Source organism: Photobacterium halotolerans DSM 18316 (assembly GCF_000425165.1).
Taxonomy (GTDB): domain Bacteria; phylum Pseudomonadota; class Gammaproteobacteria; order Enterobacterales; family Vibrionaceae; genus Photobacterium; species Photobacterium halotolerans.
Genome location: NZ_KE384319.1, coordinates 114,754 through 345,439 on the forward strand (window position 1 = coordinate 114,754; position 230,686 = coordinate 345,439).

Here is a 230,686-nt window from a genome sequence, read left to right on the forward strand (position 1 = left end):
GATCCCACCATGACTACAGATGACTCAAGCAGCAAAGTGATCAGCGATTTGTTCGACGGTTTAGTGTCTGAAGATAAGGAAGGGAATATTATTCCAGCTTTGGCCACACACTGGGACATCTCTGCTGATGGCAAAACCGTGACCTTCCATCTTCGTGACGGGCTGAAGTGGTCTAACGGCGAGCCACTAACAGCGCATGATGTGGAATACAGCTTTAAGCGCAATGCCGATCCGGCATCCGCAGCACCTTATTCGTGGTATCTGGGTACAGCGAATATTGTAAATGCTGTAGACATCACTGATGGCAAAAAAGACAAAGAGACTCTGGGTGTCAAGGCACTGGACGACAACACCGTTCAGTTTAGCCTGACTCAGCCAACCCCTTACTTTGTCAAAATGCTCTCACATCCATCCACGTTTCCTGTCTACCGTAAAGCGGTTGAAAAATATGGCGATAACTGGACCAATCCGGATCATATCGTCAGCTCAGGTGCGTACACTCTGACGAACTGGGTAGTGAACGAGCGCATTGATCTGGTACGTAACCCGGCCTACTGGAACGATGCTAAAACCGTGATTAACAAAGCCGCCTATCTGGCGATTGAAAACCAGACGGCAGAGTATAACCGTTACCGTACCGGTGAAATTGACATCACGGCGACATTTCCGCTCGAACAGTATAAGCAAATCAAGCAAGAGCGTCCTGATGAGCTGCTGACCATGCCATCGCTGGCGACTTATTATTATCTGTTCAACTTAGATAAGAAGCCATTTGATGATGTGCGCGTCCGTAAAGCACTGGCTTACGCGATCGATCGTGATGTGGTGACTCAGTTTATTCTGGGGCAGGGGCAGATCCCGGCTTACGGTGTGACACCGCCTGCCGTAGCGGGTTTTGATGCACCGGAATTGCCCTGGGCTTCACTGTCTCAGAAGGAACGTAACCAAAAAGCGCGGGAATTGTTGAAAGAAGCGGGCTATTCGAAAGATAACCCGCTGAAATTTGAGCTGGTATATAACACCAATGAATCGCACAAAAAACTGGCGCTGGCGATGCTGTCGATGTGGAAACAAAGCCTGCCGGTAGAAGTGGATCTGGCAAATCAGGAATGGAAAACCTTCCTGCAGAAACTGGCTCAGAAAGACTTCAGCCTGGCGCGCTATGCCTGGGTAGGTGACTACAACGAAGCATCAACCTTTTTGTCGTACTTTGAAAGCAAGGGCATGAACTATTCGCGCTGGGCCAACCAAGCCTACGACAAAGCAATGGCAGACGCCTTAGCGGCGAAATCAGATAAAGAGCGTAATCACTTCTATCAGGAAGCGGAACGTATTTTTGCTGAAGATATGCCGGCTATCCCTGTGTATTTTTATACCAAGACAGTCATCAAGTCGCCCAAAGTCGGCGGGTATTCCACGACCAATGCCTCGGCAAACCGTTACACCCGTGATTTGTATATCATGAAGTGATGCGGCGAAACGTTCTGTGATATTGGCTAAAGAGCCTTAAGCAAAGAGCCTGATTTCAGTCAGGCTCTTTTTACGGGGGTTACTCATTACTTCCGCAAACCGGGCAGTTCGCCTGTTTCATCAGCTTCATTTCCTGCCAGTGCATGGTCATGGCGTCCAGCAGCAGAATTTTGCCTGTGAGCGGTTTGCCCATAGCCGCAATCACTTTGATGGCTTCCATCGCCTGCACCGCACCGATGATACCGACCAGAGGAGATATAACACCGGCTTCGACACAGGTCAGGTTTTGTTCGCCGAACAGGCTGCTCAGGCAGGCATAGCAAGGCTGATCGTCCTGATAGGTGAAGACACTGACCTGACCTTCCATGCGTATTGCCGCGCCGGAAACCAGCGGGGTTTTAGTCTGGTAACACAAACGGTTCAGCTGGTTTCGGGTCGGCAGGTTATCGCTGCAGTCGACAACCAGCGTGTGCTGTTTTATCAGGGCGAGCAGGGCCACATCATCCAGCCGCTCGCCAATGGCGCGGACAGTACAGTGCGGATTTAGCCGCTCTAGTGCCTGTTTGGCAGAGTCGACTTTCAGCATACCCACAGTCGCGTCGTGGTGAAGCACCTGGCGTTGCAGATTGGAGAGCTCAACCTTATCGTCATCAATCAGGGTCAGCACGCCGGTGCCGGCCGCAGCCAGATACTGGCTCGCGGCACAACCTAAACCACCGGCACCGAGGATCAGTATGTGCGCCGCTTTTAAGGCTTCCTGGCCCTCAAAGTCGAACTGACGCAAAATGATCTGCCGGTTGTAACGCAGCATTTCTTGATCAGATAACTCTTCCATGACTGGCTCCTGCTCGGTCATCATTTAATACATACTGGCGTTAAACGGTTCAATCGTGACAGTTTCACCCGGCTGCACTTTGCCGCGCTCTTGTTCCAGAATGATCAGGCAGTTGGCCTGATGCATGGAGCTGAATGCGCCTGACCCCTGATTGCCTGTTGTGGCCACTTCAATCTGCCCTTTGTCATTCACCTGATAAATGCCGCGCTGGAAGTCGGTGCGGCCAGGGCGTTTTTTAAACACGGTACTGGCAATGGCCGGTAAGCGCTGGGGAGCCTGATACTGACTCTGACCCGCCAGTTGAGCAAGCACGGGCTGAACAATCTGATACAGGGTGAGCATGGCTGACACCGGGTTCCCCGGCAGACCGCAAAACCAGCAGTCGTTGACCTTGCCGAAGGCAAAAGGCTTGCCTGGTTTCATGGCTATCTTCCAAAAACCGACTTCGCCTTGCTGGGTGAGGATATCTTTTGTGTAATCCGCTTCACCAACACTGACGCCACCTGAGGTGATTAACACATCCGCTGTGCTGGTGGCTTTCGCAAAAGCCGCGTCCAACTGGGCGGGATCGTCAGGAATAATCCCCAGATCCAGTACCTCACAGCCGAATTTGTCCAGCAGCGCCCGAATCCCGTAACGGTTACTGTCGTAAATCTGACCGGCGGCCAGCGGTTCACCGAGCGGGCGCAGCTCGTCACCGGTGGAGAAGAAAGCGATTTTCGGTCGTTCGAAAACAGGCAGGCTGGCAATGCCCAGTGAAGCGATCAGCGGGAGCTCACGAGCAGACAGTCTGTGGCCTTTGGCAACGACAACCTCGCCAAGTTGAATGTCATCGCCAATCGGGCGGACGTTGTCTCCGGCCTGAGGTTTAACCAGAAAGCGGATTTGATCACCAAGAGCCTCTGTCTCTTCCTGCATGATCACGGTATCCGTCCCTGCCGGCAGCTCCGCGCCTGTCATAATACGGATACACTGGCCTGATTGGCATGCACCGTCGAATGGGGTGCCCGCAAATGACTGACCGGCCAGAGTCAGGGTGTCTGTTTTGTCTAAATCAGCACGCTGAAGGGCGTAGCCATCCATGGCAGAATTGGCAAAGGGCGGGACGTTAATCGGGGAGGTCACATCCTCTGCCAGTACTCGACCCAGTGTTTCTGCCAATGGTAATCTATTGGTTTTACTGATGGGTTTGACCACTGACAGCATTTTCTCAATGGCTGTTTCTACCGGCATCAAGCCCGGTGCATCACACGAGTCCATTTGCTAATCCTTCATTCGTTATGCTTAATTGCTGACTATTATGACAAAAAAAACTCGCCGGAACTAATTCCCTCAGCAAATACGAGGTGTAATTGTTGCCAAATGGGGGTATCCTTCGGGCTCAGTTTTACTGGCAAGGCAGTGTTGTTCGATCATCAGCCTCAGTCAGTTGGAGGAGAAAATGACAACATTAAGCGAATCAGCATTGAAAGTCCGTCAGGCGTTAGAAGCGCGTGGACTGGAAACCCCGATGACAACCGAATTGGTTGGCAATGCCGAGAAGAAAGAACGTATTGAATTCCACATGCGTGAAATTCTGGGATTATTATCTCTGGATCTCACCGATGACAGCTTGATGGATACCCCAAAACGTATCGCGAAGATGTATGTAGACGAAATTTTCTCCGGTCTGGATTACGCCAACTTTCCGAAAATCACGCTCATTGATAACAAAATGAACTGTGATGAAATGGTGCGGGTAAAAGACATCACTCTGACCAGCACCTGTGAGCATCATCTTGTGACTATTGATGGTAAAGCAACGGTGGCTTATATTCCGCGCGGAAAAATTATCGGCCTGTCGAAGATCAATCGCATTGTGCGTTTCTTTGCTCAGCGTCCGCAGGTGCAGGAGCGCATGACGCAGCAAATCTTAGTGGCACTACAAACTTTGTTGGAAAGCGATGATGTCGCAGTGAGAATTGATGCCACGCATTACTGTGTGAAAGCTCGTGGTGTGATGGATCAAACCAGCGAGACGACAACCACCGCACTCGGCGGTATTTTTAAACGCATACCTGCGACCCGGGCAGAGTTCCTTCACGGACTGCGTTAACCGCTTTTCGTCACCCGGCCTGCCGTCGTAAAAAGCCAATACAGCTAACTGCCTGTATTGGCTTTTTTTATGGCAACTATTACATATCTGCAAGACAAAATTACGTAATCACTATTAAAAATAGTGAATATAGCGTCAATCATTACTGCACAGATACTTTAATGTATATCTAACCTTAATATTAGCGATTATTAAATGTTGAACACTTTACTGTTGGTGGTCTGGATAAACTTAGGCTAAGAAAAGCCGGATAAAAGTGAGTGAACCACGACTGGCTTTTAGTTTGCATAATGAAGAACGTAAAGTGGGGTTGTCAGGTTATGCTGAATGTCAAAAGCGGCAAAGTGACACGACAGGCAATGGATGTTGCGGTCTCTGGTTTCGTGAAAGGAGCAACCGGACTGGCTGCGGCAGTGTTGATGTCCGCGTCTTCGCTGGCGGCAGAAGAGGGCGTGATCAGGCTGATTCCCGCACAGAGTTCGATCGTTTCTGCCACGCTGGCTGTCCCTCAGCTCGGCAGGCATGGGCTGGAGTCGGTTACCATTCTGAGCACTCGCCAGCTTTGTCCGAGCCAGACTGAGCCGTTGTGCTTTCCAATGGCGTTACAAAACCTCTACGCCAGTAATGATTTTATGCCCCTTTGGCGTGATCCGGCGTTGATTGATGAATTACTGCTGCAGTTAACAGCACTGGCTGAAACCCATAGGGTGCCGGGTTTAGTGCAGCGAGTTCAGGAACTGCAACAGCTGTCGCAGCAAGATGATCAACGCGGTCTGGATCTGCTGGCGACGGATACCCTGATGGTCTATCAAGCCACAGTCAATCAGATGCTCAATGATCCGAGTGCACTCTATCGGCCTGCCAGTTTTACCCTGGATGCTCAACACCTGGCTTCTGCTCCTGTGGTCACAGTGCCGCTGACCATCACCTCACTGCAACGACTGCGTCCGACAGATAAGCACTTCGACACGCTGGTTGCTGAAATGGACAGGCTTGAACAGGCCCAGCCACATGGTGTGTATCTGTCGGGGCGTCCGGCCATTAAATTTGGCGCTGAGATACCTAACGGTGACAAGCTTGCTCGCATGCTCAATACCTATGGTGATTTGTCGGATCAGGATTATGCCAATGTCATGAAGACGGAGCAGGCAACCGGTGAGTCAGCAGCAAACCGATTCACCAATACCGGTGTACTTCATCAGGCCATCCGGCAGTTCCAGCAGCGCCATGGCCTGGCAGATGATGGCGTTATTGGTCCTGAGACTGCGCAGAATATGGCGCGTTCTTACCAGCAGGTTGCTCAACTGCTGGCTCTGAATCTTCAGCGCAACCGCGTTCTGCAAAAGCACGGACAGAGTGAAGTGCTTCAGGTGAATATTCCGGAATTCATGCTGCGGATTATGGATGATGAGAATGTGGTATTTGAATCGAAAGTCATTGTGGGCAGAAGCAGCCGGCCAACGTATTTATTCTCTTCAGCTATCAATCATATGGTGGTTAATCCGACCTGGAATGTGCCTGAAACCATTAAAGAAGAAGATGTTATACCCAGCATGAAACGATCTCCTGATTATCTGGCGCGTCATAACATGCGGATGGTGTCAGGATGGAGTGATGCGCAGACGATTGACCCCGCACAGATTGACTGGAGTACGGTGTCGGCCCGTAATTTTCCTTACGAATTTCAGCAAAGACCAGGACCTGATAATGCACTGGGTCAGGTGAAATTCATGATGCCGAATGATTTTTCGATTTATTTACATGATACACCGGCTAAGCGTTTGTTTAACAAAAGTAAAAGGAATTTCAGCTCGGGCTGTGTCAGGGTGGAGAAGGCACACGATTTAGCCTACTTCCTGCTGGAAAGGCAGCGGGCAGGGCAAAGTGCAACCTATGATAATTTATTGAGAAAACGCAATCCGGCGACGATCAATCTGCGAAAAACACTGGCGGTGGATTTCATTTACCGCACCGCCTGGCTTGATGAGCAAGGCAGATTGCAGGTCCGTGACGATATTTACGGCTACGATGATGATTCCACCGTACCGCAAGAACACGACTACATCGCCATGATGAACTATCGATGAGCGCTCCTGCGTTTGCCGGTAATATACTTCAGCAATCTCATCGCGATTGATTGCCTTCAGATTTCCGCGTCAGCAGAAATCTGAAGGCTGCGTCACTTCTTCCTTTCTTCCCGACTAAGATGAATTTTCTGTGTCAGTGCACTGCTGGCTATTGAGCCTGGGCAGGCAGTTTGCGTACAGTATACGCAATTTTGGTCTATACCACTTGGTGGCGCAATGCAATCGACACAGTACAGCTCATTTTGGTTCAAAGAAGCACTGGAAAACGAACCTGATCGTCAACCCAGGAAACTAGAAACAGATGCAACAGCCGATGTCTGCATCGTGGGTGGCGGGTTCACCGGGCTGTGGACAGCTATCCAGCTGAAAATAAAACAGCCGTCTCTGGATATTCTGGTGATTGAAAAAGATCTCTGCGGCAGCGGAGCATCGGGTCGAAACGGCGGCTGCATGCTGACCTGGTCAACCAAGTATCTGAGCTTAAAAAAGCTGTATGGTGAAGCTGAAGCCATTCGATTGGTGAAAGCCTCTGAAGCGGCTGTCTATGACATAGAGGCGTTTTGCAAAGCGCATGGCATTGATGCGCAGCTTCGGCTGGATGGCACCTTGTATACGGCGTCAAACAGGGCGCAATCAGGGGCAATGGAGCCAGTTTTGGCGGCGCTGGACAAGCAGTCGATCAATGCCTGGCAGCCATGGACCAAGGAAAAAGTGCAATCAGAATCGGGGTCCGATGTTCATCTCGAGGGCCATTTTTCGGCAGCGGCAGGGACAGTTCAGCCTGGGTTGCTTGTCAGAGGTCTCAAGCGTGTTGCAGAGGAAATGGGCGTGACTATTTTCGAACACACGCCTATGACGGCGATCCATCGGCAGCAAACTCCGGTGCGGATCGTAACTCCCGGCGCGACGATTCAGGCAGATAAAGTGGTGCTGGCGTTAAATGCCTGGACGCCATCTTTATTTCCTGAATTTAAACACAGTGTGGTGTTGGTCTCGTCTGATATGCTGATCACTGAACCTGCGCCTGACATCCTGAAAAATATGGGTTTACGTGACGGCAAGTCCGTGATCGATGGCCGGACCTTTGTTCACTATTACCGTACAACGCCGGACGGCCGGTTGATGCTCGGCAAAGGCGGCAACTATTTTTCTTTTGGTAACAAAGTGAGTGCAGTGTTTGATCAGCCAAGTCGTTACCAAGCGATTCTTCGCGCCGCTTTCCGGCGGTTTTTTCCTGCGCTGCAGTCTGTTCCGCTGGCGACGACCTGGACAGGTGCCTCCGACCGTTCTGCCACTGGTATGCCGTTTTTTGGTCGTTTAGCGGACAACCCTTATGTTGTGTATGGGTTGGGCTATTCCGGTAATGGGGTAGTACAGAGCTGGATTGGGGGGCAGATCCTCTCCTCCCTGGTACTTGAAGAAGACAATGACTGGGCACGGTCTGGCTTAGTCTCGGGACCTAAAGGCGCTTTTCCACCCGAGCCGATTCGCTGGCTGGGAGCCATGCTGGTCAGAAACGCGATACGGCGAAAAGAAAGCGCAGAGGATGAGAACCAGACACCGGGCTGGCTGGATAAACAACTGTCAAGATTGGCTCATTCCGCCGGTAAAGCTGATAAGAGCTAAAAGAGCATCATCAATTCAGAATGAAACACTAAGCAGGTGAATAAGCCTGCTTTTTTTATTCACCCTGTTGCAAAAATGTATTCGCACCTCTGGCATTAACGTGGCTGGTTTTTGACCATTCGGTCAGACAAAATGTAATAATCATTAATAACCCTTTAATTTGAACTTAAATTCGTAATTTATTTAAATTTATAGTTTTTTATTCCGCTATGTGTGTTTGTGTGGTTGATAAATCTTTCTTGTCAGTGGAAAGTAAATTTCCATTTTTGATTGGATATTTTGTTGTTATAAAAATCAATAACTTGCGTTGTTCGTATTTTGTTCTGATCTTGTTAAAGTTTGCAGTGTTTTAGTTTGTAATTTATAAATTGAGCCGCATTTATGGATACATAACTACCTCAACGAAGAGAATAATTATGAGCAACAAAGGAAATGGGACCCTGATGGGACACCCTAAAGGCTTGTTCCTGCTGTTTGGTACCGAGCTTTGGGAACGTTTTTCGTACTATGCAATGCGTGCCATTCTGGTGCTGTATCTTACCGATAAAACAGTGAGCGGTGGTCTTGGCTGGTCAACGGAAGACGCACTCAGTCTCTATGGTATCTATACTGGTCTGGTTTATATCACGCCGTTAATCGGTGGTTGGGTAGCCGACAATTTCTTAGGACAACGCCGCTCTATTATCATCGGTGGTGTTCTGATGGCTTTAGGTCAGTTCACTCTTGCACTGCCACATTCTCTGGTTGACCCGAACGCCACAACAGCCTTTTATCTCGGCCTGGCACTGTTGATTGTTGGTAATGGTCTGTTTAAGCCGAACATTTCAACTATGGTGGGTGATCTGTATTCTGAAGGCGATCACCGCCGTGACGGTGCCTTCACCATTTTCTATATGGGCATCAACCTGGGGGCGTTACTGGCAGGTATTGTCGCGGGTTCAGCGTCCACAGCTTATGGCTGGAAAGCCGGTTTCCTGGCGGCAGGTATTGGTATGCTGTTCAGCCTTGTCATCCAAATGCTGTTTGCTGAAAAGCTGTTGGGCAACATTGGTAAAGTGCCTGCTGCAAAACGTGCTGCTGCCATGTCTGACAACGGTAAGAAACAACCTCTGACGAAAAAGGAAATTGATCGCCTGAAAGTGGTGATGATCATGGGGTTGTTCGTGGTTGTTTTCTGGGCCGGCTTCGAGCAGGCGGGCGGCTTGATGAGTATTTACACTCAGGAGTATGCAGATCGCATGATTGGCAGCTTTGAAGTACCCACAGCCTGGTTCCAGTCTTTAAACCCATTCTTTATCATCACAATGGCGCCGCTGCTGGCTGCTCTGTGGGTGAAAATGGGCCCTAAAGAGCCAAGCTCTCCAATTAAGTTTGCCATTGCACTCTTCCTGCTGGCGATTGGCTTTGTGTGCATGGTCGGTGCTGTCATGCAGCAGGGTGGTGATATGACGGCCAAGACCTCTATGTTGTGGATTGTCGCGGCCTATTTCTTCCATACCATGGGTGAGCTGTGCCTGTCGCCAATTGGTCTGTCTATGATCACTAAGCTGGCGCCGTTACGTCTGGCTTCTCTGATGATGGGCGTATGGTTTGGCTTCAATGCGGTTGCTAACTATGTTGCCGGTATGATTGGTGCACACGTGGGTGAAGCGGGCCCGATGGCTATTTTTGGTGGCATCGCGGTTACGGCTGCCGTATCGGGTCTGATTCTGGTTGTGTTCTCCAATCAGCTGATTCGCTGGATGCATGGTGCTGAAGGCCAAGTTGTGGCAGACACTACCGACGTGCCAGCCAACGCAAAACCGGCACAAGCTTAATGTAAAGATCCAAAGAGAATAATATTGCGGGAGCCAACAGGCTCCCGTTTTTATATCTGAATTTCCCGTCTGATTTTTCTGATATTGCGATTCACTTCTCAATTTGTGTATTCGATTACACGCACGCTATTGTTATGCGCATGTGGACATATTGCGTTGAAAATTCATAACCTATGTGAATCTTGTTTGATATATTTTCAGTTTTTATTTTTGAGGGGCGCGCATGAGGAAGTCGCTTTTATCGGTTGTGGTGGCAGCAACCATTTTATCGGGGTGTGGGGGTTCGGACTCAGATAATAATGATGACGATGGGAAGAATCTCGACGGTAAGGTCACTGTTCAGGTGATCGACGGTTATTTGTCGAATGCGCAGCTGTGTGTCGACCGAAATCGCAATGCGCACTGTAATACAGGCGAACTGTTAACTGAAAAAACCAATGGCAACGGTCAAATCACCATTTCTGAAAGCGACAGCCAGTACCCGTTGATTGCCAGAGTCATTGCCGGTGAATCTTCAGACAGTGATCACCCTGGTTTTGTCTGGCAGGATGCGGAATTCTATGCGCCCGCCGGCCAGACAATCCTGAGCCCTTTTTCGACCCTGGCTTATTTAAACGATCTGAGCCTTGCCGACTATGCGGCCAGTCTGAATCTGGATGCCAATCTGCTCAGCCAGGATTATGTGGCTTTAAAATCGTCAAATCCTGATGCCAAGAAAGTCCATTTGTATGCGCGGACGATGCACGCGATGCTCGGTGAAACCTTGTCTGATAACAATCTGGAAGGGCAGAAAACCTGGATTCAGAACCTGAAAAACAAAATTCAGGCACTGGAAAACGATCAGGTTGATTTTGATGCCGTCACGTTATCGCTGGATAAGGATAACGGGCAGTTCACTCAGTCCGACCGTGTCAAAGGTATCCAGACCTTTCTGGAAGGAAGCGGGGGCGTGAAATTCCTGGAGTGGCTTAATGCTTCAATCGATATCCCGCACCAGCTCACATTTACGGATGAAAAAATTACCGACAGCAGTATTGGATATATTCAGGTTGGTACGGATTATCAGGTTTCAGGTACATCCGTGACAATGGCTTCCCAGCCAGAAACGAAGATTGACTTTGTGTATGTTTCCCCGGATATCGCCTTGGGTTATGTCTATAGTGATCCTTCGACGAAGTTTCTGACTTTCTGGCAGTCAGAGGATGATTATCTGAACGGGAGCACTGATCTGGTCCAAGAGGATTTCACGGGGCAGATCTGGTACCTCCTGAGAGATGCAGCCGGACCAGAAGCAAAAGAAGAAGAGCCCCCGGTTCCTGAACTCAATGAACTCGTCTTTCTTTCTGCCACACACGTGTCAATCAATCCAATGGGGTCGGATGCCTATGAAGCGGAGTGGAGTTTTACATCTGATCCAAACGAGAGTTTCCAGACCCTCACAATTCAGTTCAGCAATAACGACTCAATGATTCTGGATACGGATGTATCAAAGGCTGGGGTAACGTTGCTGAAGCGGAAGATTGTGCATGACAATCCTCAGAATATCCTTATGACACAAAACAAAGCCTTAGCGAAAGCGTTACACAAGCATTGGCAATAAACCTTTCATCTTGAACGGCATGACGATGATGTGGGAACTGGGGTAAGGTATGGAAAACCGAGTCCGAGTTCTCACTTCATTGAAAGGATTTCTTCATGCATTCACCTCAGCTTTACATCCGTCCAGCAACGCTTGCCGATACCCCTGCGCTCACAGGTTTGATGGCCCAGCTGGGTTATGACACCGAGCCGGCACGCATTGAGAAGATGATTTATCTTGCAGATTCTGATTCTGAACAGATCACGGTCGCTGAAATAAACGATCAGTTAGTGGCGGTGATGTCGCTGATCTTTTTTGATTATTTTCCTGCGGCTGCGCGGTATGCGCGTATCACCGCTTTGGTGGTTGATGATCAACACCGACATAAAGGGATAGGCTCAGAGCTGCTTGAATATGCCAGAATCAAAGCCGCAGAACGTGACTGTGCCTGCATTGAAGTCACCAGTTCAGTGACACGAGAGGACACCCATGCTTTTTACGTACATGCCGGTTTTCACCATGAGTCGCTAAAATTTGTCCTGCCGATCGGCTCACACTGATGTTTTTATTGTGTATTGTGACTATGGACACAGCGTTCGAAACATAACAAGGGGGTGTTTTTATGGTTATTCAGCCTGTACACCGCGCGAGCTGCCACTGCGGCAGTGTTGTACTGGAACTGTCTTTACCGCAAGGGTTGGTTGACCCCAGGCGCTGTGATTGCTCTATGTGCCGCCGACGAGGGGCGATTGTGGCTTCTGTTCCGCTCTATGGCATCACCATCATAAAAGGTGAAGACAAACTCAGTCTTTATCAGTTTAATACCCACACCGCGAAACATTATTTTTGTTCGGTCTGCGGTATTTACACGCACCATCAACGTCGATCTCATCCGGAACAATATGGTTTTAATGTTGCCTGCCTTGAAGGCGTTAATCCTTTTGAATTGGATAATGTGCCCGTTAATGACGGTGTGAACCATCCCGCCGATCGTTAATCTCTTCTGTTAATCAGCCTTCACCTGTCCAGGGCGAGGCTGATTCTTTTTTGTTCAAATAATACACTTTCTCTAATCTTTTCTTTTGCGGCTATACATATCTTATCGCCGCCGCTTTTTTTATTCATGTTGATTCGTGGCTTATTGCATACCTTCATTATTCTTAGTTGCCAACGACTCAATTAAAATGGCAGCGAAATTCACTGGTATTCATTCATTTTTCGCTTATTGATAGTGATAGAAGCATTTTCTCGACGCGCTTCAAATAAACCAATCAAAATAGTTACACAATATTTCGGAATATTAATGCATAGTGATCCGACCTGTATTGGTGGTTTTTATTATAACGATATAAGAATGAAGGTGATTTTTGCTCGAACGAAAGGAGCTATTGTTCAAAGTGAGCTTTAATTAATGATAGATGTGTTAGCTATTTATGCTGTTAATTTGACTAAATAGTTGATGTTTCAGTGATTGATTTATTATAGATAGTTTACTGTTTATGTTTAAGTTGTGATACCCAGCCAAACAGGCCGTTTTGGCATATTGATGGCCAATATCGTTGCATATAGTTTGTTACACATTATTTACATGCGTTGAGGTCAGTCGTGAAACGTGCATGGTTATTCATCACTTTGTGGGTTTGCCCACTGATATCTCTTGCTCAGGCTCAGCCGGACGATGAGAGATTACTTCGTGCATTAGAAGAGCAGGGCATTATTTGCAAAGGGCTCTCATACACGGAAAAACAGGAAGCCTTACGAATTTATTTACATCGTAAAGCCACGATGAAAGATAAAAAGCAAAAAGGCAATGACACAACCAAGCAACCAGACACTTTGGACGACACCAAAAAAACGTGTATTTCACCAGAATAATAACGCATTAAATAATGTTGTTAACCGCTGAGCACAATGTGCTCAGCCGGGTTTTTGACAGCTTCACGATGGAAATAATAAATAAGGACAGTAAATGAAACATATGAAGAAAACATTGCTGGCTTCAGCAATGTTCACTTTATTTAGTGGTAGTGGCTATGCGCATACACCCGCTGATATGGGCGTTGTTAATGAAGATAAACTCATTGAAATGCTGGTAAGAAATGGCGTTGTTGAAGCGGATGCTTCAGAGGAGCAGAAACGTCATGCACTGGATAAATATCTGGATAATAAAATACGTTCAGGTTTTAAAGGGGATGCCCAGTTTGGTAAACAGGCTTTAGAAAAAAGAGCCAAAGTACTCAAAGCAATTCAGAAAAATAAAGGCAACCAGCGTGCCAATATTTTTGCACTGGATGTTGGTCAGAAGCGAACAGATAAAGTGCTGGCGCTGTTAATTGATTTCCCTGATCTGCCATGGAATGACAACCGCCTGACGAAAGACCACACAGAGATGCTGTATGACAGCTATGAGCCGGGTCATTATCAGGATCTGCTTTTTTCAGGGGCCGGATATACCGGACCAAACGGTGAAAACCTGATTTCAATGCGTCAGTTTTACGAGGCGGAGTCCGGGGATTCCTACTCAGTAATGGGACAGGCTGCCGGTTGGTATCGCGCATCGAAAAATGCGGCATTTTATGGTGGTAATTCACCCACAACGGATAACGATCTGAATGCACAGGAGCTGGTGCGTGAAGCACTGAACCAACTGGCGCAGGATCCGACGATTAACCTGGCCGACTACGACGTAGAAGACCGCTACGATTACGATGGTGACGGTAATTATCGTGAGCCCGATGGCGTGATTGATCACCTGATGATATTCCATTCTTCCGTCGGGGAAGAAGCTGGCGGCGGTGTGCTGGGTGCAGATGCAATCTGGTCGCACCGCTTCAACCTTGGCCAGTATCACGTGCTGGCAGGCACCAAGAGTACAGTGCCGGGACGCTTTAACGGCCAGTATGCAGCCTTCGATTATACGGTTCAGCCTATTGATGCCGCAGCAGGGGTGTGTGCCCACGAATACGGCCACGATCTTGGACTGCCGGATGAGTACGACACCCAGTACACCGGGCAGGGCGAACCTGTGTCTTACTGGTCCATCATGTCCTCGGGCAGCTGGGCCGGCAAGATCGGTGGTACGCAGCCTACAGCGTTCAGCTCCTGGGCGAAGCAATTTTTGCAGCAGTCTATTGGCGGACAATGGGTTAATGATCAACAGGTTGCTATCGGCGAGCTGGAAAATGCCCCGCGTGAATTTACCCTGTTCCAGACGACAGACACCAAAAAACCGAATATGGTGAAAGTCTCATTGCCAAATAAACGCATAGAGACACTGAAACCGTTCGAAGGCCAGTATTCGTTCCATTCGGGCAAAGGCGATGATCTGCGTAACAGCATGACTCGTCAGCTGGCTGTTCCTGCGGGCGCAAAAGCGACACTGAAATTCAAAGCCTGGTATCAGATAGAAAAAGACTACGATTTTGCCCGTGTCCTGGTCAATGGCAAGCCAGTCAGCGGCAATATCACTTCCATGGATGATCCGTATAACACCGGTCTGGTACCGGCGATTGGCGGCGATTCAAATGGCTGGATTGATGCTGAATTTGATTTGACGGCCTATGCCGGTCAGGAAATTACGCTGAGCTTTGATTATGTGACAGACGGTGGTCTGGCGATGGATGGCCTGTATCTGGACAATATGGTTCTGGATGTAGATGGTACTGTTACCGCGATTGACAATGGCGAGTCCGGCTCAAGCTTTGCCTTTGCAGGCTACAAATTGTCTGATGGCTACCACGATGCGGCACATTATTACCTGCTGCAATGGCGCAGCCATACAGGTGTCGATGAAGGCCTGGCAAATATTAAGCGTATGGGCCAGCTCATGACTTTTGAGCCTGGTTTGATTGTTTGGTATGTCGATGAGTCGATGACGGACAACTGGGTGGGCAAACACCCCGGTGAAGGCTGGTTAGGTGTTGTTGATGCGGACCAGAATGCGCTGGTTTGGGCTGACTCTGGTCAGGCGGCGCAGACGCGGTTCCAGGTACGCGACGCGGCATTCTCATTGCAGGATCAGGCACCGTTGCGGCTGGTAAACAGCAGCGGGGATGTACTGGAAGACAGCAGTCTGATAGGTAACGCCTACTTCTCTGATGCGGAAGATTACAGCTCTCCGATGGCCCCGGATTCAGGTCGTAAGCTGACTGAATTTGGCCTGATGATTGATGTTGTCGAGCAAGGTCCGAACAACGAGTTTGGCGTGGTGCGCTTATCTAAAGCCGCATCGCACAATGAGCTGCCAACCGCGAGTTTCGAGCTGGCTGTTGATGGCCTGACAGTGTCGGCGAACAACCTGAGTGTTGATCCTGATGGTCAGATCACGGCCTATCAATGGGATTTCGGCAACGGCCAAACCAGCAGTGAACAAGCACCTGTCTGGCAATATCAGCAAGCCGGCAGTTATCCGGTGAGCTTAACGGTAACCGATGACAAAGGTGCAACGGACACCTTTAGTTACACTGTCACTGTTGAAGCGCCGAATGCTTTGCCTGAAGCAAGTGCGGAATATATTCACCTGGGGCGCTGGGTCACTATGTGGTCAACCAGCACTGACAGTGATGGCCGCATCGTGGATACCGAGTGGACATTGCCAAATGGCAAAGTGAAACGCGGTCGTGTGTTTACTTCGATTTTCCCGAGCTACGGCCAGCATGAAGTCAGCATCAAGATTATTGATAATGACGGTGGCATCACCAAAAAAGCCATAACGGTTAACCTGTAACGAAAGTCCCATTTAGCTCCTGCAGCTTTGAGCGCAGCCAGTCTGGTTGCGCTCTTTTTTTGCTCCTGTGTCAGTGTGATACCTGAAGCGGAGATTTTCCGCTATTGATTGCGATCAATTGATACCAGGTCAGAGCCGAGGCAGCGAACATTGCCAGATCACGAAAGCGGCAACGGTTAAGCCCCCGGTTACAATGACATGCCAATACTCCGCCTTGCAGATCACCACCTGATAAGATGATCACACTGGGTTAAGTGGCGAAGGTCTAAGCGACGTTGTAATCACAGTATTCATGACTGGAAAGCGCCTTTTCAGGCGCCATTTTTTGTCAGCTAAAGCGCCTGCGGCGTACTGGTGGGCAAGACGTTAAATCGTCGCTGTTGATTCAATCAAAATCGCGTCGTGACGCCAGTATTCTAAATCGCAGTCAATCAGGTTGCCGCTCTGGTCGTAGTTAACCCGTTCGACAAACATGGCGGGTGTGCCGGATGTTGCTCTGAGATGATGGGCCGTTTCTGCCATCAGGGATGTAGAGCGAACACGGAACCGGGTCTTGGAATAAATCACACCGTATTGCTCACGGTACGTCGTCGTGAGCGAGTCGATAATATTGTGTTTAAACAAATCAGGGAAATGGGTGGGTGAGATAAAATTCGTGACCACCACGACCGGACGATTGTCGAGAAATCGCAGCCGGTCGATGCGGTACACTTCGGTCAGCGGTTTGACTTTCAGCAAGGAAGCGGCCCGACGGCCGGCAGGAACCCGCTTGGCCGACAGCAATTCTGAGCGCGCTTCGCGGCCCTGCGCTTTGGCCATGGCCGGAAAATCCGTGGTGTACGTCGGATCGTACAAGAGCGGTACCGGTGAGACAAACCAGCCGCGACGATCTTCCCGATACAGCTTGCCTTCGGCTTCGAGCAAGGCCAGTGACTCACGCAGAGTGACTCGCGTGGTGTTGAAAGACTCCGCCAGCTTACGTTCGGCTGGCAGTTTATGCCCGCCCGCCAGAAGCCCGGCATCAATCTGTTCATTGATGGCTTCCATGATTCTTAAATATTGCACGTTAATCCTTCCCGTTGCCGACCAGGGTTCAATTGGTTAGCTATTATAAAGTCTGTTTTCACAGAGTCATCAGCGGTTACGCCAGGCTTGGGTGTATTTATCACTCAGACGGTTGGCACCCAGATGCATGAGTTTCACTGCAGCTGCTGTCAGCAGGATCATGACCGCCATGGCGGCGGCAGGTCCGGTCTGGCCGGCATCATCCATATTCAGGACAGACACGGAAGCAGGCATGGTGTCTGAGGCATACAGGAAAACAATGGCCGATGTGGTGGTCATCGCATTCACAAACAAGTAGGTCGCAATCTCTAAAATGGCTGGGGTGCACACAGGGACAGTGACTTTCAGGAATGTCTTGAACTGAGGAATGTTGAGCGATGCCGAGATTGCTTCGATTTCACCCGGCAACTGCTTCAGCGCTGTCACTGCGGTCATATGGCCGACTGTGTAGTAGTGAGTAATGGTATTGACCACCAGTATGGTCAGTGTGCCGTACACCCAGGACAGCGGATTGTCGCTGTGGTTGAAGAAAAATATGTAGCCCAGCCCTAGTACCATACCCGGTACAGCCATTGGCAGAATTGCCAGCATTTGCAGCAGGTTACGCAGTGGTGCGAAACTCTGTCCTTTTTCAATGCAGTAGGCGCAGGTAAAAATCACCAGTGTCCCTGCCAGTGCGACCATCCCGGCCAGTTTCAGTGAACTGAAATACGGTGCCCAGCCATAGGTGCTGAATTCGGCAAAGTTGTAGTTGTTCAGGCTCAGTGCTGTGTTCCATGGCCAGAATGTGACCAGAGAGCCGTACACTGCCATGGCAATGACACTCAGAATCGCCAGTGATATCAGTGTGCAGAACAGCAAACACACGCCGTCACGCAGGCGGTGTGGTTCTGGCTGGTAAGCCACTGAACGGGCATCGAACAGGTTCTGCTGTTTTTTCTGTACCCAGCGATCGCCGGCAAAGGCCAGCAGAGCGGGCAGTAACAGCATGACGGACGTTACTGCGCCCATGGCGAAGTTTTGCTGTCCGACCACTTGTTTGAATATGTCTGTTGCCAACACATTGTATTGACCGCCAATGACTTTAGGAACACCAAAGTCGCAGACAACCAGGGTAAATACCACGATCAAGGCGCTGATCAGGCCGTATTTGGCCCCCGGCAAAGTGACCAGAAAGAAGGTGCGCACGCTGGATGTATTGAGGGCTTTCGCGGCTTCGTAGAGCCTGGCATCGGATGTTTTCAGCGAGGTGCTGATGATCATCAAAGCATGAGGGAAGGTCCATAACACCAGGCCAATTGCGATGCCGATCGGGCCGTAAATACTGTGGCCGAACAGCATCTCTTTGGCGATGCCCTGATTACCGAACAGGTAGATCAGACTGATGGCAGGTAACAGCGATGGCGCCAGAATAGGGGCAGAGCCGATGACGGTAAAGACACCTTTGAACGGCATACAGCTGCGGGTTAAGGCAAAGGCAAAGCCAAAAGCCAGCAGGCCGACAATGACAGTGACAACCACACCTATTACCACGGTATTTTGCAATGACTGCCACAGGGCAGGCGATGCAAAATAGGTGGCAAAATTGGCCAGGCCAACAAAGTCGCCCTCAGCGTTATGCACACTTTTTTGCAGCATGGCAAGCAGCGGCGCGACGATAAAAGCCGCCATCAGTGCGCTAAATATCACTAAGAGCGCGGCCAGAGTGACGTTGTCACGACCAAAGTGATGACGCAGACGTGTGATGGATTGTAAAAGACCAGGCTTTGACGTAGGAAGCGGTCGGGTCAGTTGGGTCATGGTGACGTCCTGCTTATCGGCTTTGGCGGTAGATATGGGTATGCTTATCGGCAATGTGCAGCTGCAGATAATTGCCACGGCTCAGGCCAAGGTTGCGTGTCTCCCGGATAGGGACATCCACCTTGATCGTCGGCAGTTGATGCGCGCCCTGGAGCTGGCAGTCGGCACGCATGAAAGTGCCCTGAAACTCCAGATCGTCTATCCGTACCAGCACGCTGCTGTCACTCTTCTCACCGGCGGGCAGAAAATGCAGATCTTCCGGTCTGAGGCCCAGCTCGACCTGCTCGCCGCGCTGGAATTGAGCGGCCGGAAGCGGCAGCAGGCTTTCACCAATTCGCATTTGCTGCTCGCTCACCACAGAGGCCGGTAAGAAATTCATCTGGCCGACAAATTCTGCGACAAAACGGGAACTCGGGTTCTGATAGATTTCCTGTGGCGTGCCGACCTGTTCGATACAGCCGTGATTCATGACCACGATACGGTCGGCCATCGCGAGCGCTTCTTCCTGATCGTGCGTCACCATAATGGTGGTAATACCCAGCTTGCGTTGTAAGCGGCGGATCTCTTCGCGCAGGTGAGATCGCACTTTGGCATCCAGGGCCGAAAGCGGTTCATCAAGCAGTAACAATCCTGGCGATAATGATAAGGCGCGAGCCAATGCTACCCGCTGCTGCTGCCCGCCGGATAACTGGCTCGGGTATTTGCTGCCTGCGGTCGGCAGGGCAATGGTTTCCAGCCACTGGCTGACAATACTGTCTGTTTCTGCCACAGATTTACCCTGATTGCGCAGTCCAAGGCTCAGGTTTTCATACACAGTCAGATTCGGAAACAGGGCGTAGGACTGAAAAACAATACCAAAGTCCCGTTTTTCAGGTGGCAGATAGGTGATGTCACGTCCCGCCTGTTCAATCGTGCCTGAGCTGGCCAGATCCAGTCCGGCTATGGCACGCAGCAAGGTGGTTTTTCCGCAGCCGGAAGGGCCAAGAAAACAGACAAATTCGCCTTTGTTGATATCCAGTGAAATGTTGTTCAGGGCAGTAAACTGACCAAACTGTTTACCGACTTGTGAGATTTTCAGGTAAGTTTCCATAGCAAAGTCATTTCTCTATTTGGTATATACCAAATTTAGACCTAATGAGTGACACTTCGATGACAGAAGCTTGACGATAAGAAGACAGCCGGTTCTGTCCGATAAATGAAAAAGGCAACCCGTGCGGTTGCCTTGATATAGGATTGGGGTGCGGTTAAGAGCGCGGTTCAGATTTCGCGTCGAATTTATCCGACCAGCTTTTCAGCACATCTTCACGGCTGACCGCCATTTTAGAGAAGTCCATTTTCACCATCGCCTGCTGAACATTCGGGTAGTTCTTAACGGGTTTGTTCACGTCTTTATGACCGACAACCGGGTAGAACTCGTTATACAGCTGGTTGGCATCTTTAGACAAAGACCAGTCAACCAGACGCTTTGCGGCATCAGACCGGGTGTTGACCAGGCCAACGGCTTCCGCTTCCCAGCCTACACCGCCTTCGGGCAGAATGATGTCGATAGGGGCTCCCTGAGATTTCAGTTTGGCACCACGAATTGCCATCGAGATACCGATCGCGACTTCACCCATACCGGCCTGAACGCAGGGCTTGGAACCTGAGTGAGTGTAATGGGCAATGTTCTGATCCAGCTTGGCCATATAATCCCAGCCTTTTTGCTCACCCATGGTTTGCAGCCAGGCAGAGACCTGCATATAACCTGTGCCGGATGAGGCTGGGTTTGGCATGGCAATATGGCCTTTGTATTCTGGTTTGAGCAGGTCATCCCAGGTGGCCGGCTTGCTCAGACCCAGTTGCTCGGCCACTTTTTCATTGAAACAGACCGCATTAAAGAAGGCATCGTTACCAAACCAGGCCGGGTTGGCTTGCGGGTCGATAAGATTGCTGTGGATTTTGCTCAGCTCTTTTGGCTGATACGGTTTCAGTACACCTTCTTCTTTCAGCAGTGCCATAGAAGAACCGGCCAGGCCCCATACAACATCCGCACGTGGGTTACCTTTTTCGGCCAGCAGCTTGGCCGTCATGATGCCGGTGGAATCCCGCACCCATTTGATCTTGATGTCCGGGTTTGCTTGTTCAAATCCGGTTTTGAATTTCGCCAGCATGTCCGTTTCGAACGCTGTGTATACCGTCAGTTCCTGCGAAGCGAAAGCCTGGGTGCTGCTCAGTGCCATCAATGCCGTCAGTGGTGCAACAAGCCATGTCTTTTTCATATGTCCTTCCTAAAAAAGTGAATGTGGTATGTACCAGATTGGTTCGACACGGAAGATGCTAGGTGCCATTTATGACAGTTCGATGATTGCCAGATGTCAGTTTCATGAGGACTGTGTGAACGTGATTCAGCGCAAGTTTGTGCTGAAAATCGGCGAACGTTGCCATTATTAAACTTTTGTGAAGACTGGCTCTGGCGCATTTACAGCATTGGTTCGCCATCGCTATAGTGATTTCGTAATCTGGTATAGTCCAAAGAGATCAACAAATGGCAAACTCCGACAATAAATATCTACTGCTTACTCCCGGTCCGCTGACGACAACACAGACTGTGCGGGAAGCCATGCTGAAAGACTGGTGCACCTGGGATGATGACTACAATGTGGGCGTGGTTCAGCACATTCGTCAGCAGCTGGTTGCCCTGGCCACCGCGCACGACGGCTACACCAGCGTGCTTATGCAGGGCAGCGGTACTGCTGCTGTGGAAGCCACCTTAGGCTCTGTGATTCCCCCAGAGGGTAAGTTGCTGGTGATTAACAATGGTGCTTACGGTGCCCGTATTGCACAAATTGCCCGTTGCCTGAATATCCCGCACCTGAACTGGTCTTTAGGGGAAATGACTCAGCCTGACGTCAACGAACTGGAACGTTTGCTGGTTGCCGATCCCGCCATCACCCATGTGGCCATGGTGCACTGTGAAACAACCACAGGCATGCTGAATCCGTTACCAGCGGTGTGTGAAAAAGTAAAAGCGGCCGGCAAAGTAATGATCCTGGATGCCATGTCGAGTTTCGGCGGTATCCCTATGGATATCGGTGAGCTGGGCATCGATTTTCTGATCAGCTCAGCGAACAAGTGCATTCAGGGAGTCCCAGGATTTGGTTTTGTGATTGCGCGCCGTTCATTACTGGAAGCCTGCCACGGGCGTGCGCGTTCAGTGTCGCTGGATCTCTATGATCAGTGGCAGTGTATGGAAAACAATCATGGCAAATGGCGGTTCACATCACCGACTCACACAGTGCGGGCGTTTGCTCAGGCGTTGACGGAACTGAAGCAGGAAGGCGGTATTGAGGCTCGCTTTCAGCGTTACCGCACCAATCAGCAAACTCTGGTGGCTGGTATGTCACGGCTGGGTTTTGAAAGCCTGCTCGATACAGCGCTTCATTCACCCATTATTACGTCTTTCCATTCTCCGCACTCACCGTTATATGACTTTAAGCGCTTCTATGAATGCCTGAAAAGCAAAGGGTTTGTGATTTATCCGGGCAAAGTCTCGGATGCAGATTGTTTCCGTATTGGCAACATAGGTGATGTGCATCCGGGTGACATTCAGCGCCTGCTGGAGGCCATCAATGCGTCTGTGTTCTGGGCCAGTGAAACGGAAACGGCCGGAGAGCAGGCATGACATCGCGCCAGACTGATCTCAGCCAGCGTGCGCTGGCTTGTGAGGGAGATACCAATACATCGTCGGCGCGTGTCCGCTGGATAGAGAGTCTCTCAGACAGGCAAACCCAGACCCTGCTGGAGGAAGACAGTCAGTATTTTTTACATCAGGCCATGTCGACACCTTGTCTGGATGTGCTGGAAAGTGCTGAGGGGATCTATCTGACCGATGTGGCTGGCAAACGGTATATGGACTTTCATGGCAATAATGTCCATCAGCTGGGTTACGGTCACCCGGAGATATTGGCTGCCATCCAGACCCAGCTTGCCAAACTGCCATTCGCCCCCCGGCGTTTCACGCACCAGACAGCCGTCGACTGCGCCCGCGAACTGACCCGCATCGCCGGCGGTGAGCTGAACCGTGTGTTGTTCGCGCCGGGAGGCACATCCGTAGTGGGCATGGCACTGAAGCTGGCTCGCTATATCACAGGCAATCCCAAAGTGGTTTCACTCTGGGATGCGTTTCACGGCGCATCGCTGGATGCGATCTCTGTGGGTGGTGAAGCCTGTTTCCGCGAAGGTATGGGGCCGCTCATGGCTGGTGTTGAACGTATCCCGCCGCCCGTTCGCTATCGGGGCGCTTTCCCGCGTGACGATGGCTCAGATGTGCATTACGCCGATTATCTGGAATACGTGATTGAAAAAGAGGGCGGGATCGGGGCATTCATCGCGGAAGGGGTACGTAATACCGATGTTCAGGTGCCCAGCCGGGCCTATTGGCAGCGCGTCCGGGAGATTTGTGATCGCCACAATGTGCTGCTGATTATCGATGACATCCCCAACGGTATGGGCCGTAGCGGCCACTGGTTCACGCATCAGGCATTCGGCATTGAGCCGGATATCCTCTGCATCGGCAAAGGGCTGGGCGGCGGTGTGGTGCCAATGGCAGCCATGCTGACCAAAGACAAGTACAACTCGGCGACCCAGGTTTCGCTGGGCCATTATACCCACGAGAAGAGCCCGATAGGCTGCGCGGCAGCGTTAGCCACCATCCGGGTAATCGAACAGCAGCAGTTACTGCAGAAAGTTCGCCGCGATGCAAGCTACATGGCAGAGAGGCTGGAGGCCATGAAGGCGCGGTTGCCGATCATAGGCGATTTTCGCGGTATCGGTCTGCTGTGGGGCATTGAGCTGGTTGAAGACAGGGAAACAAAAGTGCGCGCCTATGACGCGGCAGAGCAGGTGATGTACCGCTGTCTGGAGCGCGGGCTGAGCTTTAAAGTTTCTCAGGGAAATGTATTACAACTCAGCCCGCCTTTGATTATTGCCAGAGAAGAGCTGGCGCTGGCCATGGATTGGCTGGAAGACGCCATTGAATCTGTGTGCAAGCGTGATAATTAACCATTGAGTCAGAGCCTGAAGCGACGGGCCACGAAATGAACGAGAAACGGAAGATGAATACACAAGTAGAAGCGGTAATTTTTGACTGGGCGGGAACGGTTGTTGATTTCGGATCCTTCGCGCCAACCACCATTTTTGTTGAAGCGTTCAAACGTGAATACGATTTTGACATTTCACTGGCAGAAGCCCGCGTTCCTATGGGGCTAGGGAAGTGGGATCATATTAAGGCGGTGGGTGAATTACCGGATGTTGCCGCCCGCTGGGAAAGCCGGTTTGGGCGAGCAATGACCAGAGAAGACATTGACACTATCTACCAGACCTTTATGCCGTTACAGGTGGCAAAAGTTGCAGATCATGCCGACTTGATTCCGGGTACCACAGAGGTCGTTGCCCGGCTTCGTGAGCAGGGTATCAAGCTGGGCTCATGTTCGGGCTACCCCAGAGTTGTGATGAACGAATTGCTGCCAGCGGCGGCTGAAAAAGGGTTTGCGCCGGATTATGTGGTTGCCACCGATGATCTTGCTGCGGGTGGTCGTCCTGGTCCGTTTATGGCGCTGCAAAATGTGATTGCCCTTGGTGTCGGTAACGTGGCCGCTTGTGTCAAAATTGATGACTCAGTGCCGGGTATTGAAGAAGGTCACCATGCAGGTATGTGGACTGTCGCGCTTTTACTGTCGGGTAATGAAGCCGGACTGACTGAAAAAGAATACTTGTCCGCGTCTGAGCATCAACTGGCCGTTGCAAGAGAAAAAGCACGGAAAGCCTTTGATGGTTGTAATGCACATTATCAGATAGATACGGTTGCTGACTTGCCCGATGTCATTGCTGATATTAATCGCAGATTGGCGGCAGGTGAGCGTCCTTAAATCTGTTTCTCATCGTTAACTAGCCAATAAGCCAGGTTCTTTTGCCATTATTTTTATATTACTGAGCAGAACAGCCTGGCTTTATTCATGTCGTTGCACTTAATTCGTTTATTGAATTTATGCCTGAATATGGGGCAGATTGGTGCAAGTGCCCGATTTTAATACACATCTCAACGTTCCGCTTATCGCCTCTCATCAGCACGTCATTCCTGTTTATCATTTAACTTGTTGTATTTATTATTTTATTTTTCGTTTTGGTAAAGGGCTGATTCCCGTGTTGCTAGTGTTGGCTTAGTAATTGCTTTATTTAAATCATGAGCTAATTTGGATTAAGTGAGGCATTAACCCGGCATAAGGTTTAAATAAAGTGTTTAATTTGTTGCTTTTGGGTTAACAAATGCAGTGAATTAGCAAAAACTGAAAAATTACAAAGCATGAAGAGTTGTATAAAATGCGTTCAAATCATGTTAATTAAATGTTTTTCCGATATTTTTTAATTGATGCGAAGCAAGAAAAAACACGATCATGCGCAAAAAAATGAAGAGATAAAAAAGTAAGTGATTGGCGAAGCCTTTATAGTGTCTCGCTAAATAAAGCATTCGTCCAATTTACTTTAGCTTGCACATTAATGCTGTTGAATTCTTGTGAAGGAAAGTTATGAAATCTTCAGTTGAAGCCCAACAAGCGAAAGAGATTGTGTTTGATTACACCTCATTTCTGTCTGTGTTGTGTCATCACAGACCAACCTTGTGGGATGCGTTTAAAGTGGTGCTGCCAGCCCTGGAGTTTTCCTGGGGCAGAGCGCCTGGTTCTGATGCCAGTAAGACCGAGCGCTTACGTAACCAAGCGCTGAAAGTCTTGTCTACCCATACCAGCGATGTAAATAACCTGGTGAGATTGCTGCGCCTGGCTCGTATGGAACAGATTTCTGAGCTGGACATCCGCCTGCCATATTCATTGGATCAGGATCAGCTGGATCTGATTACAGAAAAAGCAGAATGTGAGATTCAGGAAATTGGCAATAATGGTGAACAGTTGCACATTCGTTTAATGGTGCCCTGAACCTGAGCTGCGCTTGTGTCTGTCTGCGCCAGGATGACGACACAGGTAATGGATAAACAAGCATAGAAAAATGCCAGTTGAATGTATTCGATTCCTGGCATTTTTCATTTCAGTCGAAAGCAATCGTTTCCGCGGCTTTTCAATGCAACAGAGTATTGGCCTGCTGGGTTCGATTGATGATAAACGCCATTGAGTTGCCATGAACAGCCGCATCATGGATGGTTTTGTTGCAATACTCCTGCACATTCCCGCTGGCAATTACCGCACTACAATTTCCCATGTGTAACGCTTTTGCCATCAGCGCCTGAGTGGATTGTTTGTTCTTCTCTTTTAACACCAGCACTTTATTGATATCGACTCCGGCATTGCTGAGCAGTTGGCGATCCAGCAGCGCATCTGCACCGATAAACATAATCCAGCGGTTTTGCTCACTGGCCTGTTTTAGCAGTCTGAGCAAATAGGCGAGCTGGGCTTGTTCATGATCGCAGAAACTGACTTCGATAGGATACTGAACCTGGTTGGAACTCAGGGAAGAAGAATGAGACAGAAAAGTGGATTTGTACACCTGAGAAGCGGTCACTGATTGGATGCTGTCTAATTGTGCTGTCATGAGAGTTCCATCCTCTGCTAGAGTCGATGTTATTGTTTATTTATACATGCTGTATGCCTATACAGTAGTTTTGAACGTAAAGGGATGCAAGTGTTTTTTGAGTCTGATTCACAATAATCTGAGGTGTCTAGCTTTCTCAGATATCAGAGCTTGCAAATAAAATGTTGATTTAAATTGTTTTTTTAATTTTTGTAATCATATCTCTTTGAGGGGATGTTAAACAGATTATTGATGTCAGTATTGTTATCTGTGTATTTATACAGTATGTATGGACAGTGTCTTATACAGTACTCTTTCCTCTACACAGATCAGAAAATGTCGCTGGAGTGAACGATGGAAAAGAGAATCTGCCTGAGTGGCTGGGCAAAATGCTTGATAGTGCTGATACCTGGCTGGTTGTTTTTGACGGGCTGTAGTGAAGCTCTGTCTGTCTCAGCGACACCGGTAAAAGGTGTTGACCACATCGAGCAACAAGAACAATCGCTGGATGTGTACTGTTCGTCAGGAATATGCAGCTTCGGGCTCGAAAGCAACCAGAAAGTGACTCTGTCGGTGAATATGTTTTATGGCACAGAGCAACCTTTTACGAAAATTGAAGGAGTGAGTGTGACGGGGGAGTCCGGTGGGACGCTAAAAATGGTGGGACAGCATCAGTTCACGCTTGAGATAGCACCGCAAAATATGCCTGTTTCTGTGCAAGTGGTGGATTATTATCGATAACCATCGGCTGGTAAATGAAATCACATAAAAGTAAAGCAATGGTTATAGAAACTTAGGTAATTACTCGCTTCTATTAACTGAAATTTTGTTAACGTGCTTTGATCGCGTTGATTTGTGTTAGCAATAGCCAAAATCATGGTCTGATGGCTTGATTTAAACACTATTCATCAGTAGTATCCGCACCTCTTTTTTATGTGGTGGTGTATATGAGCAGATTTGATTGCCTTGAGAGAATTGTCGAAGAATACCGCAAGAAGGTTCGTGACGCAGAATTCAATAAACACAACGACAGCGAAGTTGCGAAAGTCCTGGTTTTACTTGTAGGAAACTCAATGTTCAACCTGGCAGATGAATTTGCAGATTGGGTAAACCGTGGTGGTGATCGTAGCTACGGCGGTAAGTTTTTTGTGTCTAAGCAACTGATGACGTTACTGGAACCTGTGACCTTCCGTGGGGTTACCGTGCGTCGTGATTCAATCAAGTTATTCCGCATAGGTTGATGCTGGTGCTTGATACCGGTGCGTTACCTTGTCACTAAGCTCGCATAAAGAAATTGAGAATTGACCGCAGGCCTTTGTTTTGTCGAAGGTAAGAAAAAGGATGCTCAGGCATCCTTTTTTCGTTTCTGCCGATGCTGAAGCGCTGGCAGGGCTGGCTGGATCTCAATACAGAAATGTGGTCTGATACCGCCCTGAAGTCAGTCAAGTACAGAGAGAGCAGTCGATGGATGCAGAATTTTGGCATAGCCGCTGGGCAGAGAACCGAATCGGATTTCATTTAAACGACACTAACCCGGTATTACCTTATTACTGGCCGAAATTAGGGCTGCAACGCGAAGATACTGTGTTTGTGCCTATGTGCGGTAAATCTCTGGATTTGACCTGGCTGGCAGAAAAGCACCATCAGGTGACGGGTGTTGAGTTAAGTGAAATTGCTGTCCGGGCTTATTTTGCCGAGCATTTGTACTTACCGACTGTGACATCATTAGGTAACGGGCATACTCTGTATGAGTTTGATGAGGTCCGTATTTATTGCGGTGATTATTTTACTGCGCCTGTTCAGCCCGTAGATGCTGTGTACGATCGCGCTGCGTTGATTGCGATGCCGGAGAACATGCGGCAAAGCTATGTGCAGCGTCTGTTATCTCTGGTGAAGCCTGGCGGAAAGATCATGCTGGTGACGCTGGATTACATTCAGGAAGAAATGGCCGGGCCGCCGTTCAGCGTCCGTGCAGAAGAAGTGCGATCACTCTTTGCGGACTGCGAAGTGACTCATATCGGGCGTCAGGATGCCGATGAATCACATCCGCGCCGTCAGCAGGGCTTAAGCCGTTTTGCCGAAGAAGTCTGGTTCATCCAAACCCCAGCCTGAATATCGTTTGCAGTGTGACTGTGTTGTCAGTCACACTTGTCTGTTCTGATTATTGTCTATTTTTATCATTAGCTTGATCCCGTCTATAGTCAAAATGACCAAGACGGAGGTGAGCAATGAAGGCACGAATCTCAAAGGACAGTTTCAACAGTAAAAAAACCTTGAATACAGGCGGTCAGCGTTTTGATTATTTTGATCTGACCGCACTGCGTCATTTGGGGGAAGTTGACCGCTTACCTTTTTCTCTGAAAGTGTTACTGGAGAACCTGCTCAGGTTTGAGGATGGTGATACTGTCACTGAATCCGACATCCAATCTGTGATTGGCTGGCTTGATACCCGCCGTTCAGACAAAGAGATTCAATACCGCCCGGCCCGTGTACTGATGCAAGATTTTACCGGTGTGCCGGCCGTGGTGGATCTGGCTGCGATGCGGGATGCCATGACCCGGGCCGGTAAAAATCCCGATAGCATCAATCCTCAGTCGGCCGTTGATCTGGTCATTGACCACTCTGTGATGGTGGATGTTTACGCCTCTGAACAGGCTTTTGCCCGAAACGTTGAACTTGAAATGCAGCGTAACATCGAACGCTATCAGTTTTTGCGCTGGGGTCAGCAAGCTTTTACTAATTTTCGTGTCGTCCCGCCGGGAACAGGAATATGCCATCAGGTTAATCTCGAATACCTTGGGCAGTCAGTGTGGCAGGACAGTGGTGTTCTGTATCCGGATACCCTGGTCGGAACCGACTCACATACCACTATGATCAATGCGTTGGGTGTACTTGGCTGGGGGGTTGGCGGCATTGAGGCTGAAGCCGCTATGCTTGGTCAGCCAATCTCTATGCTAATCCCGGAAGTCATTGGTTTTCATCTCAGTGGCAAATTACATCCGGGCGTAACGGCAACAGATCTTGTATTAACTGTCACTGAGATGCTGCGTAAAAAAGGGGTGGTCGGTAAGTTCGTGGAATTCTACGGCCCCGGTTTAGATGCCTTGCCTTTGGCTGATCGGGCAACAATTGCCAATATGGCGCCAGAGTACGGTGCTACCTGTGGCTTCTTTCCGATTGATCAGGAAACGCTGCGCTATATGCGCCTTTCCGGGCGCAGTGAATCGCTGATTGCCCGTGTTGAGGCCTATGCCAAAGCCAACGTCATGTGGCGGGATTCCAGCCACCCTGAGCCATTTTATACCGATACCCTGGCATTGGCACTGGACGAGGTTGTCCCGAGCCTGGCTGGCCCCAAGCGCCCGCAGGACAGGGTTTCGTTGCCTGATATCAAAACTGCGACGGAAGATTTGCTGGCATTGAGCGGTCTGCAACCGGAGCAGCAAATTGAGGTCGATTTGGGCGATTCTGGCGAGGATAGCGAAGGCAAGCGCTTTTCACTCACTCATGGTGATGTCGTGATTGCCGCCATTACATCCTGCACCAATACCTCTAACCCCAGCGTCATGTTAGCCGCGGGTTTACTGGCTAAAAATGCGGTGGAAAAAGGTCTGCAGACTAAGCCCTGGGTGAAAAGCTCCCTTGCGCCAGGCTCGAAAGTGGTGACCCGGTATTTTGAGGCATCGGGCCTGCAAGACTATCTGAACAAGCTTGGGTTTAATCTGGTGGGTTATGGCTGTACGACCTGTATCGGGAATTCAGGGCCGTTACTTGCCCCAATCGAAAAAGCCATCAATGACGCCAACCTTACAGTCTCCTCGGTGCTGTCGGGTAACCGGAACTTTGAAGGTCGCGTGCATCCGCTGGTGAAAGCTAACTGGCTGGCGTCTCCGCCTTTGGTGGTTGCCTTTGCATTGGCCGGCACGACAAGCATTGACCTGACCAAAGAGCCGCTGGGTCAGGACAGCAATGGTCAGCCGGTGTATCTGAAAGATGTCTGGCCTTCCCAGGAAGACATCACGCAGGCGATGAAGGAAGTGAAGAACAGCCTGTTTGAGCAGGAATATGCGGACATTTTTGCCGGCGATGATATCTGGCAGCAGATCACTATCAATAAAGGGAATACGTACCAGTGGCGGCCTGATTCTACTTACGTTCGCCTTCCTCCCTATTTTGACGAGATAACGCAGCCGCTAAAGCCACTGAAAGATATTGAAAATGCAGCCATTCTGGCATTATTTGGTGACTCAATAACGACCGACCATATCTCACCGGCGGGTAACATAAAAGCAGACAGCCCGGCTGGACACTACTTGCAGGAGCAGGGTATTGAACCGGCAGATTTTAATTCCTATGGTTCACGGCGCGGCAATCATGAAGTCATGATGCGCGGCACCTTTGCCAACATTCGTATTAAGAACCTGATGCTCAAGGGGAAAGAAGGCGGCTACACCATTTACCAGCCGACAGGTGAAGAGCTATCAATTTATGATGCTGCAATGAAGTATCAGGACCAGAACATACCTCTGGTGATTTTTGCCGGGAAAGAATACGGCACAGGATCCAGCCGGGACTGGGCCGCGAAAGGGACCAGCTTACTGGGCGTGAAAGCGGTACTGGCTGAAAGTTTTGAGCGAATTCACCGTTCAAATCTGGTAGGTATGGGGGTGATTCCTGTTGAGCTCCCTGAAGGTTTACTGGCTTCATTGTCGTTAACCGGCAAGGAAAAAATACAGCTGAAAGGCATTGATACCTTGTCGCCGGGGGCAATGCTGACACTGGAAATCACCAATGAACAGGGACAAGAGTCACAATATAGCGTTAAAGCCCGGGTCGACACCCAAACAGAAATGGCGTATCTCAAGGCTGGAGGCATTTTGCATTATGTTTTGAGAACAATGATTTCTGCCGAATGATAATGCGTCTGGTTGTATTTATTTGACAGTTGTTATGTCAAATATTTGTCATTTGTATGGTTACAGGTTCGTATTGCCGCGATATTGCAGATACAGTAGAGTGACAAGCTTAAAGATAGCTCTATCAGTATAATCTAAGGTCGTTAGAGCGCAATTCAGGGAAAACGGACAGTAACATGAAGAAGTCGTTGATTGGTATTTTGTTGTGCGGTTTGTCTACGTCTGCTTTGGCGTCACAATCAGCAGGTATTTTTCTTGGTTCGCCAATGAGTGGTGTGCAGTATAAACACAATGACCTGCGCTTTTCGCTGGGTTTGGACGAATTTGGTTTTGCGGTGGATAAAACGTTTAACCTGGGAACACTAACAAGAAATCCGCAATTGAACATGGGATATACCTTTGTTGGCGCACAGTATGTTGATAACCATTATGACAAATTGGGTATCCGTTCCGGTATTGGCCTGGAACTGCCTGTAAATCAGTTTGAGCTGTATGGTGAAGTCGGGCCGACACTGTATATGGTGGAAGATGTTGATGTTGAACTGGAAGCGGCGATGGGTGTCAGAGTGCGTTTCTGATTCAGAGTGAATCCAAAAATCAGAATGAATCAAAAAAGCTGGCGAGTTGCCAGCTTTTTTGTATCTATATGCCCGTCCTGCTTGATGCCGCAGCGGTGTTGGCTGCGTTCCCTCACCCCAATCACATAGTTATCTGTTTTCTGTGTGTATGGGGTTTCACTGACTTGCCGTGTACCTGCAACGTCAAGTTGTTCGGCGAGCTTTTAGCTAAGCAGTTTCATTGATTGTCGCTGCCTGCAACATCGGTTTTCTTCTTTCCCACTGTGTAATGAAAGCGACTGAGGCGATAATAATGGCGGCGCCCAGCCAAAGCCGTCCAGGCGGCACCCATCCGAAGACGATAAATCCGGCCAGCACATTCAATGGCAGTTTGGCATGATCGAAAGGTTGTACAAAAGAGGCGTCAGCAACGGCATATGCCTTCGCAATGGCCCAGTTAGCCAGGGCGGTAAATAATCCGGCACCTATCAGGAGGACCCAGGTGTGCTGGCCAACAGGCAGAGTGAAATCAGGCGCAGCAAGAAAAAGATTGAAGGGGGTGATCAGCACCAGCAGGTAGACAACCATAGTTGTCGGTGAATCGTGGTGCGACATCTTTTTCACCATCAGTGAATAGCTTGCCCAAAAGAAAGCGGCGCCAATAGGCAGTAATGAAGCGGCATTGAAATTGTCAGCCCACGGCTCAAGAATGATCATCGCGCCTGCAAAGCCGGCCAGGGTTGCCATCCAGCGTACAAAGCCGACTGTTTCTTTCAGCAGCAAACCCGAGCCTACGGTGGCAAATAAAGGCGATGTCATCAGCAGCGCAATGCCTTGCCAGATAGGAACAGGGTACGCCAGAGCCCACAGCCATAATTGAATACCGATAACAGACAGAAACACGCGAAAGCAGTGCATACCAAAGTGTTGTGTTTTCAGAGCCTGACGAAGACCGACATTGCGCAGCCAGGGCAGCATGACAAGAAGCGCAATAAAGTATTGAATCAAACCGACTGTGGTAGAGGGCAAATGGAAGGTCACACTCAGGTATTGTGCCATGCTGTTAACCACGGCAAACGCCATTCCGGCTGTCAGCATCCAGCAAGCGCCCTGAATAGGGTTGTGTCGATGAGTCATAAGGTGTCTTTCAGAAAAAATAATCTGGAATCATACTCTGATGGGTGCATAGAAGAAATTGTTAATTGATAAAAAAAGCCGACAAAACAGGGTGCTTTGTCGGCTGCAAGGAACTTTTAGTTTGTTATCAGATGGCAGCGTAAGAGAGCGGCATATCGGGATTGAAGGTTTCCAGTGTATTTTGTGTATCAGCCAGCAGGCTGATAGCAGAGTCTTTCTGTTCAACCAAAGCGGCTTCTGTAATATCTGACAGTCGATAGTTCGCCATATTCATGTTAATCAGTGCCACCTGGAGTGGTGGCAGGCTCGGGTTAAATGCCGCATTTTCTGCATACATGCCCGAAAACAGCCGGCCATCTTTCGCTTTCAGTGCAACCCCTGCATAGTTTTTACTGTAAGGCGCATGTGATTTATCAGCAGCTTTACAGGCTTCTTGCAGCAGCACATCATCGGTTTCGAGTTTCAGTGCATGTGATCTGTCTGATAACAAGAGCTCGGTGATACCCAGATCAGACGGACCAAAAGACTCCGGCAGGTATTCCTGCAGCGCTTTGGGCGAACGCTCCGGCAATTGCACCAGGATGCTTTGTGCCGTCGTCAGTTCATTCATAAACTGCCGGCAATGTCCGCAGGGGGAGTAGTTGACGGTAATGTCGGTAATACCCGTTTCGCCTTTTAACCAGGCATGGCTGATTGCAGACTGCTCTGCGTGAACCGTTTGTGACATAGAGGTGGCACTGAATTCCATGTTCGCACCGAAATACAGGCGGCCTGAGTTTCCGCGGGCAATGGCCCCCACATGGAAGTTTGAGAGAGATGCAACCGAGTAGGCCGCAGCCACTTTCAGCAACTGAATACGCAGATCTGCATCCGTGAGTTGACTGTCTTCCATTAACTGTTCGAATTCTTCTTTGCTCAGTGTGGCATCAAAACTCGGAGCGGTAATGATAGGCTTAAGCGCTTGTGACAATGTGTGTGGCAGGTGCTCTAAAGCGTCCATTACTTCGGTGCGCATACTGATTCTCCTTAATGTATTCACTTACGCATTGTAGTGCGTAAACGAATATATATAGTGATCTCTGTCACCATTAGAGGTTGTTTATTTCATCTCATTTGCAAATTAGTGAGTGGTTTCACATGATTGATGAGATAAGTGTATGTATTTAAATACTCAGTAAAGCGGTCTGGCTGTGCTGGTGTTGTAAGGGCGTTACACAGCAAGACCGCTAAAGAAGCCATAGGTGGCTTTGTTGTCAGTGGAAGACAGACAACAGCAGCGGATAGATGATCGGGGCGAGTATGGCGGTAATGACACCACAAAGCACTAAGGCCAGTGAGCTGAAGGCGCCATCTTTGTAATTCTCCTCAGCGGCTTTGGCTGTGCCTAACGCGTGTGCCACTGTTCCCATGCTTAATCCTTTGGCCATTGGATGGGTAATGTTGACGAGTTTAAACAACGGATAACCCAATACAGCGCCAAAGACGCCGGCGATCAGAACCATGACGGCGGCCAGCGATGGCACACCGCCAATTTGTTCAGCAACCGCCATAGCGATGGGGGTGGTCACGGATTTAGGCAGAATGCTGGCAGTAAGCTGTAAATCAGCACCAAGAGCAAGGGCAATTGCTGTCCCGGTAATCATTGAAAGTATGCTGCCAAACAGGCTGGCCGTGACTATAACCTTCCAGCGACTGCGGATTTGCGGTAATTGCTCATAAAGAGGGAAAGCAAGGGCAACGACAGCGGGTTCCAGCAGGTAATGGATCCACTTGTTATCATCGAAATACACGTCATAAGGCACATTAAGTACCAAAAGCAGAGGAATGATCACTACCAGACAGAGAAGTAACGGATTAAGAATGGGGTGCTGGAAGCGCTTGGATAATTTACGGGCAAGAATAAAAACAATCAGTGTAACGGCTAACCACATCAGTCAGACTCCTTGCGCTGTACATACCAGCCAACAAATAACAGCACGACTAAACTGCTGCCTATGGTGCTTACCAGAACAGGCAACGCATTTGCTCTGAGCAGATCCAGATAATTGACCAGTCCTACACCCACCGGCACAAACAAAATAGCCATATGGCGAATAAACAGATGACAGCCGGGTTTAGCCCAGTTGGGCGGCAACAGGCCTGCAGACAGAGCCGTGAAGAGAAATAACATGCCGAGAATGCTGCCGGGTATGGGGATCTGGGTAAGAGACTGAAATCCTTTCCCGACCATCAGAAAAATGGCAATGATTGCAAATGAACGCAGATAGCTCATATACGTCAGGATGATGATGAATGGTGTCGCAATGATACAAAATAGATGAGATCTACACCACATTTCTTTGTGGTTCTATTTATCCTGGTCAGCGAGTTCACAGGTTTGAAACGATGACGATGGCAAGGCCGGCGGCAGCAAGCAGCAATACAGACAGTTTATGCATCAGGCTGTGTTTTACTATGTGTTCTGTGGCTGAACTATGGGGCCGGCGGGTTTTAACCGTTGTGGCCGCCAGCTGTGGTGATGGTTTGGACGGCAGCGTCTCTGGTTGTCTGAAGCGATGGATATGGCGGCAGGTCTCTTTCGGCAAAGGGACGCGAAAGCCATAATGGGGGAGCACCTCAATAGGAATAGCCATCACGCCATTAACAGTCAGCTTACGGCGAAGAGAGTTGAATATTGAAGCCAGGTCGATTTTTTGTATGTGCGACATGGAATCTTGTGGAAGAAATGTTTTATCAGACAATGATTTATGGCTTATTACTTCTCCGGCAAAGTAGCACAGCGCTTCAAGCAGGCGTGACTCATGCAGCGTCAGGGCTGTTTCTGATTTATCAGGCCAGACGAGTAGCCGCAGATCGGGTTCAAAATCCACCCTGGCAAATCGATAACACCGGGTGAGAGACTCAGTTGCCATAGTAATCACTTTTCCAATTTACTGTCGGCATGCTGTCCCTATGGCATCAGGCAGTAAAACATCATTGGCTTGATGGTGGCTTATGTCGCCAAGCGCCTCCATGACGCATGACACAAAGCGGGTACTTATTAATTGTTATTGGCCTTGCGTTGAAGTTCAAACTGCCGGAGCAGGAAAAGTGTCTGAAAAAAGAAACCCTGACCATTCTGAAGGTCAGGGCTGCGAAATTACTGAGCAAGATCAGTGCTCTGTAACGATTTGTCTTTCTGTTATTCTGGCTGTGTAATTACACCAGCCTGCCTACGTAATCGTACACAGCTTTCAGGATTTTCATCTTTCTCTCATCGCTTTGGTGTTCCATCGCGATAGATTCGAGATTTTGCATGTAAGCTGGCAGTTTGGTTTCGAAGTAATCCTGACAATGATACTTCCACTGCTGTTGTTCCTGATGGCTTAACGTTAACGGGAAATTACGGGCGCGGTAACGGAACAGCAATGGTTTGATGCGTTTGTCATCCACATTCAGATCGAGTTTGCCCAACTCTTCAGGTGCAGATGCACGAATGATATCCATCGCCGATTTGTCTGCAGCAGAAAAGAAGCCGTTATAGAGTTGTGTATCAACATCATCGTTTGGTTCAAACTCTCTGTCCTGACCGAACACGGCCAGCAGTTTTTCACGGATCTGCGGCTTATCTTTCAGCGCGCTCAGATTGGCCAGACATTGAGCCCGGTCGATCCCCAGTCGTTCAGCATCTTCGGCCGTCAGTGTTTTCGCGGGGGCCAGTACCGGGCACTTATTAATATGAACCAGCTTGAGCGGGACAGGCAGCTCACCGGGATTGAGATCAGCACGCTTGGTGTACAGCCGCTCGCGCAGGCTGTCAGCATCCAGCTCGAACAGCGGGGCAGGATCCATTGCCAGATTGACGCAAATGACCGCATTTTTGTTATCCGGATGCCAGGCCATGGGGACAATCCAGCTGGTATTACCGCACTCAGAACCAAACATACCTGAAACATGCACAAGGGGTGTCATTTCAGCGATATCGATCAGCTCCTGCAATTTACGTTTATGACGTAAGTTAAACAGGTAGTTAAAGAGTTTGGGCTGACTGGCTTTGACTTTCCTGGCCAGCTCAATCGTGGCGTACACATCGGCCATCGCATCGTGTGCATTGCTGTGTTCGATCCCGTTTTCAACAGATAAATGTTCAAGCTTAAAGCTCGGACACCCGTCTTCGTTCGTTGGCCAGTTCAGACCGTCCGGGCGTAACGCATAGCAAGTACGCATGATATCAAGCATATCCCAGCGCGAATTGCCGCTTTGCCAGCTCCAGGCATAGGGATCGTAGAAATTGCGATACAGAGTATAACGAGTGACTTCGTCATCGAAGCGCACATTGTTATAACCGACTACGCAGGTATTGGGTTTAGAGAGCTCGGCATGAATGCGCGCAATAAATTCATGCTCCGGTAAGCCTTTTTCCATCGCTTCTTGCGGTGTGATACCTGTGATCAGGCAGGCTTCGGGTGACGGCAGGTAATCGCTGGGGGGCTGGCAGTAAATCACCAATGGCTCACCAATCACATTGAAATCCATGTCGGTTCTCACCCCGGCAAACTGGCAAGGCCGATCAACCGAAGGATTTGCACCGAATGTCTCATAGTCCAGCCAAAACAATGTTGGCTGGTTATCGTTATTACTCATTCTTACCTTTACTGGCATAAACGTGTTTTCTGAGGTCATTCTACCAAAGAATTGCACTGGCTGCGGGGGATTTTGGCATGGATGACGTGCTGTACCTTTGAAAGAACGGATTATTTTAAGATGACGAACAAGCGCATACCGGCAGCGGTCAGGCATAAGGACTGTTGCTTTGAATGGATCTTGGGTTGTTATGTAACCTCAATGACATCGAGCTGAATGTCTTCGTAGGCGTCGGCCGCGGTATTGCGCCTTTTAAGGATAAGGACTTCGCCAGCCTGAAAGGGCTTGCCACCCGGGTTGATTGGGAATTGCAGCATGACCTTCTCAGAGGCGGATGAGCCTTCGCCGCGGCCGTAGATATGGGCCTGGCTGATAGGGTGCTCATCAGCGGTATTCGGGCGGGTTCGAAAGGCATAAATGATCTGGCTGTCAACAGGGATGCGTTGAAGCCAGACACGGAGAATGCCGTTTCTTGCGGCGGTAGGGGGAACGGTAATTTTCATGGTGATTTGATTATAGTTAACCCCTGTGGCTGCAAGAGGCACATACCACAGGGCAATCGCTATTTCTTCGCAAAAGTGCGAAGGGAGCAACCATCATATTTGAGGGTTTCCGGTGGAACAGCTTTGCCTTTCGCATCAATAACAAGCAGGTAGATTTTCACATCATCGACGGATTTCTTCCGGCCAATATAGCGCCGCAATCCGCGAGTGAGATCAATAGAATAACGTGTGTGCTCGTAACGCAATGGATGCTTGGTACGGATATCGTAATCGTCCCGCACGGCCATGGTCGGATTACAATGTCCTGATGCACCGTGACAGGTACCATGACCGAACAGGACGAGACGTCCAGAATAGCTTTCATCGTCATAACCGGTTGAAGCATTACAGGCGGGATTATTGATGTAAGCGCGAATTTCGTAACTCTCTTTGGGGGGATGTAAACGAAGGAAATCAAGTTGCGCCCGGACAAAGCCGCCTTCAACCAGTCCCATTGAGAGCTCTTTAGCCAGGCTCGCTGCTGCAGAGAGTGATTTGGCCGGCAGAGTATTGGTAGTGCCTGTGGCTGCAATGGCGGATTCCACTGAATTGTCAGAATAGATGTATTTCAGCGAATTCTCTGCGTCAATCAGATCGCGCCCGATGCGCCCGTCATAGACAACTTTCTGTTGAACGAATGTCGGAATATTTGCATCAGGATGCAGTGTTTGCCAGTCAAACCAGACTTTATCGACCATGGAATGGTGAAGCCAGAAAAGGGGATCATAGGCCGCTGAAATGACTGAGCTCATGTCACCTGATCCTTGTGGTAAGGGGGAGTTACCCGCACCACCGACATACACATGCACAGCACCATGGGCGCCAAAATCGAAATCTTCCTGAAAGCGCATAAAGTTAGGGTTGTCCATGTAACGCTCAATATCGTTTTTTAGCTGACTGATGATGCTTTTAAAAGCACCGGGGAAGCGTTGTGTGTACTGCTCATCATCTTTCAGGCCCTGCGATGTGATGCGATACAGGCTTTTTGCCCGGTGGAGGGGATTATCCAGCTGGATGCCTTCTGCATTCTTATACTGACTGTCATTGAGCACTTTTGGCAGGCCGTTTGCCGCATGAGTCGATTGACTGAACTGTGTCCAGTCCCAATAAGGCAATGTGAGTTCAAGTTCTTTATCTTTACGTTTCCACTGTAAGGCCGTGTTCAGGGCCTTTTCGAACGAGTAGATATATGAGCGGTGCCAGGTCAGGAATACCCGGTTATCATCGTGACAGAGATCCTGATCATATCCGTGCCCTCGGGCCAGCGAAAAATAGCCACGGCGATCGCCAACCGCAATGTCTGAAATTTCATACATTGCAGCATAGGCGTCTCGTAAATCGTTCATGTCTTCAGGATTCAGACGTAACAGGTTGAAACGGATCAGGGGTAAGCCCGCCAGTTTTCTGCGGTAATTGAGTTTCGCTATGGTTGTCATTTCTCGCTCCTCATTCCTTACTTCTGTCATTTAAAAAGCGGAAGGCAATAGGGAGACGGCTGAACTCGGGGCGAATTGCCTGCTTTTCTGTACACAGATGTATTCAACTATAGTGCACTTGAGTGCTTATGATAGATAAAATTGAAAAGTGTTGATTAAGATGTATGAGCTAAAGCGACTGGTTGTGCTGCTGATGTGGTGGTTTAACTAAAGTTTTTCATCAAGGTGAAGTAATCAGGAAGCGGGGTTGAGTGGGTTGCAGCGAATGATAAGAGGAAATAAAAAGAGCGCCCTCAGGCGCTCTTTTTCGTGTTCATGTGCTGGAAGAGGGCTTATGCGCGCTCAACGTTAGCAGCTTGAGGACCTTTTTGGCCTTGCTCGATATCGAACTTCACTTTCTGACCTTCGGCCAGAGATTTGAAGCCTTCACCAGTGATAGCACGGAAGTGTACGAATACGTCTGCACCGCCGTTGTCTTGAGTGATGAAACCGAAGCCTTTCTCGTCGTTAAACCACTTCACAGTACCAGTTGCTTTAGACATAGGATGTCTCCTGAAAATATAGGAATAAATACGCCCGGGGGCGTGCTTCATGCCAACATAATGGATTACTTATGGACAAGGATGTAGCTCTTCAGGACAACGGCGCTTAGGTGAAGCGGGTGTATCGAAGTATACTTTTCACTTTGTTGCATAAATAGCGTTGCATTATAGGCATAGTTATTAGGCCATAATGCAAGGCAGACGGCAAGCAAATAGTGAGTCATACCCAAAAAATCCTGAAAAATTGTGAAGATAACTGCAAATGTGAGGAAATGTGAAATGGATTCAGGGTTTTACCTGAAAGGAGAAAGAGGAACTGGTCGGATTTCAGCAACAAAAAAAGGGCTTCACAGCCCCTTTTACGCTAATGTGATGTTAGCTTATAGTCTTTCTACGTTGGCTGCTTGCAAGCCTTTTTGACCTTGCTCAACCTCGTACTGTACTTTTTGACCTTCTTGCAGTGTCTTGAATCCATCACCGGCGATTGCGCGGAAGTGGACAAATACGTCGGCACCACCGTTATCCTGAGTGATAAAACCGAAACCCTTTTCCTCGTTAAACCACTTAACGGTACCTGTTGCTTTAGACATGTTGTCTCCTGAATCTCTTACTCTTACGTAGCTAACCAATATGGTTTAACGAAACACCAAAGAATTGCTAACTCTTATCCACAGTCATCTGAATGAATCCTGACGGAAGTGCCGCACGCAATCGCATTAAGCTAAATCAATACTGGTATTAAGAAAGAGTAGGCTCTTGTATTCCAAAAGCAAATAATTCCGCAGTATATTGTGAGTCACATAACAAGAAACAGTGTGCATATTTATTTTTCATAGTTTGTCGCATTAATGAAAAGCATCTGTCATCGGAATAAAGAAAATCAATAGTATAATTAATCGGTTAAAAAATGATCTTGATTTTTGAGGCGCTGAGCGAGATCAATGAAATGCAGGGTGTAGTGAATTAAGAGTGATCTTACTTGTGAAGAAAGACAAGTTTCTGTTATAACCCAAGTAATGCAGGTTTTCTAGTTTCAAAGTAAGGACAAAACATGAGCAATATCCTGGAATTGGTGCGTCTTGCAAGACGCAAAAATAAACTTAAGCGTGAAATTCTTGATAATGACCGCAAGATCAGAGACAACCGCAAACGCGTCGAGTTGCTGGAAAACCTGATTGATTACATTCAGCCGAATATGACACATGAAGAGATTGTCAGCATTATTGAAAACATGAAAGCGGATTATGAAGACCGTGTTGATGACCACATCATCATCACTGCTGAGCTATCAAAAGAGCGCCGTGAAGCCAGCAAGCTGTTGAAAGAACATAAGCGTACTGAGCTGGCGAACCGTCCGGCAAAGTAAGCGGATAAGCAAATATAACTGATTGTATCTGATAATAAAAAAGCCGCGTAAGCGGCTTTTTTCGTAAGCATGTCTGCAAAGGTGAGACGCTGTTAGATTGCCAGCTCTTCAATCTGTGCTTTCGCTTCTCCACGACCTTTATCGGCCAGCTCATCACCCATGTTTAATGCTTCCGCGTAAACAAACTCAACCTCTGTCATGCCGACAAAGCCAAGAATCGTGGTCAGGTAAGGAACAATATTGTCCGTTGCGTTACCTTTATGCATGCCGCCGCGAGAAGAAACGACAATCACTTTTTTACCTGTCAGCAGGCCAACTGGCCCATTTTCTGTGTAAGAGAAAGTCACACCGGCACGGGCAATCAGGTCAAACCAGTTTTTCAGCTGAGTCGGAATGCTGAAGTTATACATAGGTGCGCCAATGATAATAGTGTCACTGGTTTTGATTTCGTTGATCAGCTGATCAGACAGTGCAATCGTATCTTTCTGACGTTGGGTCAGATTGTCACCGCCACGCAAACCACCGGCCAGTTCGCCGTCTAAAACAGGGAGCGGATGAGCAACCAGGTCACGTTCAATAATGGTGGAGATGCTATCTGCTTTAACGTTGACAAGATGATCAATCAGAGCGTTTGATTGAGAGTAACCGCCAAGGATGCTGGATTTCAGAACAAGAACTTTAGACATAATGCTGTCCCTTCTATAAGTGATTCTTTAATGAACTTGGGCTAACTATAAATGCCGGGCTACAACACTAAAAGCTGAAAAACTTGTGTAAGTTGTTCGAGTATTTTGAATGAAGCAAGATTTGGTTCGGAAAAATTCGAGCAGTCTGAGGGCGTAAAGGATTGAAAAACAGATAAAAAATAGCCCGAAACGACTCCTGTTTCGGGCTTAGGGGAATGGCTCGTGAGAGCCTTGCGCTAACTGGTTATAAATGGAGATCAATTACAATATCAAGCTTAGTTCAAGCAGCATTTTTTGCCAGTTTTAGCCCTGAGACAGTCAAGGCTACTGCTATAATGGATATCAATGACCATCTACTCCAAATTCAGAGTATTTTCCCGGATAAACCTGTATCTCTCACTAATTCTCTTGGCAGACCATTTTTGATGCGATTACCAACCCATTTTCCTAACCCCAGAGGAAAACCCTGATAGGTAACAATAACTTCCCCTTTACCGGTGAGGTTCTGCGGACGAATATCTCTGCCCATGATCCACTCATTGGCTTCATCAGTATTTAGAGAAATACAGCTTGACTCTTTACCTGTAGCCAGTGTCATGACTGCTTCATGTTGCCAGCGATATCCTTTTTTATGTTTTTCTGCCAGTTTAATGCCAATACGCTGGAAACGGATGTTTTCTAATAGCGGACGAAGCCGGGCAGGGAACAGCCAGATTTCCTGATCCCGCAGCCAGACGTCCCGCTCTGGCGGTAGTTTGAGGCTGAGATCTGTGTACAGTTGCTGGTGGATTTGCTCACTGTCTTTGCGCGAAGCCAGAGAAAACGGAAAACTGGCTTTTCGTTTTTTAGCCGGTTCGCTTTCAACGGCCGCAAGCTTGCGAATACGGGCGACAAAAAAACCTTCACTATCATAAACCTGTGGGAAGACGTGTAAAAAGCCTTCCTCGGTACAGGTTTTTTCGGCACCGTCAAATAAGTCAGCAAGGGTTTCAAATTGCACTGCATCGCCAAAGGTTTCTTTGAGAAATAAACACACCTGCTGATTTTCAGTATGATTAAGCGTGCAGGTGGAATACACCATCACCCCGCCGGGTTTCAGCGCCTGAAAAGCGCTGACAATAAGCCCGCGCTGAATCTCTGCAATGTCCTCAATGTGCTTCAGGCTCCAGTTTGCCATGGCGTCTTCGTCTTTACGGATTGCACCTTCGCCTGAACAGGGGGCATCCAGAAGAATGCTGTCAAACGCTTCAGGGGTCCAGCTACCGAATATTTGCCCATCGAAATGTGTAATTGCGGCATTAGACACACCGCAGCGCTGCAGGTTGGCGTGTAATACCTTGATGCGGCTGGCGGACAGTTCGTTAGCAACCAGTGCGCCTTTATGCTGCATTGAGGCCGCGATTTGCGTTGTTTTAGAACCGGGCGCGGCCGCCATATCCAGCACACAGCCGATTTGCTCGTTGTTTGTGAGTAAAGCGGTGACTGGCAGCATGGAGCTGGCTTCCTGTATATAAAACAGCCCTGCCAGGTGTTCTGCGGTATTACCTAAAGACTCAGTGACTGACTCATCGTACTCTATCCAGAATCCTTCTTCACACCAGGGAACCGGCGTGAGGGTCCAGTCCTTGTCGCTGACTTTTGCCAAGAAATCGGCGACGGAAATTTTTAGTGTATTAACCCGGATACTGCGACGCAGCGGGGTTCGGCAGCTGGTGAGGAAACTGTCCATATCCAGACTGTCTGGCAGAATTTGGCGAATGAGGTTAATAAAATCGTCTGGAATGTAGATGGACTGATGCACGTGCTTTATCTCGGTTGGAATGCAGGCGGCAAGTCTATAACAAACCAGCATTAGGATAAAAGCACAAGGCAAGCTTAATGGCTTGCCTTGCTGATGCCGCAGGCTGGCGGACAACTGCCAGACTTTTTCGGCGACCAGGGTGTCCGGCGGCTGACGACGGGTATTATTCGGCCGGAATAGCGGTCCGCCATTGTTTCCATTCCGGATTGGCCTTTTCGTGAAGCAGAAAGTGCGTCCCGGTTTGAGCGGGCGCGGAAAGCGGCTGGCCTTCGGGGGTCGCAAGTGCTATACCACCGCGAATCAGGCTGTCTACAGTGCCAGCCTGAATGCTGGCGCCTGTCAGACCAACACTGACATCCAGACCGGATGTGTTCCAGAATACGGTATCTGAACGAACCAGATGCCGGAACCCCGGCTCAATGTGCGCCTCTATCATCACTCTGTCAGCCAGATCACCCAGTGTGACTTTGCTGACCTGGCCCACCTGTATGTCTCTGAACAGCAGGGGCGTACCTGAACGTATTGAAGCGCGGGTGACACTTTCCAGAATAATGGTCAGGCCATCGAACCTTGCTTTTGCCTGTTCAGATAGCGCGAATGTTTGCCGGTAATTTCCTTCACCCGGCTCTACCTCTATGTAGCTGCTTAAAATACTGTCGAGATTTTTGACGCCAGTGAGATCCACCTTTGGTGTGACCAGCCAGAAGTGTGTTTTATCTTTTGTCAGAGCATCAGCAAACCGGGGGAAAAGCCGCGCATCGATCTGAACCAGACCGGTTTTAAAGTCCGGTATCAGCGACAACACTTTACCCACTGTTACCCCTTGGTATTTGATATCAGTACCAACAGAAATGCCTTTGGCGTGCTCTGCCGTCAGGCTGATCAGCGTACCAAACTCCTTCGCGCTTTTCAGGCTGCCGAACAGCTTGAATTGTTTACCGATACGGTTGGGGATGCCACTCATGTTATCGAAAGCAATACCGCCTTTGAGTAATGAAGTGATGGGGCTGGCTTTTATATTGACCCCAGACAGGCCAGCTTCGATTTCAACACCGGATTGATCCCAGAAAACGCTGTCGGCTGTTACCAGATAGCGGTACTTGTTCTGAATCGACAATTTTATTGTGACGCCGTCACGCGTTAACGCATAACCACTGACTTTGCCGACGGGAAGATTACGGTACAGCACCGGGCTACCTTCGTTCACAGAGGGAAGGGTATCGGCAAAAAGTTGTACCGTGGTGCTGCCGGATTGCTGACTGCTGGCAAGTTTAGCGAGCGCCCGGCTTTCAAACAGCGGGTATTGGCTACGCATTTTTCCTGAGCCTTCAGAGGTAAAAGCAATGCTGTGACTGATTAACTGCTCAGCTGGCGGTACTGACACATTGATACCGTCTGCACTGATATCGGCCTGAATTCCGCCATCAACAAAGAAGCGGCTTTGGCTTCGTACCAGAGAGGTGAATTCGGGTTTGATAATGATATCAAAGCGGACTTTTTCTTTTTCCAGGCTGATTTTTTTGACGCTTCCCACGGCCATGCCACGGTGTGTCACCTGCGTATTTCGGCTGATACCAACATTTTTATCGGCGTACAGGTGAATGACCGCAGCCCCGGGACGTTTCTCTTCAAGCTGCTCCTGGGTGAATGCCTGGAAGTGCCGGGCAGGTTCACCTTCGCCAGGAATTAACGTCAGATAATTGCCCTTTATCAGGTTACCGAGATTACTCACCCCTTGTAAGGAGAGGTTGGCTTCTTCCAGCAACAGGCTGGTGCCGGATGTCAGTAAATCACTCATGCTGGGCTCAATTGCAGCATGGGCAATAATACGTTTGCGCTGATGATCCAAACGCAAATCAGAAATCTGGCCAATTTGCAGGCCGCGATACACGATCGGAGCGCCGCCAGCACTGATGTTATTGTCATCAGGTAATTCAACGGTAATAGCAATGCCGCGCCCTGCCGTATTCAGATCGGGGTACAGCCGGAATAAGTGGTTCGGCTGGATAGGAAGACCTTCGTCCGGCGAGTCGAAAGCAATCGCCCCGGCAATCAAAGCAGAGAGACTTTCAAACTGAACATCGACACCATTAAAGCCGAGATTGGCGCTGACACCGCTTACGTTCCAGAAGCGGCTTTTATTGGTCACCAGATTGGCGTATTGAGGTTGGATCAGGACGTCAATCAACACCCGTTTTTTATTGTTGCTGAGGGTGTAGTTATAGACTTCACCCACAGGGATTTTTTTATAGTAAACCTGCGCGCCGATAGAAACAGAACCCAGATCGGGGGCCTGAAGCTGAATGGTGAGGCCTTCGCCTGCGGGTGTTTCGGAGGGTTGACTGTTTAAAGCGTCAAACTCCTGGGCCGGTTCGCCTTCGCCGGGGAGCAGCGCAATGTAGTTACCGGATACCAGTGCATCGAGGCCGCTGATGCCGGTAATTGAGGCTTTGGGTTTAACAAGCCAGAACCGCGTGCCTTTACGTAAAACCTGTACTGCTTCGGGGTAGATATCAGCGGTTACATAGATACTTTGCAGATCATCAGAAAGCTTAACGTCCCGCACCACGCCGACTTCCAGGCCCTGATAACGAATCATGGTTCTGCCGGCAACCAGGCCGGCCGCATCCTCAAAATGGATAATGATGCGCTGGCCAGCTTCGCTGACAGCCTGAACTACCAGCCATGCCGCCAGCCCCAAAGCGAGAACAGGTAAAATCCACAGCGGCGATATCTGTCTGTCCCTTTTGACATTCACCGGTTGAGGTTGTTGCGGGCCGACGGGGGTGCCAAAAGGCGGCTGTGGAGGGTATTTACTGTTTGTCATAATTATCCCAAATCAGGCGAGAGTCCAGGCTTTCTGCTGCCAGCATGGTGAGCACGACAACGATCGCAAAGGCAATGGCTCCCGGGCCAGGGGTAAAATCCAGAATCTGGCCGCGATCAATGAGCGTGACCATTAAAGCAATGACGAACAAGTCCATCATTGACCATTTACCGATCCATTGAATGATACGGTAAAGCCTCATTCTGTGTAAGTGATTGATCTTTCTTTTACCGTGGATGCACAGAAGAATAAATGCAAGTCCAAGTATTTTGGCAACGGGCACAACGATACTGGCAAAGAAAATCAGAATGGCGATGCCTTCCATACCTGTATTGATGAGAGACGCGACACCAGAGAGAATAGTGTCTTCAATCCGCTTACCATTGTTTAAAAATATTGATATCGGGTAGGTGTTAGCCGGGATGATGAAAATAGTCGCTGTGATCAGGTAAGCCCAGGTTTTCTGTATTGAAAACGGTTTACGATAGTGAATCGGGCTATGGCAGCGCAGGCATATATCGGTCTCTTCCTGACTTAGATGGCAATTGTCACAGTGTAACTTCAATGTCGGGCCTTTATGATCGGTTTCAGGCTGCCAGGCTTCCCAATACCGTTTGACGTGAAACCGCGTGAGCATGATGACCATCAGTATTTCCATCATAACCAGGCAAAACAGACCGGGGCCGACATAGATATCGGCATAGTCTTTAACTTTGAAGCAGGCAATGCCCAAGCTGACCAGAAAAACATCAAACATCGCCCAATGCTTCAGGTGTTCTATGCACCACATCGAGTACTTAAAGAGGCTGAGCTGGCGCTTCGCCAAACCCAGTTGAGCGCCGACTACCGACAAAAAAACCAGTAAAGGTGCAACTGTGCTGCAGAACAGTATTAACAGCGCGACAGCGGGATAATCGGACGACAGCGTCAGTGCGCCAGAGGGTATGGTGGCCGGTATCATGACACCGAACAGGCGAATGGTAATTAGCGGGTAGAGATGCGCCGGTATGATTAATATCAAACCGGCGACAGCTAGAGCCAGATCGCCACGAATAGATGGCATGCCACCACGGTACATGCGTGATTCACAGCGGGGACAAAAAGCGCTTTGTCCCCTGGCGGTTACTTTAGGTGTCAAAAGTAAATCACAACTAGGGCAGAGTCTTACCGTTGACATTGATGTCCATCCTATTTGGAACCGTTAACTTCCTGAACTGACATCACTATATTATTTTGAACTGAACCTGGCTACTGTCAGGTTCGGATTGTTAACGTGATGTTCAGTATCACCGGACTGTGCCGTACCGTACAGGGTCTGATACAGGCCGGTCGTGTTCACCAGCTCAGTGTGCGTCCCCGTCTGGCTTACCTGGCCGTCTTCCAGCACATAAATGATATCAGCCTGTTTCACTGCAGAGAGCCTGTGAGCCACGATAAGGGTCGTGCGGTCTGCCAGAAAGTGGTTCAACGCCGTATGCAGAGCGGCTTCAGTAGCAGTATCCAGTGCTGATGTTGCTTCATCCAGGATGACGAAATCCGGGTTAGTCAGAATCATTCTGGCAATAGCAAGCCGTTGACGCTGCCCCCCTGAAAGGCGAATCCCCTGACGGCCAATCTGGGTGTCCAGCCCGTCACTCAGCCGCTGAGTAACATCTGAAAGCTGTGCGATTTCAATTGCTTGCCAGAGCTGTTCGTCGCTATACTCAGCACCCAATGACAGATTATGGCGAAGAGTGTCATTGAACAGGACGGGCTGTTGCAACACAACGGCCATTTTTTCCCGCAGTGCCTCATAGCTGACATCTTCAACAGGATGGCCATTGATCAGTATATCGCCACTGTCTTTTTGATAGATGCCAAGAAGTAACTGGATCAAAGTGGACTTTCCGCCGCCTGACGCGCCCACTAATGCTACGCGTTTTCCTGCCGGTAATGAAAGATTCAATCCGTTCAGGACTTTCTTGTCTTCATCATAAGAAAAGTTCAGATGATTGATGTCAATGGCAATCTGTTTATGGCCGGAGAAGGGATCCACTTTGGCCTGAGGGCGAACCTCTTCTTCCAGAGCAATCAGCTGGTTGAGACGCTGCATAGCGGCCGAAGCACCGTACCAGGCAAACTGAATCCCCAGCAGTTCCTGAACCGGGCCCAGCATAAACCACAGATAGCCAAATACCGCGAACATCTGGCCAATGGTCAAATCGCTGAACAGTACCATGAGCATGGCCCCGGCGCGGAAGAGTTCGAAGCCAATCAAAAACAGCAGGAAAGATATCCGTCCGGCGGCTTCAGACTGCCAGGCGTACTTATCGGCATTATCACGGATACCATCAGCATGCTCTTTCAGGTTTTTCAGGAAATCGCGTTCACGGTTTGCAGCTCTTAGCTGATAAATACCGTCCAGCGTTTCAACCAGCCGCTGCTGGAATTTCTCGAAAGCTTGGTTTTCTTTTCGTTTTAAGTGCTTAACTCGGTTTCCCATTTTCCGTGATGCATAAATCACAACGGGGTTGACCAGAAGAATAAACAGCCCCAGTTCCCAGTTCAGCCACAGCAGCACCACGGCTGTCCCGAGCACAGTCAGCGTGCCAATCAGAAAGCGGCTCAGCGTGTCGCCCACAAATTTATCTATGGTTTCAACATCAGTAACCAGATGAGAGGTGATCCCACCGCTGCCGCGTTCTTCATACTGACGCATGCTTATCCGGCCCAGTTTATCAATCAGGTGCTTGCGCATCTGATAAGTGACGTCTTTGGCGACCAGGGTAAACTGGCGGCTTTGCAGGATATTCAAGGCTTGGCTGGCAGCACGCATGACGACGACCATCAGGAGTACCAGAATGATATAGGCAGCCGGTTGTTGCCAGGCTAACGGCAGGAAGTGGTTTAACAGGGCAATTCCCTTTCCTGGCTGATCAAGCAGAATTTCGTCTACCATCAGCGGCATCAGCAGTGGGATAGGGACGCTGATAAGCGTGGCAATCAGGGCGATGATATTGGCAGCAATCAGCCTCTTTTTGTGATGTTTTGCTTGCTTTATCAACCATGACCAGTTAATCATTTGATTCGTTGAGCCTTTCACAGTGATAACGATTCCTATTACGATACAAAGGTGCCATTTTAACGGCTATATATGGAGTAAGCCATGGAAAATAAATCTGCATTCTACCGCCGTTTAACCCAACAGGCTGTGGCAATCGTTGACGGTGAACCCGATGTAATTGCTAATATTTCTAATATTAGTGCGTTACTGAACATGGAGTTAGAGGATATTAACTGGGTCGGTTTTTACCTGCTGAAAGATGACCAGTTGGTGTTGGGTCCATTTCAGGGTAAACCTGCCTGTGTCCGCATACCTGTCGGCCGCGGTGTTTGTGGCACGGCCATCTCAGAAAACAAAGTTCAGCGAGTCGGTGACGTCCATCAATTTGAGGGACACATAGCCTGTGATGCAGCCAGCAATTCTGAGATCGTGATTCCATTCTCAGTGAAGGGGCAGTTGTACGGCGTATTGGATATTGATAGTCCAAGTCTGTCAAGATTTGACCAGGAAGATGAAGACGGGCTGGTTGCATTCATTGAGGAACTACAAATTAAGCTCTAATTGCATGCTTTCGGTGGTTTTTCAATATCAGGTAATTATAATAGCCCGCACTTATTGGTTTTATTTAAAAGCACTAACAGCGAGGTACTCTCGCTTTGTCAGGAAAGTCCATGGAAAACTCTGAAAAGTTAACGAACAGTAAAGAAGTGATTGCCTATATTGCAGAGCAATTCCCGAATTGTTTTACTGTTGAAGGTGAAGCTAAACCATTAAAAATTGGTATCTTCCAAGACCTCGCTGAACGACTGAGTGATGATCCTAAAGTCAGTAAAACTCAGCTGCGAGCAGCACTTCGTCAGTACACTTCTTCTTGGCGTTATCTTCATGGTGTTAAAGCAGGCGCTAGCCGTATTGACCTTGATGGCAATGAGTGTGGTGTGTTAGAACAGGAACATGTTGATCACGCGCAAAAGGCGTTGGAAGAAAGTAAAGCGAAAGTACGTGCCCGTCGCAAAGAGCAGGCCGTGGCTAAAGCGGTTGCCGAAGGTGATGCTAAGCCAAAGAAAGTGCGGGAAAAATCACCTAGACCTAGAAACGTTAAGCAAAAAACGTCTAAGCTAGATAAGAAGCCGGTAGAAACAACACGTGCTTTGTCTGCCGATGAAGTGACAGTGGGTAAGGATGTCAGTGTCAATATGGGCAATGGCAACATGCCGGCAACCATTGTAGAAATTAATAAGGACGATGTGCGTGTCCGTCTGACTAATGGCCTGACCATGGTTGTGAAAGCGGAGCACCTGCGTTCATAAAGGAGAATGCTCGACGTATGAAATGTCGATTCCGTTTCTCACTGATTGCTGCCGGTATTGTGCTGGCAGCATCAGCTCAGGCCTTGGAAGCCACACATACACAAAGTGAATTGCCTGTTTTGTCTCCAGAAAAACAGCATGCGACCGCCAGTAAGCGTGTAGCCTCACGGTTTACCCGATCTCACTATCGCCAGTTCTCACTTGATGATCAATTTTCTGCCAACATTTTCGATCGTTATCTGGAAATGCTGGACTTCAACAAAAGCTTCCTCACTCAATCTGATATCAGACAGTTCGAACAGTGGAAATATCAGCTTGATGACCAGTTAAAAAGAGGCGAAACAACAGCAGCTTACGATATCTTTAATACGGTATTGAAGCGCCGGTTTGATCGTTACCAATATGCGCTGACCCTGCTGGACAAACCTATGTCTTTCAATGTCAACGAAGACATAGTGGTTGATCGCTCAGAAATGCCATGGCCGAAAGACAGGGCTGAGCTGAATGAAATTTGGCGCGAACGTGTCAAATCGGATGAGCTGAATCTTAAGCTGGCAGGCAAAGAGTGGAAAGACATCCAGGAAACCTTGGGTAAACGTTACAACAACGCCTTGAAGCGCCTTACTCAAAGTCACAGCGAAGATGTGTTTCAGCTTTATATGAATGCATTTGCGCGTGAAGTTGATCCTCATACCAGTTATCTCTCTCCTCGCAGCGCTGAACAGTTCCAGTCAGAGATGAACCTGTCTCTGGAAGGGATTGGTGCTGTGCTTCAGGTGGATGATGAATTCACTGTTATTCGTTCTTTAGTTGCTGGTGGCCCGGCATCCAATTCTAAAAAACTGTCTGCAGGCGACCGTATTATCGGTGTCGCTCAGGACGGTAAAGAAATGGTCGATGTGGTGGGCTGGCGACTGGATGATGTGGTACAGCTGATCAAAGGGCCGAAAGGCAGCAAGGTTAGCCTGGAGATTCTTCCTGAGGGAGTCAATGCCAAAAGCTACAGTGTCACCATCGTCCGGGATAAGATCCGTCTTGAAGACAGGGCTGCCAAGTCATCGGTAGAAACTTACAAAGGCCGCAAAATTGGTGTCCTTGAGATCCCGAGCTTCTATGTCGGTCTTTCGGAAGATACCAAGAAAGAGCTGGCGAAATTAAATCAGCAACAGGTTGATGGCATTGTTATCGACTTGCGTAACAACGGCGGCGGGGCGTTAACGGAAGCGACGGCATTAACCGGTCTGTTTATTAACAGTGGCCCGGTGGTTCAGGTGCGTGACAGTTACGGCCGTGTGAAAGTGAATGGTGATTCTGATGATCGCGTTTACTTTGATAGCCCGTTAACTGTGCTGATCAACCGTTACAGTGCGTCTGCATCTGAGATTTTTGCCGCGGCCATGCAAGACTACGGTCGTGCCGTTATTATCGGTGAGCAGTCATTTGGTAAGGGCACAGTCCAGCAGCACCGTTCTCTGAATCATATCTATGATCTGTTCGATAAACCGCTAGGTCATGTTCAGTACACGATTCAGAAGTTCTACCGCATAAACGGCGGCAGTACGCAGAATCTGGGTGTTGTACCGGATATCAGTTTCCCTACTGCCATTGACCCTGCGGATACGGGCGAAAGTGTAGAAGATAATGCTCTGCCGTGGGATAGTATCAAACCTGCGAGTTACCAGAAGTTGTATGACTTCTCTCCGCTGTTGCCTTCGTTACGTGCTCAACACGAGCAGCGTATCAAGAGCGATATGGAGTTTGGCTTTATTTTCGATGACATCGCCAAGTATAACGCTGAGAAAGATAAAAACGCCTTGTCTCTGAACGAGAGCAAGCGTCGGTCTGAGCAGGATCTGGATGAGAAAGAGCGTTTGGAGCGCTTGAATGCACGTCAGAAATCGTTAGGTGAAAAGCCTTTCATTGCATTGAAAGATGTGCCTAAAGACTATGAGGCGCCTGATGCTTATCTGGATGAGGCTGTCGCGATCACGGCTGATTTAGTTCGGGAAGAGCAAAGCTGAAGTGATTAAGATTTAATGACCCTACAAAAAACGGCGCATTCTGCGCCGTTTTTCTTTTATAACAGTGCTTTAGTTACATTCTGAACCAGGCTGATGTTCATGTCCGGCCATGTCTCATAGTTGAAACAAGCGGTTGAATACTTATGACAAGTATCATATTCACGCGCGGGATATTCCAATGAGGGCTAATTTGATAGAAGGGGCTGATACTTCTTAGGGGTACTATCATGCTGCGAGCCGTTCTTTTGTCATTTGTCCTCAGTGTTTTTACATGGAGCAATACTGCAGCAGCCGATGAGCTGACTGAATTCGATTATCCACTACTGCTTGGAGACTGGTACTGGTTCAGTACTACCGAGGAAGGGGTGGAGAGTGAGGGAATCAACTACCGTGCTATGAATATTAAGTTCAATTCGTCTTATCATTTTAAAGTGCGCCTGCTGCGAACCGACGGACTGATTGACGAGTGGGACGGCAACTATGATATTGATGAAACGACCCTGACCATGAACTCTGTTAATCAGCCCTCCCAGCAGCATGAATATGTGTTGAGTTACAACCAGTTTCTTTTAGATGGTGCGCGTTTTACTAAGCTGGCGCCTGAAAATTTACCGGGTCAGTGGCGTTCTTCCGCGATAGGCGGTAAGGACGTAGATAACAGTGTGTCAGAGCTGAAGCTGTCGCTGCGTCCGGATTTCTTATTTTCTGCTCAGGTGATAGGAAAAGACGGGACGCGTAAAGAGCATAAGGGCATCTACTATCTGGAAGATGACAGGATTGTGCTGATTTACGAAGATGGTCAGCACGACAGCCATTTTAAGCTGGGCGGAGACAATACCTTAACCCTGACAAATAAACAGTTTGGTATGGAAGCTGTGATGCAGCGTCAATAACACCTTATCTATCTGTAAAATGTAACGCAAAGAGAGGCTTTCGCCTCTCTTTTTGTCTGCAGCATACTTTTTGTTTGCAGCATAACTGTTCATCAATTCAGTCATTGGCCAGCTTGAAGGCTTCACGGAGCTGACCCAGGTACTCTTCATCCTGGCAGATGCTTTTTCCGGGTTCATCTGAAATTTTGGCAACTGGCCGGCCTTCGCATTCGGTCAGTTTCAGCACAATATTTAAGGTCTCAACATCTGGCAAGTCACACGTCATATTCGTACCTATGCCAAAACTGATTTGGGCGCGCTGACAGAAGTGCTGATATATCTCCAGTGCACGCTCTAACGTCAGACTGTCGGAAAACACCAGTGTTTTGCTTTTCGGATCAATACCCAGCGACTGATAATGCGCAATGGCTTTTTCACCCCATGCAATCGGGTCGCCGCTGTCATGACGAAGACCACTGAAGCGTTTCGAAAGACGCAGATCGAAATCCCGCAAAAATGCATCCATGTTAATACAGTCGGTTAAGGCGATGCCTAATGAGTCCGGGTATTCCTGCAGCCAGCGATTCAATGCTAACTGCTGAGAGTCAGCCAGTTCACCGGCCAGTTGCTGGTGTGCCTGGAACCATTCATGTGCCTGGGTACCAAAAGGGGTTAGCTGGCGAGTTCGGGCCAGATGGTAGTTTGAAGTTCCGCCAAACTGAGGGAAATGTGCTGTCAGATAATCGACAATGGCGTAGTGTACGTCTTTAGAAAAACGACGCCGGGTGCCGAAATCGACCAGAGAAAATTCGCTGATGTCTGTCTCGGCTGCCATCGTGTGAAAATGGGTCAGTTTGTGTTTGAGTTGATCAATCGCATCTTGAGGTGAGACATCAGCATAGCGATGACGACAGCGAATTTCGCAGACAATGGCAAGCAAAGGCACTTCCCACAAGATGATATCCAGCCATTTTCCTTCGATACGTATAGTGAGCTGTTCATCGCTTTCACCTATGATCACCTGCGCGGGGTCGAGGTGAAACTGGCTTAAATAGTCCAGGTAGTCATGCTGGAAGAATGGCAGTGTGGCTAAGTAGTCAATTTCTTCTGTGCTAAAACGCAGCTCACCCAGGTGAGCGACTTGTCTTTTGATTTCAGCCAGGTAAGGCCTGAGATCTTCGCCACTGCGACAACGAAACTCGGCGGCAGCGTTCACATCTGGGTAAAGATGAAAAATCGCTTGCTGCATGTGGAGTTTATACGCATCGGTATCAAGCAGTGAATCAATGATCCAAGGTTGCATAGTGTGGTTCATATTGCAGAGTCATTCCTGTTAAGAGGCTAAAATCAATGTACTGGGGTAAAGGAGGTGGTACGACAGTGTCATTGTTACGCGACGCGACACAGGTAACAATAGGTAAAGATAAGATTTTCACCTCAAGTGCTATCTGCTAACATTTTGTCTTAACACAGTGTAAAGATTATTGGCGACCAATTATACGTATTCACATAAAGTATAGTTGATGCGATTTCAAGAATTCTTGTCTTACCTATACGGCGTGTTTATGGCACATGCTGCACGCTGACTTTACCTGCTCCATACCCGCTATCATAACCTGAAGTGGGGTATGCAAATTTTTCAGTTCCGCAAACAATGTTTCATCGATTGAAAAGATCGAATCTTGTTCGTTGTATTGTGGCAACTGCCAATATGGATGATGAAGGAAGGACTTTATGGCCGATCAACCGAATGCCGCTCAACCCACTGCTAAGTACCGCGCTGACTATACCGCACCCGATTTTACGATTACCGATATTGATCTGGTGTTTGATCTGCAAGACACGGCGACCCGCGTTGTTGCTGTCAGTAAAGTGAAGCAACAAACTGAAGGTGCGACGTCACTGGAATTAGACGGTGATGATTTGGTTCTGCGTCGGCTGGAAATCAATGGTGAAACCTGGCAGCACTATGAAGAAACGGCCGATGGCCTGCTGATTCATCAATTGCCTGAGGAGTTTGAACTCACCATTGAAACGGAGATTAACCCGGAAGCAAACACCGCGCTTGAAGGCCTGTATAAATCTGGTGGCGGCTTCTGTACCCAGTGCGAGGCGGAAGGTTTTCGGCGTATTACGTTTTATCAGGACCGCCCGGATGTACTTGCCCGTTTCACCACCAAAGTGATCGCCGATAAAGCCAGCTTCCCGTATCTGCTGAGCAATGGTAATAAAGTGGCAAGCGGTGAGCTGGAAAATGGCCGTCATTGGGTTCAGTGGCAGGATCCGTATCCAAAGCCTTGCTACCTGTTTGCCCTGGTTGCCGGTGACTTTGATGTGTTGCGTGATAATTATAAAACAGTCAGCGGTCGTGACGTTGCGCTGGAAATCTTTGTCGATAAGGGCAATCTGGATCGCGCGGAACACGCCATGCAATCACTCATCAACTCCATGAAATGGGATGAAGAGCGGTTTGGTCTGGAATATGACCTGGATATCTATATGGTCGTTGCCGTTGATTTCTTCAACATGGGGGCGATGGAAAACAAAGGCCTGAATATCTTTAACTCCAAATACGTACTGGCGAATCCGGCCACTGCCACGGATACGGATTATCTGGGCATTGAGGCGGTTATTGGTCATGAGTACTTCCACAATTGGACCGGTAACCGCATTACATGCCGGGACTGGTTCCAGCTCAGCCTGAAAGAAGGCTTGACTGTATTCCGGGATCAGGAGTTTTCATCGGATCTGGGCTCTCGGCCGGTAAACCGAATCAACAACGTCCGTGTTATGCGTGGGCCACAGTTTGCCGAGGACCGCGGTCCGATGTCGCATCCGATCCGACCGGAAAAAGTCATTGAGATGAATAACTTCTACACCCTGACCGTTTATGAGAAGGGCAGTGAAGTGATCCGGATGATGCATACGCTGCTGGGCGAAGCAGGTTTTCAGGCGGGTATGAAACTGTATGTTGAACGTCATGACGGAACAGCAGCGACATGTGACGACTTTGTGCTGGCGATGGAAGAGGCTTCGGGTGTTGACCTGAGTCAGTTCCGTTTATGGTACAGCCAGTCGGGCACGCCGATTGTAAAAGTCAGCACTGAATATGATGCCGGCACAAAACGTTACCTTGTCACGGTAAAACAACATACGCCCCCTACAGCCGGGCAAAAAGAGAAACAGCCACTGCATATTCCGTTTGATATCGAACTCTATGACAGTAAAGGCCAGGTTATTGAGTTACAGTGTAATGGAGAGAAAGTGCATCATGTACTGGATGTCACTGAGTCTGAGCAGACTTTTGAGTTTGATCAGGTGAATGAGCGGCCTGTGATTTCCATGTTACGTGAATTCTCAGCGCCGGTTGTCCTGGAGTACGATTACAGTGACCAGGAGCTGGTATTCCTGATGACCCATGCACGTAATGAGTTTGCGCGCTGGGATGCCGGTCAGATGCTGCTGGCCAAATATATTCGCAGTAATGTGGCCGCGGTACAAACGGGGAAAGCAGTGGTTTTCCCTGAAAACGTGGTGGATGCATTCCGCGGGGCATTACTGGACGAAAAACTCGATCCGGCCTTTATTGCTGAAATGCTGACTCTGCCCGGCGAGAATGAAGTGGCAGGCTGGTATGACGTTGTTGATGTTGATGCAATACATGCTGTGCTCGGACAGCTCGAAAAACTTCTGGCGACAGAGCTGGAAGATGAACTGACTGCCATTTATCACTCACTGAAGCAGGCCAGTTACAGTATTGAGCATGGCGCGATAGCCAAACGTGCGTTGCGTAATCGCTGCCTCGCTTATCTGGCATTGACAGAGCAGGGTGAAAAACTGGTGTCAGCTCAGTATGAAACGGCCGACAACATGACAGACACTATGGCGGCCATGTCAGCAGCTAATGAAGCACAACTGGCCTGCCGTGAATCGCAGATGGCAGATTTCAGCGACAAGTGGAGCCATGACGGACTGGTCATGGACAAATGGTTTATTCTTCAGGGCAAGAATCCGGCGGCAAACGCTCTGGATAATGTGCGTGACACTATGCAACACCCAGCGTTTAGTCTGAAGAACCCGAACCGTACACGCAGCCTGGTAGCGAGTTTCTGCGCCAATAATCCGGTTCGGTTCCACGCCAAAGACGGCAGTGGCTATCGTTTCCTGACTGAGATACTGACTGCCCTGAATACGTCGAACCCGCAGCTGGCTTCACGCCTGATTGAGCCTTTCCTCAAGTACCGTCTGTATGATGAGGAACGCCAGGCACTGATGCGTGCCGAGCTGGAGAAACTGGCCGGTTTGGACAATCTGGCGAGAGATTTGTTTGAGAAAGTGGAAAAAGCACTTGAACAATAAAGCAAGTCTGTTTTAATCAGAAGGCTCCTCCGGGAGCCTTTCTTTTTATTCGACCAATTTTATCCGATCAAGCAGGCTTGTTTGCATGAAGAGATACACCTTTTCAGTCAACATTCCCTATCACACCTACCTGCAGCATTACTCGGGGGCTGCCAGCTCAGTGCTGGTTCACACCGATGAGGGCCTCCGGTTGCAGCTTCCGGCCGTCAGACTTCGGCCTTTCCTCAGTCAGTTAGGTATTAAAGGGCGTTTTCGGGTTGTTGTCAGCGCGGAAAACCGTTTTGAAAAGTTGGAGAAAATCGCTTAAAACCTGTCTTTAGTCGGATATTAACAAATGTCCTACATAATTATGCGAAACTGGTTTTTTTATCTGTTGCGAATAAAGTATTCGATATTCACTTGCCTGAGATTTTGATTAGTTTCGCGACTAGAAAAAAGTTTATATTTTTAGATGGTTAGACCAGAAAGTGCGTGTAACAGCAAGTTATCGCATTGGAATTTTTGCCTGCTGGCAGCCTGCCAATCAAAACATCTACCTTAGTCACATATTCGATTTTTTCTTCAAAAACCAGAGTAATTAACGTAACCATTTGGCAACAAAACCCCCTACAATAGCTGTCGAGTCAACAATACCTCGCCAGAGAGACGTTTTTTAGCGCTGAACTCAAGGCGTCGTTATAAAACCCTATACTAGATTGATAAAAGTAATAACGATGGAGCATCTGCTATGACCGCACCTGACACAATAGTGCCGGTACTGCTTGAAAAAGTGTATGGCTTAATCCAGGACAAGATAGAATCCCCTCAGCAGTCATTAGTCGAAGTGTTTGCTCAGCGATTGTTAGGACAACTGGCAGATGATGATCTGCTTCAACGGAATGAATCTGATTTGTATGGTGCAGTACTTAGCCTCTGGCACCATCTAGTGCAAAACAAACCTGACCAAATTTCTGTTCGTGTTTATAACCCGACATTGAGTCGATATGGCTGGCAGTCAACCCACACGGTAGTGGAGATTGTGATGCCGGATCATCCTTTTCTGGTCGACTCAGTCCGCATGACATTAAACCGTCTGGGCATCACCAGTCATTTGATGTTCAATGGCCCGTATTTCTTCAAGCGCGATGATCAAGGGGTGATCATTGAAGCATGTGGAGAATCCGGCGATCTGCAAACTTTATTCCACATTGAAGTCGATCGGTTATCCAGCAAAGAAGAAATGGATGCTTTGAAAACCGAGCTTGAGCAAGTATTGCAAGATATCGAGCTGGTCGTGAATGACTGGCAGGCAATGCAGAGCAAAATGCTGGAGATTGCGCAAGAACTTAAATCTGCCAAGTTACCGGTAGAAAAGAGCCACCGTGAGGAAGCGATTGAGTTTCTGGAGTGGGTGACACGCCATAATTTTACCTTTATGGGTTATCACCAGTACGATCTGGTGCCTGTTGAAGGTGATTTTGAACTGCGTCCCTGTGCCGAAAAAGGCCTGGGCCTCCTGAGCAAGCCGGGTAAAGCCCGTTCACTCATGTTGTCTGACCTGCCTGAATCAGCGCGAGTTGAAGCGAGAAAGCCAAATCTGCTGATTCTGACCAAGAGCAACGGTAAGTCGAAGATTCACCGTCCTGCTTACATTGATTACATAGGTATTAAACGTCTGGATAAAGACGGCAATGTGATCGGCGAGCACCGTTTCACCGGCCTGTATGCTGCAACGGCTTACCATCAGACAGCGATGAATATTCCGTTGATCCGCAATAAAGTGATACGCATTCTTCAAAGCAGTGGCTATTCAGAAGATTCACACTCGTGGAAGGCGATGAATAACATTCTGGAAACCTATCCGCGTGATGAGCTGATTCAGGCCAGTGAAAAAGAAATGCAGGATGTGGCCAGCGGTGTGGTGAGAATGCAGGATCGTGATCTTCTGCGTCTGTTTGTTCGCCGTGATCCTTTCGGTCGCTTCTTCTCTTGCATGGTTTATGTCACCCGTGAGCGTTATAATACCGAACTGCGTGTTAAGACTCAGAAAATTTTCCAAGAGTATTTTGGCTCTAAACAAAATGTGGATTTCACCACTTTCTTCTCAGAGAGCCCACTAGCGAGAACTCATTATATTGTGCGTGTAGATAACAATAACTTTGATGTAGATGTAAAAGCGATCGAACGTAATCTGGTCGAAGCGGCTGCTTCCTGGGAAGATCGTTTAATTGATTCACTGATCTCAAATTTCGGTGAAAATCAGGGAACCCCTCTGGCGAAAAACTATGCGCGCGCCTTCCCGCGTTCTTATAAAGAGCAAATGCTGCCAGGCTCTGCGGTTGCAGATATTGAGCTGCTGGAAAGCCTGAGCGAAGACAACAAGCTGGGCATGCTGTTCTACCGTCCGCAGGAAGTGGCAACAGATTCACGTTTTGTGAAGCTGAAACTTTACCACCGTGATGAGCCAATCCATCTGTCCGATGTGATGCCAATGCTGGAAAACCTTGGCTTGCGTGTGATCGGAGAGTCGCCATACGAGATCGTTACGGCGAACGGAACCGTATTTTGGATCCTCGACTTTGCGATGCTGGTCAATGGTTGCAACGAGATTGATCTGAGCGATGCGCGGGATCGTTTCCAGGAAGCCTTTGCTGCTATCTGGCACAGTGAGCTGGAAAGTGACGGCTTTAACCGCCTTCTGTTTTGTGCCGAGCTGACCGGCCGGGAAATTACTATTGTCCGCAGTTATGCCCGTTATATGCGCCAGGTTGGTTTCCCGTTCAGTCAGCAATATATTGAAGATACGCTGGCGAATCACGCTGATTTGGCACGTGATCTGGTGGATCTGTTTGCCTTGCGTTTTGATCCTGCGACTAAGTTCAGCGCGAAAGCTGAAGAAGCACTGATCACTAAGATGAATGAAAAGCTGGAAGAAGTCGAAAGTCTGGATGACGACCGTATTATCCGTCGTTATATGGAAATGATTCTGGCTACCCAGCGTACCAACTACTATCAGACTGATGAACAAGGCCAGCCTAAACCATGGCTGTCGCTGAAACTGCGTCCGTCTGAAATCTCGGAAATTCCGGCACCTGTACCTTTCTTTGAGATCTTCGTTTACGCGCCAGATATTGAAGGGGTTCACCTGCGTGGTGGCAAGGTGGCCCGCGGTGGTTTGCGTTGGTCAGATCGTCAGGAAGATTTCCGTACCGAAATTCTGGGTCTGGTTAAAGCACAACAGGTGAAGAACACCGTTATCGTACCTGTGGGTGCAAAAGGCGGATTCGTTTGTAAGCGTCAGCCACAAATGACAACCCGTGAGGAAATCCTGGCTGAAGGTCAGCGTTGTTACAAGCGCTTCATTCGCGCACTGCTGGATGTGACTGATAACATCATTGAAGGCGAGATTGTTTATCCAAGCAATGTTGTCCGTCATGATGAGGATGACCCGTATCTGGTTGTTGCTGCCGATAAAGGCACTGCGACTTTCTCTGATCTGGCTAACTCGGTATCAGCGGATTACAATTTCTGGCTGGGTGATGCTTTTGCTTCTGGCGGCTCTAACGGTTACGACCACAAGAAAATGGGTATCACAGCTAAAGGTGGCTGGGAGTCTGTTAAGCGCCACTTCCGCGAATTGGGTATTGACTGCCAGACAACAGATTTCACCTGTGTTGGTATTGGTGACATGGCCGGCGATGTGTTCGGTAACGGTATGTTATTGTCTAAACATACACGTTTGGTTGCTGCATTTAACCACATGCACATCTTCCTGGATCCCAATCCGGATTCAGCATCGAGCTGGGAAGAGCGTAACCGCCTGTTCCATCTCCCTCGCTCAAGCTGGGAAGATTACGATGCCAGCCTGATCTCTGAAGGCGGCGGTATTTTCTCACGCCGCAGCAAGTCTATTAAGCTGTCGCCACAAATTCAGAAACTCTTAGGCACACGTAAGCAGAGCCTGACGCCAAACGAAGTGATCAAACTGATCCTGACAATGGAAGTGGATCTGCTGTGGAACGGCGGTATCGGTACTTATGTTAAGGCTGCCAGTGAAACACATACCGATGTTGGCGACCGTGCTAACGATGGTCTGCGTGTTAATGGCGGTGAGCTGCGTGCCAAGATCGTTGGTGAAGGTGGTAACCTGGGTATGACTCAGCTGGGTCGTGTTGAGTTTGCAATCAATGGCGGACGGGTTAACACTGACTTTATTGACAACGTGGGCGGTGTAGACTGTTCTGATAACGAAGTTAACATTAAGATCCTGCTCAATGGTCTGGTGGCTGCGGGTGATCTGACATACAAGCAACGCAACCTTCTGCTTGAGCAGATGGAAGATGAAGTGGGCGATATCGTACTGGACGATGCATACACCCAAAGTGAGTCTATTTCTGTGACTCAGCATCAAAGCGTACAGCTTCTGAAAGAGCAGATCCGCTTCATCCATCATCTGGAAAAAGAAGGCAAGCTGGACCGCGGCCTGGAGTACCTTCCTGATGACGATACACTGGCAGAGCGCGAGAAAGACGGTATTGGTCTGACACGTCCGGAGCTGGCGGTACTGGTAGCTTACGGCAAGATGGTACTGAAAGAAGAGCTGGTTACAGAAGAGATCACTGAAGATCCTTATCACAACCGTCTGCTGCCGGCATACTTCCCGAAAGCACTGCAGGAAAAGTATCGTACACAGATGGAAAATCACCCTCTGAAAGGAGAGTTGATTGCCACATCGCTGGCCAACCAGATGTCTAACGAGATGGGTTGTAACTTTGTCACCCGTTTGCAGGAAGAGACAGGTTCGACAGTGGCGGAAATTTCGTCTGCATACACTGTTGGTCGTGATGTGTTTGGCTTTGAGCAGTTCTTTGAGCAAATTCGCGAACTGGACAATAAGGTTCCTGCACATATCCAGTACGAGATGATGTATCGCTGTCGTCGTATGTTACGCCGCATCACTCGCTGGTTCTTGCGTAACCGCGATCGCAAGATGGGTATTGAAGAGCAAATTGCGTTCTATCAGCCAACGCTGAACAATCTGCGCGATAACCTGGAGAAGTACCTGGTGGCTGAAGAGGTGCAGGAGCATGATGATCAGGCGAACAGCATGATCAATGAAGGCGTCCCGGCACAGCTTGCGCATAATATTGCCCGTCTGAGCAGCCTGTACTCAGCCATGGATATTGCGCAGAGTGCGAAAGAGCTGAACAAAGATGTTGGTTTTATTGCTCGTGTCTACTTTGTACTTGGTGCACAGTTGTCGCTGCACTGGTTCCTGCAACAGGTTCATAATCAGCCGGTTGAAAACCATTGGCAGGCACTGGCTCGTGCTTCTTTCCGTGAAGATCTGGATTGGCAGCAACGTCAGCTCACATCTGCGGTTATCGGAGCAGGCAAGGGCAGTGAAAAACCTGAAACGCTGATTGAGATGTGGATTGAGCATCATCACTCCGCCATTCAACGCTGGGAAAGCGTACTTGCTGAATTCAAGGTGGGTACAGCCCATGAATTTGCAAAATTCTCCGTTGCAATGCGTGAATTGGTGTTATTAAATTTGAATTGCAAACCAAATCAGTGAATAATCTAGCCCCGTTTATACGGGGCTTTTTTTAAGGAGGTATAATGATTTACCGCCTCGCGCGTTCGGCCATGTTTCAGCTTGATCCTGAAAAAGCGCATGATTTGGCTATCAAGAACTTTTCTCGCTTCACCGGTACACCTCTCGATATTTTTTACCGTCAAAACCTCCCTGATCGTCCTGTTGAAGTCATGGGACTCAAGTTTAAAAACCCTGTTGGTCTGGCCGCCGGTCTGGATAAAAATGGCGAATGTATTGACGCCTTTGGCGCAATGGGCTTCGGATTCGTTGAAGTCGGCACTGTGACGCCTAAACCTCAGCCGGGAAATGACAAACCCAGACTTTTTCGGGTAAAGCCTGCGGAAGGTATTATCAACCGCTTTGGTTTCAACAATAATGGCGTTGACCAACTGGTAGAAAATGTAAAGAAAGCCACGTTTGACGGAATTATCGGTATCAACATCGGTAAAAACAAAGATACACCGCTGGAGAAAGGGGTAGACGACTATCTGGTTTGTATGGATAAAGTCTACGAGCATGCTGGTTATATCGTTGTGAATATCTCATCACCGAATACCCCAGGGCTGCGTAATCTTCAGTACGGTGAGGCATTGGATGATTTGCTGGCACAATTGAAGAGCAGGCAAAAATCGTTGGCTGAGAAGTTTGGCCGATATGTGCCGCTTACGCTGAAGATCGCGCCTGATCTCGAAGATCACGAGCTGATCCAAATTGCCGATTCCTTGATCCGCAATGAGGTTGACGGTGTGATAGGGACGAATACGACCCTGGATCGTACTCTGGTACAGGGAATGCCGCATTGTGATGAGGCCGGTGGCTTGAGTGGGCGTCCGCTGCAGCACAGAAGCACGGAAGTCATCCGTATGCTTAATCATGAGCTAAAGGGACAAATCCCTATTATTGGGGTAGGTGGCATTGATTCAGCCATTGCTGCAAGAGAGAAGCTGCTAGCCGGCGCCAGTTTGGTCCAGGTCTATTCAGGCTTTATCTATCATGGTCCTAAACTGGTTAAAGATATCGTGCTCAATTGTGATTTACGATAATGAGTGACGCTGTCACTAAACGTTCGCGTTTGTAAATCTGCCGTCATACAAACAACGCCCACTTTATGTGGGCGTTTTTTTGTTCCAACATCGGTGAAAAGCGGTATTTTGTCAAAATTACATAGCTTAACACTATGATCTTACAAATTTTTTCCCCTTTTATTTTATCACTTACTTAGTACAATTCCTTTTATGTACTTAATTTGCTTGCTTTGATCACAGTTAAGACACTGACATTGGAGCCTATCGTGTTAAAACCAAATAATTCATGGACGTGGTATTACGACCAGAAGAATGACTCTTTAATGCTCGACCTGGGCGAAGAGATGGTTTTCCGCGTTTCAATTCCGAGTAAACACCTTATTGCTTGCGCCTTTAATCGATGCGAGTTCACGGTTGATGATGCAAGTACCTATCAAACATATCTCGAAAGTATTTCTGTGCTGGATTTGTCTGCTCCGCGTAAGGTCGAACTGGCCTTAAATGCTGTCGCTGCCAGTCGTTTTCATAAACCCATGATGCCTAAAAGCTGGTTTTTTTCCCAGCAAGAGGGGGGTTATACACCTCATAACGGCGAGATCATCGGGCTGGATACCGATTTCGGCGCTGCCCGTTATCTGGTAATTGAAAACAGCGGTTGTGCGAGCCTGTGCATGCTGGCAGATGTGGAACCTCATGTTCTGACGTCAGGGAAAGAAATGGAATTCTGCGGCATTATCAAAGTAATGAACGACAGAATGCAGGCCGTCCACTTAGACACAGAGCTGGGTTTGGCGCTGGTGGGCTAATCGTTGTCATGGAAAGCCATATTTAACAACGATTTACCCCCGATAAGTTTTAAAAGTTCATTTCTACTGTCCCCCAAAAGTATCATGCCTGGTTAATCAGCTGCTTTACGTGACCGGATTTAGCTGTCTGTGTCACTGATCGATTCTCTGCGCAAGTCCCCATATTCTCTTCTTATCTAAACACATGTGTTTTATCTCATACCGTTTCTCGCACCCAGATCTGGCCTTGGCTTAATCAGGGTGTTTTCTCAGTCCCTGTTCGCCACAGAGGACACCATGCTTTGCTATCTGCTATCTGCTATCTGCTATCTGCTATCTGCTATCGCCGTTTTTGTCTTTTTAACGGTTCCTGGTACATCAACTGCCGTGGTGATATTAGCCATCAGTGCGTCATTTGATGAATATCTATACGGGTATTGAGCGACATAACGTCATCCTGATGCAAAAAATCAGTAAAAATAGGTACTTTTTTGTTGTTGTCTGCCTTTTTTTTGGACAAAAAAACACCACTATTTTCCGGTAAATTATCGTTTCTGCGAGTAGATATTTCCCTGTTTTCCTCATTTGTGAAAGCCCATTACAAATGAGGATAAGCACATTATATTAAGTTTCCTGACAGGAAAGAGTTGCACCTGGAGCGATTGGTGCAGCGAGAGGTTATTGTATATACATAGATGTGGAGATAGCGAATGCTCACATACTTGCTTGTGTTTGGCAGTTGCATTTTCAGTAATCACGTTGTCGCTTTGATTACTGCCTGTTTTTTAAGTTGTTGATTTGTATGGGTTTGAATTTATCGTTTCCATGAGGAGACAATGGACAAGCATAAAGGTAAGTGCTTGCTTAATCCGTCTTATGGATTGTATTCAAGCAGTTAGGTCAGGTTTGTTTCCTGTGGGAAACTATTTGCCTGGGTGAGACATTCTGAAAAGTATGCGTTTATCTGTTTTGCTGTCTTGGCTGGTGGCGGATTGCAAAGATAAACCGTCTATGAAGTGGCAAACTGCGATTGTTAGCTTGATTTATACTCGAACAGTGCAGAAAAAATGACTGGCCGGCATAGCTGATACAGGCGCATATCTGTGAATTCAGGTATAATCGCGGGCAACATTTGTTTGAAAAGAAACCCATGAATCAATATCTCGCTATTACTTCCCGTGGTCTGGAAAATCTTCTGGCCGATGAACTGACTCAACTAGGTGCTGCACAAGTAAAAGTTGTGCATGCCGGCGTTCGCTTTTCCGCTGATCAGAATACGGCTTATCGTTGCTGTTTATGGACTCGTGTTGCATCACGTATCGTCCAGGTATTAAGTGAATTCAACGTCAGGAACGATCTGGATCTGTATCTCGGCGCGACAGCGATCAGCTGGGAGCAGTATTTCAGTTCCCGTACCCGTATTGTGGTCGACTTCAACGGTACTAACCGTGAAATCCGTAACAGCCAGTATGGCGCGATGAAAGTTAAGGATGCCATTGTTGACCGGTTTACCAAGGGAAATCAGCCTCGTCCGACAATTGACCGTGAACGACCTGATTTACGTATCCACGTGCGTTTGTCGAACGATAAAGCCATTGTGGGTTTGGATATGGCGGGGAGTGGCCTTCACCAGCGCGGGTATCGTACTGAAGCGGGTAAAGCACCATTGCGCGAGACTCACGCTGCGGCTTTGGTGATGAAAAGTGGCTGGACGCCAGAGAAGCCATTGTTAGATCCAATGTGTGGCTCAGGGACATTATTGATTGAAGCTGCCATGATCGCCGCGGAAATTGCGCCGGGATTAAAACGCAAGCGCTGGGGATTTGAAGTCTTGAATGATTTTGACCAGGATGCCTGGCAAGAGATTCATGCCGAAGCCTCTGTGAAAGCTCGCCGGGGTGTGGCTAACGTCACAACACCTTTCTTTGGCCGCGAAATGGACAGGCGCATTTTGAGTGTGGCCAGAGATAACGCAGGCCGCGCCGGTGTAAGTGAGTTGATTGATTTCGAATACGGGGATGCCACCCAATTGGTTCGTCCTAACGGTTTTGAGACCGGTGTAATTTTGTGTAACCCCCCTTATGGTGAGCGCCTGGGCACCACGCCGGAGCTGATTGCGCTTTACACCGAGCTAGGAAATCGTCTCAAGCTGGCCTTTGCCGGTTCAGTGGCGTCGATCTTCTCCTCGTCGAATGAGTTACTGAGCTGTATGCGTATGCGGGCCGATAAGCAGTTTAAGCTGCGCAACGGCGCATTAGATTGTGTGCTCAAGACCTATCAGATCACAGCCGGTGGTGTTAAGCAGGTAGAAGGTGCGAAAGAAGGGCAACTTGAAGAAACGCTGGTTGCACCGGATTTTGCGAATCGCCTGAAGAAAAACCTGTCGAAACTGGATAAATGGGCAAAGAAAGAAGCGTTGGATTGCTATCGTGTCTACGATGCTGATTTGCCTGACTACAATGCCGCGATCGACAAGTATGCCGACTATGTGGTGATTCAGGAGTACGCAGCACCTAAATCCGTACCTGAGGAAACGGCCCGCCGTCGATTGATGGATATTATGCGTGCCACGATTCAGGTGACGGGCGTTGATAGCGATAAAGTGGTGTTGAAGGTGCGAGAGCGCCAGAAAGGTAAAAGCCAGTATCAGAAGCTGTCTAACGCATCGCGTTATATGACGGTCAACGAATACGGTGTAAAGCTGCAGGTTAACCTGTTTGATTATCTCGACACCGGGCTGTTTCTGGATCATAAAATTACCCGTCGTCGTCTTGGCGAAATGTCAAAAGGCAAAGATTTCCTCAATCTGTTTGCGTACACTGGCTCGGCAACGGTACATGCTGCTTGCGGTGGCGCGAAATCCACAACAACGGTTGATATGTCAAATACCTATCTGCGTTGGGCACAGGAAAATATGGCCTTGAATGGTCAGGTCGGCCGCCAGCATGAATATGTTCAGGCGGACTGCCTGCAATGGCTGCAGGAAGTGGATGACACCTTTGATTTGATCTTCATTGATCCGCCAACTTTCTCTAACTCTAAGCGCATGAAACAGAGTTTTGATGTGCAGCGTGACCACATCATGCTGATGGAGAACCTGAAGCGAATGCTGCGCAAGGGGGGAGAGATTGTGTTTTCAAATAATAAACGCCACTTCAAGATGGATGAAGCGGCATTAGCAGATTTGGGGCTGGTGGCGAAGAACATTTCTTCTGAAACACTGCCGATGGATTTTGCCCGTAATAAGCAAATTCATAACTGCTGGATTATTACCCATAAGGAAGGCGATGTTTGAGTCGCTGAAGTCGATAAACTAAGGATTGTTACTTGTCTATCATCCTCTACAGTACGGAGGGATGCCACCTCTGTGAGCAGGCTTATGCACTGCTTACGGAGGCCGGAGTTTCAGAGCAGGTAGATGTCGTTGATATTGCTTTTGACGACAACCTGTTTTCCCGTTACGGCGTCACAATACCGGTCGTATCTTTTTACGACAATGAATCTGTTTCTGAGCTTGGCTGGCCTTTCGATGCCGCTGAGCTGGCACTTTGGTTAAAGAGTCATGGCATTAATTAAAATCAGTAACGCGCAGCTTGCTTATGGTGATCATCCATTATTGGATCATGCCGAATTTCTGCTGCAACCTAATGAGCGTGTTTGTTTGGTCGGCCGTAATGGTGCAGGCAAATCCACGTTAATGAAAGTCATCGCCGGTGAGGTACTGCTGGATGATGGCAGTATCCAGCGTATGAGTGAATTAAAGGTTTCACGGCTGGAACAAGATCCACCTCGCAATGCAGAAGGCACTGTCTTTGATTTTGTTGCAGAAGGTTTATCAGAAGTGGGGGGGTTGCTTCGCGAATATCACCACTTACTCGATAAAATCACCACGGATGCAAGTGAAATACATTTTGCACAATTAGCTAAGGTACAGGAAAAACTGGATCATGCTAATGCCTGGCAGTTTGACAATAAAATCAGCTCTGTATTAGAACACCTCGAGTTAGATGCCGGCACTTTGCTGGCTGACCTGTCAGGCGGCTGGCAGCGTAAAGCCGCGCTGGCACGTGCTCTGGTGAGTGAACCTGATATTCTCTTGCTCGATGAACCAACCAACCACCTGGATGTCGCTACGATTGAATGGCTGGAAGGTTTCTTAAAAGATTTCCGTGGCTCTATTATCTTCATTTCTCACGACCGGGCTTTTATTCGTTCAATGTCGACACGTATTGTCGATTTGGATCGAGGCAAGCTGAACTCATTCCCTGGCGATTACGATAAGTATCTCGACGCGAAGGAAGAGTTATTGCGTATCGAAAGTGAGCAGAACGCTGAGTTTGATAAAAAACTTGCGCAGGAAGAAACCTGGATACGTCAGGGCATTAAAGCGAGACGTACCCGTAATGAAGGGCGAGTAAGAGCGCTGAAGCAGCTTCGTGCCGAGCGCAGCGAGCGCCGGGAAGTGATGGGTAAAGCGGATATGCAGCTTCAGGATGCCCGTCGTTCAGGCAAGGTTGTCTTTGAAGCTGAGAATATCAGCTACCGTTACGACGACAAGCCCATCATTAATGATTTCAGCTTTAACGTCATGCGCGGTGACCGTATCGCCCTGATTGGGCCAAACGGCTGCGGTAAGAGTACTTTGCTCAAGCTCATGCTGGGCCAGCTGCAGGCGACGGAAGGGCATTTTCACTGTGGTACCAAGCTGGAAGTGGCTTATTTTGATCAGTACCGTGAAATACTTGATCCCGAAAAAACCGTGCTGGATAACCTGGCAGAAGGTAAACAGGAAGTCACGGTCAACGGCCGCAGCCGCCATGCGTTAGGTTATCTGCAGGACTTTTTGTTCCACCCCAAAAGAGCGCGCACGCCTGTGAAGGCGCTGTCTGGCGGTGAGAAGAACCGCTTGTTGCTGGCCAAGTTATTCCTGAAACCCAATAATTTATTGGTTCTTGATGAACCAACAAACGATTTGGATATCGAAACTCTGGAACTTTTGGAAGATATTCTTGCCAATTATCAGGGCACTTTGCTCTTAGTGAGCCACGATCGTCAGTTTGTTGATAATACTGTGACCACAAGCTGGATTTTTGAAGGTCAGGGTGTCGTCAATGAATACGTGGGTGGCTACCATGATGCGCAAGCCCAGCGAGCCAACTCTGCTGCACAACGTGCCAAAGCACAGGCAGAAGAGCAAGCCGCCGACAATAAAAAAGATGAAAGCCAACAGCGGCAGCAAGTGAGCCGGGATAAGCCGGGTAAGAAGTTGTCTTATAAGCTTCTGAAAGAACTTGAAGAATTGCCGTCTCGTTTGGAAGATTTGGAAAATGAGATTGCCCAGTTGCAGGAAAAAATCAATGATCCTGCATTTTTCCAAAGCTCAACTGATGACACCCAAGTGACCCTGTCACGCCTGGCCGAGGCAGAGCAGGCACTGGAAGTCGCCTTTGAACGTTGGGAAGAACTAGAAGCAATGCAGAAGGAATCCTAATGCGACATAAGATGTTCAAGTTTTCAACGCTGGCAATTGTTGTTGCCAGCGTCACGCAGGCACAAGCGGCGGTTTACGACGTTGTTGAAGTGAGCGGTGATGCCAGTGGTGTAGATGCACTGCAATATTACGATAAAAACAGCAGTTATTTGACCAGCCAGGTGCAGTTTTACGGCCAGGGGATCAGTCCGTCAACAGGCACTGAAAACTGCTTTGAAACCAGCTGTTCATCAACCAGTTATAAAGTGTTTGGTGAAAGCCGCTTTGGCAGTGACGGTATTGATATCCGCGATGAGATTCCATACCAGCTGGATAACTTCCAGCAGATCAATGACGAGTGGTCACTGGAAAGACACTGCAGCTCTGCATATGGATTCAATACCTGTGATACCTGGGCTGAAACGCGGTTTTTTGGTGTCGGTTATAACTCGGACAACCCGGAAGATGGCTCGGGCTATGGTGGCCTGCGCAGAGAGCAGTTTGCCTGGCAGAACAATTATTATGCTAACACGCTGCCATTCTTAGATAACGGTGCAGACGCATTTGAGCGTGTCACTACGTTTGCCAATGATCTGGCAGGTTATGATTCAAGCGTGACACCGTCACTCGGTACGCTGGTGGATGGTGGCGATCATGTCTCCGCCAATGGTGCGGTCAGTGCAGTCGGTACCTCAACGCTGGGTGACTATACGCTGGGCGTGACCAGCTCGGCATACTTCGCCAATAACAACCATTATGCCCGCCAGTTCAACAAGCGCGGCTTTGTGAATCTTAGCGCCAGTAAGGTTTCATTACTGCCGGTAGCCGGGAATGACCTGGTTAAAAACATGGGGCAGACATTAGCCTGGGATGCTGTCGAATATCCCGCTGGTAATCTACTGGTGGTTGGCAGCGCGGCGTTTGCGCCATCTAATCTCAATGACAATATCAAGCTGCCCGATGACGTGCCGATCAACCGTGGCGACCTGAATAACTGTGTCACCAATGGCGCGACGCCAGGCACGATATTTAATTCATGGGCTTGTCAGTTTACTGTCTTCGCCAATGAGGCGGCATTCTGGAATGTTGATGGTTCAGCCACTTCAGAAGCTCAGTTAGTTGCAGCCCGTGCATCGGATCGCCCGGCGTTAGACCCAGATGACAACAATCGTTCTTTCCAGGCATCAGCCCGGGCGGTTTCTCTGGTTGACGGTAAGCCAGTGATGGTGGGATACACCACCGACTCAGTGGACAACGATTATTATGCGGTGCGCGCAGCTATCTTTAAGCTGAAAGATGGTGTGACTGGCACTCCAACCGCTGAGAGCTGGACGGTTTCTTACATTCCGAACCTGAATATCGAACAGGGTAATGACCGTATTTACCGCTATACCATAGCGACGGATATCAATGACCAAAATAAAGTGATTGGTGTTGCTAAGCGAGCCAAGTCGACAGAGCGCTCTTATGCGGAAATGATGTATTTGTATGATGCGACGTCGAATTCGTTCAAATGGCTGGACTCATCCGTAAGCAGCATTTTCTTTGCCGGTGCAAACGGCTACCCAAGCGCGATCAACAAAAATGATCAGATTGTCGGTTGGGTTGATGCAGAGACGGTCAACCAGGTTAACGGCCGGCAACGCCGTCAGCGTGCTTTCACCTATCTGTCAGGTAGTGACGCTGTCACTGATGCACTGCCGGCGAAGTCAACCTGGATGCTGGATGACTTAACCAATGATGATAATATCAACGGTGATGCGAACCAGTTCCGTATCGCTCAGGCTACAGGCATTAATGATGCGGGCGTTATTTCTGCGACAGCACTGAAGTGTTATGTGGATAGTGGGAATGGGGTTCCAGATAAGAGTAGGCCGATACCTTATAAAACGCTCAGTAAGAACGCTGAGTGTGAAGGAGCAGAAGGGATAGTGGCCGTTAAGCTGATTCCTCGCGTTGATGCTCAAGTGCAGCCAAGAAGCGATGATGAAAGTAGTGTCAGCCGCAAAGGGGGCTCCATTGGCATAGTGACGCTGTCACTTATGGTGCTACTGGGCTTACGTCGCAGAAAGTAATTTGTCAAAATTGTTCGATTTTTAATCAGGCTCACAAGTTGTGAGCCTGATTTTTTATGAAGGTTGATCTCTTCGGCTAAATATCCAATCCTTAAGATGGAGTCACAAAAACTCCATCATTATGTAACGGTAATGATTAATATGAATAAGGATGAGGATCGAACTATGAAGAGACAAAAGCGGGATCGTATGGAACGCGCACAATCTCGAGGCTATCAAGCTGGCATTAATGGTCGTTCCAGTGACGCATGTCCATATCAAACTGTGGACGCCCGTATGAACTGGCTAGGTGGCTGGCGAGACGCGAGAGAAGAATTGCAATCTGGCCGCGCAAAATAAAACCTTCACCCTCATATCCCTAACCATACAGAGCCCCTTTGGAGAGGGGCTTTACTTTATCTGCCGCAGACGCGCAAAAAAGGTCGCGTGTGCGACCTTTCTGTCATTGCTATAGCGCTAACTTGAATTAGAAGTTTGACGTGTCTTGAAACAAGCCGACTTTCAGATCTTTAGCAACATAGATTTCCTTGCCGTCAACCAGCACTCGGCCGTCAGCAACACCCATAATCAGCTTGCGGTTGATAACGCGCTTCATTTGGATCTCGTAAGTGACTTTTTTGGCTGTAGGCAGGATTTGACCCGTGAACTTCACTTCACCCACGCCCAGAGCACGGCCTTTACCTTCACCGCCAATCCAGCCAAGGAAGAAGCCAACAAGTTGCCACATTGCATCCAGACCCAGGCAGCCAGGCATGACGGGATCGCCAGGGAAGTGGCAGTCAAAAAACCAAAGATCAGGTTTGATATCCAGTTCAGCAATGATGAAGCCTTTATTAAACTCACCACCTTCATCAGTGATTTCAGCAATACGATCCATCATCAGCATGTTAGGTGCTGGTAATTGAGGACGGCCAGGACCAAACAATTGGCCTTGGCTGGAAGCGAGGAGATCGTCACGGTTGTAAGAATTGCATTTCTTCATTGGATGCTATTTTCTCTTTGAAATTATTGGGGCAATTTAGCTTACACCTGTACGCCTAACAACTCGGATCAGTGGTGGACCAACCAGTTTTTCATTTTAGTCAACCAACCTGAGCCTTCGTCATTATGACCGCTATGGAAGTGCGCTATACGTATAGCGATGACATCTAAGAGTGTATCTTCATCGCTTTCTTGATTACTTTCGTCTCGACGGAAAGATTTACCTGTCAGTAAAGGTAGCGCATCATCCACACTATTTACGGCCCAGATATGAAATTTACCGTCTTTAATTGCATCTAGGACTTCATCACAAAGACACAGGTTACTCAGGTTTGTTTTCGGCAAGATGACACCTTGGTGGCCGGTTAGACCCCGATAGGCGCAAACCTTGTAGAATCCCTCGATTTTTTCGTTAATCCCGCCGACTGCTTGTACACGGCCAAATTGATCGACAGCCCCTGTAACGGCGATTTGCTGATTGATGGGCTGTTGAGAAAGGGCGGACACCAAAGCACACAGTTCTGCTAAAGACGCGCTGTCGCCATCTACTTCACTGTAAGACTGTTCAAAAACGATAGAGGCCGAATACGGTAGCGGCTGGTCAAGGTCAAGGGCGGTACTGACAAAGGCCTGCATGATCATCATACCTTTAGCATGAATATTGCCGGCCAGTTCAGCCTTGCGTTCGACATCTGAAATGTCGCCATCGCCAAAGTGAACCACGCAGGATATTCGGGCTGGCTCGCCGTAAGCGACAGGGTGGCCAGGCATTTCAACAACTGTTAAACCATTAACCTGGCCGATTTCATTGCCATGGCAGTTAATAATCACCTGGCCGTGATGGATATCCTCGATGGCTCTCTCTGGCAAGTATGAACTGCGGTATTCTCTGGCTTTCAGTGACTGTTGCAAGTGTTCGGCTGTTATCGATTTACCCTGGGATTCTATTGCTGCTTCACATAGCAGACTTAAATGCCAGATAGGGCAAAGCGGTAAGCGGTTTTGATCTTCTTCATGGCGAGCACCGGTACGCATCAATAGTTTCAATGCGTCGTTGTCCGCCATGTCGGGTATTCCGGCTTTTTCAATCAGAGACTTCAGATAGGCTAAATATTTTGGCAGACTGTCTTGAGTAAGGCGCATATCCTGCTCAAACTCACCATACATACTAAAACCAGAAGCGATGTCAGGCTCAGCATTTTCCAGTTCTGCCATTAAGAATCTGTCACCAACCACGACTAATTTTACATTCAGTGCTTCTGCCGGTGGCAAGGGGTAATATTTCTTCTGAGTAACGGGTTGCCACTCCAGTTCGCCATTCATCAGTACCGCTTTGAGCCTTGGCCATAAGCTTGGGTTGGCAAGAATACTGGCAACAGACAAGACTAAGTAACCATTGTTGGCTTGGTGAAGCAGACCATGCTTAACCTGAGGTTTCGTTAATTTGCCATCCTCTAAAGGTGGATACACGGCCCCAAACAGATTGATGTCTGTGACGTTGTCACCCGCTATTACAATAGGAGACTCATCAGACGGACTTTTACCTGCTGAATCCCAATGCATCAGCAGATCAATGATATAGTCGCGATAAACTTTGTTGTCTGGTGCAGTAATTCTTAATAATCTGGGCTGGATATCAACTGCTGTGAATCGGCGTACGGCATCGCTCAGGCGATCTTGTAAAATGCCTGTCGGTGCAGGGGGGAGTTGTGCATACTGGTCCAGAATTGGCTCATACTGAGTGTAATCTGGGAGCATGGTACGCCAGGATTCTTCTTGCATAGGCTTGATATAATTTCCGTTACTGTGAAAAAGACAGCAGTATAAAGGAATCGTTGTCCGCATAATAGAACAGGCATGGATTATCCTGCGATTCGGATGAGAATCAGCCAAAAGGCGTTCCTTCAAAGAGGGAGACATGCTTCTAAATCAATGTGCTATTGTGCTTCACTATCGATCTAGTTACACTGTCACTCTCTATTAATTGTAGACTTTACATACCCAAATAAGCGTCGATTATGAAATATCAGCAATTAGAAAACCTTGAGGCTGGCTGGAAGTGGGGCTACCTGGTAAAGAAGTACAAGGAAGGGGAAGCCGTTACGCGGCATATTGATACCAGTGAGGCCGAGGCCGCCGTGGCATCATTACTTGAGATAGAACACGAACCAACTAAAGTGCTGGATTGGATCGGTCATCACATGTCTCCCGAGCTTGAAAATAAAATGAAGCAGGCGATACGTGCGAAGCGAAAACGCCACTTCAATGCTGAGCAGGTCCACACACGCAAAAAATCTATTGATCTGGATTATCGTGTCTGGGAGAAGCTGGCCGATAAGTCGAAAGAGCTGGACTGTACCTTATCTGACACTATTGAGTATTTGTTGAGTGAAAGCACCAAGTCCCTGGAAGCCAATAAAAAGGTACAGGACATAAAACAAGACTTAAGTAAATTGCTTCAACTCGACTGATTCGCTATACCTAATATCATGCGCTGTTTGTTTGAGGAATAAGACAATGGAATATGTTCTTTTGCTGGCAGTTGCTGTGCTGATCCTGGTTTTTAAGGACCGCCCAGTAATGATGTTAAAATTTGAGCACGGTGAGTTGAAGCAGACGAAGGGGAATGTCCCCAGTGGATTCTTACATGGGTGTAAAGATATTGCTCATCGAGAGCCATTCAGTGGTCAAATCAAGGTTTATAAAAATAGGTTTACGACAAAGCTGGTTTTCTCGAAAGATGTTCCAGCAAAAGTGAAGCAAAAGATTCACAACGTGTTTCCGTTTTCTTCCAACAACAAGAAATCAGGCCGGCGACAAGCCTAGGTTCAGGCCTGCCAGGAGCAGGCTATCATTGCAATCTTAATGCACCATAACTTTATGTGGGGTAAACAGAACTCTACTAAATCCTGCTTACTTTTCAATATCCAACTGAAAATTTGATATCTTGGCTAAACATTGATTGAGCTTTTGCATCGATAGGGGTTTTACAATGTAGCCATCAGGCTTATGCGAGATAACTTTTTTCACCGTTTCCATTTAATTTTCTGCAGTCACAACGATAACAGGCAAGTCTGGATGCTCCTGCTTTATTTGGCTCAGCAACGACAGGCCATCCAAAGGTAGGCTGAGGTTTAAGTCTAAGAAGACACAATCCAATGCATGACCTACGAGCCTGGATTTCATGAATATGGCCTCAGCCTGGCCAATGGAACTGGCATGAAGCAATGTTTTGGGTTGTATGCTGTTTCTTAACAGCTGGGCTAAAATTTGTGCCATCACTTTGTTGTCTTCAATGATAAGAATACTTTTCATGTTCCGGCATCCATCTAATTATTATGTGTTTTTGTCCTCATTGATATTAGATAAGAATTTACTGACATACCAGCAAAAGAGCTCAAGAACATACATTTTAATGCACTATAACTTACTATCTGACTTTAAATATCAAACTCGACCATGAGATAAAAACAAATTCGAGAACGACTTAATAAAGCTAATTAGATTGAATCTCGGCATTTGAAGGCCGGCGCATGTCTTTCGGATACCGCGAAGGCTTGGCAAAACGGCAGTTGAAATCGATGATGAAGTCGGGGAGTTAGCTAGCTTTGTTAATAGTATTGATACTTTGAGACACATTCCCTTATTCAGTGATCCTGTAACGTTTTTATTTGCACACTCAATGCGGCCTTTGGCTTGCGAACTGTTGGCGAAGATCAGCTCAATATTAAGATCCTGCAAGACGCGGCCAAACTGGGTCAACCGGTCGGATTGGGAATCACGCTTGCTGACATGAAAAACCGCATGCCGATCACTATAAAATGCTGTGGGTTTACCGTACTGTTCAAGGTATTCATGGGTAGCAACCATATAACCGAAGGCTGATTCGGTTGGCCAGTGGCATCATCGATGTAAACCAGTAAACAACATTTAGGGCTGCGGCCTTCGAGCCAGTCATGGTGGGAGCCGTCAATTTGAACCAATTCACCCAGGCAATCACGACGATGACGAGGCTGGTAGACGTTTGGCATGGGGAACCCAAAGACCATCCGCGATCATCCATTGGCGGAGCGTTTCAACTGAAACGTGAATATCATGGCGTTCAGTGAGTTTTTCGTGAGCAAGTGTTGGACCAAAATCCTCATAATGTTCACGGATCAACGTCAGACATCGAAGTTTCACTAAATGGTTTATTCGATTACTCGAGGATTGGCCTCGGCGTTGATGAACAATGGCCGCAGCACCATGTTGTCGAAAGCGTGTTACGAGTCGCTGAACTTGACGAACGCTAAGGGAAAGAACACGGGCAGCATCTGCACGACGGATCCGTTTTTCACAAACATCTCGGATAGCACCAAATTTTAAAATCTCTTTGTCATTCATAGTTACCAACATCATTTAAAGCTCACATCAACCAAACAGATGTGAATTAAGATAGGTAAAAACAGGACATCTCTAATGGGCTCAGATATGACATTACTAAAGAGTTCTAACACATTCAGTACGCATTATGTACATTATGTTAAATTGTGTGTATGGGAGTCTACGTATTGGCTCTCTGCTCTCTTCTATATGACGGCCTCACCAGACAGGTTCATGCTATTTAACCATAACGCTGATTTACCATAAAATAGGTAATTCACACTTGTATTTAAGCCCTGCTGCAAATTGTCAGTTTGCCTGGCTCTTCAATGTCAGGTGGAATTACCTAAGATCGACGAGCGCCAATGCGTTCGTCGCTAAGAGTGAGTTATGCCAGCGACACTAACTCGGCGTATTCACTCAATAATTTCTCTAATTCAGTGACACGTATCGGCTTTGCTAAAAATCCGTTCATGCCCGCTTTTTGATATTCAAGCTGATCAGAGTGCATGGCATTTGCCGTCAGTGCAACTATAGGTAAATCAACATGCTTTTCTCGGATCTTTCTGGTTGCTTCCATGCCATCCATAATCGGCATAGAGATGTCCATTAATATTAAATCAAACTGTTCGGGTGACGCTTTAATCATATCCAATGCCATTTGCCCATTGTCGGCGACTTGAACATGATGTCCTCGTTTTTCCAGCATGAGTTTTGCGACCATCTGGTTTGTCTTGCTGTCTTCAGCTAACAAAATTGATAATGCTCGGCGCGGAATTTTGCTTTGAGGTTGTGTTTCTTCTTCTATTTCAGCTCCAGCTGCGATGATCGGTAAAAACACAGAAAAACAGCTACCTTGGCCTAACTGGCTGGCCAGTGCTATGCGACCTTGCATTTTTCCGACAAGATGGCGGCTGATGGCCAGGCCCAAACCGGTACCACCATACTTTCTGGTGATACTACCGTCTGCCTGAACAAATGGATTAAAGAGGTTTTTCTGTGCTTCATCAGAGATACCGATTCCGGTATCAATTACCTTAATCACAATCTCATTATCAGCTGTTGTGACAACAACATTGACAGAGCCACTGTTTGTAAATTTGATAGCATTGCCAATCAGGTTAAACATGACCTGAGTAACGCGGTTCTTGTCACCCTGCGTTTTTGCGGGCACCTTTTCATCAACCCGAATATTTAAATCGATGTTTTTCTTCTGCGCCTGATCCCGTAGTTGCTCAACGACCAGCGTGGCACAATCAGCAACGGACATGGGCTCCATGTATAAATCAAACTTACCTGATTCTATACGGGAGAGATCCAAAATATCGTTAATGATCGTCAGAAGCAGTTGAGCAGACTGCTCCATTTGGTTGACCCATTTAAGCTGTTCAGTGTTCAGTCCTGAATCCGCTAAAGTATCCATCAAACCAAGAACAGCATTCAATGGCGTGCGAATCTCATGGCTCATCATTGCCAGAAACTGAGATTTAGCAGCATTTGCAGATTCCGCTTGTTGTCGCGCCTGCTGTAATTCAACTAAACGCTGTTTCTTGCTGGTAATATCTTTCGCGGTGCCCCGGTATCCCCGGAGTTCTCCGTGCTTGCTAAAGTACGGACTACCGCTGAAGCTAATCCATGCCCCACCCTCATTACCGGGCAACTGCCACTCCAGGTCTTCAAAATCTTCATTACTGAGCAGTTTATTACGCAGCTTGGTTTGGAAATCGTTATCATCATCAAAGAGATCTAACAAACTTTTCTTATCAATTACGTGATTAGATAAGTCTGGCGCAGAAATATAGGTAAACCTGTATTCGGTATCTATCTCCCAAAACCAGTCACCAACAGTATTTGCAAAGTCTTTAAATCGTTGCTGGTTGTGTAATAACTCTTGAGTCCGCACAGTCACCAGAATTTGCAATCTTTCCCGGTAATCAATATCGATAATTGCGCGCTCAAGCAACGGGCGAAATCGAGCCAGCACTCTTTTACATGAAGCGCCAAACTGACCATGTTGAGAATGCAAAAAGAGCAATAGCGCGTCGCCGGAGCTCACTTTCACTCCCGTCATCAGCACTGAGCGACAAAGTCCGAGCTGGTCCTTTGGTAAATAACGAAACTCGGCAACTTGCAGCGGGTCGAAAAGTGCAATGCTTTCACCATTGATAGCACGTATAAAGGTTTGATTGACTTCCCAGGAGCAAGATTCAAAATTTGTGCAGGTGGTGACAAGTTCTTCCAGGTGTGATGTTTCATCTTCACGAGTCAGCACCAGAGCGTGTTCGAAACCAATATATTTGCGCAGTACAGCGAGCAGGCTATTGAATACTTGCCGTTTGCTGTTGGCGCCAGCCATCGCTGACATGCCCGCTAAAATAGCAGAGTACTCATCTCTGAGCTGTTTTTCCCTTTCCTGGCTTCTGAGTAACGCAAGCAAGGTTTCCTGTAGAGTTTCTGTTTCTCTGCCTGGCATGCTCATCATTCCCGGTAAAACAAAACGTTAGAAATCATTAAATTGCCATGCTCATTTTCACCACCAAGAAACTGACCCTGTTCTCCAAATGTGAACGGACAAATAAACGGTGCGTTGAGCATAGATTGCTGCATTTTCTCTGCAACCCTGTCCATCCTTGATTTCACCTGGAGCATACAGCCGGCACAATAAATACTGATTCCGCCTATAGCCTCGATCTGCTGATGGCTGTCATGAAGCAATCCATCCACTGTGCGAGCGGTCCGGTTGACCAGGTTATCTTCCGTTCCCGTCATCAGGTAGAGTTTCTCTCCTTCTTTTACAGATGCAAACAGTGTGATTCCACCACGGGCAGTAACAGAGTTGGGATGAGCGAGCTTAAAATAGGGTAAATCATGTAAGGTGCCTGCAATACGGCCAATAGGATGTAAAGCAGAGAGACATTATGCTTTGACCATGCTCTAAAGGTTGTTTAATCCATTCTTCATAAACTTCTTTTGCCGGCCGGTGATCGAGTTCTATGAGCTCCCTTCCCTCTACCCTGGTCGCCACAGCGTATTGATCCGTTTTTGCGTAACCTGAGTGAAAAGAGAAACTTAAGTCACATGAAGGATAAAAGACACTCACTGCAACGCCTTCAGAAGCAGAATGATCTTGAGTGAAAAGCTGCCATTCCCCCAAAACCCCTGCATCCGCGGCGCTCCCACCAATAATCGGCACTGGTGTGCCAAACTCTTGAGATATCGCCTGTATCACCTCTTCTTCAGCACCAGGACTTGCGTGCAGCAAAACAAGAGAAGGTAACTCCCCCGAGCGGCCGGTATTTTGAATAGCCTTCAGTAATGCCTGTTTCGCCATTTGGTGAGGACGCTGATGGGTAGACACTAAAGCAGAGCCATAAGCGCCATTGAAGTCAAATACAGCCCATAGTCCGATCACCCGATCAGGGAAATAACCGTCTTCTGTCAGGATACCCTGACATGATGAACAGCCTAAAACTTGGGTATCGGGAAATTCAGCAACAAGTTGCTCTCGGATAACTTGCGCATTGTCATGCCCTGAAAAGTACACCAACAGCAGGCTGGGACGTACTAATCTGGCTTTGAGTTGACTGACAGCTTCATCTACTGCTGCTGCAGTCGTTTCTATCGTTGAGTAACTGGTAACAATTTCCATGCAGTGTTCACGGCTGAGTGTGTATCTTCCCCATAATAGACAGTTTCAATTTGAGGATCAGCAGAGTATTGAATTTTTATAAAAAAAACTCTTAAGTCTGTGTGCGATTTACCGTTATTAGTATTTAACTATTCGACAAAGCAGATTTGGGTATGACAAAGCAACCAGTAATCATTGTCACAGAAGGAACAACAGAGTTAGGCAAACGTATCTGTAAAGAGCTTGCTGCTACTCAGTCTATTGTCATGTCACTGAGCAATGATGAAAATGCAGGTTATGACTTGGTAGCAGAGGATCCACGTGTCAGGTTTCGCAATACAGATTGCAGTAAAGAATCAGACATTGCCACTGCCGCCCGGGAAATTGAATCTCAATTTGGTCGGCTTGACGCACTTGTCATTAACCCATCGGTATCACTTCCCGATGTGGGCATCCCCTTTACTGAAATGGATTTATTTGATTGGAACCAGACACTTCATCACCAGCTAACAGCAACCTTGTTCACCGCCAGGCAATGTCTTCCTCTTCTGAAAGCAACGAAAGGGACCATTGTTCATGTTGTCCCTACCCCTCATGAATCTGCCATTAACAGTGAATTACTCGCCGTATGCAGCCAAGGCCTGGTTGGGCTGACTGAAGCTTTGGCCAATAGCTTATCACCTGATGTTACTGTCCACGCTGCCCGCTACATTTTTAACCGGACAGATGCAATAAAAAATGATGTAAATCAATTCAAAGACGTGGCAGCTATGGTACGTTTTTTAGTAAGCAACGAGGGTTCGCACATCAACGGGCAGGTTTTCAATGTTTCTAACCGAGTTTTGGATAAAAAATCGTCATAACGGCACAGGAAAAGTTCCAACAGAGTGAATGGGTGAAAATTTATTTTTATATGCTTGTTTTTAATAAACTTTAATTAATTTTAAATGAAAAATAATGTTCTGTTTTCTAATCTGGTACATGTTTGTTTGTCTTATCAGATCAATATTACGTTGCTTGATAAAAACACCCTATATTTCAATAGCTTGATCAGCAATAGATACTTCTTGATACCGAATAAATAAATAGTCCCCTTGTCCTGCTTCGCCTGGCGCCTTTAAATACAAAGGGAACTACTGCTGGTACCCGTTTATTACCTTTCACCTTGCTGACAAATCGCAGTGCTTTCAGCTTCTATTTCACATCCTTCGCAGTACATTTCTCTACCGAGTTCGCACAAGGCCTTGGTGCTTCTTCTGCCTTATTGTCAGATGTGTATGTAATTGTTCTCCATACGAATGCCGCAATCAGAACAGCAAGTAGGAGCAGAATTTGGATCAACCGAGCTTTAGTTAGTTTCTGTGCGGCCATGATTGTATACATTTCCCATGTTACATAGTTCAAACTTTTTGCATAAAAATAGTGAGCCGCGGCATGAGCCCACCCTTCACACTGTCAATCATTTCTTATCTCAAGTATCATGCGTGCTGAAAATGCCACTTTTACAACAAAATAGCAATTTCCGTGTCGAATTGTTTATAAAAACAACACAGGATTTGTCTAAGCTTTGGGTGGCATTGCGAAATGAAGTTGTTCGCAAAGAAAACAAGAGTGTAGTTGAAATTTTTTAGTGGAAGCATGCAACATGAGCCAAGAAAAGCAGCTTGATCAAAACTACAACTATACGGTCGTTCGGCAATTCACCCTAGCTACCATACTGTGGGGTATTGTTGGAATGAGCGTTGGTGTATTTATTGCCGCTCAGTTGGTTTGGCCGGCGCTTAACTTTGACACCCCTTGGTTGACATACAGCCGTCTGCGTCCGCTGCATACTAATGCAGTTATCTTCGCCTTCGGTACCAGTGCACTGTTCGCGACATCTTATTATGTCGTTCAGCGTACCTGTCAAACCACGTTGTTTGGTGGCAAATTAGCGTCGTTCACCTTCTGGGGCTGGCAAGCCGTGATTCTATCAGCAGTTATTACGCTGCCGATGGGGTATACATCCAGCAAAGAATACGCTGAACTGGAATGGCCAATCGATATACTGATTGCCGTTGTCTGGGTCTCCTATGCTGTCGTGTTCTTCGGAACGATGATTAAACGAAAGACCTCCCACATTTATGTGGCAAACTGGTTCTTCGGTGCATTCATTTTGACGATAGCCGTTCTTCACATTGTGAACAGCATGGCGATTCCGGTCTCAATGACCAAGTCGTATTCTGTTTACTCTGGTGCAGTCGATGCCATGGTTCAGTGGTGGTATGGACACAACGCCGTAGGTTTCCTTCTTACTGCTGGCTTCCTGGGTATGATGTACTACTTTGTCCCGAAACAAGCCGGTCGTCCTGTTTATTCCTATCGTTTGTCTATCGTGCACTTCTGGGCACTGATTTCTCTGTATATCTGGGCTGGTCCGCACCACCTGCACTACACCGCATTGCCTGACTGGACTCAGTCACTGGGTATGGTGATGTCTCTGGTACTGTTTGCGCCATCCTGGGGTGGCATGATCAACGGTATCATGACGCTGTCCGGTGCCTGGCATAAACTGCGTTATGACCCGATTCTGCGCTTCCTGGTAGTGTCACTGTCGTTCTACGGCATGTCTACTTTCGAAGGTCCGATGATGGCGATTAAGACAGTCAATGCCCTGTCCCACTATACCGATTGGACAATCGGCCACGTTCACTCAGGTGCGTTAGGCTGGGTTGCCATGGTTACTATCGGTTCCGTATATCACCTGATTCCAAAACTGTTCGGCCAAGAGCGTATGTACTCCATCAAACTGGTAAACGTGCATTTCTGGCTGGCTACTATTGGTACGGTTCTGTACATCGTAGCTATGTGGATTTCTGGTGTGATGCAAGGTCTGATGTGGCGTGCGGTAAATACCGACGGTACCCTTACTTACAGCTTTGTTGAAGCACTGCAAGCGTCTTATCCGTTCTACTTCGTGCGTTTCTGTGGCGGCCTGATCTTTTTAACCGGTATGTTCCTGATGGCTTACAACGTTTACAGAACAATTTTCGCACCGAAAGACAGCTTAAAAGCCATAGAGCAGCCAGCATAAGGAGTAAAACTGATGAGCTTTCGTCACGAACTTGTTGAAAAAAATGTTGGTTTGCTGGCCATCCTGATTGTGATTGCAATCAGTTTGGGTGCGCTGGTAGAAATCACGCCCCTGATTTATCAGGAACAAACAACTGAGCCAGTAGAAAATCTGCGACCCTACACCGCGCTGGAAATGGAAGGCCGTGACATTTACATCCGTGAAGGTTGTACTGTGTGCCATAGCCAGATGATTCGCCCATTCCGTTCAGAAACTGAACGTTATGGTCATTATTCTGTTGCTGGTGAAAGTGTTTGGGAGCATCCATTCCTGTGGGGCTCTAAGCGTACAGGTCCGGATCTGGCTCGTGTAGGCGGCCGTTATTCCGATGAATGGCACCGTGTACACTTGCGTAACCCCCGCGATGTAGTACCAGAATCTAACATGCCCGGTTTCCCTTGGTTGGAAGAAAATGTACTGGATGGCGAAATAACCTCTAAAAAACTTGCCTTATTCCGCGATAAGTTCGGTGTACCTTACACTGACGAACAAGTTGCGAATGCAGGTGATGATGTGAAAGGCAAGACTGAAATGGACGCACTTATTGCTTACCTTCAGTCTCTAGGTCACGCGATGAAATAAGGAGGCACCATGGATATCGGAACCATTCATAGTATCTGGACTGTGATTCTGTTCGGTAGCTTTATTGGTATTGTCCTTTGGGCCTACAGTAAACGCCGTAAATCCCAATTCGACGAAGCTGCTAATTTGATATTTGCAGACGAGGAGAAGGATGTGGCCACGCGTGAAAAAGACAGGAGCAAATAAGAATGTCGACGTTTTGGAGTGTATGGATCATCGTCATCACGCTTGGCACCCTGGCTGCAATTGCTGCCATTCTTGCTTGGTGTAGCAAGGACAAAATGGGTGTTGAAGAAGGTGAGGACATGGGCCACGAATACGATGGTATTCGCGAGATCAATAACCCACTACCTAAGTGGTGGTCTTATATGTTCTGGGGAACCATTGTTTTTTCTTTGGTATATCTGGCGCTATATCCTGGCCTGGGCAACTTTAAGGGGCTTTTGGGGTGGCAGAGTTCAGATCAGACTATTCGCACAGTAGCTGAGTCAAAAGCATCTATTGCTAACTCTCAGCAAGCGCAAGAGCTTGATCAATATGCCAAAGAATTGGGTGATGCAGAACGAGCTTATGGCGAGCTGTTTAAAACCCTTGCCTATGACGAGTCTGGTAACAACCTTCGTCCAATCGAAGAAATTGCAGCCGATCAAGATGCTCGCCGTGTAGGTCAGCGCTTGTTCCTGCAGAACTGTGCTCAGTGCCACGGCTCTGATGCGCGTGGTCAGCAGGGTTTCCCTAACCTGACCGATAACGATTGGTTGTATGGCGGTGAAGCTGAAACCATCAAAACCACCATCATGCATGGCCGTACAGGCGCTATGCCTGCATGGATTGACACCTTAGGCGAAGACGGTGTACAAGAAGTAACAAGTTACGCTCTGAGCCTGTCTGGCCGTAAAGTGAATGCCAAAGAAGCCGCGGCGGGTAAACAACGCTTTGTGGTATGTGCGGCTTGTCACGGTACCGATGGTAAAGGTAACCCTGCATTTGGTGCGCCTGACCTGACAGATAATATCTGGTTATATGGTGGCTCACGTCGTGCGGTCGTTGATACTATTACTCACGGTCGTCAGGGCGTCATGCCGGCTTGGGATAACATTCTGGGCGAAGAAAAAGTTCAGCTTATCTCTGCTTATGTATGGGGCCTGAGCAACAACGGGCAGTAATCCTGATTTCTGTTACGAATCAGTTAATTGTTGACGTTTGCTGACAATTTCACTGAAGCTAAGTCATAGGGCTCCTGCTAAAATCAGGGGCTCTTTTTATAGATACTAAAAGGATTCACAATGCAAAAGCCATGGTATAAGCAGTTTTGGCCCTGGTTCATAATTGCGATTCCAGCCTTATCCATTACATACAGCATGACTGCGCTGTATATATTCTCTCAGAACAAAGTGGATCTGGTTGCTGAAGACTATTACAAGAAAGGAAAAGGCATCAATCAGGACTTTTCGCGGCTGCGTGTCGCCGACGCCCTGAAAATAAAGGCGGATATCAAGGTTACAGAGCAAGATATCATCCTATCTCTCGATAAAGGTGAATTGCCTGATTTTCCGACCCTGCGAGTGCTTTTTACTCACCGCACCTTAGCGGAAAAAGACTTTACCCAGATGATCAGCCCGGACCAAAAAGGCCGCTACCGATTTACAGCACCAGAGCCGATTAACGGCCCATGGTTTGTCGAAGTAGAGCCGTTTCAGGGAGAATGGATGCTGAATGGCCGTCTTAACCTGCCCTCATCCGATCCTATTAAGCTGTATGGACAAAACAAAGGATGACAACCTCTTGCTACCACTGTGGTGATCCTGTACCACACGATACCCATTTAACGGTCGACATTCTGGGAGCAGCACGCAGTATGTGCTGCCCGGGCTGCCACGCTGTGGCAAGCACCATAGTCGACAGTGGTTTGACATCCTATTATGAGTACCGGACCGCAACAGCAGATAAAGCCGATCTGGTCCCTCAGCAATTACAGTCCCTTGCCCTTTATGACAACGAAGAGATTCAGCAAGACTTTGTCAGGACCAGCGACAACACACATGAAGTGACATTGTCACTCGAAGGTGTGTCGTGTGCCGCCTGTGCATGGTTAATTGAACGACAACTCAAACGCGAAACAGGCTTAGTTAACATTCGCGTCAATACCACCACGCACCGCGCTCTGCTCAGCTGGAACCCCGAGCATACTAAACTTAGCACTCTTTTGTCCGCCATTCACCGTTTAGGCTACAAAGCGGCCCCTTTTGAGGCGGATAACCAAGAGCAGCATTACCACAATACGATGAAGAGCTACCTGTACCGTTTAGGTATCGCCGGCTTAGCCAGTATGCAGGTGATGATGCTGGCGGTTGCGCTGTACTTTGAGGTATTTGGTGATCTGGATGAAAGCTTCCGAAACTATTTCCGCTGGGTCAGCCTTCTTTTCGCCACCCCGGTACTTCTCTACTCGGCATTACCTTTCTACTTAAATGCCTGGCGGAACCTCAAAGCACGCACATTAGGCATGGATGTCCCTGTTTCTATTGCGTTGATCTTTGCTTACGTGGCCAGCTTTTATGCCACTGTCACAGCAAAGGGCGAAGTGTTCTTCGAATCCATTTCGATGTTTACTTTCTTTTTATTAATCGGCCGCTATCTTGAGATGCGGGCGCGCCGTAAAGCAGCTGCAGCCAGTGCCAACCTGCTTAAATTGATTCCGGCTATGGCAAATTTGGTAAATGGTCGTCAGATTGCAGCCAAAAGCCTAAAGGCTGGTGACGTTGTCACCGTCTTACCCGGAGAAAGCTTACCTGCCGATGGGATTATTGTGTCTGGGAACAGTGTGGTCGACGAGTCAATGCTGACCGGCGAACCGCTCCCCGTCCGCAGAGGCAAAGATGATACTGTGTATGCTGGCACCATTAACGGTGACGGTAACCTGACCGTAAAAGTCACTCAGGACCGCCAGCACTCCCTTATTTCTAACATCATTCGTCTTCAGGATGAAGCACAGGCAACAAAGCCCAAAATTGCCGAAATTGCTGACGTGGTAGCCCGCTATTTTGTTGCTGTGATTCTTATCATTGCAGCCGGGACCTGGCTTTACTGGCATCAGGTAAAACCCGATGATGCGTTATGGATTACATTAGCCGTACTGGTCGCCACCTGCCCTTGTGCTCTGTCACTGGCGACACCAACTGCGCTGACTTGCGCGACATCGCGTCTTGGCCGCCTGGGTATACTGCTGCGGCGCGGGCATGTTCTGGAAACACTCTGTAATGTGAACCAGCTGGTTATTGATAAAACCGGCACCTTAACGGAAGGCAATGTCAGAATTATCCAAACAGTCTGCTTTGACAGATACGATGAAACAGAGGTACTGAGCATCGCTGCTGAGCTGGAACGCTTTGCAAACCACCCTATTGCCCGGGCTTTTTCTGGTTATCGAAATGCAGCCTTTTCCTTTGATGAGGTTGAGAACGAGATCGGCTTTGGCCTCAAAGGCCGAAGAGAGGGAAATGAATGGCGAATCGGCAAACAGGCTTTTGCGTTAAACGGTGAAAACGCTCCTTCTCCAGATCAGGACTTTCAGGTCTGGCTGACCTGTAACGGTAAAGCTATCGCTGCTTTCCAGTTGGATGATCCCATCCGGCACGACAGCCAGTCACTGGTCAGTGCCTTTCAGGCCGAAGGGATTCAGGTCACCATGCTGACGGGCGATAACTCCGACAATGCCGCTCGCGTGGCAAAAACGCTTTCTGTAGACAAGCTGATTAGCGGCGCGACCCCACAAGGTAAACTCAATTACCTCAACAGTCTTGGCAAAGATCAGGTCGCCCTGATGATTGGTGACGGCGTTAATGATGCACCGGTGCTGGCTGGCGCTCATCTGTCACTTGCGATGGGTGGAGGTACAGATGTTGCCAAATCGTCTGCTGATATGGTTTTACTTGGCGATCACTTAAACCGGGTGCTGGAAGCCAGACGCCTGGCGATGAAAACCAAGAAGATCATTCGGGAAAATCTGTCATGGGCATTAGGATATAACCTTGTTATTCTGCCTCTGGCTGTTGCCGGACTGGTTGCCCCTTATATTGCCGTATTAGGCATGTCTGCCAGCTCCATCATTGTTGTCTCTAATTCACTGAGGTTATTGAAAGAAGATGGCTAGCCTGTATTTACTCATCCCGATTGCAATCATCTTCGTCTGCATTGCCGTTGCCATTTTTATCTGGGCCGTCAAATCAGAACAGTTTGAAGACCTCGAAAGACAGGGATACGACATCCTGTTTGATGAGAATGAAGAGAAACAACCCGCGCAAAAAACGGATGATGAACAGACAGGCAAGGATAAACAGTGAACACAGATTTCTTCGCTGCTTTTGTTATTGGCCTGCTGGGTGCAGGCCATTGTCTGGGGATGTGTGGCGGTATCGCTGCCGCTATTACTTTAGGTATGCCAGGCCAGCAACAAAGCCGCCGTTTTCCTTACTTGCTCTGCTATAACGCCGGACGCCTGATTTCTTACGCAGCAGCCGGAGCTGTTATTGGTGGCGCAGTGGCAGGTATGGCAGCGTTGAGTGGATTAAGCACTGCTCTCCTTTTCCTGCGTATTTTCGCTGCAGTGATGATGATTCTTCTCGCCCTGTATCTTGGCCAGTGGTGGCAAGGGGTCACCAAAATTGAAGCTCTCGGCCAATCACTCTGGCGTTTAATCTCACCTTTAGCCAAGTCGATGTTACCGCTCAAGTCTCCCCTGGCAGCTTTTCCGTTTGGACTGGTATGGGGCTGGCTACCCTGCGGATTAGTCTACTCAATGTTAAGTTGGGCGGCTGTGGCTGGTAATGCAGGTTCTGGTGCCGGCGTTATGCTTGCCTTTGGTCTGGGAACGCTGCCTGCCATGCTGTTAGTTGGCAGCTTTGCAGAAATGCTTAAACAATGGCTTTCCAATCAGATATTTAAGAAAACCAGTGCATTACTGTTATTGGCATACGGTATCCACACAGGCTATGTCGCAATCACACAATTTTCCTAATGTTTTATACTCGTCATTGTGAATAAGAGTGTGGTAGAGTGACCCGAGTATCCGAACTTGGTCAGGCCACAGTTTATGAATTCAGATAAAATCTCCACAAAACGCATTCAATCCGGTGGATGTGCTATCCATTGTCAGGACTGCAGTATCAGTCAGTTATGCATCCCTTTTACTCTCAATGACGCAGAGTTAGATCAGCTGGACAGCATTATTGAGCGAAAAAAACCCATCCATAAGGGCCAGGAACTGTTTAAAGCCGGGGACGAGCTGAAAGCGCTGTACGCGATCCGTTCAGGCACAGTGAAAACCTATACCATCACCGAGCAAGGCGACGAACAAATTACCGCTTTTCATTTAGCTGGCGACTTGGTGGGTTTTGACGCTATCAACGACCATAAACACCAAAGTTTTGCCCAGTCTCTTGAAACTTCTATGGTATGTGAGATTCCGTTTGAAACACTGGACGATCTTGCCGGTAAAATGCCTAAGCTCAGACAACAAATTATGCGTCTGATGAGCAGCGAAATTAAAAGTGATCAGAATATGATCCTGCTGCTCTCTAAGAAAAATGCCGAAGAGCGTCTGGCAGCGTTTCTCTATGATTTATCATGCCGTTTCTCAGAACGTGGGTTTTCTGCCCGCGAATTCCGGCTGACTATGACCCGTGGAGATATTGGTAACTATCTGGGGTTGACAGTTGAAACCATCAGCCGTCTGTTGGGCCGTTTCCAAAAGTCCGAAATCATTGGCGTGAAAGGCAAGTACATCACGGTTCTTGATCGTGAGCAGTTAGCTCAGCTTGCAGGTGCGACTAACTGTAAATAGTTTTATTAAAATTGATGGGCTTGATGCCCATCAATTTTTACTGTAATTCCTCTTCAAAGTCCTCCATTTCCTCGCAGCAATCCGTTACAGTGAATATACTAATCTGAATACAAACAGTTTTTCAGATCAGGTCGATTGCGAATCCGTTGAGACAGGGGGCAGTTATGAACTCATACAAAAACATCCTCGTAGTGGCCGACCCACTGCAAGACAACCAACCGGCTTTGTCACGCGCAGTGCACCTCGCTGAAAAGAGTGAGAATGTTCACATCACTGTATTCCTTGCCATTTACGATTTTTCTTACGAAATGACATCCATGCTCTCGTCGGACGAGCGTCAGGCCATGCGGCGCGGGGTTATCCAACAGCGTGAAGAATGGTTAAAAGACATTATCCGCCCTCATGTCAGCGCCGGTGTTGATATCGACATCCTTGTTGTGTGGCACAATCGCCCCTATGAAGCCGTTATCGCCGAGGTGTACAGCCATCATCACGACCTACTGATAAAAGCCACCCATAAACACGACAAAATCGGCTCCGTGATTTTTACCCCTACCGACTGGCATTTATTACGCAAATGTCCATGCCCCGTGCTTTTGGTTAAAGAGCACAGCTGGCCCGAGAACGGTAAGGTACTGGCTTGTGTCAACTTAGCGGCAGAGAGCGATACTCACGAAACATTGAACGATAAAATCATCAACGAAGCTAAGAACATGGCAGAAGTACTGGTTGCTGAAGTCAATCTGGTCAACGCCTATCCCGCTACCCCGGTTAACATTACGATTGAATTACCTGAATTTGACCCTGCAACCTACACAGATGCGGTACGTGGCCACCATCTGACATCGATGAAGGCACTGAGGCAAAAACACGGTATTGATGAAGATAAAACCCATGTCGTTGAAGGATTGCCTGAAGACGTAATCCCGAAAGTCGCAGAAGAGTTAGATGCAGAACTCGTCATACTGGGCACCACCGGCCGGACCGGGCTTTCTGCTGTCTTCATCGGCAATACAGCTGAGCACACCATTGACAGCCTCAACTGCGACTTGCTTGCCCTTAAACCCGACGGCTACATCAGCCCTCTGGATCCTAACCAATAATCTTGCTCTGAAAGCACGCCTTTAACCCGCAGGCGTGCTTTTCACCGACAACAATCGCTCAAACTGCCATTTACCCGCTTAATTATCAATTAAGATGAAAATCACGCTGGAATCCGACGCTGGAATCCGTATCATACCCGCCATGAAATTTGCCAGTGAGCACAGGTCGCGCGAACCCTGCTCACGGTAACCTTTACCGATGATATTTCATGACGACTTATATCATCGTGCTCAATGCATTTACCGTCGGTTGGCAGCGTGATTCAATCGATGCGAAAGAGAGAAGCAATGACTCAGAATCAAGAGCTTACAAAGGCACAGAAATACAACTTCGATAAGCTGCAAAAGAAACTGCGCCGGAATACGGGCCAGGCGATTGCTGATTTTAATATGATCGAAGATGGTGATCGCATTATGGTTTGCCTGTCTGGTGGTAAAGACAGCTATACCATGCTGGAAATGTTGAGCAGCCTGCAGCGCAGTGCCCCTGTCAGCTTTGAACTGATTGCAGTGAACCTAGATCAAAAACAGCCTGGCTTCCCTGAGCATATCTTGCCTGAATATCTTGAATCTCTGGGTGTTCCGTACAAGATTGTGAATGAAGATACTTATTCCATAGTCAAAGAGAAAGTGCCGGAAGGTAAAACGACCTGTTCTCTCTGCTCCCGTCTGCGTCGCGGTATTTTGTACCGGACGGCGAAGGAAATAGGTGCAACTAAAATTGCGCTGGGTCACCACCGCGATGACATGCTGGAGACACTTTTCCTGAACATGTTCTACGGCGGCAAAATGAAAGGTATGCCACCTAAGCTGGTCTCGGATAATGGCGAACATGTGGTGATTCGTCCGCTCGCCTATTGCCGCGAAAAAGACATTGAACGCTACACCGAAATGAAAGCGTTCCCGATCATCCCGTGCAATCTTTGTGGCTCGCAGCCAAACCTTCAGCGTCAGGTTATCAAAGAAATGCTGCGTGACTGGGATAAACGGTATCCGGGACGTATTGAGACTATGTTCACCGCCATGCAAAACGTCGTGCCTTCGCACCTGGCAGACTTTAACCTTTTTGACTTTAAGTCAATCGACAAGGAATCAGGGGCGATTAACGGCGGTGATATTGCTTTTGATAAAGAAGACTTACCAAGCTCACCCGTCTCTTCCGAAGGTGCCAGTGAATTTGATCCGGGTGAAAAATTGGATATTTTGCAGGTTAATTAACTTTTCCATCTATCAAAGCCGCAGACATTGCGGCTTTTTTCATCCATTTATCACTGACGCTGGTAAAAATACCTGGCAGACATATTGCTATCTAACACGCCTGGCTGAAACGATATAGCCGAAAACACTAAAAACCACCCCAAAATCATCACAACATATAAAGATTTGTTAACAAAAAACCAAAAAAATTGCTAAGAACAGTCTGGTATATGGCAGTTATATCCGTATCATACTATAGATACTTATGCGTTCAGGTACTCGCAGTGATACGCAACGCTACCCTGCTCAGTGGTACGTTGCGCAATATGATTCGCGCTCATAACCAGCTATTCCTGCGAATGATTTCTACAGGTTACGAGTCGTCTCATTCTGAGTTGCATCTTCATACTCTGACATTTTGCAAGCGAGCCTGAAACCGAGTGAGATCCAATTAAGTCTGTAGCCGTCCTGCACGCTACTAAGTCAATATAAAGGATTAAAAATGACTTACTATCAGAAACTGGAACAACACGCTAAAAAGCTTTCCAAGATTTCTCACTTATCCGCTATCTGCAGCTGGGATCAGGCTGCAAAAATGCCCGAAGGCGGAAATGCCGCACGCTCTGAAGCAATGGCTGAACTGGCTCTTATTCATCATGAACTCGCAACGGCTCCTTCTCTGGCTGACTGGTTCGCCAAAGCCGAAACCGAATCTTTGTCCAAAGAACAAAAAGTCAGCCTGCAAGAGATGAAACGTTCCTGGCAGAATGACAATATCCTGCCGGCTGATCTGGTGGAGAAAAAATCGCTCGCCGGTTCAAAGTGCGAACATGCCTGGCGAACGCAACGTAAAGAAAATAATTGGCATGAGTTCAGCCAGAACCTTGAAGCCGTTGTTAAGCTGGCAAGAGAAGAAGCGCAGATTCGGGCTGAGGCAACGGGGTTAAGCCGTTATGACGCTATGATGGATCTGTATGAACCTGGCATGACGTGCGAGAAAATTGATTCTATATTTGGTCAGGTGAAAACATGGCTACCCGCATTGATTCAACAAGTCAGAGCGAAACAAGCCAGTGATCAGGTTATTACTCCTAAAGGCCCTTTCCCGATAGCTCAACAGAAAGCATTGAGTCTGGATATCATGGGCAAATTAGGATTTGATTTCAGACACGGCCGGTTGGACGTGAGTGCGCACCCGTTTTGTGGCGGTGTGCCGACCGATGTCCGCATTACCACCCGGTATGATGAAGCTGACTTTACCAGTGCACTCATGGGGGTTATCCACGAAACTGGCCATGCCCGTTACGAGCAAGGACTCCCTGAGCAGTGGCATGGTTTGCCTGTGGGTCAGGCACGCTCAATGGGCGTTCATGAGTCACAAAGCCTGTTTTTTGAAATGCAGCTTTCGCGCAGTAAGCCTTTTATTGAAATCCTCGCCCCGTTAGCTCGCGAAGCATTTGACCGTAATAACGACAAGGCGCTGAGCACCGACAATTTGGCATTGTTCAGTACCCGGGTCGAACCTGGCTATATCCGAGTCGATGCCGATGAAGTGACCTACCCTGCACACATCATTTTACGTTACGAAATTGAACGCGATTTGATTGAAGGCAAAATCGAAGTAGCAGATATCCCTGAGTTGTGGGACAAGAAGATGACTGAGTATCTGGGGTTATCGACCAAAGGTAACTTTACTGACGGCTGTATGCAGGATATCCACTGGACAGACGGCAGCTTTGGCTATTTCCCGTCTTACACTCTGGGTGCTATGTATGCGGCTCAGTTCATGGCGGCCATGCGCCGTGAAATGAATGTGGAAAACCTCATTCGTGAACGTAACCTTCAGCCTATCTTCAACTGGTTAGACAGGCATATCTGGAAAAAAGCCAGCTTCCTTTCAACAGATAACCTGCTGAAAGAAGCGACCGGCGAAACCCTGAACCCGGATCATTTCAAAGCGCACCTTGAAAGTCGCTACCTCGAAGACTAACGTAACAAAGTTGTAAATCCAAAAGGGCCTCATGGCCCTTTTTTTATACCATACTGATTTCCAGTACAGTATTGATGGCACTGCCATTCCATTTGTACACATAATGATTGGACTGACAAACCTTGCTGACCAGGTTTGGCTTGTACAAGGCAAAACAATCATGGCCCCGGTGCCGTACGGAGTGATACAAAACACCGTCTTGTCTTGCTTCCTTCATCGTTATCGCCTCAGCCTGAGAATGCGCATAATTCGTGGGGTGGTAAAGCGCAGAATCCAGATGCGTCTTCTCTGTAAAATCAACCAAAGCGGCAGAAAACCAAGCCTGTATACTTCTCATCTGGATATCCTGTGACGGCTCCTGGGTGTACCCCAGTATCCGCTCCATATGATAGCTCGTTTCCTTGATCGCCGTATTAATATCCCTTGCCGCATAATACGCGCCAAAGTCCGCGGTATTAAAACGACCCCCATCCGGATTTACATGGGTAAAGGCGGCCATCACATAGCTGCAGTGAGGAATACCGACCAGCCTTTCCTCGACCGGTACACGAGCAAACTGCCCTGTTTCCTCAGCCAGACGAGGATTGGTCAGGGCTTCAACGGCAAAAATAGCTTCCAGTTGATCAGGCTCAGCGACATCTTCATACAAATTGATTGGCGGATACTTGGAGGGAATTAGTCGATAGCATGGCTGCTCCCTGAAGTGCTTGAGAGTGTATGCGTTCTGCATGTCAGGACCGTCCTCCGCGCCAGGCGTTCAACCGTGTAGCCACTTCGTACAAATCGGCAACCTTACCCTGGCCCATCACTTCCATCGCACTTCGCCCGGCAAAAAACGGGTGTGAATTAGGCTTCTGCACCCATTGATAAACACTGTCTTCATGGGTAAATAAAATGCGCAGGCATTTATGAATATTCAGTATGTAGCTCATCCGCTCCAGCAAGTCTTTAGACACTTTGGCCGACTCAGGGCTGGCACGGTATTTGTTCAGTGTTGAGCGGCTTGATAAACCAAGCAGAGCCATCTGCTGATTCTGGCTGCAACTCCACTTATCCAGAATGTTGAAAACGACTGGCAGTACCTTATTGCCTGCATGTTCAATCGGCTCATTCGCCGCCACGGTACGGGTGTTCATGATCACCGCCTCAGATTGTCCATTTATGGACTTAGTTTAGCATTAAGTCTATAAATGAACAAAATGTTGAGACCGGAGATATCAAGCAGTCATCAATGTAAAACAGAGACCGGGCTGACCAACGCCGTGATCAGCCCCAGATGGCGGAGAAGTTATTGCGGGGATGATTCCAGCCAGGGCGTAATGCGAATTGCTGGTGATGGTAAGGTCAACACAGTATTTTCAGGGAGTTGCCTGACTTTCACAATCGCTTTCCCCGCTTCGATGGGGATGACGGTATCGTCAGAAACAGTGATAACACCCGTCTCCATGTGAGCAAAATGCATCACGACACCGCTGACCTCTGGCATAAACCAGGATGAAAACATCCCACCTAAATCATTTAAGAGTATGTCCATTTGTGGCAGCAGACTATCCAACGCTGCTTTGTTGATAGCTAACCCTAAAGGCTTGCTGACGATCACCTGCATAGACACATCGCAGGTGATTCCGTCATCTATCACAAAAGTGACGTCAGGATTCGCCTGCCGCAAGTTATTGTCGATTGGCACTATCAGGGCATTATCGGCAGGAATGACGAGCTCTTCATAATGCTCTTCTTTTTGCATCCAGCCTTTGCGGACAGTACAGGTTTCACCGGTTTGCTGATTGATCAGATACAAGGCAATGTTCACATCAGGGTGAGACTCAGCAACATTGTGCTTGAGTTTGCCGAAAAGGTTGCTGTAGCGCATCTCAATGTTCTGTGCCCAGACGTTACCGGAAAGAGCGAGCAGGCCGGAAGTAAGAAGAAGAGTTTTAATAAATGAAGTGCTCATCAACGGTTAGCCCTGTTGCCAAAATTGTTTGTTATGACGGATCATACCCTGGATTTCATCCACGTATTCCTGTCCACGTTCAGAGTATCGGTGCAGTCCTTCCGCAAGCTTTACCCCGGTAACGGGTTGACCTGCCGCACGCTCGTTCGCTCTGATATCCCGAAGCTCCGCATAAGCGCGATTGCGGTTCACATTCATAAAATAAGCGTGAACCGACTGAGCCGCATCAGAGAAAACGGCGACTTCGTGCTTCGCGCCTTCTCCTCTGGCACTGGGAACCAGGCCACAGCCTTGGGTGTAGCACCACTGTCCAAAATAATTATGCCCTTCAACGGCAAACCGTGACGTTCCCCATCCCGATTCATTGGCCGCCTGACTCAATACCAGCTCTTCAGGGATCATATCTACGCGAAGCAGCATAGCATCCAGCCAGGGCTCTGTGACAGCGTCACCCGTGAGTTCGCGATTGTAAGCATCACCAAGCTGACGGGCTTCACTGAGATCGTTTGGGCTGATCGCCTGCCCGACTTTCAGTTGGGTCTGAATGGCCAGTAAAAAAGAGCGTTCCTGACTGACTCTGGCATTCTCTTGCTGCACGAACGGACGTAAGAATGTGAAAAATGATTGCTTCTTTTGGTTAACGTCTTCCATAACGTTAAAATCCGGCCGGGTTGCTTCATCTTGGGTATTCACTGCTTGCTTTTCAGGCTCAGCGCAACCTACAAAGAGCAATGTGCATCCGGCAACCGCAAAGTGTCTGACATTTTTTATCACGCGTTAAATACCTTGCTTTCTTCTTCTGTTTTATTGCCTTGATCTTCACCGTCACCGCCTTTATCGACTGTTGTGACCTGCAAAGTAATACCAAACAAATTGCGGTAGACAATTGCTTTCACGTTAAAGAAGAAAGGAATTGTCCAGATCAGTCCGATGCCTGCGGTAGCAAAGGAGATAAAGAACAAAACCAGCACCGCCAGAAAAATAGCAGATAAAGGCAATATTTTACGGAATGTAGCCACGACAGAATACTGGATCGCTTTTAATGGGCTGACACGCTTTTCACACACCAGTGTGATCGTCATGCTGAAAGCCATGGTTAAAAACAGCCCAATTAACGGAAACAATGCGTTACCTATGCCCTGCAGCGAGGATGTCAGCAACATAGTGACAACAGACACCACGGCAAAAGGAAACCCTTTCACCAAATAGCGCGGCTTGGTTGGCAGGCCAACTGCATGGTTCAGCGCTATCAGGCTGACTCCGGCATACAAAGGGGCGCTTAATACATCCGACCAGAAATTGGCCATAAAACCCGCTTCAACGATTTCTGGTGTAATGCCTTCGCCACTGACAATGGCATCAAAGAAAATAGCAGGGTTACCCAGTTGCACTTGCAGCGCGATCAGCAAGAGAGCAAGCTGCGCTAAAAACAGCCCTGCAATTGCTGGGAAGAAAGTCAGAAAATGCTTTGCCGTCACCTTCCAGGCTTCTTGAAGTACCGCAACAGACTGTAAGTCTGCTTTGCCTGACAGCGCCTTTTCGATTGAGCCGCCAACCTGAAGACTTTTATTACTCATGCAGATAGTTGATTCACATTAAATTAGAACAATGGGCCCGATTGTACGCTACCGCTTGCGCTAAACAAATCGCGTCATGGTTAAAAAATGCTTCAATGCCTCAAAATGGTGGAAATTTATCGTTCAATTTAGGGTTTTGTTCAGATTTCATCTAAGCTCAGTAGTCAATTTGCAATCTAAATTCTGCATTATTAGCCTTGAAAATCCTCAGATAATGCGATGAACTCCGTTGAAATCATTTGCAAAACTGATGAACGAAAAAGTCACCTGTACAATATAAAAAATACTTTGAATTATACCTATGGGGGTCTATCATCCGGCTCCTGAAATTGACCAAGAAAATGCAGGCAAAAAATTGCAGGCACGATGTGGAGACCAGGTAGAGTTGAACACAAACATCACATCCAAAGAACCGGTTATTCAGCTCAAAGGGCTGAGCAAGAGCTTTGACGGTAAACAAATTATCGCCGGGTTAGATCTCAACGTGAATGACGGTGAGTTTTTAACCATTTTAGGCCCCTCCGGCTGTGGTAAAACCACTGTCCTTCGCCTTATCGCTGGTTTTGAAGATGCTGACCAGGGGCAGATTATTATTGCCGGTCAGGACGTGACTGCCGTTCATGCAGAACAGCGGCATGTTAATACTGTATTCCAGAGTTATGCCTTATTTCCGCACATGACGGTGTTTGAAAATGTTGCCTTTGGTCTGCGCATGCAAAAAGTGCCAGAGCAAGAGATCAAACCACGTGTGATGGAAGCTTTGCAGATGGTTCAGCTGGAGCAGTTCGCTCCTCGTCAGCCACATCAGTTATCCGGTGGTCAGCAGCAACGTGTTGCCATAGCGCGAGCCGTGGTGAACAAGCCGAAAGTTCTGCTGTTGGATGAATCACTTTCTGCGCTGGATTATAAGCTCCGTAAGCAGATGCAGCTGGAGCTGAAACAGCTGCAGCGTCGTCTGGGCATTACTTTTATCTTCGTCACACATGATCAGGAAGAAGCCCTGTCAATGTCAGATCGCATCATTGTTATGCGTGATGGACGTATTGAACAAGACGGCACACCGCGTGAAATTTATGAAGAGCCAAGCAACCTGTTTGTCGCCCGCTTCATCGGTGAAATTAATGTGTTCGATGCCACTGTGGTTGAGCGTATTGACGAAAAACGTATTAAAGCCATTGTCGAAGGCCGTGAGGCCGTGATCCATTGTGATCTGGATGTGCAGCAACATGCGCCGCTTAAAGTGCTGCTTCGCCCTGAAGATATCCGTCTGGAAGAAATCAACGAAAACGAAGAAAGCTGGGGCCTGATGGGCCATGTGCGTGAGCGTACCTATAAAGGGATGACGCTGGATTCGGTCGTTGAGATCGAAACGGGCAAATCTGTCATGGTGAGTGAATTCTTTAACGAAGATGATCCGGATGTAGACCACTCCCTGGATCAAAAAGTAGCGATCACCTGGGTTGAAAGTTGGGAAGTGGTACTGGCTGATGACGAAGAAGCTTAATCTGCAAAATATCATCATTTCGGTGATTGTAGGATGGTTACTGGTTTTTGTATTCATCCCGAATCTGATGATTATTGGCACCAGTTTTCTGACTCGTGATGATGCGAATCTGATTGATTTAACCTTCACGCTGGAAAACTACGCACGCTTGTTTGACCCTTTGTATGGTCAGGTGATGCTGCATTCATTCTACATGGCTGGCATGGCAACTATCTTATGCCTGCTGGTGGGTTATCCGTTTGCCTACAGTATCGCGAAAATGCCGGTAAAGTGGCGTCCGTTCATGCTGTTTCTGGTGATCGTACCGTTCTGGACCAATTCATTGATCCGGACTTACGGCCTGAAAATCATGTTGGGTACCCAGGGCGTGTTCAACAGCAGCCTGATGGCATTAGGGATTATTGATAAGCCCCTGCGCATTATGTACACAGAGTATGCGGTAATGATTGGTCTGGTTTATATCCTGCTGCCTTTCATGGTGCTGCCTTTGTATTCCGCCATTGAAAAGCTGGATAACACTTATATTGAAGCTGCTCGCGATCTGGGCGCGAACAAGGTTCAGACGTTTATTCGTGTTATCGCACCATTAACAATGCCAGGCGTGATTGCGGGCTGCCTGCTGGTCTTTTTGCCGGCAATGGGTATGTTCTACATTTCCGACCTGCTCGGTGGTGCTAAAAACCTGCTCATTGGTAATGTCATTAAGAGTCAGGTACTGAATGCGCGTGACTGGCCGTTTGGGGCGGCAACCAGTATCGCCCTGACTATTTCAATGGCAATTCTGCTGTATGCCTATTACCGGGCTGGCAAGCTACTCAACCGTAAAGTGGAGTTGGACTAACTGTGGGACGTTTTTTCAAAGTCAGTCTGATGTCGGTAGTGTACGCATTCCTGTACATTCCCATCATTATTCTTATTGTTAACTCATTTAACGCCAGCAAATTTGGCATGAAATGGGGTGGCTTTACCACCAAGTGGTATGAGCAGCTTGTGAACAATGACAGCTTGATGCAGGCAGCCTGGCACTCACTCAACATTGCAGTGTACTCTGCAACGGCAGCTGCCATTATTGGCAGTCTGACTGCCGTTGCCCTGTTCCGTTACCAGTTCAAGGGTAAAAGTTTTGTCAACGGCATGCTGTTTGTGGTCATGATGTCACCAGATATCGTGATGGCAATTTCGCTGCTGGCACTTTTTATTCTTATGGGGGCGAAACTGGGATTCCTGACACTGCTGCTGTCTCATATCACTTTCTGTCTCCCATTCGTTGTGGTGACAGTGTATAGCCGTTTAAAAGGCTTTGATGTGAAAATGCTGGAAGCTGCCCGTGATTTGGGCGCCAGTGAATGGGTCATATTGAAACAGATCATCCTGCCACTGGCTAAACCCGCTGTTTTTGCTGGTTGGTTGCTCAGTTTTACCCTGTCACTTGATGATGTGATTGTCAGTTCTTTCGTAACAGGACCGACGTATGAGATCCTGCCGCTGAAAATTTACTCTATGGTAAAAGTGGGTATTTCGCCGGAAGTCAATGCACTGGCCACTGTCATGTTGATCGTGTCGCTGACCCTGGTTGTGCTGTCGCAAATCATTGTGCGGGACAAGACGAAATAAGTTGCGTTTAATTTTATCTGCATGATAATCGTACTGAAATACGGCCGAGGAAACTCGGCCGTTTACGCAGGAGACAAAGGTTTGACTCCTGTTTTATTAACCATCCCGGCAGGGATTTTGGAGTTATCACATCAATGAAAAAATGGTCCGCGTTTCTGGCCAGCGCCGCATGCGCCGCTACTCTGGTATCTGGTAGTGTCAATGCAGCCGATGAAGAATTAGTCTTTATGAACTGGGGTCCGTACATTTCTACGGAACTACGTGAACAGTTCACTAAAGAAACGGGCATTAAAGTCATTTATTCGACTTATGAGTCGAACGAAACCATGTATGCCAAACTCAAAGCGCACCCGGAAGGATACGACCTGGTTGTTCCTTCAACCTATTTTGTCGCCAAAATGCGCGATGAAGGCATGCTGCAGAAAATCGACAAGTCGAAACTGAGCAACTTCAAAAACCTTGATCAGAATTATCTGAATAAGCCGTTCGATCCGAACAACGAATACTCTATACCTCACGTTTTGGGTATCACTGGCCTTGCCGTGAACACTGAAATGTACGACCCGGCTGACTTTGACAGCTGGGAAGATCTGTGGGATCCGAAATATCGTGGCCAGCTGATGCTGATGGATGACACTCGTGAAGTTCACCATATCGCCCTGAAGATTCTGGGTTACTCAGGTAACACCACAGATCCAAAACAAATCGCGGAAGCTTATGAAAAGCTGAAAGAACTGATGCCTAATGTCCTGGTTTTCAACTCGGATAACCCGGCTGCGCCTTATATGGCTGGCGAAGTTGGCTTAGGTATGCTGTGGAACGGCTCAGCGGCGGCGGCTCAGCGTGAAGGCTTGCCTATTGAACTGGTTTGGCCAAAAGAAGGCGGCATTTACTGGGTAGATAATCTATCGATCACCAACAATGCGAAAAACATTGAAGCTGCTCATAAGATGATCGACTTCCTGTTGCGCCCGGATGTTGCTGCGAAAATTTCAGAAGAAACCGGTTATCTGACGGGTGTTGCAGCATCAAATGCAAAATATAAAGACAACCCGACTCTGTTCCCGCCTAAAGAGGAATTGGAACGCGGTGAGTTCCAGAATGCTGTCGGTGACGCCAACATTCTGTATGAGGAAAACTTCCTCAAGCTGAAAGCTGGTCAATAAGCGCTTTCTTTAGGCAACCAAACTGATTTGGTTGCCTTTTTTCTTATCCCCTCTGCTATACTCTCCCACTGATTCTTTAATGAATTCCATACGTTAGTAATGGGTTAATATCTCATTCTGACATGTTTTGTCATCTGAAATGACACACCCTGTCCGCAAGAGAGGTGGGCATTGCTATAGCGACCAGAATGCTGTGTAAGGCTTCTGAAGTTAGGAGTAACTCAATGAAAAAATGGTCTTCAATCATGGTCAGCGGTCTGTTTGCCATGTCGCTGACATCACATTCAGCACTGGCTGCAGACGAAGAGCTGTATTTCTACAACTGGTCTGAATATATCCCAGCCAGTGTGCTGGAAGCGTTCACCAAAGAAACCGGTATTAAAGTCATCTATTCGACGTATGAATCGAATGAGACTATGTACGCCAAATTGAAGACCTACGGTTCGGGTTACGATCTGGTCGTTCCTTCTACATATTACGTCTCTAAGATGCGTAACGAGAATATGCTGAAGCAAATCGATAAGTCTAAGCTGTCGCATTTTAAAGACCTGGATCCTAACTTCCTGAATAAGCCTTTTGACCCAGGCAATGACTACTCTATTCCGTACATTTGGGGTGCGACAGGTATTGGCGTGAACACAGATATGGTCAATGCTAAAGAAATCACCGGCTGGAGTGACTTCTGGGACAGTAAATGGCAAGGCCAGTTGATGATGATGGATGATGCACGTGAATTCTTCCACATCGCATTGCGTAAACTGGGTTACTCAGCCAACACTGAAAATCCTGACGAAATTAAAGCCGCTTATGAAGAACTGAAAAAGCTGATGCCCAACGTGCTGGTCTTCAACTCAGACTACCCTGCTAACCCATACATGGCCGGAGAAACCTCTCTGGGTATGTTATGGAATGGCTCTGCCTACATGGCACGACAGGAAGGCGCCCCAATTAATATCGTTTGGCCTAAAGAGGGTGCCATTTTCTGGATGGACAGCCTGGCAATTCCGGCTGGCGCGAAAAATGTTGATGCCGCACATAAGATGATCGACTTTTTGCTCAAACCAGAAAATGCAGCCAAAGTTGCGCTGGAAATTGGCTATCCAACCCCTGTTGCAACAGCTAAAGATCAGCTGCCAAAAACATTTGTCGATGACCCGAGCATCTACCCGCCACAAGCTGTAATGGATGCCGGTGAGTGGCAGGACAGTGTTGGTGATGCGGTGTCGCTGTATGAAGAATATTACCAAAAACTAAAAGCTGGCCAGTAAACATCCTTTTAAGGCGTCGTTAGACGCCTTATTTTTTAGCGCTAGTCGGTTGACGTTAGCAACTCATCAACGAGCTCAGGAACAATTTTTGAAGCTGGCCCATAGCGTTTTTCGTCAAACTCACTTTCCACAATGCTTGGCGCTAAGTTGAGCTCAAGGGTATGGGCTCCGTGCATGGCAGCCTCATGAACAAAGCCTGCCGCCGGATAAACTGAACCTGATGTACCAATAGCGATAAAGAGATCAGCCGCAACCAGCGCAGAATATATCTTGTCCATTGCCTGCGGCATTTCACCGAACCAGACAACATTAGGTCTTAACGGCGCCGGAATCTGGCAGCAATGGCAATTATCATCCAGTGAGATATCACCACTCCATTCAATAGTTTGACCACTTTGACTGCACTGCGCTTTAAGTAACTCCCCATGCATATGAATGACATTATGGCTACCCGCTTTCTCATGCAGATTGTCTATGTTCTGGGTAATCACTGTCACCGTACCGTCGAGTTCACTTTCCAAGCGTGACAGCGCATAATGTGCAGCATTGGGTTGGACAGTACCGCTTTCTAACTGTTGACGACGCTGGTTATAGAAAGATTGCACCAGGTCAGGATCTCTTTTGAACCCTTCCGGTGTAGCTACATCCTCGATACGGTGGTTTTCCCACAGCCCATCCTGGTCACGAAAGGTTTTGATCCCCGACTCGGCTGATATCCCGGCCCCAGTGAGGATCACTATATTTCGATAGGGATAATGCATCTTTCCTTGCCCTTGTTAACGTTTACCACAGTTATACCATCGACCGGACAGCAATATAACTCTAACCTTGTCAGACAATAGTCGTAAGGGGAGATATTCAGTAAGAGATATATCTGAGGTGCGAGTGATAAAATTTTCGTCACATTAAAAGTTATAGTGCATTAAAGGAAACGGTGAAGAATAATGAGTCTCGTAAATAAGAATCCAGAGGATGACTCTGCCTGAGCGAAATGTTGTTTCGTCATTTGTATTTTTCCTGAATTTTATCGTCAGAACTATTAATAATATAGTTTATGTATCTTTGTGAAACACGATGAAAACTTTGGAGTATTTATGCAACTTTGAATAGTCTCGTCTATGCTTCACCTGTATCACAATAACAATGGAGTGATGGAAATGAAGCAAAAAGCATTGGCATTATTAGTTACAACACTGTTGGCTAGCCCAGCCGCGCTTGCCGTAACTCTGGAAGAAGGTACGCAAGAATTCGGCTTACAAGGTAGTATGGATTTTGACTATGTTGACGATTATTTATTCCTTTTAAACACCACCTACGGTTATTTTGTGAAAGATGACTGGGAAATCGGCGGTGTTTTGGATGTCAATATGAGTGACAGCACCAAAACCTTCCAGCTTGGTATGTTTACAGAATACAACTTCACGAACGACAGCAACTGGGTTCCTTACCTTGGCGCTGCTGCTCAGCTCGCTAACCTATCGGCAGATGAAGACGATGACATTGATTTTGATATAGAAGATGTCACTGCTTTGAATATTAAAATCGCAGGTGGTGTGAAATACTTCATCAACCCACATGTCGCCATCAGTGCAGAAGTGAACTACAACATCGCAACCGACGATATCAGCGTCACAAAAGACGGTGTTGAAGACAGCTTTACCCGGTTCATTTTTGGTACAAGATTCTACTTCTGACAGCTCCGCCCTTACAACGCCGCAGTAATGTGGCGTTGTAGTTTCTATACATTACAACCTTTTTCGCTTTATTGGCCGGCTTCCAGCCTCACATCTCCCCCTGCTATTCACCTTGTTGTTTTCTACCTGCATCCAATACTTTCAGAAGATCACCACAAAATTTTTCAGGCGCTGTATCAAAAACCAGACAAGTTAGACAAATCAGTCTTGCTATACCTTAAAAAAACACAATAAAAATGTATTGCTGGGTTCGATCAAACTAAGGTTAGCAGGCCGATTATGAGAAACGCTTACCCGTTGTTGGTTTTATCATTCCAGTTACTGACAGGCTGTGGCTCCATGTCTGTTACCAATGATACGCACAATGAAGCCTTCCAAAAAGCATTGCTGCTGGTTGCGAGTAAAAGTCAGCGATGCCCTATTCCGGAAGATGTCATTGATGGTCGCTATCTGGCAACAGGCTTACCTTCAGACTATTCGCCGCCTCCCTTAACTGAGCTATCAATGATCAAAGAAGAAAGTCTCTGGCAAATTCTCGCTAAAGAAAGCACTCTTCCGGTACCAAACAATGCAAGAGTGCGAAACTATAAGCAGTGGTATCTGAACCGGCCACTACATCTCAAAACCGTATCAAAGCGCGCTCAACCCTTTCTTTATTACATTTACCAAAATGCCCAATCTCGTGATCTACCTATCGAACTTGTTTTATTGCCTTTTATAGAAAGTGCATTTGATCCCTATGCCTATTCACAGCAAGGTGCAGCTGGACTGTGGCAAATCACGAAACCAACAGGTAAATCATTCGGATTACAATTTCGGCCTGGATATGACGGCAGGCTTGATATTATTGCATCGACTCAGGCCGCTCTTGATTTACTGGAATATCTTCATCATAAGTTCAATGGTAACTGGCTGCATGCGATTGCCGCTTATAATTCCGGTGAAGGCAGAGTTCGCAAAGCAATCAAAGCCAACAAAGCGCTGGGTAAACCAACCGACTTCTGGTCGTTAGCATTACCCCGGGAAACAGAGCACTATGTCCCTAAACTACTGGCATTAAGCCAGATAATCAAAGAAGAGAGCCATACCTCTCTTCCTTTGGTATACATACCCAACAGCCCTGTACTGACCTCAGTGACGATAACACAGCAAGTCCCCCTTGCTCAGATAGCCAGTGATGCAGGATTAACCGGAAAAGCACTGTATCTGCTAAACCCGGGGTACTCCTCCGGGCTAACATTAAGGCAGGAACAAAGTCAGTTACTTATACCCAAAAAGCAACTCAATCACTTTTATAAGCAGCCTGAAAAATTACACTATGTTAAAAATAAATACAGCGTCCGACATATTGAACCTGGCGATTCCTTATATAAGCTTGCCACATTAAACAACACATCGATCAGTGACATAAAACAAGCTAATCAGTTAGTGAATAATAAAATCCATGCTGGTCAGCTTTTGCTTATTCCAGTCAAGTAGTATTTATTCCGGAGCCCTGCCATTCACAAATTGCCAGGCTTGATTAATTTCCCAATCAGGCTGAATGGCTAATTTCATCACCTCACCCATATTGATTAACAACTTAACGTCTGACTGATTATGCGACAGTGCCAGACCGACAATAACCCCGGCGAGTAAACAAGCCGGAGCAATCAGGCTACGGATAGCCATCAAGCTTGTCAGTGCCAACACCATCAGAATAGTTGCTATATACAAATGCCCTGGAAATTGTGTAAAAAACGCAACATAAATAGCAACGGCCTGAATGGTTACGCCCACACCTAAAAATACGATTGTCATTAATTCACCACAAATAAATATTTTTATCTTATTTTTTATGATTATAGACACATATTTTGTCATTGGATGAAATTCTGATCATCATTTTTTTATGTGAATTTTTTCCGACTTATACCGCAATTCTCAACCTGATTTTTAAAACAAACTATACTGAAAGTATAGAAAGTGCCTTTCCTGAATGAATGAAAGGACCATAACAAAAGTAAGACGTTATCTGGAGGGAGTATTCATGCATCATGACGAAATGATCGTACCAAGCGCATTTGGTCTAATCAGCCGGACAGCAAGTGTGGCCGGTTTTATCTTAGCGGCAGGACTGCTGTTGATGATCTTTTAAACTCAACTCACTGACGTAACCAACTGAACGCCGACTGCCTGAGCTTGAAGCTGGTATTCTGGAGCGAATGCATTAATAGCTGCAGGCTGCAACTGGCTCAACCACACGAGATAAAATTTGGGTACTCAGCCAGCAATACTGACAGAGTACCCATTAGCATGCAGTTTCCCTACCGCTTATAATATCTGGCTCTTCTACACGCACAGATGGGTGATTCAGCAGAGCTGTTTACAGCTCAAAGGTCTCGGATAATACCCTAGTATGTGATTTGTTGCATCACTTTTGTTTTCGCCTTTGAATCAAATCCGCGTTCTGCCACATTTCCAGCTGGCTAGACCATTTACTCGGTTGATATCAGGTAAACTATCAGGATTACGATGATCTAAGGTAGTTCCAACTCAATGTTTTTAGATTCTTACTTCGCCGAGCATAATGGTGCTTATACATTTACCCGCGAACAAGCCAGCCATTTTGCCAAAAAAGTCGCTGGCGATTTCAACCCAATCCACGATGCCGATAACAAACGCTTTTGCGTTCCGGGTGATCTCCTCTTTTCTGTCATGCTGGCAAAAACAGGATTGAGTCAGAAAATGCGTGTGGAATTTGCAGGTATGATCACCGATGGCGTTGCCCTGGCTATCAACACGAAATCATCCAGCGATCTGTCACTCGTCGATGAAAAAGGCAAAGAATACCTTCACGTCCTTCGCGAAGGTGAAATCACCCACAATACCAGCCTGATCGAAACAGTTACCAAGAATTATGTGCAATTCTCCGGAAAGAATTTCCCGCACATCATGGTGCCTTTAATGGAATCCAAGCAGGTAATGATCAACCCTGCCCGCCCGCTGGTTATCTATGAAAGCATGGAGCTGGAATTCAGCCGGCTGGACCTTGAAGCACCAACCGTTGAGCTGACTGATTCAATCCTTGAATCTGACGGTAAGCGTGGCAGCGTAACGCTGGCATTCAGCTTTACAGAGCACGGTGAAGTGGTAGGTGAAGGCCGCAAACGTATGCTGATGAGTGGCCTGAAGCCATATTGCCAGAATGACATTGATGATCTTGTCGCCCGCTTTAACGCCAGAAAAGAAGCTTATCAGGCTGCATAATCTGCCGAATGTGTCTGGAAACCTTAAACCGCTTCTAGACACATTTTACTCCGCCTGCTACATTTCATGCACTTAACACCCATTTATTACTTTGGAGGACACAAGATGATTGTATTAACGACTCACTGGGCACAGAAACAGGCAAAGAGCCAGTAAGCGAAAGAGATAACAGGACACACACTCCCCGCTTCTGCCCTTCCCGCTTCTATTGCCCGGTTCTGAATAACCGGGGACATATTGCCCCTGAATTTTACCGTTTCAGTTAATGACGCCTGTGCTGCGTCAGGGGTAAACACATCATGACAACAACGATTTCTACACCAGTGTATTCTTTACAAGAACTTGGTTGGAAACCTTATTTTCAACAACTGCTGTCTCTCGACGAATGGGATCAGGTGAAACCAGCCCGGGTATGTGCCTTACACAGAAACCGGCTGGACGTTTTCTCAGAGCACGGCCACTTGTCGATACCTGTACTGCCTAATATGCCTGAACTCGCTGTCGGAGACTGGGTATTACTGTCTGGCGAAGACCATTTCGTCCGTCTGCTGGAGCGCTTTTCCCGCTTCTGGCGAAAAGCCGCAGGCAGCAAAATTGAAGAACAGCTCATCGCCAGCAATGTCGATACCGTGTTTATCGTTTGCTCTCTGAACCAGGATTTTAATCTCAGTCGTATAGAGCGCTATCTGTCGCTTGCGCACCAGTCTGGTGTTGAGCCGGTTATTGTTCTGTCTAAGGCCGATTGTGTTGACGATCCTACCCTTTTCGTCGAACAGGTACGGCACATCGATAACATGTTGTTGGTTGAGTACGTCAATGGGTTAGACAGTGTCAGTGTCGCCAAACTGGCGCCTTGGTGCAGAACAGGAAAAACGGTTGCTTTCCTGGGCTCATCGGGTGCGGGAAAATCCACCCTGGTCAATACCCTGCTTGCCACTGAAGCGCAGCAAACAGCCAGTATCAGAGAGGATGACAGTAAAGGCAGACATACCACGACCGCAAGATCTCTGCACCTGATACAAGGCGGTGGTCTTCTGCTCGACACACCAGGTATTCGCGAACTCCAGCTGGCCGACTGCAGTGAAGGGCTGGCAACCACCTTCGCGGATATCGAAACGCTGGCAGAACAATGCCGGTTTGGCGACTGTGCTCACCAGTATGAGCCTGGCTGCGCCGTACTGGCAGCCATTGAATCCGGCGAGCTTGAAGAGCGCAGGTTGCGCAATTATCTCAAGCTGAACCACGAAGTGACCTTCAATACTGCCAGCATTGCAGAGAAACGTGCCAAGTCTAAACAGCTGGGCCGCATGTATCGTACGATACAAAGTACTAACCGGAAGCATAAAAACCGGGAGTAACTCACGGCTAAAACAACAACGCCCTCTACAACGAGGGCGTTTTATCAGGGTGAAACAACCTTACTGTTCAGTGATCAGCGAACTTTCAGGTGAGGCAACATCGGTTTCGCGGTGTAGCCTGATGGCGGCCAGCGGACCAGTCAGTAATGTGAAGACCATCAGCAATGAAACAGGTACGGCCGTAATCACAATAAAAGATTGCAGGGCATTCAATCCCCCATCACCGGCCAGCAGTAATACCGCGGCCACGGCCCCCATTGCGATCGCCCAGAACAAACGATGCCCTCTGGCCGGTTCATTCTTACCTGAGGTCACCATAGCAATGGCATAAGCCATAGAATCCCCGGTTGTAACAACAAAAGTTGTTGTCAGCACCAGAAAAGCCGGAATGAGCCATTCACTGAAAGGCAGCTGAGACAAGGTTGCCAACAACACCGCAGGCAAGCCCCCTTCACTTAAGGGTTCTGAAATAACACCAGGTTGAGTCAGTTCAAAATAAATACCCGAACCGCCCAGTACAGTAAACCAGAAATGGGTCACCAGAGGCGCACCAATAGCCACTGTCATGACCAACTCCCGAATACTGCGGCCAACCGTGATGCGGGCAATGAAGATTGCCATCATTGGCGCGAAGCCGATGAACCAACCCCAGAAAAACCATGTCCACCAGGCGTTCCAGTCCGGAGAAGCGTTTGTCAGGCTCATCGCAGGAAAGTGCTGGATATAAACAGTCATCGCCTCGGCAAACTTTTCAAAGATGAAACCGGTTGGCCCCAGCAGCAACATCACCAGCAGCAGCAATACGGCGACTATCACATTAAAGCGGCTCAGCCACTGCAGCCCCTTATCCATTCCTGTCGCTGCAGATAAAGAATAAATCGTGACCACTACCGCCAGCAAACCGATCTGAGTCAGTACCGAGTTATCCAGTCCGGCGACAACATGCAGGCTGTAACCCAGTTGTGAGGCTAAAAAGCCTATCGGACCGATTGTGCCCGCGGCGACGGCAAGGATTGAGCTTGCATCAATTACCGAACCCAGCCAGTGATTTTCCAGTCGGTCACCCACCAGCGGATACAGCAAAGCTCTCGGTCTGAGCTTGATCCCTTTCTGATGATGCGCATACATCAGCACAATGGTTGCTAATGTACCCAGCACGGCCCAGGCCAGAAATCCCCAGTGCAAAAAGCTTTGACTCAGCGCAGGCGCAACCGTTTCTGGCTGACGCGCCGCCAGGCCATCAAAGGCTGGCGGCGTGGTAACAAAGTGGTAAATAGGCTCAGCGGCAGACCAGAATACACCGCCACCAGCGAGCAGAGTACACATGATCATGGCAGTCCATCGAAACTGACCGATTTCAGGCCGCTCAGTATTACCGAGCTTTATTTTGCCCAGGGGTGACAGCGCCAGACACAGTGCCAGAATAAAGTTCAGTACCATCAGCCATTGCCAAAAGTAACCGAAGCTAGCGGTTGAAAGCGCAAAAAGGGATTGGATGGAAGAGGAAACCCATGACAGGTCTACCAGCGCAGCAATCAGGAAAAGACAGAGGAAACCAATAGTTAGAGCTGAAACCATTTTATCAGCACTATTTTGTTTGGAGGTTTGCATAAAATTCTCACCAGTTGTGTGAGGGGACGCACATTACCAGCTTGAAAACAGTAAATCTAACTCCATGGGCCAAATTAACCGCAAAAAACAGCCAAAACGACGCAAGTGGCGGATTATTGAACAGGCAAAGCTGCCTGCAGTGAAGTTTCTTGCATTCTGAAAAAAAAGTTTGAGATCGAAATAATCTTCAATAACCAGACCCGTCAGATCTGGTTATATTCAAGGGTATCTGAGGTTATAGTTTCACTTTTTGGCAAATGACTTCAGCGAGATAGTGGGTATTCAGGTTTCGTGTCACCAGAGAGGCTTCCATTTTTCCGCTCGCCACCACTTCCAGCCAGTGAGCAGTCATGGCAGTAAACCCTTTACTATCGAGCATGGGGGTCCAGTCTGGCAGCACCAGCGTCTGTTCGCGGCCTTCATTCCATTGCTTACCCGTAGCCAGAGAATCAAAGTGACAGGTCAGATTCTCATAATTGATCGTCACCTGTTCTGCTGTCACACCATTGAGCCGGTTCATTGATGCCTGAAAAATGACTCCATCAAGCTGCCACTCAACGTCCAGTCGCGCCAGCTTTCCCTGGTGAGACTGAGTCACAATATGCAGGTCATTTTCACTCACCTGCCCGGAAAGATTTACGCTGTCCAGCGCATGAATAAAATCGTCAAACACAAAGGTTCGGGTATCGCCTGGCAGATTCAGTCGGTGTTTCTGCCATTTTAAACCCAGTAGTTTCTTACCTTCAGTGACTGATGCGTCGCTCAGATAAGGCTTTATCAGCGGTAAATATCGGCGATTAAAACCAAGGAACAATGGACATTGTTTTTCTTCGGCTAATTCGTAGAGCGTTTCACACTGTTCATAGTTATCGGTAAGAGGCTTATCAACGAAAACGGCAATGCCTTGGTTCAGAAAAAAGCGCGCTATATCAAAATGGGAAGAGGTTGCACTGTGGATCATGACACCGTCTACGCCCTTCGCCACCAGCCCGCGATAATCCGTCACCGCATCCTGAATTCTGTGTGTTCGGGCAAGTTGCTGCAGTGTGTCTTCATTGCGGGTACAGAATACCAGCTCAAGATCCGGCCATTGAGTGAGCACGGGCAAATACGCTTTGCGAGCTATGTCCCCTAAGCCAATAATGCCAATCTTCATCCTTTCTCCTTATTTATCCCCTGGTGACCAGTACAAAAAAGCCCTCGTCTGTGACAAGGGCCTGATTCGTTGATTTGCAAACAACACGCGAACTGATCAGTGAGTTGTCACGCTGTGCTCATATTCAACAACGATTTGGTTGCCACTATACCGCACATTTTTGATATTGCCATCAACTATATACGTATTTGTTAATGTGACAGTGTTCGGCAGACTGCTGCCAATCTGCTCCCTCAGGGAAGGAATGGTAAGGACAGGATCAACACCCATATACTGACAGAACTGACTGACAAAACGATGTTCAAGCGGTAAGTTACCACGCAGAATGTCAGAGAAAAACAGCTGGCTTACCCCAAGTTTCTTAGCCATTTCAATCTGAGTCACCCGCATTTTTGCCTTATAGCTCATCCATGTTTCATAGAGTACTTTTCTGTCTTCTTCTGTGTATTGCATACCTGTTCCTAACGCAAAAAAATGTCAATTCACCGCAATTAAAGCCTAAACCCTGTCAGGAAATGTCAGAAAAACGTTAGGCTTATTCCAAATGCGATCCTCGCAAACCCGCATAGAATCTGGGCACAAGGCAGTTCCCTATCTTTCAGCCAGTTAGAAAACTTACCGTTTCTTGATTTTGGTTATGAATCCAGTTTGCACCGGGGTTATAATCTATAACATTGATCATTAAGGAAGACATTCGCTGACAACATGTTGACTCAGTTGCCTCACCAGCCGCATTGTTCAACGAACAGGATAATCATTGTTATCCTGTGTCTGCTGTTGCTGCCGATCAATAACGCCAGTGCAGCGTTGTTCCCGGCAGTCATGTCAGGCGGATGTCCGCCGGTCATGACAAACACAGGCTGTTGTGCCGATACAATGACCTCGCATGCAAACAAAGCAACCCATATTTCCTGCCAGGACGATATTCAGCATTCGGGGTGTCTACCGCATTGCCAGTCTTCCTGTCATACCACATTGATCCTTCCCGCGCCTTTCGCTGCTCCCGTTTTAATGGCCTCGAGCCAAAGTGACCATCCCTATTTGTCGGGATACTGGGACGAACCGGTCTCAACACTGTTACGGCCTCCTATTCATCGATAAACACAAGGTTACCTTAGTCCTGCCTGGGTAACGCTTTCGATTAGCGCTGCTTTTCGCTCAGAACTGCTCGATTAAAGACTGCCGGGCCTGCATACCCGGCATCACAGATGAATAAAAGGTTAAATGATGAAAAAATCACAATGTCTCCTGACTGCCGCACTGTTGCTGACGGCTCTCCCCTCGATCGCTGCCGATACGATAAAAGGGAAAAATTACCAGTCTCCGTCCTGCGGTTGTTGCAAGGATTGGGTAAAACACATGAACAGCCATGGTTTTGAGATTGAAATGAACATGGCAAATAATCTCCATCCAATCAAACAAGCCAATGGGATACAACCTGAGTACGCATCCTGTCATACCGCTATCATTCAGGGATACGTCTTTGAAGGCCATGTGCCTGCACAAGATGTGCAACGATTTCTGAAGGAAAAGCCCGCCAACCTGAAAGGTCTTGCTGTCGCCGGTATGCCAATGGGCTCACCGGGCATGGAGTATAACGACCAGAAAATGCCGTATGACGTCGTCGCGTTTGATGAAGAGGGCAATACAGTCATCTGGGCCAGCCATCACCAGGCCCAGACACAATAACAGTACAGATTAAGGCCAGGTACGCTGGCCTTTTTTCTTTCGCTAGCTGAGCTTTTTCTTAGCGCTTATTTCTTTAGCAACTTAGCGAACCATTGCCTGTTGGGATCCTGAGTGAGCGCCCAGTGGGTATCCTCTTCTCTCTTCTCCAGATAAACCTGCAAGCCGGTGAAATAACGAAAAGCGGTCAGTTCTGAATCCTGACTGAAATGCGCCAGAAAAGCCTCTTCCAGGTCGGCCAGTTGCGCCAAGGTTGTCACACCGTTTTGCAAAGCCCATTGCACCGCATACGGGGAAACTTCGGTGCGAAAAAGTATCTGGGGTTCAATATATTTGATGCCAACCTCAATGCCCTGACTGAGCGAGACTGTCTGTTCCGACTCAGCTTCTTCCTTCAGCCTCTCACGCAAACTGGCCAGGCTGACGGCACGCTGAGCATCTGAGTAGCCATGGGTGGTTTTACAAAAGCGGATGGCAAACCCCAACTGGTGACGTCCCACCAGCTCTAAGGTTTGTTCGAGATATTCCTGCGGAATGGCGTAACTTTTGGCCAGTTGCTCAACCGCCTGTGAAATATTGGGATAAACAATACCGTTATATTCAACCTGAAAAGCACTGCTTAGCTGCCCCACCGGTTGGCCATCAATCGCCAGCGGCCAGCCCGGATAATTGACTCTGTCCCGTGCAATTTCAAACATCATCCAGGCGCTGTGTTTAAAGCCTTCAAATGCCTTGCCTTCCAGTTCAGAGTCTTCCAGCTCTTCTCTGGTCCATTGTGCGCCTATCTGTAAATGCTTCTGATACTGCTGGTGCAGGCGTCCTTTCACTCTGTCACGCAGTATATCCAGCCCGCTTGCTTTGGTGCGGGAACAAAAGCCATAGCATTCTTCGCAGCAAGGTACTTTGACCGGCGGATCATTATCGTAGTTAGGCTCGGGACGGAACACATGGCATTCATAGTAAGGCTCACCGCAAAACCAGCAGGTATGGCGAAATTCAAATGGCACATCGATAGACTGGACAATCGTCATTACTTAGCTCGGTTTGATTTGCAAAAAGTGCGGCTCATTATGCGGTTCAACCATAATCAGTACAAGGCAAGCGCTTCATTTCTCACTATCACAAAAGAATACCAACAGAGAATTTTGCCTTCCTGATAGCGAACACGCTAAAATACGTGACCGTTTTTTGAATGTGAGTGGTGTGGATGTCTGAACAAAAGCGAAAGGCACTGAAAAAAATAGCCAAATGCCTTGAGTTAGGTAACTCGGCCAACGTCAATGAAGCAGCGCAAGCCATCAAAATGGCTCATCGCCTCATGCTCAAGTACGGCCTGGAGCAAGATGACATTGAATTCATCCAAATGGGCAAAACAAAATCAGCCACCCTGTTACCGTCAGACATCAGTTCACACATATTGAAAATCATTCGTGGGATCAACCGCCGTTTTGGTGTCGAATGTGTGCTGACCAATTACAAAGGGCTCAAACAGGCTGAGTTTATCGGCGTGGCCGAGCGTGCAATTTTTGCCGCTTTTGCCTTCGATGTCGTGTACCGCGAAATGAACCAGCAAACCGGCCAGTTCCGTAACAGCTTTGCCGGTACCGGGGCCAGTGCAAGCGAAGTCACACGCCGTGTTTCCTCTTTCCTTGCCGGCTGGATAGAAGGCGCGCTGGAAAAGCTGCCAATTCTGAACACCGACGATGACCATGACAAACGCATGAGTAATTTCATCGACCGTGAATTTGAAAATCTGGATCGCGAAACCTTCAAAAAACAATTGCAGGAAGCCATGAAGGCAATGACAGATGATTATGAGAAAGGCATGAAAAAAGGCCGTTCGATCTCGGTTAACCGGCCGGTCGGCGGAACACGCAAAGAAGCAACAAAACTGCTGGAGCAGTAACTGCACGGCGCGCAGCATAATTAAAAAACAGCATAAAAAAACAAAATAGTCAAAAAATCCGGTGCCTGTAGAGCACCGGATTTTGAGTCTATTCTGAATAATTGAGTTACCGCGTATTCTCGGTATCCGTTGCTCTATCAACTAAAGCATCAACCGATATTTCCTGCAACAACGCATCAATGCACTCCCCTAACCGACGGCGGTTCTCGGCATCCGCCATCATAGTGACATGATCGCCATCCACTTTTTTCACAACCAGCGAATGTGCCGGCAAATAATGTTCCCATCCCAGTGCCGAGTTATCCGTGCGGTTAAAGCCCTGAGGTTTGATAGCCTCCCAATACCGAATCAGATCGTCACTGCGCATGGGTGGCATTTCTTCTTTGGCTTTGAATAAATGCACTGTCAGTTCCGATGGCGAGATTGTTGTTGCGCCAACCAAAGTCGCATAATGATAACGCTGGTTCCACAACAACAGCTCTGCCTGATGATCGTCCATCTGTGTACTGATCCCCCTTTCTTTCAACGTTCTGAGCGCAGCCTGTAACGGCATCTCACGAAGTTGTGCCAGCAAGGCCAGATCAAGATCGGCATGCTCCACTTCAAGCCAGCTCAGGAAAAGCGCTGTTACGCTGCTCATCGCCTGTTGTGGCCGCATGGTATCAAGCAGTCCCAGCAGAGCCACTTCTTCCCCTTCCCTTTGCAATTGCAGTGCAACCTGATAGGCAAGAATGCCGCCAGACGAATACCCGAACAGATGGTACGGCCCACGCGGCTGTACCTGACGAATCAGCGCGATACTGGCTGCTGCCATACCGGCCATAGTCTCGGGCAACGGCTGCGCCCTATCCGGCCAGGGTACGGCATAAACAGGATGGTCCGGGTTAATGACTTTCGCTATCTCATACACGTAGGAATGATCACCAAAGCCTGTGGGCAGAAAGAACAAGGGGGAACGTATGCCACTGCGGCGAGCCGGTAATGCGCTTCGCGGGCGTCGCTCGCCGAACTGGTTATCGAGCTGATCAGCCAAATCGGCCAGTACCGGATGATCAAATATGGCCTGTACCGAAAGGCTCAGACCAAGCGGCTGTGCCATGCTCACCTGGCGCACCGCCAGCAGGGAGTGACCTCCCAACTCAAAGAAATGATCGTAACGGCCCACCTGCTCTATTCCCAGTAAATCTTGCCACAGTTGAGCCAGCATTATTTCAGTGTCTCCCTGAGGCGGCACATAGTCTGCGTCCGCAACAGCCTGACCTTGCGGTGCAGGTAATGCACGTCTGTCCACCTTACCATTCGGTGTCAGCGGCAGGTGCTCGAGCCAGATGTAAGCCGCGGGCAGCATATAAGCCGGCAGAGACTCCGCCAGATACCTGCGCAGTGCCTGTGTGTCCGGAGCTGATGCACCGTCATTGAGTGTCAGCCAGGCAACCAGATGCTGGCCATCACCCAGAGGATATAGATCGACCACCACATCACGAACCGCAGCATGTGCCCGCAGATATTGCTCGATTTCGCCCATTTCGATCCGGAAGCCGCGAATTTTCATCTGCCGGTCGTTGCGTCCCTGATATTCCAGACTACCATCCGGCAGATAACGCACCAGATCACCGGTCCGGTACATGTTAGCTCCTGCGTTGAATGGATCGGGCAGGAACCGCTCAGCACTCATTTCCGGACGATTCAGATACCCCAGAGCCACGCCGACACCACCAATATAAAGCTCACCCACAGCGCCACGAGGAACAACCCGCCCCCGCGCATCCAGTACATAAGCACGCGTGTTACCTATCGGCTTACCTATAGGTAAACGATCACGATCATCAAAGTGCTCGATATGCGCCGCGGTAGCAAAAGTCGTTGTTTCGGTTGGCCCGTAGGCGTGGATCAGCTTTACCGGTCCCTGATATTGCAGCAGCGTCGCGAAAGCGGCCGGGTCTTCCTTCTCGCCGCCGCAAATCAAATATCTGAGCTGAGACAAAGTGCTGCCAAGGGTATGAACATATTGATTAAACAAAGCGGTTGTCAAAAATAAGGCCGTGATCTGCTGCCTTTGCAATACCTCCGCAAAGGCTTTGGCATCCAGGACGGTTTGCGGGGAGATGACCACCAGCTGACCGCCATTGAGCAAGGCTGACCACACTTCCATCGTTGACGCATCAAAGGCCGGATTCGCTGCAAATGCGACAATGTCTGTCTCGTTGAAGTCCGCATAACCGTTGTTGATCACGAGCCGGCTGACGCCCTGATGCGGTGTCATTACACCTTTAGGCTGACCGGTCGACCCTGAGGTGTACATGATATATGCCGTTGCTGTACTTGACCGCGGCCGTTCAGGGTTGTCAGTGCGCTGGCTGCGCTCATCAGCTAAGACATAAGACAGTGCATCATCACCCGGCTGTTCTGCAATCATGATACACGCACCGCAATCACGGATGATCCATGCCTGCCGGGATTCCGGTAGCTTGGGATCAATAGGCACGTATACCGCGCCGGCTTTGAGTACAGCCAACTGCGCCACAACCAGATCCAGGCTGCGTCCCAACCTGACCGCCACCGGATCACCGGTTTGGAGACCCCGTTCAATCAGGACATGGGCCAGTTGATTGGCCTGAGTATTCAACTCGGCATAACTTACAGAACGCGGCCCATCAGTAACGGCAATCGCATCAGGATTAGCGCGTACCTGCTGTTCAAACACAGTATGCACACAGCAGTCTGCCGGATAAGCCGTGGTCGTCTGATTCCAGGTTTCCAGCTGCAAGCGATACTCAGCATCGGTGACTATGTCCAGCGTATTGACAGGCAAATCAGGCGTTGTATCCAGAGCATGAGACAATGAAATCAGCGCCTGCAACATATATTCGCAAACCCTGACTGCCTCAACCGGCTGACTGATTTGCGCTGTCAGGCCGAGTGAATCGCCGCCATCTTCAACTGACATAACAAAGGGATAATTGGTTCGTTCTTCAGCACTGAGCAGTTCAATACCTGCCGGTAAAATTAACTCGTCACCCTGGTTATGGCGGTAGTTCAGTAACGCGCTGAACAATGGTGCTCCTGCCGGCAGACCACTGCAGCGCTGAGCCAGTGCCAGAGGCGCATGCTCGTGCTCAAGCAAACCACTCAAATTCTGGTGTGCCTGCTGCACCGCGCTCACTACATCCTTATCATTAATATCCAGGCGAAGCGGCAGCGTATTGATGAACAGTCCCATCGCCTGCTCTGCACCTTCACCGGCCTGCATCCGACCAAGCAATACAGTGCCGAATACCACAGTATCCCGACCCGTAACGCGAGAGAGCACCTGCGCCCAGGCCAGATGGCAAAGACTGGCCAGGCTGACTCCCAGCTTGCGTGCCTGCTCTCGCAAAGTGCGATTGAGATCGCCGGGAACAGGCAACTGCGAGGTCACAACGCGCTTGCCGTCTCCACGAACATCATTCAGCCCGAATGGCAGCACTGGCTCTTCGATATCAACCAGCATCTGGCGGAAATACACCTCATGCTGTGTCTGACTCATCCCCAGCCGACTTTGTGCAATAACATTTCGGTATGGTGGCGCGGCCGTCAACTCACTGGATCTGCCAGCCAGAATAGTGGCAATCTCACTTTCAATCAGTGCCGACGTTGAATGATCGCCGATCAGATGGTGCCATTGCTGCAGCATGAGCCAGCGACCGTCTTCGTCCTGACTGACCACCATATTCAGCAGCGGCGCCTTCGTCAGATCCAGGCGGGAACAACGGGAGTCAAAGCGAGCCAGTAACTGCTCTGCCACTGGCCCGTCGGCCGGATTCAGCGCGACGTCACTAACAGGTAAAGCGGCATGGCGCCAGACTACCTGCACAGATTCTGACAGGCCATGACTGAGAAAAGCAGAACGCAGAATATCATGACGATCAACCACTTGCTGCATAGCCGACAACCAATTGTCGAGCCGTTGGCGACTGTCAAAGCGCAGTAAAGCGGACAGCAGGTAGGTATCACCCTGTTCATTCAGTAAATGGTGGAAATAAATCCCTTCCTGCAATGGCGACAAGCCATAGATATCCTGCACATTACCCACACCGCCCGGCACCGTCGCCACTATCTGCTCAATGTCCTGCTGATTCAGATTTGCCAGTGGGACTAATTCAGGAGTAATACTTGTGATGCCGACAGTGATCCGGTTCTCCGGAATCCGGATTTCCTGCTGAGAACCCAGCGCTGCAGCCAGTGAGGCCAGCGTGGGGGCAGAAAACAGGGTTTTGACATCCGCGGCAAGCCCCTGGCGACGGAGTTCAGCCATCAGTTTCACCACAAGCAATGAATGACCACCCAGCTCGAAGAAATTGTCATTCCTGCCAATGTATTCACGTTCCAGTATTGTTGCCCAGATCTTAGCAAGCAAGATTTCCGTTTCACCTTGTGGCGCCGCATAAGCACGGCCAGCCTCTGATCCCGGCAAAGGCAGCGCTCGGCGATCCAGTTTGCCGTTAGGAGACACCGGCAGCGCTGTCATATATACAAAGGCCGATGGGATCATATGTTCAGGCAGACGCGCGCTCAGGAACCGGCGTAATTGTTCAGTCAGCGCAGATCTATCATTGTCTGTCTCAACCGCCACTTCAGGAACAACCCAGGCTATCAAGCGTTTATCGCCGCTGGTACCGGCCGGCGCATCAACAACCGCATCTTTTAACGCAGGATAAGCACCGAGCTGAGTTTCGATTTCGCCCAGCTCAATACGGAAACCACGAATTTTCACCTGATGATCATTGCGTCCGAGAAATTCCAGACTGCCGTCAGCAAGATAACGGACCAGATCGCCTGTGCGGTACATACGTCCCGGCGGATGGAAAGGATCGTCAAGAAAACGCTCAGCCGTTAACACTGGCTGATTGAGATAACCACGAGCCACCTGAACCCCACCGATATACAGCTCGCCGACAGATCCCTTAGGGACAGGCTTACCGTAGTCATCCAGCAGATACACGCGGGTATTACTGACCGGACGGCCAATTGAGGGAACCGGAGCATTAAGATCCAGCGGTGCCGATGTTGCCACCACAGTCGTTTCGGTCGGCCCGTAGTTATTCACCACAGTCAACCCTGCCGGGACATCCAGCGGCCAGCGGCGGACACTGTCTCCGCCAATCAGCAACTGACGCAGCGACTGCGGCACAGTGCCGCCTGCCAGGGCAGCTTCAGCAAGCGGCGTCACCATGAAGGAAACCTGTGCGCCACTGTTTTGCCACCAGTGCAGCAAGGCATCGCTGTCACCTTTTACCTGCAGCGGCGGCATCAGTAACCTTGCTCCCAGTGACAGGGCCGGCCAGATTTCCCAGACACAGGCATCAAAACCCAGTCCCGCCATGCAAGTGCTTTTCTCCCGCGCCTGCAGCCCGGTTGCTTCAGCATGCCAGCCAATCAGGTTGAGCAACTGCGCATGCTCAACCATCACCCCTTTCGGGCGTCCGGTAGAGCCAGAGGTATAAACCACATAAGCCAGATGTTCAGGGCAAACCACTGTGTCTGGCGCACCAACAGACACAGGTGTTGCCAGCGGCTCATCCAAAGCCAGTACAGGAACCTGAACATCACCCAGCGATTGACGGCCGGCCGAGTCGGCCAGCAAAAGCACCGGGGCGCTGTCTGTCAGAATATAATGAAGCCGTTCAGCCGGATAATCCGGATCCAACGGCACATACGCTCCTCCTGCCTTTAACACGGCCAGCAACGCAACAATCATGTCTGGCTTCCGGGCAGCGCAGACGGCCACTCTTGTTTCAGTGCCGACACCACGGACAATCAGTCCGTGGGCCAATCGGTTTGCCCGGTTGTCCAGCTGACCGTAACTCAGCACTTCATCACCGCATACCAGTGCAACAGCCTGAGGAGATCGGCTGGCCTGCTCCTCAATCAATTGATGCACACTGGCAGCGCCGCGATAGACACGTTCAGTCTGATTCAGACCATCAAGCAACAGCTTACGTTCGTTGTCAGACAAGATATCAACCTGCGACACCGGCTGGCTGACATCTGCCGCCATCGCTGTCAGCACCGCCAGCAGATAATCACCAATACGCTGTGCAGTTCCGGCCTCAAACAATGCAGTGGCAAAATTCAGCACACCGGTGATCTGCTCACCGCTCTCTTCCAGTGCCAGGGTTAAATCAAATTTGGCGATATCGTACCCGAGTCCGGCCTCGGCCACCTCCAGCCCTGGCAACCTGATGTCGCGAACCGTGCCATCCTGCCAGGACAGCATCACCTGAAACAGCGGTGTTCTGTCAAGCTGACGAGGCGGATTGAGCGCCTCCACCACCTGCTCAAAAGGTAAATCGCTGTTTTCACGCGCCGCCAGTACGGCCTGTCTGATCCTTGTCAGCAAGGTATCCAGAGAGGGATCGTCACGCAGGTCGATATGCAGGGCCAGGGTACTGACAAAGAAACCGACAACAGACTCTACCTCCAGCCGCCCGCGGTTGGCATCGGGCATACCTACCACAACCTGCTGCTGCCCCGACAGCCGCGACAGCACGACACCCCAGGCAGCCAGTACCGTCATAAAGAGCGAGGTGCCGTGTTGCTTGCTGAGGTGGCGCAGTGACTGGGTCAGCGCCTCATCTATCTCAAGCGGCACTTCTGCGCCGGCAAAAGACTGAACCGGAGGGCGTGGTTTGTCCGTCGGCAATGTCAGTTGCGTCGGTGCATCGCCCAGCGAGTCACGCCAGAACTGTGTCTGCCTGTCCAGCTGATCCTGACTGAGAGACTCTCGCTGCCAATGGGCATAGTCAGCATACTGCAGCCTGAGCGGTGGCAAAGGATTCTCCCGGTTGTGACTAAACGCCTGGTATAGCTCACCCAGCTCTTTGAGCAGGATTTTGGTTGACCAGCCATCTGAGACTATGTGATGGCAAACCAACAGAAACAGAGTGTGATTGTCCGTGATCTGCCAGACATGGGCGCGGACCAGTGGTCCGTTGTTCAGATCAAAGGGTGCAGCCATCTCTCGACGAGCTTCATCCATCGCCCGACGCCGGGCGTCCGCTTCCGATTCGGCTCGCAAGTCATGCCATGACTGGGGCATAGCCTGCTCAGGAAGGAAACGCACCTGAGGCTGATCTCCCTCCGTTGCTACCATACTGCGCAGGCTTTCATGACGTGAATACAAAGCATCCAGACTCTGGCTGAAGGCTGTTTTATCAAGTGCCCCCGTCAATACCAGTGCTAACGGGATATGATAGGTTTCGCTGGTGCCTTCGATCTGACTCAGAAACCACAATCTTTGCTGCGCAAACGATAAGGGCACAGGCTCCTGCCTGGAAACAGGCATCACAGGACGCTGCCGGATATCTCCCTCTCCCTGCAACTGTTCGGCCAGCACATGCAGCACAGGCGTTGAGAACAGAGATGGCAGTGACAGCGTCCAGCCAGCCTGTTCAATCCGGTTGGCCAGTTGTACCGCCAGTAGAGAATGCCCGCCCAGGTCGAAGAAATTATCATTGCGACCCACAGATTCAACACCCAGCAAAGAGGCCCACAAAGCAGCCAGCAGGCACTCCTTTTCGCCTTTCGGCGGCTCATAGACTTCGCGGTTCCCGGCCAGCTTTTCCGGTGCCGGCAGAGCACGTTTATCCAGCTTGCCATTGGTTGTCAGCGGCATTTCGTCCAGACAGACAAATGCTGCGGGTACCATATAGTCCGGCAGACGGTTTGACAGGAACTGACGCCATTGTGCGGCCAGTGTTTCCCTGTCAGTCTGCCCCTTAGGAACAACCCAGGCCACCAGCCGTTTATCGCCATCGGCAGCCTGCCAGGCATCAACGGCCACATTGGCCACCTTCGGATGGGCAAGCAGTGCCGCTTCCACTTCACCGCATTCAATGCGGAAACCACGAATTTTGACCTGCTGATCGTTACGCCCTAAATATTCCAGCTCACCGTTTGACAGATAACGGGCCAAATCGCCTGAGCGGTACAAACGCCCGCCGTCATGAAACGGGTCATCAAGGAAACGCTCTGCATTTAACGCCGGCCGGTTCAGATAGCCGCGTGCGACGCCGTCACCGCCCACATACAATTCACCGATCGCGCCGTACGGCACCGGCTGACCGTGCGAATCCAGCAGATACAGACGAAGATCAGAGAGACGATGCCCGATCGGGCTGCCGCTGGCATGAATATCTGACGGTGACATGACCCGATAAGTCACATGTACCGTTGTTTCGGTAATCCCGTACATATTCACCAACAACGGCGCATCAGCACTGTGGCGGTCGTACCAGGGCGCGAGATCGGCCGGGTTGAGCATTTCACCGCCAAAGATGATGTATCTGAGCTGGTGTGGTGTATCATCCTGCGCCTGAATAAAGGCTTTGAACGCGCTCGGGGTCTGGTTCAGCACAGTGACACCACTCTGACAGACAAGGCGGTAAAAGTCCTTTGCAGAACGGGCTGTTGCCTGTGGCACCATCACTAAGCGGCCACCGTGTCTCAGTGCCCCCCAGATCTCCCATACAGAAAAATCAAACGCAAAGGAGTGGAACAGACACCAGACATCCTCAGCATTGAAACCGAAATCGGCATCTGTGGCTGTAAACAGGCGGTCAACCTGGCGGTGCTCAACCATCACTCCCTTGGGCTGGCCTGTTGAGCCGGAGGTGTAGATAACATAGGCCAGACTGGCCGGTGATAAGCCCGCAACCTGCGGATCACGGCTATCCCCTGCCAAAGGCTTATCCAGCGACAGCAGAGGGATCGCTTGCTCTCCGAGAGCAGACCGGCCCGCTTCATCGGCCAGTAACAACACAGGATCAGCATCCTGAACAATGTATTGCAGACGTTCGTCGGAATAAGCCGGATCTAACGGCACATAGGCTCCCCCTGCTTTAAGAATGGCGAGAATAGCAACGACTGTGCCGATCCCCCGCTCCGTGCACAACGCAACCAGAGTATCAGGCCCGACGCCTCGCGCGATCAGTTCATGAGCAAGCTGATTGGCCTGCTGGTTCAGGGACTGGTAACTCAGATGCTGGTCGCCGGACACCAGAGCGATGGCATCCGGTGTTTTCGCTGCTATCGCTTCAAATCTATGGTGGAGACAACACTGCTCTGTAATTTGATTTTCAGACTGATTACTGCCATCTAATAACCACTGACGTTCAGTATCCGGGAGAAGGTTAATGCGGTTAACCGGCTCTGACACACCTTTTGCCATCGCGATCAATACCTGACGCAGATACGCAACATAACGTTCAGCCGTGGCCCGATCGAACAGGGCGGTTGCGAAATACAGTGCCCCTGTGACTTCCTGGCCGTGATCGGTGAGATCCAGTGTCAAATCATACTTAGCGGCCGCGTAGCCCGGTGCCAGAGGCTCCGCATCCAGTCCCGGTAAACGAATGTCGTAACCAGCATTTTCCTGCCAGGCCAGCATTACCTGAAACAGTGGGGTATAAGCACGTTGTCGTGGCGGATTAACCTGCTCAACCACTTGTTCAAACGGTAAGTCACCATTTTCCTGCGCCGAGAGCAATGTCTCGCGAACTTGCTGTAACAGTGCCGGGCACTCAATGTCGCCGGACAGATCCAGCCGCAACGCCAGTGTGCTGACAAAGAAACCCATCATGGGCTCGGTATCTAACTGCCTGCGGTTGGCATCCGGCGTACCAATAACGACATCCTGCTGCCCCGACAGCCGGGACAGCACTATGCCCCAGGCGGCCAGCACAGTCATAAACAAGGTAGCGCCATTGCGCTGGCTGAACTGGCGTAATGCCTGGGCCAGTTCGCCTTCGAGGCGGATCGCAACCTGATCCCCGGCAAACGACTGCACGGCCGGACGAGGACGGTCTGTCGGCAACGTCAGTAAGACCGGCGCATCATTCAGCTGTTGTTGCCAGTAATCTGCCTGACTCGACAAGCGCTCTGGCGTCAGCCACTGACGTTGCCAGCTGGCATAATCCGCGTACTGCACAGGTAACGGGCGTAACGGATTCGGTTCACCTTGTGTAAAAGCCTGATATAGGGCTGCCAGTTCACGCAACAAGATGCCGTTAGACCAGCCATCGGACACCAGGTGATGACAGGTAAAGGTAAAGATCTGCTCGTCATCACTGAGCCGGATAAGGCCAACACGCAGCAGAGGACCATTCATTAAGTCAAACGGTCTGGCTGCTTCACTCGCGGCGATCTGGAGTGCCTGCGCGTCTGCCTTGTCTGTATCGGATAGCTGACGCAAATCATGCACAGTCAGCGGCAGTTCAGTCGCAGACAGGATCTGTGCACTGGGCTGGCCATCATGGCTGGTAAACACAGTGCGTAACGCTTCATGGCGCGCATAAATGGTATCCAGGCTGCGTTGCCAGCACGGAATATCCAGCGAACCCCGTAGGCGTACCGCCAGTGGCATATGATAGATTTCACTCATGCCATCCAGCTGTGTCAGAAACCATAATCGCTGCTGGGCAAACGACAATGGCAGTCGTTCACCTCGTGCAGCAGGCTCAATGGGCGGTAATACGTCAGTATTGTCTGTCGTCAACTGGCGGGCCAGTTGATGCAGCACAGGGTTGGCGAACAATGCTGACAAAGCCAGCGGCTGGCCTAACTGCTGCATCCGGTTAGCCAGACGTACGGCCAGCAACGAATGGCCACCCAACGCGAAGAAGTTATCATCCCGGCCTACCCGCTCTACCCCAAGCAAGGCTTCCCACAGGGTTGCCAGTTGCTGCTCAGTTTCATTTTCGGGAGGTGTATAGACAGCACGCGACTGGCTCTGCGCCTGAGGTTCCGGCAATGCACGGCGTTCCAGCTTGCCATTGGGCGATAGCGGTATTGCGTCAATCGGTATAAAAGCAACAGGCACCATGTAATCCGGCAGCAGACCGGTCAGATAGTCCCGCAATCCGGCTTCGTCCGGCTTACAGTCGTCACCAGCCACAAACCAGGCAATCAGGCGCTTGTCACCATGTCTGTCACTGCGGGCGTCCACAACGACATCGTGCACCTGCGGATGCGTCAGCAATACAGCCTCAATTTCACCACATTCAATACGAAAACCGCGGATTTTTACCTGCTGATCATTACGACCCAGATATTCAATGTTGCCATCCGGCAGGTAGCGTGCCAGATCACCGGTCCGGTACATACGTCCGCCATGTTCGGCATTGAACGGATCACTGAGAAACCTTTCAGCGTTCAGTTCAGGACGATTCAGATACCCGCGTGCGACTTGTATCCCTCCGATATACATTTCACCCACCGCGCCTAGAGGTACAGGCTGACCGTATTTGTCTAACAGATAAATACGGGTATTTGCGACCGGGCGACCAATAGGAACGGTCACCAGATCTGTCTCGCGAGAACAATGCCAGGCGGTCACATCAATCGCGGCTTCGGTCGGCCCGTAAAGATTATGCAATTGTACATGTGGCAACTGACGGTAACATGCCTTCACTAATGAGGCAGGTAGCGCCTCACCACTGCAGATAACCCGCGTGACAGGCTGACAGCGTTCTGCCGCGCCGCTGCAGGCAAGAAAGCTTTGCAGCATGGAAGGTACGAAATGCAGAGTTGTTACCTCGTAACGGGAAATGGTTCGGCTGAGATAATCCGGATCTTTATGCCCTTCCGGACGTGCCATCACCAGTCTGGCCCCGTACATCAGCGGCCAGAAAAATTCCCAGACTGACACATCAAAACCAAACGGTGTTTTCTGAAGTACCGTATCCTCTGCGGTCAGCCCGTAAGCTTCCTGCATCCAGATCAAGCGGTTAACTATACCCCTGTGCTCATTCATCGCGCCTTTCGGTTTACCTGTTGAACCCGAGGTATAGATGACATATGCCAAATTATCAGGCTGAGACCGTGGCGCTGGATTCTCGCAGCTCACATCAGATGGCAGGTTGCCGTTTAACGACAGTTCAGGAATAGCGTGCTTGCCGAGCGCATTACGTCCGGCTTCATCAGTCAGTAGCAAAACGGAAGCAGCATCTTGCAGAATGTATTGTAACCGCTCGCCGGGATAAGCCGGATCCAGAGGAACGTAAGCCCCACCGGCTTTCAGGATGCCAAGCAGGCCGATCACCATTGCCAGACTTCGCTCAGCGCAGACAGCCACCCTGCTGTCTGGCCCGACGCCAAGTGCTATCAGGGTGTGTGCCAGTTGGTTTGCTTTCGCATTGAGCTGGACATAGCTCAATGCCTGACCGTCAGAAACCTGATCTTCACAGACCTGATCGTCAAAAACCAAGGCAACGGCATCTGGTGTGCGTGCCACCTGCGCTTCGAACAAGGTATGCAGGCATACGGACTGAGGATAATCCCTGGCAGTGCTATTCCAGCCATTAACGAGCATGGCATACTCATTGTCCGGCACAACCGGCAACTCACAAACCGGCAGATCCGGCGTATAAGCCAGCGCATTGGTCAATGCACTCAGCGCCTGCTGCATATAGCCACATACCCGCTCAGCGTCTATCGGCGCAATAACCTGAGCCGTCACAGACAGCCTGTCCATACCGTCATCCACCGACAGCATAAAGGGGTAATTGGTTCTTTCTTCTGCAGAAATCAGGCTCACCCCTTCAGGCAGAGGCAGGTTGTCACCTTCGTTGTGACGATAATTGAGCAATGCACTGAATAAGGGTGTTCCTGCCGGTAGACCACTGCAACGCTGCGCCAGCGCCAGTGGGGCATGCTCATGGGCCAGCAAAGCACTCAGGCTTTGATGAGTCTGGCGAACAGCGTCTTCTGTACCGCGGTTATCCATTTCCAGCCGCACTGGCAAGGTGTTGATAAAGAGGCCCAATGCACTTTCAGCCCCTTCACCGGACTGCATACGCCCCAGCAACACAGTGCCGAAAACCACACTGTCCTGACCGCTGGTTCTCGCCAGTACCTGTCCCCACGCAAGATGACAAAGGCTGGCAAGGCTCACTCCCAGTCGTTTTGCATGTACCCGCAACGCCTGATTCAATTCAGCAGGCAGCGTCAGGCTTGCTTCATTGGTTTGCAACCCATCACCGTAAACATTACTCAGACCAAAAGGCAGCACAGGTTCAGACATATCGGCCAGCATGCGACGGAAAAACGATTCATGCTCGCTGTCACTGACGCCCAGCCGGGCTTGTGCCACCGCATTGCGAAAAGGTTGTGCCGGTTTCAGTGCCGTTTGGTTACCAGCCATAATTTGGCTGACCTCTTCAACCATCAAGGCCAGCGTCGTATGATCACCAATAAGATGATGCCATTGCTGTAACGCGCACCAGCTGCCGTCCTGCTGTTGCGCAATCACAACATGCAGTAACGGCGCCTGCGTCAGATCCAGCCGGGTATGACGGGGATCATAACGTGATGCCAATTGCTGGCTGATCTGCCCCTGGGTCGGGTCCAGCAACAGCTCTGTGACATTGAAAGTAGCCTGTCGCCACACGACTTGTACCGGAGAGGCCGTACCAGATGCCACAAAAGCAGTGCGCAGAATGTCATGGCGGGTGATAACCTGCTGCATGGCAGCCAGCCAATTATCCAGACGTGACCGGGTGTCAAACTCTAAGGTAGCGGACAGCAGGTAGGGATCGCCTTTTTCTGCTAACTGATGGTGAAAATAGATCCCCTCCTGTAACGGAGAAAGTGCATAGATATCCTGCACATTGCCGACACCGCCCGGCACACTGTTAATAATCGCAGCAATCTCTTCCTGAGCAAGATCAGCAAGCGGCAGCATGGCTGGGGTGATCGTTTTACTGTCAGCCCGAATCCTGTTTTCAGGTACAGTCACATCAGCCTGGGGAACCAGCGTCTGTGCCAGTACCGACAGCGTAGGGGCAGAAAACAATGCCTGCAAATCTGTCGTCAAACCGGCCTTACGCAGTTGAGCCAGCAATTTGACCACAAGCAAAGAGTGGCCACCCAGTTCAAAAAAGTTATCATCGCGGCCGACACGTTCAACACCCAGCAGTTCCTGCCAGATACGCGCCAGTAACAATTCTGTTTCCCCCTCGGGAGTAACGTAAATCGTTCGTCCGGCTTCCGTCAAATCCGGCGCAGGCAGAGCGCGGCGGTCCAGTTTGCCGTTCGGCGACAAAGGCAAAGCTTTCAGGCAGACAAACACAGTGGGAATCATATAGTCAGGCAGACGTCCCGCCAGAAACGCTGGCACCTCATTCTTCAACTCTCCCCACCCGGACTCCTCTGCTGATACCAGCCAGGCAACCAGCCGTTTCTCTCCTGTGCTGTCTGCCAGTGCATCGACAACCGCATCACACACAAGAGGATGCAACACCAACTGCGCTTCAATTTCGCCGGGCTCGATCCGGAAGCCTCGTATTTTCACCTGATGATCACTCCGGCCCAGGTATTCAAGGCTGCCATCAGGCAAGTACCTGGCCCTGTCACCAGTCCGGTACATTCGCCCTCCCGGCTTGAAAGGATCATCGAGAAATCGCTCAGCTGTAAGTTCAGGCTGATTCAGGTAACCGCGGGCAACCTGTTCACCACCAAGATACAATTCGCCAATCGCCCCCAGAGGCACTGGTTGTCCCAGTTCATCCAGCAAATATGCACGCGTATTAGCGATCGGGCGGCCAATCGATGGTACTGCAGCACCTGTGTGCGGATTTCCCGATGTGGCGACAACTGTAGTTTCTGTCGGGCCGTAGTTATTCAGTAATGTCAGGTCTTGCGGGATGTCCAGCGGCCAGCGGCGAATACTGTCGCCACCGATCAGCAAAGTTCTCAGTGTCACAGGAAGATGACCGCCTGCAAGGGCGACTTCAGCCAGAGGCGTCACCATGAAAGATATCTGTGCGTCACTGTTACCCCACCAGCGCAACAGCGCATCGCTATCACCGGATACCTCTCTTGGCGGCATCAGCACTGTGGCACCCAATGCCAGAGCCGGCCATATTTCCCACACACAGGCATCAAAACCCAGACCCGCCATACAGGTAGTGCGCTCTCCGGCTTTCAGTTCTGTCGCTTTGGCATGCCAGTGAATCAGATTGAGCAACTGGCCGTGTTCGACCATCACCCCTTTGGGCTTACCCGTTGACCCAGAGGTGTATACCACATAGACCAATTGATGGGGCTGGACTTGCCTCGCCAGGTTTTCAGATGAAATCGTCGCAGGTAAACCGGCTTCCAGCTCCAGCACAGGAACATGATGGGCACTTAACGCCGAACGGCCGACAGCATCGGCGAGCAACAACACAGGACGGCAATCATTCAGAATGTACTCCAGCCGCTCACCAGGATAACTGGGATCTAATGGAACATACGCCCCTCCGGCTTTGAGTACTGCCAGCATGGCCACTATCAGTTCCGGACTGCGAGAGGCACAGATTGCGACCCGGGTTTCCGCCCCCACACCATAAACCAGCAGTTCATGCGCGAGGCGGTTTGCCCGCGCGTTGATCTCGGCATAACTGAATTCGGTATTTCCGCAACACAGTGCAATGGCATCAGGCGTTTTCTCTGCCTGCTCTTCAAACATGGCATGCACGCAACTCACCGGCGGGAAATCAGTTGCTGTTGCATTCATCTCCTCCAGCAAGTAATAACGTTCGTTCGCATTCAGCAAACTCAGCTCACCTACTGGGGTATCAGGTTCATTACGTGCTCGTTCAAGGACAAAAAGCAGGTGTGTACTGAGCCTGTCCACCTGCTCATTGCCAAGTACAGCCTCGTCATACAGCCAACGGAATCTGTGCCCGGTTTTATCGATTTGCAGCAGTACGCCGACCTCAATCGGGCAGTCAGTAGCCGCAGAAAGCTCAGAAAGTAATTCGACCGCCAGTGGCCAGCGGGCAGCAGACGTCAGTAAAGCATGGAGCTCAGGATGGAAAGGCAGATGCGCCAGCACACGGTCATATTCCGTTTTCAATAATTGCCGGGCAGCTGAAAAGTGCTGTGTCATATCCAGAGAAACGTGCATCGGTAACACAGCATCGGCTAACAGACTGTTTACCTGCCTCTGTAACCAGCCAATCTGGAAATCAGTTTGATCGCCCATTCGGGCCAGATAAACAGCAACAGCGCTCAGAAAAGTCGGCAGATCGGTCTCTGATGACTGCCAGGCCGTCGCTTGCCAGCTTGTCACTGACGGAGCGAGTTGACAGGCCGGAAATGCCGATGGCATGGGTTGCTCCAGACGGGACTGCCAAAAAGAAACAAAACCTTTCCCTTCGGCAAACAGCCCGGTCAGGCAAACAGCCTGCTCTTCGCTCAGTACAGGCAGACGCTGCCCCGGCTCCAGCTTGCACTGCTGCGCCAGTTGTTTCCCTGACAGCATTTTGCCGGATGCGTTAAACCAGCCACCAATGCGAACGATTCCCCGGGCTGTCGCAATGTTCCATCCCTGATCGTCAATATGCAGTATCGTGCCCGGTAATGCCGTGGTCTGGCCTTCGCACAGGTCCACAGTGTCGATACCGATCAAACCGTCCTTGAGTGCCAGTTTAACCGGACAAGCTTGCGAAGGATGACCGATGGCATACGAGAGCCGCTCCAATGCCTCAGCGGATTGTTCCCAGCACAGCACCCCACCCGCAACAGGCTGAAGGCGGGATACATAAAAATTATCCTGCAAATCCGCCGCATCCGCTTTAGCAGCGAGGCGCACGACATCTTCAAGCTGGCTGTCAGGTTTATGGCAAAGTGACTGAAGAATGAACTGAAAGCGGCGCTGCAGGTTGTCAAGCTGCGCCAGAGAATGGATATGCGGCGCATCAACAAACATGACATCCAGTTCCTGGGCCTGTCTGTCTTCAAAAAACAGAATCTGCATATCGCTGACCGAGATATTCCCGCCATAATGCCAGCGCGTTTTACATTGCCAAAAGCTATCACCGTTATCAAAAGTGACGATATTAATCGCAGGGCCAAACCATGACGCATCGGCGGCGTTTCTGTCCCGCCGGATATCCTCGCCCCGGTAGAGTTGGCGCCGAACCGTTTTCCCCATCTCTGCCGTTACCTGCCGGGCCAGATTCTCAAGCGTATCATCCGAGGTTAAGCGCAAGATCAGCGGAACCACATTGGCGGTCATACCTATGCCATTTCTCTCCCGGGTTCCCGCTACCGGCAGACTGAAATTCAATTCAGTGTGGCCTGTAACACTGTAAAAACAAGCCGCCACTGCCGTTGTCAGTATATGTGCACGGTGAACACCGATTTGTGCCGCACATTGATCAATCTGATCCAAATCAGCCTTGTCGAGCACATACTTACTGATGTTCATTGCTGAATAAGGGACGTGTTTTTCTTTGCGGGTTAGAGTGTGAACGGAAGACGCGGTGTAGTGCTTCCAAAACAGACTATCCTTGCCAAGTCGTGCCGAACCCCGATATTTTTTATCGTTCTCATAAAGCTGGGCAAAGCCACAGCTTTCAAACTCAGGAATAGGTTGTTGGCTCGCCAGCGCATTGTAAGTCAGCACAATCCGGCGGCTGAATTCTTCCCCGCTTCTGCCATCAATCAGCATATGATGTATGCGGCGGTAAAAAATGCATTTATCTGGTGCCAGACTCAGGACAGCAAAATGATACAAATCGTGCTCCAGGACAGAAACGACCCGGTCAGCGTCATTGCGCATCCATGCCAGTGCAGCGTCTAATGGATTATGGCTGGAAGAGAAATCATACCAATACAGCGGTTCAGTCGCTGGCTTCGCACGGTATTGATAAAGTTCGCCGTCCTTTTCAATAAATCGCGCCTGAAGAGCAGGTATATCGTTAATTGTTATCTCTACGGCCTGACGCAACAGCGAAACATCCAATGGCCCTTCTATCACGCCATAACCCCAGAAATTGAAGGGCTGCGTTTGAGACATGGTTTCGCTCAGCCAAAGCTCATGCTGGGCCGTCGTAATCCCATGCAAAGTATGTTGCTCTGCACCGACAAAATAAAAAGACTGAAGGCTATTATCGTTTAACTGAGCCTGCTTATTCATAATATTCCCTATCTTATTGTCAATACGCAATGGAACTCACCGTTCAGCCAACATAAAAAATGCGCCAACTGACAGAACGATTGGTAATAAAAAGTGAGGGAACAGATTTGTCCCAACATGACTAATGAGTGATATCAGCTATTACATTCAGGTATTTACCGGATGATTCACAGCGTAAAGAAGTGTAGGAAAGAGAATTTAACTTGTCTAAGCAGCATTCAGCAGCAGGAGACATTTTTGCGTGTTGTAAGTGGAAGTGATGTAATTCTCTGTAAATGAGAAGATGAATAATTAATAAAAACCGAAGACACTCAATGCTCATAAAAACAATGAGATAAGCATGAATCATGAATAAACAGCCAAACTTATAACGTACTGTATCAATCATTCTGTCAGGGGTTTTTATATTAGCCCTCATATAAAAAATATAAAAAACAATAAAAAAATTGGCGAGTTATCAACCCGCCAATTGTTTATTTTTAATGATTTTTAAATGAAGTTTAAATGAACGACTTCATTAACAGGAAGCGATGGCATTTCTGACTCGCTTATCAGAGACAGGGTATGGTGTACCTAATTGTTGAGCGAAATAACTCACACGCAATTCCTCTATCATCCAGCGGATCTCCTTAACCTGTTCTGGTATCGGCTGGCCTTTAGGGATCTTATTGAGTAATTCTTTGTACTCATTAGTGACTGACTCAACTTTCAATATATGCACTCTGTCTTTGTTCGGGTCAATCGGCAGTTTTTCCATTCTGCGTTCAATCGCCTTCATGTAACGCAAGATATCCGGCAGGCGTCGCCAGCCGCACTCAGTGGCAAACCCTTTAAAGATTAAGCCTTCAATCTGGGCTTTGATATCAGACAACGCAAAAGCCATACTCAGATCGACTTTACCCTTCAATTTCTTGCTGATATTGAAGGCCGTTGTCAAAATGGCTTCAACCTGTTTGGCGATATCGACAACCGTATCTCCCAGCTCGGCCCGCACATGCTCTTTCAGCGCTTCAAACGCATCGGCATCCCAAACCAGACCGCCCTTTTCTTCAATCAGTTTATCCACGCCACAGGCAATACAGTCATCAATCAGATCCATGACCCGCCCATACGGATTGAAGTACAGGCCCAGCTTTGATTTGTTCGGCAAATTAGCATGCAGATATTTGATCGGCGACGGCACGTTAAGCAGGATCAGACGACGCTGACCTTGCTGCATGGCCGTACGTTGCTCTTCTTCGGTTTCAAACAGCTTGATACCGACCGAATCTTTGTTATCAATGATGGCCGGATAGGCTTTGACTTCAAACCCGCCACGTTTCTGCTGATAGCGCTCTGGCAATGCACCAAAGCTCCAGGTCTTCAGACCATCCTGCTCAATATCATCATCGGCAACCTTAGACAGGGTTTCCTGTACTTTCTCTTTCAGGCTGTCTTTCAGTGCGTACAGATCTTTATTTTCCCGAAGTTTCCGGTTGCGGTGATCCACAGCGCGGAATGTGATTTTCAGGTGTTCAGGAACTTGATCCAGATTCCAGTCATCGCGCAGTACAGTCACACCTGTCATACGCTTGAGTTCTTTCTCCAGCGCATCCAGCAAAGGCATTGATAATGCCTGCACCCGGGCCAGGAACGCATCGGCATAGTTAGGGGCCGGTACAAAGTTACGTCGTAACGACTTAGGCAACGACTTAATCAAAGCCACCACCAACTCATGGCGCAAACCCGGTATCTGCCAGTCAAAACCGTCCGGCTCCACCTGATTCAATACAGGCAGCGGAAGATGCACCGTCACACCATCTGTGTCTTCCCCCGGTTCAAACTGATAACTCAGCTTGAGTTTTAAACCGCCCTGATGCCAGAAGTTGGGATAATCCAGCTCAGTCACATGGCTCGCATCGCCCCTGAGCAGCATCTCGCGTTCAAAGTTCAGCAGATCGTTGTCTTTGCGGGACGCCTCCTTCCACCAGGCGTCAAAATGCCGGCCGGAAACCACAGTATGCTCAACCCGCTGGTCATAGAATTCATACAGGGCATCGTCATCGATCAGAATGTCACGCCGGCGGGATTTATGCTCAAGCTCTTCCACTTCCCGCAATAACTGGCGGTTTTGATGGAAGAACTTGTGTTTTGTTTCCCAGTCCCCTTCAACCAGTGCCGAGCGGATAAAAATCTCGCGGCTGAGCACAGGATCTATCTTGCCGTAATTGACCTTGCGTTTAGGCACAATCGGAATGCCGTACAGGGTGACTTTCTCAAAGGCCTGAACAGATGCCTGCTTTTTCTCCCAGTGCGGTTCACTGTAGCTGCGTTTGATCAGATGCGGTGCCAGCGGTTCGATCCATTCCGGCTGAATCTTGGCGGCAATACGCCCCCACAGCTTGGAGGTTTCCACCAGCTCGGCCACCATAACCCACTTCGGCTGCTTCTTGAAAATACCGGAACCGGGGAAGATGTTAAATCTGGCGTTGCGCGCGCCCTGATAGTCGTTCTTCTCCTGATCTTTCTGGCCAATATGCGACAGTAACCCCGCCAGTAACGAGGTATGTACTGCCTGATAATCGGCAGGTTCCTCGTTATGGCGCAGCTTCAGCTCACGCACCACCTGATGCACCTGAAAATAAATATCCTGCCACTCCCGCACGCGCAGATAATTCAGGTAATCGGCTTTACACTGCTTACGGAATTGATTCGCGGACAGCGCTTTTTGCTGCTCTTTCACGTACTCCCAGAGATTCACAAAGGTCTGGAAATCCGATTCTTTGTCATAGAAGCGACGGTGTTTCTCATCCGACGCCTGTTGTTTTTCTGTCGGCCGTTCTCGTGGGTCCTGTATCGACAAGGCAGAGGCAATAATCATGACCTCTTGCAGCGCACCGTGTTTCGGTGCTTCCAGCACCATACGCGCCAAACGCGGGTCAATCGGCAATTTCGCCAGCTGACGACCAACTTCAGTCAGGCGCTTACGCGGGTCAGTGGCGTTGGCGTTCATCGCACCCAGCTCTTCAAGCAGGCGCACACCGTCCTGAATATTACGGCTGTCGGGCGGCTCAACAAACGGAAATGCCTGGATATCGCCAAGGCCAATCGCCGTCATCTGCAAAATCACCGACGCCAGGTTAGTACGCAGAATTTCCGGATCGGTAAATTCCGGGCGCGACAGGAAATCTTCTTCCGAATACAGACGAATACAGATACCTGCCGCTACCCGGCCGCAACGGCCTTTACGCTGATTGGCGCTGGCCTGCGATACCGGCTCTATCGGTAAGCGCTGCACCTTGGTGCGATAACTGTAGCGGCTGATACGGGCTGTACCCGGGTCAATCACATACTTGATACCCGGAACTGTCAGGGAAGTTTCAGCCACGTTGGTTGACAGCACGATGCGCCGGCCACTGTGCGACTGAAACACCCGGTTCTGCTCACTGGCTGACAGGCGGGCGTACAAAGGCACGATTTCAGTGTGTTTGATATTGCGCTTATTCAGGGCATCTGCCGTATCGCGGATCTCCCTCTCACCATTCATGAAGATCAGGATATCGCCCATGCCTTCATCGCACAGCTCATCGACCGCGTCGAAAATGGCCTGCAGCTGATCACGATCATTATCGTCACTGTCATCCATGATCGGCCGGTAACGGACTTCAACCGGATAGGTACGGCCAGACACTTCGATAATCGGCGCATTGTTAAAGTGTTTTGAAAAGCGTTCCGGATCGATAGTCGCTGAGGTGATGATCACCTTGAGATCCGGGCGTTTCGGCAACAGATTTTTCAGGTAGCCCAGAATAAAGTCGATATTCAGGCTTCGCTCGTGGGCTTCATCGATAATGATGGTGTCATACTGGCTCAGGTATTTATCGTTCTGAATTTCAGCCAGCAAAATACCGTCGGTCATCAGCTTCACTTGCGTTTTGTCTGATACCTGATCGTTAAAACGGACTTTGTAACCTACGGTTGAGCCCATCTCGCAGCCCAGCTCTTCAGCGATACGGTTCGCCACTGAGCGCGCCGCCAGCCGTCTGGGCTGAGTGTGACCTATAGTTCCCGTGGTGCCAAGCCCAAGCTCGAGACAAATTTTAGGCAGCTGAGTGGTTTTACCAGAGCCGGTTTCACCGGCGACAATCACCACCTGATGCTCGCTGATCGCTTTTGCAATGTCCTCTTTCTTCTGACTGACAGGCAGCTGTTCGGGATAGCTGATCTGAGGACAGCTGCTGCGCCGGATCTCTACCGCTTGCATCGAACGTGCGATATCCATGGCGATTTCATCAAATACCGCATGGCGAGCCTGTTCATTCTTTATCTTTGCAGCGCCCTGCACTCTTTTGTGCAGACGGAAACGATCGCGGATCAGGCAATCTTTCAGCGCGGCTTTTAAGGTTTTTTCATTATTGCGAACCCCGGTCCGCTCAGATGGAGACTTTGTAGACTGAGTCAAGTGATTTCCTGCTTGTATCAGTTGGTTGTTCAGGCTGAATGCAAGTCATCAGAAGACCTGAACAAACGCATCATAAAACTGCCGCGATTCTAACACATAGTTTATCTTTCATCAGGCAGGCTAAAACTATCCCTTGCATTTTTTCTGCGAGCACTGCAAAGATAAAAGTATGACTGAGGCTGTTGAAAGGAAATGATGATGTTCCAGCAATTACGCGTACTCTTTCGTCAGGTGATGAATGAAGGCAGTGACAGTGGGGACAATGGTGCACTCGATACCCCATCCCTTCACCTGGCGATGGCTTCACTGCTCTGTGAAGTCGCCGATGCCGATCACAGCCGGGATCCCAGTGAGGAAAATGCCAAAGTCCACTTGTTAGTCAAATTGCTTGAAGTGGATGACGCACAGGCCAGAGCCCTGTTGCACGAAGCTCAAACCCGCAGCGAGCAGTCTGTGTCGGTTTTTGAATTCACCAACAAGCTGCGCTCACTGTCCGCAGACGAGCGTTACCGCTTAATCGAAGCCATGTGGCAGGTCGCCTTTGCTGACGGCATTTTAGACCCGGTGGAAGAAGCCGTTATCCGCCAGGTTGCAGAGCTGATCTATGTTGACCATGCCACTTTCATCAAGGCCAAACTGTCCGCTCAGGCAGGCGCTTCCGAATAATTCCTTCATGGATGGCCTAATACAGAAGGCAGATAATGTAAATCGGGTGATTTTGGGGTAAATTTCTGATAATCACCCGCTCATCCAGTGAAATACTTCATCAAAACACAAACAGGCAGCGTAAGCACATTATCAGTTAGCAGACTCACCTGATAATGCCTTACTTTATCCCGCATTTTCCTTCAGCGATAAGACATTCAACAAAAGTTGAAAATGTTGATCATTTTAACAAAATTTTTGAACTTTCTCTTTGAATATGACGAGTGATAGGTCTACGATGTGCCCTCAATAAGAAGAAATGCCAAAATTTCAGCCAAAAACAGAGTCTATTGCATGAAAGACGATAAAAGACCCCTATATATCCCCTACGCCGGACCGGCCCTGCTAGAAACTCCTCTACTTAACAAAGGAAGTGCATTTTCTGTCGAAGAGCGAATGTTCTTCAACCTCGAAGGTTTGTTACCAGAAGCGATTGAAACTATTGAAGAACAGGCAGAACGTGCTTATCAGCAGTACCTGAAATTTGACAATGATATGGATAAGCATATCTATCTTCGCAACATTCAGGATACCAACGAGACACTGTTTTACCGACTGGTTGAAAGCCATATCACTGAGATGATGCCAATCATCTACACCCCGACTGTCGGTGCGGCATGTGAGAACTTCTCCAACATTTACCGCCGTGGTCGTGGCTTGTTTATTTCCTATCCGAACCGTGACCGTATTGAAGACATGCTCAACAATGCTTCCCGCCATAATGTCAAAGTCATAGTCGTGACTGACGGCGAGCGCATTCTTGGTCTGGGTGATCAGGGTATCGGCGGCATGGGTATCCCAATTGGTAAGTTGTCACTCTATACCGCGTGTGGTGGTATCAGCCCGGCTTACACCTTACCGGTTGTACTGGACGTGGGTACCAATAATCCGCAGCGTCTGTCTGACCCTATGTACATGGGCTGGCGTCATACCCGCATTACCGGTAAAGAATACGAAGACTTCGTCGATAACTTCATTCAGGCGGTTAAACAGCGCTGGCCAGATGCATTGATCCAGTTCGAAGACTTTGCACAGAAAAATGCCATGCCGCTGCTGGATCGCTACAAAGATAAAGTCTGCTGTTTCAACGATGATATTCAGGGCACCGCTGCGGTAACCGTGGGCTCCCTTCTGGCAGCCTGTAAAGCGGCCGGCAGTAAACTGTCTGAACAACGTGTTGCTTTCCTCGGCGCAGGCTCTGCCGGGTGCGGTATTGCTGAAGCAATTATCGCGCAGATGGTGTCTGAAGGCATTTCCGATTCGCAGGCACGCAGCCAGGTCTTCATGGTAGACCGCTGGGGTCTGCTGCTGGACGATATGCCAAACCTGGTGAACTTCCAGAAAAAACTGGTGCAGACACGTAAAAGCATCAGTGAATGGGAAACTGACGACAGCAATATTTCCCTGCTGGACGTAATGCGTAACGGCAAGCCAAACATACTGATCGGGGTATCCGGTGTACCGGGCCTGTTCAGTGAAGAAGTGATCCGTGAAATGCACAAGCATTGTGAACGTCCGATCATCTTCCCGTTATCCAACCCGACCAGCCGTGTTGAAGCTATGCCTGCTGATATCATCCGCTGGACGGAAGGTCAGGCCTTGGTTGCCACAGGCTCGCCGTTTGAACCTGTTGTCTATAACGGTAAAACCTACCCGATTGCCCAGTGTAACAACAGTTATATCTTCCCTGGCATTGGCCTGGGCGTGCTGGCTGTTGGTGCCCGCCGCGTAACCGATGAAATGCTGATGGAAAGCAGCCGGGCGCTGGCGGAATGCTCCCCCTTAGCCATTAACGGCCGTGGTGCTTTGCTGCCACCGCTGGAAGATATTCAGAATGTGTCCCGCTATATTGCTTTCGCCGTGGCGAAGAAAGCGGTTGAACAACGTAAGGCACCGAAAAACACCGATGAGCGCATTAAAGAGAAAATTGATGCGAACTTCTGGGAACCGGGTTACCGCCGATACAAGCGGACATCGTTCTAATTATTCGCTTTTTTGATGAAAAAACCCGCCACTGGCGGGTTTTTTATTTTTCAACCTGTCATGCTGATGATTTTCACAACAAGTATGACCTGATTTTTACACAACATTATCAACGGATTAAGGTACACTTAAGGCGTTAAGCAACCGTTATTTTCGCGTTTTGGGCCTCTATGAAGCTACCTACATTTCTGCGGTATACAGTCATGTTGATGATTGTACTGTTCGGATTCTTTCTGATACTCGACAGATGGGTAGCAGCGACCACGGCTGATCGTATTTATACCCGGATAGATCAAGTCCCTGCCCGCACCGTTGGCCTGGTACTGGGAACGAGTAAATACATAGCCCATAATCTCAATCCTTATTACAACTACCGGATGGATGCGGCGGTTAAGTTGTACCGGGAGAAAAAGGTCCAGATCTTTCTCTTAAGTGGTGATAATGCACACCGTTCATACAATGAACCGTGGACAATGAAGCGTGATTTACTCAAAGCCGAGATCCCTGACGAAGTTATTGTGCTCGACTATGCGGGTTTCCGGACGCTGGATTCGGTTATGCGGGCTAAGAATGTGTTTGAAGCCAACAGCCTGGTCATTATTACCCAGCAATTCCATTGTGAACGTGCGCTGTTTATTGCCAGCCACAAGAACCTGAATGCCATCTGTCTTGCCGTTCCGGAGCCTCGCGGATTGGCCGGATTCAAAATTCGGTTAAGGGAGGTGCTTGCGAGAGTGAAAGCCATACTGGATCTGTACATTCTCAACGAACAACCCCGTTTTCCCGGTCCCAAAGAGCCTATCTTTACCAGACCGCCTCTGCGGCAAGGGCCGCCTGAGCAGACAGAGCAACCGACTTACTCGGCACCCTTATCCCCTCTTCTTATCAACACGCTCTGAGTTCAGACACATTGCCTGAGCAATGTGTCTGTTTCCGGGTATATACAGTAACTTTGTCTGCTAAACGCCCGCTGAGATGAGCGCTGTAAAGTCCGGCTTAGTGGCTAATCGTTCTAAACTCACTGTCTGCAGCACTTGTTTGAAGGGGGAGTTTGCAAGGAAGAAAGCAATATTATCGCCCGCTGCATCATGAAAAATCTCACTATGGCGAAATTGTACATATTCCACAGCAACATGAAGGTAAAGCGTAGCCAGATTAGGCTGAAACAGTACATCCTTTCCGGCGCTTCCTGCCTCTGCTTCCAGTTTTTGTAATGCTTTCACCAGTCCGGTTTTCCCTCGTCGGCTGAGTTCATTGTCCCCCTCAACAAAACGCCCTAACGCCACAGATCTGAATGCTGACTCCATCATGGTTTTTGCCAATCCCATCACAGAAGTCTCCAGGGCATTCTGACTATCCACGGCCAGTAAGGCTTCCGGTTGATACTTTGCAATCAAATACTGACAGATACATAAGCTTTCGCTGAGCGAGACGCCGTCATTCAGCGCCAGAGCAGGAATAATACAAAAAGGATTGACCTGCTCTAATTCGTCGGGGGATTGCCAGGGATCGACCCATACCAATTGCAAAGCATCGCACCCGGACAATAATGCCGTTGCAGTAACAACTCTCGAAAACGGTGATGTTTCATTCAAATAAAGTTTCATAGTCATTCCCTTGATTAGGATACAGATTGCGAGACAGGTTCGCTTCCCTGCTGAGGTGGCGTGAAAAAGATACACGCAATTGACACGACTAACGCGCTGGCACTGACGGCAAACAGAATATAGTACGAGGAAAGATGAGCAGCATAATAAGCCATGATAAAACCCACCACTCCCTGAGAAATAGCAAAAGACAGGGTCATGGCGCTCCAGGCTTTGGTATGCAGTTCATAGCCCACAGATTCCAGTGTATAAGTCGAAACCAAAGTAACCGTGCCCGGTGTGAAAATACCCACCAGCAGAGAGGAGAAAAACAGCGCTAACGGGTGACTGCTGATTAAGGGAAGCGAAACACCCAGTGCTTTCAAAGAAAACGCAATTAACAACGAGCGCCTCACTCCGGCATGATCACCAAGAAAACCCGTTAAAACAGGGCCGATTGCCGCTCCGATTCCGAACGTTGCCCAATAAAGCCCGCCACTGACAAACGACATACCAAGCTCACGCACTATGTAATCCACCCAAAAGAGTGTGTGAGGCAAATAGCCGATGGCGTTAAAGGTATAGGCCAGCAAGATGAGTAGCACTGTCACCCCCTGGGGCCTGGACATATTCCGGAAAGTTGCCGGCGCGGAACGACTGCCGGATAATGGCTCTGTTGCTCCCCAGGTATTCCAGGTCAGCACAGTCGTCACAAAAGCCACAACCCCCATTCCTACCCATGCAGAAACAACACTGTGATAGATAAGCAGCGGAATCAGTGTTCCGGATAACATGGCGCCCAGCCCAATACCGGAAAACACCACGCCGCTGATGCGAGTTTTGACCTTAGCACTGTGCATTCTGACAATAACTGGCGGTGCGAGCACCATCAGCATGGCGCCAGCGACGCCTGCCAGTGTACGAAGTACGTAAAACCACATGAGAGGGGCATCCTGAGCCGCACAACCCAGGTAGCTGAGACTGCTTACCAGCATGGCAACCCGGATAATCTGACCGACAGTAAAATATCGGATCAGAAAATTGGCCGCCGGTGCGCCAAAAATATAGCCGATTAACGTTGCCGCTCCAAGATAAGTGGCGTCTTCCACCCTGAACCAACCGGCTTGTATCAGAGCTGGCATCAGAGCGATATAAGCAAAACGCCCAATGCCATTACCAATCAGGGTTGCCCCAAGCCCGGCGAAACTGTATCGGTTGAATATCGAATTATTCTGCATAAGAAAGCGCTCTTCGATTTTCAGCCATCAACGCAAAGAGCTGGTTAACAGCCTTTCCTGCATCCACTATGGCCGTGGAGTTCACACCCGGTCTTGGAACAATAAACGTGTAAAATTTATTGCCTTCCGTTGGGATGCCAAGTGCCCACATATTGCCGTGAACACTGCCATCCTGACTAATCACTTGCATTGTTTTCGTCACATCAATCCCGCCCGGGTGATACTTACCGTTGTAATATAAACGCGTAAAACCTTTAGAGAGCAATTGTTTCCATAATGGCGTTCCATCGTCTTTGGGACTGTGCATCGAAATTTTTGCATGGACTAAAATATCAGCCCGTCGTTTATATTCAGGCCAGACGGTCGACTGCAGCACAATCTGGTTACTCTCAGTATCCACCGCAACATTGGGCGCCGGCCCTAAATCCAGATGTAATATTCCACACTCTGCAAGTGCTAGCATCTCCTCCAAACGCTCTTTGGGCGGGCCGACAGCAATCCGGTTCATAATAGGAATAAACACGGAATCAATCCAACGGTGAGAATCTTCCGTCAATCCTTTGAAATCAATAGTGTCACGGATTAAATCCCTCAGATCACGCAGAACATCGCTGGCAGATTTTATTGGGCTGTTCACATTTCCCCGCTGCGCTTCAAATAAATCATTTTCAATAAAAGTCAGCAGCCATTTCCCGTACGCTTCTTTAGAGGAAAGTACTTTCATTGGAATTGGGGAAATTAATCTTTGCCACGAAAACCTGTCTTCTGGTTTAATTGTTCTATTTATCAGTTCAACCCGTTTCGCCGGAGGTGAAAAGAAATAACTGTTACAGAATTTTTGTGATTCAATCGCTCCATATTTATCGCGCACATATGCTTCATAATATGCGTACTCCATGTCGTTAATTAAGAGTGGAAGTACGTCTTGTATGAAGTCGATGGAGCCTTTAACACGAAGTTTCCTCACCACATCCGCCGTCAGAAACTTTGCCTTATATTGAGCAGAAGCCCCCTTTTGGTTAGTCGCCCGGCCTGACAAAGGTAAGCCTGTTCTTGAATAAGCAATGAGCTGTGGTTCATTCCCGGATGGGGCATACGCTAATCTGCCGTTGTCAGAGCGGAAAAATTCCCCTCCCCGGCCTACCGTAAGTTCTGCCATAATGTCGCACATTGTCAGCCCCATGCCTTTCACTGCAACGGTATCGCCACGATGAATTTCTGACAACTTTTCTTTAATCGGGTAAGGGTCGCAAATTTCTAAACCACTTTGTTCTTCTGCCAACTCTGGCTTAGTGTGCCCAGTTGTAATAAACACATAATCTAATTTATGCCAATTTTCATCTTCTGTTTGTACTGACCAGCCACCTTCATATTTTTCGATATCCACAACCTCGAGAGGAAGATAAGATATATTCAATCGTACTGAAGCAAATTCAAGAATATAATTAAATACCCAATTAAGGTATTGTCCGAACAGTTTTCGAGAGTAGTACCCGTCAGGGTGAATCTTAGCGGGGATATCTGCAGAAGGCCGTTGCTCGCATAACCACTGATAAAACGTTGGCCCCGAGAGAATATTTCCCGCCTCAACGACAGAGTCATCGGCAAACATTGTGATTTGCTCTGCAACAGTATTTACTAACAAATGATCAGGTTGATCCGTAGTGTGGCACCCGGACCCAGGTAAATATGGATCAAATATCAACAAATTAATTTCCGCTTCGATATTATTCATTGCCGAAGCAATAATCCTCTCAACAACACCCAGCCCCCTAGGGCCCACGCCTATAACCCCAACATTATTTACAGACAACTCAGTATCCTCAACAAATAATTAAGCAACAATTTTTATATCCACATTGTGCATACGTTGTTAACAAAGTGTCAAGTAATTACTCTAATTGGCTGGCTTTTGTAAACATCAAGTATTGATAAGACAGTTAAGGCCAGGATTGCCATTGCGTAGAAGACACCAGCACCATATCCGCTGGCTTCGGGGTGATAATAAAAAAAACAACCCAGTCAAACTGACTGGGTTGCTGTACGCTTCACTGGCACTGAAACCATGCTGTTATCTCAATGATAAAACCGACTTTTTATTCCTTGCGCTGACCCTTGTCAGGCAGTGAGTACTGTCCCAGCATCTTCATACGTACGCGGCTCAAATGCTGCTGGGCTTCTTCCTGAATACGTTTCTTAAAGGCTTTTTTTGTCGATGTCATTGTTCGTTAACCTAGCTTATTTCTTGTGCTTATGTTTGTTTCATCGCCTGCTGACTGAATGCCTGTGGTCAATCGGCTCATGCCAGCGCCAAGACCAAACTCCAGAAGATAATTGACCAGACCGGCTATCGCAAGCCAGATATAAGCAATTTTTTACCTGTGTTTCCCAATGCCTGATTACTCATACATCACAGTAAAACAAAAACAACATCGCTTGTGTTTACCACGGGTTCTGTCAGGCAGGCCGAAACACAATGGGTAGATTCCCACACATTCAAAAATCATGACCTCACAAAAGCCATGACAACTCAGTCCATACCTCACATTCGCGTTAACAAAGTATAAAAAAAATGCAACATTTCAGTTCGGCAATACAACAGAAGCGAAAAAACGCCTCGTGCCAAACCTACACCATAATTACAGTCAATCTGAAAGGAACCCAATATGACAGCCTTAGCACTGACACTTAAACAGTGGCTGTTTGACCGGAACAGCCTGATACTGCTTGCAGATATCGCCCTCTTTTTCGTCCTGCTAAATACGTTACCTGTTGAAAAGGAAGTCGCAACGGGTCTGAGTATTCTTGCTTTCGTCGCCGTACTCTGGCTGACAGAAGCGCTCCATGTCAGCATCACTGCATTGCTCGTCCCCTTACTGGCGGTCGGTTTTGGCGTCTTTAAAACCAACCAGGCGCTGGGTACTTTTGCCGATCCCATCATATTTCTGTTCCTGGGTGGTTTTGCGCTGGCTGCTGCTCTGCGCAGTCAGGAACTGGACCAAGCCATCGCTGATAAAGTACTGGCGATGGCAAGAGGAAAAATGTCCGTCGCCGTCTTCTTATTGTTCGGTGTGACCGCTGGCCTGTCTATGTGGATCAGCAATACGGCAACCGTAGCCATGATGTTACCTCTGGTGTTGGGTGTACTGGCCAAAGTAGACACCAAAAACCAGCGTAACACCTATGTCTTCGTACTATTAGGCCTTGCTTACTGTGCCAGCATCGGTGGGATCGCCACTGTTGTAGGCAGCCCGCCCAATGCCATTGCTGCTGCCGAAGCCGGGCTGAGCTTTACTGAATGGATGGCCTTCGGTTTACCTATCGCACTGGTATTGCTGCCTTTGGCTGTTGGCGTACTCTACTTCCTGCTCAAACCAAACCTGAACCACACTTTCGAGCTGAACCACAAGCCAGTCGAATGGAACAACGGGAAGAAAATCACCCTTGCTATCTTTGCATTAACCGTTGTGCTGTGGATTTTCAGTAAACCTATCAATGGCATGTTAGGCGGACTGAGCAAGTTTGACACTCTGGTCGCACTGTTTGCTATCGCTCTGCTGGGTGCATCACGCGTCGTAGAATGGAAACAAATTGAAAAAACAACCGACTGGGGTGTCTTGCTGCTGTTTGGTGGTGGTATCTGTTTGAGTAACATACTCAAAGAAACCGGTACCAGTGTTTTTCTGGCTAACAGCCTGAGCGGCTTCCTGGATCAGGCCGGCCTGCTGTTCACTGTTCTGGCTGTGGCGGCTTTCGTGGTATTTCTGACCGAGTTTGCCAGCAATACCGCCAGCGCGGCCTTGCTGGTTCCTGTTTTTGCCTCGGTGGCAGATGCCATGGGCGTATCACCCGTGATCCTTTCTGTGCTAATTGGTGTTGCTGCCTCTTGCGCCTTCATGCTCCCTGTCGCAACGCCACCCAATGCGATTGTATTCGGCTCTGGCCATATCAAACAAAGCGAGATGATGCGCGCCGGCGTTTATCTGAACATAGTGGCCATTGCTTTCCTTACCATGGTGGCCTACCTGTTCTGGTAAATGACTGCTCTGACAACCCTGATAATAATAACAACAGCAAAATCAAACACTTAATTCCCGGTGGCCAATTGGCCACCTTTTTTATTAATCTGGGTTAAACCTGTGTTATTAACCTTATGTTCTTAAACTAGCAATCAGCCGGATACCGTATCCCGATAATCTCTCTGGCAACCGTTATTATGGTGTGTACAATACGGCTGCGATCCAAACCCGAGTGATAATAATCTTTACCCTCGATCAAACGCGCAAACTCTGCGGCTTCATACTGCATGGTATTTTTCGCCTGAAACCGTGACAGCGTCACATCAGGTTCATCTCTGCGATGAATTACAATGTTGCGGCACTCTGCTATGGTATCAATCACTAATGTCCCCAGCTCCCCTTGCAACTCACAGGGTATCTTGCTGTCACTCACCTTAGAGTGAGTGACAACCGCATCGAAATCACCGTAATGCAAAACCAGCGTACCATGACCATCCACCCCGGAATCCAGCAACGCACCTTGAGCCGTGAAGCTTTTAGGCTCACCGAACAATGCGATGGCCACACTCAATGGGTAGATACCAATATCCATTAATGACCCGTTAGCGAACTCAGGATTAAAAGTATTCGGATTTTCCCCGTTGAGATATTTATCGTACCGGGATGAATACTGACAAAAACTGAAGTGGGCTTTGCGTAACCGTCCGATTTTACTCAGGCTGTTTCGCAGCACGGCAAAGTTAGGGTTGTATGTGGTTTTCAGCGCCTCGAACAACACCACATTCTTCGTCTGAGCCAGTTCAATTAAAGCCTCAACCTCCTGAATGTTGGATGCCATTGGCTTCTCAACCATCACATGCTTTCCGGCACGGATAAAGATTTCAGCCTGCGAGGCGTGAAAAGCATTGGGACTGGCAATATACACAGCATCTATGTCATCACTGTTTGCCATGGTTTCAAGGTCATCAAAACAATGCTTAATCTGGTGTTTTCGCGCAAAGTGTTCAGCACTGTCCATTGTTCTGGAATAAACAGCAACTGGGTTGATTTTCCCTGTTTGCTGGGCTGCCTCTATAAAACTGTCAGTGATCCAATTTGTACCGACTGTTGCCACTCTTAACATTTCACCAAACCCTTACCGATAATTTTATTAATTTCATTATCCACACAGGGAAGTTCGGGTAAACGCCAAGGGTTTGATGATGAGCACAAATCCCTGCTTCGATAGCTTGGAGTCCGTTAGAGCTTGAAGTAAGATAACAGGCTGACTCAATGGATTTTCACCGATGTTCCTGCATTTTCCCGCAGAGAAAGCAACCGAATTCATATTTTTGCAATATTTATTTGCCGAAAAGTATAACCAGAACAGAGAATCGCTATGTACCACGCCGAAATCACGGGTTGGGGCAAGTGCCTGCCGCCAGCTATTCTGACCAATGATGAACTCAGCCAGTTTGTCGAAACCAATGATGAATGGATCCAGTCCCGTACCGGGATTCAGGAGCGCCGCATCAGCCATGTTGATACCTCGAAGCTGGCAGAAGTCGCCGGTGCCCGTGCGCTGGCAGCCGCCGGATTAACAGCCAATGATCTGGACTTAATCATCATCGCTTCCTGTTCACCTGACACACTGATGCCGAACATTGCGTCCAAAGTCGCGCTGGATCTCGGTGCCAAACGTGCCGCCGCGTTCGATCTGAACGCTGCTTGTACCGGTTTCATTTACAGCCTGGAAACCGCCACCCGCCTGATTCAGGCCGGTAATTACCGTCATGCGCTGGTTATTGGTGCAGAGCGTTTATCCTGGCTGATCGACTGGAGCAAACGCGACACCGCCGTGTTGTTCGGCGATGGTGCGGGCGCTGTGATCATCAGCCGCACCGAAGAAAAACTGGGCCTGCAGGAAGCGCAGCTTGGCTGTGATGCTGAAGGCCGTGATGTGCTGGCTATCCCTGACTTCGGCACGTCTATGGATCGCTTCAATCCGGATCCGGGTCATTTTACCTTTAACTTCGTTGGCCGTGAAATTTTCCGCCGCGCGGTACGGGGCATGGGTTCCGCGGCCAGCACTGTGCTGGAACGTGCTCAGTTAAGCAAAGAAGAGATTGATGTGGTCATCCCCCATCAGGCTAACAAGCGCATTATTGAAGCCCTGTGCGATCACACAGGTATTCCGCTGGAAAAAGCTTTCGTTAACATTCATCGCTACGGCAATACCTCTGCCGCGACTGTGCCCATCGCATTGTGTGAAGCGGTTGAAGAAGGATTCATCAAGCCAGGAAATACCATCTTGTCGGCAGCATTTGGTGCCGGCCTGACCTGGGGCGCCTGCCTGATTAAATGGGGACAACGGGTAACGCCAGTTGCGCAATCGGATGCCGGGCTGCCGCCTTGTGAGAAAACCGCACGCGAGATTATGCAAAACGCGATTGATCACTGTACCGGCGTGAAATAATCACAGCCTGTCAACTGCAACAATCACCACCGCCATGGCGGTGGTTTCGGAGTAACAATAAAAAAGCCACTTAATGAATAAGTGGCTTTTTAGTCTCAATGGGCAAATGCTAACGCTTGGAAAATACTCGCGCCTTGATCATACTAGCGCCTCGATGATTGACGCTTACCTCTGCCGTGATGCACTTTGAGCTGCTTTTTCATACGGCGTTTATCGGCTGAGCGGCCTTTAGGCGCGTGTTCAGGAGGTGCAATGGTCGGATTAGGTTCATAACCTGCCAGCCATTCTTGGGGTAAGCGCGTATCCAGCAGATCTTCAATCGCCTTTAAGGCCCATTCTTCGTCCAGGCTCATCAGCGACACCGCCAAACCTTCACTGCCGGCACGGCCGGTACGTCCGATGCGATGAACATAATCTTCCGCTTTAAAGGGCATATCGAAGTTCACGACATACGAGAGTTGTTCTATATCCAGCCCTCTGGCTGCGACGTCAGTTGCAATCAAGGCCCGCACTTTTCCTGATTTAAAATCATCTAATGCGCGCTGTCTTGCCCCCTGACTTTTATCACCATTAATGGACGCAGCTTTAATGCCATCCAGCTGTAATTCGTTCACCAAAGCATCCGATCCCTGTTTGGTTTTGGTAAACACCAGCACCTGTTGCCAGTTACGTGAGCCAATCAGATAAGCCAGCAATTCGGCTTTACGGTGTTTATCAACCGGGTAGACAATCTGCTGCACGGTTTCTGCTGTGGTATTGGCAGGGGTGACTTCGATGACAGAAGGATCCTGCATCATTTTGTACGCCAGATTCTTGACCGCTTTCGAGAAGGTTGCAGAAAACAGCAAGGTTTGCCGCGGCGCTTTCATTCGCCTTAAAATGCGCTGGATTTCATCCTGAAAACCCATATCCAGCATGCGATCGGCTTCATCCAGCACCAGATATTCAACCTGGCTGAGATCGATATTACCGACATGCGCGTGATCCAATAAACGTCCCGGAGTGGCAACGACTATCTCGGGGCGATCTCTGAGGGCTTTGGTCTGCATATTCATGCTGGTACCGCCATACACAGCCACAGATGTGAGAGGCAGGACAGCACAGAAGGCGTCCATATTGTCCTGTACCTGCTGCGCCAGCTCTCTGGTCGGCGTCAGAATCAAGGCTCTGACTGGCGCGCCCTTACCCTGTTGCTGATTCTTAGCGGTTTGACTGAGCATCCGATCCAGCATCGGCAATCCGTAAGCAGCGGTTTTTCCGGTTCCTGTCTGTGCTGCAGCCAGCACATCCTTTCCCGCCAGCACGGCCGGGATCGCCAGTTGCTGTACCGGAGTCGGTTCTGTAAAGCCTTGCGTATTGATCGCTGAGAGAATATCGGCCTGTAGCCCTAACTTGGAAAACGCCATACCGCTGCCTTGATTACGAAAAAGCAGGGATTCTATCCCCTGTTGCGGTGAGTTACCAATAAAAAAGCACCCTTGCGGGTGCCTTCAGCATAATTAAGGGGATGGTTCAGACGGTTTCGATATTCAGGAAAGCCGCGCCACGGACGCCGCCCGCATCGCCATGTTTGGCTTTGATGATTTTAGGCACACGTGCCACAGACAGCAGGTGCTTAGGCAAACGCTTGGGCAACTCATCATACAAGAGTTCGAAATTGGACAAACCGCCGCCCAGCACGACAACATGCGGATCCAGGCCTGTCAGCAAATTACCCAGGCAAATGGCCAGCAGCTCAACAAAACGCTCAACATGCTCAACGGCTTTCGCTTCACCTTGGTTGTAGTGTTTGATTATCTCAACGGCCGGGACTTTCTCACCAAAATAATGCGCATAAAGTTGTTCAAAGCCGCGCCCGGACAGATAGTTATCAATGCATCCTTTGTTGTCACAGCCGCATTGGAACAAAGGCGCTTTTTCACCCAGGTGAAACCAGGCATCAATGGGCAGACGCGTATGGCCCAGTTCACCGGCGACATGGTTTTTACCGGAAAACACTTTTCCGTTAAACACTAAACCACCGCCAAAACCCGTGCCCAGAATCAGCCCCAGCACAGACGGTTCATCACGCAATGCTTCATCCCATGCTTCAGACAAAGCGAAACAGTTTGCATCGTTATCAATACTGACAGTACGGCCAAGACGGCTTTCAAGATCCCGACGCAGGTGGCGGCCTTTTGCAGCAGGGATATTGGATGTCAGCACTGTGCCATTTTCGGCATCTTCCATACCGGGGATACCGATACCAATTTTCCCTTTACAGTCAAAACGTTCATCCGCTTTACGGATCAGTTCCACCAGCGTATCAATTAACGCCTCATAATCATCACCCGGCGTAGGTACTCGTTCAGTGGCCACACGCTCAAGTTGTTCGTTGAAAGCACCAAATTCAATTTTAGTGCCTCCTACATCGAAGCCGTAATACATCGTTGTCTCCATTATTTTGCGCTGCAAAAATTATCCATTTATCCGAATATACAGACTGTGACACAAACCATATTTAGCGGTGTATCAATCAGCGCAAGCGCACATTTATATTAAGTAAGCAATGCAAAGCTGAAAAAGCACGGTTACGCAGAAGCTTCGGAGAGTGCGGCCTGCTTTAGGCGCGCCAAGGCCGAATCTTCAGGCAAAGCCCGGTTTAATTTCCCGGCCATATAGTTTTCTCTGAACACATCAAACCAGAGATCCAGCATTCGGGCATTTTCCTGCTCACCGAAACCGGCCACGATCCGGGCCGCAACTTCTGCCGTGCCCAACTGATTGTCCTTGGCCGCTTCCCTGACCTGATAACGTGAACGTGACTCAGGCGTAATTGACAGCATAGGAAAGTCGTTCAGATACGGGCTTTTACGAAACATTTTTTTCGCTTCAGACCAACTTCCGTCAAGCAAAATAAACAATGGTCGTTTTCCCGGCGCAGGCACAACCGCACTGGCAACACGCTCTGGCGTTCCGTACTCTGCCGGAAAAATCACATAAGGTTGCCATTGGGGATCGTTCAGCACTGCAAGCATGGCGGGATCAGGCTCAGTGCGAGACCAGATAAACGCAAAGGTATCGGTAAAAAGATCAGCAATCAGCCGGCCGGTGTTACTGGGCTTGAGGACTTCATCGTCATACATAATCAGCATGAAGGCGGCGTCAGACTCAATCTGTGGTTTATGGCTGCAGATACAAAGGTGTGCTCTGAGCATGCAAAACTGACAACGCTCAACTTTCCCACCCCGGGCCAGAAATGGCCGTGTTGAACGGGCAAGACGCATTTCATACAGGTTATGAACAGCGTGAATTCGCATAGAATGACTACCAGGGAAAGAAAAAACGCCAGCATTCTACTGGCGTTAATAACCCGGTGACAAGTCCATGCCTGCGGTTTCTAAACAGCAGGGTCCAGAATTTTATAGCGCGTCAGCATCTGGCTCTGCTCACGTGCAATGTCAGACACCGTTCTGGCTTCCTCTACCAGCGTCGATAATTGCTGATTGTTAAGGCTGGCCTGGCTGGCGACTTCCTCAACACTTCGCCCTACTTCCATAGAAGCATTTTCCTGCTGCTGTGTGGCAGCAGAAATCGTGATCACTTTATCGGTAATTCTGGCAATGGCGCCTTGTATGCTCTGAATCGCCGATTCAACCTCACCACTCAGGTTTATGGATGCCGTCATCTCGCTGCGACTTTCCTGCATTGCATGGTTTGCCTGCTCAGCGGCCTGATGCAGCTCGGTGATAGTCCGGCGGATAGACTCGGTTTGCTGGTTGGTCTCACTGGCCAGTTTTCTGACTTCATCAGCGACCACGGCAAAGCCGCGGCCCTGCTCACCTGCCCTTGCTGCTTCTATCGCGGCATTCAGGGCAAGGAGATTGGTATTGTTAGCAATCGAGCTGATAAGCTCCACGACTTCTGTAATTTTGCTGACATGCTCATCAAGCGATGTCATACAGGCCTCGTTTCGCGCAAACTGAGCATCCAGAGACTGCAAACGTTCAGTGCTGCGTGCAATGATCCCGGCCCCTTCCTTAGCCAGCATATTGGCCGCTTCGGCTTCAGCTTCTGACTCAGTGGTGCTTTGCGCGATTTCTTTGATTGAAGCTTCCAGTTCGGTGATGGCAGCAGCAATAGTGCTCAATTGTTCACTCTGCTGACTGAGTGCTTGGCGAGACTGCGCTGAAGCAGCCTGGCTACGCTCAGCCGCCTGAGTTAAGGTCTGGCCGTTATCACTGAGTTGCGCCATGGCGTGGCTGTTGGTCCGATTCGACTGATTCAGCAAACTGGCCAGCTCAGCAAACTCTTTCGGTGCATTCTCATCTGCTATGACTGTCAGATCACCCATGCTGTTTGCCTTGATCACATCGTCCAAACGCTGCAGGGAAAGACGAACCGTTTTGCTGACCCAGGCACCGGCTAATATCGCCAACAACAAACCGGCGACACTCAGCGCAATAAACATCATTTTGGCATTGTCGCTGGCGGCCAAAACACCCTGTTCGCTGTCATGGATCATGCGCTGTGAACCGGTCTCCATATCTCCCAGTTTGAGCATGATTTTTTGCACCTGCACTTTTGCCTGATCGGCTTTTTCAGCCTGCGTCTGCATCAGGCGAAGCGTCTCAACCTTAAGCGCGACCATCCCCTGCTCGCTAAACAGCCCTTTCACCATATCAAACGGCACAGATAAACTTGAGTATTCCGCCAGTTCAGGATTGAGTCGATTCAACTCTTTCCACGCATATAACATGCCTGACAAATTAGTCCTATTCAGGTCTTTAGCGTACGCTTCGGCTTTTTTCAGATCACTTTCAAACAACAAGGCCACCATGTTGTTGCCCATTTCCTGGGAGTGATTGATGAAGTTGGTGACATGGCCCATAGCCGCAGCATCGCCAGCATACAAACCTATGCTGATCCTGCTCATTTCAGATCGCACAGAGGAAACCGCATAGTTCATGGTGGCTTTGTCAGATTCCAGCTTGGCCTGATTGGTCAGAATGTGCTGCTGTGTTTGTTGAATGGACGAGACCAGCTGATTAAATATGGTGAGATCGCTTTCAAACGCACTGACATCATTTTCAAGCCAGCTAATACCATGTTCAGTTGCCAGTTGTTGCAATTCTGCCACGGCATCTTCTACATGCTGTTCATTACTTTTCAACGTGCTCAGCGCCGTTTCCAGGGTTTTTATTGTCCGGCTATTTATCACCTCTGTCAGACTCTGGGCAGAAGCCAGTGATCCTTCTACCATTTCGGCATTCAGCGTTGCGACGGGTAAGGCCTGCTGGCTCAGCGAGGCGAATTGAGTAGAAACACGGTTAAGCCCTTGATTACCAAAAAATGATAGTAACCCACCAATAACCACAAGAAGCAGAAAGACTGACTGTATCAAAACCACAACTGACAGCCTTGTCCGTTGAGTGCGTTTTTTTGTCATAGTGAACCTTTGTCAATGTCACAATTTCTGCCCCGTTAGCACCACTAACCACAGGTTAAAGGGCAATAATTGTGATCCTATTCTCATTAATTTCGCCGTTAACATACGGCTCAAATATGACAATAAAATGTCAAAGGTAAAAAATATGTAATGATAGCTTACAGTTAGCCAAATTTCAGGCACGAAAAAAGCAGCCTTAGCTGCTTGTATTGTGTACTCGGGACATTGTGTTCAGGCGTGTGAAGTTTGCTGACTGATCACACTGTCAAACAGGTTTTTGACCAGGCTGATGTAATCTTCCAGGAAAGTAATTTGCTCAATTCCCGGGTTTTTCTGCCATAAGCCGCCTAACATTTCCGCCATATCATCCAATACAGCATCGGCCTCCTGCATCAGCTTGAATCGAAATTCCGGTTCAAGATCCGGATTCTGACCAAACACCGCCATCAGGTTTGTAGCAATCAGATCCGTGACAACATTTTCTACGGTTTCTTCACTTGCATCAGTACCACTTACGGCAAACACACTCAGGTGTTCCGTAAAGTACTCAATCAGCGCGTGATAACCATCAGATTCAACAACCATATCATTTGCTTATTCCATTCAACACTACACCAAATGATAGAGTGTCCAATTTGTTTTTCAAGCACTCTGCCACCAACTGTGCTCAGGTTAACTATTTTATTTATCAATAAGAGGTGACTAATTTAGCCGGTTGCTTACATGCCTTATGCGGGCATGCCTCATGACTGAAACCCAGATGACGTTAAGCAGGCTTTTAAGTTACAATCCTGTCACTAAAATCTGAACTATAGAGATAGTGATACTCATGAAATTTGTTCGATGGTTCCTTGGCCAGATTATTCTGCTGCTGAATGCCGTATTTTCTCCCAAATCAATGAAACGCTCTGCCCTTGAGCAAAGTGAAATCAATGTGGCTGCTGAAAAGCTGAGACTGTACCAATTTGATGCCTGCCCATTTTGTGTCAAAGTCCGCCGCAGTGCCAAACGACTGGCACTTCCACTCAAGACTATTGATGCGAAAGAGCCGGTATTTGAACAGGAACTGGTCAGCGGCGGCGGGAAACGAAAAGTACCTTGCCTGCGTATTGAAAAGGAAGATGGGCACGTTGAATGGATGTATGAATCTTCTGACATTATTCAATATCTCGAAAAACGTTTTGCCTGATCGTCATCCAGACTAAGTAACCCGACCAGAGTCGGGTTACTTCATTGCGACAGTTTTTTGACAGCCATCTGATACTTCCCCTGCCCGAATTCAGTATTATTTCTTATACGACGCGACCTTAGCCATTTGCTAAACTCAATTTGCGACCCTTATCAGTGAGGAGCTCTCATGCGATTACATCGTACTGCCTGCTTAGTTTTTGCCTCTATGCTAGGCGCTGCTGTCACAGGTTCTGCGCTGGCAGATCAGGAAGAAAAAGCAGCCACAGAAGCATCCAGTCAGGCTGAAAGCGATGACAGCAAAACAAACAGCGAAGATAATTCTATTCAGGTCGGCGACGTGCTGACGGTTAAACTGGATGCACTGTTACCTACGCAGCCCGTCCTTGCGTTTGACAGGGTGTTTGCCAGCCTGGGACGATACGAAGCACGTCCGGCCCAAATGTTTGATGATCTTTGCCTGACCAACGGTGGTCAGGGTGTGAAAACATGGGATGACAAATCTCAGCCAACCGACCTGGAAAGCTATTCTTGCAAAGAGCCTCTCGGCAGCAACCAGGATGCCCTGCCTACCGTGCTGCTTGCACCGGATGGTAAAACACTTTACCTGCTCTCTGGCCATCATATTCTGACGACATTCTGGGATATGCCTAACGGTGGAACCAGTGTTCCAGTGGTGGTTAAAGTCACACAAAGCCTGGCTGGCGATGATATTGATGAAATCTGGAGTGCGATGAAAGAAGCAGGACAGATCTGGCTGTTCGATATCCGTGGCGAAAAAATCAAGCCCTCTGAATTACCTGAATATCTGGGTATGAAACAGTTAAAGCATGACAGGTATCTGTCTCTGGTCTTTTTCTTACGCAACATTGCGTATAGCGATCCCGATACAGGTAAAACAACGGCTAACCCCTTGATCCGACCTATGTCTGTCCCTTATATGCAATATCACTGGGCCCAGTATCTGCGTAAAAAAATGAAGGTGTCGAATTACGACCTTAATGATCCCGATGAGTACACAGCGGCACTAAAAGAAGCAGCAAATCTTATTGTGGCGGCAGCAGACGATGAAAACATTGCCTCATCAGGCAAAACAGCGAAAGAGCTCGGTCAGTTTGATGAAGTCAATACAAAAGCACTGGACTCATTAGTCACCCGGCCAACCTCAAGCTGGAGCTATGCATTAGCTTATCGCCAGCGAGTGAAAGAAGAGTCGACCCCCAAACGCATTCTTGAAGCACAAAAAGCAGAAAAAGAAAGCGCAAAAAAAGAGGATAAGCCTGAAACCGGGCAAACAGAAAACTGACAACAGTTTTATACAATCAGGGCGAGATTCACCTCGCCCCATTGCCTTGCAAAAAATGCTGCTGACAGGAAAGAAATTGATGACAGTCAGCGACTTACCTCAAGATAGTATGGCGTCGTTGCTGCTATGAACCGAAAACCATGCTTCTCCACTATAGGCCGGCTCATAGCGGATGCATCAATAGTGAGGTAGCGAATTCCGCGTTGTTTGGCGTCATTAATCCTCTGGTGCAGTAACGCGGTGTAATAGCCTTTGTTCCGGTATTCGGACAATGTGCTTCCCCCCCAAATGCCGGCAAACGGGCTGCCGGTGCTGTATAAAACCCAAGCCGACGAAACGGGAATATGGTTATCATAGATAACATAAACAGTGACATCCTCCGGGGACACCTGCTTAATCTGGTGTAAATGAAAAGCATGACTTGTATGATCTGTGCCCCACACTTTTTCCTGCACAGACATGGCTTCACGAATACCATCAAGATCATAAACTTCTGTTATGTCGGCAGTCACAGGCAAAGTACGTTGAATCCTGTCCAGTTCCAGCACCATAAAGGACTCAGAATCTTCCCGGGTAAAGCCTTGTTCAATAAGATGTTGGCCTATATTAGCGGGAGTGTCAGTGGAATAGGTTTTCCACTCAAAGGATTTCTTCTGTTCTGAAAAGAAGTGAATTTCATTTTTGATTGCCGAGATTGCCTGCTCTTCATCCAAATGGAAATACGTGATGTAGCTGCCCTGGGATTCGGGTGATACGCATCTGACAACCGATCCATTCACTTGTTTGTCATAGCCAGGTACTGTCTGGCCAATACGTTCAAACTGATTGTATAAGGCCATGATGTCCTTTTTATCCATGTAGCTTCCTTGATGTGCTGACCGAATGCAGACGACTTGTGATTAGTGTGTCGCCCTACTGGTTAGTAATGTAGTAAAGCGCCTGAGCGTCACTGTGATAGTCATGAATGCTCTGGCAGTGGCTGACTTTATTCCCGACGATCACCAGATTAACACCCAGCTCCTGACACGCACGAACGTCCCACACGGCATCACCGAAATAGGTCAGTTGTAAATCCGTATCGCCCGCTCTCTCCCGGGCGAGTTCCATAATACGCGCACGGGAATAATGATCGTCTGATGACGCCATACAGACATCGTCAATGTTAAAGCCTGCAGATATCAGCTTCATTCTTGCCGTTTCCCGCCAGCCACCGGTTGCCAGAGACACAATAAAACGCTCATCGGCCAGTAAACGATGAAAGAAGGCTTTGGCGCCACTGACCTCTAATGCTGGGCGACGGCGCAAACGCTCCCTGATATTCTGAATAAAAATCGCTTTTACTCGCCTCTCAAGATCAGCAAGTTCTTCATCCGGCGCCTGAATTTCAATAAAAGTGCGAAGGATCCCTCTGTCGGTAGCATGCGGATAATCACTCCATTTTTGATACAGATCCAAGCCAGTTACCGACTTCACCGCCTCTACGAAACAATTTTCATCAAACTGACTGGACTGAATTAATGTATCGTCCACATCAAACATTACATGATACATACGGCTAGTGTGTTCCTTGAGGTACTATCCGGTTTCAAAACACTCACGAGTCAGTACCGAACCCTTCCAGCCATGCTTCAGCCTGATCACGCTGATCGCGGTTAAAGGATTTGATATCCAGACCAGGAATCAAGAAACCTTCCGCTTCGCTGACTTTTTTGACCCAGTTTGTATCTGATAACACTGCTGCACGATCAAATTTACGGATAAACCTCATCATTGACGGCAAGCGTGACAATTCAACTCCCATCGCCCCCAAGGAAGGCAGATGGTATTCCACTATGTCAAACAGCATTTTTCCATTCTGAATATCTGCTGATTTATCAAGCAGTTCATCCAACGCCAATCTCATTTCCTCTGAATCCAGCTTACCGCTCATTTCAATATCGAGCCTGTCACTACCCACTTTTTCAACAGTAAACATATCCGCCTCCAACGTGCCAGTGTGCAACGTCTACCTGTAAGTATTGCTCAAAAAAGCCCTTACACGAGTAATCAGTGGCATCAGTGCTAAAAGAGCATTCTTAACGGCCGCTTTGACTCCATTGACTGGCAAGCAGACCATAAATCGCAGAATCTGACATTCTGCCGTCAACAATCCACCTTTCAGGCAAATACCCTTCCTGTGAGAAACCCAGTCTCGTCAGTACCTTTGCTGAGCCAGTGTTATCCGGGTCAATTTCTGCCTCTATCCTGTTGAGTTGCATTTCCTGAAAAGCAAACTGAATCAGGGCAAAGCCGACTTCATGGACAATGCCTCTGCCCCAGTGGGCTTTGGCAATACCAAAACCCAGTTCAGCTCTGCGCGAATATTGATCAATATTAAAAAGCATGCACTTGCCTAACAATTGCTGTCCGGGTTGCTCATAAATCCCCAACACCAGCTTTTCCGGCTCATCCAGTGACGGTTTCGATGCCTGTATATAATCATTCGCCTCTTCGATGGTTTGCCACGGGCTGCTATCCCAATATCTCATCACGTCCGGATCTGAGAAAATATCAAACAAAGCCCCGGCATCACTCAGGGTCAGTGGGCGTAGTACGCATCTTTGGGTGATCAGTTCCAGCACGGCTTATTCCTTATTCTTCATAACCAACTCATCAGCACGAATTTATTCACTCAAATGCAGATGAAACAAGTTGTTTAATAAAAATAAGAGTCTGAGCGCATGATTTTTATCATTGCCCCGCCCGGCAGAGCGTTCAGGCACCCAGAGTCAACCTGGCACAACGAGCAAAAATCAAAATCAGACAGTGGAAGGAAAAAGACTGGCAGGCCCCAATCAGCATAACAGGAGCCTGTGCGGCGTCGCCTATCGGCAGGCTTTTGCGAGGAAAACATCCAGTTTATTGGCAAATTGCTGTCTGTCAGCCTGGCTGATAGGTGCAGGACCACCGGTTTGAATACCGCTGCTGCGCATGGTCTCCATAAAATCCCGCATTTGCAGGCGCTGTTTGATCGTATCTTTGCTGTACATTTCACCGCGTGGATTGAGCGCGTGGCCCCCTTTGGTAATGACCTCGTCAGCAAGCGGGATATCGGCCGTAATCACCAAATCACCCGGCTCAAGCTGCTGAACGATATGATTATCCGCGACATCAAAACCAGCCATCACCTGCACCGCTCGGATATGCGGTGACGGCGGAACACGGATGGCATGGTTCGCAACCAATGTCGTGCAGACACCGACCCGGTGAGCGGCACGAAAAATGATTTCTTTGATCACATTCGGGCAAGCATCAGCATCAACCCAGATATTCATATTGGTTTCCTTAATTCCGATTCAGGGCGCATTGGCCATTCGGTTTCCTATTTTGCATAAAAAAAGCCGCCCGGAAAGGCGGCTGTCTTTAAAAGTACGGGATTAGCACTCAATGCCCTGCTTGTGCAGGTACTCATCATAAGTCCCGTGGAAGTCATTAACACCGTCTTTGGTGATTTCAATAATACGGGTAGCCACCGAGGAGACAAACTGACGGTCGTGAGAGACAAACATCAGGGTCCCTTTGTAGTTTTCCAGCGCCAGGTTCAGAGACTCAATCGACTCCATATCCATGTGGTTAGTTGGTTCATCCATTAACAGGATGTTTGGCTTTTGCATGATCAGTTTACCGAACAGCATACGGCCTTGCTCACCACCGGAAATCACACGAACTGATTTCTTAATGTCATTTTGCGAGAACAGCATACGACCCAGAATGCCGCGAACAACCTGCTCGTCATCGCCTTCATTCTTCCACTGGCCCATCCAGTCCAGCAGATTCATATCGGTGTCGAAATCAGCTGAGTGATCCTGTGCGTAGAAGCCGATATTGGCATTTTCAGACCACTTGATCATACCGCTCATCGGCGTCATAGCGCCCGCCAGGGTATTGAGGAAGGTTGACTTACCGATACCATTTTCACCGATGATTGCAATGCGCTCACCGACTTCTACCATCAGGTTAACGCCATTGATCAGGATGTTTTCACCATAACCCTGTTTCAGCCCTTCCACTTCCAGTGCGTTACGGAACAGCTCTTTTTCCTGTTCGAAGCGGATGAACGGGTTTTGACGGCTGGAAGCTTTCACTTCATCAAGCTGAATCTTATCGATCTGCTTCTGGCGAGAGGTGGCTTGTTTCGCTTTCGAGGCGTTAGCAGAGAAACGGCTGACGAACGTATTCAACTCAGCAATTTGCGCTTTCTTCTTCGCATTGTCGGCCAGCAGACGTTCACGGGCTTGAGTCGCCGCCACCATGTATTCATCATAATTACCCGGGAACAGGCGCAATTCGCCATAGTCCAGATCCGCCATATGGGTACAAACGGTGTTCAGGAAGTGACGGTCGTGCGAAATGATGATCATAGTGCAGTTACGCTGCATCAGAACCTGCTCTAACCAGCGGATAGTATTGATATCCAGGTTGTTCGTTGGTTCGTCCAGCAGCATGATTTCAGGATCAGCAAACAGTACCTGAGCCAAAAGTACCCGTACTTTCAGGCCAGGTGCCACTTCGCTCATCAGGCTGAAATGCAGGTGCTCAGGAATACCCAGACCCAGCAGCAATTCACCCGCGCGGGCTTCCGCAGAATAACCGTCCATTTCAGCAAAATCGGTTTCCAGATCGGCAACACGCATGCCGTCTTCTTCAGACATTTCCGGCAGCGAGTAGATACGGTCGCGTTCTGCTTTGATTTCCCACAATTCTTTGTGGCCCATAATCACGGTGTCAACCACAGTGAACGCTTCAAAAGCAAACTGATCCTGACCTAACTTCGCCATACGCTCGTTAGGATCTTTACTGACCACACCAGCAGAAGGCTCCAGTTCCCCACTCAGGATTTTCATGAACGTCGACTTACCGCAGCCGTTAGCGCCGATCAGGCCGTAACGGTTTCCTTCGCCGAATTTAACGGAGATGTTTTCAAACAGAGGCTTATCGCCAAACTGCATGGTGATGTTCGCTGTTGTGATCAAAATAGGTTCCTACAACAATAATCAGACATGAAAAAAGCTGCCTGATAGCATTGGCAGCTTTTCATCGGAAATTGGCGAGCATATTAACAGATGACGTGAGTTTTATCACGCTTTGTCTGTTCACTGAACAGAGGCGTCCGACACTTCACAGAGACGGCAACAATGGCGCTCTGCCTTAGCGCTACCTATGGCAAAGCACTTTACTGACTAAAATATCACCAGATACTGAGAAAAAACGTACCAGCACGCTGATGGCAGCAATTTCTGCAGGGCTTGACACCATTTTGGCGACCTCATCCGATTTTTTTTGTAAAAATACCAACTTTATCGAAGATGTGTTCCCTGACAGCCATTTTTTCTTGTTTTATTACAATCATCCTAATATTTCTCAAAAAATAAGTTATCTCTTACCTCACACTTATTCCAGCATATCACTCTGACCAAACGACAAAGATCACAAGTTACAAAAGATCTAGATCACAAATACAAGTGATTAATTTTACTAGGATAATAACCTGCACGCCGTTACAATCCCTGCCCATAAAAACGATAACAGCTCACAGGATAAATGCCTGTTTTTCTTCCCAATATGTGAAAGGTCCTAAGTAAAGATGAGTCCGGAAAATTACCTCCTAGACTGGCAAACAAGTCAAACTAATGCTGAATCCATCTCACCAATTCTTGGCCAGCTATATCGACAAAAAGGCGTCGAAGTGCTGTTGTTCGGTCGTCAGGTAGTCAATGCCTCTGTTATCGACCTGATTAAAGCCCACCGTGTTGGTCGCCGTTATACCGGCTCTGATATTTCCCCTTCCCTGACCCTGCCATTGGTCGAAAAGCTGAACGACATGGACCTGTCGCCTTGCCGTATCGATATCGGTCAGCTGGCACATGCGTACTGGAAAGATCACAATGACGAAAGCCATCTGGATGATTTCCTGGCAACGGCACTGGCTGACTCTCTGAGCAGCACACAAACGCTGCAATCGCGTGATGTTGTCCTTTATGGTTTCGGACGGATTGGCCGCCTGCTGGCTCGTCTGCTGATTGAAAAAAGCGGCCCGGGTTACCCGCTGCGCCTGAAAGCGATTGTAGTTCGCGGTGGTAAACATGGCGACCTGGAAAAGCGCGCCAGCCTGCTGCGTCGTGACTCTGTACACGGCCAGTTTAACGGCAGCATTACTGTTGATGAAGAGCGTAAAGCCATCATTGTTAACGGTAACTACATCCAGGTTATTTATGCGAACAGCCCGGCGGATGTGGATTACACTACTTACGGTATCAGCAATGCGCTTGTGGTCGACAACACAGGTATCTGGCGTGACGCTGACGGCCTGAGCCAGCACCTGAAGTGCCCGGGTGCAGCGAAAGTGCTGCTGACCGCACCGGGTAAAGGTGAAATCAAGAACATCGTATTCGGTGTGAATGAAAAAGACATTCTGAGCGAAGATACCATTATCTCGGCGGCAAGCTGCACCACCAACGCCATTACGCCAGTGCTGAAAGCCGTCCATGATAAGTACGGTGTACTGAACGGACACATTGAAACCGTTCACTCTTACACTAACGATCAGAACCTGATCGACAACTTCCATTCAGGCGAACGTCGTGGACGTTCAGCATCACTGAACATGGTACTGACGTCTACCGGTGCGGCGAAAGCAGTAGCAAAAGCACTGCCTGCACTGGCCGGTAAACTGACAGGTAACGCGATTCGTGTCCCTACCCCGAATGTGTCCATGGCGGTGGCTAACCTGAATCTCGATACTGATGTCTCTGCGGAAGAGCTGAACATCTACCTGAGAAACGTCGCCTTGAATTCGGCTCTGTCTGGCCAGATCGATTACACCCAATCGACTGAGATTGTATCCAGCGACATCGTGGGCTCTCGCCATGCGGGTGTTGTCGATGGTGCGGCGACTATCGCACAAGACAAACGCTGCGTGCTGTATATCTGGTATGACAACGAATTTGGCTACAGCTGCCAGGTCGTTCACTGTATGGAACAGATGATGGGCGTTCGCTATCAGACCTTCCCTGCACTGAAATAAGCCCTACACAATAATAACAATATTCTCTTGCTGAACTTTAGCCGCCTGGTAATAACTCACACAGGCGGCATTTTTATTTCCGTCAAACAAAATGAGAAGAGTCAGTAACAGTTATTCAGCAAAACCAACAGCGACTTTTTCAATATCCGCTTCGCCGCTCACGCCAGCAAAGTCAGAAAGATTATCAGCAATGCTTGTATTGCTGCTTTGGCAGTAACACTCTGTTATTTTTATGCATTATCCGACTGTGCAATTGCGCACAGCGACTCCACGCCAACCGTGTATTCGACCATCTAAAAATATCAGTGATTATTCAGATAACCGTAATGCCACTTTTCTGAACAAGGATGTATAGACTTTGCCCGTCCAGTCAGTAGTAACGCACTTCAATCTGGTTGAGCTATGGGGATAAAAAAACCGCCCGGGATGTCGGGCGGTTTAAAGGCAGGATAAATGTATATTTAACGAATCAGAACTTCACTTGGTAGTTCAGTGTATACGTCCGGCCACGGCCACGGTAGTCATATGCAGCCGCATCGTAGTGTGCAGAATACAGGATTTGCGCGCGTTGTCCCCAAAGAGTCGTATAGTCTTCATCAAACAGGTTATTAATACCAAAGCCTAAGCTGCCGACAGGTAATTGATAGGTACCAATCAGATCAAACAGCGTATAGCCATCAATCTTGTTATTCTCAGGCTGTTTCGCATTCTTCGTTTCATCTTCATAATCAAACAGAGTTTGAGAATGAAGTTTCACAGCTAAATCAGCGTCATACCAGCCAATCCATGCGTCGGCTTTAGAAATACTGGCTTCACCGGCAGAAACATCTTTCCATTGACCGTCATCTTCCAGCTCTGAGACAACGTAATGACCTGAAGTGCCGACCTGAATATTGTCTGTCGCCCAATAAGATACTAAAGCTTCAGCGCCGTAAACACGTTTCTTATCATCAACGCTTTCAATCAACAGTGTATTTTTATTGTAGCTTACTGATTTATCAGACTGAGAATAATAAGCGGCAGTCTGAACACTGACATCAGCTAGCTCAGTACGGAAACCAAGCTCATAGCTGTTGGTTTTTATGCCTGACATTTTAGAATCATTGACATTGATGCTGTCGCTCAATGCGTAATGTCCGTTGGCATCCGCTGCAGAATATGTGCCTTGACCATAGTATTTCGCAGGATCTGCCAGATCGAAACCTTGTGAGAAGTTTGCCCATACCTGAGTTTCCGGAGAGAACTTGTAGATAGTACCTAAGTTAAACAGGCCGATGTTGTAGTCCGTCGAACCACCTGGTACAGCGTCAGCTGAAGTTCCATTTCCTGCGGCAATCTTCTTTTGAACACTATAAGCGACAAAATCATCAATTTCGTTATCGATATATTGGAAACGATAACCACCCTGAACAGACCATTGATCTGTAATGTCATAACCTGCCTGGATAAAGGCTGCAATGGAACTAACATCTACGCCAGGGTATCGACCCACTTTCGCATAGGTCTCGTTAACCAGATTACCTGAATTATTTGCAACAGTTGGATCAAACAATGCCTGGTTGCTGTCGAAAGAATCAATATAACCATCCAGACCATAAACCAGATTCAGATTACCAAACTGTTTGGCCAATGCCAGCTGTAAAGACAGTACATCAGTTTTTTGCTGAGAAGCACTTTGATAATAAGGTGTATAAGTCTGATCTTCAGTTCGGTAAGACAGTTCAGCAATAAGCTGGTGGCTCAAAAAATCGCTGTTGCTGTAAGCAGCATTTAATAGAATACGTTCGGTACCATGCTGGCGATCCGATTCAAAACCTTTACGAACATCAACAAATTGACTGTTCACAATGTACAGTCCATACGGTGAATCTTGCTGGCTATCATAGTACTGCGCCAGCAAATCCAGTGACTGTGTATCAGTCAGAGTAATGGTTGAGTGAATCTGAGTATCAATCGTTTCGTTATACTGCAAAGAGCCTTGAGATATGTCAGGCGTTACTATGTCGCCGTTTGCATCATAGAAACCTTGTGTCTTGGTATACACAGCGGCGGCACGCGTTTTTACACGCTCAGTACCACCTGAAATAGACTGAGCTAACTTATAATCCAGGTCATCACTGGAATTAAAACCAGAAGTTGAGCTGACATAGCTTTCAAACTGCAGCGCTTCGCTTTCTGCTTTTTTAGTGATGATGTTAATCACACCACCGGTTGCGCCTGCACCATAAATAGAGGTTGCACCCGACAGCACTTCTATACGTTCAATGTTGAACGGGTCGATGGAATCCAGGTGACGGCTGATTGGGCGAGAAGATTGTAATGACACACCGTCAATCATCACTAACATCGCACGGCCGCGTAGATTTTGACCGTAGTTGGTACGGGCACCACTGCTGACATCCAGAGACGGAATGGAAGTTGCCAGAATCTCACCCAGCGTCTTGCCGCCACGGTATTCTTGCTCGATTTGCGCATTGTCGATGTACCAGACTGTGCCTGGAATATCACTGATCGCTTTCGGTGTGCGGCTGGACACCACCACCATTTTTTCTTCCGTTGTCTTATATTCTTGAGCGAAAGCTGCGCTGGATACGAAAGTAGTGGCAGCCACTGCAGCTGCCACTGTCGTCAATTGAAACATCCCTTTTTTCACGGCCATGATTACCACTTTCTGTTTTAAGTTAACTATCAATATGGAGTTTGATAATCATACTCATTTGCCACTTTATTTCTATATCTGAGAGCAAAAAAGTTCAATTTTTATGTATTTTTTTGGCCTTATATTTCATAAGGGTACCTATAAGACCTGAATAGAAGTTAAGAAGCATTGGCGTACTCTGTGACCAGACTTTCTGTCACCCACTCGATCATGCCCTTGTCACTTTCAATATCGAAAATAGGTTTCTGGCAAAGCTGATTGATAATCCGGGCACTGCGCCATGCCATCAGGCTCAACTGAGGCTCCGCTATACCGTGACTGTGCATGCCGGCATTCACCGCAAAGATTTTATTGTCAGCGCTGCCTTTCCATTTCAATTCGAAGTTAGGTGTCATGCCGTATCGGCCTTTCTCATCCAGTTCCAGTAACGGCAAAATGGATTTCAGGCACTGCGGATAAGGTGAACTGAAACCGGTAGCCAGGATAATAATATCGGCTTCATGCGCTTCCACCTGCTGGCTCAGTGCATTGAGTGACTGAATGGAAAAACCGCCAGGCTGGTTGTCAACGGCACTCACCGTTCGATGCGGCAACAGGCGTACCCACTTGTCTTCTTTCAGAACATCAAACCGGTAGTAAAGCTCGCGATAAATCGCTAATAAAGCCGCCTGAGTCACACCATCAGAAGTCAGTTTCTGAGCATCAATTTCGGACTGTTTTACTGACGGGTCCAAATCCAGGAATGTTTCAACATATTCAGGCGTGAAGAACTCATTGGTGAATGCCGCTTCGTCAAGTGGCTGGAAGTTCGAACGACGGGATAACCAGTCCAGGCTTTTCACTTTGCCCCACTTGCCGTTCAGCACATTCAGGAAAATATCAGCACCACTCTGACCGCCACCGACAACCATGACGCGCTTACCGGTAAAATCACGATCACGCAGACCCATTTCAGCGGCATGAAACACCTTGTCGCTGATATGCGGTTTGGCACAATCAGGAATGAACGGCACTTTACCTGTGCCAATACAAAGATTTTTCGCTAAGTAGGAACCATTAGTGGTCTCAATTTCAAACGCTTCTCCCGTGTACTCAATACTCTCTACACGACTTGAAAACTGTACGTTTGATAATTGGTGTGCTGTCCAGGCCAGATAATCAGAAAATTCATGACGACTGATGCAACTCAGCTCTGCAGACAAAAAGCGATAAAACTTTTTCTGATCAACCAGGTATGACAGAAATGAGTATGGATTTTGCGGATCAACCGCCGTCACCAGATCTTTCAGAAACATGGTCTGCATATTGGTGTTATCCAGTAACAGCCCCGGATGCCAGGAAAAAGATTCACGACCTTCAAAAAAGCAGGCATTCAGCTCTGTTTTACTGTCAATAAGTGCCGCAACACTCAGATTGAACGGCCCTACACCCACACCCGCCAAGTCCAGACATTGTTTATGATTATTCATTTTCATTTCTATTTCCTTATTGTTATCGGGCCAAAACCAATGGGTTATCCAGCATGTCATCCATGTCCGGCAACATTCGGGACGCACTGCTATCAGTGCTGTGTCTGAACTTCGCCAGATTTAATCCAATACGCAAAATTCGGGGTTTAAACAGATCCAGCCGCTGATACCGTTCTTCGAGTTCTGGATGCCGGGCAATGTGAGCGCGAATACGATCACCAAGCAAGCGATAAAATTGCTGCTCGGTGAACCCCAGCTTTTCAACTAATGGCGAGATAAAACGCAGTACTGTGACGAAATGACCCGTTTGCAAATCATGAATGATCAACTCTTCAGGTAAGCGTACCGTCACAGCTTTGACCATAGGATCAAGAGAGTCCTGTTCGGGCAAATCACGCTCAACCAGACGCATATCTCCTTGGAAATCTTTCAGCAGAATACGCTTGGGTGCGAAATTTTCCATTACGATAGTAATATTCTGGCCGTGAGCAATCAGCGACACGCCATATTTAGTCAGCAAGTGATAAAACGGTATCACAACAGCATCAAAGAGTTTGGTCAGCCATGCTTCAACAGACAGCCCCGACGCCGCAATGTATTCGCCGATCAGCGGATTGCCCAGAGAATCGGACTCCATCAGGGCAGCCATCAGAATGGCAGATTCATTTGCTCTCAGCTTAGAAGCCAGAGATTCACGCCAGATAACACCCAGCAGTTCGTGGTATCGGTATGGCGCTTTTCCCAATTGTTTGTAATCCGCTTGCGCTGCATAAGCAGAAGCCGGTTCCTGCAACACTTCAGCCTCTTTACCCAGCAAGAGCGGATCGGTTTTAAAAACCTGAACGATCCAGTCTGATGCCAGCGGACCTGCCAAAATATAACGGCCAGGAATACCCCGATAGCAGGAAGTGTTCATGATTGTCAGCGGTAATTTGATATCGTAGCCCTGTGGCCGGGACACATTACTCAGGGTACGGATAGAGAGTTGCGGCAAAAAGTAGTCGCCGAACTCGCCAAGGTACAGCAAGGATTTGTCTGCCATTTCACGGACAAATAGCAGTGATAGTTTTTGAGACCATTGCCAGGGGTGCACAGGTACCAGAGTATAATCCTGCTGCTTTGCCTCAAATTGAGCGAATACACGGTCTAGCTTCGCCTGTTCTGCTTCAGAGACCGCCGAATCAACCAGTTTCTGCCAATCGGTGCGTGCGTTGGTTGATTTCTGCAAAATCGAATGATGAACAGCAACCCAACCTAACTGGAATGCACGTTGAGATTCCGGAGCATACAGATCCAAATCATCAGACCCCCATCCTCTGCGGCCTTTGTTAAAAGCAAATTTCGGATGGCCGTCGAAATAGGTCTGTTGCAGTTCGCAGCCCAAACTGATCAGGTCTTTTGCCGTCATGGCCTGCTTTTTCACCGCCAGTTTACAGTCACCCAGCAAGGTGGCATTTAAATCTTCAAAATGCTCGGCTAAGGCTTCATCCGGTATGTTAAGCAAACTTTGAATATCCATCATGAACTGAGTAGCCAGTAATAACCCGGTATCCGGCGTACGCGTGACAGTATGCGGATCAATCACCACCTGCCCCCAGATGTTTGCTTTTCCTTTGAACCGGTAACTGACACCATGATCCAGATTCAGGATAAACCCGTCTTCAGACACCTGAAACTCAAAGGCCTGCTCATAGGCAAACTCACTGATCATCTTGGCCACAATGGCACGATTCGCCTGAGGCCAGTACTTATGCAGCGCCTGTTGAATCATCACCATTGCTCCTCAAAGAATGCACCCCGTTCCAGCATCAGCAGCGCCGAACGTTTATGCGGAAAATTGAATTCAAACAGCTTCTGATAACCCACTTCCTTAATGCGGTTAAACAGGCGCTGGTTATCAGAACGGGGTTCAAGAACAATGCGGGTCGTGCGCACATCATCAATGAACAAATAATGACTGATCGCGCGCATCCAACAGTTGAAATACCGTGGCCCGCGGAACTGATCTTCACCCACTAATAAGTGAATACCGCGATCATAAGACTGCACGTCATAATAGGGACTGAGCCTGTCTTCGCTCACCCAATAAGCTTCCACATAGCCAAATGCTTCGCCGTTGAATTCACCAATCAGCGGAATGATGTGCGGGTCATTCAGTCGGGACTGAGCAAACTCAGCCAGCTCATCTTTACTCCAGGCCTGTTCCCAGAAATGCGCGACACGGGGATCATTCATCCAGCGAACAAATCGATCCAGATCCCGCTCCATATCGAAAACACGAAAAGAGACTTCCAGGTCGGCCTGATGGTCAAAGCGCTGATAGACAGTACCTGTTGGCATAGCAGGACGCAGCGGATGGTGGCGGTACTGGTTGTTTGACTGTACTTCAATCAACGGAAACCGGCTCGATTCCGTGTGGCGATGCCATTGCGCCGGCATCTGATAAAACAGCGCTTTATACAAAATCGCCCCTTCACATAACGGTAGCCATTTTGCCAGCTCGGCCAGAATCAGTTCAGACGCTTCCAGCTGAAAACATTTACAGTCAAACTGTTGACTGAACTCGCCATCCAGATCAGCAATCAGCTGCTCTATCACCTGGGGATTAAGCAGATCACTTTCCGACAAGGTCAACTGCACACGAAGTGGATTCTCGCTTCCTTCAACGACTTGAAACGTCTTTGCATTAAACATTCATGGCTTCCTTTACGTTGATGAGTGGATTGGGCAGATCAAAGTAGATCACAGCCGGATCGGGGATGGAGTTTTCGTTGAAATTCTGCAGGTAACAGAAGAAGTTTCCTTTGCAGCACAGTCCTTCGTCATTGAGCACATAGTCAAGACAGGCAGAGTCGCTGACGCCTTGGTTTTTCAGTGCTTCAAGCTGTTCACGGAGAATGGCAACCAGCGCCATTTCTTCAACACCGGCGCCAGCACAAATAGAACCGATGACGTTAAACGTAGAGTTAATGATCAGGTAGTACGCAAAGTAACGACGTACTTTTTCCTGGCTCCAGTAATTTTCGACATCCTGCCTGGTGTCGCTCAAGGCATCGGCAAATCGTTCGAAAGCCAGATCGGTATATCCGGTTCCCTGGCAATCCCGGTAATACATGCCGACCGGAAAACCCTCTTGCAATTGCATGACAATATTTTGCTGGTGAGCCAGAAATACCACGCCATAGTTGGCCTGAAGGTTAAACAGAGGAATAACGCAATGCTCACAATACGCCTGGAACCAGGCTTTTGCCGCTTGCGCTGCGCTGATTTTCTGACTGGCGGCATAATCGGCAATCCGTGTTGCTAACAGGCTTTTGCCACCATATGGATCTTGCTGTGCCAGGGTTGCCAGCACGACCGCTTCTTCATTTTCCTTGTCAGCTAACGGATTGTCCCGAAACGCCACCAGAGATTCATCAATGGCTTTTCCGTTTTTATCCATCAGCCCCAGATAAGCAGGTTCCTGCATCAGCTGAAACCCTTTCCCGTCACCCAGCACACGCTGAATATCCGTATCCGAGAAGAGCTGATTCAAACGAGTACCACGAACCACTTCTTTGACTGACAGGTTACGAATTGAGTTCGTCAGTTTCACGCTCAGCGAGAATTTCAGCATGTACGGCAAAGAAGGCGCATACAATGAGCGCGTCGACGAGGTTGGATACCAGTCGCATCCTGATTCCCCTAAGTCTTTAATCAACCCCTTCTCGCAGTATTCGATTACATCCGGATACTGGCCAAATACTTGCCACTGCCAGGGATGCACAGGAAGCAGAACCTGACTATCAGTGAGCTGTTCTAACAGTGCCTGATTAAACCTTGCGTCAGAGCGAATCAGTTCGGACATACGCTCTGTGACGGATTGATGCGCCGAGCTGCCAGACACAGTGATAGATGCATCAACAGCCAGCCAGCGAAGAGGGAAATGGCTGCCAAACTCAGGAGAAAATCGTTTCGCATCGTCAGCGCTGAACTGCTCGCGACTCTTGGGTGCCGGATGGAAAGAGTGACCAATCAGCAACCCCTGCTCTGCCTGCTGAAAATTCAGTGCCTGATTAAACAACGCTTCACCATAGGGGCTTTGGCTGGTAGCACTGTAGGTATTGTAGTGACTTTCCATAACACGTTTGGTGAAAATGTGTTTCTGTTCGTCTGTCACCAAACCCACCAGCGAGGGCTCTTCCAGAATCAGAGCGACCAGCTCAGGATAGCTGATTTCACTGGGTGTACCCGCATCCAGCAATGCAGGAAACTGATACTCATGAACACCCAGCGGAGAGTAATAACGTAGTGGAATGCGAATTTGCTGCTGATTCGCTAAAGGAATCAGATAATTCGTACCTCCCTTTCCGGATTCAAACTGAATTGACGAGCATTCTCTGGCAAGTGCATTTAAGAAACAGGCAGCGGCAACATCATGCTGACCGTTTGTTAAATCAGAACTGGATTTGTTATGTATTTTCATAATGAACTCATTGCATTAACAATTGAATCAAATGCTAATGATTATCAAAAACATAATCAATACTTTTCATGTTAATTCTATTTGAATTTTTTATATGGCATTTTCTTTGATAAAGATTTGGTACCTATCTGTGTCAAAAACAAAAAAAGCCAGCAATCATTGCTGGCTTTCGAAAAAATATGGTGCTTTTTACCAAAGTAACCTCTGTTACTTAGATGTTGACTGAAAAAGCTACTTTCGCATCAAATACAAGAAGTAGCCGCCGCCTATCACCGAGGCGAGCAAGCCGGCTGGAAATTGCCAGGGGAACCAAAGGTTTCGTCCGATCCAATCAGCGATCATCATCAGGCAACCGCCCAGTAAACAGGCAACAATTAATTGCCGGTTTGCCGTGTACTGGTTGAGCGTACGGGCCATATGCGGGGCGAGTAAACCGACAAAACTCAATGGGCCAATCACGATAGTACAAAGCGTAGTCAAACCCGCAACCAGTAACAGTAATAGCTGCCTGACTCGCCGGCAATCAAGGCCAATACTGGTTGCACTGACTTCACCCAGCCCGATCAGGTCGATCCAGCGGCTCAGCGACAAAGTCACTATCAGCAACCCGCCGACTCCGATAGCCAGTAAGGTGACATCCTGAGCAGAAACCAAATAGGTGGATCCGGAAAGCCAGGTCAGCAATGCTCTGACATTATCCTGCCCCGATGACATCGCAATGCGCAGAAAAGCATCAAGACCGGCGCTTAATGCTATGCCTGTCAGCAAAGTCTGAGTGGGTGCAAACTGATGCTTCTTGCCCATCAGCCAGATCACAGCGGTTACGAGCAAAGCACCCGCCGTACCCAGCATGACTTGCTCATGACGTTCAACGGAAATACCAAGTAATGCGCCAATGACCAGTGCCAGAGCAGCTCCCGAACTGATACCCAAGACTTCAGGGCTTGCCATAGGGTTGGTTGTCACACGCTGAATAATCGTGCCGGCCAGTGCCAGGCCAATACCCGCAAGCAGAGCCACAGCCACCCGTGGGAATCGGTACTCCCAGACAGCCCCTGTAAAAGTTACGGACCAGCCTTGCTGCCCCTGACCCACGGTGATCGCCAGAATCAGGCATAAAGATGCAAACACAGATAAAATCAGCAAGGTCTTGTTAAAATCACGCTGATGGTAATGAACGGTGCTTTCATCTCTTGCTCTAAGTTCGGACTGTAAGGTTTTTCGCCTCAGCAGCCAAAGTAAAAACGGTGACCCCAGCAAGGCAGTCATGGCACCTGTTGGCAGCATCTCGCCGCCGACACCAGAGAACGGCTGAATGATGAGATCAGCCAGCAGCAGCATCAGCGAACCAATCACCCCACTGAGCAGAATAGTCTGATGCAACTTCCGGCTACCCAGCATACGGGCAATGGCTGGTGCAACGATGCCGACAAAACCGATCAACCCTACTTCGCTGACCACGCTTGCCGTCATAAAAATGGCCAGCCCCAGACACAGCACTTTAATCTGTTTGACGTTTATGCCCAGTGAGCTCGCAACGCCATCGCCCAGTTGCAAAGACGCTAACGGGCGCTGCAATACCATTAAGGCCGCCAGCGGTAAGAGCGTCATTGGCAGCAAAGTTGTCACTGTATCCCACCCGTTTTGATTCAGGGTACCCGCACCCCAGACAAAGACAGACGATAAAGTCTGCTCATGAAGCAGCAACAGCATGGTATTGACAGAACCAAAGAACAGGCTGATCACCATGCCAGCCAGCACCATATGAACAGGCGCAAAGCCCCGTTTAGCCGACAGCAGAAACACCAGAGCCGTAGCCAGAGATCCGCCCAGAAATGCAGGAAAAAATGAGGGTATAGCTAAAGATGCCGGCAATAACAAGATGCCCAGTACCATACCCAGCTCAGCACCAGAGGCCACACCCAGAGTCGTTGGCGATGCAATGGGGTTGCGTAACACAAACTGCATAACCGCCCCCGCAACGGCCAGTGAAAAACCGCATAACACGGCCACCACCAGGCGAGGCAAATACGTCAGGTTAACAATAATGTGCTGATAATTGGTGGGATCGTAATTTAGCAGCGTTTCCCAGAGTAACGGCAACCCTTGCGCATAAGGAACGGTAAGATTGAGCAGATAACCAATAGCAACTATCAGGCCCGACATAATCAACAGCAACCGGGCACGTTGACCCGGCCGCAGAAATGAACCCATCAGGGTAACTTGGGACGGCATTAGTTCTGTGTCAGTTGTTGTGTAATAAAATCGCTGAAGCGCTGCGCTGATACTAAACCACCAAAGGTCCAGATCGCTGGCAGTTCATAAACGGCATCCGAACGGGTAAACGCCATCACCTGCCAGAGAGGTGATTGGGTCAGCTTCTTTCGCTCATCCGCTTGCAACGGGCCGAAAATCATCACATTCGTGTTTTGATGTTCAGCCATCTTTTCGATACCTGCGGTGGTGAATCCCCACAGATTGGTCGGCTCTTGCCAGTCGTTTTTCAGGCCCATAGCCGTAATGGTGTCCTGTGCCAGAGAGCCTTCACTGTGAATACGCAGGGTTTTATCATTGATAAACCGGATAAACATCAAAGGCTTTTGTCCTGCATCAGATGCAAGCACTTTGTCACCGTTTTGCTTGAGACGAGCCGATACAGTTTCAATCACAGATTGCGCTTTTTGTTCTTTACCCAGCACTTTCCCTAATTGCTGAGTCACCTTGACGGCATTGGCAAGCGGTGTTTTCGAATCGCTGTAAATGGTGTACACCAGTGTTGGCGCAATGGCATTTAACTGCTGATAGACAGGGCTCATATGATTACTGATCAGGATAACATCTGGCTGCATCTCAGCCAGCAGCTCCAGATTAGGTTCACGCCTTGAACCGACATTAATCGCGGACTCCGGCAATACCGGTTCGCCTACCCAGGTTCGATAGCCGTCTTTATCTGCAACACCTGCGGGTGTCACGCCCAAACTCAGCACGGTTTCTGTCAGCGCCCAGTCCAGTGCCACCACTTTTTCTGGTGGCTCAGCAAAATCTGTTGCACCTAACTCGTGCTTTATCGTCATCGCCTGACTCTGAAAAGTCAGTACGGTAAAAAGCAGTGCGATACTCTTTCTCACGATCTTTCCCTGTTTTTATTGCTATGGAATGTAGCTGATCGGCTTCCCGGTTTGCGGATGTGAAAACAGTGCCAGCTCCATGCCATATATCTTCCTGAGAACATCAGGAGTCATCATATCTTCAGGTGCCCCTTGTGCGATCACTTTACCTGAATGCAGAGCAATTAAGTGGTCGCTGAATCTGGCCGCCATGTTGACATCATGCAACACCATGATAACAGTCAGTCCAAGGCTGAGATTCAATTCCCTGATTAAATGCAGCAACTCATATTGGTGGGCAACATCCAGCGCAGAAGTTGGTTCATCCAGCAAAATACATTTGCTCTGTTGTGCCAGCAACATCGCGACCCAGGCGCGCTGTCTTTCGCCGCCTGACAAGGTAGCAACAAATCGATCAGCAAAACGGGTCAGCCCCACCCTCTCAATCGCCTCATCAACCAGCTGATAATCGTTCTGGCTGTAACGGCCGAATGCACCTTTCCAGGGATACCGGCCAAAGCACACCAGTTCGCGTACTGTCACACCATCTGTGATCGGTGGATGCTGAGGCAGATAAGCGGCATTGAGCGCAAAGGTCTTGCTGTCAAACTGCTGTACAGGCTGATCCTTAAGCAAAACTTGCCCGGCAGCAGGCACGTTTTGCCGGCTGAGCAGTTTCATCAGAGTGGATTTGCCACAACCATTATGGCCGAGCAAAGTAGTGACTTTTCCGGGTTCAAAGGCCAGTGACGTAGGATGAAGAATCCGTTTCCCGTCCACATCAAAGGCAGCGTCAATGAGTTGATACATGAATGCGGTAATGTGTTGCACAACAAAGTGCACGAACTTTATCACAGCCTACTGTTAATGATAATAGTTTTCACGACCATTAATTAGTTGTAGGATACCCGTCACTGATTTCAAGTGAGAACGAGAACACTTCTCTTTTTCTTTGTATCACCTGATTTTCATACTCATTTCCAGTCAGGACGGAAACATGACGCACGATGCCAGCCGAACACAACATCGCCTTCACCTTACTCTTATCGGGCTTATCGCTGCCTTAATGGGCATCGGACAAAATGGCTTATTAGTATCGCTTCCCTTTCTGGTTGAACATTCAGCATACGGGTTACCGACCTGGTCAATCATCATCGCCATCGGCAGTTTCCTGTTCCTGCCGTCGGCACCATTCTGGGGCTGCTTCAGTGACCGGAACGGACCAAAAACTGTCGTTCTTCAGGCATTAGCCGGAATGGCAGTCAGTTTTCTGCTTCTGCTGATTTTCACCGCCCTCAGCAATGAGTTCAGCGGACAAGCCTACCTGTGGCTGGCCGGACTTGTACTGGCGCGTATCATATACGGTTGTACTGTGTCAGGTATGGTGCCAGCCAGCCAGCACTGGGCGATATTACTGTGCGGTGAAGGCAGCCGCCTGCAGGCCATCACGTCCGTCAGCATCGGGCTGAGCACAGGACGGCTGGTTGGCCCTTTGCTGGCAATGGCCGCCTTACAACTGCACACCTATGCGCCACTGATGCTGATGATCGCATTTCCCGTCATTGCCTTACTTGGTGCCTGCTGGCTGCCCAAACCGGCTTTTACGCCGAAAGCGGATTCAGAAAAAACAGTGCCGCCAGGCAAGTCACCTAAACTGCCGGCAATGACGCTGTTGCCGTTTTTACTGACAGGTTTGCTGCTCTGCACCGTGGTGGCTTTGCTGCAATACAGCCTCTCACCACTGATTGGATCAATCACAATGTGGACCACAGATGACATCAGTCAGGCCATTGGCTTGCTGCTGACCCTGAGCGCCGCGTTTACCCTGTTGACCCAGGTGCTGGTGATCAAAAAGAAGAAGCTGACCATTGACACCATGTACCGGCTGGGCGGCTTTGCCCTGCTGGCTGGTTTCGTGCTTTTCCTCAACTCGGCGTTCTGGGTCTTCACAATTGCCATGGTCGTGGTTTCCGTAGGCGCTGCACTTTTAGTTCCGGCATACACGTCAATGGCCACACAAACCAACCCCGATAAACCCGGAAAGATCGCCGGTTTGATTTCGATGTCGCACACCCTGGGTTACGGTCTGGCATCCCTGCTGGCCAGTACCGCTGTCATTTTCCCGCAGTTACCGGTTTGGGTCTGTATTGGCTTCGCGGTTTTAGTGGCCGGGATTGCCTTTACCCGGCGCAAGGAAAAAGAAGTCGTGCGTGTGGTTTAAAGCTCTGTAGCGTCTGTGCCTTGTAACCCCCTCCCAGCCTCCCCCTTGAAAAGGGGGAGGAACTGAAAGCGTTTGTTGTGAGCACAGATGAAAAAAACCCGCGGCATGCGCGGGCTTTGATTCTTTATTTCAGCCTGGCTGACTTGTACTTATTTCTTACCCAGGTGCAGCCAGGTTTCCACCACGGTATCCGGGTTCAGGGAAACGGAATCGATGCCTTGTTCCATCAACCAGTCGGCCAGATCGTCATGGTCGGACGGGCCCTGACCACAGATGCCGACATACTTCCCGGCTTTACGGGCCGCTTTGATCGCCATCGACAGCATGGCTTTCACCGCTTCGTTGCGCTCATCAAACATATGGGCAATTTCACCGGAGTCACGGTCCAGACCCAGCGTCAGTTGTGTCATGTCGTTTGAGCCGATAGAGAAGCCGTCGAAGTACTTCAGGAACTCTTCGGCCAGAATTGCGTTCGATGGCAGCTCGCACATCATGATGACTTTCAGGCCATTCTCGCCGCGACGCAGGTCGAATTTCGCCAGCAAATCAATCACAGAAGCCGCTTCGCTCACGGTACGCACGAATGGGATCATGATTTCAACGTTACGCAAACCCATGGTATTGCGCACACGTTTAATCGCTTCACATTCCAGCGCAAAACAATCCTGGAACTTAGGCGACACGTAACGCGATGCGCCACGGAAACCGATCATCGGGTTTTCTTCAACCGGTTCGAAGTTCACACCGCCAACCAGGTTGCGGTATTCGTTCGATTTGAAGTCAGACATCCGCACAATCACGCGCTTCGGCCAGAATGCAGCGGCCAGGGTCGAGATCCCTTCGGTCAGCTTCTGAATGTAGAATTCAACCGGGTCGGAGTAACCTGCGATGCGGCGGTCGATTTCAGCTTTCAGCTCGTCCGACTGCGCATCATAGTTCAGCAGCGCTTTCGGGTGAATGCCGATCATCTTGTTGATGATGAACTCCAGACGCGCCAGACCCACACCTTCATTTGGAATGCAGGCGAAGTCGAATGCACGATCCGGGTTGCCCACGTTCATCATGACTTTCAGTGGCAGTTCAGGCAGGTTGTCCACTTCAGAGCGGCGGACTTCGAAATCCAGTTCGCCTTCGTAGATAAAGCCCGTTTCGCCTTGTGCACAGGAAACCGTCACAACCTGGCCGTCTTTGAGCAGCTCAGTGGCGTTACCACAACCGACAACAGCCGGAATACCCAGTTCACGGGCAATGATCGCCGCGTGACAAGTACGACCACCACGGTTAGTCACAATGGCAGCCGCTTTCTTCATGACGGGTTCCCAGTCCGGATCTGTCATGTCAGCCACCAGCACATCGCCAGCCTGTACCTGATCCATTTGGTCGAGGTGATTCACCACACGGACCACACCGGTACCGATACGCTGACCGATAGCACGACCTTCAACCAGAGATTTACCCTGACCGTTCAGGTGGAAACGCTCCATCACATTGGCATCATCACGGGAACGAACGGTTTCCGGACGGGCCTGAACAATCATCAGCTCACCGGTAATACCGTCTTTCGCCCACTCGATGTCCATCGGACGACCGTAGTGTTTTTCGATGATCATGGCTTGCTTCGCCAGAGCCTCAACTTCGGCGTCGGTCAGGGAGAAGCTGTTTTGCTCTTCGGCGGTTGTGTCCTGGATGACAACTTGTGTACCCAGTGCTTTGCCTTCACCGTAAATCATTTTCTGAAGCTTAGAGCCCAGAGTACGACGAACGACGGCAGGATTACCGGCAACCAGGGTAGGTTTATGTACGTAGAATTCGTCCGGGTTAACCGCGCCCTGCACGACCATTTCACCCAGACCGACAGAAGAAGTGATGAACACGACCTGATCAAAGCCAGATTCAGTGTCCAGTGTAAACATCACACCGGAAGAGGCTTTATCAGAGCGCACCATACGCTGGATACCGGCTGACAGTGCCACACCTTTATGGTCAAAGCCCTGATGAACACGGTATGAGATAGCACGGTCGTTAAACAGAGAAGCAAATACGTGTTTCACGGCTTCGATAACAGAATCGATACCGCGAACGTTAAGGAAAGTTTCCTGCTGGCCTGCGAACGAGGCATCAGGCAGGTCTTCAGCGGTTGCAGAAGAGCGCACAGCGACGGACAGCATCTCGTCACCTTCACCCAGTTCCTTGTAGCACTGACGGATGTCCTGCTCAAGGTCGGCTGGCAGCGGTGCTTCATACACCCATTTACGGATAGTATCACCAGCCTGCTTCAGCGCATTCACATCATCGACATCCAGCGTATCCAGCAGATCGTAAATACGATCATTCAGGTTATTGGCTTCCAGAAACTGGTTGAATGCATAAGATGTTGTTGCGTAGCCGTTAGGTACTTTCACGCCAGCACTCGCAAGATTGGCGACCATTTCGCCCAGCGATGCGTTCTTACCACCAACTTTATCAACGTCGTTCATTGATAAAGCATCATACCAAACAACATTCTGTTGCACGGGAAGTCTCCTTGTATTGGATCAGCTGTATAGTGTGGGCAAACTCTCAACGGAAACGATTGCTTTAGCATTCAAAAAAAACTTGCTTCAGAATAGTCGCCGTTCAAGACAAACTGCTGGCAAAACCTTGCTCAGCAGAACACTTACCCTGTAGGGTTATAGTTATAAATTGTTTGTTGGCCTCAATCGTTACAGGATCATCTAAAGGACTCAACTTATTATGCGCCGCAAATCTGATTTTCGTGATGTGTTTTACGTTTCTGACGGTACAGCGATTACATCTGAAACACTTGGGCATGCTGTACTTGGTCAATTTGACCTCGAGATTCGCCAAACCACACTGCCTTTTGTTGAGTCGGTGGAACGTGCTCAGCAGGTCAAAGAAAAAATTGATGAAGCTCACCGGGTATCCGGAATCGAGCCGCTGGTTTTTTACTCTATCGTACTACCGGAAGTAAAAGCTGTTATTAATCAATGCCAGGCCAAATTGTATGATGTGCTTGACGCACTGGTGCAGCCTCTCAGTAAAGATCTGAACATGCAGCCTAATGCCATGCTGGGCCGCTCGCACAGCATCAGCCGCGATGTGGCCAGCTATCAGGACAGAATCGCTGCCATCGAATACACCCTGGCTCATGACGATGGAATATCCCTGAGTAACCTGGATAAGGCCGATATTATTCTGCTTGGCGTATCACGATGTGGCAAAACCCCAACCAGCCTGTACCTGGCCATGCAATTCGGCATTCGGGCGGTGAACTACCCGTTCATTGCTGACGACATGAACAGCCTCAGATTACCCAAAGGGATCGAACCTTATCGTTACAAAACATACGGCTTAACCATAGATACAGAACGCCTTGTCACCATACGTAATGAGCGCTACGCCAACAGCCAGTATGCCAGTGAAGGGCAATGTGAAAGTGAATTGTCAAAAGTAGAGGCCATGTTCCGCCGCGAAGCTATTCCTTACCTCAACACCACCTCGCTGTCGGTTGAAGAAATCTCAACCCGGCTGCTGGATATCAGTGGCCTGAAACGCAGAATGTGTTAATAAAATAGTATTGATAATGTTATAAAATTAACTAAGCCATTAACTAAACCATAGTGTCAAACTATGGTTTAGTGGTGTTTCTTCCACCAGACTATATCTCCTCCCCGATTGACTGATCGCATGCAATCTAACGCCGTCAGGCAGCGCGTCTCAGCTTTGAGAGTGAAAAAACCTCGCAATTTGAACTAATTAATGAAAACTTTTCTGCGCCCCCCTTATTACTCAAAAAAGCTCTAATCGTTGAAATATGCTTACTGAGAAAGGAATAAATTAATCCAACTAGAGGTGGCAAATGAATAAGCCATTTTGGGGTTTTGCGCTTAATCTGGGCATTATTGTAACGCTGACTGCCTGTGGCGGTGGCGGCTCAGGCAGTGATTCTGGCGATGCATCCGGCGGCAGCAGCCAGCTGGATCGTCAGGCCAGACTGACCTTCGTCAATACAGCCCGCGAGCAAGTGAATATTTTTGTACAAAACGGCTCCGATGCAAGTACCGCCAGCTTGTTCACCCCAGACAATATGCAAGGCGGCCCGATCAGCGACAGCACGCACCGTGAGTATATGCACCGCTGGGGCGGCAGCTCGGCCCAGCCTGTCAGCATAGGTATCTGGGATACCAAATACCAGCTGGAAGAAGAACCGGCGCAGACGAATACCCTGCTCAATAATGGAGAGGATTGGTGGACGATTGTCTGGCTGGATGGTGAAACCACCAACAGCTTCAAAGTGTCCTCTGTCCGGCGCGATAACGATGATGACGTACCGGACGATCAGTACGGATTCAGAGTTTTTACCAATACCGACATCAAGATTGATTACCAGTCAGCCACAGCCACTGGCTCAACCAATGTCGCCGCCGGCAAAGTCTCGTCAACCATATTGATGGCAAACTGTGGTGATAAGTTTGAAATTTCAGCGACCAAAGGTCAGGACGGCGAGGTGGTGGATCCGCAGCAACTGGATCTTTGTTTACCCAACCTGGAACCAGGGGATACTTACCTGCTGATTACCAGTGACGACGCCATTCTGTACGCAGTCGAAGAATGATCGCAGTTTCATGCGACAGCAGTATAACAACATCAATGCATCCATGATGACATTGGGCAATCAACAATAATAATTGGGAAAAATGCGCATTCGCCAGTACGGCAGTTTTTACTCGCAAGGAGAGCCTACATACAACAAAGCGGTCGGTGTTCTCAGTCACTCTATGTCATGCGCTTTTTGGGGAAACCAGAGTGCATAATGAGAATAAGCACCCACAGATTCAGTAGGCAGCGGTGGCAACGCCCCAGACATTGATTATGTCTGGGGCTCTTTTCTTTATGCCGTCACCAGCTCCGCCTGTTCAGCACGTTTCAGAAACGCATAGGTGGCACCCGTCAGAATCGTTCCTGCCGCAATTGCCACCAGATACATCAGCACAGGTGTAATCGCGTTAGGAATGAACAACACAAACAGGCCACCATGTGGTGCCATCAGTTTTGCCCCAATCAACATAGACAATGCACCGGTTAACGCGCCGCCAGCCATGCAGCTTGGAATCACACGCATGGGATCGCGAGCGGCAAATGGAATCGCCCCTTCAGAGATAAAGCACAATCCCAGCACGAAAGAAGCTTTACCTGCTTCCTGCTCTGGTAGTGAAAACTTGCGCTTAGCCAGGAAAGTCGCCAGCCCCATACCCAGTGCCGGTACCATACCGGCTGCCATCACGGCCGCCATCGGACCATAGGTTTGTGATGCCAGCAGGCCGACACCAAAGGTATATGCGGCTTTGTTGACCGGACCACCCAGGTCAAAACACATCATACAGCCCAGCAGAATCCCCAGCAGCACAGCGTTGGTCGAACCCATGTTGTTCAAAAACTCGGTCAGCCCGTTCATGGCCGCAGACACCGGACCGCCAACGATGTAGATCATCACCAGTCCGGTGATCAGGCTGGCTAGCAAGGGAATGATCAGAATGGGTTTCAGTGCTTCCATCGAAGAGGGTAAACGCACGTTTTCGGCAATCAGCTTGGCACTGTACCCCGCCAGGAAACCGGCCACGATACCACCAAGGAATCCGGCCCCGGTTGAACTGGCCAGCATGCCGCCAATTAAGCCCGGTGCCAGACCCGGACGGTCCGCGATAGAGTACGCGATATAGCCCGCCAGCACAGGAACCATCAGTGCAAAGGCCGAGCCGCCGCCAATCTGCATTAATGCCGCTGCTAAGGTACCCTCTTCTTTAAACGCTTCGATACCAAACACAAACGACAGGGCGATAGCCAGACCACCGGCAACCACCAATGGCAACATGTGCGATACACCCGTCATCAGATGCTTGTAAGGGCCGGTTTTCTCTTCTTTGGCTGACTCTGTGGCCGCGCCGGATGCTTTGCCATGAAACACTGAAGCAGAAGCAAAAGCATTGTCGATTTCCTGTCGGGTTTTCTTCAATGCGGCACCGGTACTGGTTTTATACAGTCGCTTTCCTTCAAAACGCGACAGATCCACTTCTATATCGGCAGCAATGATCACCAAATCAGCCGCTGAAATATCTTCAGCCGTCAGCTGGTTCTTGGCTCCTACCGAGCCACGGGTTTCGACTTTGATGCTATACCCCTGGCGCTTCGCTTCTTCTTCCAGCGCTTCTGCTGCCATAAAAGTGTGTGCGACCCCTGTCGGGCATGCCGTAATGGCAACAATGTGCTGTGCCGCAGAAGCTGGTGCGGGTTCTGCAATTACGGGCTCTGCCTTCGCCAGCACAGTTGCCTGCGATACCGCCGATTGCAGAAAGGCGTTAGGATCAGCAAGACAACTTGCCATGCTGCCGCGATAGACTTTCTTACCGACAAAACGGCTCAGATCGACCGGGCTGTCTGCAATCACTACCACAGCATCTGCCTGTTCAATGGCAGTCTGTGATAAGGGGGTCACCGGCATAATACTGGACTGGGCTTCAATATCAGCCTGCCAGTTCAGTGCCTTCGCCGCCTGCTCCATTAAACCGGCCGCGATGACCGTATTTGCGATTCCGCTTGGGCAAGCGGTCAGTATTGCTATCTTCATGTCGTCACCTTTGTCATTCAACAATTCACGTTTTGGCCAACAGGCTACTGGTTACTGATCTGAACACTTTCCAACGTTTGATTAAGCAGCGCGTCATCGGGTACGCCGACCCCTACCTGGGTCACCGCCAATGCCGACAAAGCCGTTGCAAACGCCAGTGTTTCTTGTTTATTCCATTGATTGAGGTAACCCCAGCATAAGCCAGCCACCAGGGTATCCCCGGCGCCAACGGTGCTGACGACCTCCATGCCTGGCGGTTGTGAGTGCAACCAGCCAGACTCATCCAGCCACATCACGCCTTTTTCGCCCAACGACACCACAACATTCGCGATATCCTGACGATAGAGCGTTTCCGCAGCGCTTTTCAGCTCAGCGGGTGTTTCCAATGTCTTGCCGCACCAGGCGGACAACTCTTCATCATTTGGCTTCACCAGCCAGGGCGAAGCCGTCAGGCCGGCTTTCAGGGCCTGATTGCTGCTGTCGAACAGCACCTTTTTGCCCTGCGCTTTTAACTTTTTGATCCAGGCGGCGCAGGTTTGCGGACTCAATCCCGCCGGCAGGCTGCCAGCAATCACAAACACCTCATGTTGCTCAGCCAGCTCGAACAATTTGTTCTCCATGGCGGCCACATCGTCCTGGCTGACAGTCACACCGGGAAAGTTGATGTCACTGACGCGGCCACTGGCTTCGACCAGTTTGACATTAATCCGGCTTGCCCCCTGTACGCGGACAAACGCGTCTTCAATACCGTACTGGCTGAAGAGTTCACAAAACGGATCCTGATTTTCGGTGCCCAGCAAACCGGTCACAGTCACGGCAGCGCCCAGCTCGGCCAGCACACGGGCGACATTGACCCCTTTTCCTGCCGGGTGCAGAGACCCGCGTTCGACCAGATTGACTGTACCGGCTTCCAGCACAGATAAACTGCCGGTTAAATCCAGCGCCGGATTAAGATTCACCGCCACCACTTTCGGCTGAGTGTCATTTCGGGTTGCCTGAGTATTCATCTATCTGCCCTCACCCAGTCCGGCAGCAATCGCATCACCGATGGCCGACAGGGCTTCAGGAGCATCCGAACCGTCAGCGATAAATTCCAGTTCATGACCATGCTTGACGCCCAGCGCAATCACTTTCATCAGGCTCTTGGCATTGACCGATTTGCCATCGCCCTGCAGATTTTTCACTTGAATAGCCGATTCGAATTTCTTCGCCACGCTCACCAGCATAGCGCCGGGACGGGCATGCAGGCCGTGCGCATTACGAATCTTAAACACCGCTGTGTTTGCCTCATCGCTCGCTGCTGGCTGAGCGTCTGTAAACAAGGCCGGCAGTTGTGCCGCATCGGCTTCAAACAAGGTGTGCAGCTGGTTCTGGTACATCTTTTGCGCCAGCAGGTTCAGCGGTTTATGACAGGCCGCGTTACAGGCAGCCAGCATGAGCAAGCCTTTCACCGGTTGTTCTTGGTGGATGGATTGTTCTTGGTGGATGATGTCTTGTGACGGCGTCACAAAAGACAAGGTCGTGCGGCTAACCCCTTTGCTGCTTCTGGCCAGCCACAGTCCCTGCCCCAGATACGAAGCACCCTCGGCTATCACATCAGCAACAAATGCGTTATCGGCGGCCTGCTTATTTTTGATCAAGCCAGCAGCTACCGCTGTCAGCTGCAGTAAATCAGTCGCCGGAAAATGCAGGGCAATCAGTGACTCATCAAAATCGGCTTCCAGCTGAGTGTCGCCATTGAGCAATGAGATTAAAGCATCGGCAGTGCTGCATTGCCGGATCTGCTCTGCCACACCGTCTGCCGACAACACTTTAGTCAGTTGTTTCAGTATCCCGAGGTGTTCATCCGATTTCGCAGCAATGCCAATCGCCAGATACACAGTATTACCGTCACCCCAGTCGACACCCTGCGGGTAATGATGAATTTTCACCCCGGTTTGCTGAACAAGACCCCGGGTATCGGTTGTACCGTGAGGGATCGCAATCCCGCTGCCGAGAAAGGTCGAATTTTGCGCCTCGCGCGCCAGCATGCCTTTAACATAGCCTTCAGACACCAAGCCTTGCTGTGTCAATTCACCGGCAAGGGCAGATATTGCAGCGGTTTTATCTTTGGCTGATTGATTCAGCACTATGTCTTGTTGCGTCAGTGACAACATATGTTTCACTCCCCTGTTTGTTCTCACCGGCTCTGGGGGCCGGATATACTGAGTGTTTTTTTGTCTGATAACCGATTCATGCTCAACAACAGCTGAAGTTAAGCTGAAACGATTCAGCAACGAGGTAAATAAAAAGTTTCAGCGGTGTACCAGAGAGTATAGAATATCTGAGAAGACAGCGCTGAAACCTTTCAGCCATGATGCTGGATCGATTCAGCAAGAATTGCAAACAATGGACATTGGATCCGTTTTCAATCTATGATCCACCACACACTTTGCCTGATTTTCGAGTGAATGAGACACGATGAAGCTAGATGAAATTGCCAGACTGGCGGGCGTTTCCCGCACGACGGCCAGCTATGTGATTAACGGCAAAGCCAGCCAGTACAGAATCAGTGAAAAGACCCAGCAAAAAGTCATGGCTGTGGTTGATGAACACAACTTCAAACCCGACCATGCGGCCAGCGCGCTGCGGGCAGGCAGCTCACGTTCGCTGGGCCTGATCATCCCGGATCTGGAAAACTCCAGTTACGCAAAATTGGCCAAGCTTCTTGAGCGTGATGCCCGCAAAGCCGGTTACCAGGTAATTATCAGCTGCTCTGACGATGAACCAGAGACCGAAATGAAAGTGGCGCAGACACTGGTCGGACGGCGTATCGACGCGCTGATTGTGGCGAGCAGCTTACCTGCTGACAATGTTTTTTACCGCCAGATCCAGGACGCTGGTGTGCCGGTGATCGCCATTGACCGTGGCCTGGATGATGAGTTTTTTGCCTGTGTGATCAGTGAAGATCACGACGGTGCTTATGCGCTGACTGAGCAGCTCATACAAACGGACACTGCTACTATTGGCCTGATTGGCGCCGTGCCGGATCTGGGGATATCGCAACAACGGGAAATGGGATTCCATGCTGCCATCCGTGATCACCGGCCAGACATAGCGGTTCAGACACTGTATGGCACTCACTTCAGTCCGGAAGAAGGCCAGCGTTTGCTGCAAACATGGATTGACGGCGATCAGGTGCCGGACAGCATACTCATTACCTCCTATAGCTTGTTTGAAGGCATGCTGGACTGTTTTCTATCCCACCCCGAGCTGATGACCACCACCCAACTGGCGACCTTTGGTGATCACAGATTGCTGGATTTTCTGCCGATGCGCATACATTCTCTGCCACAGCAGTTTGAAGATATTGCTGACAGCGCACTGGAACTGGCGCTCAATGCCACCGCAGGGCGATACCGCGCCGGTGTCGAAGTGATTCCGCGGCAGCTTAAAATTCGCTGAGGGAGAAATACACGCCACAATCAATGGAATTCACCAATTGTGGCGTGCAGTACGATGATTATTCAGATTTGAAGCAGGGTAAACCTTGCTCGGCATACCAGCGTTTTAATTCGTTAATCACTGCTTGAGGCGAGTCTTCAATTCCACACATAGTCGGGTGGGTCAGCAACCCATACCCTTTGGGATGCTGAACTTTCTCGTCAAAAAAGTCTAAAAGAACATCGACATCTTCCTCGTCGGCATCAATTGTCTGCTCCAAAATCTCAAAAAATTCAGATTCAGTGTACTCTTGTAAGCTATTTTTCATTGTCAGCATTTCGTTTTCCCTTAGAGCCGTGGATCTCACCCCAGTGCAAGCGAGGTGTCACTACTCTTAAATTATCAATATTATACACATCCCCGCCGTGCTGAATTTCTTCAACGTGATGTAATGAGAATTTTTTGAGCTTGCCCCATTTATAATCTGGCAGTGCAGCAGGAGCCTTGCCTTTCAAAATCAATTTCTGGTTTCGAGTATCGAATTGCTTAAACAGCTGAGGGTCATTGGCAACCTCCTCCCAAAAGGCGGACTGCATATCAGAAAAACGTTTAAACTCCCGTCCTCTTAAACCATTCGCGATAGCTGTAGGTATATATTGTCCTTGCCCTTCATCAGCCGCCTTGCCCAGCCAGTACCCGTCTTCCCACGGTACATCTTTCCCTTTACCTGTGACAACACCCGGTTGATTACGCCTGTCCTCTTTGTAAACAATATAAATCGGCGCAATCCCTGAATCGTCAGGAAACACCAGGATCGCATCGCTCCAGTGTGCTTCCTCAGTTGCCGGATAGGTTTCAACCGTCGGGGTTGGACTATCCGATACCGGTGTGGTGTGAATATCCTCCGTCTCAAAACCGTCGTCATGATCCGGGGTCAGTTGCCACTCTGGCTTGCCCTCTTCATTCGGTGTCCAGGTAATACGTGGGCCGTTTTCCTCCAGCGCAACGGAGTAGCTGTTGGTCTTTTTATCCAGTCCGACATAACGTACCGGAATGCGGGTGTCATTCATGTGATACGCGCGAACCTGCGGGTAAGATTCGCCCGGCGCCGGGTCGGTCAGGCGGATGCGGATCCGGCTTTGCACGCTTTCCAGGTTGTGCAGTTCTTGTTCGGTATGCTGGGTGTCGTCATCGTGCCAGATTTTTCGCTGCATCATCAGCACTGAGGTAATGCCGCCGGAGGTCATCAGGCGGTAGTCGTCCAGCACACTGCCGAGCTTACCGGCCAGTCTGGTAAGGGCGATGGCGGCGTCCTTGTTGGCCGAACTGAATGCGTTGTTGCCAACCGCGCCGCCGGGATTGGCAGCGCGCACTACCCGAGAGGCCATCTGTACCTCAAGAGAGGCCGCGACCGGACTGGCATGAGCCGGGCTGAAAAACCACGAGAACGGCCCGAAATGGGTGATCGGCTCTGGCGATGTACCGGCGTTTGTGCACCCTTGCGGGATATCGCAGGATTTGGCAAACACCGGCGCTACCACCGACTTGATACGCACGACAGGAATATCTGCCGCCAGCCCGTGGGGGTACATCGGAATGATGCTGGTGTCTTCAATGCACGAACCGTCATAGTGATAACAAATGTTGAGCGGCTGATTAACATCGGCTGGCGGCACCGGCGGCCACTCCCTGACCGGCTCGGAAGCAGCCACAGCATCCGGTGATTGCACCGTCAGAATATGTCCCGCCTCCAGCAACAAGGGGTTTTCTTCATAGCCTGGATTCAAGTCCAGCAGTTCGCGGGCGGTGAGGCCGTATTGCCGGGCAATATCCGGCCATGACTCCCGCTGTCCGGTGGCCGGATCACGCTGTACCCGGTGGTTCATGGGCGCTGAGGGTTTAAAAGGTTTGCTGTCGTCCGCTGCCCGCTTAATGACTGGCTGTCGGATGGCGTCCAGCAGCGCACCGAGGTCGATTTTCACGCCGTTTTGTACCAGCCAGTCTTCACTCAGGTTATCCAGATGCAGGCGGGTGATCCGCTCGCGGCGATAGACCAGATACTGATTGTCTGCCTTCTGACCGCCCCGCTTCCACGGCAGCAGGATGGCACTCTGTACGCCATGATAAAAGTCCTCCCTAAGCTGATCATGAGTGGAATGCGTCGCCTCAAATGCCCAGCGCTTGTCACCAAGAATCTGGTATTCCTGCATCAACTTGCCGTCACAAAAATGGTAGAAGTAGCCCTGAGTGGGGTGGCCCAGACGCCCGTCAATTTCCACCGCAGGCATCACAGCCACGAAAGCGTCCTGGGCCTGACCGGCTCCTTTAGGATAAACGGTCACCGGCTCAACCGGAGTCACACCCAGCGATGAACAGGCGCGTGTCACGTACAAATGTTTCGGCTCTTCAACCCTGACGGCTGTGGTGTAGCGATAGCCCTGTTCAACCGGTTTGACTTGCCAGTTTGCCCGCTGGTTTTCTGCTTTGGTGTTGCCTAACGTAAATTCGCAATTGCTGTGCTTGCGCAATGACTCCGCCGAACAGGACAGATCAAAACTGTACTCGAACTGTGCCACTGTCTCCTGATCTTCCCGTACCGGCGGCGGAGGCGCAACGGCGCAGTAATCCTCAAGGGGCGTATAAGATGCCCTGGGATATCTTTTTTTCACTGAATCGTCATCCGCACTCACAACGCCTCCTTAACAAAAAAGCAGCGATATCAAACATTTTGCGCAATATATTACCACCGGCAGGCGGTTGCGGTGTGACGGTTTTTGAGGGTGTTTATCAGTGGAAATAACAGGTTTCAGGTTGCAAATTGCCGGTTTGGGGTGTGGAAATGAAAGATGGGGTTTTGAAGCGTTATCTTAATCAATACCCTGTCAGCTCCATGAAACCTAGTCCGTTTTGGCTGCCGGAAGCGCTAACCGGGCCTTCCCAATACGGGAAAAGAAACGGCAGTAATTGTTCTTCCCTCTGCGCCTGCACATCGAGATCGATCTGGTGTGCAGGCACTTGCAAATGCCAGCGGGTCGGAAATTCCCTGCCGGAGAGTGTGCTTGTCGCTATCGGTGTCAATGAAGCCTGATCAGAAGACAGAGCTATTGAACGGCCATCCGGCCAGCTCAGGCTGCCGAAGACAAAAGGATCATGCCGGGTACTGCGGAGCTGATAGAGCATGAGTGCGCGGCCATCATCCAGATGGAGAGAAAACCAGTCCCAGCCAGTTTGATGCTCAGACATCGCCTGACTGCTCCATTCGCGATCAAACCAGCCCTCACCTTTCACCGCCATTGTCTTGCCGTCGAGTGTCACAGCCCCGTCCAGTAACAAAAACGGCATGCTGTAGTAGTAAGACGCCAGCCGCGGATCCGTGGGGTCTTTCTGGCTGTAACCCGCCTCACCCTGTCTGACCAGATTGCCATAGCTCCGGATATTGAGCGTTGCGGCCATGCTGCTATCGTTCATGCTGCTATCGCTATTGGTGTTAGCACCGGTGTGGGCATCTGAATGACTGTCTGAAAACGTCAGGGTGGCGGGAAACGGCGATGACTCCAGTCCCTGCCAGCGCCAGTTATCCAGCCAGAGACGATACGGTTTTCCTTCCACACCGGCCTGACCAATGCCGCCGCGGGCAAACCGCTCTGCCTGCCAGCGTTTCTTCGCCGTCGTCACCACCGCATGCGCCATAAACCGCTGCGTATCTTGCCAGCCAGTGGCACCTTCTGAGCCTGAAAGCGGCTGAGTGGCGATGCGAAATAACGTCCACTGCACCGCAATCCACTGGCCTTGTGCAGTTTCCAGGTTGGCCGTCAGATACCACCATTCGGTGCGAAACCCCGGGTGACTCAGGTGATCTCTCGGAAACACCAGAGACTGACCGGGTAAGACCTGTTCAAAACCAGTCTGGCTCTGCTGCGACAGGATGTCTGCTGCCCGGTTTTCTGGCACACTCGTTGGTTCGCACCCCGATACGCCTGACAGGAGACACAACACTAAAGCAAGCGGTTTGAACCGCGCATCAGCAAGCAGCATCAAAATGCCTCCCTGAGCGACAGCATGGCGGAACGCTTGACCAGACGCCACACCGGCCAGGCACCGGCCAGCAGCAATGCGGTCAGCGCCGTCCCGAGTGTCAGCAGGTACTGAAGCGGGAAAAACTGCACAGGCATGGTCCAGCCAAAAGAATACTTAAGCACCACATCGATCAGCAGTTGTGCCAGCAGTAAGCCAAGGGGTAATGCAATCATTGCCGTCAAAACGCCAATGGCTGCTAACTGTCCTCCGCCGAGTAAGGCCAGTTCTTTACCTGTCATACCCATACAGCGCAGTAAAGCAAACTGTCTCTGGCGCGATAGCTCACCTGCGATTGTTGCAATAAACAAGCCACCGATTGACACCAACAGCGTGAGTTTGCCCAGCGTGGCTGTGACGACGAAAGTGCGGTCAAACACCGCCAGTGCCTGTGCCATGATATGCGCGTTATCGCGAACCTGATTAGACTTCAGGCCAAATGTTTCCTGCAAGCTGTTCTGAAAAACGGAAGTGTGATCTTTGTTGTCCAGGTGAATGGCAAGACTGACTTTGCCATCCTGTTGAAACAGCCTGTGCCATTGCTCATCAGACACAAAGATCTGGCTGTACGGGTTGCCGTAATCATAATAAATCCCGGCCATCAGCCAGTTCTCACCCAGCCTTAACGGTAAATCAACGCGCTGGCCGGGCTGCCATCCCCTTTTCAGCGCCAGAGATTCACTGGCGAGAAAGACTTTCTCTGTGCCGTTGTTCTGCAGCGCAGACCAGTAGCCGTCTATGTGTTGCTTCATGGGCAGCGCCTGTTTTTCACCGTCTGAACGGCCAACACTGAGCACCTGCAAGGTGTGCTCTTTCAGCTCGGCAGGGACTTCCTGTCGCCAGCGCCACCAAAGCTCGGTCACTTCCGGCTGTTCAGCGGCCCAGTTTGCTATTGCCGCGGCCTGAACCGTGGCAGGCTGCACATAGATATCGGCGGCCAGCCTCTGGCTCAGCCAGGTCTGAGTTGCCTGACGAAAGCTGCCCACCATGGTATCCATGCCTATAGTGGCTGCCAGCGCCAGCATAAAGGCCATCGCCGCCACGCCCCGGTAACTCAGGCTGGCGGCGGCATCACTGAAGAACCAGCGCAACCGTGGCGATTTCAACGTTCTGGCAATGGCTTTAAATGCCGCCCACAGTATAAATGGCATGATCAAACCCGCCGCCGCTAACAGACAGCCAATCAGCACAAAGCCGGCAAACTGGCTGTGATCGACAAAATAGACAATGACGGCAGCAATAATAAATACGCCGGACATACCTGCCTGCCAGATAAACTCTCGCCAGCTGCCCCGCACCATAGTCATATGCGCAGTCAGCCTGATCGGTTGGGTACGAATCAACCTCATTAACGGCCAGCCGCAGGCCAGCAAAGTGCCCAGAACCGCGATAACCAGACTCAGCGCGCCCCATTGCCAGTGCCATCCCGTTGTCAGCGCAATATTCGCCTGGTAGAGATCACTCAGGGTCACGGCGACAGAAGGTAATAACTGACGGGCCAGAACCAGCCCCAGCAGATTGCCACCCGCGACACCGATCATCAGCCAGATGACCACTTCAATGCACAAGGCGCCAGCCAGTTGCCTGCCGGTCACGCCAGCCTGGCAGAGTAAGCCGACCAAAAACTGACGCTGGGTTAACGACAATGACATCGCCTGGTAGAAGATGAACAACCCGACAACAAAAGCCAGCATCCCCATAGCAAACAAATTAAGGTGAAATGCCCGGGTGAGCGGTTCCAGCTGTGCACTGTCGTTTTCCGTCAGGATCAGACCGCCGGGCAGCAGGGTGTTGATATCCTGTTGCTCCTGAGCGCTCAGTGCACCGCACAGCACGGCAGTAAATCCTGAGCGGGGGAATAACTGCCTGATCAGCCCCATGTCCGCCAGTAAGCGGGAGCCCTGAATCCGGTTGTTTCCCACCAGCACCAGGCGTCCGACTGCATCGCCAGAATCCAGCGTCAGTAGCTGGCCCTCTGTCAGTCCTTTTATCGCGGCCAGTTCGCGGTTTATCCATACCGGATAAGGCTTTTGTGTCAGGGACAGTGCGCCTGCCACCTGACCATTGGACTGAGTGAACGGCAGCATCACAAACGGATCGATACCTGCCAGCGTCAGCTCACCGGCTTCAGCCGTCTGAATCCTGTGGGTTTCGAGGGGGATACATTGCTTATACCCCAGCCGCCTCAGCTGAATGTAAAAGCCCTGAGGCACAGTCATTCCAGCCTGATGATGCCGGATGGCATACCGAAACGGGTTATCAAATAACAGCTCGCCTTGTCTGTAACTGGCTCTGGCCTGCTGATTGACCGCCAGCACACCAACGAGCAAAGCAATCCCCATCATTAACCCCAGCAGCAAGAGCACTACCTGGAGAGGGTGGCGCCGGTAATGTCCCCACAAAGCATTAAAGACGGGGCTGCGCATTCAGTACGCCCCCTTTCAGCACTATGCTGCCGTTCATATGGGAAGCAACCTGCTTGCTGTGAGTCACCAGCAGCAGGGAGCAATCGAGCTGATCACAAAGTCCGGTCAGCAATCCCATGACGGCCCGGGCATTGCGCTCATCCAGGCTGCCCGTCGGTTCATCGGCCAGCAGGATGTCTGGCTCCATGTATAGCGCCCGCGCAATGGCGGCCCGTTGCTGCTGACCCCCTGACATTTCCTCCGGGTATCGCTTAAGCAAAGGTTTTAAATCCAGTGCAGAGATAATGGCTCGCCACAATTCAGGCTTTTCCGGCCAGCCTTTCAACTGGCGGCAGAATTGAATATTGTCTTGGGTTGTTAAGGTTGGAAGCAAATTAAACTGCTGAAAAATAAGACCAATATGATGACGGCGAAAAGCAGTGCGCTCACGTTCTGTCACGGCATGAATCGGGGTATCTGCCAGCCAGATTTCACCTTTGTCCGCCTTATCCAACCCTGCAATAAGATTGAGTAATGTGCTTTTTCCTGACCCGCTTTCCCCCATCAATGCAACCTGTTCGCCCCGCTGCAGTGTCAGTTCGGCTCCCTGAAGCACAGAATGATACTCATTGCCATCCTGATACCCTTTACAGAGATCAACAAGTCGCAGCATTCCCACCTCCGTGGACACAATACGGACTGCCTTCTTGACATTAATCGCCGCTTATCAGCCTGAAATCAATGTATTTTCAGAAAATGAATTCAGAAACTAAGTGTAGTACAAGGCTTAATGAACAGAAGGGATGATTAAAAACGCTGACTTGTCTCATCCGGATCACCCTACCCTCATCACGAAACACACTATCCTTATACAACAACCAGCAACGCCAATGTTCAGCATAGTGGCACAACTCCGCAGGACTGATACAGGGGTAGCATAAATGGCGCATCCGCTTATTAAGAAATCAACAAAAGCCGAGTTTGCCAACCTGGCAAATTACCGGCAAGGCTATGATGAATTCGATAGTACTTGTCCAGAAGGGCCTCAACTGGCAAGGCTACCGAAAGGCGGCCTGAATATTTGCTATGAAGCGCTGGACCGTCACCTCAACAGCCCTGTCGCCGACAAACTCGCCATACGCTGGATCAGTAAAAATGATCAGGTAACCGACTACAGTTACCGCACTCTGTGTCAACTCACCAGCCGTTTTGCCAGCATGCTCCCAGCCTTAGGTTTACCGACAGGTGCCCGTATTTTCAGCCTTCTCGGACGCCAGCCAGAACTCTATATCGCTGCGCTTGGCACGTTAAAAGCCGGATGTGTTTTTACGCCGCTATTTTCTGCTTTCGGGCCTGAACCCATCCGTTCCCGTATGGAAATCGGCGAAGCCCAATTACTGCTGACCACCCTCAGCCTGTATCGCAAAAAAGTGAAACCATGGCGTCACACCCTGCCAAGTCTGAAAGCCGTCATTTTAGTCGATGGTGACTCTGGCTCCGAACCCGGCTGTTACTTACTGACTGAATTAATGCAACAAGCCAATCCCGACTTTCCTTGCGTCGCCACGCAACCTGAAGACATGGCCCTGCTGCACTTTACCAGTGGGACGACCGGCAAGCCGAAAGGGGTGATCCATGTGCATCAGGCTGTTGAGTACCACCAGTTGTCGGCTTTCTGGGCGCTGGATCTGACACCCTCGGATATTTACTGGTGTACTGCCGATCCGGGCTGGGTAACCGGTACGTCTTACGGCATCATCGCCCCATTGTGCTTAGGTGTAACAATGATCATCGACGAGGCCGAATTTGACACAGAGCGCTGGTATCACCTGCTCGAGCAACAACAGGTGACCGTCTGGTATACCGCGCCAACCGCTATCCGGATGCTGATGAAAGCTGGCACCGACATTCGAAATCAGTATGACCTGTCTGCCCTGCGCTTTATTGCCAGTGTCGGTGAACCGCTCAATCCTGAAGCCGTCATTTGGGGTCAGACCGTCTTTTCTATCCCTTTTCATGACAACTGGTGGCAGACAGAAACCGGCGGCATCATGATTGCCAACTTCGCCAGTCAGGATATCAAACCCGGTTCCATGGGCCGTCCTCTTCCCGGTATCGAGGCGGCGATCCTGAGCCAGAATAATGATGAGACGAGAGAAGTGATCACCACGCCGATGCAAGTTGGCGAGCTTGTCCTCAGGCCCGGCTGGCCATCAATGTTCCGTGGCTACCTGCATCAGGAAGAAAAATACCAGCGCTGCTTTGCTAACGGCTGGTACCTCAGCGGCGATCTGGCTATGGAGGATGAAGACGGCTATTTCTGGTTTGTCGGACGCAAAGATGATCTCATCAAGTCCTCCGGACATCTGATTGGTCCGTTTGAGGTAGAAAGCGCTCTGATGGAGCATGAAGCCGTGGCGGAAGTCGGCGTTATCGGTAAACCGGATCCTGTCGCGGGTGAAATCGTCAAAGCCTTTGTGACGCTCAAACCCGGCTTTACACCCGATGAAGCACTGCAAAAAACCTTACTGGGATTTGCCCGCCAGCGTCTGGGGGCCGCCGTCGCACCTAAAGACATTGTTTTTCGCCGCAATCTGCCGAAAACCCGGAGCGGAAAAATCATGCGCCGACTGCTGAAAGCCCGTGAACTCGGGCTGCCTGAAGGCGATATCTCAACTCTGGAGAGCGATGAACAATGATCAGCAAACTCCATATCAACCGAACTCACTTACTGCATCAACTCAAACAGATGCTCAGGATCCGCCGTTTTGAAGAAAAATGTGCCGAACTTTATGCACTGGAGAAAATTCGGGGCTTTCTGCATCTCTATATCGGTGAGGAAGCCGTGGCAGTCGGTGTCATGAGCGTACTGACCGCCGATGATCAGGTGGTTGCCACTTACCGGGAACACGGCCACGCACTTGCCCGTGGAGTGAGCATGGGCAGCATCCTGGCTGAAATGTACGGCCGCACCACAGGGTGCAGTCGCGGACGCGGCGGGTCGATGCACCTGTTCGACCGGGCAACGCATTTTTATGGCGGCAATGCCATTGTCGGTGGCGGACTCCCTCTGGCAACGGGGTTGGCGCTGGCCAATAAAAAAATGCAGCGTCTGGCGCTGACGGCCTGCTTCTTTGGTGAAGGCGCCGTTGCTGAAGGTGAATTCCATGAAAGCCTCAATCTGGCGGCTTTATGGCAGTTGCCGGTGTTATTTATCTGTGAGAACAACAACTACGCGATGGGTACCGCCCTGACCCTGTCTGAGTCCGAAACCAATATCGCCAGAAAGGCCGATAGTTACGGTATTGCCGCCACACAGGTGGACGGCATGAATGTGGTCGATGTGGAGGCTGCTACCCTTGAAGCAACGGAGTTCATTCACAAACATCAAAAACCCTACCTGCTCGAATGTAAAACGTACCGTTTTCGTGGTCACTCCAGCTTCGACAGTCAGCTCTACCGTGAAAAAGAAGAAATTGCTCTGTGGGAAGAAAAAGGGCCAGTCAGGCAACTGGTGCAATGGATGAGAAACAACAGCCATTTACTGGACAGCGAATTGGATGAAATAGAAAAAGACGTTGAAAAGGAAATTCAGGCTGCCGTCCGTTTTGCTGAAGCCGGGGAGTGGGAACCGGTTGAAGATTTGTATCGGGATGTCTATAGCCCCCGGCAGACAAACAGTTAAATCGACTTGCGGGATAACCAAGATGGTTTCAGAAACAATGAGCTACCGGGAAGCATTACGCGCCGGTCTGGAAGAAGCACTGATTCAGGATCCCCGAGTCTTCCTGATGGGTGAAGATGTCGGCCGTTATGGTGGCTGCTATGCCGTCAGTAAAGGACTGCTCGCCCAGTTCGGGGCTGAACGCATTATCGACACGCCACTGTGCGAGTCCGGCTTTGTCGGCGTCGGCATTGGCGCGGCTCTCGGTGGCATGCGCCCGATTGTTGAAATCATGACGGTGAACTTCAGCCTGCTGGCGATGGATCAAATTGTCAACACGGCTGCTACCCTGCGTCATATGTCAGGTGGTCAGTTCAATGTCCCCCTGGTGATCCGCATGGCTTGCGGGGCTGGCAGGCAGCTGGCCGCTCAGCACTCGCACAGCTGGGAAAATTTTTATGCCCATATACCCGGTCTCAAAGTCCTGAGTCCGGCCACTCACAGTGATGCCAGATACATGCTGGGGCAAGCACTGGCTGATCCGGACCCTGTTCTGATTTTTGAGCACGTCATGCTGCTCAATGAACCCGGCACAGTCCCGCAATCCCCTGATGCGCCAAAAGAAAAAGCTCTGATTCGCCGCACCGGGACGGCGATTAGCCTGATCACCTATGGTGGCAATCTACCTAAAGTCCTGATTGCTGCCGAGCAACTACAACAGGATGGCATTTCTGCGGAAGTGGTCGATCTGCGCTGCCTGCGTCCACTGGACAAACCCACACTGCTTGAGAGCGTCAGCAAAACTCACCGTGCTGTCATCATTGATGAAGGCTGGCACACCGGCAGTCTGGCCGGTGAAATCAGTGCCATCATCATGGAAGAGGGATTCTGGCATCTGGATGCGCCGGTCAAACGGGTCTGTAGTGCCGAAGTGCCGATTCCCTATCCCCGGCATCTGGAGCAGGCTGCCCTGCCTCAGGTTGCACAAATTGTCACGACGGCCAAAGCCGTGATGGAAGGTCGCTGATGACTCACCAAACCTTTGACATTGTGATGCCTTCACTGGGTGCCGACATGCGTGACGGCATGCTCACGGAGTGGCTGGTTGCAGAGGGCGATCATGTCAACAAAGGTGACTCTATCGCCGTGATTGAAACCAATAAAGGCGCCATTGAGATGGAAAGCTACCACACCGGCACCATCAGCCGGCTTTTGGTACAACCAATGTCCACACTGCCTGTCGGGGCCATTCTGGCCAACATCGACCTTGACATTGAAACAGTCACAAACGCAGACTCTGACCTCAACACACAGCCACCTGAACAGCCACCGTTCCAGAGACAAGATCAACCTCTGGCGGCTCCCGCCGCTACGCCAGCTCAAGCCACAGACACCTCCGCACGCTCCGCGGCGAGTACTCCCCTAGCCTCGCCTGTTGTCCGGGCAATGGCGCGACAACAACAACTGAATCTGCAAGGCATCACAGGAACCGGCCCGTCCGGTGCCATTTTATTGCGGGATTTGAACACGACGCATCAGGCCCAGCAAAGCAATAACGCAGAAACACCAACAATATCACCCACAACCAAGACAACAGACACTGGCGCCAACCGCCGTAATCAAGCCGCCATGCGAGCAGCGATTGGCGCTGCGATGGAAAAATCCAAACGGGAAATTCCTCACTACTATCTGAGCCATGACGTCGATCTCAGCGCGGCACAGCAATGGCTGAGCGAGCAGAATGCCGGACGGGACCCTGAAGAACGCCTGCTGTTACCGGCCCTGCTCATTAAGGCCGTCGCCACGCTTCTGCCTCAATTTCCGACGCTGAACGGCTTCTACCAAAACGGGGGCTTTGTTCAGGCACAGGCCATCCATATCGGCACAGTGATCAGCCTGCGAGAAGGGGGTCTGATGGTGCCTGCCATTCATAACGCTGACCAGCTTTCGCTCAATGACACCATGCTGGCGCTCAGGGATATCAGCCTCCGCAGCCGGACCGGCCGACTGCGCAGCTCTGAGCTGACCGATGCCACCATCACTATTACCAATATCGGCGAGCGGGGGTGTGATGGGGTGTTTGGCATCATCTACCCGCCGCAGGTCGCGATCCTGGGTTTTGGCCGCTTGCGTCAGTCACCTCAGGTGAAAAACAATCAGATTGAAATCTGCGATACCCTGACAATCACGCTCAGTGCTGACCACAGAGTCAGCGACGGCATCCAAGGTGCCAAGTTTCTTCATGCGCTGTCTCAGCAATTACAACAACCAGAGCAATTATGAGCAAAGACGACATCAGGATCCTGATCATGGAAGCCATACAAAGTATCGCTCCGGAAATCATCGAAGCGGACATTGCCCCGGATGAGGATCTGCGCGAAGCATGCGATCTCGACTCAATGGATTTTCTTAACCTGTTGGCTGCTCTGAAGAAAAGCTGCGGTGTAAACATCCCGGAAACTGATTATCAGCACATCAGAACCTTCACGGGCCTGGTTGACTATCTGAATGAGCACTTAGCTTAGTGCAGCCTGGCAGACAGGGGGTTCCCCATTACACCTGCTGTCCGGTGCGAATACCGTGCAAGTGCAGGCGAAGCTGTTTCTCAATCTCGAGTATCGCAAAAAATACACATCCGACGACAAAGATAATCATCCCCTCCCAGAACGGAATAGCCACTGTACCGAAAAGTATCTGTAATGGCGGTAGATACGTCATGGCAAATTGGGCCACTGTGACACAGATAACTGTCAGCCAGACAACCTTGGTGCCTGCGATCAATTCCCATTTCAACGATGTACCATAAATATTTCTGATGAAAAACAGGTGGAATATCTCCATGACAACTAATGTATTGAGTGCAATTGTACGTGCCAGCTCTAAAGAATACGCCTGATCAACAGCGTAGGCATACATGCCGAACACGCCCCCAAGCAGCAGGACAGAAACAAAAACAATACGCCATGCCAACTCTCCGTTCAGCAATGGTTCATTGCGGGGACGCGGTGGCCGGTGCATGGTATTAGCCTCCGTTGGCTCAAAAGCCAGGGCAATCCCCAGAGTAATCGCGGTGATCAGGTTGACCCATAAAATCTGGATGGGCGTTATCGGCAGTGTCATCCCAAATAGCAGGGCTACCACAATCGTCAACGCCTCACCGACACTGGTTGGCATCGTCCAACTGATGACCTTTTTGATATTGTCGTACACCGTCCGTCCTTCACGAACCGCAGCGACAATTGACGCAAAATTATCATCCACCAGGACGAGTTCGGCGGCTTCTTTCGCCGCTTCACTACCTTTGAGTCCCATGGCTATCCCGGCATCGGCACGCTTGAGCGCAGGCGCATCATTGACACCGTCACCTGTCATCGCAATGGTCATGCCATGAGATTGTAATGCCATCACAAGCCGCAATTTATCCTCCGGGCTTGTTCGGGCAAAGATATCCGTATCTATTACAGCCGACGCCAGCGAATAATCATCCATGCTGTCAAGGTCGGTGCCCGTCAACACCTTGTCAGGGTTTTGCAAATGAAGTTTTTTTGCGATCGCGGCGGCGGTGCCCTTGTGATCACCGGTAATCATTTTTACCCGGATACCGGCAGTATGGCATTCTGCAATCGCTTCAATGGCTTCAGGACGCGGCGGGTCAATCAAGCCAACAATACCAATCAATATCAGATCCTGCTCAACATCAGTGAACTCTAGAACCGTGTGCTCCGGTGGCACTGATTTGACAGCAAAGGCAAGTACACGCTGTCCTTGAGCCGCAATTTCCTCAGCTTGTTGATGCCAGTAACTGACGTCAAAAGCTTTACTTTTACCAGTCACAGTGCGTTGCTGGGCACACATCAAAAAGATTTGCTCCGGTGCGCCTTTTACCGCAACTAACGCGTGGTTTTCGTGGTCATGATTGAGTGTGGCCATGAAACGGTGTTTAGCATCAAAAGGAATGGCATCAGTCCGCACCCAGCCTCCGAGTTCCGCCTGAATATCAATGCCAATTTTACCGGTCAGGGCAAGCAAAGCGCCTTCCATCGGGTCACCAACGACAACCCACTCCCCATCGTGATGGCGTAAAGAGGCGTCATTGCACAATGCAGCGACACGGCCAAGCTCTTGCAGGATAGCATCTTCACTCGTACTGACTGCCACTGCATTTAACCGGATTTCACCTTCCGGCTCGTACCCTATCCCACTCACTGAGAAATCATGGGCGTCGGTCACGACAGACACGGCCATCATCTCGTTACAAGTCAGTGTGCCTGTCTTATCCGTACAGATTACCGATACCGATCCCAGCGTTTCAATGGCCGGCAAACGCCGAACAATAACATTACGGCGTGCCATGGCCTGCACACCAACAGCCATAGTGATAGTCAGCACCGCCGGAAGTCCCTCTGGAATAGCGGCCACTGAGAGACCCACGACAGCCATCAGCATATCCGAGAAAGCAAAATTACCAACGAAATACCCATAGGCCAAAAGCACGGCTGCAATTAACAGAATCAGGGCAGTTAACCATCGTGCAAACACATCCATCTGTCTGAGCAAGGGTGTTGTTAGCATTTCAATAGTTGACAGCATGCCACTGATACGGCCGATTTCTGTGTCAGCACCGGTGGCAACAACAACTCCCCACCCCAGCCCGCTGGTCACAAGCGTACCACTGTACGCCATACACATTCTGTCACCGAGAGCGGTATTCATTGCAACGGCGTGTATGTCTTTCTTAACGGGGACCGACTCACCCGTCAGTATTGCTTCCTGAACCTGAAGGCCATTCACCTGAAAAAGCCGGAGATCGGCGGGCACCTTATCTCCGGCTTCAATCAACACTATGTCTCCGGGCACTAACATCTCGCCTTCTACCGTATGGCGCATTCCTTCTCGCAGCACCGATGCTCTCAGTGCGAGCATATGACGAATGGCATCCATCGCCTGCTCAGCCTTCCCCTCCTGAATAAAACCTATGACCGCATTCACTATGACGACGGCCAGAATCACAAGCGTATCTGCCACATGCCCGAGCATAGCTGTCATGGCAGAAGAACCAAGAAGCACGTAGATAAGAATATTATGAAACTGCTTCAAAAAACGAAACAGAGAATGTGGTTTTGGGGGCGTAGGCAAACGGTTTGAACCATAAATGGACAGACGTTTTGCCGCTTCTTCAGAAGAAAGGCCGTTTTTATGCGAATTCATTGCATCAATGGCATCTTCTGATGCCATTTCGTGCCATTCCCTCTTTTCCCGGCTCTCTGCTCGACGCTGCATTGTCTGATAAAACCCCTTTATCCTCTTAGCGCTTTGGCCACTACACCATTAATGGCAGGCTCTGATGAGGAATCAAGGCTGATAACAAGAAATCGATTATTCCAGCATAACTTGACTCACCTTTTGAGTGTGAACTCCTAAAATAAAATGAGTCTTAGCTCTGAGTCCATCAGCAACATCAGAATGTCCAAAAGGAGAGCAGTATGACTTCCGCCCACCACAACACTGCCAGCCCGCTCATTTATTGGTACCACCAACTACGCGTAACCGACATTCCTTTCGTTGGCGGTAAAAATGCCAGTTTGGGTGAAATGATTAGCCAGTTAAAAGAGACGGGCATAAAAGTGCCGGTAGGTTTTGCCACCAGCGCCCAGCTCTTTCGCGACTTTCTGAAACAAAATCAGCTTGATGAACCCATTGCCCAACTGCTGGCAGATATGACTGCCGGCGCTATAACGCTGACAGACACAGGCGAAAAAATCAGAGCACTGATCGCCCAGGGTCGTTTCACCACAGAGCAAGAAGAGGCTATTACCCTTGCTTATCAACAACTTTGTGAGCAACTGAAAACCGCCAATGTCAGCGTTGCGGTCAGAAGCTCAGCCACGGCTGAAGACCTGCCTGACGCCAGCTTTGCCGGTCAGCAGGAAAGTTACCTCAATATTTGCGGTCATGAACAGGTACTGCAGGCCTGCCAGCAATGCTTTGCCTCACTTTATACAGACAGGGCGATTGTCTATCGTCAGGAAAAAGGCTTTGCTCACCAGCAGGTGGCCTTGTCGGTTGGCATTCAGCAAATGGTGGAGTCTGAAGCAGCCGGAGTGATGTTCAGTTTAGATACTGAAAATGGGTTTCCCGATGTCGTGATTATCAATGGTGCGTGGGGGCTTGGGGAAACTATCGTTAAGGGTAGCGTCACACCTGATCGTTTCATGGTTTACAAGCCGCTTCTGGAGAAACCTGGCAAGCGCCCTATCATCGAAAAACAACCCGGCAATAAACAACTTAAGATGATTTATGCATCCCAACATCACAAAGATGATCCGGACAACGGCCAGACTGTCGTGCTTCCGACAACCGAGCAAGAACGCTGCGCATTGGTTCTGTCTGATGATGAAATTTTACAACTGGCTCGCTGGGCAGTGATTGTAGAACGCCATTACGGTTGTGCTATGGATATGGAATGGGCTAAAGACAGTCAGGGGCTCTATCTGGTCCAGGCCCGCCCCGAAACCGTGGAATCACAAAAGCAACAAGCTGTTCTGGTGAACTACAGTCTGAAAGAAAAATCGACCCTGTTGCTGGAAGGCGCCAGCGTTGGTAGCGCGATCGCTACGGGCCAGGTTTGTCTGATCAGCGATCCGCACCAGACCGATCAATTTCCGCAAGGTGCCATTCTGGTCACCGAAAGGACCGATCCAGACTGGGTGCCCTTGATGCGAAAAGCCGCAGGGATCATCACAGATACCGGCGGCCCGACCAGCCATGCGGCTATCGTCAGCCGAGAACTGAAAGTACCGGCCATTGTGGGTACTGAGCATGCGACCCGGAGCCTGACTGACGGACAAGCGGTCACATTAAGCTGTGCCGGCGGGACTGTCGGGCAAGTGTACGAAGGCATCTTACGTTATGACACCCAGCAGGTGAACCTGGATGAGATTCCGCGTACCCAGACGGCTGTAATGATTAACGCAGCCATGCCAGATGGTGTCTTTCGCTGGTGGCAGTTACCGGTTGACGGGATTGGTCTAACCCGGATCGAATTCATGATTTCAAGCCAGATCAGAGTCCATCCTATGGCACTGCTCCACCCCGAAAAAGTGACAGACCCAGCGGTTCGTCAAACGATCAACCAACTGACTGAAGGCTATGCTTACCCGCCGGATTACTTCACCCATCATCTGGGGATGGGTGTGGGGAAAATTGCAGCCTCACAATATCCGAAACCCGTCATTGTCAGAATGTCAGACTTTAAATCCAATGAATATCGGGGCCTGCTGGGCGGTGAATTCTTCGAACTCCACGAAGAAAATCCAATGCTGGGCCTGCGTGGGGCTTCTCGCTATTACCATCCGCTGTATCGTGAAGCGTTTAAACTGGAGTGCCAGGCCATCGTAAAGGCTCGCCAGGAGATGGGCTTTGATAACATCATAGTGATGATCCCATTCTGCCGTACTACCGGTGAAGCCGATAAAGTGTTGGATGTCATGGCTGAAGCAGGGCTGAAACGTGGTGAAAACGGTCTGCAGGTGTATGTGATGTGCGAGATCCCCTCGAACGTTATTCTGGCAGACCGGTTTGCACAACGCTTTGACGGTTTCTCAATCGGCAGTAACGATCTCACCCAGTTAGTTCTGGGGATAGACCGTGATTCAGCCGAACTAAAACCATTATTTGACGCAAGGGACGATGCAGTAAAAGAAATGATCGCCCGGGTGATCACTGTCGCGCACCAGTATGGCTGTAAGGTTGGGATCTGTGGCCAGGCGCCGTCAGATTACCCGGAATTTGCCGAGTTTTTGGTAAATTGCGGGATCGATTCGATCTCTCTGAACCCCGACTCTTTCGCCAAAGGGTGCCAGCAAATCGCGCAGGCAGAACTCAAATACCCAATTAATACTGCCGGCCACGAATAACCCGCAACAGGTCCTGAGGCATAGTTTGTACGCTCTTTGCTCTTTAAGGACCCGCCGGGATGTACTGTTTCAGGTCATCCCAGCGAAACGTGGGGCCATCGGAACACACATACTTGTCTTTCAGGTAACAGTGCCCACAGGTTCGGACCCCGCAGTGCATGCGGCGTTCAATCGACAGATAAATAGCCTGTTCTGACACCCCGCTGGCGACCAGATATTTAGCCACCGCAAACATCATAGCTTGCGGGCCAGCCAGCAGCACCACATCCGGGCCTTGAGCAAACTGACCCAGCACAGTGGGCAGAATATCGACCGGGGTACCGCCGGATTCATTTTCGCCCGGCTCAGTGTTACCGTCCTCAATCATATTAAAAACCGGGATGACCTGCTGCCAATACCTGCGTTCCGGCGTCAACATCTTCAACTGACGGTTTCGTGCTCCGTACACCACCATCAGTTGGGTGTAATTTTGTTGTTCAATGAGCTGATTCACCACTCCGACCAAAGGTGCCAGGCCGCAGCCACCGCCGACAACAAGCACCCTTTTATTGCACACTTTATCCATCGGCCAGCCTTTACCATAGGGCCCTTTGGCCCCCAGGATCTGCCCGGCTTCGAGCTCAAACAAGGCTGAAGTCACACTGCCAATTTTTCGGACCAGCGCACGAAAATTCCCATGTTGATCAGGAAGTTGTGTAAAAGTGAACGGCGCTTCACCCACAGAAGGCAGGCATAGCATGAAAAACTGTCCTGTCTTTGCCTTCATCCAGTTATCCTGTGCCTTCGTGGTCTGAGATGCCGTATTTAGCAGACGAAAGGTAAAATGGCGGGCATGCTCACCATCATCATAAAAGTCGATCAGTCGAACGGCTGTTGGCGTGAGACTATACATCTTTCACTATCCTTTTCATGACCGAATGCACCCCGATGACGCCCGGGCAAGTCTGCTCACAGCGCCCGCAGCCGACACAGCCATACCGCCCAAATTCTGGCAAGAAATCATCACTGAATTTGTGGTACCAAAAGCGCTTCACCCGCTCACCGGCCTGCTCTGCGGGATTATGCAAACTGGCCTCACGCTGAAACCCTTCGTACAAACACGAATCCCAGAAGCGCACCTGCCGGGCCTGAGACGGCGGCTTATCAGGGGCGTCTTGCAACACAGCCTGATTTTGTGTGCCGTAACAAGAGCAGGTCGGACACAAAGTGGTGCAGCCGGAACACGCAATGCACTGAATGGCGACCTGCTGCCAGAACGCATCCGACACCTGGCCACGGTTCAGTTTTTCAATGCCTTCCAGAATATAAGAATGATCGTCGAACTCATGCTCGCACTGGGTCAGGTTGTCCGAGCGCAAATTTTTAGCATGACCTGTTGCAGGCGTCAGTGCCAGACCTTGCAGTGCGGCACGGCCTGGTTCCGTCACCACAATCAATAACCAGCTATCATCGTCAAGTGGATGCAAAATCAGATCGGCCGTGGTATCTCTGACCCCCGGCCCGGCATCGACCAGATTGCAAAAACCATTCTGGCAAGGATGAACACAATCCACGCCGACCAGTAAGGCTTGCTGTCGCCGGGCCTGATAATAAGGATCCTGTTCAAAAAAGATGTCCTGATAGTGAATCGCCATCAGATCGCAGCTCTGAACCCCAAACAAAACAAAAGGTTCTGGTTTCGGTATGGTTTCACGAAAAAACTGACCATCGAAGACATATAAGGTCTCCTGTTCGGCAAAGAAAAAGCTTTTGGCTGAACTCAACGGCCGCTGCTGACTCAGTGCCGGAAAGGGGGGCTGCGCTTGATGCTGCCAATGCGCGTCACCATGGTTATCGACTATCTGGTACAACTGGCGACTCTGGGATAAATGCACTTGCAGTTGCTGAAGTGAGTTAAGCACATACTGCTGCATGTTACTGCCCCTCCAATAAGCGATCGATATCTTTAGGCTCCTGCCCCGGTGGTAATGGCACCACAGACACGGCACATGCTTTCAGCTCAGGCATTTTCGTGATTGGATCCTGCGCGGTATTCGTCAGTTGGTTCGACGGGGCTTCTTTGAAATGGTATGGCATTGACACCAGGCCCGGAGGGACATCATCGGTGATCATGGCGCGAGTTTCCACATAGCCCCGGCGAGAGCGGATCCCTACCGGCGAGTAACGCTGAATATGCAGTGCTCTGGCATCTTCCGGGTTGATGAAGAGTAGTCCCGCAGGCGTTTCCCGTTCCAGCAAAGGAGATTTTCGGGTCATAGACCCACAGCCGTAGTGACAAGAGAGCCGGTTCGTGGTCAGGATAAGTGGGTATTGTTCGTCGGCCGTTTCATCAATATCAATCTGGTGTACCGGGATCAATCTTGCCTTACCGATAGGAAAAGCCGTTTGATGCAAGATAGCCGTTCCTTGTGGTGCATCCTGGTTGCAGGGCCACTGTAAACCATGCGCCAGTTCAATCCCTGAATAGGTCATGCCCTGATACGACGGCGTCAGCGAGGCCATCTCGTCAAACACAGCCTCACTGTTAGTCCAGCTGAGCGCATGGCTGCCCAGTGTTTCAGCCAATGCCTTTAACCACTGCCAGTCGCCCATAGCTAAACCCGGTGGCTGCACGGCCTGAGCAATATGCTGTACCCGCCGCTCGCAGTTGGTAAAAGAACCTTCTTTTTCCGCAAAAGATGCTGCTGGCAAAATGTAATCGGCCAGCTTGGCGGTCTCCGTCATGGTCAATTCAGCAACCACCAGCAGATCCATTTTCTTCATGGCAGCGCGAACATGATTCTGATCAGGGTCAGTCACCACGGGATCTTCGCCGAATAAAATCAGACCACGAAACTCACCGGCCAGTGCCGCTTTGGTCATACTCAGCGACGTCAGCCCCGGTCGGGTTGCAACCGTCTCTCCCCAGGCTTGCGCAAACTTGCCTTGCGCAGAGATATCCTCAACCGCCTGATAACCCGGATACACATTCGGCAGGCAGCCCATATCGCATGCGCCCTGCACATTATTTTGTCCGCGTAACGGGTTGATGCCTGTACCGGGACGGCCAATCTGACCACAAACCAAAGCCAGATTAGACAGCGCAATCACATTCGAAGTCCCGCTGACAAACTGTGTGATCCCCATGCCGTACAGAATCATGGCACTTTTCGCCCGGCCATAGAGTTCCGCGACTTGCCGGATCTGAGCGGCGGCAACGCCGGTGCCCGACTCAGCCAGCTCAGGGGTGATTGTCTCCACACTACGCGCCAGGGCATCAAACCCCTCACAGCGCTGACTGATGAAAGACGCGTCATACAGCTTTTGCTTGATCAGAACATGTAACATCGCATTGATGAGCGCGATGTTGCTGCCCGGTTTCAGCTGAAGATGCACATCCGCCATTTTGGCCAGCCGGGTCACTCTGGGATCAATGACCACCAATTTCGCCCCTCGCTGCCGGGCTTCAATAATCTGCCCGCCGAAAACGCTGTGATTCTCCGTCGGATCCGCACCGATCACGACAATCAACTCGGTGTCGAAAATATCTTTGGTGCTATTGGTCATCGCACCGGAGCCTAAGGTTTGTTTCAGCCCGGCAACCGTGGGGCTATGGCAAATACGGGCACAATGATCGATATTGTTGGTCTTCAGGACGGCTCTGGCAAATTTCTGAGCAGCATAGTTGTCTTCATTGGTTGCACGTGCGCTGCTGATAACCCCCACAGCATCCGGGCCGGACTCAGCCTGAATATCCCTTATCGCCTCACTGATCTCATTTAATGCCTCATCCCAACTGACCGGATAAAAGCGATCATGAATCCGCTTCAGCGGCTCAGTAATCCGGTTGTCAGGACGAATGGCATAAGCTGTGCTCCAGCCTTTTTCACACAGCTTGCCGCGGCTCACGGGGTGACTTCGCTGAGGTTCAACTCCGGTCAGCTTGCCGTGTTCATCAATTTTCAGATTGATCCCGCAGCCGACACCACAAAAAGGGCAGACTGTTTTCACTATTGAAGAAGCCATTACCATCCACAATCAATCGGCGGACTCTGGCTTCAGTATAGCAAGCCAGCACAGAGCGGATTGATGCTGCTACAATCTTTGTCTCATGAAAACAAATTACGGTTTATCCGGGCCAGATGTCGGCTTTCTGAGGTAAATCACGTAATACACCAAGCCGACCAGGACGCTCCCGCCGAGCAAATTTCCCAGAATGACAGGGATCAGGTTACTGATCAGGCCCAGCCAGCCCACCGAACCGGCTACTGTCCCCGTGTCGGAAAAGGCCTGTATTAACATGGCTAATGGAATGAAGAACATATTCGCAATACTGTGCTCAAACCCCGCCGCGACGAAAGCGGAAATCGGAAAAACAATCGCGACCGCTTTATCAATGACACTCCGCCCGGCCATTGCCATCCAGATCGCCATACAAACCAGAATGTTACACAACACACCTCTGAAAAATGCGCTCCAGAACGGTAAGCTGCATTTTGTTTCAGCAATCTGCAGATAACGCTCTGCAATGACCCCTTGATTCAATTCTGTATGTCCCGATACATACACCAGGACGGCCAGTCCCGCCGCCCCGATAAAGTTTGAACTACATACCACCAGCCAATTCTTCAGCAGCTCAGCCGTTGAAATCTTTTTATCGGCCCAGGCCATCGCCAGTAAGTTATTTCCGGTAAACAACTCAGCCCCGGCGACCACTACCAGCAACAGTCCCAGCGAGAATGCAGTCCCCCCTAGCATCTGACTGGTGCCAAACCCCAGACTCGCGTCAGACTTGATTATCACAAAGTACAAGGCCCCCAAGCCAATAAAGGCCCCCGCCAGAATGCCCAGCATGACCATAGACAACAACGGCAGGCGGGCTTTTATCACGCCTATACTGTCGACTTTTTCAGCGATTTGCTTCGGTGAAAAGGCATCAAACCCAAAAAGATCAGCCATGGTTCACTCCGGTCAAAGACGCTTGGTCAAACAAGCTAAGCGGAAGCAGAAGAGATCGAATATGTCACTTATCCACCTGAAACTGGGCGCTTTAAGGCGAATTTGTCATGGGTAAGTGTAGTACAGAGGGGAAATATGACGTTAAGCGAGGCCGTACTCAAACGGAGTTACGGTGACAAGTCAGTCTTTATAAGTCTGATAATCGCCTTTCGCCAGCAAAAGCTCCGCTTTCATTGATCCTGAAAAAGCGCCTGCTTCCTTCAGCAGGCGCTGTTATTCCATATCCAGACTTTCAGGCGCTATTTCGCGGACAGTTTATCCGCCAGATCCTGTGCCAGTGCAACCATGGTCAGTGTCGGGTTCCAGGAACCGCCCTGTGGCCAGAGTGCCCCGCCGGTAACATACACATTGCTGGCGCCTTTGAACCGGTAGTCTAAATCAACCGGTGCGTCCGTCTGAGTGCCGATATGCAGGGTTGAACTTTCATGCACTGGCGCATCCACCCTGATAGCAGATTGTTCAGGACGCGCCGTCTTCCAGTCGCCTTCATCCGGCGCACCATGCCAGTACTGCACAGCCGTTTTGCCTTTAGGTGACAGCACGGTTTCCAGAATATTGAACGTCGCTTCGTCCATCGCCGTCCAGGTTTGTTTGTCTTTGCCGTTTTCTTCGATCTGCAGCAGGGAGTTGGTTGTAATATTCGAATCATCGCTGTTTTGCAGGAACCAGCTGCCCGGGTTGGTGTAATCCAGCTCTCCCAATACGGCGCAGACAAAAACAACATGATCTTTTGATGACAGCAGCTGCGCCATAGAAGCAGTCGCCACGACATCCGGCATATAACGCAGCGCTGTAGGCGAATTCACGACCGGGTTTTCATCCCACAAGGCAGACAGCTGAATATGGTATTGCTGCTCATAACTGTTATTCGCAATACCGGCTACGTAGCAGGCCCCCAGCTCCAATCGTCCCAGATCGGCAGCCGGATCCAGATCGGCTTTCGGCACACGCGCGACAATAGAGCTGATAAAATGCGCCGAAAAGCGCTGCCCTAACCCCGTCAGCTCTGCTCTGCTCTGCTCTGCTCTGCTCTGCTCTGCATGATGCTGTGACAGACAGTGCATAACAAATAGGAAAGCAGGGTGAAAAATGACAATTTATTTCTTGTATCAGGACGTGTTTAGTTCGGAATTTCAACGCATGTTGAAACTGCAGAGAGAATGAGACGCGTCAGTTACACGCCAGTGTGATGCTCAGCGGCAGGTGAAGTCGCCACGAATAGCCAGCCTGTGATTTCGCAAGCCGGCTATAACTATAACTATGGCTATGACGGTAGCAGAAGATAACGGCAGAAGAAGGTCATCAATACCGGTGCTTTGTTTAGCCGGCCACCAGATTATTCATCCAGGCTTTTGAGCGAATACGTATGCTGGAACCAACGATTTTCACCACTTCTTCCAACACCAGCATGGCGTAAACCCATTCCAGCGGAAGTTTCAGCACAAAGGCACAAAATGCGGTCAGCGGGATCCCTATCATCCATTGCGCCGCAATATCCTGATAAAAACAGAAACGAATATCACCACCTGCCCGTAACACGCCCACTATCATGGTCATCGGCAGGCTTTTCACTATCATACCGACGCAAAAAATCATGAAGAAATGTTCGGTCAGATCCCGGGTTTCCGGCGTCATGGCAGCAAACAAATCCAGCACAGGATCGCGGATCAGGAACATGAACGCTGCTGTGACCACAGCAAAACCAAAATTGATCACAGTAACAGCCCAGGCCTGCCGGTAAGCCTGCTCCATGTTACTGCCGCCCAACTGATTGCCAATCAGCACGGCTGACGCATTAGAAATACCAATCAGCATCGCCAGCGCCAGTGACTCGATAGGCGTCATCACAGATAAAGCCACCAAACCATCGACACCGGCCTGCCCGATAATAACGTGATACATGAAGATCCCGCCCGACCAGGCAAGATGGTTAAAGGTGGTAGGCAGCGACAGTTTCAGGAAGCGGTTTATCATCTGAGCATTAAAGACTTCAGGAAACAGCGACCAGCGCAGCGCAATCGGGTGATCCTTGAGATGCAGATAACCAAATAACAGCGCGATTTCAACCAGACCGCTGATAGCCGTTGCCCATGCAGCACCGGCAATGCCGTAAGCCGGCATCCCCAGATTACCGAAAATCAATACCCAGTTCAGGAACAGGTTAAGCGCAATGCCTACGGCACTGAACAGCGTGCTGATCGCAGGCTGATGCATAGCCCGTAAACCCACAGAGACACTGCTGCCCCACGACACAGCGTACAAACTCACGGCGGTAATTTGCAGGTACTCGGCGCCCCGGGCAATCACCTCAGGATTATTGGTCGCTAATCCGATCACCTGCTCAGGAAGCACCAGAAATACCAGCGCAGCCAGTGTGGCGACCAGGGTTGTCATGGTCAGCGTCAGCGCAACACTTTGCTTCATGCCGTGCTGATTGCCAGCGCCCCAGTACTGAGCCGCCAGTAAGGCACCGCCCGTCGTCACCCCGAACAGCATAATAGTGACAACAAACAGTGCCCGGCCAGCAATACCGATTGCCGCCACATCCAGTTCATTTAACTGACCCAGCATCAGAATATCAACCAGACTACGGCTGGAAAACAGCATAACCTGTAAGGCAATAGGAAAAGCAATCGCCAGCAGGCGACGGACAAACACCCCTTCAAATAAAGGAGAAGCAGATGGCGACATACATATTCCTGAAAAATAAGGAGAGCACAAGAAAAGCGACAGGCCGGATTTTATACTGGCCCTTTCAAATCACAAACCGAACCGACCTGTTATTTATGCTATCTGGCAGGCTACAAACCGTGATAAACCTAATAAAAATATAAAAAATGCAGCGAACTCGCTGCACTTTGATGTCTCTTACTCAACCGCTCGCGTGGGGAGTTCGGGAAGATAATCACCGGCATTATCAGGGTACAGAATATATTCACCGTGGTATTTCACCAGCGACTTATAGTCAGTGACTTTGTACAGCAGTAATCCTTGCTGATAAGCCAAATCAATACATTGCTGGATATTGCCGCGAACATAAACCGACAATGGCTTAGCAAGCCTTCCTGCCTCATCAAATGCTTCTTTTAACTGCTTAGCACACACTACCAATGACGCCTGACCATCGGTATGGTGGGTCACTTTTCGGTTCACTTCGTATTCTGTCGCCACCACCCAATCGAGCTGCTGCAGCGCACTATAAAAAGCATCCAGTTGTTCAGCCTTCACTGCACTGGTGGTGCCTTCTTCCGTCAGCACACCCGACAATGCCCAGCCAAGGTGTTCAAACTTCAGCTTCAGCTGTGCCTGCTTACCCATACTGCGAGCCATCTGCTGCCAGCCCAGCAAGGTTTTCGCCACACAATGATCATAGCGTTGCTGCTTAATCACTTTGGTGATCCAGGCACTCATAAAGTGCGTTTCGCTGACCGGATTATTGGGGGTTTTGCCTGCTGTAACAGAAGACTGCAACTCAGCCAGACCTTCATTCACCAGTTTATTCAGCTCTTGATAAAACACAGCCATAATTTTACTTTCAAATACTCTTATTCAATCACAGGTATCAGGCGTCTTTCGCCAATCCCCAATAAAACAAGCAGGCTAAGACTGCGCAAGCGGCCATCGTTCCTGCCAGCGGCCAGGCTGTGGTATCTGGCATCGCTGCTACAATACCGCCCACCACAGTACCTGTGCCGAAACGCATTGTACCAGCCAATGACGAAGCCGTACCCGCCATATGCGGATACTTGGCTAACAAACAAGCCATTGAATTACTGGCAACGGTAGAAATCGCGCCCACAAACAGCATAACCGGTATCACAACGCCCCACAGGCCGAGTTCAAACACTTGTCCTGCAATCAGCCCGGCCCCGGCAATCAATTGAATGATCAGGCCCAAACGCAGCATATAATGTGAGCCCATTTTGCGTACCAGCTTGCCATTTAAGGTGGTCATTACAATCAGGCAGATCACGTTCAGGCCAAACAACAGGCCGAAGTTTTCCGTACTGACATGGTAAAGATCGATGTACACAAAAGATCCGACAGTAAGGAAAACAAACATGCCCGCAAACGAAAAACCGCTGCTCACCACCAGACCGAGCGCGGGGGCTGATGTCAGCATGCGCGCATAATTTCTGAGCGTGGAACCTAAATGAAACGGCAATCGTTTCTCAGCCGGCAGGGTTTCAGGAATCATTTTCAACACGGCCAGAATAACAATCACTGAAAACAGAGCCAGAAACCAGAAAATGGAACGCCAGCCGAACCAGACGGACAGGTATCCCCCTATCATTGGCGCGGCCAATGGGGCAATTGTCATCACTAAGGTGACAAAAGACATGGTACGGGCGAACTCTTCCCGTTCAAACATATCCCGCACCAGCGCCTGAATAATAACGGCGGCAGAGGCACCGGCAAAGCCTTGCGCGGCACGTATCCAGGTCAGTTCATTAATGTTATGACTCATTGCACTGACCACTGCGGCCAGTGCGAAAAGCATTATACCGATTATCAGTACCGGGCGACGGCCGTAGCTGTCTGAAAGCGGGCCATGAATAAGCTGTCCAACGGCAAAACCTGCGGTATACGCTGTCAGGGTCACCTGCACCAAACTGGGGCTCACGCCCAGATCTTTTGCGATAGTTGGCATTGCAGGCAGGTACATATCAATTGCCAGCGGTGTGAGTGCGGCAATTGCCCCCAGGATGAGGATCAGCGAAAAGCTCAGGCCAGGACTGTCAGATTTATTCATAAACCACTTATTAGAATATTGAAAAGGAAAGGGAGTGATTGTACGACAATTTCCGCTACTTAAATCTTTCCCGACAGGAAATGATAAGTTTCTTTTTATGGTGTACTAGCGAAAAATTGTGATGTGAATTATCACAAAGTTCAAGTATTGACCCAAAAATCGCACCTATGTTGCCTGACAGCGAAGTTTCGCTGTTTTTCTCTGGCAGCCTGAACAGAACCAATAGCAGGCACTAAAAAGGCGTCGGTACCTATGCAACAGGCCCGACGCCTTCTCGATATGCTACTGAACGACCATTCTACTCAGTTGCTACACCAACAGATTAAAAGCTGGCGATTTCTTCTTCCGTCAGAGGACGATACTCACCCGGTTCCAGATCGTCATCCAGCACAACAGCACCGACCTGCTCGCGGTGTAACGCCACCACTTTATTGCCGATTGCAGCAAACATGCGCTTCACCTGATGGTATTTCCCTTCAGAGATAGTGATCAGTGCCGCGCACTCCTCAAGAATCTCCAGTTTTGCCGGCCGGGTCAGGTCTTTCTCGCCGCGCAGCTGTACACCTTCGGCGAACTCCTTGATTGCAGAGGCCGGAATAGGATCGGCCGTTTCCACGTAGTACACTTTTTCGCAGACGTGGCGCGGCGAGGTAATGCGGTGTGACCACTGGCCGTCATCCGTCAGCAGCACCAACCCTGTGGTATCCGCGTCCAGTCTGCCCGCCACATGCAGTTTTTCCGGGCTGACTTCATCGAGCAACACAAAGACGGTCGGATTAAAGTCATCCACATGCGAACAAACGTAACCCTGAGGTTTGTTCAGCATAAAATATTTCGGGCCCGTCATGTACAGCGTGCTGCCATCAAACTCAACGTCACAGTCATCCGTGATTTTCAGCGCACCGTTTTTGACGATGTCACCATTCACTTCTATTCTTTTTTCTTTAAGTAATTTACCGGCTTCCTTGCGAGTAATTCCCAGGGCGGTACATAAAAATTTATCAAGCCGCATTGCAGGCTCCGCGTGGTGCAAAAGCGCCATTATAAAAACCTGGCCTGCGTGATGCACGAGAAATCTCAAACCTGAGCCGGCTGAAGCGATATCACTAATTGCAACCCCTGATCACAAATTTTTACATCGCATTGCCTGAACTGCCACTAAGCTCAAAAAGTAGAACATTTCTCCGTTTTCACGGTCTTCACTTATAGACAGAGGGCATGAGTTATCCGTATAAACACCTTGAACAACTCACCACTGTGCCATGAAAACACCGAACAACTAAGGTTGACTTATGAACATCTCACTTGTAGCGCCTAGCCTGTCTTCTGTGGACATGCTGCTTACACTAGTTGGGGAACTCTTTGAATATGAAGTCCTGCCACAAAAGCGTGAGCAAACCACACAGGCAGTACACCAGATGTTGAACAATCCTGAACTGGGTCAGGTTTGGTTTATAGAAATTGAACATGAAGGCAATACTATGATTGCCGGACATATTATCCTGAGTTACAGCTTCAGCCTTGAACATGGCGGACGGATCGCCCTGATTGATCAGTTCTACCTGAAATCCGAATGGCGCCAGCAAGGTATAGGCACTGAGCTCATGCCTCAGATTGAACACCACTGCGCAGAAGCCGGTGTGCATGCACTGACTCTCGAAGTGAACATAGGTAACAAAGGCGCCCGCAGCTTCTATGAGAAGCACGATTTTATTCCGCGCCGCCAGTTCTGCATGATGACCAAAACCATCAAGCCCACGAAACTGCCACTGAACATGGCTTCGTAATGATTGACCGCCGGGGCTCATTTCTCTGGGCCCTACTCCGATACTTGTCTAGCATCGATGAAAGCCGTTACACTCTCCTTCGCTTTCCACTAGTGTCCGTAATTGATGTATACGCTTCGTCCTTATCAGCAAGACTGTGTCAAAGCCACAGTTCACTACTTCCGTAAACACAGCTCACCTGCTGTTCTGACTCTGCCGACCGGGGCAGGGAAAAGCCTGGTCATCGCAGAACTCGCCCGGATAGCCCGCGGACGGGTGCTGGTGCTTACCCATGTCAAAGAGCTGGTCGAACAAAACCATGCCAAGTATGAAAGCTACGGCCTGAACGCATCTATTTTTTCAGCCGGGCTGGGCCGGAAAGAAACCGATCAGCAGGTCGTTTTTGCTTCAGTGCAATCTATGGTCAACAGCCTTGAGCAATTTAACGATGAGTTTTCCTTACTGGTCATAGATGAATGTCACCGGGTGCCTGATGATGAAAACAGTGCCTATCAGCGGGTTATCCAGCATCTTCAGCGTATCAACACTGGTATCAAAATTCTTGGCCTGACAGCTACGCCGTACCGGTTGGGCATGGGCTGGATTTATAAATACCACACGCGAGGACAGGTGCGAACAGAGCAGGATCGCTTCTTCCGCGATTGTATTTTCGAACTACCTATTCGTTATCTGCTGGATGAAGGCTTCCTGACCGAACCCAGCATCATGGACATGGCCGTGATTGGCTACGATTTTTCCAGCCTTAAGCCTGCCAATAACGGCCACTATAAAGAGGCGGATCTGGATGCGGTGATCGCCAAATCGTCCCGCGCCACCCCAATGATCATCGATCAGGTGATCGATTATGCCAAAGACAGAAAAGGGGTGATGATCTTCGCCTCTACGGTCAATCACGCCAAAGAAATCATGGGTTATCTGGCCGGTGAGTCTGCCGCGCTGGTGGTCGGCGATACCCCGTTAGAAGAGCGGGATCGCATCATCACCCAGTTCAAGCATCAGCAGATCAAATACCTGGTGAACGTTTCCGTTCTGACAACAGGCTTTGACGCGCCGCATGTGGATTTGATTGCCATCCTGCGCCCGACTGAATCCATCAGCCTCTACCAGCAAATTGTCGGTCGTGGTCTGCGGTTAGCCGAAGGCAAATCGGACTGTCTGGTGCTTGAATATGCCGGTAACTGTTATGACTTGTACCAGCCGGAAGTCGGCGATCCCAAACCTGACAGTAACAGTGAAGTGATCATGGTGCCCTGCCCGGCTTGCGGCTTTAAAAACAGCTTCTGGGGCAAACTCGACCCGGCCGGTTTTCTGATAGAACACTATGGCCGCCGCTGTCAGGGCTATTTCGAAGACGATGACGGAGAGCGTGAAGAGTGCGGCTATCGCTTTCGCGCTAAATTCTGCGAAGAATGCGGTACGGACAACGACATCGCCGCCAGACGCTGCCATCAGTGCGATGCGGTAATGGTCGATCCGGACAAAAAACTGCGTGATGCGCTGAAACTTAAAGATGCAATGATCATGAAGTGTACCGACATGAAGCTGGAACCGGGCAAGAACCAGTACGGCAAGCCTCAGCTGAAAGTGACCTACTTCAGTGAGGAAGACGGCCATATCAGCGAAGTCTGGACATTAGCCAATAAAACGCAGAAAAATGATTTTCTGAAAAAATTCATCAATCCCCATCTGGTCGATCGCCACCGGCCCTTTACCGATACAGCGCCAACACGTGTTGCCAGCAATGAACACAGGTTGCGCCCGCCGGAAATCATTATTGCCCGTAAAAGCGGCCGCTTCTGGGCGATACGGGATAAGTTGTTCGATTTGGATCAGCACAAGCAGTAAGTCTGATGATTCAGAAAGAAAAAAGCCGCACTTTCGTGCGGCTAAATTCAGGCAGTGAATTTCATCAAACAATCAGAATGCGTAATCTACATTCACACCCCAGTTACGACCCGGCTGCGTGTGACGGTCCAAGCCTGGTTCACTTGCTGTAAAGCCTTCAATGTCCTGATAACGCCAGTATTTTTTGTCAAACGCGTTAAACAGGCCAGCACGAAGCACCAGATCTTCGGTTGGTGTGTAATAAGCGGTCAGGTCAACCACAGTGTAGCTCGGCGCATCGACATTGGTGTCACTCGACCAGTCAGAACCAGATTTCGATGCAACATAAACCGCATTGATCTCACTGCCCCAGTCACCACTCGGCGCGTCATAACCAAGGCCCACAACCGATGTAAACGGAGCAACAGAATCTAAGGCTTCACCCGTCTTCTTGTCTTCGCCTTCCTGATAAGCCAGAGATACTTTTGCGTAAGTACCGCTTGGCGCGTTCAGAGCTTCGTCCAACCAGAGTTCAGAAGCTAATTCAGCACCATAAATTTTGGCCGAGTCTAAGTTTTCATTACTGGTAATCTGAATACCGCTGACTACCTCAGTCTGGGAAGCAATAAAATCTTTATAGTCGGTGTAAAAAGCCGCGATGCTCATCGAACCGATGCGTCCCTGTGTTCTTGCACCAATTTCGTAAGCAAGGCTTTTTTCTGGTTTCAGATTCGGGTTGGCAACAATCTTGTAACCATGTGCCCTGTTATCTTTATCTTCATACATTTCACCAATAGTTGGTGAACGAAAGCCCTGACTGATCTGAGCGTAAGTATTGAAGCTCTCCGTCCAATGATAAACAGTACCCAGACGACCTGTCACCGCATTACTGTCATGATCTGGCAGACCAGAAGAGGAAGCTGGTTCAGCCTGATAGTTGTCATAACGGATGCCGCCTGTCACCACCAGTTGATCCTGCATTAAATACAGTTGATCCTGCAGGAAAATACCGTACTTCACAGATTTTGCATTTGGCACTTCTACAGGACCTGGATTCACGTCCCCTGAATCCAGGAAATAATCCTTATAATCCAGCTCGAACTCATTTTGTACCGCACTCAAACCATAAGTCAGCTCATGACGAGTATTAGAGAGCGTAATGGCTTTATTAAACTGTGCATCAAACTGAATACTGGAATCTTCACCGCTACGGTAGCGATTCCGATTACCATATCTATCGGTATGATCGTAGTTATCGTGTTTACTTTCACTCTGTTGCCAGTTCAACGCCCAGTTTACGGAATCCGCAACAGCAAGATTAGACTGCCATTCGTGGTTCAGCCCCAATCGGATCCTATCATCTTCATCATGACCACTAACATTAGTGTAAACAAAACCCGGCATGAAACCGCCACCAGCATCGTAATTTTCCTGACTCAGAATTTGGGTATCTGTATCACGGGTATAGTATTCTGCAACCAGACCGACCCGATTGGTATCGTTCACCTGAACATACACTTTACCAAGTACGTTATGCGATGAAAAAGTCAGCGGGTTCGCCTGCCCACGGCTGCGGCCTTCAGTATCAGCACCATCGCCATGTGCTTCCGTTTCATGGCCATCCCGATACGTATAAATCAGCAAACTTTCTACAGCACCGGTACGATTCGCCGCTTCAACGGTTGCCTTATATTGATCACTGTCGCTTGCATAACCTGTTTTGACAGCCAGATGATTGTTTTTTCCAGTCTGTAATACATCTTCAGGATTTTTCGTTCTCAGCAATACTGTACCGCCAATGGCATCGCTGCCATAGAGGCTTGAGCCCGGCCCTTTGCTCACTTCAACAGCGGTTAAGGTATCAACCTCAACCCCATTTGAATACTTACGCATCTGGTCGGCGCCCGGGTTATACCCGGCAGGCTGCTCAACATTATCCACCAGCACTTTCACACGACTTCCGGAAACACCACGCACCGTGAAATCAGAAATCCCGAAGCGGCCATTACCATTCACCTGAACACCGGGCTCATACTTGAGCGCATCTTGCAGATCATTCGCCAGGTTCTTTTCCATATCTTCAGCGGTGACTTTAGATACAGAGCCCGGGATATCTTTAATACTTTGCTCGGTACGCGTTGCCGTCACCACAATTTCATCTGTATACGCTTTTTTTTCCTGAGCTTGCAATGAAGGAGAAAGGGCCAGCAATACAGAGCTGGCAATCAATGAAAGTTGCTTGTGATTCATAATCCCTGCTATCAATTTTTTATCAGTTAGGTTTGTTATTGGCTGCGATTATACAAAAGCAAATGATAATTACTATCAATCTCAGTGTTATTTAGATCACAATTAAGTAAATTTATTCGAACTAAATCCAATTTATGAAACGTGTTGTGTGTTTTTTATTGCAAGTAGAATTGAGCTATGCAAGTGATGGATCTGATGATTTTTTCGTTGTTTAAAGGGCTTGTCAGGATTTTTTCTTGTCTGTTTCTTGAGGGAGTGTTAGTATCCGCGCTCAATTTGACGGTACTCAGTAAGGTCGCATTACTGAATACCTTCTTCTTATTCACTCACTTAAGAGTAGTTATCATGAAATTTGAAGCACAAGTACGTTCAGACCTGGGTAAAGGTGCGAGCCGCCGCCTGCGTCACACTAACAAATTCCCAGCGATCATCTACGGTGGCACTGAAGCTCCGGTTGCAATCGAACTGAAACACGATGACGTGATCAACCAGATGGATAAAGAAGGCTTCTACGATGCCATCACTCTGGTAATCGACGGTAAAGAAGTGAACGTTAAGCCACAAGACATCCAGCGTCACCCATTCAAGCCAAAAGTTCAGCACATGGACTTCATCCGCATCTAATTGCGGTTGGTGTGAAAACGCTGAAGAAAAAAGCGCCTCAGGGCGCTTTTTTTGTGTCTGGTGATTTTGCATGAAATGACATTCTAGAACAGATCTTGCTGCGGATTGTCTGGCTCTTTCGCGGCCTGCATTTCCAGCTCTCGCTTACGCTTGAGTAAACGCAGATAACGTTGCCGGCATAATTTGATCACATGCCGTTTCTGATCGTTGCTCATCACCTGCCAGTGAAATCGCTCTTCGCGGCTCCTCAGGCAGCCTTTGCAATACCCTCTGTTATTCACCTGGCAGACACCAATACACGGGCTGGGAATGGTAAAAAGTTCTAACTGCTCCATATCCCCTTCTCTGCTTTTTGCGTGTTATACGGTGAAAGGTTCATAACAACCACGAACTGCTCAAATTACATACAATCTGATAGTAACGACTTTATGCTGATAACGCCAGTCAGCCTTCAGTCCGCTTAAATAAAGGGTTGCCGGTCAATCATCAGTGAGCCACTTCACACCCATCACAAATAGTTAACAGAATTACTTATGTCTTTTCTGCGTAGTTTACGCAATTTACTAAAGCACATAATTCGAAAAATACTGATTATTAATCAAGTAGTTAAATTAACTCATAAAGATACTCTACGTATTAATACGTAATACCTTAGTCGCTATTTATCACGATCTTATTTGACAGCCACTCAGTGTTATTGCGCTTGTTCAGGCCTATAGTTTGTTCAATGCTTTGATTGCATAGGGATTATCCCGCTATCACAATAACAATGAGGACGTGAAACATGAGTCTGGTAAAACGCACTGTACGCAATGCTCTGGTGGCAGCCAGCGCGGTTGCGGTTTTACTTTCCAGTACCGCCGCTTATTCCGCAGAAAAAGTCTATCGCCTGAAACTGGCTGAAACCTGGGGTGCAAACTTTCCTATTTTTGGCGACACCACCAAAGCCATGGCCGAAATGGCAGAGAAAATGTCTAACGGCCGTTTGCAGATCCGCATCGATTCTGCCAATAAACACAAAGCGCCGCTGGGTGTGTTTGATATGGTAAAAGCCGGTCAGTATGACATTGGCCACTCGGCGTCTTACTACTGGAAAGGCAAAGTACCGAATACCCTTTATTTCTCCACTATGCCCTTCGGTATGATCGCGGCTGAACAGTATGCCTGGTTCTATCACGGTGGCGGCATGGCGCTGATGGAAAAAGTCTATGGCCCGCATAACCTGCTGTCATTCCCCGGTGGTAACACGGGCGTTCAGATGGGCGGCTGGTTTCAGAAAGAAATCAAAACGGTTGATGATCTGAAAGGCCTGAAAATCCGTATTCCGGGCTTTGCCGGTGAAGTGCTGGCTAAGTTAGGTGCCAGTCCGACCAATATTGCGCCAGGCGAACTCTACACAGCACTTGAGCGTCGTACCATTGATGCGCTGGAATGGGTGGGACCAGGACTGGACCTGAGAATGGGTTTCCACAAAATCGCGCCTTACTATTATACCGGCTGGCATGAGCCTGCAACTGAACTGCAGTTTCTGGTCAACAAGCAATCCTGGGATCGCCTGCCGGCTGATCTGCAGGAAATTCTGCGCGTTGCCATGCGCCTCTCGGCCTATGACATGTATATCTTAAATACCCACGCCAGTGCCGAGAACTGGTCAACCATGAAGGAAGAATATCCGAACATCAAAGTGATGAACTTCCCGGATGAGGTCATGGCAGCCATTCGCCAGGCCAACGATGAATTGCTTGAAGAGCAGGCCAAGAACGATCCTCTGGCAAAAGAAATCCTGGATTCACAAGCGGCCTATCTGGAAAAAGCCCGTGAATGGACGCTGATTGCTGATAAAGCCTACCTCGACAGCCAGGCTGAGCAGAAATAACACGACAATCATGCACCGGTCTGTCCGGTGCATGCTCGTTTATCAGTCTGGAATGTTGCCTCGCGACGGAGTTATTATGCGAAGCTTGTTAGCCTTCGAAAAAATCATCAACCGGTTTTCTGATTTGCTTGGCTGGATAGCCAGCACTCTGTTTATCATACTGATGTTCAACGTTTTTTATGATGTTGTTATGCGGTATGCCTTTAACCACGTTTCTATCGCCATGCAGGAGATGGAGTGGCACCTGTTCTCAGCCGTTTTCCTGCTTGGCGTTCCCTACGCACTGAAGGCCGGCGGCCATGTGCGGGTAGATGTGTTCTACGAACGTTTCACACTCAAAACCCGTGCCATTATCGACCTGCTGGGGACACTCTTTTTCCTGCTGCCATTTTGTATCCTGGTGTTCTGGTATGGCGTTGATTATATGAAAGAATCCTACTCTCTTGGTGAGTCCAGCGGCGACCCGGGCGGTTTACCTTATCGCTGGCTGATTAAAGGTCTTATCCCGCTTTCTTTCCTGTTTATGGCCATTTCAGGGATCGGAATGCTGCTGCACAACATTAACCGGCTGGTAAACCCAAGCCTGTTCCACGAAAAATAAGGAATATTCCGTGGTTGGTATCATCATGTTTATCGTTGCCCTGTTTGCCCTGTTACTCGGGTTTCCAGTGGCATTTACCTTCGGCGGCATCGCACTGCTGTTCGGCGTCTGGGCTGAAGGGCCGGAAATCTTTGCATTCATGCCGTTTCGTATCATGAGCATTATGCAAAATACTGTGCTCATGGCCGTACCGCTTTTTGTCTTTATGGGTCTGGTGCTGCAAAAAACCCGCCTGGCAGAACAACTGCTGGAGTCCATGGGGAAACTTTTCGGGAGTGTTCGCGGTGGTCTGGCGATCTCAACGGTATTAGTGGGATCGCTGCTGGCTGCGTCAACCGGTGTGGTCGGGGCTTCTGTGGTTGCAATGGGCCTGATATCCCTGCCTGTTATGATGAAGTATCAGTACAGCAAAGGCCTGGCGACAGGCACAATTTGCGCATCGGGTACTCTGGGTCAGATCATCCCGCCATCCATCGTATTGATTTTGTTAGGTGACGTACTGGGGATTCCGGTTGGCGATCTGTTTCAGGCCGCTATCTGGCCCGGCCTCGCACTGGTACTGGCTTATATCGTTTACATCGTCATTTACAGCTGGTTGAATCCGGAAGCCACCCAACCGATGGAACGGGATCCCGATCAGTCTCGTCAGCAAGAGATCATCACGGCACTGAAAGCCGTGTTGCCGCCTCTGGCGCTGATTATCGTGGTGTTGGGGTCGATTTTTGCGGGTATCGCCACCCCTACCGAATCTGCTGCTTTGGGCGGCATGGGAGCGGTTCTGTTGTCGGTTGTTTACCGGCAGTTCTCATGGCGCATGCTGTATGACAGTGCATTCGAAACCGTCAAAGTAACCGCCATGGTGTTTGGTATTCTGCTGGGCGCGACGGCTTTTTCTATGGCATTCACCTACACAGGCGGTGATTACCTGGTTGAAGAGTGGATGCTTGCACTGCCCGGTGAAGAATGGAGCTTCCTGATCCTGACCATGCTCATCATTCTGATTCTGGGATTTTTCATCGATTTCGTTGAAATCTGCTTTATTGTGGTGCCGATCCTCGCCCCGATTGCCGATGCTATGGGGATCAATATGCTGTGGTTTGCCATTCTGATTGCCATGAATCTGCAAACCTCCTTCCTGACTCCGCCCTTTGGTTTCAGCCTGTTTTACCTTAAAGGCGTTGCACCTGACGGTATTACCACCCGGGATATTTATAAAGGTGTCATGCCCTTCATTACAATACAGATTCTGATTCTGGCCTCTGTCTTAGTATTCCCTGGCTTCTACGGGTTGTAGCCTGGCAATGAAACCCCGCAAATCTAGAGCGAGTTGGCACTTTTTCCATAAAGTGCCGCTATTTTGCTTTGATATCCCCAACAAATTGTTAACATTCAAGGCCACTATGCAATCGCTCAACAGCCCTACGTTTGCAACTATGCCCCTGAAAGTGAAGCTGATCTTACTGACACTGCTCCCATTACTGCTGATCAGCGCGGCGATCAGCTGGATTGCTATCCATCAGGCCACCTCGCTCGGGCAAAAAGAAATCGCCACTTTTCGTGCCAGCCTGATCGCGGCTAAAGAACAGGCACTGAAAGACACGGTCGATCTTGCCCTCGACAGCATCAATCACATTTATCAAAACGCCGCTGCCAATGATGAAAAAGCCAAAGCGGAAGTAAAACGTATACTGAGCGACCTGAGATACGGCAATGACGGCTATTTTTTTGTCTACCACGAAGATGGTACTAACCTGGCCCACCCGGTTTTGCCCGAGCTGGTCGGGAAAAATTTATTTCATTTGCAGGATAATAATGGCGATTACCTCATTCAGGCACTGATCGAAAAAGCCAAGTCTGGCGGTGGTTTCCATCAGTACCTCTGGCATAAACCCTCCAGTGATTTAATCGTGACAAAGCTCAGCTATGCGGCATGGTTGCCGAAATGGCGCTGGATGATAGGCACCGGCCTGTACATTGAAGATGTCGCCCGCCAGATGACCAAGGTCGAACAGGGAGTACAGGCTAACATCCGGACCACCTTCATTTCTGTCATTGTTCTGGTTGCCATCACTACCCTGCTCATTCTGATCACCACGCTGGCGATCAATCTTCATGAACACAGGTTAGCAGACAGCCGCTTAAAAGAGCTGGCGCATAAAACTGTCATGTTCCAGGAAGAAGAGAAAAAGCATGTCGCCAGAGAACTTCACGACGGGGTGAACCAATTGCTGGTTTCCTGCAAGTGCCATCTGGAATTGCTTCAGGACAAAATAGCCAAATCAGACATCGAGCAGGCCATACGCCACCGGGGCCTGAGTGAATCCTCCCTGTTGCAGGCCATTGCCGAGCTGAGGCGTATCTCGCACAATCTGCGTCCCAGCTCGCTGGATGACATAGGACTGATAGCGGCACTGGATAACC

The 230,686-nt window shown here is 49.3% G+C and carries 172 protein-coding genes and 1 pseudogene (2 of these 173 running past the window's edge); 85 read left to right on the forward strand and 88 right to left on the reverse strand.

Annotated features, from left to right (window positions below; all coding sequences use genetic code 11):
* Positions 1–1,470, forward strand: partial view of a peptide ABC transporter substrate-binding protein gene (locus H511_RS0109955; RefSeq protein WP_027252154.1) — the 3' portion only. It extends 147 nt beyond the left edge of the window; the window shows 1,470 of its 1,617 coding nt (coding positions 148–1,617); the start codon falls outside the window, past its left edge; it ends in the stop codon at positions 1,468–1,470.
* A 79-nt stretch (positions 1,471–1,549) separates the two neighbouring features.
* Here the strand turns inward: H511_RS0109955 and moeB are convergent, their stop codons facing one another.
* Entirely contained in the window at positions 1,550–2,305 is a 756-nt protein-coding gene (gene moeB, locus H511_RS0109960) for a molybdopterin-synthase adenylyltransferase MoeB (RefSeq protein ID WP_027252155.1), read from the reverse strand.
* Between the two features lie 24 nt (positions 2,306–2,329).
* Positions 2,330–3,565 (reverse strand): molybdopterin molybdotransferase MoeA, encoded by a 1,236-nt coding sequence (gene moeA / locus H511_RS0109965; RefSeq protein WP_027252156.1) that lies wholly within the window; start codon positions 3,563–3,565, stop codon positions 2,330–2,332.
* 181 nt (positions 3,566–3,746) lie between these two features.
* Between moeA and folE the strand changes: the two genes are divergently transcribed.
* The 9 genes from folE to H511_RS0110010 all read left to right on the forward strand — a co-directional run bounded on the left by folE (position 3,747) and on the right by H511_RS0110010 (position 16,235).
* Positions 3,747–4,400 (forward strand): GTP cyclohydrolase I FolE, encoded by a 654-nt coding sequence (gene folE, locus H511_RS0109970; RefSeq protein WP_027252157.1) that lies wholly within the window; start codon positions 3,747–3,749, stop codon positions 4,398–4,400.
* A 320-nt stretch (positions 4,401–4,720) separates the two neighbouring features.
* Entirely contained in the window at positions 4,721–6,487 is a 1,767-nt protein-coding gene (locus H511_RS23100) for a L,D-transpeptidase family protein (protein ID WP_051288051.1), read from the forward strand.
* Between the two features lie 216 nt (positions 6,488–6,703).
* Complete coding sequence (locus H511_RS0109980; RefSeq protein ID WP_027252158.1) at positions 6,704–8,113, forward strand: FAD-dependent oxidoreductase; 1,410 nt, start codon at positions 6,704–6,706, stop codon at positions 8,111–8,113.
* A 416-nt stretch (positions 8,114–8,529) separates the two neighbouring features.
* Positions 8,530–9,930 carry a peptide MFS transporter gene (locus H511_RS0109985; protein ID WP_027252159.1) on the forward strand — a complete coding sequence of 467 codons (1,401 nt, stop codon included), beginning with the start codon at positions 8,530–8,532 and terminating at the stop codon, positions 9,928–9,930.
* Between the two features lie 223 nt (positions 9,931–10,153).
* Positions 10,154–11,530, forward strand: coding sequence for a hypothetical protein (locus H511_RS0109990; protein WP_027252160.1), 1,377 nt, complete (start codon positions 10,154–10,156; stop codon positions 11,528–11,530).
* 95 nt (positions 11,531–11,625) lie between these two features.
* Entirely contained in the window at positions 11,626–12,069 is a 444-nt protein-coding gene (locus tag H511_RS0109995) for a GNAT family N-acetyltransferase (protein ID WP_027252161.1), read from the forward strand.
* A gap of 62 nt (positions 12,070–12,131) precedes the next feature.
* Positions 12,132–12,506: a GFA family protein gene (locus tag H511_RS0110000; RefSeq protein WP_027252162.1), complete on the forward strand. Its 375-nt coding sequence runs from the start codon at positions 12,132–12,134 to the stop codon at positions 12,504–12,506.
* 608 nt (positions 12,507–13,114) lie between these two features.
* The gene (locus H511_RS24650) at positions 13,115–13,384 is read left to right on the forward strand and encodes a DEAD/DEAH box helicase family protein (protein ID WP_155804854.1); all 270 of its coding nucleotides are present in this window, start codon (positions 13,115–13,117) and stop codon (positions 13,382–13,384) included.
* A 94-nt stretch (positions 13,385–13,478) separates the two neighbouring features.
* A complete protein-coding gene (locus H511_RS0110010) occupies positions 13,479–16,235 on the forward strand; it encodes an immune inhibitor A domain-containing protein (protein ID WP_027252163.1) in 2,757 nt (918 codons plus the stop codon).
* Positions 16,236–16,601: 366 nt separating this feature from the next.
* Here the strand turns inward: H511_RS0110010 and phnR are convergent, their stop codons facing one another.
* The 4 genes from phnR to H511_RS0110030 form a co-directional block, all read right to left on the reverse strand.
* The gene (gene phnR, locus H511_RS0110015; RefSeq protein ID WP_027252164.1) at positions 16,602–17,300 is read right to left on the reverse strand and encodes a phosphonate utilization transcriptional regulator PhnR; all 699 of its coding nucleotides are present in this window, start codon (positions 17,298–17,300) and stop codon (positions 16,602–16,604) included.
* A 69-nt stretch (positions 17,301–17,369) separates the two neighbouring features.
* Entirely contained in the window at positions 17,370–19,100 is a 1,731-nt protein-coding gene (locus tag H511_RS0110020) for a putative 2-aminoethylphosphonate ABC transporter permease subunit (RefSeq protein WP_081669244.1), read from the reverse strand.
* Positions 19,101–19,113: 13 nt separating this feature from the next.
* Entirely contained in the window at positions 19,114–20,190 is a 1,077-nt protein-coding gene (locus H511_RS0110025; RefSeq protein ID WP_027252166.1) for a putative 2-aminoethylphosphonate ABC transporter ATP-binding protein, read from the reverse strand.
* Positions 20,191–20,344: 154 nt separating this feature from the next.
* Complete coding sequence (locus H511_RS0110030) at positions 20,345–21,358, reverse strand: putative 2-aminoethylphosphonate ABC transporter substrate-binding protein (RefSeq protein WP_027252167.1); 1,014 nt, start codon at positions 21,356–21,358, stop codon at positions 20,345–20,347.
* Between the two features lie 266 nt (positions 21,359–21,624).
* On the opposite strand from H511_RS0110030, the gene phnW reads away from it, so the two are divergent.
* The 4 genes from phnW to H511_RS0110055 all read left to right on the forward strand — a co-directional run bounded on the left by phnW (position 21,625) and on the right by H511_RS0110055 (position 26,068).
* Positions 21,625–22,761 carry a 2-aminoethylphosphonate--pyruvate transaminase gene (gene phnW / locus H511_RS0110040; protein ID WP_027252168.1) on the forward strand — a complete coding sequence of 379 codons (1,137 nt, stop codon included), beginning with the start codon at positions 21,625–21,627 and terminating at the stop codon, positions 22,759–22,761.
* Positions 22,758–24,140, forward strand: coding sequence for an aspartate aminotransferase family protein (locus H511_RS0110045; RefSeq protein WP_051288053.1), 1,383 nt, complete (start codon positions 22,758–22,760; stop codon positions 24,138–24,140). The genes phnW and H511_RS0110045 overlap by 4 nt, the downstream gene beginning before the upstream one ends.
* A 53-nt stretch (positions 24,141–24,193) precedes the next feature.
* Entirely contained in the window at positions 24,194–25,006 is an 813-nt protein-coding gene (gene phnX, locus H511_RS0110050; RefSeq protein ID WP_027252170.1) for a phosphonoacetaldehyde hydrolase, read from the forward strand.
* Between the two features lie 657 nt (positions 25,007–25,663).
* The gene (locus H511_RS0110055) at positions 25,664–26,068 is read left to right on the forward strand and encodes a hypothetical protein (protein ID WP_027252171.1); all 405 of its coding nucleotides are present in this window, start codon (positions 25,664–25,666) and stop codon (positions 26,066–26,068) included.
* A 139-nt stretch (positions 26,069–26,207) separates the two neighbouring features.
* On the opposite strand, the gene H511_RS0110060 is transcribed toward H511_RS0110055, so the two are convergent.
* Entirely contained in the window at positions 26,208–26,678 is a 471-nt protein-coding gene (locus tag H511_RS0110060; protein WP_027252172.1) for a SulA-like leucine-rich domain-containing protein, read from the reverse strand.
* 333 nt (positions 26,679–27,011) lie between these two features.
* On the opposite strand from H511_RS0110060, the gene H511_RS0110065 reads away from it, so the two are divergent.
* The 5 genes from H511_RS0110065 to H511_RS0110085 all read left to right on the forward strand — a co-directional run bounded on the left by H511_RS0110065 (position 27,012) and on the right by H511_RS0110085 (position 32,151).
* The gene (locus H511_RS0110065; protein WP_051288055.1) at positions 27,012–27,398 is read left to right on the forward strand and encodes a hypothetical protein; all 387 of its coding nucleotides are present in this window, start codon (positions 27,012–27,014) and stop codon (positions 27,396–27,398) included.
* A gap of 206 nt (positions 27,399–27,604) precedes the next feature.
* Entirely contained in the window at positions 27,605–27,898 is a 294-nt protein-coding gene (locus H511_RS0110070; protein ID WP_027252174.1) for a hypothetical protein, read from the forward strand.
* A 223-nt stretch (positions 27,899–28,121) separates the two neighbouring features.
* Positions 28,122–28,769 carry a thiopurine S-methyltransferase gene (locus H511_RS0110075; protein WP_027252175.1) on the forward strand — a complete coding sequence of 216 codons (648 nt, stop codon included), beginning with the start codon at positions 28,122–28,124 and terminating at the stop codon, positions 28,767–28,769.
* A gap of 116 nt (positions 28,770–28,885) precedes the next feature.
* Positions 28,886–31,573 (forward strand): aconitate hydratase AcnA, encoded by a 2,688-nt coding sequence (gene acnA / locus H511_RS0110080; RefSeq protein ID WP_027252176.1) that lies wholly within the window; start codon positions 28,886–28,888, stop codon positions 31,571–31,573.
* 176 nt (positions 31,574–31,749) lie between these two features.
* Positions 31,750–32,151, forward strand: coding sequence for a hypothetical protein (locus tag H511_RS0110085; protein WP_027252177.1), 402 nt, complete (start codon positions 31,750–31,752; stop codon positions 32,149–32,151).
* A 207-nt stretch (positions 32,152–32,358) separates the two neighbouring features.
* Here H511_RS0110085 and H511_RS0110090 read toward each other — a convergent pair whose 3' ends face one another.
* From H511_RS0110090 to cspE (H511_RS0110140), 10 genes are all read right to left on the reverse strand, one after another.
* Positions 32,359–33,267, reverse strand: coding sequence for a DMT family transporter (locus tag H511_RS0110090; RefSeq protein ID WP_027252178.1), 909 nt, complete (start codon positions 33,265–33,267; stop codon positions 32,359–32,361).
* Between the two features lie 127 nt (positions 33,268–33,394).
* Positions 33,395–34,282 (reverse strand): cytidine deaminase, encoded by an 888-nt coding sequence (cdd, locus tag H511_RS0110095; protein ID WP_027252179.1) that lies wholly within the window; start codon positions 34,280–34,282, stop codon positions 33,395–33,397.
* Positions 34,283–34,520: 238 nt separating this feature from the next.
* Positions 34,521–35,198, reverse strand: coding sequence for a CidB/LrgB family autolysis modulator (locus tag H511_RS0110100; RefSeq protein WP_027252180.1), 678 nt, complete (start codon positions 35,196–35,198; stop codon positions 34,521–34,523).
* Entirely contained in the window at positions 35,198–35,539 is a 342-nt protein-coding gene (locus H511_RS0110105; RefSeq protein ID WP_027252181.1) for a CidA/LrgA family protein, read from the reverse strand. The genes H511_RS0110100 and H511_RS0110105 overlap by 1 nt, the downstream gene beginning before the upstream one ends.
* A gap of 97 nt (positions 35,540–35,636) precedes the next feature.
* On the reverse strand, positions 35,637–36,179 hold the full coding sequence (locus H511_RS0110110) for a winged helix-turn-helix domain-containing protein (RefSeq protein ID WP_027252182.1): 543 nt from the start codon (positions 36,177–36,179) through the stop codon (positions 35,637–35,639).
* A gap of 286 nt (positions 36,180–36,465) precedes the next feature.
* On the reverse strand, positions 36,466–37,890 hold the full coding sequence (gene sbcB, locus H511_RS0110120) for an exodeoxyribonuclease I (RefSeq protein ID WP_036759440.1): 1,425 nt from the start codon (positions 37,888–37,890) through the stop codon (positions 36,466–36,468).
* Positions 37,891–38,078: 188 nt separating this feature from the next.
* A complete protein-coding gene (locus H511_RS0110125) occupies positions 38,079–38,393 on the reverse strand; it encodes a hypothetical protein (protein WP_027252184.1) in 315 nt (104 codons plus the stop codon).
* A gap of 59 nt (positions 38,394–38,452) precedes the next feature.
* Positions 38,453–39,868, reverse strand: a complete 1,416-nt coding sequence (locus tag H511_RS0110130; protein WP_027252185.1) for a tyrosinase family protein — start codon at positions 39,866–39,868, stop codon at positions 38,453–38,455.
* A 332-nt stretch (positions 39,869–40,200) separates the two neighbouring features.
* On the reverse strand, positions 40,201–40,410 hold the full coding sequence (gene cspE / locus H511_RS0110135) for a transcription antiterminator/RNA stability regulator CspE (protein ID WP_027252186.1): 210 nt from the start codon (positions 40,408–40,410) through the stop codon (positions 40,201–40,203).
* Between the two features lie 380 nt (positions 40,411–40,790).
* Positions 40,791–41,000, reverse strand: a complete 210-nt coding sequence (gene cspE / locus H511_RS0110140; RefSeq protein WP_027252187.1) for a transcription antiterminator/RNA stability regulator CspE — start codon at positions 40,998–41,000, stop codon at positions 40,791–40,793.
* A gap of 461 nt (positions 41,001–41,461) precedes the next feature.
* On the opposite strand from cspE (H511_RS0110140), the gene H511_RS0110145 reads away from it, so the two are divergent.
* Positions 41,462–41,776, forward strand: a complete 315-nt coding sequence (locus tag H511_RS0110145) for a DUF496 family protein (RefSeq protein WP_027252188.1) — start codon at positions 41,462–41,464, stop codon at positions 41,774–41,776.
* A gap of 92 nt (positions 41,777–41,868) precedes the next feature.
* Here the strand turns inward: H511_RS0110145 and H511_RS0110150 are convergent, their stop codons facing one another.
* The 5 genes from H511_RS0110150 to H511_RS0110170 form a co-directional block, all read right to left on the reverse strand.
* Entirely contained in the window at positions 41,869–42,462 is a 594-nt protein-coding gene (locus tag H511_RS0110150; protein WP_027252189.1) for an FMN-dependent NADH-azoreductase, read from the reverse strand.
* Between the two features lie 364 nt (positions 42,463–42,826).
* Positions 42,827–44,263, reverse strand: a complete 1,437-nt coding sequence (gene rsmF / locus H511_RS0110155; RefSeq protein WP_027252190.1) for a 16S rRNA (cytosine(1407)-C(5))-methyltransferase RsmF — start codon at positions 44,261–44,263, stop codon at positions 42,827–42,829.
* A 163-nt stretch (positions 44,264–44,426) separates the two neighbouring features.
* On the reverse strand, positions 44,427–47,090 hold the full coding sequence (locus tag H511_RS23105) for an MlaD family protein (RefSeq protein WP_081669246.1): 2,664 nt from the start codon (positions 47,088–47,090) through the stop codon (positions 44,427–44,429).
* Positions 47,077–48,267, reverse strand: coding sequence for a paraquat-inducible protein A (locus tag H511_RS0110165; RefSeq protein ID WP_036759443.1), 1,191 nt, complete (start codon positions 48,265–48,267; stop codon positions 47,077–47,079). Before H511_RS0110165 ends, H511_RS23105 begins: the two co-directional genes overlap by 14 nt.
* 51 nt (positions 48,268–48,318) lie before the next feature.
* Positions 48,319–50,151 carry an ABC transporter ATP-binding protein gene (locus H511_RS0110170; protein WP_027252192.1) on the reverse strand — a complete coding sequence of 611 codons (1,833 nt, stop codon included), beginning with the start codon at positions 50,149–50,151 and terminating at the stop codon, positions 48,319–48,321.
* A gap of 84 nt (positions 50,152–50,235) precedes the next feature.
* Between H511_RS0110170 and H511_RS0110175 the strand changes: the two genes are divergently transcribed.
* The 4 genes from H511_RS0110175 (at position 50,236) to H511_RS0110190 (ending at position 54,357) form a co-directional block, all read left to right on the forward strand.
* On the forward strand, positions 50,236–50,694 hold the full coding sequence (locus H511_RS0110175) for a GAF domain-containing protein (protein ID WP_027252193.1): 459 nt from the start codon (positions 50,236–50,238) through the stop codon (positions 50,692–50,694).
* Positions 50,695–50,804: 110 nt separating this feature from the next.
* Positions 50,805–51,443, forward strand: coding sequence for an RNA chaperone ProQ (gene proQ, locus H511_RS0110180; protein WP_027252194.1), 639 nt, complete (start codon positions 50,805–50,807; stop codon positions 51,441–51,443).
* 17 nt (positions 51,444–51,460) lie between these two features.
* Entirely contained in the window at positions 51,461–53,464 is a 2,004-nt protein-coding gene (gene prc / locus H511_RS0110185) for a carboxy terminal-processing peptidase (protein ID WP_027252195.1), read from the forward strand.
* Positions 53,465–53,691: 227 nt separating this feature from the next.
* Positions 53,692–54,357 (forward strand): lipocalin family protein, encoded by a 666-nt coding sequence (locus H511_RS0110190; protein ID WP_027252196.1) that lies wholly within the window; start codon positions 53,692–53,694, stop codon positions 54,355–54,357.
* Positions 54,358–54,454: 97 nt separating this feature from the next.
* Here the strand turns inward: H511_RS0110190 and pncB are convergent, their stop codons facing one another.
* Positions 54,455–55,651, reverse strand: a complete 1,197-nt coding sequence (gene pncB / locus H511_RS0110195; protein WP_027252197.1) for a nicotinate phosphoribosyltransferase — start codon at positions 55,649–55,651, stop codon at positions 54,455–54,457.
* Positions 55,652–56,070: 419 nt separating this feature from the next.
* Between pncB and pepN the strand changes: the two genes are divergently transcribed.
* The 10 genes from pepN to rmf all read left to right on the forward strand — a co-directional run bounded on the left by pepN (position 56,071) and on the right by rmf (position 73,967).
* Positions 56,071–58,695, forward strand: a complete 2,625-nt coding sequence (gene pepN, locus H511_RS0110200) for an aminopeptidase N (RefSeq protein ID WP_027252198.1) — start codon at positions 56,071–56,073, stop codon at positions 58,693–58,695.
* A gap of 85 nt (positions 58,696–58,780) precedes the next feature.
* Positions 58,781–59,002, forward strand: coding sequence for a DUF2835 domain-containing protein (locus H511_RS0110205; RefSeq protein WP_027252199.1), 222 nt, complete (start codon positions 58,781–58,783; stop codon positions 59,000–59,002).
* Positions 59,003–59,422: 420 nt separating this feature from the next.
* Positions 59,423–64,252, forward strand: a complete 4,830-nt coding sequence (locus H511_RS0110210) for an NAD-glutamate dehydrogenase (protein ID WP_027252200.1) — start codon at positions 59,423–59,425, stop codon at positions 64,250–64,252.
* A gap of 44 nt (positions 64,253–64,296) precedes the next feature.
* A complete protein-coding gene (pyrD, locus tag H511_RS0110215) occupies positions 64,297–65,316 on the forward strand; it encodes a quinone-dependent dihydroorotate dehydrogenase (RefSeq protein ID WP_027252201.1) in 1,020 nt (339 codons plus the stop codon).
* 248 nt (positions 65,317–65,564) lie between these two features.
* Positions 65,565–66,104, forward strand: a complete 540-nt coding sequence (locus tag H511_RS0110220; RefSeq protein WP_027252202.1) for a cell division protein ZapC — start codon at positions 65,565–65,567, stop codon at positions 66,102–66,104.
* A gap of 1,129 nt (positions 66,105–67,233) precedes the next feature.
* Positions 67,234–69,378 (forward strand): bifunctional 23S rRNA (guanine(2069)-N(7))-methyltransferase RlmK/23S rRNA (guanine(2445)-N(2))-methyltransferase RlmL, encoded by a 2,145-nt coding sequence (gene rlmKL / locus H511_RS0110225; RefSeq protein WP_027252203.1) that lies wholly within the window; start codon positions 67,234–67,236, stop codon positions 69,376–69,378.
* Positions 69,379–69,410: 32 nt separating this feature from the next.
* A complete protein-coding gene (locus H511_RS0110230; protein WP_027252204.1) occupies positions 69,411–69,659 on the forward strand; it encodes a glutaredoxin family protein in 249 nt (82 codons plus the stop codon).
* Positions 69,646–71,574, forward strand: a complete 1,929-nt coding sequence (locus H511_RS0110235) for an ABC transporter ATP-binding protein (RefSeq protein WP_027252205.1) — start codon at positions 69,646–69,648, stop codon at positions 71,572–71,574. The genes H511_RS0110230 and H511_RS0110235 overlap by 14 nt, the downstream gene beginning before the upstream one ends.
* A complete protein-coding gene (locus H511_RS0110240) occupies positions 71,574–73,628 on the forward strand; it encodes a DUF3466 family protein (RefSeq protein ID WP_027252206.1) in 2,055 nt (684 codons plus the stop codon). Before H511_RS0110235 ends, H511_RS0110240 begins: the two co-directional genes overlap by 1 nt.
* A gap of 165 nt (positions 73,629–73,793) precedes the next feature.
* Positions 73,794–73,967, forward strand: a complete 174-nt coding sequence (rmf, locus tag H511_RS0110245) for a ribosome modulation factor (protein ID WP_027252207.1) — start codon at positions 73,794–73,796, stop codon at positions 73,965–73,967.
* 127 nt (positions 73,968–74,094) lie between these two features.
* Here rmf and fabA read toward each other — a convergent pair whose 3' ends face one another.
* Entirely contained in the window at positions 74,095–74,610 is a 516-nt protein-coding gene (fabA, locus tag H511_RS0110250) for a bifunctional 3-hydroxydecanoyl-ACP dehydratase/trans-2-decenoyl-ACP isomerase (protein ID WP_027252208.1), read from the reverse strand.
* A gap of 68 nt (positions 74,611–74,678) precedes the next feature.
* Positions 74,679–76,391 carry an AAA family ATPase gene (locus H511_RS0110255; RefSeq protein ID WP_027252209.1) on the reverse strand — a complete coding sequence of 571 codons (1,713 nt, stop codon included), beginning with the start codon at positions 76,389–76,391 and terminating at the stop codon, positions 74,679–74,681.
* A gap of 236 nt (positions 76,392–76,627) precedes the next feature.
* On the opposite strand from H511_RS0110255, the gene matP reads away from it, so the two are divergent.
* Together matP and H511_RS0110265 are read left to right on the forward strand one after the other, a co-directional pair.
* Positions 76,628–77,080 (forward strand): macrodomain Ter protein MatP, encoded by a 453-nt coding sequence (gene matP / locus H511_RS0110260; protein WP_027252210.1) that lies wholly within the window; start codon positions 76,628–76,630, stop codon positions 77,078–77,080.
* 46 nt (positions 77,081–77,126) lie between these two features.
* Positions 77,127–77,435 (forward strand): DUF3634 family protein, encoded by a 309-nt coding sequence (locus tag H511_RS0110265; protein WP_027252211.1) that lies wholly within the window; start codon positions 77,127–77,129, stop codon positions 77,433–77,435.
* Between the two features lie 213 nt (positions 77,436–77,648).
* Here H511_RS0110265 and H511_RS0110275 read toward each other — a convergent pair whose 3' ends face one another.
* The 5 genes and pseudogenes from H511_RS0110275 to H511_RS23115 all read right to left on the reverse strand — a co-directional run bounded on the left by H511_RS0110275 (position 77,649) and on the right by H511_RS23115 (position 82,620).
* Positions 77,649–77,924, reverse strand: coding sequence for a response regulator (locus tag H511_RS0110275; RefSeq protein WP_027252212.1), 276 nt, complete (start codon positions 77,922–77,924; stop codon positions 77,649–77,651).
* Between the two features lie 208 nt (positions 77,925–78,132).
* Positions 78,133–78,992 (reverse strand): annotated as a pseudogene (locus H511_RS24405) (ISNCY family transposase); the annotation flags it as partial.
* Positions 78,993–79,359: 367 nt separating this feature from the next.
* Complete coding sequence (locus tag H511_RS0110285; RefSeq protein WP_027252214.1) at positions 79,360–81,444, reverse strand: ATP-binding protein; 2,085 nt, start codon at positions 81,442–81,444, stop codon at positions 79,360–79,362.
* A 5-nt stretch (positions 81,445–81,449) separates the two neighbouring features.
* Positions 81,450–81,866 carry an FIST C-terminal domain-containing protein gene (locus H511_RS25185; RefSeq protein WP_338091537.1) on the reverse strand — a complete coding sequence of 139 codons (417 nt, stop codon included), beginning with the start codon at positions 81,864–81,866 and terminating at the stop codon, positions 81,450–81,452.
* Positions 81,838–82,620: an FIST signal transduction protein gene (locus H511_RS23115; protein ID WP_338091530.1), complete on the reverse strand. Its 783-nt coding sequence runs from the start codon at positions 82,618–82,620 to the stop codon at positions 81,838–81,840. The genes H511_RS25185 and H511_RS23115 overlap by 29 nt, the downstream gene beginning before the upstream one ends.
* A 152-nt stretch (positions 82,621–82,772) precedes the next feature.
* Here H511_RS23115 and H511_RS0110295 point away from each other — a divergent pair, with 152 nt between their 5' ends.
* From H511_RS0110295 to H511_RS0110360, 13 genes are all read left to right on the forward strand, one after another.
* A complete protein-coding gene (locus H511_RS0110295) occupies positions 82,773–83,462 on the forward strand; it encodes an SDR family oxidoreductase (RefSeq protein WP_051288057.1) in 690 nt (229 codons plus the stop codon).
* Positions 83,463–84,244: 782 nt separating this feature from the next.
* Positions 84,245–85,672: a cytochrome-c oxidase, cbb3-type subunit I gene (gene ccoN, locus H511_RS0110305; RefSeq protein ID WP_027252216.1), complete on the forward strand. Its 1,428-nt coding sequence runs from the start codon at positions 84,245–84,247 to the stop codon at positions 85,670–85,672.
* A 12-nt stretch (positions 85,673–85,684) separates the two neighbouring features.
* A complete protein-coding gene (ccoO, locus tag H511_RS0110310; protein ID WP_027252217.1) occupies positions 85,685–86,293 on the forward strand; it encodes a cytochrome-c oxidase, cbb3-type subunit II in 609 nt (202 codons plus the stop codon).
* Positions 86,294–86,302: 9 nt separating this feature from the next.
* Positions 86,303–86,479 carry a cbb3-type cytochrome oxidase subunit 3 gene (locus H511_RS0110315; RefSeq protein WP_027252218.1) on the forward strand — a complete coding sequence of 59 codons (177 nt, stop codon included), beginning with the start codon at positions 86,303–86,305 and terminating at the stop codon, positions 86,477–86,479.
* Positions 86,480–86,481: 2 nt separating this feature from the next.
* On the forward strand, positions 86,482–87,459 hold the full coding sequence (gene ccoP, locus H511_RS0110320) for a cytochrome-c oxidase, cbb3-type subunit III (RefSeq protein WP_027252219.1): 978 nt from the start codon (positions 86,482–86,484) through the stop codon (positions 87,457–87,459).
* Positions 87,460–87,579: 120 nt separating this feature from the next.
* Positions 87,580–88,071, forward strand: a complete 492-nt coding sequence (locus H511_RS0110325; protein WP_027252220.1) for a FixH family protein — start codon at positions 87,580–87,582, stop codon at positions 88,069–88,071.
* A complete protein-coding gene (locus tag H511_RS0110330) occupies positions 88,068–90,446 on the forward strand; it encodes a heavy metal translocating P-type ATPase (RefSeq protein ID WP_027252221.1) in 2,379 nt (792 codons plus the stop codon). Before H511_RS0110325 ends, H511_RS0110330 begins: the two co-directional genes overlap by 4 nt.
* Complete coding sequence (ccoS, locus tag H511_RS0110335) at positions 90,439–90,636, forward strand: cbb3-type cytochrome oxidase assembly protein CcoS (protein ID WP_027252222.1); 198 nt, start codon at positions 90,439–90,441, stop codon at positions 90,634–90,636. Before H511_RS0110330 ends, ccoS begins: the two co-directional genes overlap by 8 nt.
* Positions 90,633–91,310, forward strand: coding sequence for a sulfite exporter TauE/SafE family protein (locus H511_RS0110340; protein ID WP_027252223.1), 678 nt, complete (start codon positions 90,633–90,635; stop codon positions 91,308–91,310). The genes ccoS and H511_RS0110340 overlap by 4 nt, the downstream gene beginning before the upstream one ends.
* 75 nt (positions 91,311–91,385) lie before the next feature.
* The gene (locus H511_RS0110345) at positions 91,386–92,135 is read left to right on the forward strand and encodes an FNR family transcription factor (RefSeq protein ID WP_027252224.1); all 750 of its coding nucleotides are present in this window, start codon (positions 91,386–91,388) and stop codon (positions 92,133–92,135) included.
* 164 nt (positions 92,136–92,299) lie between these two features.
* The gene (gene uspE / locus H511_RS0110350; RefSeq protein WP_027252225.1) at positions 92,300–93,238 is read left to right on the forward strand and encodes a universal stress protein UspE; all 939 of its coding nucleotides are present in this window, start codon (positions 92,300–92,302) and stop codon (positions 93,236–93,238) included.
* 288 nt (positions 93,239–93,526) lie between these two features.
* Entirely contained in the window at positions 93,527–94,456 is a 930-nt protein-coding gene (gene ttcA / locus H511_RS0110355) for a tRNA 2-thiocytidine(32) synthetase TtcA (RefSeq protein WP_027252226.1), read from the forward strand.
* 481 nt (positions 94,457–94,937) lie between these two features.
* Positions 94,938–96,425 (forward strand): carboxypeptidase M32, encoded by a 1,488-nt coding sequence (locus H511_RS0110360; RefSeq protein WP_027252227.1) that lies wholly within the window; start codon positions 94,938–94,940, stop codon positions 96,423–96,425.
* 43 nt (positions 96,426–96,468) lie between these two features.
* On the opposite strand, the gene H511_RS0110365 is transcribed toward H511_RS0110360, so the two are convergent.
* The 5 genes from H511_RS0110365 to H511_RS0110385 all read right to left on the reverse strand — a co-directional run bounded on the left by H511_RS0110365 (position 96,469) and on the right by H511_RS0110385 (position 99,956).
* Entirely contained in the window at positions 96,469–97,155 is a 687-nt protein-coding gene (locus tag H511_RS0110365; protein WP_027252228.1) for an RES family NAD+ phosphorylase, read from the reverse strand.
* A gap of 1 nt (position 97,156) precedes the next feature.
* Positions 97,157–97,561, reverse strand: a complete 405-nt coding sequence (locus H511_RS0110370) for an MbcA/ParS/Xre antitoxin family protein (protein ID WP_036759448.1) — start codon at positions 97,559–97,561, stop codon at positions 97,157–97,159.
* 152 nt (positions 97,562–97,713) lie between these two features.
* The gene (locus tag H511_RS0110375; RefSeq protein ID WP_036759449.1) at positions 97,714–98,379 is read right to left on the reverse strand and encodes a DUF2987 domain-containing protein; all 666 of its coding nucleotides are present in this window, start codon (positions 98,377–98,379) and stop codon (positions 97,714–97,716) included.
* A gap of 6 nt (positions 98,380–98,385) precedes the next feature.
* Entirely contained in the window at positions 98,386–99,072 is a 687-nt protein-coding gene (locus H511_RS0110380) for a glucosaminidase domain-containing protein (protein WP_248616585.1), read from the reverse strand.
* Positions 99,073–99,149: 77 nt separating this feature from the next.
* Positions 99,150–99,956, reverse strand: coding sequence for a membrane protein (locus H511_RS0110385; protein WP_027252232.1), 807 nt, complete (start codon positions 99,954–99,956; stop codon positions 99,150–99,152).
* A 385-nt stretch (positions 99,957–100,341) separates the two neighbouring features.
* On the opposite strand from H511_RS0110385, the gene potA reads away from it, so the two are divergent.
* The 5 genes from potA (at position 100,342) to H511_RS0110410 (ending at position 105,508) form a co-directional block, all read left to right on the forward strand.
* A complete protein-coding gene (potA, locus tag H511_RS0110390) occupies positions 100,342–101,460 on the forward strand; it encodes a spermidine/putrescine ABC transporter ATP-binding protein PotA (RefSeq protein ID WP_027252233.1) in 1,119 nt (372 codons plus the stop codon).
* Complete coding sequence (gene potB, locus H511_RS0110395; RefSeq protein WP_027252234.1) at positions 101,444–102,301, forward strand: spermidine/putrescine ABC transporter permease PotB; 858 nt, start codon at positions 101,444–101,446, stop codon at positions 102,299–102,301. Before potA ends, potB begins: the two co-directional genes overlap by 17 nt.
* Before the next feature lie 2 nt (positions 102,302–102,303).
* Positions 102,304–103,074 (forward strand): spermidine/putrescine ABC transporter permease PotC, encoded by a 771-nt coding sequence (gene potC / locus H511_RS0110400; protein WP_027252235.1) that lies wholly within the window; start codon positions 102,304–102,306, stop codon positions 103,072–103,074.
* A gap of 134 nt (positions 103,075–103,208) precedes the next feature.
* Complete coding sequence (locus tag H511_RS0110405) at positions 103,209–104,240, forward strand: extracellular solute-binding protein (RefSeq protein ID WP_027252236.1); 1,032 nt, start codon at positions 103,209–103,211, stop codon at positions 104,238–104,240.
* 245 nt (positions 104,241–104,485) lie between these two features.
* Positions 104,486–105,508: an extracellular solute-binding protein gene (locus tag H511_RS0110410; protein WP_248616594.1), complete on the forward strand. Its 1,023-nt coding sequence runs from the start codon at positions 104,486–104,488 to the stop codon at positions 105,506–105,508.
* Between the two features lie 41 nt (positions 105,509–105,549).
* Here the strand turns inward: H511_RS0110410 and cobB are convergent, their stop codons facing one another.
* Positions 105,550–106,269, reverse strand: coding sequence for a Sir2 family NAD+-dependent deacetylase (gene cobB / locus H511_RS0110415; protein ID WP_027252238.1), 720 nt, complete (start codon positions 106,267–106,269; stop codon positions 105,550–105,552).
* A 396-nt stretch (positions 106,270–106,665) separates the two neighbouring features.
* Here cobB and H511_RS0110420 point away from each other — a divergent pair, with 396 nt between their 5' ends.
* Positions 106,666–107,202: an outer membrane beta-barrel protein gene (locus H511_RS0110420; protein ID WP_036759451.1), complete on the forward strand. Its 537-nt coding sequence runs from the start codon at positions 106,666–106,668 to the stop codon at positions 107,200–107,202.
* A 339-nt stretch (positions 107,203–107,541) separates the two neighbouring features.
* Positions 107,542–108,681 carry a transglycosylase SLT domain-containing protein gene (locus tag H511_RS0110425; RefSeq protein WP_051288059.1) on the forward strand — a complete coding sequence of 380 codons (1,140 nt, stop codon included), beginning with the start codon at positions 107,542–107,544 and terminating at the stop codon, positions 108,679–108,681.
* A gap of 3 nt (positions 108,682–108,684) precedes the next feature.
* On the opposite strand, the gene H511_RS23125 is transcribed toward H511_RS0110425, so the two are convergent.
* Entirely contained in the window at positions 108,685–109,065 is a 381-nt protein-coding gene (locus tag H511_RS23125) for a hypothetical protein (RefSeq protein ID WP_051288061.1), read from the reverse strand.
* Positions 109,066–109,740: 675 nt separating this feature from the next.
* Between H511_RS23125 and H511_RS0110445 the strand changes: the two genes are divergently transcribed.
* Both H511_RS0110445 and rsgA read left to right on the forward strand, forming a co-directional pair.
* The gene (locus H511_RS0110445) at positions 109,741–110,451 is read left to right on the forward strand and encodes a DUF3581 domain-containing protein (RefSeq protein WP_027252241.1); all 711 of its coding nucleotides are present in this window, start codon (positions 109,741–109,743) and stop codon (positions 110,449–110,451) included.
* A gap of 299 nt (positions 110,452–110,750) precedes the next feature.
* Positions 110,751–111,809: a ribosome small subunit-dependent GTPase A gene (gene rsgA, locus H511_RS0110450; RefSeq protein WP_027252242.1), complete on the forward strand. Its 1,059-nt coding sequence runs from the start codon at positions 110,751–110,753 to the stop codon at positions 111,807–111,809.
* Positions 111,810–111,869: 60 nt separating this feature from the next.
* Here rsgA and H511_RS23130 read toward each other — a convergent pair whose 3' ends face one another.
* The 3 genes from H511_RS23130 to H511_RS0110465 all read right to left on the reverse strand — a co-directional run bounded on the left by H511_RS23130 (position 111,870) and on the right by H511_RS0110465 (position 115,029).
* Complete coding sequence (locus H511_RS23130) at positions 111,870–113,420, reverse strand: BCCT family transporter (protein WP_036759456.1); 1,551 nt, start codon at positions 113,418–113,420, stop codon at positions 111,870–111,872.
* A 235-nt stretch (positions 113,421–113,655) separates the two neighbouring features.
* Positions 113,656–114,576 carry a Gfo/Idh/MocA family protein gene (locus H511_RS0110460; protein ID WP_027252243.1) on the reverse strand — a complete coding sequence of 307 codons (921 nt, stop codon included), beginning with the start codon at positions 114,574–114,576 and terminating at the stop codon, positions 113,656–113,658.
* A gap of 96 nt (positions 114,577–114,672) precedes the next feature.
* The gene (locus H511_RS0110465; RefSeq protein ID WP_027252244.1) at positions 114,673–115,029 is read right to left on the reverse strand and encodes a helix-turn-helix domain-containing protein; all 357 of its coding nucleotides are present in this window, start codon (positions 115,027–115,029) and stop codon (positions 114,673–114,675) included.
* A gap of 774 nt (positions 115,030–115,803) precedes the next feature.
* Between H511_RS0110465 and H511_RS0110475 the strand changes: the two genes are divergently transcribed.
* On the forward strand, positions 115,804–116,265 hold the full coding sequence (locus tag H511_RS0110475) for a DUF411 domain-containing protein (RefSeq protein WP_027252245.1): 462 nt from the start codon (positions 115,804–115,806) through the stop codon (positions 116,263–116,265).
* 65 nt (positions 116,266–116,330) lie between these two features.
* Here H511_RS0110475 and H511_RS0110480 read toward each other — a convergent pair whose 3' ends face one another.
* Entirely contained in the window at positions 116,331–117,293 is a 963-nt protein-coding gene (locus H511_RS0110480) for a hypothetical protein (protein ID WP_027252246.1), read from the reverse strand.
* 176 nt (positions 117,294–117,469) lie between these two features.
* Between H511_RS0110480 and H511_RS0110485 the strand changes: the two genes are divergently transcribed.
* The gene (locus tag H511_RS0110485) at positions 117,470–118,168 is read left to right on the forward strand and encodes a DUF2786 domain-containing protein (protein ID WP_027252247.1); all 699 of its coding nucleotides are present in this window, start codon (positions 117,470–117,472) and stop codon (positions 118,166–118,168) included.
* A gap of 106 nt (positions 118,169–118,274) precedes the next feature.
* Here the strand turns inward: H511_RS0110485 and H511_RS23135 are convergent, their stop codons facing one another.
* A complete protein-coding gene (locus H511_RS23135) occupies positions 118,275–136,112 on the reverse strand; it encodes a non-ribosomal peptide synthetase (RefSeq protein WP_051288063.1) in 17,838 nt (5,945 codons plus the stop codon).
* A gap of 517 nt (positions 136,113–136,629) precedes the next feature.
* Positions 136,630–140,553 (reverse strand): ATP-dependent RNA helicase HrpA, encoded by a 3,924-nt coding sequence (gene hrpA, locus H511_RS0110495; RefSeq protein WP_155804856.1) that lies wholly within the window; start codon positions 140,551–140,553, stop codon positions 136,630–136,632.
* Positions 140,554–140,751: 198 nt separating this feature from the next.
* Here hrpA and H511_RS0110500 point away from each other — a divergent pair, with 198 nt between their 5' ends.
* From H511_RS0110500 to H511_RS0110510, 3 genes are all read left to right on the forward strand, one after another.
* Positions 140,752–141,219, forward strand: a complete 468-nt coding sequence (locus H511_RS0110500) for a tellurite resistance TerB family protein (protein ID WP_027252249.1) — start codon at positions 140,752–140,754, stop codon at positions 141,217–141,219.
* A gap of 333 nt (positions 141,220–141,552) precedes the next feature.
* Positions 141,553–143,241, forward strand: coding sequence for an NAD-dependent malic enzyme (locus H511_RS0110505; RefSeq protein WP_027252250.1), 1,689 nt, complete (start codon positions 141,553–141,555; stop codon positions 143,239–143,241).
* A gap of 209 nt (positions 143,242–143,450) precedes the next feature.
* Positions 143,451–144,140, forward strand: coding sequence for a SanA/YdcF family protein (locus tag H511_RS0110510; RefSeq protein ID WP_420028971.1), 690 nt, complete (start codon positions 143,451–143,453; stop codon positions 144,138–144,140).
* A 60-nt stretch (positions 144,141–144,200) separates the two neighbouring features.
* Here the strand turns inward: H511_RS0110510 and H511_RS0110515 are convergent, their stop codons facing one another.
* The 4 genes from H511_RS0110515 to H511_RS25115 form a co-directional block, all read right to left on the reverse strand.
* Positions 144,201–144,848 carry a glutathione S-transferase family protein gene (locus tag H511_RS0110515; RefSeq protein WP_027252252.1) on the reverse strand — a complete coding sequence of 216 codons (648 nt, stop codon included), beginning with the start codon at positions 144,846–144,848 and terminating at the stop codon, positions 144,201–144,203.
* Positions 144,849–144,862: 14 nt separating this feature from the next.
* Complete coding sequence (locus tag H511_RS0110520) at positions 144,863–146,065, reverse strand: YbfB/YjiJ family MFS transporter (RefSeq protein ID WP_027252253.1); 1,203 nt, start codon at positions 146,063–146,065, stop codon at positions 144,863–144,865.
* Entirely contained in the window at positions 146,055–147,878 is a 1,824-nt protein-coding gene (locus tag H511_RS23140; protein ID WP_051288065.1) for an FAD/NAD(P)-binding protein, read from the reverse strand. The genes H511_RS0110520 and H511_RS23140 overlap by 11 nt, the downstream gene beginning before the upstream one ends.
* A 283-nt stretch (positions 147,879–148,161) precedes the next feature.
* Positions 148,162–148,287, reverse strand: a complete 126-nt coding sequence (locus H511_RS25115; protein ID WP_272926480.1) for a hypothetical protein — start codon at positions 148,285–148,287, stop codon at positions 148,162–148,164.
* A gap of 444 nt (positions 148,288–148,731) precedes the next feature.
* Here H511_RS25115 and H511_RS0110535 point away from each other — a divergent pair, with 444 nt between their 5' ends.
* Positions 148,732–150,102 carry an SLC13 family permease gene (locus H511_RS0110535; RefSeq protein ID WP_027252254.1) on the forward strand — a complete coding sequence of 457 codons (1,371 nt, stop codon included), beginning with the start codon at positions 148,732–148,734 and terminating at the stop codon, positions 150,100–150,102.
* A gap of 127 nt (positions 150,103–150,229) precedes the next feature.
* On the opposite strand, the gene H511_RS0110540 is transcribed toward H511_RS0110535, so the two are convergent.
* On the reverse strand, positions 150,230–151,207 hold the full coding sequence (locus H511_RS0110540; RefSeq protein WP_027252255.1) for a Gfo/Idh/MocA family protein: 978 nt from the start codon (positions 151,205–151,207) through the stop codon (positions 150,230–150,232).
* Positions 151,208–151,456: 249 nt separating this feature from the next.
* On the opposite strand from H511_RS0110540, the gene H511_RS0110545 reads away from it, so the two are divergent.
* Positions 151,457–152,539: a ketoacyl-ACP synthase III gene (locus H511_RS0110545; protein WP_211225207.1), complete on the forward strand. Its 1,083-nt coding sequence runs from the start codon at positions 151,457–151,459 to the stop codon at positions 152,537–152,539.
* A 143-nt stretch (positions 152,540–152,682) separates the two neighbouring features.
* On the opposite strand, the gene H511_RS0110550 is transcribed toward H511_RS0110545, so the two are convergent.
* The 5 genes from H511_RS0110550 to H511_RS0110570 form a co-directional block, all read right to left on the reverse strand.
* Positions 152,683–153,945 (reverse strand): DEAD/DEAH box helicase, encoded by a 1,263-nt coding sequence (locus H511_RS0110550; protein ID WP_027252257.1) that lies wholly within the window; start codon positions 153,943–153,945, stop codon positions 152,683–152,685.
* A gap of 106 nt (positions 153,946–154,051) precedes the next feature.
* On the reverse strand, positions 154,052–154,966 hold the full coding sequence (nagK, locus tag H511_RS0110555) for an N-acetylglucosamine kinase (protein ID WP_027252258.1): 915 nt from the start codon (positions 154,964–154,966) through the stop codon (positions 154,052–154,054).
* Positions 154,967–155,109: 143 nt separating this feature from the next.
* A complete protein-coding gene (locus tag H511_RS0110560) occupies positions 155,110–155,838 on the reverse strand; it encodes a tRNA-uridine aminocarboxypropyltransferase (RefSeq protein WP_027252259.1) in 729 nt (242 codons plus the stop codon).
* Positions 155,839–155,918: 80 nt separating this feature from the next.
* Complete coding sequence (locus H511_RS0110565; RefSeq protein ID WP_027252260.1) at positions 155,919–157,967, reverse strand: methyl-accepting chemotaxis protein; 2,049 nt, start codon at positions 157,965–157,967, stop codon at positions 155,919–155,921.
* 231 nt (positions 157,968–158,198) lie between these two features.
* Positions 158,199–158,552, reverse strand: a complete 354-nt coding sequence (locus H511_RS0110570) for a DUF3802 family protein (protein ID WP_027252261.1) — start codon at positions 158,550–158,552, stop codon at positions 158,199–158,201.
* Between the two features lie 244 nt (positions 158,553–158,796).
* Here H511_RS0110570 and H511_RS0110575 point away from each other — a divergent pair, with 244 nt between their 5' ends.
* Entirely contained in the window at positions 158,797–159,156 is a 360-nt protein-coding gene (locus H511_RS0110575; protein ID WP_027252262.1) for a glutathione S-transferase N-terminal domain-containing protein, read from the forward strand.
* A gap of 168 nt (positions 159,157–159,324) precedes the next feature.
* The gene (locus H511_RS23145; protein WP_051288067.1) at positions 159,325–160,461 is read left to right on the forward strand and encodes a ParB/Srx family N-terminal domain-containing protein; all 1,137 of its coding nucleotides are present in this window, start codon (positions 159,325–159,327) and stop codon (positions 160,459–160,461) included.
* 86 nt (positions 160,462–160,547) lie between these two features.
* Here H511_RS23145 and H511_RS0110585 read toward each other — a convergent pair whose 3' ends face one another.
* From H511_RS0110585 to H511_RS0110610, 6 genes are all read right to left on the reverse strand, one after another.
* A complete protein-coding gene (locus H511_RS0110585) occupies positions 160,548–161,318 on the reverse strand; it encodes a GNAT family N-acetyltransferase (protein WP_027252263.1) in 771 nt (256 codons plus the stop codon).
* 55 nt (positions 161,319–161,373) lie between these two features.
* On the reverse strand, positions 161,374–162,012 hold the full coding sequence (locus tag H511_RS0110590; RefSeq protein ID WP_027252264.1) for an HAD family hydrolase: 639 nt from the start codon (positions 162,010–162,012) through the stop codon (positions 161,374–161,376).
* A gap of 43 nt (positions 162,013–162,055) precedes the next feature.
* Positions 162,056–162,436: a SpoIIAA family protein gene (locus tag H511_RS0110595; RefSeq protein WP_027252265.1), complete on the reverse strand. Its 381-nt coding sequence runs from the start codon at positions 162,434–162,436 to the stop codon at positions 162,056–162,058.
* 100 nt (positions 162,437–162,536) lie between these two features.
* Complete coding sequence (locus H511_RS0110600; protein WP_027252266.1) at positions 162,537–163,082, reverse strand: GNAT family N-acetyltransferase; 546 nt, start codon at positions 163,080–163,082, stop codon at positions 162,537–162,539.
* Positions 163,083–163,325: 243 nt separating this feature from the next.
* Positions 163,326–163,775 (reverse strand): YaiI/YqxD family protein, encoded by a 450-nt coding sequence (locus H511_RS0110605; RefSeq protein WP_027252267.1) that lies wholly within the window; start codon positions 163,773–163,775, stop codon positions 163,326–163,328.
* Between the two features lie 102 nt (positions 163,776–163,877).
* The gene (locus H511_RS0110610) at positions 163,878–165,473 is read right to left on the reverse strand and encodes an ABC-F family ATPase (protein ID WP_027252268.1); all 1,596 of its coding nucleotides are present in this window, start codon (positions 165,471–165,473) and stop codon (positions 163,878–163,880) included.
* Between the two features lie 611 nt (positions 165,474–166,084).
* On the opposite strand from H511_RS0110610, the gene H511_RS0110620 reads away from it, so the two are divergent.
* Positions 166,085–167,524, forward strand: a complete 1,440-nt coding sequence (locus H511_RS0110620) for a glyceraldehyde-3-phosphate dehydrogenase (protein ID WP_027252269.1) — start codon at positions 166,085–166,087, stop codon at positions 167,522–167,524.
* 469 nt (positions 167,525–167,993) lie between these two features.
* On the opposite strand, the gene H511_RS0110625 is transcribed toward H511_RS0110620, so the two are convergent.
* From H511_RS0110625 to H511_RS0110660, 8 genes are all read right to left on the reverse strand, one after another.
* The gene (locus tag H511_RS0110625; RefSeq protein WP_027252270.1) at positions 167,994–170,183 is read right to left on the reverse strand and encodes a TonB-dependent receptor; all 2,190 of its coding nucleotides are present in this window, start codon (positions 170,181–170,183) and stop codon (positions 167,994–167,996) included.
* Positions 170,184–170,341: 158 nt separating this feature from the next.
* Positions 170,342–171,652 carry a lysine N(6)-hydroxylase/L-ornithine N(5)-oxygenase family protein gene (locus H511_RS0110630; protein WP_420835035.1) on the reverse strand — a complete coding sequence of 437 codons (1,311 nt, stop codon included), beginning with the start codon at positions 171,650–171,652 and terminating at the stop codon, positions 170,342–170,344.
* Positions 171,653–171,674: 22 nt separating this feature from the next.
* Positions 171,675–173,423, reverse strand: a complete 1,749-nt coding sequence (locus H511_RS0110635) for an IucA/IucC family protein (protein ID WP_027252272.1) — start codon at positions 173,421–173,423, stop codon at positions 171,675–171,677.
* On the reverse strand, positions 173,423–174,346 hold the full coding sequence (locus H511_RS0110640; RefSeq protein ID WP_027252273.1) for a GNAT family N-acetyltransferase: 924 nt from the start codon (positions 174,344–174,346) through the stop codon (positions 173,423–173,425). Before H511_RS0110640 ends, H511_RS0110635 begins: the two co-directional genes overlap by 1 nt.
* On the reverse strand, positions 174,339–176,117 hold the full coding sequence (locus H511_RS0110645) for an IucA/IucC family protein (RefSeq protein ID WP_027252274.1): 1,779 nt from the start codon (positions 176,115–176,117) through the stop codon (positions 174,339–174,341). Before H511_RS0110645 ends, H511_RS0110640 begins: the two co-directional genes overlap by 8 nt.
* A gap of 231 nt (positions 176,118–176,348) precedes the next feature.
* Entirely contained in the window at positions 176,349–178,283 is a 1,935-nt protein-coding gene (fhuB, locus tag H511_RS0110650; protein ID WP_248616595.1) for a Fe(3+)-hydroxamate ABC transporter permease FhuB, read from the reverse strand.
* Between the two features lie 68 nt (positions 178,284–178,351).
* Positions 178,352–179,245 carry an iron-siderophore ABC transporter substrate-binding protein gene (locus H511_RS0110655; RefSeq protein ID WP_027252276.1) on the reverse strand — a complete coding sequence of 298 codons (894 nt, stop codon included), beginning with the start codon at positions 179,243–179,245 and terminating at the stop codon, positions 178,352–178,354.
* Positions 179,246–179,266: 21 nt separating this feature from the next.
* Positions 179,267–180,034 carry an ABC transporter ATP-binding protein gene (locus H511_RS0110660; protein WP_027252277.1) on the reverse strand — a complete coding sequence of 256 codons (768 nt, stop codon included), beginning with the start codon at positions 180,032–180,034 and terminating at the stop codon, positions 179,267–179,269.
* 187 nt (positions 180,035–180,221) lie between these two features.
* Here H511_RS0110660 and H511_RS0110665 point away from each other — a divergent pair, with 187 nt between their 5' ends.
* On the forward strand, positions 180,222–181,445 hold the full coding sequence (locus tag H511_RS0110665; protein ID WP_027252278.1) for an MFS transporter: 1,224 nt from the start codon (positions 180,222–180,224) through the stop codon (positions 181,443–181,445).
* A gap of 149 nt (positions 181,446–181,594) precedes the next feature.
* Here the strand turns inward: H511_RS0110665 and ppsA (H511_RS0110670) are convergent, their stop codons facing one another.
* Positions 181,595–183,958 carry a phosphoenolpyruvate synthase gene (gene ppsA, locus H511_RS0110670; RefSeq protein ID WP_027252279.1) on the reverse strand — a complete coding sequence of 788 codons (2,364 nt, stop codon included), beginning with the start codon at positions 183,956–183,958 and terminating at the stop codon, positions 181,595–181,597.
* A gap of 220 nt (positions 183,959–184,178) precedes the next feature.
* On the opposite strand from ppsA (H511_RS0110670), the gene ppsR reads away from it, so the two are divergent.
* Together ppsR and H511_RS0110680 are read left to right on the forward strand one after the other, a co-directional pair.
* The gene (gene ppsR / locus H511_RS0110675; RefSeq protein WP_027252280.1) at positions 184,179–185,012 is read left to right on the forward strand and encodes a posphoenolpyruvate synthetase regulatory kinase/phosphorylase PpsR; all 834 of its coding nucleotides are present in this window, start codon (positions 184,179–184,181) and stop codon (positions 185,010–185,012) included.
* 292 nt (positions 185,013–185,304) lie between these two features.
* Complete coding sequence (locus tag H511_RS0110680) at positions 185,305–186,060, forward strand: hypothetical protein (protein WP_027252281.1); 756 nt, start codon at positions 185,305–185,307, stop codon at positions 186,058–186,060.
* 276 nt (positions 186,061–186,336) lie between these two features.
* Here H511_RS0110680 and fruA read toward each other — a convergent pair whose 3' ends face one another.
* Genes fruA through fruB form a run of 3 tightly spaced genes read right to left on the reverse strand, consistent with a single transcriptional unit; the run spans position 186,337 to position 190,226 of the window.
* Complete coding sequence (gene fruA, locus H511_RS0110685) at positions 186,337–188,070, reverse strand: PTS fructose transporter subunit IIBC (protein WP_027252282.1); 1,734 nt, start codon at positions 188,068–188,070, stop codon at positions 186,337–186,339.
* A 44-nt stretch (positions 188,071–188,114) separates the two neighbouring features.
* Positions 188,115–189,077, reverse strand: coding sequence for a 1-phosphofructokinase (gene pfkB, locus H511_RS0110690; protein WP_051288069.1), 963 nt, complete (start codon positions 189,075–189,077; stop codon positions 188,115–188,117).
* Positions 189,078–190,226 carry a fused PTS fructose transporter subunit IIA/HPr protein gene (fruB, locus tag H511_RS0110695; protein WP_027252284.1) on the reverse strand — a complete coding sequence of 383 codons (1,149 nt, stop codon included), beginning with the start codon at positions 190,224–190,226 and terminating at the stop codon, positions 189,078–189,080.
* A 304-nt stretch (positions 190,227–190,530) separates the two neighbouring features.
* Between fruB and cra the strand changes: the two genes are divergently transcribed.
* On the forward strand, positions 190,531–191,514 hold the full coding sequence (gene cra / locus H511_RS0110700; protein WP_027252285.1) for a catabolite repressor/activator: 984 nt from the start codon (positions 190,531–190,533) through the stop codon (positions 191,512–191,514).
* A 58-nt stretch (positions 191,515–191,572) separates the two neighbouring features.
* On the opposite strand, the gene H511_RS0110705 is transcribed toward cra, so the two are convergent.
* The 5 genes from H511_RS0110705 to H511_RS0110725 all read right to left on the reverse strand — a co-directional run bounded on the left by H511_RS0110705 (position 191,573) and on the right by H511_RS0110725 (position 198,645).
* A complete protein-coding gene (locus tag H511_RS0110705) occupies positions 191,573–191,830 on the reverse strand; it encodes a bacteriocin immunity protein (RefSeq protein WP_036759461.1) in 258 nt (85 codons plus the stop codon).
* On the reverse strand, positions 191,811–194,183 hold the full coding sequence (locus H511_RS23150) for a T6SS effector antibacterial DNase (RefSeq protein ID WP_051288071.1): 2,373 nt from the start codon (positions 194,181–194,183) through the stop codon (positions 191,811–191,813). The genes H511_RS0110705 and H511_RS23150 overlap by 20 nt, the downstream gene beginning before the upstream one ends.
* Positions 194,184–194,364: 181 nt before the next feature.
* Complete coding sequence (locus tag H511_RS0110715) at positions 194,365–195,528, reverse strand: lipocalin-like domain-containing protein (protein ID WP_027252287.1); 1,164 nt, start codon at positions 195,526–195,528, stop codon at positions 194,365–194,367.
* A complete protein-coding gene (locus tag H511_RS0110720) occupies positions 195,528–197,993 on the reverse strand; it encodes an ABC transporter permease (RefSeq protein ID WP_027252288.1) in 2,466 nt (821 codons plus the stop codon). Before H511_RS0110720 ends, H511_RS0110715 begins: the two co-directional genes overlap by 1 nt.
* Positions 197,974–198,645, reverse strand: coding sequence for an ABC transporter ATP-binding protein (locus tag H511_RS0110725; protein ID WP_027252289.1), 672 nt, complete (start codon positions 198,643–198,645; stop codon positions 197,974–197,976). The genes H511_RS0110720 and H511_RS0110725 overlap by 20 nt, the downstream gene beginning before the upstream one ends.
* Before the next feature lie 268 nt (positions 198,646–198,913).
* On the opposite strand from H511_RS0110725, the gene acsA reads away from it, so the two are divergent.
* The 5 genes from acsA to H511_RS0110750 are packed head-to-tail and all read left to right on the forward strand — an operon-like array spanning position 198,914 to position 204,161.
* Positions 198,914–200,671, forward strand: coding sequence for an acetate--CoA ligase (gene acsA / locus H511_RS0110730; RefSeq protein WP_027252290.1), 1,758 nt, complete (start codon positions 198,914–198,916; stop codon positions 200,669–200,671).
* On the forward strand, positions 200,668–201,657 hold the full coding sequence (gene pdhA / locus H511_RS25020) for a pyruvate dehydrogenase (acetyl-transferring) E1 component subunit alpha (RefSeq protein ID WP_027252291.1): 990 nt from the start codon (positions 200,668–200,670) through the stop codon (positions 201,655–201,657). The genes acsA and pdhA overlap by 4 nt, the downstream gene beginning before the upstream one ends.
* A 22-nt stretch (positions 201,658–201,679) precedes the next feature.
* Positions 201,680–202,663 (forward strand): alpha-ketoacid dehydrogenase subunit beta, encoded by a 984-nt coding sequence (locus H511_RS25025; RefSeq protein WP_027252292.1) that lies wholly within the window; start codon positions 201,680–201,682, stop codon positions 202,661–202,663.
* A complete protein-coding gene (locus H511_RS0110745; RefSeq protein ID WP_027252293.1) occupies positions 202,663–203,919 on the forward strand; it encodes a dihydrolipoamide acetyltransferase family protein in 1,257 nt (418 codons plus the stop codon). The genes H511_RS25025 and H511_RS0110745 overlap by 1 nt, the downstream gene beginning before the upstream one ends.
* Entirely contained in the window at positions 203,916–204,161 is a 246-nt protein-coding gene (locus H511_RS0110750; RefSeq protein ID WP_027252294.1) for an acyl carrier protein, read from the forward strand. The genes H511_RS0110745 and H511_RS0110750 overlap by 4 nt, the downstream gene beginning before the upstream one ends.
* Before the next feature lie 28 nt (positions 204,162–204,189).
* Here H511_RS0110750 and H511_RS0110755 read toward each other — a convergent pair whose 3' ends face one another.
* Positions 204,190–206,871, reverse strand: coding sequence for a cation-transporting P-type ATPase (locus H511_RS0110755; protein WP_211225199.1), 2,682 nt, complete (start codon positions 206,869–206,871; stop codon positions 204,190–204,192).
* Positions 206,872–207,119: 248 nt separating this feature from the next.
* Here H511_RS0110755 and ppsA (H511_RS0110760) point away from each other — a divergent pair, with 248 nt between their 5' ends.
* On the forward strand, positions 207,120–209,552 hold the full coding sequence (gene ppsA, locus H511_RS0110760) for a phosphoenolpyruvate synthase (protein WP_081669248.1): 2,433 nt from the start codon (positions 207,120–207,122) through the stop codon (positions 209,550–209,552).
* 43 nt (positions 209,553–209,595) lie between these two features.
* On the opposite strand, the gene H511_RS0110765 is transcribed toward ppsA (H511_RS0110760), so the two are convergent.
* From H511_RS0110765 to rsuA, 9 genes are all read right to left on the reverse strand, one after another.
* A complete protein-coding gene (locus tag H511_RS0110765; RefSeq protein WP_027252297.1) occupies positions 209,596–210,444 on the reverse strand; it encodes an iron-sulfur cluster-binding protein in 849 nt (282 codons plus the stop codon).
* Entirely contained in the window at positions 210,437–211,465 is a 1,029-nt protein-coding gene (locus H511_RS0110770; protein ID WP_027252298.1) for a 4Fe-4S dicluster domain-containing protein, read from the reverse strand. The genes H511_RS0110765 and H511_RS0110770 overlap by 8 nt, the downstream gene beginning before the upstream one ends.
* A gap of 1 nt (position 211,466) precedes the next feature.
* Positions 211,467–213,557 carry a formate dehydrogenase subunit alpha gene (gene fdhF / locus H511_RS0110775; RefSeq protein ID WP_036759464.1) on the reverse strand — a complete coding sequence of 697 codons (2,091 nt, stop codon included), beginning with the start codon at positions 213,555–213,557 and terminating at the stop codon, positions 211,467–211,469.
* A gap of 96 nt (positions 213,558–213,653) precedes the next feature.
* Positions 213,654–214,490 carry a formate/nitrite transporter family protein gene (locus tag H511_RS0110780; protein WP_027252300.1) on the reverse strand — a complete coding sequence of 279 codons (837 nt, stop codon included), beginning with the start codon at positions 214,488–214,490 and terminating at the stop codon, positions 213,654–213,656.
* Positions 214,491–214,789: 299 nt separating this feature from the next.
* Complete coding sequence (locus H511_RS23155; RefSeq protein WP_051288073.1) at positions 214,790–215,614, reverse strand: GMC oxidoreductase; 825 nt, start codon at positions 215,612–215,614, stop codon at positions 214,790–214,792.
* Positions 215,615–215,870: 256 nt separating this feature from the next.
* The gene (locus H511_RS0110790; protein ID WP_027252301.1) at positions 215,871–217,241 is read right to left on the reverse strand and encodes an MATE family efflux transporter; all 1,371 of its coding nucleotides are present in this window, start codon (positions 217,239–217,241) and stop codon (positions 215,871–215,873) included.
* 177 nt (positions 217,242–217,418) lie between these two features.
* Positions 217,419–218,075, reverse strand: a complete 657-nt coding sequence (locus H511_RS0110800; protein WP_027252302.1) for a DUF2913 family protein — start codon at positions 218,073–218,075, stop codon at positions 217,419–217,421.
* A gap of 37 nt (positions 218,076–218,112) precedes the next feature.
* Positions 218,113–219,303 carry a Bcr/CflA family multidrug efflux MFS transporter gene (locus H511_RS0110805; protein ID WP_027252303.1) on the reverse strand — a complete coding sequence of 397 codons (1,191 nt, stop codon included), beginning with the start codon at positions 219,301–219,303 and terminating at the stop codon, positions 218,113–218,115.
* Between the two features lie 322 nt (positions 219,304–219,625).
* Complete coding sequence (rsuA, locus tag H511_RS0110810; protein ID WP_027252304.1) at positions 219,626–220,315, reverse strand: 16S rRNA pseudouridine(516) synthase RsuA; 690 nt, start codon at positions 220,313–220,315, stop codon at positions 219,626–219,628.
* A 280-nt stretch (positions 220,316–220,595) separates the two neighbouring features.
* Between rsuA and H511_RS0110815 the strand changes: the two genes are divergently transcribed.
* Together H511_RS0110815 and radD are read left to right on the forward strand one after the other, a co-directional pair.
* The gene (locus tag H511_RS0110815) at positions 220,596–221,090 is read left to right on the forward strand and encodes a GNAT family N-acetyltransferase (protein WP_027252305.1); all 495 of its coding nucleotides are present in this window, start codon (positions 220,596–220,598) and stop codon (positions 221,088–221,090) included.
* Between the two features lie 105 nt (positions 221,091–221,195).
* Complete coding sequence (radD, locus tag H511_RS0110820) at positions 221,196–222,935, forward strand: DNA repair helicase RadD (protein WP_027252306.1); 1,740 nt, start codon at positions 221,196–221,198, stop codon at positions 222,933–222,935.
* Between the two features lie 72 nt (positions 222,936–223,007).
* Here the strand turns inward: radD and H511_RS0110825 are convergent, their stop codons facing one another.
* Positions 223,008–225,164, reverse strand: a complete 2,157-nt coding sequence (locus tag H511_RS0110825) for a TonB-dependent hemoglobin/transferrin/lactoferrin family receptor (protein WP_027252307.1) — start codon at positions 225,162–225,164, stop codon at positions 223,008–223,010.
* 345 nt (positions 225,165–225,509) lie between these two features.
* Here H511_RS0110825 and rplY point away from each other — a divergent pair, with 345 nt between their 5' ends.
* Positions 225,510–225,788, forward strand: a complete 279-nt coding sequence (gene rplY, locus H511_RS0110830) for a 50S ribosomal protein L25 (protein ID WP_027252308.1) — start codon at positions 225,510–225,512, stop codon at positions 225,786–225,788.
* 83 nt (positions 225,789–225,871) lie between these two features.
* On the opposite strand, the gene H511_RS0110835 is transcribed toward rplY, so the two are convergent.
* Entirely contained in the window at positions 225,872–226,123 is a 252-nt protein-coding gene (locus tag H511_RS0110835) for a DUF1289 domain-containing protein (protein ID WP_027252309.1), read from the reverse strand.
* Positions 226,124–226,572: 449 nt separating this feature from the next.
* Here H511_RS0110835 and H511_RS0110840 point away from each other — a divergent pair, with 449 nt between their 5' ends.
* The 4 genes from H511_RS0110840 to H511_RS0110855 all read left to right on the forward strand — a co-directional run.
* Entirely contained in the window at positions 226,573–227,664 is a 1,092-nt protein-coding gene (locus tag H511_RS0110840) for a TRAP transporter substrate-binding protein (protein WP_027252310.1), read from the forward strand.
* Positions 227,665–227,740: 76 nt separating this feature from the next.
* The gene (locus tag H511_RS0110845) at positions 227,741–228,265 is read left to right on the forward strand and encodes a TRAP transporter small permease subunit (protein WP_027252311.1); all 525 of its coding nucleotides are present in this window, start codon (positions 227,741–227,743) and stop codon (positions 228,263–228,265) included.
* Between the two features lie 10 nt (positions 228,266–228,275).
* The gene (locus H511_RS0110850) at positions 228,276–229,559 is read left to right on the forward strand and encodes a TRAP transporter large permease (RefSeq protein ID WP_027252312.1); all 1,284 of its coding nucleotides are present in this window, start codon (positions 228,276–228,278) and stop codon (positions 229,557–229,559) included.
* Positions 229,560–229,698: 139 nt separating this feature from the next.
* Positions 229,699–230,686: the 5' portion of a cache domain-containing protein gene (locus H511_RS0110855; RefSeq protein ID WP_027252313.1), read on the forward strand. The gene runs 407 nt beyond the window's last position; the window shows 988 of its 1,395 coding nt (coding positions 1–988); it begins with the start codon at positions 229,699–229,701; its stop codon lies off the right edge, out of view.

Bases quoted from the DNA above. Each gene is read 5' to 3' on its own strand.
- H511_RS0110605 (WP_027252267.1), bottom strand. From the start codon at position 163,775: ATGAATATCTGGGTTGATGCTGATGCTTGCCCGAATGTGATCAAAGAA.
- phnW (WP_027252168.1), top strand. From the start codon at position 21,625: ATGGCAAACTCCGACAATAAATATCTACTGCTTACTCCCGGTCCGCTG.
- H511_RS25115 (WP_272926480.1), bottom strand. From the start codon at position 148,287: ATGACATCGACAAAAAAAGCCTTTAAGAAACGTATTCAGGAAGAAGCC.
- H511_RS0110125 (WP_027252184.1), bottom strand. From the start codon at position 38,393: ATGAAAATTACCGTTCCCCCTACCGCCGCAAGAAACGGCATTCTCCGT.
- matP (WP_027252210.1), top strand. From the start codon at position 76,628: ATGAAATATCAGCAATTAGAAAACCTTGAGGCTGGCTGGAAGTGGGGC.
- prc (WP_027252195.1), top strand. From the start codon at position 51,461: ATGAAATGTCGATTCCGTTTCTCACTGATTGCTGCCGGTATTGTGCTG.
- H511_RS25025 (WP_027252292.1), top strand. From the start codon at position 201,680: ATGGTTTCAGAAACAATGAGCTACCGGGAAGCATTACGCGCCGGTCTG.
- H511_RS0110755 (WP_211225199.1), bottom strand. From the start codon at position 206,871: ATGGCATCAGAAGATGCCATTGATGCAATGAATTCGCATAAAAACGGC.
- H511_RS0110345 (WP_027252224.1), top strand. From the start codon at position 91,386: ATGAATTCAGATAAAATCTCCACAAAACGCATTCAATCCGGTGGATGT.
- H511_RS0110075 (WP_027252175.1), top strand. From the start codon at position 28,122: ATGGATGCAGAATTTTGGCATAGCCGCTGGGCAGAGAACCGAATCGGA.
- H511_RS0110210 (WP_027252200.1), top strand. From the start codon at position 59,423: ATGACCGCACCTGACACAATAGTGCCGGTACTGCTTGAAAAAGTGTAT.
- H511_RS0110645 (WP_027252274.1), bottom strand. From the start codon at position 176,117: ATGAAAATACATAACAAATCCAGTTCTGATTTAACAAACGGTCAGCAT.
- H511_RS0110745 (WP_027252293.1), top strand. From the start codon at position 202,663: ATGACTCACCAAACCTTTGACATTGTGATGCCTTCACTGGGTGCCGAC.
- H511_RS0110635 (WP_027252272.1), bottom strand. From the start codon at position 173,423: ATGATTCAACAGGCGCTGCATAAGTACTGGCCTCAGGCGAATCGTGCC.
- H511_RS0110045 (WP_051288053.1), top strand. From the start codon at position 22,758: ATGACATCGCGCCAGACTGATCTCAGCCAGCGTGCGCTGGCTTGTGAG.
- sbcB (WP_036759440.1), bottom strand. From the start codon at position 37,890: ATGAGTAATAACGATAACCAGCCAACATTGTTTTGGCTGGACTATGAG.
- H511_RS0110570 (WP_027252261.1), bottom strand. From the start codon at position 158,552: ATGGTTGTTGAATCTGATGGTTATCACGCGCTGATTGAGTACTTTACG.
- H511_RS0110800 (WP_027252302.1), bottom strand. From the start codon at position 218,075: ATGGCTGTGTTTTATCAAGAGCTGAATAAACTGGTGAATGAAGGTCTG.
- H511_RS0110840 (WP_027252310.1), top strand. From the start codon at position 226,573: ATGAGTCTGGTAAAACGCACTGTACGCAATGCTCTGGTGGCAGCCAGC.
- H511_RS0110540 (WP_027252255.1), bottom strand. From the start codon at position 151,207: ATGTTAAGAGTGGCAACAGTCGGTACAAATTGGATCACTGACAGTTTT.
- H511_RS0110475 (WP_027252245.1), top strand. From the start codon at position 115,804: ATGAAAAAATCACAATGTCTCCTGACTGCCGCACTGTTGCTGACGGCT.
- H511_RS0110595 (WP_027252265.1), bottom strand. From the start codon at position 162,436: ATGTTTACTGTTGAAAAAGTGGGTAGTGACAGGCTCGATATTGAAATG.
- ppsR (WP_027252280.1), top strand. From the start codon at position 184,179: ATGCGCCGCAAATCTGATTTTCGTGATGTGTTTTACGTTTCTGACGGT.
- rsuA (WP_027252304.1), bottom strand. From the start codon at position 220,315: ATGCGGCTTGATAAATTTTTATGTACCGCCCTGGGAATTACTCGCAAG.
- H511_RS0110515 (WP_027252252.1), bottom strand. From the start codon at position 144,848: ATGAAACTTTATTTGAATGAAACATCACCGTTTTCGAGAGTTGTTACT.
- H511_RS0110235 (WP_027252205.1), top strand. From the start codon at position 69,646: ATGGCATTAATTAAAATCAGTAACGCGCAGCTTGCTTATGGTGATCAT.
- rmf (WP_027252207.1), top strand. From the start codon at position 73,794: ATGAAGAGACAAAAGCGGGATCGTATGGAACGCGCACAATCTCGAGGC.
- H511_RS0110815 (WP_027252305.1), top strand. From the start codon at position 220,596: ATGAACATCTCACTTGTAGCGCCTAGCCTGTCTTCTGTGGACATGCTG.
- H511_RS0110575 (WP_027252262.1), top strand. From the start codon at position 158,797: ATGAAATTTGTTCGATGGTTCCTTGGCCAGATTATTCTGCTGCTGAAT.
- H511_RS0110265 (WP_027252211.1), top strand. From the start codon at position 77,127: ATGGAATATGTTCTTTTGCTGGCAGTTGCTGTGCTGATCCTGGTTTTT.
- H511_RS0110805 (WP_027252303.1), bottom strand. From the start codon at position 219,303: ATGAATAAATCTGACAGTCCTGGCCTGAGCTTTTCGCTGATCCTCATC.
- H511_RS0110165 (WP_036759443.1), bottom strand. From the start codon at position 48,267: ATGTCAACGGTAAGACTCTGCCCTAGTTGTGATTTACTTTTGACACCT.
- H511_RS0110330 (WP_027252221.1), top strand. From the start codon at position 88,068: ATGACAACCTCTTGCTACCACTGTGGTGATCCTGTACCACACGATACC.
- H511_RS0110285 (WP_027252214.1), bottom strand. From the start codon at position 81,444: ATGCCAGGCAGAGAAACAGAAACTCTACAGGAAACCTTGCTTGCGTTA.
- H511_RS0109990 (WP_027252160.1), top strand. From the start codon at position 10,154: ATGAGGAAGTCGCTTTTATCGGTTGTGGTGGCAGCAACCATTTTATCG.
- H511_RS0110535 (WP_027252254.1), top strand. From the start codon at position 148,732: ATGACAGCCTTAGCACTGACACTTAAACAGTGGCTGTTTGACCGGAAC.
- fruB (WP_027252284.1), bottom strand. From the start codon at position 190,226: ATGTTGTCACTGACGCAACAAGACATAGTGCTGAATCAATCAGCCAAA.
- H511_RS0110425 (WP_051288059.1), top strand. From the start codon at position 107,542: ATGTCTGTTACCAATGATACGCACAATGAAGCCTTCCAAAAAGCATTG.
- H511_RS0110255 (WP_027252209.1), bottom strand. From the start codon at position 76,391: ATGCAAGAAGAATCCTGGCGTACCATGCTCCCAGATTACACTCAGTAT.
- H511_RS0110375 (WP_036759449.1), bottom strand. From the start codon at position 98,379: ATGAGCACTTCATTTATTAAAACTCTTCTTCTTACTTCCGGCCTGCTC.
- H511_RS0110295 (WP_051288057.1), top strand. From the start codon at position 82,773: ATGACAAAGCAACCAGTAATCATTGTCACAGAAGGAACAACAGAGTTA.
- H511_RS0110000 (WP_027252162.1), top strand. From the start codon at position 12,132: ATGGTTATTCAGCCTGTACACCGCGCGAGCTGCCACTGCGGCAGTGTT.
- H511_RS0110725 (WP_027252289.1), bottom strand. From the start codon at position 198,645: ATGCTGCGACTTGTTGATCTCTGTAAAGGGTATCAGGATGGCAATGAG.
- H511_RS0110110 (WP_027252182.1), bottom strand. From the start codon at position 36,179: ATGGCAACTGAGTCTCTCACCCGGTGTTATCGATTTGCCAGGGTGGAT.
- H511_RS0110715 (WP_027252287.1), bottom strand. From the start codon at position 195,528: ATGCTGCTTGCTGATGCGCGGTTCAAACCGCTTGCTTTAGTGTTGTGT.
- H511_RS0110640 (WP_027252273.1), bottom strand. From the start codon at position 174,346: ATGTTTAATGCAAAGACGTTTCAAGTCGTTGAAGGAAGCGAGAATCCA.
- H511_RS0110385 (WP_027252232.1), bottom strand. From the start codon at position 99,956: ATGAGTAATAAAAGTCTTCAGGTTGGCGGCTCAATCGAAAAGGCGCTG.
- H511_RS0110100 (WP_027252180.1), bottom strand. From the start codon at position 35,198: ATGTGGTTAGCCGTTACACTGATTGTTTTTATTCTTGCCCGTAAATTA.
- H511_RS0110240 (WP_027252206.1), top strand. From the start codon at position 71,574: ATGCGACATAAGATGTTCAAGTTTTCAACGCTGGCAATTGTTGTTGCC.
- H511_RS23155 (WP_051288073.1), bottom strand. From the start codon at position 215,614: ATGCACTGTCTGTCACAGCATCATGCAGAGCAGAGCAGAGCAGAGCAG.
- ccoS (WP_027252222.1), top strand. From the start codon at position 90,439: ATGGCTAGCCTGTATTTACTCATCCCGATTGCAATCATCTTCGTCTGC.
- H511_RS0110520 (WP_027252253.1), bottom strand. From the start codon at position 146,065: ATGCAGAATAATTCGATATTCAACCGATACAGTTTCGCCGGGCTTGGG.
- H511_RS0110150 (WP_027252189.1), bottom strand. From the start codon at position 42,462: ATGTCTAAAGTTCTTGTTCTGAAATCCAGCATCCTTGGCGGTTACTCT.
- H511_RS0110480 (WP_027252246.1), bottom strand. From the start codon at position 117,293: ATGACGATTGTCCAGTCTATCGATGTGCCATTTGAATTTCGCCATACC.
- folE (WP_027252157.1), top strand. From the start codon at position 3,747: ATGACAACATTAAGCGAATCAGCATTGAAAGTCCGTCAGGCGTTAGAA.
- H511_RS0110360 (WP_027252227.1), top strand. From the start codon at position 94,938: ATGACTTACTATCAGAAACTGGAACAACACGCTAAAAAGCTTTCCAAG.
- fhuB (WP_248616595.1), bottom strand. From the start codon at position 178,283: ATGTCGGGCCTGATAGTTGCTATTGGTTATCTGCTCAATCTTACCGTT.
- H511_RS0110175 (WP_027252193.1), top strand. From the start codon at position 50,236: ATGGAAAATAAATCTGCATTCTACCGCCGTTTAACCCAACAGGCTGTG.
- H511_RS0110085 (WP_027252177.1), top strand. From the start codon at position 31,750: ATGAAGAAGTCGTTGATTGGTATTTTGTTGTGCGGTTTGTCTACGTCT.
- ccoP (WP_027252219.1), top strand. From the start codon at position 86,482: ATGTCGACGTTTTGGAGTGTATGGATCATCGTCATCACGCTTGGCACC.
- H511_RS0110770 (WP_027252298.1), bottom strand. From the start codon at position 211,465: ATGCAGCAGTATGTGCTTAACTCACTTCAGCAACTGCAAGTGCATTTA.
- uspE (WP_027252225.1), top strand. From the start codon at position 92,300: ATGAACTCATACAAAAACATCCTCGTAGTGGCCGACCCACTGCAAGAC.
- H511_RS0110660 (WP_027252277.1), bottom strand. From the start codon at position 180,034: ATGTATCAACTCATTGACGCTGCCTTTGATGTGGACGGGAAACGGATT.
- rlmKL (WP_027252203.1), top strand. From the start codon at position 67,234: ATGAATCAATATCTCGCTATTACTTCCCGTGGTCTGGAAAATCTTCTG.
- H511_RS0110420 (WP_036759451.1), top strand. From the start codon at position 106,666: ATGAAGCAAAAAGCATTGGCATTATTAGTTACAACACTGTTGGCTAGC.
- H511_RS0110315 (WP_027252218.1), top strand. From the start codon at position 86,303: ATGGATATCGGAACCATTCATAGTATCTGGACTGTGATTCTGTTCGGT.
- H511_RS0110020 (WP_081669244.1), bottom strand. From the start codon at position 19,100: ATGACCCAACTGACCCGACCGCTTCCTACGTCAAAGCCTGGTCTTTTA.
- ppsA (WP_081669248.1), top strand. From the start codon at position 207,120: ATGACTTCCGCCCACCACAACACTGCCAGCCCGCTCATTTATTGGTAC.
- H511_RS0110765 (WP_027252297.1), bottom strand. From the start codon at position 210,444: ATGTATAGTCTCACGCCAACAGCCGTTCGACTGATCGACTTTTATGAT.
- pyrD (WP_027252201.1), top strand. From the start codon at position 64,297: ATGATTTACCGCCTCGCGCGTTCGGCCATGTTTCAGCTTGATCCTGAA.
- H511_RS23115 (WP_338091530.1), bottom strand. From the start codon at position 82,620: ATGGAAATTGTTACCAGTTACTCAACGATAGAAACGACTGCAGCAGCA.
- pdhA (WP_027252291.1), top strand. From the start codon at position 200,668: ATGATCAGCAAACTCCATATCAACCGAACTCACTTACTGCATCAACTC.
- H511_RS23145 (WP_051288067.1), top strand. From the start codon at position 159,325: ATGCGATTACATCGTACTGCCTGCTTAGTTTTTGCCTCTATGCTAGGC.
- H511_RS23105 (WP_081669246.1), bottom strand. From the start codon at position 47,090: ATGACAAACAGTAAATACCCTCCACAGCCGCCTTTTGGCACCCCCGTC.
- H511_RS0110825 (WP_027252307.1), bottom strand. From the start codon at position 225,164: ATGAATCACAAGCAACTTTCATTGATTGCCAGCTCTGTATTGCTGGCC.
- H511_RS0110410 (WP_248616594.1), top strand. From the start codon at position 104,486: ATGGTCAGCGGTCTGTTTGCCATGTCGCTGACATCACATTCAGCACTG.
- H511_RS23130 (WP_036759456.1), bottom strand. From the start codon at position 113,420: ATGCAAACCTCCAAACAAAATAGTGCTGATAAAATGGTTTCAGCTCTA.
- pfkB (WP_051288069.1), bottom strand. From the start codon at position 189,077: ATGAATACTCAGGCAACCCGAAATGACACTCAGCCGAAAGTGGTGGCG.
- H511_RS0110505 (WP_027252250.1), top strand. From the start codon at position 141,553: ATGAAAGACGATAAAAGACCCCTATATATCCCCTACGCCGGACCGGCC.
- cdd (WP_027252179.1), bottom strand. From the start codon at position 34,282: ATGCGCACCGAAGTAATGGACGCTTTAGAGCACCTGCCACACACATTG.
- H511_RS23135 (WP_051288063.1), bottom strand. From the start codon at position 136,112: ATGAATAAGCAGGCTCAGTTAAACGATAATAGCCTTCAGTCTTTTTAT.
- pncB (WP_027252197.1), bottom strand. From the start codon at position 55,651: ATGAACCACACTATGCAACCTTGGATCATTGATTCACTGCTTGATACC.
- H511_RS0110405 (WP_027252236.1), top strand. From the start codon at position 103,209: ATGAAAAAATGGTCCGCGTTTCTGGCCAGCGCCGCATGCGCCGCTACT.
- fdhF (WP_036759464.1), bottom strand. From the start codon at position 213,557: ATGGCTTCTTCAATAGTGAAAACAGTCTGCCCTTTTTGTGGTGTCGGC.
- H511_RS0110010 (WP_027252163.1), top strand. From the start codon at position 13,479: ATGAAACATATGAAGAAAACATTGCTGGCTTCAGCAATGTTCACTTTA.
- H511_RS0110465 (WP_027252244.1), bottom strand. From the start codon at position 115,029: ATGCAATACACAGAAGAAGACAGAAAAGTACTCTATGAAACATGGATG.
- H511_RS0110055 (WP_027252171.1), top strand. From the start codon at position 25,664: ATGAAATCTTCAGTTGAAGCCCAACAAGCGAAAGAGATTGTGTTTGAT.
- H511_RS0110145 (WP_027252188.1), top strand. From the start codon at position 41,462: ATGAGCAATATCCTGGAATTGGTGCGTCTTGCAAGACGCAAAAATAAA.
- H511_RS0110585 (WP_027252263.1), bottom strand. From the start codon at position 161,318: ATGGATAAAAAGGACATCATGGCCTTATACAATCAGTTTGAACGTATT.
- H511_RS0110625 (WP_027252270.1), bottom strand. From the start codon at position 170,183: ATGGCCGTGAAAAAAGGGATGTTTCAATTGACGACAGTGGCAGCTGCA.
- H511_RS0110665 (WP_027252278.1), top strand. From the start codon at position 180,222: ATGACGCACGATGCCAGCCGAACACAACATCGCCTTCACCTTACTCTT.
- H511_RS0109985 (WP_027252159.1), top strand. From the start codon at position 8,530: ATGAGCAACAAAGGAAATGGGACCCTGATGGGACACCCTAAAGGCTTG.
- H511_RS0110560 (WP_027252259.1), bottom strand. From the start codon at position 155,838: ATGCGAATTCACGCTGTTCATAACCTGTATGAAATGCGTCTTGCCCGT.
- rplY (WP_027252308.1), top strand. From the start codon at position 225,510: ATGAAATTTGAAGCACAAGTACGTTCAGACCTGGGTAAAGGTGCGAGC.
- H511_RS23125 (WP_051288061.1), bottom strand. From the start codon at position 109,065: ATGACAAAATATGTGTCTATAATCATAAAAAATAAGATAAAAATATTT.
- H511_RS0110365 (WP_027252228.1), bottom strand. From the start codon at position 97,155: ATGCAGAACGCATACACTCTCAAGCACTTCAGGGAGCAGCCATGCTAT.
- moeA (WP_027252156.1), bottom strand. From the start codon at position 3,565: ATGGACTCGTGTGATGCACCGGGCTTGATGCCGGTAGAAACAGCCATT.
- H511_RS0110065 (WP_051288055.1), top strand. From the start codon at position 27,012: ATGGAAAAGAGAATCTGCCTGAGTGGCTGGGCAAAATGCTTGATAGTG.
- ccoO (WP_027252217.1), top strand. From the start codon at position 85,685: ATGAGCTTTCGTCACGAACTTGTTGAAAAAAATGTTGGTTTGCTGGCC.
- H511_RS0110550 (WP_027252257.1), bottom strand. From the start codon at position 153,945: ATGGCGTTTTCCAAGTTAGGGCTACAGGCCGATATTCTCTCAGCGATC.
- phnX (WP_027252170.1), top strand. From the start codon at position 24,194: ATGAATACACAAGTAGAAGCGGTAATTTTTGACTGGGCGGGAACGGTT.
- H511_RS0110460 (WP_027252243.1), bottom strand. From the start codon at position 114,576: ATGAAGATTGGCATTATTGGCTTAGGGGACATAGCTCGCAAAGCGTAT.
- H511_RS0110445 (WP_027252241.1), top strand. From the start codon at position 109,741: ATGTTTTTAGATTCTTACTTCGCCGAGCATAATGGTGCTTATACATTT.
- H511_RS0110845 (WP_027252311.1), top strand. From the start codon at position 227,741: ATGCGAAGCTTGTTAGCCTTCGAAAAAATCATCAACCGGTTTTCTGAT.
- cobB (WP_027252238.1), bottom strand. From the start codon at position 106,269: ATGCATTATCCCTATCGAAATATAGTGATCCTCACTGGGGCCGGGATA.
- H511_RS0110275 (WP_027252212.1), bottom strand. From the start codon at position 77,924: ATGAAAAGTATTCTTATCATTGAAGACAACAAAGTGATGGCACAAATT.
- H511_RS0110630 (WP_420835035.1), bottom strand. From the start codon at position 171,652: ATGAATAATCATAAACAATGTCTGGACTTGGCGGGTGTGGGTGTAGGG.
- H511_RS0110680 (WP_027252281.1), top strand. From the start codon at position 185,305: ATGAATAAGCCATTTTGGGGTTTTGCGCTTAATCTGGGCATTATTGTA.
- H511_RS0110030 (WP_027252167.1), bottom strand. From the start codon at position 21,358: ATGAAAAAGACATGGCTTGTTGCACCACTGACGGCATTGATGGCACTG.
- radD (WP_027252306.1), top strand. From the start codon at position 221,196: ATGTATACGCTTCGTCCTTATCAGCAAGACTGTGTCAAAGCCACAGTT.
- H511_RS0110510 (WP_420028971.1), top strand. From the start codon at position 143,451: ATGATTGTACTGTTCGGATTCTTTCTGATACTCGACAGATGGGTAGCA.
- H511_RS0110060 (WP_027252172.1), bottom strand. From the start codon at position 26,678: ATGACAGCACAATTAGACAGCATCCAATCAGTGACCGCTTCTCAGGTG.
- H511_RS0110130 (WP_027252185.1), bottom strand. From the start codon at position 39,868: ATGACAACCATAGCGAAACTCAATTACCGCAGAAAACTGGCGGGCTTA.
- H511_RS0110485 (WP_027252247.1), top strand. From the start codon at position 117,470: ATGTCTGAACAAAAGCGAAAGGCACTGAAAAAAATAGCCAAATGCCTT.
- pepN (WP_027252198.1), top strand. From the start codon at position 56,071: ATGGCCGATCAACCGAATGCCGCTCAACCCACTGCTAAGTACCGCGCT.
- H511_RS0110105 (WP_027252181.1), bottom strand. From the start codon at position 35,539: ATGAGCTATCTGCGTTCATTTGCAATCATTGCCATTTTTCTGATGGTC.
- H511_RS0109995 (WP_027252161.1), top strand. From the start codon at position 11,626: ATGCATTCACCTCAGCTTTACATCCGTCCAGCAACGCTTGCCGATACC.
- H511_RS0110565 (WP_027252260.1), bottom strand. From the start codon at position 157,967: ATGACAAAAAAACGCACTCAACGGACAAGGCTGTCAGTTGTGGTTTTG.
- H511_RS0110590 (WP_027252264.1), bottom strand. From the start codon at position 162,012: ATGTATCATGTAATGTTTGATGTGGACGATACATTAATTCAGTCCAGT.
- rsgA (WP_027252242.1), top strand. From the start codon at position 110,751: ATGACAACAACGATTTCTACACCAGTGTATTCTTTACAAGAACTTGGT.
- H511_RS0110025 (WP_027252166.1), bottom strand. From the start codon at position 20,190: ATGGAAACTTACCTGAAAATCTCACAAGTCGGTAAACAGTTTGGTCAG.
- H511_RS0110790 (WP_027252301.1), bottom strand. From the start codon at position 217,241: ATGTCGCCATCTGCTTCTCCTTTATTTGAAGGGGTGTTTGTCCGTCGC.
- ttcA (WP_027252226.1), top strand. From the start codon at position 93,527: ATGACTCAGAATCAAGAGCTTACAAAGGCACAGAAATACAACTTCGAT.
- H511_RS0110205 (WP_027252199.1), top strand. From the start codon at position 58,781: ATGAAGAGATACACCTTTTCAGTCAACATTCCCTATCACACCTACCTG.
- H511_RS0110070 (WP_027252174.1), top strand. From the start codon at position 27,605: ATGAGCAGATTTGATTGCCTTGAGAGAATTGTCGAAGAATACCGCAAG.
- cra (WP_027252285.1), top strand. From the start codon at position 190,531: ATGAAGCTAGATGAAATTGCCAGACTGGCGGGCGTTTCCCGCACGACG.
- H511_RS0110620 (WP_027252269.1), top strand. From the start codon at position 166,085: ATGAGTCCGGAAAATTACCTCCTAGACTGGCAAACAAGTCAAACTAAT.
- fabA (WP_027252208.1), bottom strand. From the start codon at position 74,610: ATGAAGAAATGCAATTCTTACAACCGTGACGATCTCCTCGCTTCCAGC.
- H511_RS0109980 (WP_027252158.1), top strand. From the start codon at position 6,704: ATGCAATCGACACAGTACAGCTCATTTTGGTTCAAAGAAGCACTGGAA.
- potB (WP_027252234.1), top strand. From the start codon at position 101,444: ATGACGAAGAAGCTTAATCTGCAAAATATCATCATTTCGGTGATTGTA.
- H511_RS0110750 (WP_027252294.1), top strand. From the start codon at position 203,916: ATGAGCAAAGACGACATCAGGATCCTGATCATGGAAGCCATACAAAGT.
- proQ (WP_027252194.1), top strand. From the start codon at position 50,805: ATGGAAAACTCTGAAAAGTTAACGAACAGTAAAGAAGTGATTGCCTAT.
- H511_RS0110325 (WP_027252220.1), top strand. From the start codon at position 87,580: ATGCAAAAGCCATGGTATAAGCAGTTTTGGCCCTGGTTCATAATTGCG.
- cspE (WP_027252187.1), bottom strand. From the start codon at position 41,000: ATGTCTAAAGCAACAGGTACCGTTAAGTGGTTTAACGAGGAAAAGGGT.
- acnA (WP_027252176.1), top strand. From the start codon at position 28,886: ATGAAGGCACGAATCTCAAAGGACAGTTTCAACAGTAAAAAAACCTTG.
- H511_RS0110720 (WP_027252288.1), bottom strand. From the start codon at position 197,993: ATGCGCAGCCCCGTCTTTAATGCTTTGTGGGGACATTACCGGCGCCAC.
- moeB (WP_027252155.1), bottom strand. From the start codon at position 2,305: ATGGAAGAGTTATCTGATCAAGAAATGCTGCGTTACAACCGGCAGATC.
- H511_RS0110190 (WP_027252196.1), top strand. From the start codon at position 53,692: ATGCTGCGAGCCGTTCTTTTGTCATTTGTCCTCAGTGTTTTTACATGG.
- ccoN (WP_027252216.1), top strand. From the start codon at position 84,245: ATGAGCCAAGAAAAGCAGCTTGATCAAAACTACAACTATACGGTCGTT.
- H511_RS0110780 (WP_027252300.1), bottom strand. From the start codon at position 214,490: ATGGCTGATCTTTTTGGGTTTGATGCCTTTTCACCGAAGCAAATCGCT.
- nagK (WP_027252258.1), bottom strand. From the start codon at position 154,966: ATGTATTACGGCTTCGATGTAGGAGGCACTAAAATTGAATTTGGTGCT.
- H511_RS0110170 (WP_027252192.1), bottom strand. From the start codon at position 50,151: ATGATTAACTGGTCATGGTTGATAAAGCAAGCAAAACATCACAAAAAG.
- H511_RS0110705 (WP_036759461.1), bottom strand. From the start codon at position 191,830: ATGCTGACAATGAAAAATAGCTTACAAGAGTACACTGAATCTGAATTT.
- cspE (WP_027252186.1), bottom strand. From the start codon at position 40,410: ATGTCTAAAGCAACTGGTACTGTGAAGTGGTTTAACGACGAGAAAGGC.
- H511_RS0110090 (WP_027252178.1), bottom strand. From the start codon at position 33,267: ATGACTCATCGACACAACCCTATTCAGGGCGCTTGCTGGATGCTGACA.
- acsA (WP_027252290.1), top strand. From the start codon at position 198,914: ATGGCGCATCCGCTTATTAAGAAATCAACAAAAGCCGAGTTTGCCAAC.
- H511_RS0110370 (WP_036759448.1), bottom strand. From the start codon at position 97,561: ATGAACACCCGTACCGTGGCGGCGAATGAGCCGATTGAACATGCAGGC.
- H511_RS23100 (WP_051288051.1), top strand. From the start codon at position 4,721: ATGCTGAATGTCAAAAGCGGCAAAGTGACACGACAGGCAATGGATGTT.
- fruA (WP_027252282.1), bottom strand. From the start codon at position 188,070: ATGAAGATAGCAATACTGACCGCTTGCCCAAGCGGAATCGCAAATACG.
- H511_RS0110500 (WP_027252249.1), top strand. From the start codon at position 140,752: ATGTTCCAGCAATTACGCGTACTCTTTCGTCAGGTGATGAATGAAGGC.
- H511_RS0110835 (WP_027252309.1), bottom strand. From the start codon at position 226,123: ATGGAGCAGTTAGAACTTTTTACCATTCCCAGCCCGTGTATTGGTGTC.